Origin of the sequence: Actinosynnema sp. NPDC053489 (assembly GCF_044544865.1) — a bacterium.
GTDB lineage: Bacteria > Actinomycetota > Actinomycetes > Mycobacteriales > Pseudonocardiaceae > Actinosynnema.
Genome location: NZ_JBITXT010000009.1, coordinates 1 through 230686 on the forward strand (window position 1 = coordinate 1; position 230686 = coordinate 230686).

The window sequence follows — 230686 nt, forward strand, 5'->3', positions numbered from 1 at the left end:
CGCTGTGTTGGGTGGGCAACGGAGCCCCCTTTTCCTCGGTCAACGCCTGCTCCAGCGCATCCAGGGTCTCCCCGGCGACCGCCAGCCCGGCCGATTCGTGGTGCGCCCGCACGATCGTGGAGTCCACGCTCACCAGTTCCAGGCCGACCTGCCCGCGGGAGGCGGCCTCGGCGATCAGCGCGTCCATCAACCTCTGGAACACCCCCGCCCTGGCCCAGGCGTTGAACCGGGAGTAGACGGTCGACCAGGGCCCGTACCGCTCGGGGACGTCGCGCCAGCCCGATCCGGTGCGGAACCGCCACAGGACCCCGTTGAACTGCTCCCGCACCCGACGCGGCAACGGCCCGGTGGCCGCCACCGGCACATGCGGCTCGATCAACGCCCACTCGGCATCGGTCAGATCGAAACGCGCCACATCCGTGTTCTACCAGCCCCAACCAGCACACCACCGGACACACCCAGATCCGAACTTCAAACAGCTCCTAGGCCCGGGCGGCACTCCCCGCGTGGACGACCGGCACTTCCCCGTGGAGATCGCGACCCCACGGCGTGGAGCCATGAGAAATCCGTGGAGCATCACGAGGAGCGGCTGACCGCCTCCTCGAACCACGAGCGCCAAGACTGGCTCGGTGCACCAACTGAGACCGGAACTTCAACCGGAACGCCTCGACGCATTGACTTGTTTCGATGTCCTACCCGAAACTTTTGGCGATCCGGTACCGGCCCTCGCGCGGTGCGCCACCCCATCACCCGTCTCAAAGGAGAGCTCTGGTGATCATCAGTTCAGGTCGCTTGAAAGTCCGCACAGCGGTGCTCGCGTCGGCGGTCGCCGCGCTGGCTCTGGCCGGCACCGTGACGGCGGTCGCCCGCTCCGCGGCACCCACCGCCGCCGGTGACGTCGTGGCGTCGGCCGGCGTCGAGGACGACGGAGCGGACTGCCCGGTCGGCGTGCCCGGCTCGTTCCCGTCCAACTCCCGCCTGCCCGACCCGTTCACCAGGCTGAACGGGCAGCGCATCACCTCGAAGTCGGACTGGCGGTGCCGCCGGGCCGAGATCCGCGAGCTGGCCGAGCAGCGCGTCTTCGGCGACAAGCCCGCGAAGCCGTCCACCGTCACCGGGACCGTGTCCGGCAGCGGCATCACGGTGAACGTCTCGCACAACGGCCGCAGCTCGAGCTTCTCGGCGAGCGTGCAGCTGCCGTCGGGCACCGGTCCCTTCCCGGCGGTCATCGTCTACGGCGGCTTCGGCGCGGACACCAACGCCATCCGCTCCGCCGGCGCGGCCGTGATCAGCTTCGACCCCTACGCCGTGGGCAAGGAGGGCACCCCGCGCACCAACAAGCAGGGCGCGTTCTACAGCATCTACGGCAACACCAGCAGCACCGGCCTGCTCATGGCGTGGGCCTGGGGCGTGTCCCGGATCATCGACGTCATCGAGTCCTCCGGCGGCAACGTCCTGCGCGCCGACATCGGCGTCACCGGCTGCTCCCGCTTCGGCAAGGGCGCGTTCGCGGCCGGTGTGTTCGACCAGCGCGTCGCGCTCACCATGCCCATCGAGTCGGGCACCGCCGGCGTGCCGATCTACCGGGGCATCGCCGGCGAAGGGGCGCAGAGCCTGTCCAGCGCCTACGGCGAGCAGCCCTGGTTCGGCGACGCCTTCTCCGCCTACACCGGCAACCCCAACGGCGCGCCCATCGACACCCACGAGCTGGTCGCCATGGTCGCCCCGCGCGGCCTGTTCATCATGGACAACCCGCACATCGCCAACCTCGGCCCCCGCTCCGCGAGCGTGGCGGCGCTGGGCGGCGCGGAGGTCTACCGGGCGCTCGGCGCGGGCGCGAACCTCACCTACCACTCCAACGTGGCCGACGGCACGCACTGCGCCACCCGGCCGGAGTGGGCCACCCCGCTGCGCCAGAACATCCAGAAGTTCCTGCTCAAGACCGGCAGCTACACCGGTGCCATCACCATGCACAGCAAGGCGACCGGCAACCTCTCCCAGTGGCGCGACTGGACCACGCCCACCCTGGGCGACGGCACCACCACCACGACCACGAGTACCACGACCACCACTGACACGACGACGACCACGACGACCGCCACCACGACCACCACGACGACGTCCCAGCAACCGGGCGGCTGCACGGCGACCGTGTCGCTCAACCAGTGGACGGGCGGCTTCGTGGCCACGGTGAAGGTCACCGCCGGCGCCACCGCGCTGACGGGCTGGACGGTGAACGTCACGCTGCCGCCCGGCGCCACCGTCACCAACGCGTGGAACGCCAACCGCAGCGGCGCCAGTGGCGCGGTCGGCTTCACCAACGTCGGTTTCAACGGCTCCGTGCCGGCCGGGCAGTCGACCGAGTTCGGCTTCCAGGCCACCGGCACCGGTTCCGGCCTGGCCCCGACCTGCTCCGCCCGGTAGCGCGCGATCGCCGGGTCCGGCGCGGGGGCGCGAACCCCGCACCGAACCCGGCGTGCGTCACACCCCTCGCGGGATGACAGCGGACCGCGGGAGCGTTCACCCTGGTGCAGACCCATCGGACCGAAGAGCGGAGCGACCACATGGCAACCGGAACCGAGAAGGCCGTCCTCGCGGGCGGGTGCTTCTGGGGCATGCAGGACCTGTTCCGCCGCCACCCGGGCGTCGTCTCCACCCGCGTGGGCTACACCGGCGGCGAGGTGCCCGACGCGACCTACTACAACCACGGCAACCACGCCGAGGCCATCGAGATCGTGTACGACCCGGCCCGGTTGAGCTACCGCCAGATCCTGGAGTTCTTCTTCCAGATCCACGACCCGACGACCCGCAACCGCCAGGGCAACGACATCGGGGCCAGCTACCGCTCGGCGATCTTCTACACCGACGACGAGCAGAAGCGGGTGGCGGAGGCGACCATCGCCGACGTCGACGCGTCCGGCAAGTGGCCGGGCGAGGTCGTCACCGAGGTGGCCCAGCTCGGTGACTTCTGGGAGGCCGAGCCGGAGCACCAGGACTACCTGGAGCGCTACCCCAACGGCTACACCTGCCACTACGTGCGACCGGAATGGCAGCTCGGCGAGCGGTGAGCACCGCCGTCGAGATCGTGGCGCTGCACGTGTCGCCGGTGCACGCCTACGAGGGTCGGCCCGCGGACGGACCGCGGCCCGACCCGGGACCGGTCTCGCGCGACCACGTCGAGGTGCGCGCCGGGCTCGGGCTGGTGGGCGACCGCTACTACAACCGGCCCGCGCACCGCACGGCCGCCGTCACGGTGTTCGCCGTGGAGTCGCTGGAGCACGTCGCCGAGGGGCTCGGCCTGCCCGCCGCGCCGAGCCCCCTGGTCGTGCGGCGCAACATCGTGCTGCGCGGGTTCGACGTGGACGGGCTGCCCCGCGACGCCGTGTTCACCCTCGACTCGGGCGACGGGCCGGTGCGCTTCCGGGCGCACCGGCCCGCCAACCCGTGCGGGTGGATGAACGCGGTGATCGCGCCGGGCGCGTTGCCGGCGCTGCGCGGCCGCGGCGGGAAGCGGTGCGTGCCGCTGGACGACGGGCTGCTCCGCCTCGGGCCCGCGACCCTGACCGCGTGACCGCGGCCGTCAGTAGCGCTTGCCCTCGGGCAGCGCGTACCGGTTGAACATCAGGTCGCGCAGCACGTCGTCGCCGCCTTCGACGATCGACACGTACCGCATGTCCCGCACCAGCTTGCCGATCGGCGCGTCACCGGTGTAGCCGAGCGCGCCGAACAGCTCCGAGCCGACCGTCGCGACCTGCCAGCCGGCCTGGCCGGTGAACATCTTCGACGCCAGCGCCGACTTCAGCGTGCCCTGCCGCAGGAACTCCGCGCCCGCCGACGGGCCGCTGCCCATGATGGCGTCGAACTCGCGGCCGGCGGCGGCGCACTGGTTGCGCATCACGCCGATCGCCATCTCCACCTGCCCGATCTTGGCGGCGAACACCGCGTTGTTGAGCAGCGTCGACCCGCGCAGCGACTTGGTCCTGGCGTAGTCGATGGACAGGTCGCGGATGCGCCGGGAGATGCCGATGGCGGTGGTGGCGATGAGCACGCGGCTGGCGTTGAGGCCGACCTCCAGGATGCGCAGCCCCGGCCCGTTCAGGGCGTGCGACGCGGGCACCCGGGCGCCGTCCAGCGTCACCTGGTAGGTGCCGGAGGCGCGCAGGCCCAGCACGTTCCACCGCTTCACGACCCGCACGCCCGGGGTGTCCTTCGGCACGACGACGGCCACGTGACCGGACGGGTGGTCGGCCGACTTCGCGATCACCACCAGGAAGTCGGCGAACTCGGTGTTGGTGGAGAACCACTTCTCGCCGGTGAGCACCAGCTCCGCGCCGTCGCGGACGGCCTCGGTGGCGGTGCGGCCCAGCTCGCTGCCCGCCTCCTCCTCGCTGCCCAGGGTCGCGCCGAACCCGCCGTTCGCGGCCAGCGGCTCGAGGTAGCGCCGCTTCAGCTCGTCCGAGCCGTACAGCCACACCATGTTCGTCGCCATGATGGAGATGAACAGGGTGAACGCCACGCCCGCGTCGCCGTAGGACAGCTCGGACACCAGGTCGACGCTCTGCTCCAGCCCGAGGCCGTGGCCGCCCAGGTCGGGGTGCAGCCACCAGTTCATCAGCCCGGTCTTGGCGAACCGCTCGTACACCGGCAGCGGCATGTCGGCCAGCGCGTCCAGGTCGGGCGGGTCGGCCACCAGCTCGTCCCGGACGAACTCGCGGACCAGGGACAGCGCCTCGTCGAAGTCGACGGCCATCGTCACACCAGCCCCTTCGACGGGTGGCGCAGGACCGCGACGGCGTCGCGCAGCCCGGTCTCGACCCGCGCGACCTCCTCGTCGGTGAGGAAGATCGACGGCTCGAACCGCAGCGTGTTGGTGGCGCTGGCGGTCGGGAAGATGCGGATGGCGTGCTCGCGCAGCAGGTACCCGGCCAGCGCGTAGCCGAGCATCCCGGCCTTGGCCTGCTCCGCCACCGCCGGGTTCGGGTTGACCGACTGGTCGTGGAACTCCAGGCCCAGCATCAGGCCGCGACCGCGGACGTCCTTGACCAGGTCCGGGTGGTCGGCGCGGATCGACTCCAGCACGGCCTTGAGCCGCGCGCCCAGCTCCGCGGCCTTCCGGTAGGCGCTGCCGCCGTCGGCCTCCATCAGCTCCAGGGCCTTGAGCGCGATCGTGCAGGAGAAGCTGTCCTTGGCGAAGGTCGAGCTGTGCACCAGCTCGAACTCGCCGCGGTAGAACTCCTCGCGCACCAGCATCACCGCGGCCTTGGCGACACCGCCGCCGAGGCTCTTGGACAGCGCGTAGTAGTCGCCGCGCAGGCCGATCTGCGAGCTGGCGAAGAACGCCCCGGACCGGCCCATGCCGCTCTGGATCTCGTCGATCACGATCGGCACGCCCGCCTCCTCGCAGGCGGTGGCGATCTCCCGCGCGAACTCCGCGCTCACCTCCTGGATGCCGCCCTCGCCCTGGATCGGCTCCAGCAGGAACGCGGTCACCACCGGCAGCTCGCGCTCGCCCAGCCGGACCACGCCGCCGTCGACCACCAGCTCCGGCAGCTGCACGCGCTCCTCGTCGAGGATCTTGCGCACCGCGCCCGGCTGGTTGAACGCCACGAACCGCGACGGCCGCGCCAACGCGGTGAACGGCGTGCGGTAGACCGGGTTGTGGGTGAGCTGGATGCTGCCGACGAGCTTGCCGTGGAAGCCGCTCTCCAGCGCCAGGAACACCGGCCGGCGCGCCGCCCTCTCCGCGGTCACCCGGCTCACCTCGGCCGCCAGCGCCTCGAAGTCGCCGGGCGGCACGCCCAGCGCGCGGTAGGCGTCCTCGGCGACGGTGGCGCCGCCGGCGACCGCCGCGCGTGCCGCGGCCACCGACTCCTCCACCGCGTCCACCGCGGCGCCCACCTTGAGCACGCGGTCGAGTTCGGCGTGCTTGACGGCCGCCTCGATCGCCTCCGCGCCGGAATTGGCGAACACCCCGTAGTACGGTTCCGACACGCCGAACTCGCGGTGCAGGACGGCGTTCAGCCTATTCACCAGTTCGTTGGCGTAGGGGTGGCGGGAGAACTGCGCGTGGATGGGCGTCTGCTGCTCGAACAACTCCCGGGCCAGCGCCACCAGCTCCGGGTTGTTGTGCCCCAGCAGCACCGACCCGTAGCCGCCCGCGAGGTCGAGGACCGGCCTCTCCGTGCCGTCCGCCTGCTTCGCGAACAGCGTGTTACCACTCGACCGCACGTATTCGGCGTCGAGGCCGTAATCGGTCAACCAGCCGAGCATCGTCGGTTCGGCTAATTCGGGGAATGAAGTGGTCATTGCCGTCCTCGCTGTTTTTCCGGCATCGGGGCGGAGCGGAAAGAATCCGGTCCCGGCAATGCTAACCAGCCGACAATAATCGACCGGGAACGGCGCGGTAACCCCACCGCGCCGCCTCCCCGTGAGTCCCCGGTTACCGGCCGGGGACCGGTGTCAGCTCGACCTGATCTGGGCGGCCGAGTCGGTCAGCATGCGGCGGTCCAGGCACAGCAGCATGCGGATGTGCTCGCGCCGAGCGTCCCGCTCGTGGCCGCTGACCGGGGTCAGCACGGCCGGCGCCGTGGCGGGCGACCCGTCCGCGCCCGTCTCGCCGTGGGTGAGCAGCAGCTCCAGCAGCCGGTCGATCGCCTCGTCCGACAGCGGGTCGAGCGCGAGCGTGGTGGCGTGCCGCAGGCCGCCGCCCCAGTCCGGGCGCCGCTCGACCAGGTCGGACCTGGCCGCCGCCAGCACGAGCAGCCGCGAGCCGCGGAACGCCCGGGTCAGGCCCTCGATGAACGCGAGCAGCCGGTCGTCGGCGCACTGCACGTCGTCGATGACCAGCACCATGCCCCGGTCCCGCGCCACCGCGCCCATGAGTTCCCGCCAGGCGGCGGTGATCTCGTCGGTCATCGTCGCCGCGGTCGTCGGGCACTCCGGGGCCACCAGCCACATGAGCATGTCCCACACGGCCTGCGCCCGGTTCGGCGGGAGGTGCCGCTTGGCCGTGGCGCCGAGCTTGTCGCGGATCGTCGCCGAGTCGTCGCGGGGGTTGATGCCGCAGCACGACGCCACGCTCTCGGCCTGCAACGCCCGCACCCCGTCCTGGTCGGGCCAGTAGGCGTGCGCCAGCACGAACTGCCCGGCCGTCGGGTGGCCGACGACGCGCCGCTGGAACTCCATCAGGAACCGCGTCTTGCCCACCCCGGCGGCGCCGAGCACCGTCACCAGGTGCGGCGACGCGCGGTGCATCGTGCGGTCCATGAGGGCGCGCAGCAGTTCCAGCTCCGGCTCGCGGTCCACCACCGGCACGCTGTCGTGCGGGATCGACTCCGGCCGCACGCCGTCGACCTGCCACAGCTGCGGGTGCTCCGCGACCTGGTGGCACAGCACGGTCAGCAGCGTCTCGCCGCGCGCCGAGTCGGAGATCCACGTCTCCCCGTCGGGCACGTGGAACAGCACCGACTGGCACTCCTCCACCGGAGCGCCGTTCACGCTCAGCGGCGCGCCGGTCTCGGTGGCCTGGTAGCGCACGAGCGCCTCGCCGGTCGTCACCGCGGCGCGCACCACGACCTGCGCGCCCGCCACCGACTCCAGTTGCGCGTTGAGGCAGTCCCGGATCGCCAGCGCCGCCCGCACGGCGCGCTCGACGCTGTTGTCGATCTGCCGCGGCACGTCGAACAACGCCATCGCCACCGACCCGATGGACGCCGCGACGGTGCCGCCGAAGTACTCCACGCCCTCCCGGACGGTGTCGGCCACGCCGTCGAGCACGTCGAACCGGCTGCCCTCGGCACCCAGCTCGACCGACGTGTGCACCATGAGCACGCTGACCTGCTTGCGCTGCGCCGGCACGGCCGAGGAGGCGAACGGCTGCAGCGGCACGGACCGCTCCACCGGTTCGACGTCCGGGTCCGGCCTCGTCAGCGCGACGAACGCGGGCGCCGGGCCGGCCGGCGGCGGCGGCGAGTCCAGCAGCACCGCCGAGCCCGCCTCGCGCGAGGACGCCGACGGCGCGCCGACGGCGACCGCCTCGGGCACCGCGACCGGCACCGGTTGCAGCGCACCCCGGTTGACCTGCAACGGGATCACCTGGCGCAGGCCGGTCGGGGTGAACGTCAGCGTCTCGTCGTGCGTGAGGATGGCGTGCTGGAGCATCTGCAGCTCGCGCCGCGGCTCCAGCCCCAGCTCCTCCACCAGCGCCGAGCGCACCCGGGTGAACAGGTTGAGCGCGTCGGCCTGCCGGCCGCACCGGTACAGCGCGAGCATCAGCTGGCCGCACGACCGCTCCCGCAGCGGCCTGGCCTCGACGGTCCGCTCCAGCTCGCCGAGCACGAGGTGGTGCCGACCACAGGACAGCTCCGCCTCGAAGTAGTCCTCCAGCACGTCGAGCCGGAGGTTCTGCAGCACGGTCAGCTCCGGCCACGCCAGCCCGGTCTCCACCAGGTCGGCCAGGGCCGGGCCGCGCCACAGGCCCAGCGCCTCGTTGAGCACCCGGCTGGCCTCCTCGAAGTTGCGGGAGGCGAGCAGCGACTGGCCCTGCTCGGCCAGGCGGTGGAACCCGTGCAGGTCGACCTGCGACGGGTCGGCGCTGAGCATGTAACCGGGCATCTGGGTGATCAGGGCCGCCGACTCCGACGTGCGCCCCGACGACGACAGCGCGCCGCGCAGGCCCCAGATCGCGTTCTGCAGTATCTTGCGCGCCGAGACGGGCGCCTCGTCGGCCCACAGCGCGTCGAGCAGCTGGCTCGTGGCCACGACCCGGTTGAGGTGGAGCAGCAGGAAACCCAGCGTGGCGCGCTGCCGCGTGCCACCGAGCCCGACCGCTCGGTCCCCGTCCAAGACTTCTAACGGCCCCAACATCCGAAAACGCATACTGTCCCCCAGTTCCGTATTCGTCCGTCACCAGGGCAGGACGCGACCCTGCCCGTCATGCCACAGGTGTTCAGCGGAGTGTCACAGCCGGCACTGCGGATCGTGGTCACCGGGCGACCACGTGCCGACCACCGGCCGGCCGTGCGCGGCCGCACGCGGTCCGCTCACCACCGGCGCACCCCGCGCCGACCGCCCGACCGGCGAACGCCCGCCGTCGCCCCGCACCGCGACGAAAGCCATTCGCCCGGACGACCGGGTCGGAAAGATGTGATCAATCGTGAGCGACGACCGCCGAGGGCGTCGTGCTGCCCCTGACACGTCACCTCCGATTCACGACCACCGTGGTTCTTGCGGCATCTCCGTCGTGCCGTGAGGATATTTTCGGCCAACTATCCTGCTCAGCCGGATGATACCCACGGGTACTCGGAGAAGCGAGGACGCTCCGAAGAACCAAGGGCCGCGAGATTGCTTCCACGCCCGCGGACGAACGGGCTCCCACCCCGCGCGACGACCGGCGTGAACAGGTAAACGCGGTGGTCGGAAGAGGTGGGTGAACACTCACCGGAACATTCCCTGACCAGGCAAACCTCCCGATCCGGACATACGGGGATCCGCACGGGCCGCGACCACGACTACCGAGCGTCGCGAACTTCGCGGCCGAAAGTGTCGACCGCCGAGTCGAATGTGACGGGGCGTGGTCAATCGTGGGATCACCCGCCCCCCGGACCGCCGGGGCGCCCGGATCACGACGGACGTTCGCCTCCGGGCCCGGACGGACCACGCGATCGGCCCAATAAGTTTTCCCTATCACCTTCCGGAAGGGGCGCGGTCGGTTGTCGCGGGGATGAGAGCGGAATCTCGACCGGACCGGCTTGACAATCGACCGCGGCGACTCCCGGGAACAATCCGAGCGCCTTTTCCGGGGTGCCGGTTCCCGCGCCGCCCACTCGTCGTGCCGCGCTTGTGGGGCCGGCGCCGCGGACGGCTGAGGCCATCCGCGGCGCCGGTGCTTCGCGGGCGCGTCAGGCGTCCGAACCGCCGTAGGCGTTGTCGATGATGTAGCGCCACCGGCCGTCCCGGCCCCGGCGCATCACGTCGGTGCCGACGCCCGCGAGGTCCACCTCCTCGCCCGTGCGCGAGGTGCCCTTGATCGCCCAGTCGACGATGAGCAGGGCGGTGTCGCCGTTGACGTAGATGCCCTTGGTCCGCGCCCGCATCGGCACGCCCATCGCGAGGAACTCGGCGACGTTGGCCCGCCGCGCGTCACCGGCCACCGGCTCCTCGCCGGGCTTCCAGACCGACACCGCGTCCGGGCTGTACATGCGCTCGATCGTGGCGTGGTCACCGGAGTTGAACGCGCGCAGGAACAACTCGGTCTGCCTGGTCAGGTCGTCGGTCGGGATGTCGTGGACCTGGAGCGGTTCGCTCATCGTGGCCTCCTACTCGGCGATCTTGGTCCGGCCGCACCAGGCGAACACCGGCAGTTCGAGGTCGTCGACGGTGCGCGACTCGCCGTTCGCGCTGAAGTGCTCGTAGCCGTTGCCCGCGGGGATCTTGACCTTGTCCCCCAGGTCGGCGACGAAGTGGATGCGGTCGGCCTCGCGCAGGGTCGCGGGCCCTCCGGTCAGCAGGACTTTGATGTTGCCCATCGTTGCTCCTAACGCAGGCTGTCGGCGTCCGCGCGCGGGAAGTACTCCGCGTCGGTGAAGAACCCGACGTACTTGGCGAACAGCTCGGCGGTCACCGGCGGGCACGTGATGCCGCTGCCCTCCAGCGCCGCGGTGGTGCCGGAGACGTCGAAGTCGGGGTAGGCGCCCTCGCCCATCGCCGCGATCGCCTCGAACGAGTCCAGCAGCGGTTGCAGGGCGTTGTCCCGGTCGGCGCGCACGCGGGCGCTCCACCGCGGCCACGGCAGCTCCTCCAGCGCGTGCCCCAGGTCGCGCAGGTGGCCGATCATCTCCCGGTAGGTCACGGTGTCGGGGTTGGACAGGTGGAACGTCCGGCCGGCCGCCTCCGGGCGCGTGGCCAGGTGCGTGATGGCGGCGCTGGCGTAGTCGACCGGCACCAGGTGGAACAGACCGGCCAGGCCCTCGGGGACGGCGCGGCTCTGGAGGATGCCCTTGAGCCCGAGCCACACGAAGTCCTTGGTCTGGCACGCGCCGTTGACCTGGTCGCCCGACACCACGTCCACCCGGTAGACCGACACCGGCAGGCCGCGGTCGCGGGCCAGGTCGATGATCCGCTCGGCCACCCACTTGGTCTGGCGGTAGCCGTTGGACAGCACCTCCGGCGGGCCGGGGATGTCGTCCACCCGCAGCGGCACGCCCGCCGTGACCGGCTGGTCGAACACCCCGGTCGAGGACACGAAGTGCACCGGCACGGTCCGGTGCGCGGCGGCCAGCCTCAGCACCTCCTCGGTGCCGGTGACGTTCGCGGGCTTCAGCGCGGTGTAGGGCTGGAGCCAGTTCACCGTGGCGCCGGCGTGGAACACCACGTCCGCGGTGCGCGACAGCTCCTCGTACACCTCGGCGGCCAGGCCGAGCCGGGGCTCCGCCAGGTCTCCGGGGTGCACGACCACGCGGCCCAGGTCGACCTCGCCGTCGAGCCGGTACCAGCGGAGGTTGTCCACGATGCGCCGCAGGCCCTCCTCGGGGTCGTCGGCGCGCACCAGGGCGTGCACCCGGGCCCGGGTGGTGCGCAGGACGTCGCGGAGCAGGAACGCGCCGAGGAAGCCGGTCGCGCCGGTGAGCAGCACCTCGCGCGGGTCGTCGGCGAACGTCGCCACGGTCGGCGCGGGCCGGACGTCGTCGGCCAGCCGCACCTCCGCCTCGAAGTCCACCTCGGCCCGGGTCGGCGCCTCGGCGGTCGGCACGAGCGTGTCGCGCAGGAACTCCGCTACCGCGTGCGGGGTGGGGTGGTCGAACACCAGGGTCGCGGGCAGCGACGCGCCGATCGCGGTGATGAGCCGGTTGCGCAGCTCCACCGACGTCAGCGAGTCGAAGCCCAGCTCCGGGAACGGCCTGGTGGGCTCGGGCGGCGCGTCCAGGCCCAGCACCGCGACGACCTCGGCGCCGACCCGCTCCAGCAGCAGCGCGTACCGCTCGCGCGGGTCCAGCTCGGCGAGGCGCTCCACGGCGGGCGCGGTGGCCGACTCGTTGCTGGCCCGGCGGCGGACCGGCGTGCGGACCAGCCCCGCGAACAGCGGCTGGACCCGGCCGGAGGCGCGGACGGCGGCCACGTCCAGCGGCGTGACGACCACGGCGGGCAGGCCGGTGTCGAGCGCGGCGTCCAGCAGGGCGGGCCCGTCCTGCTCCGTGATGGGCCGGAACCCGGACCGCGCGATGCGCGCCAGGTCCACTTCGGACAACCCGGCGCCCATGCCGGTGGCCGTGGACCACAGGCCCCAGGCGATCGACGTGGTGGGTTTGCCCTGCGCGGCCCGCAGGTGGGCGAGGGCGTCGAGGAACGTGTTCGCCGCCGCGTAGTTCGCCTGCCCGGGACCGCCGATCGTGGCCGCGATGGAGGAGAAGTGGACGTGGTGGGCGTCGGGCAGCAGGCGGTGCAGGTGCCAGGCCGTGGTGACCTTGGGCAGCAGGACCGCGTCGAGCCGCTCCGGGGTCAGGGTGGGGATCGCCGTGTCGTCCAGCACGCCGGCCGTGTGCAGGACCAGCTCGACCCGGTGGTCCGCCACGACCCCGGCGAGCGCGTCGGCGTCGGTGACGTCGGCGGCCCGCACCTCGACCACCGCGCCCAGGGCCTCCAGCTCGGCCGTGAGGTCGGCCGCACCCGGCGCCCCGGGCCCGCGCCGGCTGACGAGGAGCAGGCTCCGGGCGCCGTGCTCGGCGACGAGGTGGCGGGCGAACAACGCGCCGAGCGCCCCCGTGCCACCGGTGATCAGCACGGTGCCACCGCTGCGATCACCGCCGCGGCCACTGCTCCGGTCACCGGCGCCACCGGTCCGGTCACTGCTGCGGCCACCGGTGCGGTCACTGCTCCGGTCACCGGCGCCACCGCTCTGGTCACTGCTGCGCAGGCGTCCCCTCCAGGGGACCCCTGTCTTGATTTTACCGGCGGGGACCGACAATTCCGGGCTCCGCCCGGAGCCGTTCACCGACGCCGGCTCGTCGGACGGCACGGCACCGCTCACCGACGGCACCGGCCCGTCGCCGGACGGCGCGGCACGCCTGGGCACCCGGACCAGGCGCGGCACGCGGGTGTCCGGGCCCAGGGCCACCATCGGCTCGCCCGACGCGACCGCGGCGGCCAGGGCGGCGCCCGTGACCGGGCCCGTCGCGTCCACCAGCGTGATCCGGCCCGGGTTCTCCGCCTGCGCCGACTTCAGCAGACCCCACACCGGCGCGGTGTGCACCGAGGTCTGCCCGTGCGCCGGCGTGGCGCCCGAGGTCAGCACGACCAGCCGGGTGTCGGTGAACCGGTCGTCCGCGAGCCAGCGCTGCACCAGGTCCAGCGCCACCCGCGTGTCGGCGAACGCGCGCCCCAGCGGGTCGTCGGCCCCGCCGAGGAACGGTGCCACCACGGCGTCCACACCGGACACCGCGTCGAGCGACGACACCACCGGCGCGTCCAGCCCCGGCGACCCCGGCTCCGGCAACCCCAGCCCCAGGTCCAGCACGGCGAACGACACCGCCGCCCGCGGCAGCGCCACCGGCTCCCACGCCACGTCGAACAACGCCTCCGCCGCGCGGTCCAGCACGGGGGGCGCGGGAGGCGTCACCGTCACCGAGTCGACCGTCGCCACGGCGTGCCCGGCCAGGTCCGCCAGGTGCAGCGACAACCGGTCGCCCGAGCGGACCCACCGCACCACCACCGTCGTCGCGCCGACCGCGTGCAGCCGGACACCGCGCCAGTCCCGCGCCACCAGACCGCCGGCGACCTCCCGCACCACCGCGTCGAGCAGCGCCGGGTGCAGGTTGTAGGCCGCCGCGTCGGCCTTGAGCTCGTCCGGCAGCGACACGGTCACCTCGTCGCCGACCGGCTCCACCACCGCGGGGAACCGCTCGACGCCCAACGTGCCCCGCGCCACCGGTTCCCACTCGGCCTCGGACCCGCCCGCGCGGGTGTGCACGGCCAGGGCCCGGCCGCCGTCGGGACCGGGCGCGCCGATCGTCAGCTGCATCACCAGCCCGGCGGCCAGCGGCAGCAGCACCGGGCCGCTCATCACCAGCTCGTCGAGCCGCGTGCAGCCCAGCTCGTCACCCGCCCGACCGGCCAGCTCGACCAGCACGGCCGTCGGCAGCACGGCCACGCCGTCCACCGCGTGGTCGGCCAGCCACGGGTGGCTGCGCACGGACACGTGGCTGGTCACCACCAGCTCACCCGACCCGGCGACGGGGATCGCCGCGCCGAGCAGCGGGTGGTCCACCGGCGTGAGGCCCAGCGCCGACACGTCCGCCTCGGTGCCGCTGTGCTCCAGCCAGAACCGCTGCCGCTGGAACGCGTACGTCGGCAGGTCGGCCACCTCCGCCGCGCCGCCGAGGAACCGCGACCAGTCCACCGCGACGCCGCGGGTGTGCAGGCGGCCGATCGCGCCGACGACGGTGTGCGACTCGTCGCGGTCGCCGCGCATCGTCGGCACGGCCACGTCGGCGTCCAGCACGTCCTGCGCCAGGGCGCTGAGCACGCCCTCCGGGCCGAGTTCCAGGAACGTCGTCACGCCCAGCTCGTCCAGGGCCCGCACGGCGTCGGCGAACCGCACGGTTCGGGCCACGTGCCGCACCCAGTACCCGGGGTCCCGCAGCTCGTCGCCCACCAGCGCGCCGGTCACCGCGGAGACGACCGGGACGGTCGGCTCGTGGTAGGTCAGCGACTCCGCCACGCGGCCGAACTCGGCGAGCATCGGCTCCATCAGCGGCGAGTGGAAGGCGTGGCTGACGGTGAGCTGCTTGGTCTTGCGGCCGCGCGCGGCGAGCACGCCGGCGATCTCGGCGACGACCCGCGCGTCACCGGAGAGCACCGCGGAGTCGGGGCCGTTCACCGCGGCCAGGCCGACGGCCCGCTCGTGGCCGGCCAGCAGGGGCAGCACCTCGTCCTCGGTCGCCCGCACGGCCACCATCGCGCCGCCCGGGGGCAGGGCGGACATCAGCCGGGCCCGCGCGCCCACCAGCGCCGCCGCGTCGGCCAGGGACAGCACGCCGGCCACGTGCGCGGCGGCGATCTCGCCGATGGAGTGCCCGGCCAGGAAGTCCGGCCGCACGCCCCACGACTCGACCAGCCGGAACAGCGCCACCTCCAGCGCGAACAGCGCCGGCTGGGCGTACCCGGTGTCGCGCAGCACCTCGGCGTCGTCACCGGCCATCACCTGCCGGATCGGCACGTCCACGTGCGGCCGCAGCGCCTCCTCCACCTCGGCCAGCGCCTCGGCGAACACGGGGAACGCGGCCGCGGCCCGCACGCCCATGCCCGGGCGCTGCGCGCCCTGGCCGGTGAACAGGAAGGCCGTCTTGCCCGCCACCGGCGACCCGGTGACCACCCGCTGGTGCGGGGTGCCGGAGACCAGGGCGCGCAGCCCCTCCTCCAGCTCCTCGCGCGACGAGCCGAGCACCACCGCGCGGTGCGACAGGGCGGACCGGGTGGTCGCCGCCGACCGGGCCACCGCGGCGGCGGACACCTCCGGCCGGCCGGTCCACCACTCCAGCAGCGCGGTCGCCTGCGCGGTCAGCGCGGCGGACGACCGCGCCGACACCGGCAGGGCGTGCAGCGGCAGGCCGGGGTGGACCTCCCGCTCCGGCTCCTCGAACGCCGGCGCCTCCTCCAGGATCACGTGCGCGTTGGTGCCGCTCACGCCGAACGCGGACACGGCGGCCCGGCGCGGCTGCCCGGTCTCCGGCCACGGCCGGGCCTCGGTCAGCAGCTCGACGTCGCCCGCCGACCAGTCCACGACGGGGGTGGGCCGGTCGACGTGCAGGGTCTTCGGCATGACGCCGTGCCGGATCGCGAGGACCGACTTGATGACACCGGCGATGCCGGCCGCGGCCACGGTGTGGCCGATGTTGGACTTGAGCGAGCCCAGCCACGCCGGTCGGGTGCGGTTCTGCCCGTAGGTGGCCAGCAGCGCCTGCGCCTCGATCGGGTCGCCCAGCCGGGTGCCGGTGCCGTGCGCCTCGATGAGGTCGACGTCGGCGGCGGTGAGCCGGGCGTTGGCCAGCGCCGCCCGGATCACGCGCTGCTGGGACGGGCCGTTCGGCGCGGTGAGGCCGTTGGACGCGCCGTCCTGGTTGACCGCCGAGCCGCGCACCACCGCGAGCACCTGGTGGCCGTTCCTGCGCGCCTCGGACAGCAGTTCCAGCACGACCACGCCGACGCCCTCGGACCAGGTGGTGCCGTCGGCCGCCTCGGCGAAGGACTTGCAGCGGCCGTCGGCGGCCAGCCCGCGCTGGCGGGAGAAGTCGACGAACGCCGAGGGGTTGCCGTAGACGGTGGTGCCGCCCGCCAGGGCGAGCGTGGACTCGCCCTGGCGCAGCGACTGCATCGCCAGGTGCAGCGCGACCAGCGACGAGGAGCACGCCGTGTCCACCGACACCGCCGGGCCCTCCAGGCCGAGCGAGTAGGCGACCCGGCCGGACGCGACGCTGCCCAGGCTGCCCGTGGTCAGGTAGCCCTCCAGCTCGGTCGGCCCGCCCAAGCCGAGGTAGCTCTGGGTCACGATGCCCGCGAACACGCCGGTCCTCGTGCCCTTCAGCGCCGCCGGGTCGAGGTGGGCGCGCTCCAGCGCCTCCCACGCCACCTCCAGCAGCACCCGCTGCTGCGGGTCCATCGCCAGCGCCTCGCGCGGGCTGATGCCGAAGAACTCGGCGTCGAACCTCGTCGCGTCGGCGATGAACCCGCTGTGCCTGGAGTACGACTTGCCGGGCCGGCCCGGTTCGGGGTCGTAGATCGCGTCCACGTCCCAGCCCCGGTCGTCCGGGAACGGGGTGATGGCGTCCTCGCCGCCGGACACCAGCCGCCACAGGTCCTCCGGCGAGGACACCCCGCCGGGGAACCGGCAGGCCATCGCCACGATCGCCACCGGCTCCTCGCGGCCGGACTCCAGCTCGGCCAGCCGCTGACGCGCCTTCTGCAGGTCGACCGTGACCCTCTTCAGGTACTCGACCAACTTCTCTTCGTTGGACATTCGGGTTCTCCGGGTGTCGTCGGTCGGGCGGTCAGTTCGCGGAGCCCGCACCGGTGCCACCCGGTCCGGTGCCGCCGAGCTCGTTGTCGATGAACGCGAACAGGTCGTCGGCGGAGGCGTCGGCCAGCCGCTCGGCCGCGTCCGGCGCGTCCGGTCCGGCGGTGGACCCGGCGGTGGACTCGGTGAGGCGGGCCAGCATGACGCGCAGGCGGTCGGCCACGCCGTCGCCGTCACCGCCGCGGGGCACGCCCGCGAGCAGGTGCTCCAGCCGGTCCAGCTCGGCGTGCAGCGGAGCCGTCGGGTCCTCCTCGGTCGGCGCGACCAGGCCGAGCAGGTGGTCGGTGAGCGCGCCCAGCGTCGGGTGGTCGAACACCACCGTCGCCGACAGCTTCGCGGCCGTGGCCGCGCTGAGCCGGTTGCGCAGGTCCACGGCGGTCAACGAGTCGAAGCCGAGTTCCTGGAACGCCCGGTCCTCCTCGATCGTCGTCGGGTCCTGCCGGCCCAGCACCGAGGCGATCTCGGCGCGCACCGCGGTCAGCACGATCGGCCGGTGCCGCGCCGCGGGCGCCTCGGCCAGCGCCGACAGCAGCTCGGTGGTGCGCGGCTCGGCGTCCGCGGCGGGCTCCTCCACCCGCGGCGGCACGAGCACCGCGCCGTCGCGGACCGCCGCCAGCCGCACGTCGGCCGCCACCAGGGCGGTCACCGCGGCCAGGTCGGCGCGTTCGGTGTCGAAGTCGACCAGCAGCACGCGGTCGGGGTTCTCGGCTCGCGCGGACCGCAGCAGGTTCCACGCGAGCCTGCCGTCGCCGGGCGCCCGGTCGGCGGGCCGCGCGGGCGCCACGCCCGTCGTGGTCACGACCAGGCGCGTGTCGCGCAGGTCCCAGCCCTGGATGAGGTCCAGGGTCTCCCGGGTGCGGGCGTAGCGGTCGTCGGCCGACTCGTCCTCGGCGGGCGTGACGTGCACCGCGAGCGGCAGCACGACCACGGTCGCGTCGGCGGGCACCGCGTCGACCGAGGTCACCACCTCCGCGCCGGGCAGGTCGGCGACGCCGTGGCCCAGGTCGAGCACCGCCACCGAGGCCGTGGCCGCGGCGAGGTCCACCGGCTGCCACGCCGCCGCGGCCGCCGCCTGGTTGGCCGCGTTGTTCACCACGAGCGCGTACCGCTGGCGCTGGAACGCGTAGGTCGGCAGGTCGACCGCCCGCGCGCCGGTGCCCGCGAAGAACGCCGGCCAGTCCACGGCCACGCCGCGGGTGTGCAGGCCGGCGAGGGCGGCGACGAGGGTCTGCGCCTCGGGCCGGTCCCGGCGCACCGACGCGAGCACCGCGCGGTCGCGGTTGTCGGCCAGCGCCTCCAGCACCGAGTCGGCCATCGCGGTGAGCACGCCGTCCGGACCGACCTCCAGGAACGTGGTGACGCCCTGGGCGGCCAGCGTCCGCACGGCCTGGTCGAAGCGGACCGTGCCGCGCACGTGCCGGACCCAGTAGCCCGGCTCGGTCAGCTCGGTGGCGAGCGCGCCGGTGGCGGTGGACACGATCGGGATGCGCGGCGCGGAGTAGTCGACGGTGGCGGCGACGTCGGCGAACTCCCCGAGCATCGGCTCCATCAGCGGCGAGTGGAACGCGTGGCTGACCGACAGCCTGCGGGTGCGCCTGCCGCGGCTCTCCCACTGCTTGGCCGCCAGCAGGGTGGCCTCCTCCTCGCCGGCCAGGACGACCGCGCGGGGCCCGTTGACCGCGGCCACGTCCACCACGCCGACCAGGCCCTCCAGCTCGGCCCGGACCTCCTCCTCGGTGGCCTCGACCGCGACCATCGCGCCGGTGCGCGGCAACGCCTGCATCAGCCGGCCGCGCGCGGCGACCAGCCGTGCCGCGTCCGCCAGGGAGAACACCCCGGCGACGTGGGCGGCGGCGAACTCGCCGATCGAGTGCCCCGCCAGGAAGTCCGGCCGCACGCCCCACGACTCCAGCAGCCGGAACAGCGCCACCTCGACCGCGAACAGCGCGGGCTGGGTGAACCCGGTCTCGTCCAGGCCGGAGCCGTCGGCGATCACCGCGCGCAGCGGCCGGTCCAGCATCGGGTCCAGCGCCGCGCACACCTCGTCGAAGGCGGCGGCGAACACCGGGAACTCCTCGGCCAGGGCGAGGCCCATGCCGATCCGCTGCGCGCCCTGCCCGGTGAACAGCAACCCGAGCCGGCCGCCGCCGGTGGTGCGCCCGGCCCGCTCCGGGTCGACCGCCGCCAGCCGCTCCTCGAAGTCGGCGAGGTCGGAGCCGACCAGGATCGCGTGCCGCTCCAGCGTGGTGCGCCTGGTGGCCAGGGTGAACGCCACGTCGGCCGGGGTGAGGTCCGGGTGCTCGGCGAGGAAGCCGGTCAGCGACTCCGCCTGCGCCTTGAGCGCCTGCGGCGTCTTGCCCGACAGCAGCCACGGCACCACGCGGGCGGCGCTCGGCGCGGGCGGCTGCTCCGCGACCGGCGCCTGCTCGATGATGACGTGCGCATTGGTGCCGCTGATGCCGAACGAGGACACGCCCGCGCGGCGCGGCCGGTCCAGCTCGGGCCACGGCACGGCCTCGGTCAGCAGCGACACCGCGCCCGCGTCCCAGTAGACGTGCGGGGACGGCTCGGTGACGTGCAGCGTCCTGGGCATCAGGCCGTTGCGCATGGCCTCGATGGTCTTGATGATGCCCGCGACGCCGGCCGCAGCCTGGGTGTGGCCGATGTTGGACTTCAGCGAGCCCAGCCGCAGCGGTCGCCCGGGGTCGCGGCCCTGGCCGTAGGTGGCGATGAGGGCTTGGGCCTCGATCGGGTCGCCCAGCGTCGTGCCGGTGCCGTGCGCCTCCACCAGGTCCACGTCCGCCGGCGACAGACCGGCCTTGCCCAACGCCTGCCGGATCACCCGCTCCTGCGACGGACCGTTCGGCGCCGTCAGGCCGTTGGACGCGCCGTCCTGGTTGACCGCGCTGCCCTTGACGATCGCCAGCACCGGGTGGCCGTTGCGCTTGGCGTCCGACAGCCGCTCCAGCACCAGCAGCGCCGCGCCCTCCGACCAGCCCGTGCCGTCGGCCGAGGCGGAGAACGCCTTGCACCGGCCGTCCGGCGAGAGGCCGCGCTGCCGCGAGAACTCGATGAACGGGTTCGGCGTGGACATCACGGTGACCCCGCCCGCGAGCGCCAGGTCCGTCTCGCCGGACCGCAGCGCCTGGCCGGCCAGGTGCACCGCCACCAGCGACGACGAGCACGCCGTGTCGATCGTCAGCGCCGGGCCCTCCAACCCGAAGGTGTAGGCCAGGCGACCGGAGGCGACGCTGCCCGCCGTGCCGCTGGCCAGGTAGCCCTCCAGCTCGGCCGGGAGCTGCCCGGACTGCTCGGTGTAGTCGGTGTACATGACGCCCGCGAACACGCCGGTCTGGCTGCCGCGCAACGACGTCGGGTCGATGCCGGCCCGTTCGAACGCCTCCCACGCCACTTCCAGCAGCAGGCGCTGCTGCGGGTCGGTGGCCAGGGCCTCGCGCGGCGACATGCCGAAGAACTCCGGGTCGAAGTCGTAGGCGTCGCGCAGGAAGCCGCCGTTGCGGGTGTAGGTCTTGCCCGCCTGGTCGGGGTCCGGGTCGAACAGGTTCTCGACGTCCCAGCCCCGGTCGGCCGGGAACTCGCCCACCGCGTCCACCCCGTCGCGCACCAGCGCCCACAGCTGCTCGGGCGACCGCACGCCGCCGGGGAAGCGGCAGGCCATGCCGACCACGGCGATCAGGTCGTCGTCGGTGTCGGCGGTGACGCTCGCGGCGACCTGCTCCGCGGCCTGCTCGGCCGGGGCCACCTGGCCCGCGAGGTAACCGGCCACCGCGGCGGGCGAGGGGTAGTCGAAGATCAGCGTGCTGGGCAGCCGCAGGCCGGTCGAGGTGGTGAGGTGGTTGCGCAGCTCGACCGCGGTCAGCGAGTCGAAGCCCAGCTCCTTGAACGCCGCCGCCATGTCCACGCCGGAGTCGTCGGCGTGCCCGAGCACCTGCGCCACGGTGGCGCGCACCAGCTCGGACACCGCGGTCTCCCGTTCGGCGGCCGACAGCCCGGCCAACCGCCGGGCGAGCTGCGACGCGTCGCCGGGACCGGCTTCCTCGGCCACCGCGCGGCGCGCCGCCGGAGCCGCGGCGACGAGGCCGCGCAGCACGGCGGGCATCCGGTCGCCCTGGGCGCGCAGCGCGGCCTGGTCCAGCACCGCGGCGGTCACCACGGCCTCGTCCGAGGCCACGGCGGCGTCGAACAGCGCCAGGCCCGCCTCGGCGGGCAGCGGCAGGACGCCGTTGCGGGCCAGGCGCTGCCGGTCGGCCTCGCCGAGGGTCCCGGTGATGCCGCTGGTCTCCTCCCACAGGCCCCACACCACCGACGTGGCGGGCAGGCCCCGCTCGCGGCGGTGGCGGGCCAGGGCGTCGAGGAACGCGTTGCCCGCCGCGTAGTTGCCCTGGCCCGGGTTGCCGAACGTGCCGGCCACCGAGGAGTACAGGACGAACGCGGCCACGTCGCCGACCAGCTCGTGCAGGTGCCAGGCCGCGTCGACCTTCGGCTTGAGCACCGCGTCGAGGCGACGGCCGTCCAGCGAGGTGACCACGCCGTCGTCGACCACGCCGGCGGTGTGCACGACGGCCGCCACGGGGTGGTCGGCGAGCAGCGCGGCCAGCGCCTTGCGGTTCTCCACCGCGACGGCGGCCACGGTCACCCGCGCGCCGTCGGCCTCCAGTTCGGCGACCAGCTCGGCGGCGCCCGGCGCGTCCGGGCCGCGGCGGCTGACCAGCAGCAGGTCGCGTGCGCCGTGCGCGCGGACCAAGTGCCGGGCGGCCAGCGCGCCCAGGGCGCCCGTGCCGCCGGTGACCAGCACCGTGCCCGCGGTCCAGTCGACCGACGCGTCACCGGTCGCGGTCCGGGCCAGGCGCGGCAGCAGCACCGCGCCCTCGCGCAGCGCCAGCTGCGGCTCACCCGAGGCCAGCGCGCCGGCCAGCGCCCGCCACGAGTCGGGGTGGCCGTCGTGGTCGACCAGGACGAACCGGTCGGGGTTCTCCGACTGGGCGCTGCGCACCAGGCCCCACGCGCCGGCGTGGTGCAGGTGCTCGGCACCCGGGGCTCCGCTGCCGCCGCGGGTGAGGACGACGAGCCGCGCGCCCTCCAGCCGGTCGTCGGCCAGCCACAGCCGGAGCAGCTCCAGCACCGACCGGGTGACCCGGTGCGCGCTGTCCACGGGCTTGCCGCCCGGCTCGGGCAGCAGCACCGCGACGTGCCGCGGCACGTCGTCGCCGGTCAACGCCTGCGCCAGGTCGGGCAGGTCCAGGTAGGTGCGGTCGGGGCTCGCGCCCTCGGGCAGGCTGAAGACGTCCTCGAAGCCGTCCGCGCCGACCAGGCCCCACGGCACCGGCTCACCGGTCGCGCCGGGCGTCCACCCCAGGCTCAGCAACGCGCCGGGACCGCTGTCCCGCAACGCCTCCCGCGACACCGGCCGCAGCACCAGCGACTCGGCCACCAGCACGGGCGAGCCCGCGCCGTCGACCGCGTCGACCGCGACGACCACCGTGTCCGGGTCCGGCCGGGTCACGCGGTGCCGCACGCGCAGCGTCCGCGCGCCCGCCGCCCGCACGCTCACCCCGGACCAGGCGAACGGCAGGAACGTGCCGCTGCCCTCGTCGGCGACGCCCGGCAGCAGCGGGTGCAGCGCCGCGTCCAGCAGCGCCGGGTGCAGCACGAACGACGCCGCCGCCGCGCGCTGCTCGGCGGGCAGCGCGACCTCCGCGTACAGGTCGTCGCCCGCGCGCCACAGCTTCGTCAGGCCCTGGAACGCGGGCCCGTAGCCGTAGCCGTTCCCGGTGAGCCTCGGGTAGACGTCGGTCAGGTCGACCTCGACGCCGGCGGGCGGCCAGGCGCCCGGGTCCGCCGCCGCACCGGCCGCCTCGTCCGCGGCGAGCACACCGGCGGCGTGCTCGACCCACTCGCCGCCCTCCTCGCCGCGCCGCGCGAACACCCGCAGGGACCGGTAGCCCAGCTCGTCCGGCCCGTCCACCACGACCTGCACGTCGACGCCGCCCCGCTCGGGCAGCACCAGCGGCGCGGCCAGGGTCAGCTCCACCACGCGGTCCGCGCCGACCCGCTCGCCGGCCGACAGGGCCAGCTCCAGGTAGGCGGTGCCGGGCAGCACGGCGGAGCCCGCGATGGCGTGGTCGGCCAGCCAGCCGTGCGAGTGCAGGCCGAGCCGGCCGGTCAGCACGAGCCGGTCGCCGCCGGCCAGCTCGACCGCCGCGCCCAGCAGCGGGTGGTCGGCCGGGGTCAGGCCCGCGCCGGACACGTCGCCGCCGGTGGGCGCGTCGAGCCAGAACCGCTTGCCCTGGAACGCGTAGGTCGGCAGCTCGACGCGCCGGGCGTTCGTGCCGTCGTACAGCGCCGCCCAGTCGACGTCCACGCCCGCCACGAACTGCTGCGCCAGCGCGGTGAGCACCGAGCGGGGCTCGTCGCGGTCGGCGCGCAGCAGCGGCACCGCCACCACGCCCTCGACGTCGGTGGCGATGGCCGGGACCAGCGCCGACAGCACACCCGTCGGGCCCAGCTCCAGCATCGCGGTCACGCCCTCGTCGAGCAGGGTGCGCACGGCGTCGGCGAACCGCACCGCGCCCCGGGCCTGCCGCACCCAGTAGTCCGGGGTGGTCAGCTCGGCCGGGTCGGCGAGCCGGCCCGTCACCGTGGACACGAGGGGGACGCGCGGCGCGGAGTACCGCACGCCCTCGGCGACCGCGGCGAACTCCTCCAGCATCGGCTCGATGAGCGGCGAGTGGAACGCGTGGCTGACCTCCAGCCGCTTGGTGCGCCGGCCGCGGGCGGCGAAGGCGGCGGCGACCGCCTCGGCCGGGCCGGTCTCGCCGGCGACGACGATGGCGGTGGGTCCGTTGATCCCGGCGATGTCGACGCCGTCGACCAGCTCGGCGCGCACCTCGTCCTCGGTGGCCTCGACCGCGACCATCGCTCCGGTGCGCGGCAGGGCCTGCATGAGCCGGCCGCGCGCGGCGACCAGCCGTGCCGCGTCGACCAGGGAGAACACGCCAGCGACGTGGGCGGCGGCGAGTTCGCCGATCGAGTGGCCGGCCAGGAAGTCCGGCCGCACGCCCCACGACTCGACCAGCCGGAACAGCGCCACCTCGACGGCGAACAGCGCGGGCTGCGTGTAGCCGGTCTCGTCGAGGTCCACGCCGTCGGCGACCACCTCGCGCAGCGGCCGGTCCAGCATCGGGTCCAGCGCCGCGCACACCTCGTCGAACGCCTCGCGGTACACCGGGAACGCCTCGGCCAGCGCCAGGCCCATCCCGACCCGCTGCGCGCCCTGACCGGTGAACAGCAGCGCCGAGCGCACGGTGGAGGCGAGGCCGGTCACCGCGGTCGGGCCGGACCGCCCGTCGGCCACGGTGTCCAGCGCGGCCAGCAGGGACTCGTGGTCGTCGCCCCACACCACGGCGCGGTGGTCGAGCACCGACCGCGTGGTGGCCAGCGACCAGCCGACGTCGACCGGGTCGACGCCGGAGTCGGCGAACCCGCGCAGCCGCGACGCCTGCGCGGCCAGGGAACCAGGACCGCGCCCGGACAGCACCCAGGGCAGCGGCGTGGCCGGCACGACCCGTTCGGCGTCCTCGCCGGAGGTCACCTCGGGCGCCTGCTCGATGATCACGTGGGCGTTCGTGCCGCTGATGCCGAACGACGACACGCCCGCCCGGCGCGGCCGGTCCACCTCGGGCCACGACGTCGTCTCGGTCGCCAGCCGCACCGCGCCGCTCGTCCAGTCCACGTGCGGGGACGGCTCGTCGGCGTGCAGGGTCCGCGGCACGGTCGCGTGCCGGATCGCCTCGATGCTCTTGATGATGCCCGCGACGCCGGCCGCGGCCTGGGTGTGGCCGATGTTGGACTTCAGCGAACCCAGGTACAGCGGGCGCTCGCGGTCGCGGCCGTAGGTCGACAGCAGGGCGTGCGCCTCGATGGGGTCGCCCAGCGTCGTGCCGGTGCCGTGCGCCTCCACCAGGTCCACGTCCGCCGGCGACAGACCGGCCTTGCCCAACGCCTGCCGGATCACCCGCTCCTGCGACGGACCGTTCGGCGCGGTCAGGCCGTTGGAGGCGCCGTCCTGGTTCACGGCGGACGCGCGGATCACGGCGAGCACGGGGTGGCCGTTGCGCTTGGCGTCCGAGAGCCGCTCCAGCACCAGCAGGCCCGCGCCCTCCGACCAGCCCGTGCCGTCGGCGTCCGCCGAGAACGCCTTGCACCGGCCGTCCGGCGACAGGCCGCGCTGCCGCGAGAACTCCACGAAGATGCCCGGCGTGGACATCACCGTCACGCCGCCGGCCAGCGCGATCGACGCCTCGCCGCGGGCCAGCGCCTGACCGGCCAGGTGCACCGCCACCAGCGACGACGAGCACGCCGTGTCGATCGTCAGCGCCGGGCCCTCCAACCCGAAGGTGTAGGCCAGCCGGCCCGAGGCGACGCTGACCTGGTTGCCGGTGAGCAGGTAGCCGTCGTAGCCGTCGGCGCCCTGGTGCAGGCGCGGCCCGTAGTCCTGGGTCATCGCGCCGACGAACACGCCCGTGTTCGTGCCGCGCAACGACTTCGGGTCGATGCCCGCCCGTTCGAACGCCTCCCACGCCACCTCCAGCAGCACCCGCTGCTGCGGGTCCATCGCGGTGGCCTCGCGCGGGCTGATGCCGAAGAACGCCGCGTCGAACTCGTCGGCGTCGTGCAGGAACCCGCCGTAGCGGGCGTTGGTCGAGCCCTGCTTGTCCGGGTCCGGGTCGTACAGCGCGGCGGTGTCCCACCCGCGGTTGGTCGGGAACTCCGAGATGGCGTCCACGCCGTCGCGCACCAGCTCCCACAGCTGCTCGGGCGAGCGCACGCCGCCCGGGAAGCGGCAGGCCATGCCGACCACGGCGATCGGCTCGTCCAGCGCCGCCACCGGCCGCGTGGTCACCGGCGCGACCTGCGCCGCCGTGCCGGCGAGCTGGGCGTCGAGGTAGCGGGCCAGCGCCTGCGGCGTCGGCTGGTCGAACGTCAGCGCGGCGGGCAGCTTCAGGCCCGTGGCCGCGCCGAGGCGGTTGCGGAACTCGACGGAGGTGACCGAGTCCAGGCCGAGGTCCTTGAACGTCCGCTCGGTCTCCACCGCGGCGGCGCCGTCGAAGCCCAGCACGGGCGCCACCTGCGCGCGGACCAGGTCGACCAGCACCCGCAGCCGCTCCCGTTCGGGCAGGCCGGCCAGCCTGGCCCGCAGCTCGACCGTGGCCTCGTCGCCCTCCTCGAGCTCGACCGGGCGGGACTCGGCCGCCGCCTCCCTGGGCGTGAACCCGGAGCCGGTGAACCAGAAGTGGCGGCGCTGGAACGCGTAGGTCGGCAGGTCCACCACGCGCGGGCTCACGCCGTCGAACACCGACGCCCAGTCCAGCGGCACGCCGTGCGCGTGCACCGCGCCCATCGACAGCAGGAACCGGCGCGGCCCGCCGTCGTCGCGGCGCAGCGACCCGAAGGCCGCGCCGTCGACCTCGTCGGCCTCCATGGCGTCGGTGATCGCGTGCGTCAGCACGGGGTGCGGGCTCGCCTCGACGAACGTCCGGTGCCCGTCGGCCAGCAGCACCCGCACGGTCTCGTGGAAGCGCACCCGGTGCCGCAGGTTGTCGAACCAGTAGTCGGCGCCCATCGACGTGGTGTCGACCAGGCCGCCGGTGAGCGTGGAGTAGAACGGGATCTCCGACGACCGCGGTCGCACCGGGGCCAGGACGTCGAGCAGCTCTTCCTTCAGGCCCTCGACGTCGGCCGAGTGCGAGGCGTAGTCCACCGCGATGACCGAGGCGCGCACGTCCTGCGCCTGGTAACCGGCGACGATCTCGGCCAGCGCCGCCGGGTCGCCGGCGATGACCGTGTTGGTGGGGCTGTTGACCGCGGCGATCGAGACCCGGCCGCCGTGCTCGGCGACCCGCTCGGCGACCCGGTCCGCGGGCAGCGACACCGCGGCCATGCCGCCCGTGCCCGCCAGCGCGCGGATGGCCTTGCTGCGCAGCGCGACCACCCGCGCCGCGTCGGTCAGCGAGAGCGCGCCGGCCACGTGCGCGGCGGCGATCTCGCCCTGGGAGTGGCCGATGACCGCGTCGACCCGCAGGCCGTGGTGCAGCCACAGCTTCGCCAGGGACACCATGACCGCGAACAGCGCGGGCTGCACCACGTCCACCCGGTCGAAGCCGGGCGCGCCCTCGACCTCGCGCAGCACGTCGAGCAGCGACCAGTCGACGAACCCGGCCAGCGCGTCGGCGCACTCGGTGAGGTGGCGGGCGAACACCGGCGAGGAGTCGAGCAGCTCCACCGCCATGCCCGCCCACTGGGAGCCCTGGCCGGGGAAGACCAGCACGCCGCGGCCGGGGTCGCCCACCGACCCCTGCACGACGCCGGCCGCCGGCTCGCCCGCCGCCAGCGCGGCCAGCCCGGCGTCCAGCTCCTCCCGGCCCGCGCCCACGACGACGGCGCGGTGCTCGAACGCGGCCCTGGTGGTCGCCAACGACCACGCCACGTCCACCGCCCGCTCACCGGTCAGGTGCCCGGCCAGCGCCGACGCCTGACCGGTCACGGCGGCCCGGCTGCGCCCGGACAGCAGCCACGGGACCACCCGGTCGACCTCCGGCGCCTCCTCCTCGACCGGGCGCGGCCCGTCGGCCAGGACGACGTGGGCGTTCGTGCCGCCCATGCCCCACGAGCTGACGCCGGCGACCAGCGGCTCCTCCGGGCGCGGCCACGGCGTCAGCTCGGTGTGCACCCGCAGCTTCAGCTCGTCCAGGGGGATGTCCGGGTTCGGCGTGGCGAAGTTCAGGCTGGGCGGCAGCGCCCGGTTGCGGATCGCCAGCGCCGTCTTGACGAACCCGACGATGCCCGCCGCGCCCTCCAGGTGGCCGACGTTGGTCTTCGCCGAACCGACCAGCAGCGGGCCGGTGCGCCCGGACATGACCGCGCCCAGGGCGCGGGCCTCGATCGGGTCGCCCACCGGCGTGCCGGTGCCGTGCAGCTCGACGTACTGCGCGAGCGCCGGGTCCACGCCCGCGTTCGCGAACGCCTCGCGGATGACCTCCGCCTGCGCCCGCTCGCTGGGCACGGTGAGGCCGTCGGTGGCGCCGTCGTTGTTGACCGCGCTGCCCAGCACCACCGCGTAGACCGGGTCGCCGTCGGCGATGGCCTGGCTGAGCCGCTTGAGCACGACCACCGCGCCGCCCTCGCCGCGCACGTAGCCGTTGGCCCGCGCGTCGAAGGTGTAGCTGCGGCCGTCGGGCGACAGCGCGCCGAACCGCTCCAGGCTCACGGTCTGCTCGCCGAGCAGGTTCAGGTTCACGCCGGCGGCCAGCGCCAGGTCCACGGTCCCGTCGCGCAGGCTCTCCGCGGCCAGGTGCACCGCGACCAGCGACGACGCCTGGGCGGCGTCCACCGCGGCGCTGGGGCCGCGCAGGTCGAAGGCGTAGGACACGCGGTTGGCGATGATGCCGCGGTGCGTGCCGGTCACCGTGTGCTGGGTGACCGCCGAGGTGCCGTGCTGGTAGAGCAGGGCCGCGTAGTCGTCGCGGATGCTGCCGACGAACACCGACGTGCGGCTCCCGCGCAGCTCGGCGGGGACGATGCGGGCGTCCTCGACGGCCTCCCAGGCCAGTTCCAGCACCAACCGCTGCTGCGGGTCCAGCGCCGCCGCCTCGCGCGGCGAGATGCCGAAGAACCCGGCGTCGAAGTCCGCGACCGCCTTCAGGAACCCGCCCCGGTCGATCGTCGGCGCGGCCTGGTCCCACCGCCCCTCGGGCGCGGTGGTGATGGCGTCGCGGCCGTCGCGCAACAGGTCCCAGAACGCCCGTGGTCCGTCCGCCTCGGGCAGGCGGACCGCCATCCCGATGACGGCAACGGCTTCCTGGCTCCCGCCCAACGCCGACAGGTGCCCGGTTGTGGGGTGGTCCATGCGGCCGACCGCCTTTCGTGACCCAGCTGACCGGAGGTTCGCTCGTGTGCTCAGTGCGAAAGGTAGGTCGCGGTCGGTAATCGGCCACTCTTGCCGTGCCGCGTGAGAGTGCTGTTACCCGCTGGTGGAGGGCGCCCCGGCGGTCACGGCTAGATTCGGACCGATCCCAACCCTGAACACGTCCTTTGTGGACTGCGGAGCGCATGGGCGCACCCGCGCCGAGACGAGGGGATAGCCGCAGATGTCCGAAAGAGTGCACGTCCCTCCACAGGCGATAGACCGCGCGGACGGCACCGTGGCCGCGTCCGGCGCCGTGACCCCCTCCGACCTGCGCTCGGTCATGGGCCGGTTCGCGACCGGGGTCGTGGTGATCACGGTGGGTGGCGAGCACGTCCACGGCATGACCGCCAACGCCTTCGGCTCGATCTCGCTGGAGCCGCCGATCGTCCACTGCTGCATCGCGCACTCGGCGGTCATGCACGGCGCGCTGAGCGGTTCCGGGCGCTTCGGGGTCTCGATCATGGGCGCGGAGCAGGAGGGCGTGGTCCGCTACTTCGCCGACCGCAAGCGCCCGCTCGGTCCCGCGCAGTTCGACGCCGTGGACTGGGTGGAGGGCCCGCACACCGGCGCGCCGCTGCTCACGGGCGCGCTGGCGTGGCTGGAGTGCGAGGTGCTCGACGTGCACGTGGCGGGCGACCACTCGCTGTTCCTCGGGCGCGTGCTGGCGTGCGAGAACGGCGTGGGCGACGACGCGCTGCTGTTCTACCAGGGCCGGTTCCACCAGGTGGTGGCCGGATGAGCACCTCCGAGCTCGACTTCGTGCCGGTCCGGCTCACACCGGGCGCCGACGCCGGGGAGCCGGCGCCCGCGCGGTCCATGGCCGGGTTGCGGGAGGAGCACGGCCGGAAGCGGTCGCGGATCGCCGCCGGGCGCCCCGAAGCCGTGGCCCGGCAGCACTCGCTGGGCAAGCGCACCGCGCGGGAGCGGCTGGACCAGCTGCTGGACGTCGGCTCGTTCGTCGAGGTCGACCTGTACCGGCGCGGCGCGGGGTCCGGCCCGCACACCGACGGCGTGGTCGCCGGGTCCGGCACGGTCGACGGCCGCCGGGTGTTCGTCTACGCGCAGGACTTCACCATCTCCGGCGGCTCGCTCGGCGGCGCGCACGCGGCCAAGATCCAGAAGGTGATGGACCTGGCGGTGGCGACCGGCTCCCCCGTCGTGGCGCTCAACGACAGCGGCGGTGCCCGCATCCAGGAGGGCGTGCTCGCGCTGCACGGCTACGGCGGCATCTTCCGCCGCCAGGTGGCCGCCTCCGGCGTGATCCCGCAGATCGCCGTCGTCCTCGGGCCGTCCGCCGGCGGCGCGGCCTACTCCCCCGCCCTGGCCGACTTCACGTTCATGGTCCGCGACACCGCCCGCATGTACCTCACCGGGCCCGACATCGTCGCCCAGGTCACCGGCGAGCGCGTCGGCCACGACGAGCTGGGCGGCGCGGACGTCCACGGCTCGCACTCCGGCGTGGCCTCGTTCGTCCACGACGACGAGACCGAGTGCCTGGACGCCGTGCGGGAGCTGCTGTCGCTGCTGCCGTCGAACAACCTCGAACCGCCCCCGGCGCTGCCCGCCCGCGGCGCGGAGACCGACCACCGGCCCCGGCTGGCCGACATCGTGCCCGTCGAGCCGAACAAGCCCTACGACATCCGGGCCGTGCTGGCCGAGGTCGTCGACGACGGCGACTACCTCGAAGTGCACGAGCACTGGGCGCGCAACGTCGTGTGCGCGCTCGCCCGGGTGGACGGGCAGGTCGTCGGCGTGGTCGGCAACCAGCCCTCCGTGCTGGCCGGCGTGCTGGACATCGCCGCGTCGCAGAAGGCGGCGCGGTTCGTGCGGTTCTGCGACGCGTTCAACATCCCGCTGGTCTCGCTGGTCGACGTCCCTGGCTTCCTGCCCGGCACCGAGCAGGAGCTGGGCGGCGCGATCCGGCACGGCGCCAAGCTGCTCTACGCCTACTGCGAGGCCACGGTGCCCCGCATCCAGCTCATCCTGCGCAAGGCCTACGGCGGCGCGTACATCGTGATGGACTCCCGGTCCGTCGGCACGGACCTGTCGCTGGCCTGGCCCACCAACGAGATCGCCGTCATGGGCGCCGAGGGCGCGGTCAACCTGCTGCACCGCCGGGAACTCGCCGCCGCCGACGACCCGACGAGGCTGCGGGCCGGCCTGGTCGCCGACTACCGGGCCGAGCTGATGCACCCCTACCACGCCGCCGAGCACGGCCTGGTCGACGACGTGATCGACCCCGCGGAGACCCGGGCGGCGATCGCCCGCGGCCTGGCCATGCTACGGGACAAGCGGGCCGAGGCCCCGCGGCGCAAGCACGGCAACACGCCGCTGTGACGCCCGACCGCGCCGTGCCCGCACCGCCACCCGGTCGGGCACGGCGCGGGTACGGCATCGGGAAGTGCCTCGGTAACTTCAAAGTGCGTCCTTACCGAGCGCCCCCGAGCCCGCCACTATTGATCGAAATGCCTGTCAACGCTGTCGCAACAGCACCGCGCAACAAGGGGGCACGATGAGGACGGTGAGGTCGTTCTCCGACCTTCAGGAGCCTTTCCTCGCCTACATCCAGGACATCGTCTACGCCACGATGACCACCGTGGACAGCAAGAACCGGCCCCGGGCGAGGGTCCTGCTGCCGATCTGGGAGGTCCGCGACGGCCTGCCGATCGGGTGGATCGCGGCGTACAAGACCCCGGTGAAGGTGGCCCACCTCAAGCGGAACCCCCACACCACGATCTCCTACTGGAGCCCGAAGCAGAACGCGGTGTTCGCCGACTGCACGGCCGAGTGGGTCGACGAGGACCAGGACGTCCGCCGCGAGATCTGGGACCTGTACAAGCAGGGCAGCCCGCCCGGCGTCGGCTACGACCCGGCCAACTTCTGGCGCGGTGGTCACACCGACCCCAAGTTCGGCCTGATCAAGCTCCACCCGTGGCGCATCCAGGTCCTCCGCGGGATGGACCTGAGCAGCGTGTTCTGGCAGGCGCCGGAACCGGCGGAGCTGCCCGAGCCCGCCTCGGCGCGCTGAACCGCGCACGGTGAAGGGGCCGCCGGTCTCCGGCGGCCCCTTCGTCGCGCACGGGTCAGGCGGGGTTCCACGCGCCCCGGCTCGCCGCGTCCTTCACGAAGTCCGCGAACGCGACCGGCGGGCGCCCGGTCACCCGCTGGAACGCGTCGGTCACGTCGCCGCTCGTGCCCAGCCGGATGCAGCCCACGAGGTCGCCGATGAAGTGCGCGTAGTCGGCGGGGACGCCGAACTCCACCAGATCGGCCTCGTAGTCCTCCTGCGACACCGGGACGTACTCGACCTCGCGGCCGAGGTCGGCGCCGATGACGGCGACGGCCTGGGCGAAGGTCAGCGCCTCGGCGCCGCTGAGGTCGTAGACCCGGCCCGCGTGCCCGTCCTCGGTGAGCGCGATCGCCGCGACCTCGGCCACGTCGGCCACGTCGATGAACGCCTCGGCGCCGTCGCCCGCGGGCAGCGGCAGCCGGCCCTCGACGACGTTCTCCCGCAGGACGCCCTCGTCGAAGTTCTGGTTGAACCAGCTCGGGCGCAGGATCGTCCACTCCAGACCGGACTCCCGCACCGCGGTCTCACCCGCGTGCAGGTCCTTGCCGCCGATGAGCCCGGAGGGACGGGCCTGGAGGACCACCGCGCGCCGCACGCCGACGGCGGTGGCGCACGCGTAGAAGCGCTCCAGCGTCGCCTCGGCGTCCCACGTGCCGGGCTTGTCCTGCTGGTCGACCACGTACACGGCGCCGGCGCCGGCCAGCGCCGGCTCCCAGGTGGTCTCGTCGTCCCAGTCGAAGCGGGTGGACGAGGTGCGGCCGGCGGCGCGCACCTCCGCGCCCCTGGCCCGGAGCAGCGGGACCAGCCTTCGACCGGTCTTGCCGGTGGAGCCGAGCACGAGGATCGGCTGCGGCTTCGTCTTCTTCGCCATGATGGCAGCCCTTCTTGACGCGTCCCGGCACGCGGGAGGCGTCGAGTGGCGGAGGAGGTCTCCTGAGGGGAGGTGACGGACAGCGCCGCCCTCCGCCTGCTCTGGGGAGGCAGGCGGGGGCGGCGCTGGGACGCCTGCCGAGGGGGATGGCGGCAGGCGATGGGCACGGGCCGTCGCCCTGGGGAAGCGAACGGCCGGCGCCTGGCCGGTGCGCGGTGCGCCGGTGCTACAGGAACGGGGTGTCGGGCGAGAGGCCCAGGATGACCCGTCCGTGCAGCTCGAGGTTGGCGTTGAGCAGGTACAGGGCGTGCAGGGACAGGCCGTTGATGTCCCGGTGGAACCGCTGGAACGGCACGTCGCGGGAGACCACGGAGGCACCGCTGGCGGTGTAGAGGACCTCCACGGCCTCCTTGGCCAGCTGGATGGAGTACGCCGTCTGGCCGCGGACCTCGGCCCGCTCCTCCACGGTGGGCGCCGTGCCGGCGTCGGCGTGCGCCTGGATGAGGCCCAGCCAGTTCGCGGACAGCGCCTCGGCCGCCGCGATCTTGTTCTTGGCGGTGGCGACCTGGATGTGGGTGACCGGGGACTCGCTCTGGTTGGTCCACGGCGTGTAGGTGATGCCGCGGCCGGGCAGGCGGTCGAGGAACAGGTCGTAGGCGCCCTTGGCGATGCCCAGGAACGGCGACGAGCCGGCCGCCATGAAGTACGGGATGAACGCGTAGTTGCGGCCGGTGGCGCCGCTGTTCGCGCGGTCCGCGGCGCCGGCTCCGAGCAGCTCCGGCAGGAACAGCACGCGGTGCGCGGGCACGAACACGCCCTCCGCCTTGACCGAGGCCGAGCCGGTGCCCTCGGCCGCGCCGGTGTTCCAGTCGTCGATGATCGTGACGTCGGAGACCGGCACGACCGCCACGTACGGCGCGGGGCCGTCGGGGGTCATCTGCACCGCGGCCACCGTGACCCAGTGCGACCCGTGGATGCCCGACATCCACTTCCACACGCCGTTGAGGACCCAGCCGCCCTCGGCGGGCTCGACCGTGCCGCTCGGCGTGAAGCCCGTGGACACGCGGGTGGACTCGCGGGTGAAGATCTCCTCCTGCGCCTTCTCGGACAGCAGGGTGTGCACCCAGGTGCTGGTGGACCAGATCATCGAGACCCACCCGGCGGCCGGGTCGGCCCGGGAGATCTCCTGGTAGACCTTGACCTGGTCGGCCACCGGCAGCTCCAGGCCGCCGAACCGGCGCGGGGTGGTCATGCGGTAGACGCCGGCGCGCTCCAGCAGCTCGATGGTCTCGGCCGGCGTGCGGCGCTCCTGCTCCGCCCGCGCGCCGTTCTCGCGCAGTTGCGGCGCGATTTCGGCGACCGCGGCCAAAATCGTGGAAACGTCGACATTGCTGTCGATCGTGGTCATTCCTGCCTCCTCAGCGGCACTGAACCGTCTGCCGGGTGATATTCGCCCGGCGTCGGATCGAGCATGGCAGAAATTTCCGCCGGCCTTTCCTGCCGTCGGTAATCGCGTGGTTTCCCGAGTCTCCCACCGGTAATCGCGGGACCTCGGCCACCCGATTCCCCCCGGATCGCCTCCGGATCCCTCACGGATCGCCGAGGCCCGCGCCCCCACGCGGTGGCGTGCGGAACGCGGGCCTCGGACGGATCTCGCGAATCGGGTCAGGACGTCGCGGGCACGGCCTCCTGGGCGTTCGCGGTCTCCTTCTTGCGCCCGAGGCCGGTGGCGATGACCACCAGGGCCAGGGCCGCGCCGACGACCGGGAGCACCCAGGCGGAGTGGAAGCCCTCCAGCACGCTCTCCTCGCTGTCGGACGCGGCCACGCTGAGCGAGGTCGCCACGGCCAGGCCGAGCGCGGCGCCGAACTGGAACGAGGTGTTCCAGATGCCGCCCGCGAGGCCCTGCTCCTCGTCGGCGATGCCCTCGACCGCGACGATCGTCAGCGGCCCGTAGACCAGGGTGAACGCCAGGCCCAGCAGCAGCATCGTCGGGAACATCGCGGTCCAGTAGTTGGCGTCGGCCGGGATGCCCAGGAACAGGGCGTAGGCGGCCAGGGCCAGGACCATGCCCACGAACATGACCTTCATGTTGCCGAACTTGTCGACCAGCTTCGGCGTCAGCGTCGGCGCGAGCACCGAGTCGATGCCGATCACCAGCAGCGCGACGCCGGTCTGGATGGCCGTCCAGCCGCGCAGGTCCTGCAGGTAGAGGATGGTGATGAACTGGAAGCCGAAGAACGACCCGGCGAACAGCACCGTCGCGATGTTGGCCCGCACCAGGTTGGCGTTGCGCAGGATGCCGAGGCGGACCAGCGGCGAGGCGGACTTCAGCTCGGTCAGCACGAAGGCACCGAGCAGGAGCAGGCCCAGCAGGCCGGTCAGCAGGGTCGAGGTCGTGGAGACCTCGGGCGCCTGCACGACGGTCCACACCAGGGCCGTGGCGCCACCGGTCAGGGTCACCGCGCCGATGATGTCGAACTTCTGGCCGCCGGTGCCGGTCACCGGGTCGTCCTCGATGAGCTTGACCGCGAGCACGAAGATGAGGCCCGCCAGGATGACGGGGGCGAAGAACACCCAGCGCCAGCCGAGCGCGGTCAACAGGCCGCCGACGACGAGGCCGAGGGAGAAGCCGCCCGCCGCGGTGCCCGCGTACCAGAGCAGCGCGCGGTTGCGCTTGGGGCCTTCCTCGAAGTTGGTGGTGATCAGCGAGAGGCCCGCCGGCGTCATGAACGCCGCCGCGAGACCGGTGATGAACCGGGACGCGATGAGCATCCAGCCCTCGGTCGCGAAGCCGCCCAGGCCCGAGAACAGGACGAACACGGCCAGCCAGAACACGAACATCTTGCGGCGCCCGAGCAGGTCGGCGGCACGACCGCCCAGCAGCATGAAACCGCCGTAGCCGAGCACGTAGGCGCTGACCACCCACTGCAGGTCGCCGGGCGCCATGCCGAGGTCCGCCTTGATGGCGGGCAGGGCGACACCCAACATCGAGATGTCGACACCCTCGAGGAAGATGGAGCCGCACAGCACGAAGAGCAGCGCGCGGTCTCGCGCGGTCATGCGGACGGGGCCATCGTCGACCGATGGACTCTGTGGTGTCGCGGACACTTCAGTCAGCTCCTTGTAGGGGACCCGAGGGAGTGGTGCCGCGCACCCGCTCAGGGCGGTTACCGTTTGGCACGTCAGTTCCCTCTTGTACGTGACCGAATGATCAGTCACCATGCAGACCTATGGAAGAAGGCACTTTGAAGTCACTGAGTCTCTGCGGTGATACTGAGGACTACGGTGCCCGGCAGTGGGACACCCGGGCCGACTGCGAGGTCAGGCAGATCCTCGACCGCATCGCGGACAAGTGGTCACTGCTGGTGATCGCCCTGCTCGACCGCCGGGTGCTGCGCTTCTCCGAGCTCAGCCGTCTGATCGACGGCATCAGCCAGCGTATGCTGACGATCACGCTGCGTCAGCTGGAGCGCGACGGCCTGGTGAAGCGGACCGTCTACCCCGTGGTCCCACCGCGCGTGGACTACGAGCTGACTTCGATGGGCGTGACGCTGCACGACACCATCCAGGCCCTGGTCGACTGGACCGAGAGCCACCAGGACGCGATCGCCGCGGCCCGCGCGGACTACGACCGGCGCGAGGCGGAGCAGGCGGCCCTGGCCAACCGGTGACGCCCCGGACCCGCACCGGGCCCGCCCGTCGGTGACGAGCGGGCCCGGTGCGGCGCCGCGCCCTCAGGCGGGGGCGTTGCCGCCGTAGGCGTCGTCCACCGCGTACCGCCACTTGCCGTCCGCGCCCTTGCGGACGACGTCGACGCCGACGCCCTCCAGGTGCTCCGGCTCGCCGTCGGCACCGGTCATGTCGATCTGCCAGTCGACGATGAACAGGATGGTGTCGTTGGTGACGTACCGCTCGCGCTCCACCGCGGTCATCGTGGGCTTGCGCGAGAGGAACTCGCGGGCGGCCTCCCGCCGGGCCTCGCCCTGCAGCGGCGTGTGCGGCTCCCAGACCGCGATCGCCTCCTCGGTGTAGAACTGCTCCAGCAGGTCCGGGTCGTTGGAGTTGAACGCCTGGACGTAGTGCTCCAGGTGCTTGTCCAGGTCCTCGGTGGGCTGGATCGTCGTCGTGCTCGCTGACATCGGGCTTGCTCCAATCCTGCGTGCGTCGGGCGGGTCTGGTCAGAGGAAGTAGGTGTTCGGGTCGAGGCCCAGCAGCACGCGGCCGTGCACCTCCAGGTTCGTGGCCGGCGCCATCAGGCCGTGCAGCGCCAGGCCCACGGTGTCGCGGTAGACCCGCTGGATCGGCACGGCCTTCTGGATCACCGAGGCGCCGGAGAGCGTGTAGACGATCTCGACGGCCTCCTTGGCGAGCTGGATGCCGTAGCCGATCCGGCCGCGGATCGCGGCCTTCTCCGCCGTGGTCACCTCGACGGCGCGGTCCGCGCGGTCCTGCATCAGGTCCGTGACGCGGTCGCGCAGCCCCTCCGCGGCGGTGATCTTGTTTGCGGCGGTGGCGAGCTGGATCTGCACGTGCGGGTGCTCGGACTGCTCCGTCCAGTTCGTGTACGCGATCCCGCGACCGGGCGCGCGCGCCACGAACAGCTCCAGCGCCTGCTTCGCCAGGCCGATGTAGACCGCCAGCGACGGGATCATGACGTACGGGATGAGGCCGTAGTCGCGGCCGTGCAGGCCCGCGTTCCAGCGGTCGCCGGTGGTGCCCTCGGTCAGCTCGGCGGCGTCGGCCACCCGGTGCGCCGGGACGAACAGGTCCTTCACGGAGCTGGTCGAGCTGCCGGTGCCGGCGGCCGAGGAGACGTGCCAGTCGTCGGCGATGGTGAACTCCGACTGCGGCACGACGGCGTACACCTCTTCGTGCGACTCCTCCTGCCCGTCGCGCAGCACCATGGCGGCCACGATGTTCCAGTCGGCGCCGCGGATGCCGGTGTTGAACCGCCACGCGCCGTTGAGCACGTAGCCGCCGTCGGTCGGCACGAGGGTCGCGGTGGGCGTGAAGCCGCCGGAGACCCGCACCGAGCCGCCCGCGTAGACCTCCTCCTGCGCCTGGTCGGGGTAGGCCGCGATGACGCCCGCGCTGCTCAGCCAGGCGTTGACCGCCCACGCCGTGGAGCCGCAGCCCCGGGCGACCTCCTCGACGATGGCGACCTGGTCGGCCACGGGCAGGTCGAGACCACCGAACTTGCCGGGCACGGCGGCCCGGAAGACCCCGGCCTCCTCCAGCAGCTTGATGTTCTCGTCCGGCAGCCACCGCCGGTCTTCTGCCTCCTGGCCGTTGGCACGCAGCCGCGGCACCAGGTCGCGGACGGCGTCGATCACCGCGCGACCGTCCTTCTCGGTTTCCTGCATGGATCTGGCCTCTCGTCGGTCGGCTGTCGGCAGGGGTCGATTCGGAACGTTAGCCGCGCCTGCGGGAATCGTTCTCATAGCGCGGTAATCACCCGGTCGGGCGGGTCCGGTTACCCGCGTATGAGCGGGCCGTGAAAGGCGTCGGGTTACTTTTCCCGGAGCGAGACGACGTAACTCGCCCGTTGGACCTGCGGACCCGCTCCGCCCAGAAGGAAGCAGGACGTAAAGATGTCCACCGCAATCCGGGTCGACCCCGATTTCCCCGACCTCACCGATGACATCGACACGCAGAACGACATCTTCATCGACGTGTTCAACTCCGGTGACGGTGAGCTGTTCGACAAGCTCTACCGGCCGGACGCGATCTCCAACTTCTCCGGCGGCCAGCTGACCGGCGAGGCCCGCAAGAAGTGGTTCGTCGAGTTCCTGGCCCCGAAGCCGCACCTGGAGGCCACCCTCACGCACGCCTACGTGGCGGGTGACGTGTCGCTCATCGGCGTCACGTTCATCATCGACACCACCAACGAGGAGGGCAAGAAGGTCCGGATCACGGGCCGCTGCACGGACGTGCTGCGGCGCGGCGAGGACGGCCGCTGGCTGATGGCCTGCGACCGCCCGGTCATGGACCCGCCGCAGATCCTGGACTGACCGGGCACGCGCGCCGGTGGCGGCGAACCCGACCGCCACCGGCACCGTCCCACCAGCACGCCCACCCCGCCGCCAGCACCTCACCAGCACGCCCGCCCCACCGCCGGCACGACCACTCCACCGCCGGCACCCAACCGCTACGCCCGTCACCCGCCCGTGGCCGCACCGCGCCACCGATGACGGTCCGTCAGGCGGGTCCACCCGGCCGGATGATCGGCTTCACCACCCCGACTGGTGTTCCCGGGCAACTCCACGGCGGCGCCCCGAACGCCGGCACGCTCGCCCCTGCGCCCGCACCGCCGGGCGGGGAACGGAGCAGCCCATGCGGTCGAGGGTGCGCAGGCATCTCGCGTCGGTGGTGCCGGAACTCTTCGAGGACCACCTGCCGCCCGTGGCGGTCCTCGCCGTGGCCGGTTCGCTGCCGCGGTCGGAGGACGACGGGAAGAAGGTCCCGGTCCTGCCGCCGGAGTTCAACTGGCGCGACTACACCGTGATGCTGCTGCACGTCGCCGCCGAGATCGAGCACTCCCTGATGGTCCAGTACCTCTTCGCCGCCTACACGATGGGCGGACCGCAGGTGCCCGGGGAGCTGCGGACGAAGGTCCGGCGCTGGCAGGAGACCATCCTCGGCATCGCCAAGGAGGAGATGGGCCACCTCGTCACGGTGCAGAACCTGCTCACCGCCCTGGGCGGCCCCGTCAACCTCGACCGCGAGGACTACCCGTGGGGCTCGGACTTCTACCCGTTCGCGTTCGACCTCAGCCCGTTCGGGCTCGACTCGCTCGCCAGGTACGTGGTCGCCGAGAGCCCCGCCTCCTGGTCCGACGCCGAGGCGGAGGAGATCAAGAAGCGCGCCGCCCGGGCCGCCGGCGGCCAGTACGTCAACCGGGTCGGCAGGCTCTACCACCGCATCGACGAGATCCTCAAGCGGCGCCACTTCCTCCCGGACGAGGTGTTCCACGCCGAGACGCTGCCCTACCAGGCGTCCTGGGACGAGTGGGGTCGCGGCTACACCCGCGGCGAGCGCGGGCAGGACGCCGGCAACGTGCCCGACGTGAAGTCCCCGGAACTGCTGGTGCTCCGCGTCTTCTCGCGCGACTCGGCCCGCGCGGCGCTGCGCGAGGTCGGTGAGCAGGGCGAAGCGCCGAACGCCTCGGCCGACGAACCGTCCTCGCACTTCAACCGGTTCCTCGGCATCTACCGCGAGGTGGCCGCGCTGCCGCGGGACCAGCAGGCGCTCGTGTCCCGCCCCGTCGCGCCGAACCCGGTCACCGAGCACCTGCTCGACCAGTGGGAGGAGGGGTACGCGGCCGGCGAGCGGACCACGAATCCGATCACCCACCCGGTCGCGGCGCCGTGGGCGCACCTGTTCAACCTGCGCTACCGGATGCTGCTCACCGACGTGTCGCACGCGTTCCTGCTGGCGGGCCCGGTGGACAACGGCGGTGTGCTCACCGGGCGCGGCGCGCTGGTGCACCGGGCGTTCGCCGAGATGTACAACCTGCGCGCGATCGCCGGGCGGCTGGTGGAGCTGCCGCTGACGCCCGAGCCGGACGGGTGGTGCGCCGGCCCGCCGTTCGAGATGCCCTACAGCGTCGAACTCCCCCACCGCGACCGCGACCGCTGGCTGCTGCAACGCGACCTCGTGGAGGCGTCGCAACTGCTCGTGGAGCAGTTCGTCAAGACCGGGGAGTCGCACGCGGACGACCCCTACCTGCTCGCGCTGCGCGACTCCGACCAGCGCGCGCTCGCCCAGATCGACCAGGTCCTCAGCCGCCAGGGGTGTGCCCGATGACGATCCGCGACCTGCGCATCCTCCCGCCCCTGGCCGTGGGCCGGCTCGGCGCGGCGGCCGAGCCGATGGACAACTACACCGTCGACGTCGACGACGAGCACCCGCTCGCGCCGCGGCGGCTGACCCCCGCGCCGACGTTCCGGGTCGACCCGGAGTCAGGTGCCATCACCTCCGCCGACACCCCGGCCGAACTGCGGTTCACCGACGGCCGCGGCAAGGTCCGCCCCGTCGCGCCGTTCCTCGAGGTCTGGGCGCTCACCGACGACGACGTGCTCGAACCCCTCACGCTCGACCTGCTCCACCGGCACGGCCTGAACCCCGACGCCGTGCGGTGGTCCGTCGAGGTGGGCAACCACAAGGTCCAGCGCCGCACGTACGCCGAGAACGACAGGATCAACGCCAGGACGGGCGAGTTCAACGACCACGCGGCGCACGAGTTGCGGGGCGAGTGCCCGAACTTCCTCGCGGGCCGCCACCTGCCCCTGGGCCACGTGCGCTACGTCAAGCCGACACCGGAGTTCCCCGAGGTCCGGCTGCGGTTCACGCCCGCCGCCGGGCTCGTCTACGGCTCCCGGGAACCGGAGGAGACCGACGCGCACGACCCGAACGTCGTGGACTTCCTCTACGACGCCTCGAAGGGCACCTGGCGCGGTCACGTGGACGAGCCGGGCGACCCCCGGTTGACCAACCCGGCCCAGATCTACGCCGGCGACGACGGACCGGACGGCACGTGGGTCAGCCGCGGCTACCTGGACGACGAGTGCGACGGGCTGGTGCGCGTCGCGCTGCGCGTGGCGGACCGGGAGCTGACCGCGTTCGCGCGCATCGGAGCCGGTCCGCCTGCCTACGCCCCGGACTCCGTCCCGATCCGCACCGTGGCCGACGAACTCGACCAGGCGCTGCTCGGCCCGAAGATCACCGAGCCGGACGAGCGGACCGTCGCGCGGGCGCGCGTCGTCACCGAGGAGGTGCTGCGCCGGGCCGCGGAGACCGTGCGGCTGATGAACACCGCGGTGATGAACGGCAACACCGTGGACGGTCGGGTCGACGCGGCCAGCACGATGGTGCGGCAGGACACCGCCGACACCGGGCGGCTGTACGAGCCGATCATGGCACCGTCCCTTGTGGACCGCTCCGCCGTGCTCGCGCTGCACCAGAACATTCTCGCCGCCCTGCGCGGCGGCACCGCGCCGTGGTTCGCCGACGTCCTGCGCGACCACGACGAGGTCGGCGACCTGACCGCCAAGGGCAGGCGCAAGATGCCCGCCCTGATGCGCGGCGCGGACGGCCGGTCCCTGGCCCTCACCCGCCGCCAGGTCGCCCTGGTCCGCCTCGCCGCCGTGCAGCCGATCTTCGGTGAGGAGCCCGACAGCCCGGAGCCCGGTGATGAGTGACGACCGCATCCACCCGCTCAACCTCTCCGCGCAGCTGCACCACCAGGCCGCGGGCAACCCCCCGAGCACGCTGCCGGAGTCGGCGATCTCCAACGCGTTCCCGGGGCTGGAGTTCGACTTCCGCAACATCTGGCGGTTCCTGCTGGACGGCATCGAGCTGCACGAGTCGGACAACTACGTCGTGGCGGCCACCGACCCGCGGTACGACGACCTCGTCGGCCACCGCCTGCTGACCGTGGGCGGCTGTCGCGTCGTGGGCCACCTGGTGGGTCCGACGCGGCCCGGCGCGGGCTCCGCCCCGCTGACCTCGCCGACCAACCCCGACGGCGTGACGATGCTGGAGTGGTCCAACGCGCTGGCCGACGTGCTCGCCGGCCACGCCGACCGGACCGTCGACTGCGTCTTCACCGACCACCCCGCCCCGACCCCGGTCGGCCCGCCACCGGACCCGCCCGACGAGCACTACCGGACCGTGCCGCTGCGGGTGCGGCCGCTGTTCGCGACCAGCCCGGTGACCGGCGACCAGCTCGCCGTGATCGCCGAAGACCTGGCCGGGCCCGGCGACCTCACCCGCGGCCTGTGCTCGCCCTGGCAGAACGACTACCGCGAGTGCGCCTGCTACTACTGGGCGGCGAGCCGGCCGGACTACGTCAACGTCGAGGACACCGGCTCGGGCACCAGCACCGGCGACCACTGGTTCGCCGTGCACCGAGAGCCGCGCGAGTACGTGCTGGACGACCGCGAGGACTCCCGGCTGGTGAGCTACGACGACCTGTTCCAGGACTGGCAGGGCAAGCTGAGGTTCGTCGTGGGCGGCAACGACGCCCCGGAGCACCTCGAGACCGAGATCGGGGACGACGACCGGTGACCGCGCTGTTCGACGCCTCGGCCCCCGTCCACCCCGACGTCCACCTGCTGCGCACCGAGGTCGGGCCACGCGTGCTGCTGGCGAACGGCAGCAGGCTGTTCGGCGTCGCCGAGGCCCTCTACGACCGCGTCGACGCCGCCCGCCGCGACCCCGACCCGGCCGCGCTGGACGCGGTGCTGGCCGACCTCGGCCTCGACGCGCCCCGGCAGATCGACGACCTCGCGCCCGACCCGCCGCCGGTGCGGGCCCTGTCGCTGGCCGTCGCCCAGAAGTGCAACCTCGGCTGCACCTACTGCTACGCCCGGCAGGGCGACTTCGGCGGACCGGCCAAGAACATGCCGGAGGCGACCGCCCTCGCCGCCGTCGACGCCCTGTTCCGCGACGCCGCGCCGGGCGAGCGGGTCAACCTCGCGTTCCTCGGCGGCGAACCGCTGATCAACCGGCCCGTCGTGCGCGCGGCGACCGAGCACGCCGCGGCCACCTCGGAGCGGACCGGCATCCCCGTCACGTTCTCCATCACCACCAACGGCACGCTGGTCACCCCGGCGGACGGCGAGTTCTTCGAGGCGCACGGCTTCGCGGTCACGGTCAGCCTCGACGGCGTGGGCGCGCGGCACGACCTGCTGCGGCCCCACCGGGACGGCCGCGGCAGCTACCGGCGGGTCGTGGACCGGGTCGCGCCCCTGCTGGCGGCGCAACGCCGGATGCAGGTCTCCGCCCGCGTGACGGTCACCCCGCTGAACCTCGACCTGCCCCGCACGCTGGAGGAGTTCACCGCCGCCGGGTTCCACGGCGTCGGCTTCTCCCCCATGCTCAGCTCGCCCACCGGGCAGGGCGAGATGTCCTCGCCGGACCTGGCGGTGATGCTGGACCAGATGACCGCGTGCGGCGAGGAGTTCCTGCGCCGCACGCTCGCCGGGCGGCGCTACCCGTTCACCAACCTGGTCACCGCGCTGCGCGAGATCCACCGCGGCACCCACCGCCCGTACCCGTGCGGGGCGGGCGCGGGGTACCTGGGCGTGTCCGCCGACGGCGACCTGTCGGCGTGCCACCGGTTCGTCGGCGACCCCGAGGGCGCGATGGGCGACCTGACCACCGGCGTGGACGACACCGCCCGCGCGCGCTGGCTGACCGACCGCCACGTGCACCGCCAGGACCCGTGCCGGGGCTGCTGGGCCCGCTACCTGTGCGGCGGCGGCTGCCACCACGAGGTGATCCACCGCGGCAGGCCGGCGTGCGACTACATCCGCGGCTGGCTGCACCACTGCCTGTCGGTCTACAGCCGCCTGCTCGCCGCCCGCCCCGACCACTTCGGATGACCACCCGGGACGTCTGCGTCATCGGCGGCGGCCCGGCCGGCTCGGTGTGCGCCCTGCGCCTGGCCCGCCTCGGCCACGACGTCGTGCTGCTGGAGCGCCGCCCCTTCCCCCGCCCGCACGTGGGCGAGGCCCTGTCCCCGGACGTGCCGGCCCTGCTGGACACCCTCGGCCTCCGCCACGCCCTCGACGGCTGCCTCCCGGCGCAGGGCACCTTCCTGCGCTGGGAGGACGCCACCACGCGCCTGCTTCCCCCCGACCCCCGTGCCGTCACCGTCGACCGGGGCCGGTTCGACCACGCCCTGCTCACCGCCGCCCGCGCCGCCGGGGTGTCGATCCGCCAACCGTCCCGCGCCGGCCGTCCCCGCCGCGTCCCGGGTGGTTGGGAGGTCCCCCTCCCCCACGGCACCGTCAAAGCCCGGTTCCTGGTGGACGCCGGCGGACGCCACCGCGCCACCGGCGGCACCACCACCGACACCGGCCCGCGCACCCTCGCCCTGCACGCCGCCTGGCCGGGCACGGGCCCGACCCGGATCGGCACGGGCCCGCAGGCGTGGGTCTGGGGAGCCGCCCTGCCCAACGGCGCGTTCCGCGCGATGGCGTTCGTCGACCCCGACCTGGTGCGCCGGCACGCGTTCGACGTCCCCCGCCTCTACCACCACCTGCTGGACGTCACGGGCCTGTTCGAACACCGCCCGGCAACCCCGCGGGTGGCCGTCTGCGACGCCACCGCCCACCGCGCCGACGACCCCGCCACCGAAGACCACGTCAAGGTGGGCGAGGCCGCCTTCACCCTCGACCCGCTGACCTCCTCCGGCGTGAGCAGCGCCCTGCACAGCGCCCTGGCCGCCGCCGTCACCGCCAACACGATCCTGACCACCGGCGACCACCGGGCCGCCGTCGCCTTCTACCGCGACGGCCAACGCCGCACGACCACCCGACACGCCACCTGGACCGCCGCCCACTACCACCGCCACGACCGGTACCGGGACCAACCGTTCTGGACCCGCCGGGCCGCCCCGCCCCCGCACGACCCCCCACCACCGGTCCCCCTGACCCCCAACCTCCACCGCCCGGTCCGCCTGTCCCCCGAGGCGGCCGTGCGACCGACCCCGTGCCCGGTGGGCGACCTGGTCACCACCCGTCGGGCCCTCACCCACCCCACCCTGACCACCCCGGTCGCGCACGTCGCCGACGTCGAGCTGGCCCCGCTGCTCGACCACCTGACCGGAACCCCCACCCTGGCCGCCCTGCTGCGCGCCTGGTCGGCCCACCTCCCCGCCGGCCGAGCCGAAGCGACCGCCACCTGGCTCCTCGACCAGGGCCTGCTCGAACTCACCCAACCCCCCACCGCCTGACCCGACCCCGGACGACCGACCCGCCCCCGCCCAAGGCTGGCCGACCGGTCACCCGGCCAAGTAGCTTCTGGCTGTGTCGGAACGGGACGAGGTCATCGCCGGGCGTTACCGGCTGGTTGAGTTGATCGGGCGCGGAGCGGCCGGGGTCGTCTGGCGGGCGCGCGACGAACGCCTGGGGCGGTCCGTCGCCGTCAAGCTCCTCACCTCGGCCGACTCGCCGAACGCCGTCGAGCGCATCGTGCGCGAGGGCCGGGTCGCCGCCCGCCTGCGCCACCCGCACGCCGTCACCGTGCACGACGTCGTCGAACACGGCGGCAAGCCGTGCCTGGTGATGGAGTACCTGCCGTCCCGGACGCTGGCCGAACTGGTCGACGAGGGCGGTCCCCTGCCGGAGGAGCTGGTGGCCGGCGTCGGCTGGCAGGTCGCCTCCGCCCTCGCCGCCGCCCACGCGGACGGCATCGTCCACCGCGACGTGACGACGTTCAACGTCCTGCTGGGCGAGGACGGCACCGCGAAGATCGCCGACTTCGGCATCGCCCGGGCCATCGGCGAGAACACCGTGACCGACGCCCGGGTGGTCGTCGGCACGCCCGCGTTCCTCGCCCCGGAGGTGGCGGCCGGACAGGACGCCGTGTTCGCCTCCGACGTCTACTCCCTGGGCGCGACGCTCTACACCGCCCTGGAGGGCCACCCGCCGTTCGGCCTCACCGACAACCCGTACGCCCTGCTCAGGCGGGTCGCCGACGGTGACGTGGAGCCGATGTCCTTCCACGGCCCGCTGGGCGAGGTCCTGGAGCGGGTGCTGCGCCGCGACCCGGCCGAGCGCCCGACGATGGCCGAGGTGCACGCCCTGCTGGGCGCGGTCGTGGAGGGCCGCCCGCTGCCCGGCTCCCCGGCCGGCCCCGAGCCCGTCCACCAGCCCCGCCCCGAACCCGACCCGCGCAACGGCGACACCCGCCCGATGCCGGTCCTGCACCGCGTCCCCTGGCGCAAGATCGCCCTGATCACGGGCGCGGTGGTCCTGGTCGCCACCGGCATCGTGATCGGCAACTCGCTGGCCCGCGAGGACGCGACCGGCAACGCCGAGCCGGCCCACACCACCACCGTCACCGCGAACGCCCCCGACAGCTCCGCCGCGCCCGCCGCGCCCACGACCTCGTCCGAGGCCCCGACCACCACCACCACGAACCGCACCACCCAGACCACCACCACCGCACCCACGACGACCACCACGACAGCCGCCACCGCGTCGACGTGCACCGCGCGCTTCGAGATCACGAACTCCTGGCCGGGCGGCTACCAGGCCCAGGTCACCGTGCGCAACGCCGGCACGGGCCCGACGACGGGGTGGACCGTGACCTGGCCGCGGCCGGAGGGCCACTCGATCAGCAACCTCTGGAACGGCACCCTCGCCGCGGACGAGCGCTCGATGAGCGTCACGAACGCCGCCCACAACGGCAAGCTCCCGGCGAACGGCAACACCTCGTTCGGCTTCACCGCGAACGGCCAGGGCGTCCCGAACCCCGACCTGAGCTGCGCCACCCGCTGACCGCACCGGGGAAGCCGGGACGGGGAGGCCAGACCGGCGCGGAGGCTGGTCTGCTCAACCATCCGCGCCAGTCTGGCCCAGCCAGCCGGAGCCGGCCTACCGTGCCTACACGCGTGCCACGGCCATCCGGGACTACCCACCGCCGCGTCGCGTACACGTCCCCGTTCAGTCCGACGCCCGCAACCCGGCCAGCCCGTGCAGCAGCGGCACGTACACCTCGTCCACCAGCGACGCCACGACCTCCTCGCTCACCGGGGCGCCGCAGGTCATCGACTCGTTGCGGATGAGGTCGAGCGGCAACCGCTGCACCCGGTGCGGCACCTCCACGGGCGGCAGCTCGTCGCGCGCCACCGCCCGGTCCACGATGGTCCGCACGGCCTCGGTCAGCGGCGACGGGTTGGCCAGGCGCTCACCCAGCACGGCGGCCACCTCCGGGTGCCGGAACGCCTCACCCATCACCCCGGCCACCATCTCGTTCATCATCGAGTCCGCCCGCCGCGCCACGTGGGCGAACAACGTGCGCAGGTCCTCGCGCAACGTGCCCGTGTCGGCCACCACGGGCTCGACCGGCAGGTTGCGGAACCACGCGGCCAGCACCAGCTCCGCCCGACCGTCCCACCGGCGGTAGATGACCGATTTACTCGTTCCCGCCCGGGCGGCCACTGCCTCTATGGTGAGCCGGGCGTAACCGACCTCACGCAGCTCGTCCCAGGCCGCGTCGAGGATGGCCTGCTCCAGCTGCGCCCCGCGGCGGCGCGATCTCGTACCCGACACCCTGTCCCTTCACCGAACCCTCTGCGCCTCGAACCCTCGCGAGCCCGACCAGGCCGGACCCCGCCGACCCCGTCCGCCCACCCCGCCCGATCCCTTTACCCACGCTTTAGATACTTTGCGTTTCTTATCGGACGGGTCTACGTTGCACATGTTAGACACGATCCGTTTCTTATGGGGGAACACCGTTGCTCAGCCGCTTGCTGCGTACCCACCTGCGGCCGTACAGACGCGAACTGACGGTCGTGCTCGTGCTACAGCTGATCGGCACCGTCGCCTCGCTGTACCTGCCGAGCCTCAACGCCGACATCATCGACTTCGGCATCGCCGCCGGTGACACCGGCTACATCCTGTCCACGGGCGGCTGGATGGTCGGCGTGTCCGTCATCCAGATCCTGTCCTCCGTGGGCGCGGTCTACTACAGCGCCCGCATCGCGATGAGCTTCGGCCGCGACGTGCGCGCCGCGGTCTTCCACCGCGTCGGCGCGTTCTCCGCGCGCGAGGTCGCCACGCTCGGCCCGTCGTCGCTGATCACCCGCACGACCAACGACGTGCAGCAGGTCCAGCTGCTCGTCGTGATGGGCTGCACGATGCTGGTCAACGCGCCGATCATGTGCGTCGCCGGCATCGTGATGGCGCTGCGCGAGGACGTCGGCCTGTCGTGGCTGCTCGTGGTCTGCGTGCCGGCCCTGGCCATCGCGGTCGGCCTGATCGTCATCCGCATGGTCCCGCAGTTCCGGCTGATGCAGGAGCGCATCGACGCGGTCAACCGGGTGCTGCGCGAGCAGCTCGCCGGCATCCGCGTGGTGCGGGCGTTCGTGCGGGAACGCGCCGAGACCGAGCGCTTCGCCGACGTCAACGGCCAGTTGACCGCGACCGCGCTGCGCGTGGGCCGGCTCCAGGCGTTGATCTTCCCGGTGGTGATGCTGCTGCTCAACGCCTCCAGCGTCGCCGTCCTGTGGTTCGGCGCGCACCGCGTGGACACCGGCCAGATGCAGATCGGCTCGCTGACCGCGTTCCTCAGCTACCTCATGCAGATCCTCATGGCGGTGATGTTCGCGACCTTCATCTCGATGATGATCCCGCGTGCCGCGGTGAGCGCCGAGCGGATCAACGAGGTGCTGGACACGGAGTCCTCGGTCCTCCCGCCGACCGCGCCGGTCCTCGAACTGCCGCGGCAGACGTCGGTCGAGTTCCGGGGCGTCGAGTTCCGCTACCCCGGCGCGGACGAGGCCGTGCTGCGCGACGTCGGTTTCCGCGCCGAGGCCGGGCAGCGCACGGCGATCATCGGCAGCACGGGCACCGGCAAGACGACCCTGCTCAACCTCGTGCCCCGGCTGATCGACGTGACCGGCGGCGAGGTGCTGGTCAACGGCGTGGACGTGCGCGAGATCGAGACCGACGCGCTGTGCGCGCGCATCGGGCTGGTGCCGCAGCGGCCGTACCTGTTCACCGGCACGGTCGCGTCCAACCTGCGCTACGGCCGGCCCGAGGCCACCGACGAGGAGCTGTGGGAGGCGTTGGAGATCGCGCAGGCCCGCGACTTCGTGGAGGCCATGCCCGGCGGCCTCGACGCCGTGATCGCCCAGGGCGGCACGAACGTCTCCGGCGGCCAGCGGCAGCGGCTCTCGATCGCCCGCGCGCTGGTCCGCAGACCGGACATCTACCTGTTCGACGACGCCTTCTCGGCGCTGGACCTGGCCACCGACGCCCGGCTGCGCGCCGCGCTGCGACCGCACACGCGGGACGCGGTGGTCGTGGTCGTCGCCCAGCGCGTCTCCACGATCCTGGACGCCGACCGGATCGTGGTGCTCGACGGCGGCACGGTCGTCGGCATCGGCACCCACCACGAACTGCTCGACACCTGCCCCACCTACGTGGAGATCGTCGAGTCGCAGCTGACCTCGGAGCAGGCCGCATGAGCACCACGACCCCGTCCCGTTCCGCGCCCCCGCCCCGGATGGGCGGCGGCGGCATGCCCGGTGGCATGGGCATGCCCATGGGCAAGGCCGAGAACTTCGGCCTCTCCGCCCGTCGACTGGTCCGGCGCATGCGCAGCGAGCGACCGGCCCTGCTGGTCGTCGTCACGCTCGGCGTGATCAGCGTGGCGTTCTCCGTGGCCGGCCCGAAGATCCTGGGCCACGCCACCGACATCATCTTCGAGGGCGTGCTCGGCCGGATGCGCGGCGTCCCCGGCGCGGGCATCGACTTCCCCGCCCTGGCGAGCGTCCTGCTGTGGGTGATGGGCCTGTACCTGGTCTCGTCGCTGTTCGGCTGGTTCCAGGGCCGGGTGCTGAACAACGTCGTCCAGCGCTTCGTGTTCACGTTGCGCTCCGACGTCGAGCACAAGATCCACCGGCTGCCGCTGCGCTACTTCGACGGCCAGCCGCGCGGCGAGCTGCTGTCCCGCGTGACCAACGACATCGACAACGTGTCGACCACGCTCCAGCAGACCCTCAGCCAGCTGCTCACCTCGTTGCTGACGGTGATCGGCGTGCTGGTGATGATGCTGACGATCTCGCCGCTGCTGACGCTGATCGCGCTGCTGCTGATCCCGATCTCCTTCGTGGCCACCGCGCGCATCCGCAAGCGGTCGCAGGCGTTGTTCGTGGCGCAGTGGAAGCACACCGGCGCGCTCAACGCGCACATCGAGGAGGCGTTCACCGGCCACCAGCTCGTGAAGGTCTTCGGCAGGCAGCGCGAGTCGGAGGCGGAGTTCCAGCGCCGCAACGACGAGCTGCTCGGCTCCGCGATGGGCGCGCAGTTCGTGTCCGGCCTGATCATGCCGATGATGATGTTCCTGTCGAACGTCAGCTACGTCGCCGTGGCCGTGGTGGGCGGGCTGCGCATCACGTCCGGGGCGATGACGCTGGGCGAGGTGCAGGCGTTCATCCAGTACTCGCGCCAGTTCACCCAGCCGCTGACCCAGGTGGCGTCGATGGCGAACCTGATGCAGTCCGGCGTGGCGTCGGCCGAGCGGGTGTTCGAGCTGCTCGACGCCGAAGAGCAGGAGCCGGACCCGGCCGAGGCGTCGCTGCCGGCGCAGCGGCGCGGCCGGGTGGAGTTCGAGCACGTCAGCTTCTCCTACCAGCCCGACCAGCCGCTGATCGAGGACCTGTCGCTGGTGGCCGAGCCGGGGCAGACGGTCGCGATCGTCGGGCCGACCGGCGCGGGCAAGACCACGCTGGTGAACCTGATCATGCGGTTCTACGAGCTGGACGCGGGCCGCATCACGCTCGACGGCGTGGACATCACCGCGCTGAAGCGGGAGGACCTGCGGTCCCAGACCGGCATGGTGCTCCAGGACACGTGGCTGTTCGGCGGCACGATCCGCGACAACATCGCCTACGGCAACTCCTCGGCCACCGAGGAGGAGATCGTCGCCGCCGCGCGGGCCACCTACGTGGACCGGTTCGTGCGCACGCTGCCGGACGGCTACGACACGGTCATCGACGAGGAGGCCACGAACGTCAGCGCGGGCGAGAAGCAGCTGCTGACGATCGCCCGGGCGTTCCTGGCGAACCCGTCGCTGCTGATCCTGGACGAGGCGACCAGCTCGGTCGACACGCGCACCGAGTCGCTGGTGCAGCACGCGATGGCGGCCCTGCGGTCGTCGCGGACGAGCTTCGTCATCGCCCACCGCCTGTCGACCATCCGGGACGCCGACGTGATCCTGGTGATGGAGGCGGGCCGGATCGTGGAGCAGGGCAGCCACGACGAGCTGATGGAGGCGAAGGGCGCGTACCACCGCCTGTACGCCGCCCAGTTCGCCGCCGCCGTCTGACCGCGGTGTCCCGGCAGCGGCCCCGCGCCGCCGCCGGGACACCGGTCGGCGCGGCCCGGTCAGGTGCGCAGGATCGGCGGGTGCAGCACCGTGGCGGGACCGCGCCGGTAGATGACGGCGGGCCGGCCGCCGTTGCCGCTGGTGCGCTTGCCCGTGGGGACCAGGAAGCCGTCCACGCCCGTGACCTTGCGGTGGAAGTTGCGCGCGTCCAACTCCTCCGCCCACACGATCTCGTAGACGCGGCGCAGCTCCGAGATCGTGAACTCCGGGTTGCAGAACGCGGTCGCGAGCGTCGTGTACTCCAGCTTCGCGCGGGCGCGGTCGACCGCGTCGGCGATGATCCGGCCGTGGTCGAACGCGAGCAGCCTGCGCCGACCCAGCACCCGGTCCACCGGTACCCACCGCGCCCGCTCGGCGTCACCGCCGGCGCTGGGCAGCGGCAGGTTGGGCACGATGGCCAGGTAGCAGACGGTGACCACCCTCATGCGCGGATCGCGCCCCGGCGCGCCGTAGGTGCGCAGCTGCTCCAGGTGCAGCCCCGCCGCGTCGAGCCCCGTCTCCTCGGCCAGTTCCCGGGCCGCCGCCACGTCGATGTCCTCGTCCTCAGTGGACAGGAAGCCGCCGGGCAGCGCGAGTCGGCCCCGGTAGGGTTCCACACCGCGGTTGACCAGCAGGACGTGCAGGCGTTCGGCACGCACGGTGAGCACCGCGAGGTCGACGGCTATCGCCACCGTCGGGATCGTCCATGAGGCGCCCATCGCACCACCCTAACTTCTCGTCGTTGTGACGACAAATACGCGGGCCTGCGCCGGAGCGCTCGTCGATCACCGGGACCGCTCGACGGCACCGGCAACCCGCGACCGTAAGCGTCAGGTTGACGAAAACAGGCGGGCGGCCTTATCGTCACACTGACGCATCGATCGGACCGCTGTACCGCAGGCGCTCCTCCCGACCGGAGCCTCCCGCCGACCGCCGCTTCCCGCTGCCACCGCCAGCGCGCCCGGCCACTGAACGGAGAGAGCAGATGATCGTGGTCCTCACGGCACTGGAGGTCGAGCGCGCCGCCGTCGTCCGGCACCTCGTCGGGGTGCGGGCGCACCGGCACGCCACCGGGACGATCTTCGAACGCGGCGTGCTCGCCGGCCACCCCGACCGCGAGGTCGTGGTCGCCATGACCGGGACCGGGAACGGCGCCGCCGCCATCATGACCGAACGGGCGATCACGGAGTTCCAGCCGTCCGCCGTGCTGTTCGTGGGCGTCGCGGGCGGCCTGCGCGACTGGCTGCGGCTCGGTGACGTGGTCGTCGCCACCCGCGTGTACGGCTACCACGCCATGCGCAGCGACGAGGACGGCGACCACGCCCGACCGCGCGCCTACGAACCCGCGCACGACCTGGAGCAGACCGCACGGGTGCTGGCGCGCGGGACGTCGTGGCGCGCGGGGCTCCCCGCCGGCGAGGAACCTCCCCAGGTCCACTTCGACCCGATCGCCTCGGGCGAGGTCGTGCTCAACACGAGGACGTCCGCGACCGCGCGGCACCTGAGCCACCACTTCAACGACGCGGTCGCCGTGGAGACGGAGAGCGCGGGCGTCGCGCAGTGCGGCCACCTGCACCGGTCGACACCGACCCTCACCATCCGGGGCATCAGCGACTTCGCCGACGGCGGCAAGGAACGGGCCGACCGCGGCGGCTCGCAGGAGCTGGCCGCCCGCAACGCGGCGCTGTTCATGCGCTCCATGGTCGCCGAGCTGGCGGCGGAGCGCCGACGCCCGACCGCGGACGAGCCCCCGGGTGGCCCGTCGTCGGTCACCAACAGCATCTCCGGCACGGCCAACTTCGCGATCCAGGCCGGTGTGATCAACGGCGGGATCTGGCTCGGCGAGCCGCCCGGCCTGGACCTCGCCGCGCTCGACGACCTCACGGCCGCGGTGGCCGAGGCGCGCCGCACCGACCGGATGACGGTGGGCGCGTTCACCCGGGCGGTGCTCGGCCTGGTGGACCTGCGCCACCAGGCGACCTCTCCCCCGACCGACCCCGCGCGCCTGCGCGCGCTGCGACGTGCGATCGAGGAGGACCTGGGCGGGGACGCCGAACTGCTCGGCCGGCTCGCCAAGGTCTTCGGTGGTGCCCCGTGAGCCGGCCGGAGGGCGGGACGGAGGTCAAGAACACCGTCAAGGGCGATCGCAACCGCACCGTGCAGGTGGGCGTGGTCAACGGTGGCGCGGTGTTCCACGGCGACTCGACCGTGTACCAGTTCGCCAAGGGCGACCCGCCCAAGCGCAAGTTCGAGGTCGCGCGCAACCACCTCGCGGGCGGTTCGCCCCGCATCGCCGAGGGGCTGCTCGGCGAGGTGGTGCGGGCGGGCCTGCTCACCACCGAGGTCGCCTACCACTACGCGCTGGCCACGCTCAGCGAGCGCTCGATCAACCAGCTCGGTTCGGCGCAGTTCGAGCAGATCAAGACGGCGGCGGGCATCGCCGACAGGTGCCCCCGCGACGCGTGGCGCGACGCGATCGACGTCATCCGCGACCTGATGAGCTGCGTGACCGCCCAGGAGCACGCGCGCGAACCGGACGGCGACGCCCTCGACAACGTGCTCGCCCGGTTCAAGCTGTTGTCCGAGCAGCGCCGGGAGGAGATCACCCGGCACCTCGACATGATCATCGGCGGCGCGATGCAGGACCGGCTCGACCGGGAGAACTCCCAGGCGGTCGCCGAGGCGCGCGTGTCCGGCAACCGCTCCGAACGGGCCTGGAAGTTCTTCGAGGCCACCCCCGCCGAGCCGCGTCTGACCAGCCCGTACGAGGACGGGCGGGTGCCGGCGCGGACCTGGGCCAAGGCCGTGGTCGGCGGCGTGGCGCTGCTCTGCGGGCTCGTCGTCCCGGTGCACGTCGCCGACGCCGGGGCGGCGGACGCGGTCGCGGCGTGGACCTCGATGGTCGTCCTCGCCCACGGAACGGCCGTGTGGCTCGGCGCGCGGGTCGTCGCCGCGCGCCGGCTGCGCGGCCGGCTGGAGATGGAGTACGGCGGAGGGCGCATCCCCGACCGGGTCGACGACCTCAACCGGATGGGCAGCACCCGGTTCCGCCTGGACGTCCTCGACCTGATCGACCAGGAGGTGACCCGGCAGCGCCCCCGCAACCAGGTCAAAGGGCAGCGGTGGTCGAGCGACACGCAGCGCTGCGCCTACATGCTCTACCTGCGGCTCGTGCGCACCTACGGCTCGGTCATCCCGGACAACGAGTACCGGGAGGCCCACCGGCGCGCCCTCAAGCGGGAGATCAGCGCGTGGACGCTGCACTGGCTCATCCGGATGCACGTGGGCCGCTGGGCCACCCGCTGGTCCGACGGCCGGTTCTTCGCCTTCCGGAAGGTGACGCGCGCCGAGGTGCTGCAGGACCTGGCCGGCGTGCTGTGCGCGCTGGTCGCCATCGCGGGTGTCGCGGCCGGCTACGCGACCCTGGGCGAGCCGTCCGCGCTCAGCCCGGCCTCGGTCACGGCGGTCGTCGGCATCCTGCTGGGCGGGATCGGCGGGGCGGACGCGATCGGGCGGCGACTGGCCGCGTCCCGCGAGCGCGCCGAGTGCCGGGCGTTGCTGGAGGAGGAGCGGGCCGGGCGCAAGCGCTGGTTGGAGAACCTGACCGACCGGCCCACCGACGCGGAGATGGCGCGCTGGTTCGACTTCGACAAGACCCACCTCAAAACCGTGGCCATGAAGCGGGCCGGGCTCTCCAACCGGGACGTCATCGCCCACGTCGTCCTGACCGAGGGGTTGCCGTGGGCGAAGCGGGCGCGGGTGATCTACGGACCGCCCCGCTACTCCGACTACCTCGTGCTGGTGTTCCTGCTGACCGAGAACGGCGTGCGCGAGTTCCGGTTCGACCTGCAGTTCGAGAACGCCGCGGTGCGCAACGAGCAGCGCGCGTCGTTCAGCTACGGCGCCCTGGTGCTGGTGGAGGTGAAGGAGGTCGGCGTGCAGTTCGCCGGCGGGGAGCGCAAGATCGTCGTGCTCCGCGACAACGATGTCAAGACCGTCCCGGACTCGCGCCAGAGCACGGTGCTCAGCCGCGCGCTGTACCTCTCGCTGCAGAACAGCCGCGACATCAGCCTCGTGGTGGAGAACTTCGAGGAGCTCAGCGACAAGGAGGAGGAGAACAAGGAGCAGTTGGAGGAGCTCGCGCTCGGGGCGTCCGGCATCACCTCGGCGTTGCGCATCCTGGAGGCGGTGGCCGTCGAGGGGCGGGGCTGGATCACCGAGGAGCGCCGCCGGCGCGACCGCGGCTTCGAGGACTGGAAGCGCGCCGAGGACTCCGACCCGGCGGTCCTGATCCCCTCGCCGCACCCCGACGCGCTCGAACCCGGGCCGCCCGAGACGACCATCGTCGACGACCCCTGGCTGGACGACGACCTGTCGTTCACGCCGCCGGACGACGACGACTGACCGGCCTACCCCAGGCCGAACCGCTCGGCGAACGCCGAGAGCTGGTCGCGCTGCTCGGCCGGGTCCGCGCTGGTCGCGCTCACGACCACCCGGGTCACGCCCTGCTCCGCGAACGCCTCCACCCCGGCCGGGGTCAGGTCGATCGAGCCCCAGCGGGTGTACTCCAGCGCCGACGGGTCGCGGCCCGCCGCCGCGGCGGTCGCGCGGGCCAGGGCCAGTTGCGCCTGGCGTTCGTCCGGCGTCAGCGCGCCGCCGGGGAAGTAGCCGTCGCCCCGGCGGCCCGCCCGGCGCGCGGCGGCCCGGCTCGAACCGCCCACGTGGATCGGCAGGTGCGTCACGCCGTGCGGCTTGGGGAAGCTGCACACGTCCTCGAAGGCGAAGAACTCGCCCGAGAACCCGACCCCCTCCTCGCCGCCCTCCCACAGCAGCCGCAGCACGTCGATCGCCTCGTCGGCACGACGCCCGCGGGTGGCGAAGTCCACCCCGACCGCCCGCGCCTCACCGGGCAGCGCGCCCAGCCCCACGGTGAGCAGCCGCATCCGCCCCTTCGACAGCACGTCCACGGTGGCCAGGCGCTTCGCCAGCACCACCGGGTGGTGGTAGGGCAGCAGCAGCACGCCCGTGCCGAGCAGGATGCGGTGCGTCGCCGCCGCGACGAACGCCAGGCAGTCCAACGGGTCGGCGTACGGCAGCGCGGGCGGGATCTCGTGCGTCCCGACCGTCGCGCCGGGGTGCACGGCCACGTGCTCGGGCACGTAGAGCGCCTCGAAGCCGCACTCCTCGGCGTGGCGTGCGTAGGCGACCAGCCGGTCGGGGTCGACGCCGAAGTACGGGGTGCTGTAGCTGATCGCGAACTTCATGGACGCCGACCGTAGGTGCTGACGTCGACGTCAGGTCAAGGCGAGTCGCCCCGCCGCGCCGGGGTGGCGCGGCGGGGCGGACCGGTCAGCCGACCAGCAGCAGCGGCGACGGGCTGGACGCCGTGGCCGCCTCCTCCGCCGCCGCCGGGAAGTCGTGCAGCTCCAGGCCGTCGGCCACGCCCGTCGCACGCAGGACCTGTCGGATCAGCGGGGTCACGACGACGTGGAGCCGCGCCCGGTGGCTCGCCGCCACCAGCGCCGCCGCCCCCGCCGAGGAGAAGAACGAGACCTCGCTCAGGTCCACCACCACGTCACCCGCGGCCCCGGCCGCCACGTCGACGCGGTCGCGCAGCACCTGGGCCGTTCCCGCATCGACGCAGCCCCGCACGACCAGCACCGAGGCCGCCCCCAGCCGCTTGAGCGACACGACCACGTCGTCACCGGCAATATGCAGACTCATTCCGCCCCTCGCCCATCACGGCAGTCCATCCGCAGAGAAGATCACCGGCAGGAAGCCGGTCCCGTACCGGTTCCCTGCTTCGCCCGGGGGCAAACCTCCGAATCGCTCACACCAGTGTGATCGCGTACACCTCCACCCTCGGGTCGTCGGGCAGCGTCACGGAGTGCACGGCCTTGGCCGGGTCGAGCGGCACGGACAGGCCGAACAGGCGCACCGGCGGCCCGTCGACGCCCTGACCGGCCTTGATGCGGTGCGGCATGTCCAGCACCACCGTGCCGCCGGAGCCGGCCCAGTCACCGATCGTCACCGGCACCTCGACCGAGCTGCCGTCCGCGTAGCGCACCGTCACCGCCGCGGCCACCGGCCCGTTGTGCGACGCCGCCACGACCCGCAGCGCCCCGCGCCGCCCCGACGGCAGCAGCAGCGCCTGCCCGCGCGCCTCCACGAAGTTCGCCGCCGTGCCGCTCGGGTCCGGCGCCTGGTACGTGACGCCGCCCAGCACCGCCGGGCCGGCCGCCGGCAGCAGCGCGGCGTCGTAGCTCCAGCCCTGGCCGTCGAAGTCGCCCTGGTCGGACGCGGCGGCGGTGGCCGTGCCGTCGTGGTTCCACTCACCGGACAGGTCCACCGCGCACTGCTCGCCCGCGACCGCGCACGTCGCGGCCCGCCGGACCTCCACCACGGCCTCGCGCACGACGGTGTTCGGCCCCGTCACGGTGACGCGCACCGGGTAGCGGCCGACCGGTGTGCCGGCGGGCACCGACACGACCACCTGCTCGGTGCGCTGCGTCGGCAGGCGGCCGGAGCTGATTACGAAGTGCCGCGCGGTCGTCACCGACCAGCCGGCCGGCGCGCTCGCCGCCACCCCGACCGGCACCGCGCCCGGCCCCTGCGCGAGCACGTCCAGCGTCAACGGCACGGTCTGCGCCACGTCGGACGCCGGCACGACCGCCGACGCCTGCCGCAGCGACGCGTCCACGTGCCGCCGCCCGTCGGCCTGCGCGCGGTCGACCGACGGCGGTTCGGCGCCCGGTTCGGTGCCCCACGACGACGGCGTGGTGCCCAAGCGGTGCGCCAGCGTGCCGCCGGCCACGACGGCGTCCCAGTCCAGCCACGTCCGCCGCACGTCGCGGCCGTTGAACGACACGTCCCGCACGTACCGGTTGGCGTCGCTCGCGCCCGGCGCGGTGATGGTCAGCGTGCCCTTCCCGGTGCGGACCGTCGCGCCGGGGAACTGGGGGCTGGACAGGGCCAGGAAGTCGCCGCCGCTCATCGTCGGGTACAGGCCCAGCGACGAGAAGACGTACCAGGCCGACATCGTGCCCAGGTCGTCGTTGCCGGTCATGCCGTCCGGGCCGGTGGTGAACAGGGTCATCGCCGCGCGCACGACGGTCGCCGTCTTCGCGGGCGCGCCGGCGGACAGGTAGAAGTAGGGCGCGAGCAGGTCCGGTTCGTTGTTCGGGTTGTACGTGGGCTTGCCGTAGTAGTCGTAGGGCTGCGTGATCCAGTCCTCGCGCACGGTGCGGGCGGGGTCGGCGAGCAACTCGTCGTAGGCGAAGAACGCGTCCAGCCGCTCCTCGGTCGCCTGCCGGCCGCCGATGAGCCGCACCAGGCCGTTGGGGTCCTGCGGCACGAGCCACCGGTACTGGAACGCGCCGCCCTCGTGGAACTGGTGCCCGGCCTCCACCGGGTCGTACGGCGTCAACCACGTGCCGTCGACGGTGCGGGGGCGGAAGTGGCCGGTCGAGGCGTCCCACAGGTTGCGGTACCACTGGCCGCGCTCGGCGAACAGCCGCGCGTCCTCCTCCTCGCCCAAACCGCGGGCCATGACGGCGAGCGCCGCGTCCGCCGCCGAGTACTCCAACGTGGCCGACGCGGGGTGCGCGCAGTCGTTGTCACCGCCCTTGTGCGCGCAGTCCACGCCCAGTTCCAGGCCGGACGGGATGTAGCCGCGGTCGCGGTAGAACGCCACGCCGGACCGGCCGTTGTACGGCGAGTCGGCGGGCGGGACGGTGGTGGCGTTGCGCTTGAGCAGCTCGTACGCCTCCTCCTCGTGCCCGGCGAGCAGGCCCTTCGACCACGCCTCGACCAGGAACGGCGTCACCGGGTCACCGGTCATGATGTTGGTCTCGCTGTTGGCCAGCGCCCAGCGCGGCAACCACCCGCCGTCCCGGCCGCTCGCCACGACCGAGAGGGCCACGTCCCGCGCGACCTGCGGTTCCAGCAGCTCCAGCAGTTGGTTCTGCGGCCGGTAGGTGTCCCACAGCGACAGGTTCTGGTAGGGCGTGAAGCCCTCCGCCACGTGCGTCCGCCGGTCGAAGCCGGAGTACCGGCCGTCCACGTCGCCGGCGAGGTTCGGGTGCAGCAGCGAGTGGTAGAGCGCGGTGTGGAACGCGGTCCGCCGCTCCGGCGTGCCGCCGTCGACGCGCACGGAGTCGAGCCGCCGCACCCAGGCTCGGTGGGCCTGGTCGCGGGTCGCGTCGAAGTCGTAGGAGTCGCCGGTCTCCGCGGCCAGGTTCTTCCGCGCGCCCTCGACCCCGGTGTAGGACAGGCCGACCTTCAGCACGACGTCCCGGTCGGCCGTCGCGTCGAACGTGACCCACGCGCCGTTGCCGCCCTCGCCGGCCGCGTCCGCGACCCCCGGTGCCCGGGTCGTGCCGCGCCACGTGCCGAAGCTCGCGAACGGCCGGTCGAACGACGCGGTGAAGTAGACGGTGTGCTCGTCGTGCCCGGCGCAGAACCGCCCGGCCCGGACCCGGCCCTCGACGGTCCGGTCGCCGACGACGTGCACCTCGGAGTCCAGCACCTGCTGGTTGGCCTTGCCGGTGTTGAACAGGACGTTCGCCTGCGCGCCCGCCGGGAACGCGTGGCGCTGCCAGCCGGTGCGCGGTGTCGCGGTCAGCTCGGCGTTCACCCCGTAGCGGGACAGCCCGACGCGGTAGTACCCCGGCCGCGCCTCCTCGTCGTCGTGCGAGAACGTCGACCGGTACCCGGCGGTGTCAACGTTGTCCACCGGTCCGGTGGTGGGCATGATCGGCAGCTCCCCCGCCACCCCGCAGCCGACGCCGGACAGGTGCGTCTGGCTGAAGCCGTGGATCTCCCGCTGGAGGTAGTCGTACCCGCCCTGGCCGCCGGTGTCCGGGCTGACCTGCACCATGCCGAACGGCAGGCTCGCGCCGGGGAAGGTGTTGCCGAAGTTCTGCGTGCCGACGAAGGGGTTCACCAGGGTCGTCGGGTCCACGGCGTCGGCGTCGGCGTTCACGGCGGAGGGGGCGGCGAAGGCGGGTGTCCCGGTCAGCACGAGTGCGGCGGCCAGCAGGAGCGTGGTGCCTGGTCGGAGCGGCATGGGCAGGGGCCCTCTCTGGGTGACAACGTTGTCAGGCGATCCACGTGCCCGATCACCGCCCCGACTCTCGCGCACCGCTCCCCCGCACGTCCACCCCTCGGTGAGTGGTCCGGATCCGTTGCCTCACCCGGTCGCGTGGTTCTACGCCGAACGGCGGTGCCATCGCGTCAAGGGGAGCACGATCCGCAGGGAGGACAACGGATTCGGGGAGGTCGTGATGAAGGTGCCGGTGATCACCAGGGGAACCCGGACCGGTCGAGTTCGCTCGTTCGCCGCCGCGCTGGCGGTGGTGGCGTTGGCGGGAGCGGCTTCGGTGGCGGGCGGCGCGCCCGCGGCGGCGGCGCAGGGCTGCGGCGGGACGCTGCTGGGCCAGTACGTCTACAGTGACGACAACTTCGCCCAGGTCGACGTCTACCTGGAGAACGGCACCACCAACTGCCTGGTCAACCGCACCCGCGGTGCGTCCTGGGGGCAAGCCGCGGGCATGGCGGTGGCGGTGTCGAAGATCGCGGCCGACATCCCGGACTCGGGCAGCACCAACCTGTGCGCGGGCTTCACCACCACCGCCACGCGCAAGGCCGACTGCAGCGCCTCCTACGCCTACTACGCCGGGCCGGTGCGCATCGACGCGCCGAACTCCTGCATCAGCTTCGGCGCGCGCGCTAACACCGGCGGTTGGATCGAGCACGCGAAGTGGTCCAACCGCCACTGCGGCTGAGCACCGGACCCCTCACCGCTCGACCTTGACGGCCCGCTGTCGCAACACTAGTTTCGAAACATGTCTTTCGAACGGCGGCAGCTCACCGACGCCCACGACCTGCGGGCGCTGAGCCACCCGCTGCGGGTGCGGTTGATGGAGTTACTGGCCCAGGAAGGGCAGCTCACGGCCACGGAGGCGGCGACGGCGCTGGGTACGACGCCCGCCAACTGCTCGTTCCACCTGCGGCTGCTGGCCCGGCACGGGTTCGTCGAGGAAGCCGACGGCGGTGTCGGCAGGCAGCGGCCGTGGCGGCTGGTGGAGCAGGGGACCCGGATCTCCACGCGCGACCTCGACGCCGAGGGCCTGTCGGCGTTGCGCGCGCTGGACGAGCTGCGCTGGGTGCGCCACCGGCACCGGCAGTCCGAGTGGTGGCGCACCAGGGACAGCTACCCGGAGCCCTGGCGCGACGCCGCGTCGGAGTCGTTCGCCGTGCTGCACCTGACCGCCGAAGAGCTGATCGAGATGCGGGACGCCGTGCAGGACGTGATCGACCGGTACGTCGAGCGGGGCTCGCCGGCCAAGCGGCGGCCCGGCACCGCGCCCGTCGACGTCGCCGTGTCGATGACACCGCTGACACCACCACTTCCAGGGGGAGAACATGACTGAGTACCGCGACTTCGCCGCCCGGCAGCGCTTCCGCGCCAACGTCGCCTTATCACCGGACGGGGCCTGGGTGGCGTACGCGGCCAACCCCGAGGGCCGCGCCGACCTGCACGTGGCACCGGTGTCGGGCAGCGGCCCGGCCCGGCGGATCACCCACCACACCGACCAGGCGGTGCGGCAGGTCGCCTGGTCGCCCGACGGCCGCCACCTGCTCTACACCGCCGACTTCCAGGGCGACGAGCAGTTCCAGCCGTACCTGGTGGACGTGGAGGGCGGCACGCCCCGCCGGCTCACCGACGCCCCGGGCGGCCAGCACGTGCTCGGGTCGTCCATCTTCACGTTCGACTGCCCCTCGCCCTTCACCCCCGACGGCCGCGGCGTCGTCTACGCGGCCAACGACCGCGATCCCGCCGTGCAGGACGTGCTGGTCCACGACCTGGGAACCGGTGCGGTCCGGCGCGTCGAATCGGTCCCGGGCACGCTGCTGCACGCCGGGTCGGTGTCGCCGGACGGCCGGTGGCTGCTGACCCGCGGCACGCGCGGCAACTCCGACGCCGACCTCGGCCTGGTCGACCTGCACGAGCCGGACGCCCCGCTGCGGGTCCTCACCGGGCACGAGGGCAAGCAGCAGCACGTCGACGGCCCGTGGGCGGCGGACTCCTCCGGGTTCCTCCTGCTGCGCGACCGGGGTGGCGAGTTCCTCTCCCTGGGCGAGTACTCCCTGGCCACGGGCGAGGTCACGGACCTGGTGACGCCGTCGTGGGACGTCGAGCAGGTCGCGACCTCCGGCGCGGTGCGGGCGTGGACGGTCAACGAGGACGGCATCTCCCGGCTGTTCGCGCTGCGGGACGGCGAGCCCGTGGCGTTGCCCGACCTGCCGTCCGGCGTGATCGAGTCGCTGTGCGCCGCGGGTGACGTGCTGGCGTTCCGACTGGCCACCGCCACCCGGCCGCACGAGGTGGTCGTGATCGACCTGGCGACCACCGAGCTGCGGTACGTCACGTCCAGCGCGCCCCGGGTCGACGTCGCGTTCGTCGAGCCGGAGCTGATCCGCTATCCGACGCACGACGGCCGCGAGGTGCCCGCCTGGCTGTACCGGCCGCACGGTGACGGCGTGCGCGGTGTCGTGCTCTCCATCCACGGCGGCCCCGAAGCGCAGGAACGGCCCCACTACAACTACTCCGGCCTCTACCAGTACCTGGTGTCGCAGGGGGTCGCGGTGCTCGCGCCGAACGTGCGCGGCTCGACCGGCTACGGCCGGACCTACCAAGGGCTGATCCTGCGCGACTTCGGCGGCGACGAGCTGGGCGACTTCGCGCACGCCGTCGCGTACCTGCGCGGCCTGGACTGGGTGGACCCGGGGCGGATCGGCGTGTGGGGCGGGTCCTACGGCGGTTTCGCGACCCTGTCGTGCCTGTCCCGGCTGCCGTCGCTGTGGGCGGTGGGCGTGTCGCTGGTGGGTCCGTCGAACCTGCTCACCATGGCCCGGTCCGTGCCGGAGACGTGGCGCGCCGAGATGGCCGACTGGGTCGGCGACCCGGACACGGAGGCGGACTTCCTGCTGGAGCGCTCGCCGATCACCTACGCCGACGCGATCACCGCGCCGCTGTTCGTCATCCAGGGCGCGAACGACCCGCGCGTGGTGAAGGCGGAGAGCGACCAGATCGTGGCGTCGCTGCGGGAACGCGGTGTCGACGTGCGGTACGACGTGTACGAGGACGAGGGCCACGGTTTCGCCAACCGGGAGAACGAGGTGCGGGCGCTCGGGGACGCGGCCGACTTCCTGCTGGCCCACCTGGTCCACAGTGGACGACCGGTGGAGACCTCGAACGCGAGGTAGCCTCGGGACGAGGACACCGGGCGGAGAGGGGTCGGCGTGGCGGGGTCGCGGTGGTTCGGGGTGGTGGGGGCGCTGCTGGCGCTCGGCGCGTGCACCGCGGCACCCACGGCCGCTCCACCGGCCACCACGCCGACCTCCACCGCGGCGACCTCCACCGCGTCAACCTCAACCGAAGCCGGTGGCACACCACCCGCCGACGGCCTCTACGTGTCCCTGGGCGACTCCTACGCCACGGGTTTCCGACCGGCCGACGGCGGCACGCCGGCGGGTGCCGACCGGGACGGCTTCGCCTACCTCGTCGCCGAGCGGTCGGGGCTGCGGTTGGTCAACCTGGCGTGCAGCGGCGCCACGTCGGACCAGTTGCGGTCCGACGCGAACTGCCCGCGGGCCAACCGCGGTCCGGACGCGCCGGAGGTCGAGGGCGTCACGCAGCTCGACGCGGCGGTGCGCGTGCTGCGGGAGAACCGGGGCCGGGTCGGTCTCGTGACCGTCATCATCGGCGGCAACGACCTCGCGCCCTGCGCGCGGGCCCAGGACGTGTTGACGTGCGCCTCGCAGGCCGTCGCCGACGTCCGGACCAACCTCGCCGCCCTCCTGCCCACCCTGCGCGAGGCCGCCGGTGACGCCCCGATCGTGGGGCTGACCTACCCCGACGTGTTCCTCGGCGCGTGGGTCTCGCCCGCGTTCCCGAACGGCCAGGACCTCGCCCGGCTGTCGGTGACCCTGTTCCGCGACTTCTTCAACGCGGCCCTCAGGAGCGAGTACGAGAAGGTCGGCGGGCGGTTCGTCGACGTCACCGACGCCACCGGCGGCTACGGCCCGCTGACCGACACCACCGAGGACCCGACCTACGGCCCGATCCCGACACCGGTGGCGAAGGTGTGCTCGCTGACCTACTTCTGCCGGCAGACCGACGTCCACCCGACACCGGCCGGCCACGAGGCGATCGCCGCCGCCGTCCTCACCGCCACGGGGCGCTAGCGGTACCGCCCGACCCGCCGCCTAACGGCCGCGGAACACGCCCAGCACCCGCCGCCCGGCCAGTCGCACCGGTTCGACCACCGTCGCGCGCACCCACCGGGCCGGAGCCACCACGACGGCACGCCACACCCGCGCGACCACCCGGCCGACCGGGGCCACGACGACCTGGTGCGCCCACCGCGCCGGCACGACGACCAGCAGCCGGAACACCCGGGCCACGGCCGCACCGACCACCGCCGAGCCGCGCCCCACCAACCGGAAGGCCCAGCCCACCGCGTCGGCGAACACCCGCAGCGCCCGCCACAGCGCCCCCGCGCCCCGCACGACCACGGCCCGCCACAGCCACCGCAACGGCCGTTCGAACGCGCGCCACAGCAGCTCGCCGAGCGCCCGCAGCCCTCGGTCCGCCCACCGCAGCACGGCCCCGAGCGGTCGCAGGACGTAGCGCGCCAGCACCCCGCCGAACCACCGCACCGCCATTCCGGCCGGCCGCAGCAGGTACCGCAGCAGCAGCCCGCCGAACCATCGCAGCACCGCCCCGACCGGCCGGAACACCCACCGCGACGCCGCCCCGCCGACCGCGCGCAGGGCCGACCCGACCCACCGCAGCACCACCGCCAGCGGACGCCCCGCGGCGCGCCCGACGACCTTGACCGACTCCCACGCCAACCGCACCGGCACCACGACCACCACGGCGACGGCCCGTGCCACCCACACCGCCCACCGCGGCGGTTCCTCTGCGCTCACGTCCCTCCGACGCGGCCGGACCGCCATCGGTGCCCAACACAATCGCCACATCCTTGCAATAATTCCGGGTTGATCACCGACCCGCGGGTGGCGGACCTCGTGATGGCCTGGGGACGCGGCTGGGCCGTCTCCCGCCGCGTCCCCGCCCCCGAGGAGGTCCCCGGCGGCTTCCGGATCGACGTGGGGCGGCCCGGCCACCGCGTCCGGCACGTGCTGCACACCTGGGACCACGAGGCCCTGGCCGGCCTGGCCCGTCGCCACACCGCGCCCGGCACGTGGATCAAGATCAGCGGAACCGCCGCCGACCTGCGCGAAGCGCTCCCCGCCCCGTGGACGCCGGCCGACACCTGCTACCTGATGACCGCTCCGTTCACCGCGGGGGCGCAGGCACCTCCCCCGCCCTACGAGGTGCACTTCACCACGGACGGGGCAGCCACCACCGCCACCGTCGTCGACGACACGGGCGCCACGGCCGCCTCCGGCCACCTGGGCGCGGCGGGCGGGTTCGGCACCCTCGACCGCGTCGAGACCGCACCTCAGCACCGCCGCCGCGGCCTGGGCACCACCGTCGTGCGGGCGCTGGGCGACCACGCCACGCGCCGCGGCCTGCGCACCGGCGTCCTCGTCGCCACCGAGCAGGGACGAGCGCTCTACCGCAACCTGGGCTGGACCGTCCGGTCGGAGGTCGCGGCGGCGTTCGTCCCCGAGCGCTGAGCGGACGCCGTCGCGGTGAGCGCGGCCGGACCCGACGGCCCGGCGGCGTGGTTGCGCAATTGCGCGCAGCGAGGGCCGGAGGAGCGGCCCGCTCGACCAGTGCGGGCGCACCGGTGCCGGTGCGCCTGGATTTTTCCGGCCGGATGCCGCACAGTCGTCGTGTGGAGCCCTCGCTGTTCGGCGTCGTCGCGGAGTTCAGCGCGCCATGCGACCGCGGCGCTGCGGGGTTGGCCCGCGTTTTCACCCGCGGCGCCCTGGCCCGCCTGGGGTACGACGGGGACCACGACGACGTCGTGCTCGTCGTGTCGGAGCTGGTGAGCAACGCGTTGCGGCACACCGCCACCGTCCCGGTGATCCGGCTGGCCGGAGACCGGCACCGGGTGCGGGTCGAGGTCGCGGACGGCAGCCCGGTGCTCCCGCGCCGCGCGTCCGGCGAGGGTTGGGGCCTGCTGCTCATCCAGCGGTTGACCACCGCGTGGGGCGCGACACCGGCTCCCGGCGGCAAGGTGGTGTGGTGCGAGATGGCCGCCGATCCGGGCGTGCGCTGACGCGGGGAGCACCGGTCCGCAGCACCCCGAACATCGCGGGGCACGGTGTCGCCATGCCCACCGCCCTCCCCGAACGCGTTTGGTACAACTGTGGTCCGACAACGCAGCGCAGCGGGGAGACGTCGTGGCCGAGCCGATGGGGGAACCCTCACCGATCCTCGACATCCGTGTCACTCGTGCGGGTGAAATCCCCGTCATCACCGTGGCCGGCGAAGTGGACATGGACACCGTGCCGGAGGTGCGCGCCACCCTGGCCGCGGAGCTGGCGGGCGGTCCGCCCGCGCTGGTGCTCGACCTGACCGACGTCGGGTTCTTCAGCTCCGCCGGCCTGTCGCTGCTGCTGGACGCCCGTCGTCGCGTCGACGCGCTGGCCGTCGTGGCGACGCGCCGGGCCGTGCTGCGGCCCATCAAGGTCACCGCGATCGCGTCGCTGTTGAGCGTGTTCGGCTCCGTCGACGAGGCGCTGGCGCACGTGTCGCCCGCCGGCACCGCTCCGAACACCCGTTCCTGACCGGGCGGCCCGGAGGGCCGGACACCTCGAAAAAGCGAGCGTCGCACGAGAATGCGCAACGTTGCGAAACAGGTTTTCGCAAGCTTACGCGAATTGTTGACAACGCATCGGAGTCGACCGAACACTGTCTGCACCGACAGATCGGGAACGGATTCCCCGCCGCCGTCCGTGACCCGTCCGTGAACGGAACCGGTCGGTGTCGCACCGCAGGTCGGGATTCCGCGGTGCCGCCGCCCTTCGCTCGCCTCAACGAGGAGGAAGCACACCAATGGACGACAACGCCCCCGCGCACCGGATCAGCCGCAGGACGTTCATCGGCGGCGCCGGGGCCGGAGCACTGGCGCTCGGCTCCGGGCTGATCCTGCCCGGCACCGCGAACGCCGTCACGGTCAACACGAACCAGACCGGCACCAACAACGGGTACTACTACTCGTTCTGGACCGACTCCCAGGGCACCGTGTCCATGGACATGGGTTCGGGCGGCCAGTACAGCACGACGTGGCGCAACACCGGCAACTTCGTGTGCGGCAAGGGCTGGAGCACCGGCGGCCGGCGCACGGTGAACTACTCGGGCAGCTTCAACCCGTCCGGCAACGGCTACCTGGCCCTGTACGGGTGGACGTCCGGCCCGCTGGTCGAGTACTACATCGTCGACAACTGGGGCAGCTGGCGACCCACCGGCACGTACAAGGGCACGGTCAGCAGCGACGGCGGCACGTACGACGTCTACCAGACCACGCGGTACAACGCGCCGTCGGTCGAGGGCACCAAGACCTTCAACCAGTACTGGAGCGTGCGGCAGCAGAAGAAGACCGGCGGCACGATCACCACCGGCAACCACTTCGACGCCTGGGCGCGCTACGGCATGCCGCTGGGCAGCTTCCGCTACTACATGATCATGGCGACCGAGGGCTACCAGAGCAGCGGCAACTCGAACATCACGGTGAGCTAGCGCTTTCCATCCCGGTGGCGCGGCGGCAGCGAAGCCGCCGCGCCACCGCCGTGCGCTCCGGAGCAAGGACTGTCCACTCCGGACCGTTCCCGGTTCTTCGCGCCACCGCGGGGTCGAGAGCTCACGGACCGGTCACGCCGAACTCCGCGAGCAGCCCGTCCACCACCTCCGCGAACACCTCCGGCCGCACCAGCGGACCGAGGTGGTCCAGTCCCGGCACCTCCCGCACCGACCCGGCCGGCAGTGCCGCGCCCGCCGCGACGGGCGATCCCCGGTCCACGACCACCGACTCGCCGCCGCGCAGGAACACCGTCGGGCAGCCCACCAGCGGCAGGGCGTCGCGCCACGGGCACGAGACGGCGGTCCGGAACAGCCGCGCCTCGACCTCCGCCGCGCACCGCAGCCGCACGCCCCCGCCGGGCGCCTCCACCAGACCCGACGCGACGTAGTCGGCCAGCACCTCCGGCGCGAGGCCGGACAACGGCGGCCTGCCCGACCACCGGGCGTGCGCCTCGGCCCGCGACCCGAACACCGCGCGCCGCCGTGCCGCCGCCTCGGCGAAGGCCGGGTGTTCTTCCCGCTGCTCAGCGGCAGCCCGCGCTGTTCGCGGTGCCGACGTGCTACGGCAGGCTCATCGCCCACCCCGGCAGCGACCGGCCGGCCTCCCTCCGCCTCGCCGCGACCGGGGGCGAGGTGCTCGGGGAGGCGCTGGAGCGGCGCCTGGCGGAGGTGCTCGGGGACCGCCTGCTCAACGGCATCGGCACCACCGAGGTCGGCCAGGCGTTCACCCACAACACCAGGACCGCGCGGCGGTTCGGCACGGTCGGGCGCGCGTTGCCGCCGTTCGAGGTCCGCGTGGTGGATGACGGGGGCGCGCCCGTCGAGCCGGACGTGCCCGGCCGCCCCCAGGTGCGCGACCCGACGATCACGCTGGGCGTGGACGAGCACGGGCGGCCCCGGCGCACCGCGAACCGGTACGCCACCGGCGACCTCGCGTCGGTCGACGCCGACGGCCACGTGCGCGTCACCGGCCGGTTGGACGACATCGAGAACGTCCGCGCCCACGTCGTGCGCCTGGACGGCCCCCCTCGGCGACGACGAGCCGGCCACAGCCCCACCACCCTGGCCCGCGACCACCTGACCGCCTACAAGGTGCCGCGCGAGGTCGTGTCCGTGCCGTCCCTGCCGCGCACCGGCTCGGGGAAGCTGCGCCGGCACGTGGTGCGGACCTGGAAGCCCTGACGCGAGGTCCGGTGTCACATTCGTCGCCGTTCGGACGACGAACCACGTGGACACCCCCGGGGAGGAAGGTCGACGTCGATGACGAGAACGAGTGGTGGCGTGCACGAGCTGGGCAGCGACGTGCCGCCGACCGTCGCCGACGTCGACCGGATCGCCGCCCACGCCGACCCGGTGGTCCGCAACCTGATGATCACCCACTGCTACCACGAGCTGTCCCGCGCCCTGGCCGACCGCACGGGCGGGTCGGCGAACTGGTGCACGTTCGCGGTGTGGGCGTCCAAGCAGGTCGGGCAGACCATCCGGCAGGAGGACCCGGCACGGCTGCTGGAGCGGCTGCTGGCCTCCTCCCCCGAGACGCGGGCGTCGGCCGACCTGCTGGTGCGCGCCCTGCGCCTGGCCGTCCCCCGCCGGGTGGCCGACGACGCCGAGCGGCTGGTCCGCCAGGCCGTCGTGGCGACCGCGCGGCTCGACGCGGCCGCCGACGCCTCCGCGCGCGGCAACCTCAAGGTGTTCGCGGAGATCGCCCGCGAGTTCGCCCGCTTCCTCGCCGAGTTCCCCGGCGACGGGTCGATCGACACGTTCCGCGCCGCGCTGCGCCCCGGCGAGCCGCCCGAGGGCCAGCGCTACCTGGGCCAGGCGTTCACCCGCTACCACCGGGCGATGACCACCGACGACCCCAAGGAACGCGCCGAACTGCTGCTGCTCGCCAACGTCGAGATCGGCCTGCACGAGCAGACCCGCCTCCAGCCCGAGATCACCGCCGCCCTGGAGGCGCCCGTCGTGGACCCGCGCGACCTCGAGCGCCGCCTGTTCGACGTGCTGCTGCCGGGCAACCGGGTGGTCAAGTGGCTGCGGCGGGCGCTGCTGACCGTGCTCGGCCGCCGCACGGCGGTGCGGCTGGCCGCCGGGCAACTGGCCGACCGCGCCCGCGCCCTGGCCCGGCGCGCGGTCACCGAGCACCTGATGACGATGGCGCTGCCCGGCGGCGAGGTGCTGGACCTCGGCGTGGACCTGGTCGCCGAGTACCCGCCGCTGCTCGCCCACCTGGCCAACCCCGAGCTGCTGGCCCTGCTGCGCACCGTCGACCCGACCCCGGACAGCCTCCGCGACACCGCCGCCCGCGACTGGTCGGACCTGCCCGACCGCATGCACTACATCGCCGACCTGTTCCGCTGCCACGCCTCCCGGGCCGACCTGCTCGACCCGCCGTTCACCCCGGAGCAGGTCGCCGAGCTGACGAGCGGACGCCGCCCGCCCGGCCGCCTCTGACCCGTCGGGCGGCGCCGTCACCCGGTCAGGGGCCCGGAGCAGATCCTTTTGCGGGCCAGCGGACCCCGACCTACCGTCGGGTGGCCGGCAGCTGCGAGGTGACGACCATGACGGTGACCGAGACCCGGAAGGCGCAGCAGATGCCGCTGCCGACCCTGACCGCGATGGTGGTCGGGTCGATGGTCGGCGCGGGCGTGTTCTCGCTGCCCCGCAACTTCGCGCAGGCCACCGGCGTGCTCGGGGCCGTCGTCGCGTGGCTGGTCGCGGGTGTCGGCATGCTCATGCTCGCCTTCGTGTTCCAGGCGTTGGCGGTGCGCAGGCCCGAGCTGGACGCCGGCGTGTACGCCTACGCCAAGGCCGGGTTCGGCGAGTTCCCCGGCTTCTTCTCCGCGTTCGGCTACTGGGCGAGCGCGTGCGTCGGCAACGTGAGCTACTGGGTGCTGATCAAGTCGACGCTCGGCACGGTGCTGCCCGGGCTGGGCGAGGGCAACACCGTGCTCGCGGTGGCCGTCTCGGCCTTGGGGGTGTGGGCCTTCCACTACACGATCACGCGCGGGGTGAAGGAGGCCGCGTCGATCAACCGGGTCGTCACGGTCGCCAAGCTCGTGCCGATCCTGACGTTCGTCGTCATCCTCGCCGCCACGCTGAGGGCCGACGTGTTCTCGGCCAACTTCTGGGGCGGGTCGGAGGCGTCGGCCGGTGCGCTGTTCGAGCAGGTCCGCTCGACCATGCTGGTCACGGTGTTCGTGTTCCTGGGTGTGGAGGGCGCGAGCGTCTACTCCCGGTACGCCCGCAGGCGCACCGACGTCGGCCGGGCGACCGTGCTGGGGTTCCTCAGCGTGCTGGCGCTGTTCGCGTCGGTGACGCTGCTGTCCTACGGGGCGGCGACCAAGGAGGACCTGGCGGGCCTGCGGCAACCGTCCATGATGGGCGTGCTGGAGTCCGTCGTGGGCACGTGGGGCTCGGTGTTCATCGGCGTCGGGCTGATCGTCTCGGTGCTCGGCGCGTACCTGGCGTGGACGCTGATGGCGGCGGAGGTGCTGTTCGTCGCCGCGAAGGACGACGACATGCCGCGCTTCCTCAAGCGGGAGAACCGCCGGGGCGTCCCGGTCGCGGCGCTCGTCATGACGAGCACGCTCATCACGGCGGTGCTGGTCGTGACGGTGTTCTCCGAGGACGCCTTCACGTTCACCCTCAAGCTGTGCAGCTCGCTGTCGCTCATCCCGTACCTGCTGGCGGCCGGATACGCGCTGCGCATCGGCGTCCGCGACGACGCCGACGACCGCGGCCCGCGGGGGCGCGAGGTGGCCGTCGCCGCGGTGGCCACCGCCTACACCGCGTTCCTGATCTTCGCGGCGGGCGTCGAGTTCCTGCTGCTGTCGTTCATCGTCTACGCGCCGGGCACGGTCCTGTTCGTGATGGCCCGCCGGGAGCGGGGCAGGCGGGTGTTCTCCACCGCCGAGCTGGCCCTGTTCGCCCTCGCGGTCGTCCTGGCCGTCCTCGGCGTGCTCGGCCTGGCCACCGGTCTGATCGTGATCTAGCCGAAGGGACAAGGACATGACCGCCACGGTCCGGCGCCCGTCCGCCGCGTACGGCGTGCACTCCGAGGTGGGGGCGCTGCGCAAGGTGCTCGTGTGCGCGCCCGGCCTGGCCCACGCCAGGCTCACGCCGACGAACTGCGACGCCCTGCTGTTCGACGACGTGATGTGGGTGCAGAACGCCGTGCGCGACCACTTCGACTTCATGGCCAAGCTGCGCCACCGGGGTGTCGAGGTGGTGGAGCTGCACAACCTGCTCACCGAGGTCCTCGACGTCCCGGGGGCGAAGTCCTGGCTGCTCGACCGCAAGATCGTCGCCGACGAGGTGGGCATCGGCCTGGTGGCCGAGACGCGGGCCTTCCTGGAGGAGCTGGAGCACCGCAGGCTGGCGCAGCTGCTGATCGGCGGGCTGTCCACCGTCGACCTGCCGCCGGACTTCCGGCCCGGGTACCTGGCGCTGGCCCGCGAGTCGACCGGCGTGCCCGAGTACCTGATGCCACCGCTGCCCAACACGCTCTACACCCGCGACACCACGTGCTGGATCTACGGCGGCGTGACGCTGAACCCGCTGTACTGGCCCGCGCGGCACGACGAGACGCTGCTGATGAAGGCGGTCTACGAGTTCCACCCGGACTTCGTCGGCTCGACCGTCTGGTGGGGCGACCCGGAGCGCACGTGGGGGCTGTCCACGCTGGAGGGCGGCGACGTGATGCCGGTCGGCAACGGGGTGGTGCTGGTCGGCATGAGCGAGCGATCCTCCCGCCAGGCCATCACGCAGCTGGCCGCCACGCTGTTCGAGCGCGGCGCGGCCGAGCGCGTGATCGTGGCCGGCATGCCGAAGCTGCGCGCCGCCATGCACCTGGACACCGTGTTCACCTTCGCCGACCGCGACTGCGTGACGACGTTCCCGGACATCGTCGACGGCATCCACGCGTTCACGCTGCGCCCCGGTGACCCGATCGAGGTGACCGAGGAGAAGCAGTCGTTCCTGGACGTGGTGGCGGACGCGCTGAACCTGTCGAGGCTGCGCGTCGTGGAGACCGGTGGCGACGCCTACGCCAGTGAGCGCGGCCAGTGGGACAGCGGCAACAACCTGGTCGCCGTGGAGCCCGGGGTGGTGGTCGCCTACGACCGCAACACCCACACCAACTCGCTGCTGCGCAAGGCCGGCATCGAGGTGATCACCATCGTCGGCGCGGAACTGGGCCGGGGGCGCGGCGGCGGGCACTGCATGACCTGCCCGATCGCCCGCGACCCGGTCGACTACTGATCCGGTCGGCTACCGGCCGGTCCGGCTGACGTCACGGCTGCGGTAGACGACGTAGGGACGGGTCAGGTAGCCCAGCGGCATCGAGAAGACGTGCACCAGGCGGCTGAACGGCCAGAACGCGAACAGCGCCCACGCGGCCAGGGCGTGCAGGCGGAAGCCGACGGGCGTGTCGGCCATCAGCTCCGGCTCGGGCTGGAAGGAGAAGATCGAGCGGAACCAGGGCGCGACGGTCTCGCGGTAGTCGTGCGGGTGGCCGGTCAGGTTGCCCAGCACGGTCGCGCCCAGGCCCAGCACCAGCGTGCCGACCAGCAGCACGTACATCACCTTGTCGTTGCGGGTGGTCGCGGAGAACACCGGACCCACGGTGCGGCGGCGGTAGACCAGGATCGCCGCGCCGACCAGGGTGCAGAACCCGGCCGCCGCGCCGAGCACGACGGCGACGACGTGGTAGGCCGTGTCGCTCACCCCGGCCGCCTCGGTCCACGACTTCGGGACCAGCAGGCCGCCGACGTGCCCGAGCAGCACCAGCAGCACGCCGAAGTGGAACAGCGGGCTGCCCAGCCGCAGCAACCGGTTCTCGTACAGCTGGGAGGACCGCGTGGTCCAGCCGAACTTGTCGTAGCGGTACCGCCACACGTGCCCCACCACGAACACCGCGATGGCCGCGTACGGCACGGCCCCGTACAGCAGCAGGTCCCACGCGCTCATCGGCGGCCTCCCGGCATGAACTCGGGCGGGGCGAACGGCGCGAGCCCCACCTCCTCCTCCGGCGGCCCCTGCGCGGCGAGCCGGGCCACGGCCTCGTGGTCGCGCCCGGCCAGTGGCGGCAGCGTCGCCGACACCGACTCCAGCACCCCGGCCCACGGCGACCGCGCCTCGACCAACCCGAGCCGCATCAGCTCCAACCCCGCCCGGTGCTCCAGCAGCAGCCGCCGGCCGACGTCCGCGTCACCGGTCGCGGCGAACTCCAGCACCACGGCGAGGTGGTCGGGCAGCTCGCCGTCATCCGGTTCCAGCCCCGCCGCCCGGTAGGCGTGCTTGAACCGCAGCAACGCCATGCCGCGCTTGCGGGTGTCGCCGTAGGCGAAGTAGGTCAGGTAGGGGCTGAACCGCTTGCGGTGGTCGAACGTGGCCACGTAGTCGGCGGCCAGCGCGGTCACCGGCGTCGCCTCGACGTGGTCCAGGAACGGCGTCAGCGGCGCGGCGACCGGTTCGGGCAGCGCCGCCGCGACCGCCCGCAGCAGCGGCACCCGGTCGACCAGCGCCGGGTCCGGGTAGCCCAGGGCCAACGACTGCGCCTGCCAGGCCGCGGCGTTCATCACGACTCCCGACGCGGCGGGAACAGCCCCTCGGGCGTGCCCTTGCCGTCCCAGTTGAGCAGGTTGACGCGGCTGCCCTTGTCCACGGGCCCGGCGCTGCTGTCGCTGGTCTGCCGGTCGCGCAGCATCCGGAAGTTCTCCACCGCGATCGGGGACGCGCCGCCGGAGTTCTCGCCGAACGGCCCGGAGCCGCCCATCCCCGGCCCGTCCTCGTAGTCCAGGCTGCACCCGGTGGCCAGCTCCTCCAGCCCGTGCGCCTGCTCGGCGTGCGCGGGCGGGATGACGTAGCGCTCGTCGTACTTCGCCAGCGCGAGCAGCCGGTACAGGTCGTACACCTGCTCGCCGGTCATCCCGACCTTCGCCGCGATCTCCTCCCGGGGCTCGCGCCCGAGGTTGAGGTCGCGCAGGTAGGACCGCATCGCGGCGAGCTTGCGCAGCACCGCGTCCACCGGCCGCACGTCGCCCGCGGTGAACAGGTTGGCCAGGTACTCCACGGGGATGCGCAGCGCCTCGACGGCGGCGAAGAGGTTGCCGTGGTCCTCGGCGTCGTGCCCGGTGTCGCGCACGACGTCCACGACCGGCGACAGCGGCGGGATGTACCAGACCATCGGCAGCGTGCGGTACTCCGGGTGCAGCGGCAGCGCCACCCGGTAGGTGTTGATCAGCGCGTACACCGGGGAGCGCTGCGCGGCCTCCACCCAGTCGCGCGGGATGCCGGCGCGTTCGGCCTCGCGGACCACCTCGGGGTCGTTCGGGTCGAGGAACACCCGCCGCTGCGCCTCGCACAGGTCCCGGGGGTCGGGCGTGGCCGCGGCCTCCAGCACCCGGTCGAGGTCGTAGAGGACCAGCCCGATGTACCGCAGGCGCCCCACGCACGTCTCCGCGCACACGGTCGGGATGCCCACCTCCACGCGGGGGAAGCAGAACGTGCACTTCTCGGCCTTGCCGGTGCGGTGGTTGAAGTACACCTTCTTGTACGGGCAGCCCGACACGCACATGCGCCACCCGCGGCACCGGTCCTGGTCGACCAGCACGATGCCGTCCTCGCTGCGCTTGTAGATCGCCCCCGACGGGCACGACGCGGCGCACGAGGGGTTGAGGCAGTGCTCGCAGATGCGGGGCAGGTAGAACATGAACGTGCGCTCGAACTCGAACCGCACCTTGTCCTCGATGCCCTTGAGCATCGGGTCGCGGTGGCCGTTGTCCGGCGCGCCGCCGAGGTTGTCGTCCCAGTTCGCCGACCAGGTGATCTTCGTCGGCTCGCCGCTGAGCAGCGAGCGCGGCCGGGCGACGGGCGTGTGCTCCTGGCGGGGCGCGGTGGTGAGGGCGTCGTAGTCGTAGGTCCACGGCTCGTAGTAGTCGTCGATGCCGGGCAGCTTGGGGTTGCTGAAGATGGTCAGCAGCTTGCGCAGCCTGCCGCCGCCCTTGAGCCGGAGCCGGCCGCGCCGGGTGAGCGACCAGCCGCCGCGCCAGCGCTCCTGGTCCTCGTAGTCGCGCGGGTAGCCCTGGCCGGGGCGGGTCTCGACGTTGTTGAACCACACGTACTCGACGCCGGAGCGGTTGGTCCACGTCTGCTTGCACGTGACCGAGCACGTGTGGCAGCCGATGCACTTGTCGAGGTTCATCACCATCGCCATCTGGGCCATGACGCGCATCAGTAGGTCACCTCCTGGCGGCGGCGCCGGATCACCGTGACCTCGTCGCGCTGGTTGCCGGTCGGGCCGAGGTAGTTGAACGCGAAGCTGAGCTGGGCGTAGCCGCCGATCAGGTGCGACGGTTTGACCAGCAGCCGGGTCAGCGAGTTGTGGATGCCGCCGCGCCTGCCGGACGCCTCGGCGATCGGGACGTCGATCAGGCGGTCCTGCGCGTGGTGCATGAACACGGTGCCCTCGGGCATCCGGTGCGTCACCACCGCCCGCGCCACGACCACGCCGTTGCGGTTGACGGCCTCGATCCAGTCGTTGTCGGACACGCCGATCCTGCGGGCGTCCTCCTGGGACATCCAGATCGTCGGCCCGCCGCGCGACAGGCTGAGCATGAGCAGGTTGTCCTGGTACTCGGAGTGGATCGACCACTTGGAGTGGGGCGTGAGGTAGCGGACCGCGATGCCGCGCTCCCCCAGCTCGCCGACGCCCGGTTCGGCGAACAGGGCGGTCATGTCCAGCGGCGGGCGGAACACCGGCAGCTGCTCGCCCAGCTCGGCCATCCAGTCGTGGTCGAGGTAGAAGTGCTGGCGGCCGGTGAGCGTGTGCCACGGCTTGAGGCGCTCGACGTTGATGGTGAACGGCGAGTAGCGCCGCCCGCCGCTCTCGCTGCCCGACCACTCCGGCGAGGTGATCACCGGGACGGGCGCGCCCTGCGTGTCGGCGAACGTGATCCGCTTGCCCTCGTGCTCGGCCGCCAGGTCGGCCAGCCGCGTCCCGGTCCGCCGCTCCAGGGTGCGGAAGCCCTGCGCGGCCAGGTGGCCGTTGGTCGTGCCGGACAGGGCCAGGATCGCCTCGCAGGCGTGCACGTCGCGCAGCAGCGACGGCCGCCCGTCGGCCGGTCCGCCGCGGATCGCGCCGTTCTTGCGGCGCAGGTGGTCGACCTCGTCCTCCAGCCGGTACGTGACGCCCTTCGTCGTCGCGCCCAGCTCCTCCGCCAGGGGGCCGAGCGCGGCCATCTTCGCCGCCACCGCCGGGTAGTCGCGTTCGACGACGGTCAGCCGGGGCATGGTCACGCCGGGCACCGGCTCGCACTCCCCCGCCCGCCAGTCGCGCACCCGGCCGTGCGGGGTGGCCAGCTCGTCGGGGGTGTCGTGGGCCAGGGCGGTGGCCACGACGTCCCGCCGCACGCCCAGGTGCTCCACCGCCAGCGCGCTGAACGCGCGGGCGATGGCCTGGAAGGCGTCCCAGTCCGTGCGGGTCTGCCACGGCGGGGCGATGGCCGGGTTGAACGAGTGCACGAACGGGTGCATGTCGGTGGTGTTGAGGTCGTGCTTCTCGTACCAGGTGGCGGCGGGCAGCACGACGTCGGAGAACACGGTGGTGCTGGTCATCCGGAAGTCCAGCGTCAGCAGCAGGTCGAGCTTGCCCACCGGCGCCTCGTCGCGCCAGACGACCTCGCGGGGCCGGTTGGTCGTCTCCTGCGCGCGCAGCGAGGAGTCCGTGCCGAGCAGGTGCTCGAGGAAGTACTCGTCGCCCTTGGCCGAGGAGCCCAGCAGGTTGGCCCGCCACACGTCCAGCACCCGGGGGAAGTTCTCCGGCGCGTCGGGATCCTCGCAGGCGAACCGCAGCCGCCCGGCGCGCAGCTCGCCGACCACGTGGTCGGCCGGGGACGCGCCGGAGGCCGCCGCCTCGTCGGCCAGGTCGAGGGGGTTGCGGTCGAACGTCGGGTAGGACGGCATCCAGCCCAGCCGCGCGGACAGCGCGATGACGTCCGCGGTGGTGCGGCCGGAGAGCGCGCCACCGGACGTGGCGGCGGCCAGGGTGTCGGCGTCGAACGGGTCGTAGCGGAACTGGTCGGTGTGCAGGTACCAGAACGCGGTCTGGATCATCTGGCGCGGCGGGCGCACCCAGTCCAGCGCGGACGCGAGCTGCGTCCACCCGGTGACCGGGCGGCACTTCTCCTGCCCGACGTAGTGCGCCCAGCCGCCGCCGTTGACGCCCTGGCAGCCGGTCAGCGTGGTCAGGGTCAGGAACGCGCGGTAGATCGTGTCGGAGTGGAACCAGTGGTTCGCGCCCGCCCCCATGATGATCATGGACCGGCCGCGGGTCTCCTCGGCGTTGGCGGCGAACTCGCGGCCGATGCGCGCGGCCGCCTCGGCGGGCACGCCCGTGATCGCCTCCTGCCACGCGGGCGTGCACGGTTCACCGGGGTCGTCGTACCCGGTCGGCCACACCCCGGGCAGTCCCGGGCGGCCCACCCCGTACTGCGCCAGCAGCAGGTCGAACACCGTGGTCACCAGGTGCCCGCCCACCCGGCGCACCGGGACGCCGCGCCGCACGACCCCGGTCACGTCGAAGCGCGGCAGCTCCACCTCCACCGCCTCGCCGCCCGCCACCGACAGCAGCGGGTCGACCTCGCCCAGGTCCAGGTTCCACCGCCCCGCGCCGGACTCGCCGTAGCGGAACCCGAGCGACCCGCCCGGCACCACCGGTTCGCCCGACCGCGCGTCGAGCAGCACGGTCTTGAACGCCGCGTGCTCCACGTCGGCGTGCCCGTCGAGGTCGGCGGCGGTGAGGAACTTGCCCGGCACGAACGCGCCGGCCCGGTCCTCCAGCCGCACCAGGAACGGCAGGTCGGTGAACCGCTTGACGTAGTCGGTGAAGTACGGGACCCGCCGGTCCACGAAGAACTCGCGCAGCACGACGTGCCCCATGGCCATGGCCAGCGCGCCGTCGGTGCCGGGCCGGGCGGGCAGCCACTCGTCGGCGAACTTCACGTTGTCGGCGTAGTCCGGTGCCACCGCCACGACCTTCTGCCCCCGGTAGCGCGCCTCGGCCATCCAGTGCGCGTCCGGCGTGCGGGTGACCGGCAGGTTGGAGCCCCACATGACCAGGTAGCCCGCGTCCCACCAGTCACCGGACTCCGGCACGTCGGTCTGGTCGCCGAACACCTGCGGCGAGGCCACCGGCAGGTCGGCGTACCAGTCGTAGAACGACAGCATCGTGCCGCCGACCAGGGAGAGGAACCGCGCGCCGGACGCGTGCGACACCATCGACATCGCGGGGATCGGCGAGAACCCGGCCACCCGGTCGGGCCCGTACCGCTTGATCGTGTGCACGTGCGCGGCGGCGACCAGCTCCGTCGCCTCGTCCCAGGACGCCCGCACCAGCCCGCCCTTGCCCCGGGCCCGCTTGTACCGGCGGGCGCGCTCCGGGTCCTCCACGATCTGCGCCCACGCCAGGACCGGGTCGCCGGTGCGGGCCTTGGCCTCGCGGTACATCTCCAGCAGCACGCCCCGCACGTACGGGTAGCGCACGCGGGTCGGCGAGTAGGTGTACCAGGAGAACGCGGCGCCGCGGGGGCAGCCGCGCGGCTCGTACTCCGGGCGGTCCGGGCCGACCGACGGGTAGTCGGTCTGCTGCGTCTCCCACGTGATGATGCCGTCCTTGACGTAGACCTTCCACGAGCACGACCCGGTGCAGTTGACCCCGTGCGTGGAGCGGACCACCTTGTCGTGGCTCCACCGCTCCCGGTAGAACTCGTCGGCCTGCCGCCCCCCGACCCGGTGCAGCGTGCGCAGGTCGTCGGACACCTCGGCGCGGGTGAAGAAGCGGCGCGTGCGGACCAGCGCGTCGGCCAACTCGGAGTCGAGGCGTGGCTCGGGGCTCACGGTGCGGTCCTCCCGGGGTGTCAGGTGACGGACGCGCGGGTGGCCGTGGCCCGCCGCACGGACGTCGTGGTGAAGACCAGGGACGCGGCCGCGACCACGGCCAGCGCCGCCAGGCCCAACGCGTAGGACTCGAACACGCCGTACAGCGCGCCCATCAGCAGCGGCGGCACGAACCCGCCCAGGCCGCCCGCCGCGCCGACCACGCCGGTCACCGACCCGACCCGGTCGGCGGGCGCGAGCAGCGCGACCAGGGCGAACACCGCGCCGCTGCCCGCACCCAGGGCGGCGGCCATGGCCAGGAACGCGACCGTGCCCAGCGGCATCAGCTCCGGCGTGAACGCCTGCACCACCGCGCAGACCGCCGTGACGCCCAACGCCCACACCAGCACGACCACCGCGCCCACCCGGTCCGACAGCCACCCGCCCACCGGCCGCATCACGACCGCGAGCAGCACGAACCCGGCGGTGCGGTTCGCCGCGTCCGCCTGGCCCAGGTGGTAGGCGGTCTGGAGGTAGGCGGGCAGGTAGACGGAGAACGCCACGTACCCGCCGAACGCCACCGCGTACAGCGCCGACGCCTGCCACGTCACCGGCAGCCGCACCGCGCCGAGCAGCCGTCGCGTCGTCGGCTCGGAGGGCGGCGACCAGCCCGGCGCGTCGCGCAGCAGCAGGAACGCCACCACCGCGTACACCGCGAGCACCACCGCGGTCACCACGAACGGCGTCGCGATCCCGCCGGAGTCCACCAGCTGCACGGTCGTCAACGCGCTGATCGCCGTGCCGCCCATGCCCGCGCCGAACACGCCGATCGCCGCCCCGCGCTGCCGGGGCGGGAACCAGGCGTTGACGAACGGCACGCCGACGGCGAAGGACGTGCCGGCCAACCCGAGCACGAACCCGCCGACGAGCAGCCCGGCCAGCGAGCGGTGGCCGCCGAAGCCGAGGAACAGCACCGGCACGATCGTCGCCGCGGAGATCAGCGGGAACATCACCCGCCCGCCGTAGCGGTCGGTCAGCGCGCCCACCGGGATGCGCCCCACGGAGCCGACCACCACCGGCACCGCCACCAGCAGCGCCTGCTGGAACGAGGTGAGGTGCAGCGTCTCCTTGAACCTCGGCCCGAGCGGGCTCAGCAGGGCCCACGCCCAGAAGTTCAGCGCGAACCCGACGGTGGCGAGCCCCAGCATCAGGTACGGCGCGGCAGTCCCGCGTCCTCCGCTCATGACCGGCCCATCGGTAGGTGATCGGCTTTGGCGGACCGACCGTAAGCGGGGAATCGCGATCCCGCAGCGCGAAACGGTCGGCGCCTTTCGCGCACCGGAATCCGGGAAACACTCGAACGAGTTATGACTTCACGATCGAACCGCAACCGCCGTCACAGAACCGGCGGATCGTGTCGGCTATTACGGCCCGGCGTTCACCTGAACGCGGGACGCAATGGCCACGATGCGCTATCGCAACCCGGATCCGGGTTCGTGCGACTCCGCGTTCGCGGCGCGGGCGACGAGCATCCGGGGCGCGACGTGGGCCTGGTCGAGCCCGACGGCGAGCAGCGTGGCGCGGATGACCGACACGGGCACCCGGTTGCGCAACGCCAGCGCCGTGCGCTCGGTCTCGATGTCGAGCCGGGTGGCGACGTCGGCGGGCAGCATCACCGGGACGAGGTCCGTCACGTCGTCGTAGACGAGAGGAGGAACTTCATTGGTCACCGGGCCAGCGTCGCCGTTCGAGCTAATGAAAACCAGTGCCCGATAGGCTGACGTCTACCCGGGGGAACCGACCGGGTTCGGCAGCGGAAGGCCGTAGTCGGTGCTCCGCCACACCCGGCGCGGCGGGTACGCAGGACAGGGAGCGTTCCCCTACGAAAGGGCGTGCGAAGTGCTCGCAGGACTGCGCGGCCTGTTGGCCGCGTTGCTCGTGACGACCGCCGTGACCTGGCCCGGAGCCGGCAGCGCCGCCGCGGCCCCGTGGACGTTGACCACGGCCCAGCGGCAGGCATACCTCTACTACTACGCCCCGCTGATCTTCAAGCGCGGCGACGAGAACAACAGCCAGGAGGGCACGGACTGGCTGTCGAACTACGACTTCGACCGGGACGGGAACTTCGCCGACAACCGGGTGAACTGGCGCAACGTCAACCAGTACGTCGCCGGCGCCAACACCCACTGGCGCATCCGCCCCACGCTGTACACGGCGCTGATCGAGTACACCGAGAACGGCGTGAAGAACCTCGTCCTGCTCTACCACGTCTACAACGCGGCCGACAAGGACTTCGGCGACATCCACGACTGGGAGCGCATCGAGATCGTCGTGCGCGGCGTGACGGGCACGCCCGGCGGCGCGGGCGAGAACGTCGCCTACGCGACCCTCACGCACCACAAGGACCACGTGATGCGCCGGACGACCGACAGCACCGTGAAGTTCATGCCCACCGCCACCGGCAGGCACCTGCTGGTGTGGCAGGCCGACGGCAGCAACGTCGACCCGCCGTCGATCAACACCCACGGCCACGAGCTGCGCTTCGCCACCACGGCGTGGAGCACCATCGCGGCCAACCTGAACGGCACCGGCCGGGCCGAGGTCGACATCAACAACGGCAGCGAGAAGAACGTGCACTACGTCTTCGCGCCCGAGGGCTCCCCCGCCGCCGTGTCGACGTGGGGCGCGCAGCCGATCACCTCCGCCAACGCCCCGGCCCTGGCCAGCCGGCTCGACAACGGCACGTCCACGTCGTGGCAGCAGGTCAAGCGGGCGACCTACGAGCTGCAGGACCTCGCCGACGTCATCCCCACGCACTGGCAGTACGGCAACTGGTCGACCCACTGGCTCAGCTCGCTGTCCAGCGACGTGCTGCTGGAGTCCCCGGTGACCAACGAAGCCGGCCAGGCGGAGGTCGCCACGGGCCTCCAGCGCTTCTACACCGCCTCGCGCGACAACGGGAAGTCCAGCCTGACCGACGGCCGCGAGGGCATCCTGTCCAAGAGTTGGTTCTACGGCGCGTACTCCGGCGAGGAGAACGCCGACGACATCTCCGGTTCCGACGACTTCGGCGGCTACGAGGGCGTGGGCCTGGACAGCTACGGCCGCAGCCGCGGCGCGGCGAGCGGTGACTACGCCTCCCACAACGCCTACTGGCGGCAGCACGACTTCTTCGTGCACACGGGCGTCGTGGACACCTCGGACCACCGGGAAGCCGGCACGTGGCTGACGGGCGAGTGGTACGCGGCCGCGAACGGCGGCTTCGACGGCCGTTGGGTCCAGCTCTTCGACGACCGTCCCTGAGTTTGCGGAAGGTGGTGTTCGCGCTGGGTCGACGGGTGGGATGAGCTGAGCCGATCAGGTGAGCGCCGGTGCTGATCTCCTCCGGCGAACCACCGTGGCCGCTCCGATCCCCACCTGCGACACCAGCCCCGGGCGTCGCGGCACGCCTCCCTGGCGGGACGGCCGCGACGTCCGGTGGCGGAACGGGACCCGCCCATGCCCCCCGACGCCTGGCGACCTTCCTGGCCACCTGCGCCCTCTCCTCCACCGCGTTGATCGGCACGGCACGGGCCGACGACACGCCCCTGGTGGCCTGCCCCGGTGACGTCGAGCAGTCCATCGACCCGGGGCCGACCCTCCTGCCGACCCTGAACGAGGTCACCGTGCAGGGCCGGTTCGGCCCGTGCGCCAACCAGGTCGTCGACCCCGACCACGCCTTCGCCGACCACACCGCCACCGCGTCCGGGCTGATCGGCTGCAGCGTCAACGCCCCGATCACCAACGCCGCTGGCACCGTGCGGTGGGAGGACGAGCAGGGCCGCCACACCGGCACGTCCCAGCTCACCAGCGGCATCACGGTGAGCCAGCGCCCCCTGGGCGAGAACGTCGGCATCGTCGTCGCCACCGTCACCGCGGGCGACTTCGCCGGCCGCCGACTCGTGCTGGTCAGTGCCCGCCTGACCGTCGACCCCGTCCGGTGCCTGACCAGCGGAGTGCAGCGCGTGGCCGGACCCGGCGCGCTCGAAGTCCTGCCGGTCCAGGGGCGCGAGTCCACGTCGCGTGTCCACCTGTCACCGTCGTGACAAAGACCGGACCGTGAATTCATAGCATTTCTTACAGCATTCAAAAAATGCGGGAAAATACTTGTTGAGCCAGCGACCCGGCGTTACATTACCCATCGGTAGACCTGCGGTTCGGCCGCCCGATCGCGGTTCGCACAAGTCTCAACGAGGAGATTCCATGCCTAATTACATTTCCTTCTCACGACGGGTCGTCGGCGTGCTCGCCGCGGGCGCGGCGGTCGTGGGGACCGTCGTGTTCGGCGGCGCGGGCGTGGGCCAGGCGGCAACGGCGTCGCTGACGCTGGTGTACAACTGCCCGTTCCCGTTGATCGGCGCGCAGGACATGAGCGTGCGGATCGTCGTCGACAACCTGCCCGCCTCCGCCGTGGTGGGCAAGCCGACCCCGACCTCCACCGTGACCGCCACCGCCACCGTGCCGTCCAGCGCCACGCTCGGCCTGGCGCTGGTCGGTGCCAAGACGGTCGAGGGCACGGCCAAGGCCCAGACCCGCGTCGACAACGCCGGCGCCATCGTGGACATCGCCCCGACCCTGACCGTGGCGAAGACGGCCGTCCCCGCCTCGGGCAGCTTCAACACCGTGGCCACGGGCAGCAACCCGCCGCTGACCCTGACCAGGGTCGGCACCACCACGGTCACGGTGGGCAACTTCAGCACCACCCTGACCCCCCGCAAGGCCGACGGGAGCCTGACGGGCCTGGGCACCTTCACCTCCGACTGCACCCTGAAGTCGGGCCAGAACACCAAGCTCTACCAATTCCCGGTGACCGCCTCGTAATCGAGGCGGACACGTGGGTGGTGGGCCGTTCCTCCCGAACGGCCCACCACCCGCGTCCGCCAGCCAATCCCCACCCCTCACCACCGCTTGTGTCCACGATCACCACCACCGCCCCGCCACCCTCCGCACCTCACACCAACCCTCCCCCGCCCAAGCCTCCTACCAGCACCTTCGCCCCGCGCAGCCCGCCCAAGACCCCCCGATTTTGGCTACCGATGACGATCATGTAATCTATGTGCACACCACGGCGAGAGCCGAGTCCGGGTGGCGGAATGGCAGACGCGCTAGCTTGAGGTGCTAGTCCCCGCAAGGGGGTGGGGGTTCAAGTCCCCCCTCGGACACACGGTTACCCCACGGGGCGGGTCGACGATTTGTCGGACCGGCGTCGTGGGGTTCATCTTTTCACCGCTCCGTCGATACGCGCGGTTCTTCGATGACGACGCTGTCGGCATGGCAAATCATCACAGCCCGGTCGGCGCGCAGTGTGTCGACGACCAGGCGCGGGCTCGCCGCAGCAGGCAGGTGCAGGGTATGCCCGATCCTGGTGATCAGCTGCGTCTCGCGGAGGTGGAGCGTCGGCGGCGTCGCCTCGGTGCGCGGACCGCGAAGGTGGCGGCAGCGGTAGCCGGGTCGCCCGTGCACCCACCGCGACTCCATCCGCCGCCCACACGCGCCACAGCGCAACAGCCCGGCCAACAGATACTCCCGCGTCTCCCCTCGCCGGTTCGGACGCCGGGCGCGGACGCGCTGGACGGCGACGAAGTCGCGTTCGCCGACCAGCGGGGTGTGGGCGCGCCGGCGGGACAGCACCCGCTGGTGTGCGGGCTTGCGCCTGGTCATACGGTGGCGTCGCTGATCGCTCGGGGTGGTGTGGTCGTGGTCGACGCTCTGCCGGTTCCACACCTGCCACCCGGTGTAGCGCGGGTTGCGCAGGATCGTGGTCACCGTCTCGACCGTCCAACGACGCCCGGCGCGATGCGTGTTGCGCTCGGGATCGTGTTCGGCCGGGCACGGCGTGCGCCGCTGATTGAGTACCTCGACCAGGTCCTCAATGCTGCGGCCAGCCAAGCGCTCGGCGAACAGCCACCGCACCGTCGGTGCGGTCTCGGGGTCGGGCTCCAGTTCGACGATGCTGCGACCGCGGCGTGCGCCTGCCGGGTGCGGGTGCGGGCCCGCCTCGACCAACCGGTAGCCGTAGGGCGCCCGTCCGCCCAGGTAGCGGCCCTCCTCAGTCAGGGCCCGCATGGCCGCCATCGCACGATGCCGGGCCCGGACCACCTCGCGCAGCGACTGCGCACCCAACATCCTGACCAACGCCCGGTGCTCCGGCGTCTCCAGATCGACCGGCCCACCGGCCTCGGGCAACCACACCTGCACCCCGTGACGCCGGAACAACGCCAGCAGCCGCTCCAACTGATCCCCGGCGAAACCGCGCTCGTACTCCCCCACCACGATCGCGTCGAACCCACGATCCGGATCCCGCACCGCCGCCAACAACTCTGCGGCCTGCGGACGGTCACGCCACCGATCACGCCGCGACCGCCCAGCGTCGAAGAACGTGGCCGTAATGGTGCCGTATCCGGCGATCAGCTCTTGGGCCACCTCCAACTGCCAGGCCCGCGAGGTCACCGGATCCTGATGCTCGGTGGTCGAGGTCCGACCGTAGAACGCGAACCGCAGACCACCCATGGGAGCAGGCCCCTGGTCGCACTGAACCCCGAACCGGTCTCCCGCCCGCAGGCCCATCCAGTCCGTGAGCACATCCCGACCGGACAACACCACAACAACCGCCCTCCACACCACCACAGGGAAGCAAGATCATCCCAAGGTGGCTTCCCAGGCGACATGGCAGGCCCCGGCTCGACCGACCCACCAGCTGGGCCGATGAGCGCCCCGTCTGCGAAACGTCGCCACCAGCCGCAAGATCGAATGCCCGCTTTGCAGCATGAGCGGACGTTTGTCTGGTCTTGAATCGGTGTTGTCCGCAGTTGTGCCAGGTGGAGGTTCCGGTTGCGGCGATGGCCAGTCGATTCGTGGAGTGGGAGTGGGTGGTGGCAGGTTCCGGCGGTGATGGCGGTTTGTGTGTGATGTTCCAGTCCGGTACGGCCACTAGTGGTTCGTCGGTCTACCAGGCAGGACGGGACATCGTTACCTCTGCGCCCGTCCCGGTGATGGAAAATGCTGCCGCTGCCGCAGGCAAGCCGGACGATCACCAGTCCATGTTCATAGCGCGATCCCGGCGGTCGCTCATCGCCTCCAGGTAGGAGTCAAAGTCGTGCGCGTTCGCTGCGACTTCGGCACGGGTCTGGGCGTCGAAGGCATAGTCCATGCCGTGTTCGATCCACGTGATGGCGTTGCGGTAGGTACCCGCGGCGATCCAGGAGTCGAAGTCGTCGAGGACCGCGCAGATCCTGTTGTAGTCCTCGACGACGGCGGGCACGAGGCCGAAGTGCGGGGTCTTGCTGATCTTGCTCAGCGTCGCGGGGATGACACCAATCCCTGGGACGTGGAAGTGCACGGTCGCGCCGCGCTTGTCGAACCCACCGTGGCCGTAGGTGTTGCGGTAGGTCTCGGCGAGGTCCCGCAACGCCTCGTACTTCTTTTGGGCGACCAGATCGGCGTTCAGGTCGAAGAGACGCTTGAACTTGTCGCCCCAGTTAAGGCCGATGAAATCGGTGACGGTCTCTTCTTCGGGGTCGAAGTCGGCGAACGCCAGACACCCGACGAGGGTGTGCTCGAGCAGGCTGAAGTACGCCATGATCATGGCGAACGTGTTCCACCAGCCCTCCGCGTCAGCATTGGCCTGGCGACGCCAGGCCGCGAGAGCCTCGATAAGGATGTTGGAGGCGTCATCCGCGTCCGTCTGCACCTCCACACGCCCGTCGCCCCGGAAGGCGATCTCCGCGCCATCGCGGAAGTAACGGTAGGCCTCACGCAACCGGTGGTACTGGTTGCCGATCACGACGTCTCCCGCACTGACCTGCTCCTTGCCAATCGGCTCCAACACCTCCTTCTCGACCACCTTTTGGCCCTTGACCGTGGCCTCCAGGATGCGCTGGAACAGTCTCTTCGCCTCCACCTCCTCGGCGACGCTGTTGCGGTCGACGTAGACGCGGAGCCCGAACTTTTCCGATGCGATGGAGCAGGTCGTCCCCTCGACTTGGAAGACAAACTCCCAATCCAGCTTCTCCGAACGGCCCAGGCCGTAACACCCGAGGAAGATGTAGATCAGCTTGACCACAGGGCTCAAGGGCAAAGATTCGCGGCTGACGGAAAAGCTCCACGAGGGCGTAGCACTGGACCGGGCGAACCCAGGCGCGCTGGACTCGGCGGGACCGAACCCGCGCATGACGCGGTTCAGCTTCGCCCGCACCTCATCCAGCATCTCGCTGGCACCGTCGCCTTCAGACATCAGCTACTCCTTCCTACCGACTCTCTACTTGATCACTCCGGTAAGGCTCGGCGTTACCCACGCCACCCATCCAGTTGACGACGCGACGTTTCCGGCGGTCTCGGTTGTAGGCTGCGGCGCCGTCCCTCCGCAGGTGCCGAGGTGCCTGCGGAGACGATTGCGGCCTTGACCGCGGTGGCCTCGGTATCGCCTCCCAGTCCGCCTCATCGGGCGCCATTCACCGCAACACCGGGCTCTGGCTTTGTCGGTGACACGCGACCGGCCTTCATGGTGCCCTGGCAGGGCATAGGCCGGTTCGTCAGGGTCGTGACGAGACACGAGGTACGGGAGAGTTGTCCGCTTCCGTAGCGTACATCGCGGCGGTGCGGGGCGGGCGTGATGGTGCAGGATCGTCCCGTGGACCAGGAGTTATCGCTCGCTGCAGGTCGGGCCGCCGAAGTTCCGGTCGATCGGATTGGCGTGTCGGCCGGAGAGGGCCTCGTCGAGGTGGTGGGGCAGTCCGGCACGGTGTCGGGCGCCGGTACGGTGGTGCAGGCTGGTCGGGACGCCCGGGTGCATGTCGGTGACGTGAATCTGCGGACCGGTGTGTCGGTGCGGACCCGCTACCGGTTCCAGGTGGAGCGCATCGCGCCTGTGGAGTTGGTCGGGCGCGAGGCGGAGCTGGCCGAGCTGGACGCGTTCTGCACCGACCCGTCCACGGCCGGGAGCTACCGGTGGTGGCGTGCGGGGGCGTGGGCGGGCAAGTCGGCGTTGCTGTCGTGGTTCGTGCTGCACCCGCCGCCGGGGGTGCGGGTGGTGTCGTTTTTCGTCACCGCTCGTTTGGCGGGCCAGTCGGATCGGACCGCGTTCATCGACAACGTGCTGGAGCAGCTGCTGGTGCTGCTCGACGAGGATGTGCCGGCGTTGTTGACGCCCGCGACGCGGGAGGCGCACCTGTTGGGGCTGTTGGACCAGGCCGCCCGTGTGTGCCGCGGACGCGGCGAGCGGCTGGTGCTGGTGGTGGACGGGCTCGACGAGGACCGCGGTCGGACCGGCGGGGCGGAGGTGCACACCATCGCCGCGCTGTTGCCCTCCCGGCCGCCCGAGGGGCTGCGGGTGGTGGTGGCCGGGAGGCCGGACCCGCCGGTCCCCGACGACGTGCCACCCGACCACCCGCTGCGCGACCCGCGCATCGTGCGCGTACTAGAGGTCTCGCCCCGGGCGGCGGTGCTGCAAGGTCAGATGGAGGCCGAGCTGCTGCGCCTGCTCGAGGGCACCGGGGACGAGCAGGACCTGCTGGGACTGCTGACCGCGTCCGGCGGCGGCCTGACCGCGCAGGACCTGGCCGACCTGACCGACCGGCGGCCCTGGCGGGTGCGGCGGCAGCTGCAGACGGTGTCCGGACGCAGTTTCACCCGTCGCGACAGCCACCTCTCCCCCGGCACCGCGCCCGAGGTGTACCTGCTGGCCCACGAACAGCTCCAGACCACCGCCGTCGACATGCTCGGCCTGACACAGCTGGCCGCTCACCGCGCCCGTCTGCACACCTGGGCTGAGTACCACCGGGATCGGGGGTGGCCCGACGACACCCCGGAGTACCTGCTGCGCGGCTACCACACCATGCTGCTCGACACCGGGGACCTTGAGCGCGCCACCGCCCTGTGCACCGACGGACGCCGTCACGACCGCCTGCTGGCGCTCACCGGCGGCGACCACACCGCCCTCGGACAGATCACCGCCACCCTGCACGCCCATACCCGTGCTGGCACCGCCGCACTACAGCCGATCACCCGGCTGGCCGTGCACCGCGATCACCTCGTCGACCGCAACACCTACGTGCCCACCGAGGCACCCGCGGTGTGGGCACGCCTCGGACACCATCGACGCGCCCTGACGATGGCCGAGTCGCTGCCGGACCGCGGCCGCGACCGGGCGCTGCGGCACATCGTCACGGCGCTGGCGGAAACCGGACACCTCGACCTGGCGGTCGACACCACCGCGTCCATCGCCGACACCGAGTCACGGGACTGGGCGTGGATGTCGGTGGCCCGGACAGCCGCCGAGAGCGGACACCACGACCGGGCGGTCGACTACGCGGGCCGCATCACCAAGGACACACTGCGCAAAGGCGTCCTCTGTCATGTGCTCGACGTGTCGTGCAAGGCCGGCGACCACGATCAGGCGGTCCGCACGGCGCTGCTGATCAGCGATCCGGCCGTGCGCACCGCGGCGCTGACGACCGTCGCCGACGCCCTGATCACCACCGGCCGCCCGGACGAGGCGGCCGCGCTGCGCGACAACGCGGAAAGCATAGCCGCCACCATCACCGACCCCGGCCGGCACGTACACGCACTCCTCGAGGTGGCCGCAACCTGCACCGGGCTCGAGGACCGCAACCGGACCGACGGACTGTTCGACCGTGCGATCACGGCCGTACCGGCCGTCGTCGATCCCGGCAAACGGGACCTGATCTGGCAGGCCGTGGCCCGCGCACTGGCCGCCGCCGGCCTGTACGACCGTGGTGTTGACGTCGCATCCGGCCTCACCGATCCGGGCCAGCGCAGCCGGGTGCTTATCTGTCTCGGGACAGCGGCAGCCACAAAGGGGCATCACGACCGGGCGGCGGTGCCGGTGCGGAGCGCGATCGAATCCGCACACCTCATCACCGACCCCCGGAAGCGGCGCACGGCCCTGACGGGAATCGCCGACGAGCTCGCGCGAGCCGGCATGTACGAGCAGGCCGTTGACCTGGTGCGCTCGGTGCCCGGTTATGTCGCCGCCGAGCCCTACGCCCTCGTCGAGGCCGCTCGCGGCCTGGCCCGAGCCGGTAACCATGATCGCGCGCTCGACCTCGCACACTCGATCACCGACACCCGCCGGCGCGGCGGCGCGCTGGCCGCCGTCGCCGACGTACTCGCCGAGACAGGACACTTTGACCGCGCCGCCGAACTGGCCGAATCCGTGCCCGGACCCGAACAGCGTTGTGAGGCGCTGGTGCTCATCGCCGACACACTGGGCAAGACCGGGCGCCACGAGCAGGCGACCGCTCTGCTGGGCAGGGCGATCGCTGGCGCGCGTTCTGTCACCGACATCCCTCGCGACGACCGGGCACGCGTGGCCACGGTGGGCGGGCTGGCCGACACCGGCCGCATCGACCAGGCGATCGTCCTGGCCGGCTCCATCTGCGATCACGAACTGAAAGTCGATGCGTGGAACGCGGTGATCACCGCGTTGGCACGAGCCGGGAATTACGACCGGGCGACCGGAGTGGCCCGTGACCACGCCGCTCCCGCCCCGCACGCTCATGCGCTTGCCCTAGTCCACCTTCTGGGGACGGCCGGTCAGCACGATCGGGCGCTGACCATGGCCCGGTCGCTGGCCGAAAGCGACCACTTCGACCGCGCTCTGCACCGCGTCACCGACGGCTTGGCCCGTGCCGGGCACTGCGACCGCGCCGCACACACGGCCGCCTCGATCTCCGACCCGTTCGTGCGGGCGCAGGCATCGACCATCGTCGCCAGAGCCTGGACCGCCGGAGGCAAGCACGACCACGCGACGGCGTTGACCGACCGGATCAGGACGACGATCGTCCCGGACATCGAACCCGAACAGCGGTGCGACGTACTGCTCGGCCTTGCCCGCGTCGCGGACATGACCGGCTGCCACGAGCAAGCGTCGTCCCTGTTCGATCAGGCACTGGACACAGCCGAAGCACTCCCGGAGCCCGAACGACGCAATCGGGTGACGATCCGGGTGACTGCGGCGCTGGCCAGAGCCGGACGGTACGACCGGGCGGTCACCAGCGCACGAACCCAGGCCGACTTCCTCCAGCGAGCCATGGCGTTGACGGAAGTGGCCTCCACACTGGCCGATATCGGTGACTACGACCGGGCGATCAGCACCGCACACTCCATCAACGAACCGATCAGCCGACCGTATGCCTTCGGCTGGATCGTCTGGCACATGGCCCACAGAGGCAACTACAACGGCGCGATCGAATTGATACACGACACCGGCCTGCTCGATTCCTCCAGCTGGGCGCTGGTCGACGTCGTCGAGTTGACCGCCTACGCCAGCCGTACCCACGACGCCCTGGACATCGCACACGCGATCGCCGACCCCGACTACCGCGGTCGGGCTCTCGCAGTCGTCGCCGAAGTCCTGGCCGGGCACGGCGACCACAACCGCGCCAACGCCGTACTCCGCACCGCCCTGCTGTCCAGCCCATGGCGATCATCGGCGCGCACGCTGGCACTGCTGGCGCCCGACCTCGCTCTCGAATTCTACGGCTAGAGACGCCAACTGCTGTTGCCGCTGAATACGCGCGTGGTTGCCCCATGCTGTCGGAATTTGCTCGGCCGTCACCCTGTCGTCAGGCTCCCCGATACCTGGGGCGGTCGTTACTGATCTTTTCGTTTCGGGGTGATGGTGGGTCTTGCCGGTGGGTGTATGTCGGTGACATGCGCCATCCCGATGGTGGTGATCTGACCGCGAAACAGTGTGCCTGGCGGGAGCAGGTCCGGTTCGAGGCCGCCGAGCTGTTCGCCCAGGACGGCGGCCCGCCGCAGGTCGCGCGGCTGTTACGGGTCTCGCGCAAGTCCGCCTACGCCTGGCACGCCCGCTGGCGGGCCGGCGGAGTGGAGGCGCTGTGCTCGGAAGGGCCGTGCGGGCGGCGGTCGCGGATGCGCCCGCAGTGGCGGGACTGGCCGGCCGCCGAGCTGGACAAAGGGCCAGCGGCGCACGGCTGGGACGAGGAGCAGGGCTGGACCCTGGCCCGGGTCGCGCTGGTGATCGCCCGGCGCTTCCACGTCCGCTTCAGCCCCGCTCAGACCTGGCGCGTCCTGCGGCAGATGGGATTCACCCCACAGCTGCCGACCCACCGGTCGGCGGAACGCGACGAGCACCGGGTGGCCACCTGGGTGAGAAAGACCTGGCCACAGGTGGGAAAAGAGTAACGGCCCGGGACGCGTGGCTGTGCTTCGCCGACGAGTCCGGGCAGCTGCTGCGCCCACCTCGGGCACCTGGTCCCGCCGCGGTCGGACGCCGGTGCTGCGCGTGCGCACCGCCGGCAAGGCGCGCCTGTCCCTGGCGGGCCTGGTGTGCTGCAAACCGGGCCACCGCACCCGGCTGATCTACCGGATGATGGTCCACCGCGGCCGCAAAGGCGAGCCGAAGGGCTTCCGCGAACCCGACTTCGCCGCCCTGCTCGACGCCGCCCACCGGCAGCTCGGCGGGAACATCGTGCTCGTGTGGGACAACTACACCCATCACGTCGACGCCCTGATGAGCGGGTTGATCGACGAGCGGACGTGGCTGACGGTGTTCCGGCTGCCGCCCTACGCCCCCGAGTTCAACCCGACCGAGGGCGTGTGGGCGCACCTCAAACGCAGCCTGGCCAACCTCGCCCCCTGCGACATCGACACCCTGGCCGCGGCGGTCCGCACCCGCCTCAAACGCCTGCAATACCGCCCCGACCTGCTCAACGGCTTCATCGCACAAACCGGACTGATCACCACGCCACCATGACGTCCCCCTGAACCGAAAAGGTCAGTATCGGTGACGGCGTGAACGACCACGGCGGCACGGACACCGACCTTCACGCGGATGGCGATCGAGGCGGGTTGAGGTGACGGCGACTCACCCGGACGGCTCGTGATCTCGTCCAGAAGTCGGGCCGGCGGCGTCCCGACAGGTCGGCACCTGCGCCCCGCGCATGAGGAGGCTTCAGAAGAGGGCGAGAGTCGCGGTGCGACGTCGTCCGTCCTTCCAAAACCACCAGTCGCGCTGGCCGTTCACGATCTCGCGCCAGGAAGCGGTACCCGGCACGGATCCGAGAACGCGTTCTTCGCGCGCTGAGCGACCCCGGGCTCGTCATCCGGGAAACCGGACGTGGGTCGCGACAGCCACGACCAGGGGTATCGAGCGTGCCGTGCGGCCGCGTGGTCGATGACCAGGCATCCCGCACCGTTGAAAGTGTCAGGTCCTCCTACCCTCTGGCGCTTGAGTGCCGCGGTGCTCTAGCCTCACTGGTCGACGACCGCCTTAGCGGTGGACCACGACTGTGCCCTCGTAGGAGAGCACGGGCGGGGCACGCCAGAAGGACCGCTTCCGACGACTCCACGTGCCGGAGCCCCTCTTGGATCCCCCTCGAAGTGAACCGCGCTGGCGATTGCTCCCGCCTTACAAGGCCCACCGGGGCCGTACGGGCTACGGAGGTCGCCGCAGCACCCGCTCGTTCCCGAGCCCAGGTGTCACGGGACCACCGTGACACGGCATCGCCAGATCGGTGATGCCGCCGGACGCGTTGTCCGGACACCTGGAAGGGACTCCTCCGGTGGACACCACCATCACCGCGCAGCCCGATGACCTCGTCGAGGATGGCCTGCCCATCTCCCAGTTCGACTGGATCACCAAGCCCGCCCCGCGCGACGCCGTGGTCAAGGCGTACGAGCGCGGCGTGAAGTTGGGGCTCGACGACGACCTGGCACTGGCACTGGCCGAAGCCGCGGTGGACCCGGCGAAGTTGCGTGCAGAGTTCGCGAGCCCCAAGCAGCGCCACCTCGATGGCTGCACGATCACCTACGTCACGCTCGACGTGTGGGCGCCGGCGGTCGTGCCGAGCCTGGAGAACATCCGTTTCGAGGGTGCACGGGGCCACTGGAACGCCCACCCGGACCAGAAGTTGTTGCCGCGCTTCGGTTCCGCCGACGGTGCGGCGGCGCTGACGTTGACCGCAGACAACCCGGCCCACGTCGTGGACGTCGTCTCTCCGTTGGTTGCCGATGCCTTGGCCATCAACGAGAGAGTCAAGACGATCCCTCTGCGCGGCGTGGAGGAACCGGTGATGCTCGCATTCGCGCGCGTGTCCTTCCGCGATGGCGACCCGGTGACGGTGCTCGAACCGGTGGACGGCTTCTGCCGCGTGGCGCAAACCCACAGCACGTTGGGCGTCAAGCTCATGGACGCGCTGATCACCTACAACACCAGGCCGTCGGAGCGGGTCAACCTGATCAATAACCTCCTGACCGCAGGGCGTACCGCGCAGGCCGACCCCGAGGACGAGCAGGACGTGGCCGCCACGAAGGCTACATCCAGGGCGCGCCTGCGCAGCCTCGTGTTGCAGAAGGCGATGGTGATCATTGGGTTCGCCGGGCCCGGGCATGTGCCCTTCGACCAGGCGCGGCGTCGCCTGGTGGGACGGCTGCACCTGTCGCCGCCGTTGGAGTTTACCCCTGCGGCGATGTTCGGGGCCAAGGCGCGTGCCGCGGTGGAGGCGCTCTCCGGTGCCGGGCGGTTGCCTGTGGTCACCCGGTTGAGTAGTGATCAGGTCGAGTACGCGTTGCTCGGCGACGCCACGACCCCGATCCCGCGCGGAGGTCCCCCGAAACTGAAGGCCGATGAGCTCGCTGCGCTCGCGTTGCGCACGATGAGGCCCCGTACCGCGGCCGCGGAACGCGACGTTCGGCTGGCGATCCGCGACCTCACCGGGCAGCTGCCCTCGGCGGCGGATTGTCAGCAGATTGCGGCGGAGATCGGGTTGCGTGCTGCTCCCGGCGTCACGACGACCGTCGCGCAGCGTGCCGCGCTCGCCCGCGCATGGCAGATCGGCGCGTTCACCGACACCAACTGGAAGGTCACGCGCCGCCCGGTCGGGGAGATCCTCGACGAGGCGCTGGTCGAACTCGGACGTCTGCGTCGCGGACTCGCCAAGACCGCGCCGTCGATCACCGAGCTGGGCGCCCTCGCCTCTTGGTACCTGGTGACGGCGGCCCCGCATCCGCTCGCGCGGTCAGGGTTCGGGACGAAGCGGTCCGTGACGCGCCCCGGCCCGAAGGACAACCGCGAGCCCAATACCTTGCTGCGGGCGATGATGCAGGACGCCGACGGACTCAAGCAGCTTGCCCAGGTCGTCTACGACGGGCGCGCCGGGCGCGTGCTGACCGTGCTGCCGCGCGGCACCAGGCCGACCGACGTCCACAGGCCCGACGCGGCTGATCTGGACGAGTCGGCGTTGCGCAACTCGGTCGCCACGACCCCCCGTCCACGCGGCGACGGCAATGGCGAACCCGCGGACGGGCATGGCACCACCGACGGGACCGGGGCCGATCACGACTCTGCCGGCGATCACCGGACGCCGGAGGACGACTGGGTCGACGCGCAGTACGCCGTGCAGGTCGCCGCCGCCGAGATGCACCGGGCCACCAACGCCCTGCTGGCGGTGAAGACCTCCAACGGCCAGACCTTCGCCGCGACGTTGGGATTCCGGGACCACGACGTCAACAGCCACCTGGCCAACATCCAGAGGATCCTGCACGGCCTGGACTTCCAGCGCGAGATGCACCTCCAGACCATGACCGACACCGAGGCCGAGGCCGGTGACGACGAGTGAAGCTGACGCCCGGTACGGAGACCGAGCTATACCACCGATTCGCCGACGGCGTCGGCGAATCCCTGCTGCGGCAACGCCGGCCGGTCCGGTACGACATCTGCCGTCTGCTGGCCGAACCGACCGGCGAGCGGTGCGCGGTCTACGTCGGCATCGGTGGCGACGGCACGGTGCTCTATGTCGGCAGCGTGTGCCGTGCCGAACCCGGCGCCGTCGCCGATCGCCTGCGTGAACACCTGAGGACGGGCTTCAAGGCCGCTACCTGGGACACCGCGTGGATCTTCCCGCTGTGGCCAGCGACCCCAGAGCACGTGGTGCGTCAGGCCGAGAGCCGGGTCGCCACTCTGGCCGGGCGCCCACCGCAGAGCCTCGCGCTGCCGCAAAGGCCGGTCGCCGTGCGCGCCGGCTAGAACCCGACAGGTTCACGGGTCCGTGGGCGGGCCCTCGTACCCGTCCACGGACCATCTGTCGGTGTACGCCCTGGTGCGCGCACGGGCCAGGCGCTGCCGGTAGCGCTGCGCTTCGACCCCCGGCGTTTCGAACGCATGCAAGCCCAAGGGCTCGTCGATCTCCTGGTAGTCCAGACGCGCCTATCCGATCGCCGCGTAGTCGATGACGTCGGCCTCCAGGCGCCAGCCGTCGATGGCCGGCAGGCTGGCCGCAATCTCCCGCCACAACCGCGCCAACTCGTCGTACCGGATCTGCTCGTCCTCACCACCCACGAGGAACATCCCCTCAGGCAGAAGGTCCTGTATCCGATTCCAGACGCGGTCGAGCTTGTCCAGGTTGAGCGCCACCCGGTCGTAGACCTCCAGCGCCTCGGACAGATCCATCCCCGCATCCTCCCAGGCCAATCGGCTACCGGAGCACTACGACATGCAGCTTCGCACCTCCACTCCGACAGGCCCGCACACCACCACAAGCCCCGCGTCACGCAGGTGGACGGGCAGCCCGCCGGCTCCTGTTCGGAGCCTTTCAGGCAAGGCCGCCAACTCGACCATCTCCTCGACGATGTGGTCCTCGCGCCGGTACACCGGCTTGGGTCCATCGGCCGGACGCGGGTAGGCGCTGCCGTAGCCGTGACGACACCGGTAACCGGGACGGCCGTGTACCCAGTGCGAGTCCATACGTCGCCCGCACACGCCGCACACCACCAGCCCGGTCAGCAGGTACTCACGCCGATCGCCCTGGTCGTTCGGCCGCAGGGCACGCACCCGTTGCACCTGGACGAAGTCCCGGACGCCCACCAACGGCGCGTGCACGACCTCCAGCGAGACTGCCCACTCCTCCGGCAGGTTCGACGCCTGCCCCGGCCGCCCTGTGCGCAGGTTGACCTCGTCACGGTCGGTCCCCACCCGGTTCCATACCTGACGACCGGTGTAGCGAGGGTTCTCCAGGATCGTCCGCACCGACTGCACACCCCACGCCTCACCCGAGCGGTGCCGGTTGCGTCCCGGATCGGCCGCCGACGGGCACGGCACACCGCGCTCGTTGAGCTCGCGGGCGATTCCGGCCAGCGACACACCCTGCAACCGGCGGTCGAACATCCACCGCACATGCACGGCCGTCCGCGGGTCCGGCGCCAACTTCTGCGCCCTCCTCCCCCAACGGGCGTCGGCGCGCCTGGGATGCGGACCGCCATCGACCAACATGTACCCATAGGGCGGACGTCCACCCAGATACCGGCCCAGCTCGGCTTGGGCCTTCATCGACGCCAATGCCCGATTACGAGCCCGGATCACCTCCCGCTCCGACTGCGCCCCCAGGAACGTCATCAACCGGCGGTGCTCGCCGTCGTCCAGGTCGACCCGGCCACCGACCTCGGGCAACCACACCTGCACCCCGGAAGCGCGCAGCAGCGGCACCAGCTCGTCGAACTGACGACCACAGAACGCCCGCTCGTACTCCCCCATCACGACCGCGTCGAACCCACGGTCCGGATCGGCCAACGCCTCCAGCAACCGGGCCGCGGCAGGCCGGTTGGACCACCGGCGGCGTCGGGAGGCGCCTTCGTCGAAGAACTCCGCCACGATCACGCCGTGCCCGGCGACCAAGCGCTCGCACACCTCCCGCTGCCACAACCGCGAGGAACGCCGGTCCTGGTACTCCGAGGTCGACATCCTCCCGTAGAACGCGAACCGCAACCCGAGGTGCACGTGCGGGTCCTGCGAACGCCTCCGCTCACCCTCACGCTGCCTGCTCAGCAACCAGCAGCCCAACAAACCCGGATCATCCATAGAAGCGCTGGTCGTCATAGATGCGACACCTTCGGTCAAGGGACACGACACCCCTGGGACCGCACTCCACCACGACCATGACAGCGACACCCCGACGAACACCCGTATGGAGCAGGCCATACCTCCGAATTGCTCTGCTGTCTCTACCGGCGTGTAGGCGGGCACGAAGCCGTCGCCGCTGGGCAGATGCCACCAGAACCGCCCTGGACAAGCTGATCGTGGATACCGTCACGGTGGTCCGACACGATCGATGTGTCCCGTATGTCCGATTCGACAGCCTGCCCCGCGAACCCCGGTATCGCCCCGCCGTCCATCGCGAGCGTTACGGCGAACAATCCTTCGCCGGTGGACTGCACCGAACGCCGGCGGTGGCATTATCGTGTCGGTGTGACCGCAGCCGCCGCACACGAGCCGTCGCCGGAGATCGCCAGGACTCCCGAGGCGATCCGCGCGGCGCTGCTGCCCGAGGAACGCGACGCCTTCGACGCCGACTGCCGCCACGCCCTGGGCCAGGCCGTGGAGCAGTCCAGCCTGCAACCCGTCCGCGACGTGCTCGACCACTGGTGGCGCATCGCCACCGTCACCCGACACGACCCCGCCGCCCACCGACGGATGCTGGCCCGCGTCGACCAGACCCTCACCGGCCAGACCCCGCCGCGACTGCGCACCTGGGACGAACTGCGAACCGAACGCGGCCTGTAGGTGACCTACACGATCGAATCCCCGGACGAGGTCTGGGACCAGGTCCACGCACTGCCCGCCGAAGCCGCCACCCCGTTCGCCGAAGCGATGACCCTGCTCACCCACGAACCCTGGCACGGCGAGCCCTACCACCGCGCCAACCCCGACGGAGCCCTACGCCAACTCATCTACGGCTTCGGCCACGGCCTGATCATCTACGTCATCCTCGAACAGCAGCAACGGGTCGTCATCGAACGCGTGCTCTGGCTGGAAGACCTCGGCTGACCACCGCCACGGCGGTGACGCCGTCGGCAAGCGGTTGGTGAATTGCCCACCGACTTGCTCTTGCATGGGGTGATATTGGCGTTCGGAGCTCGCCGTCCCGCTACCTCCGCTCTACTGGACGTTGTCCTGTAGGCTACCTGCGATTAAGCGGCAAGGGGGCTTGATTTGCGCATTGTGGCCGAGCGGTACATGGTCGCGCCCAACAGCGAGCGATCGGGCGGGCAGTCGATCGTGGTGAAAGCGACGGACGGTCATGCCGGTGGCCATGTCGCACTGAAGTTGATCTCGCGCCGGGATGCCGATGAAACACACCGGATCCTCTTCCAGCGCGAGGTGGAGGCATTGGGCAGGCTGAGCCATCCGAACATCGTCTCACTGATCGACCATGGGGAAGACGAAGGTGAGGACACTTTTTATCTGGTATTCCCCTGGTTTGAAAACCGCTTGCTCGATGTCCTCCCACCGCTCGACGACTTTGGGTGGGACGACTTCGCGGATAAGTGGGGGCTACACCTGGTCGATGCGTTGGCCTATGCGCACGAACGCGACGTCCTTCATCGCGACGTCAAACCCGACAACATCCTGGTCGGTGCCGACTTGGTACCGAAGCTTGCCGACTTCGGGATCAGCAAGATTCGTAGCCAGATAACTCCCGGAGCTACCGTCGCCGCGTTCGCCTCTCCTCCTTTCGCACCTCCTGATTCGACAGACGCGGGCAGAGCCAGCCGTGATGTATGGGGATTCGCGGCAACGGCGGTGCGATGCCTGACAGAAGGCCCTCTTGAGGACTATGCCAGTCTGCACACCGCACTGGCAGAGATCGACGTGCCGCCGGGAATCCTGTCGTTGCTGCGGCGGTGCCTCAGCTACGACCCGGAGGAGCGTCCCGCCAACGCCATCGTGCTGCGGAGCCTATTGCGGGAGATCCAGTCGAAGCGCCAGCGCGCATACATGCAGACGCGCTTCGCTCAATTGCAGGTCAAGGCGGAGCTCGCCGGACTTCTGGCCAAGCCGCCTTTCGATCGCGACACCCAGGCGGTCGAGCGGGCACTAAAAAACGAGTTCGCATACGGTGCGCACCTGGCGCACTATCTCGAACCCGGCACCGGGAAAGTGTCACCGGACACGTACGAGCTCGCAGGCAGCGATCGGCTGCTGCGCCTAGTGGTCTTGAAAGACCAGCCGACGTTCACGGTCACACGCATCAACACCCCCGACGAACCGATCCTCGACAACATCCGGCGGCACGGCTGGCCGGTCGCCGAGGACGTGCAGTGGACCTCTCTTCCGCAGCCGCCCGACGCTGCTCGTGCGACGATGGACGCCATCCTCGCCGCGCTGAAGGAACACCACCTGCGGCTGGACGACGAACGACGTTTCCGCGACGAGAACCTCCTGTTCGACAAGTGGCTCGACCTGCTGGAGGCCAAGGAGGACTTGGAGCGCGAACGCTCAGGCGTCCTGCGCTACACCTCGGTCACAGTGTCGAACCGGCGAGTACGTTTCCACCTCGTCGAAGCACCGGACTCTGAGATCCTCGGCCAAGAAAGGATCTGCCGTGTCCCCGGAAGGACACCGGTAGGCGGCTCCGGTGTTGTTGTGGCCCAGGATGACCGCGTGATCACACTGGCCTACCCGCAGAAGGTCACGAGGATTCCGCAGCGCGGCGAACTGGTTCTCGACACCAGGGCAAGCACGACGGCATTGCGCCGCCAGCAGGACGCGGTCATCAGCGTTCGTTCCCAGATCTCGGTCCGGCCGGAACTACGCCGGCTGCTGCTCGACCCGACCCGCATCACCACCCCGACCGTCGCCATCCAGCCGACCTGGTTCAACGAACAGTTGGACGAGGATAAGAGGACGGCGGTATCCGGAGCACTCGACAGCCCCGACTTCTTCCTGCTCGAGGGCCCTCCCGGTACCGGCAAGACAAGCTTCATCACCGAACTGGTGCGGCAGGAGCTGGCGCGCAACCCGGCCGCCAGGATCCTCCTGGTCAGCCAGACGCATGTCGCTGTGGACAACGCCTTGGTCCGCTTGGCCCGCGCGGGTCTGGACAAGCTGGTACGTCTGGGCAGGTCAGAAGAACTCATCGCCGAGGACGCCCGGCGGCATCTGCTGGAACGGCAGATGCCGGTCTGGGTCGGTGAAATCCACAAGCGTGCCGACGCGCACCTGGAGGAACTGGCCCTGCGGGCGTCCGTGGATCTCGCGCACATCCGCGGCGCGGCGGTCATCCTCGAACTCATCGCTGCCTTCGACGATCAGGCCAGGACGCAGGCGCGGCTGAACGAGATCGACAGCGCCGCCTCCGGCACGACGCATCGCCTTCCTGCGGACCTCGACGAGGAAGAAACCACCTCTCAGATCGCGGCCCTCAACGACCGGCGGCAGGAGCTCGGTGAACGGATTCAGCAGCTGCGGGAGCGCGCCAACTCTGCCTTGGACGGCGCCCTGGACCTGCCGGAGGATTCAACCCGGCAGACCGCTCGCGATGCGTTCGACGCGATCATCAGCGGGGACCGGCAACTGGAGAAGTTGGTCGGAATCCTGACCCTGCAGGCCGAGTGGTTCCAACGCATCGAATCCAGTAGGGAACTGGAAGGTGTGCTGTTGCGCCAAGCCCGTGTCGTCGCGGGGACCTGCATCGGGTTCCTGTCCCATCCCGCCGTTCGGGACCTGGAATTCGACCTGTGCATCCTGGACGAGGCGTCCAAGGCCACCGCGACCGAAACCCTCGTCCCGCTGGCTCGGTCGAAGCGGTGGGTGTTGGTCGGCGACCCCAACCAACTTCCCCCCATGCAAGAGGAAGTACTCGAACACGACGACCTCATGCAGCGTCACGAGCTGGACCGCGCCGACGTCGAGCAAAGCCTGTTCCAGCGCCTGCTCGACCACGCCCCGACACAGGCCCGCCACCAACTGACCCACCAATACCGGATGCACCCGGGCATCAACGACCTGGTCTCGGCCTGCTTCTACGACAAGAGCCTGCTATCCGCGGCCACACCGGAACTCCCGGGATGGGACACCCTGTACAAGCCGGTCAACTGGCTCGACACCAGCGGCTACAAGAATCGCTCCGAGACCCAGGTCGGACAGAGCTGGGTCAACCACTGCGAGATCGGAGCCGTCAAAACAGCGCTGACGACCCTACGCGGCGCCATCGACAGGAGGATCGTTCGTCTTCCCGAGGGGCAGCCCCTTCGGGTACTGGTGCTCACCGCCTACCGCAAGCAGATGGAGGAACTCGACCGGGCACTGGCTGGCCTGTCCACGCCGCTGATGCACATCGAGGTCAACACCGTCGACGCGGTCCAAGGCCGTGAAGCCGATGTCACGCTCTACTCCGTGGTCCGCAGCAACAAGCAACGCAAACTCGGCTTCCTCGGGCCGAGGCACTGGCGGCGCGTCAACGTCGCACTGTCCCGATCCCGCTATGGACTCATCGTCGTCGGCGACGCCCCGTTCTGCGAAGCCACTCCGGGCCCACTGCACGAGGTGTTGACCTACATGCGAAAGAACCCCGACACCTGCCGGATCGGAGCCGCCACGCATGACTGACTCCACCGTCATCGCCGCACGCCGCTACAGCGACCTGCATCCCGGCTACCAACTGGTGCACGCCGTGGAGGCCGCGATCCCCGTCTCCTGGCTCAGGCTCGACCTGATCGCCCAGGAACGCAAGGACCTGCCCGTGGTCGAGGAGTTCGTGCTGCGCCTGTCCGATCAGGGCGTCGATACGATCCAGGAGATTTCCGGAGTGCTGGGCATCGACGCCGAGATCGTCCAGGCCGCAGTCGCCGGTCAACTCTCGGCCGAAACCGTCAGCTACCTGCCCGGCCTCCAAGGCGAACGAACGGTGGTACTCACACCCGCGGGCAAGCGGGCCGTCCAGGACCTGCAAGTCGTGACACCGCGCCGAATCGAACACCAGCGAGCGTTCGACCGGCTGCTGTGGAAACCGACTCTGCACACGAGATCCGAGCTGATCACCCGGGCGCAAGCCGCGAACGACGGCAGGATCATCCTGCCGTCACGGCGTACCAATGAGGTAACTGCCGACGACGTCAGCGCCCGCGCGCTCAACCGCCTGCTCGACGAGCACCACAACGGCAAGGCGCCGGTGGAGGTCCTCGCCGTCGAGGACATCACCCAACAACCCCGGTTGTGCCTGCCGGCAGTCCTGCTCGTCTTCACTGCCACCGACTTCGACGATGTGCGGCTCGGTGTCGTGGTCGACGACCTGTACAGCGAGGACCACCACAAAGCGCTGATCGAAGCTGGCGGTCGCGGCAGGCTCGAGATCCGCGTCGAACCTCCGACCGGCGAGCCCGACCTCCCCGGAGAACTTCTCGATCAACGCGTGTCGCACGAAACCGTGCGCAGCCTGCAACGGCGCGCCGACCCAGCCACGCCGGACGACAATCAGCCCACAGGCCGCGTCAGGACCAAGCCTTCGGCCGACAGCGTCACAGCCCGCACCGATCTGGACACCCTGCCCGTACGTAGTGTGCCCGTTTTCGAACACCGGGATCTGCTGATGAGTGCACTGGACAGCGCCCGCTCCCGCTTCCTGCTCGCGACACCACTGATAAGCAAAGCAGTTCTCAACGACGACATGTTCGCCAAGCTGGAGGTGATGCTGCGCCGCACCGGACTCACCGCGCACATCGCCTACGGCCTAGGACGCGCCGACCAGCGTCACGACGCCGAAGCCGTGAAACGCTTGCAAGCACTCACTCGTCGCCACCGCAACCTCACCGTCGTCGAACTGTCCAGCGAGCAGCCCAACGTCTTGGTGTTCGATGACAATTGGGTGAACAGCAACTTCGACTGGCTCTCGTTCCGAGGAGCACCGACCCGCCCCTACCGCAGGGAGGAAGGCACCTTGGTGCGTGTGAAAAGCGCCGTCGACGAGCGGTACACGCACTACGCCGACCTGATCGACTCACTGGCGCGCTGACCCGGCCCTGCCGTACCTCTCTCTGTCCGTTTCAGTGGCACGGTCGTCGGAACCACGCAAGACCGTCGACTACAAAGTGGACCGTCGCCGTCGGCCGCCGCATGGGCAGCGTGACAAGGGGACACGATCTACCAACGGGCGCTCGACAGGCCGTCGCCCCGAGCGTCCCACTTCATGTTCGACGCGTGTCCGTACAGGCTCCGCCTCCCCGGCGGTTCGTGAGCGGACTCCGGGTGTCAGTGGTGGAGCACCGGGCCGCTGAGCGGTCCTTGCACCCCCACCGACCACAGGAGCCCACGATGCATAGTCGGCGTTACCCGACCCGGTTGGACTACCGCCTGCCCGTCGCTATCGCCCGCACCACCGGGGCCGTGCTCAACGGCCTGCACATCGCGGACGTGCGGCTCTACGAAGCGGTGGGGGGCAGAAGGTGGGGCGCCGCCTCGGTCGATGGCCCTTGCGGAGGGCCTGAAGATCGCGCGTCTGGAGTACCGGTCGATGCACAGGGCGATGCGCCTCGGCCTGCCGGTGCACACCCCCGGCACAGTGGCCATCGGGCTCACCACGGCGATCGAGGAGCGTGCCGACGGGTTTGCCAGCGCCTACGCCGTGCTGGCTCTCGGTGGGCGAGGATGAGCGGATGAACGATGCGTCCGCGGTCTTCCTGCGCGCCCGGCCGGAGCTGGAGCAGTGGCGGCTGCGTCAGAACCGCAATCCGCCCGAACGGCCCGCGCCGGGCAGTGAGCTGGCCGAGGACGACGCCGAGTTCCCGCTGTACCCGATCAGCGAGATCGTCCGCTTCAACCTCATCTCCGCAGGAGAGCACCTGCGGCTGATCCAGGATGGCCTGGCGCGTGGCAACCTCTACTCCGTATCTCAGCACAGCACGGTCCGCGGGGCGCTGGTCGGGGCCGTGCAGGCTATCTGGATCACGGCTTGCGACGAGCCCGCCGCACGACGGCGACGCGGCCACCGACTGATCGCGGAGAACCACCGCCAACTGCTCAACTACCACCGGAACATGAGCGGTTGGGCCGACGACCTCGGCCTGGACACCGACCGCCGGCACGCACTCGACGACCATCTAGCATGGATCCAGTCCCGGCTCGACGAGCTGCGCGCCGTTCAGCCGGACCTGTCCAAAGTCACCACCACCGCCGTGATCGCCGAGGTCACCCCTGTGGCCTTTCCCGCCAGGCCCGCGCTCCAGGCGGAGATGCGATTGGCGTGGAACACACTGTCCTCAGACGCCCACATGCTTCTGTGGGGTGCCACGATGCGCGCCGAGTTCTCCGCACCCCCGTCCGACACCGGCCTATCGGTCGGCGTCACCGGCACCGACCCCGCCCACCTCGCCAACTGGTTCGCGCTGGCTATGCACCTACTGCGCACCGGCTGGTCGCTGTACGACCGATGAAGCACGGCGAACCCGACCGGTGTCGCCGAACGCCTGTAGGCGCATGACTTCGCCTCGGCGGGGCCGTACGCCGTACCAACCGTCGTCGCCCAAGCGGTGCACGTGGCCCGCCCCGTCGCGTTCAGAGCGGTCGTCACGCCGTGCGGCGACGGTGAGCCCGCCGACCGCCCGAGCCGGCCTGTCCCAGTCCGCGAAACAACCGGACCGGATCCTGCGCTACGGACCGTCGTCCCTGGTCACGGCCTTCGCCGATCGGCCGGTCCATCCACCGGCAGCGCGAGGCTACACTCGCCGACCAGCACTGGCGCCGGATCGCGGCCAGCTGTCCGAGAACATGGTCCACGCCTCCCGAGCGGCACCTCGACAGCCCCGTCGACCCCGCTTCGCCACCGGTCCCCGGAAGCCGCCGTCCATCCCATCGGGCCACGAGCAGGATCGCCAGACCGCCGACGAACGACAAATCCAATGAAATTCCGGGACGCAGCGAGCAGTGGCGCGACGGCGGCAGCTCTCGCGCGGCTGCTCGAAGGCATGACCCGCCAGTAGGACAAGGCGTTCGGACGCGGCAAGGCCGCCGCGATCCGGGCCTGTGCTGACAACAGCCGCGTGGTCAACGCCCGCTGCCGGGGTCAGGCGTACGCGGCCGGTGGTTACGAGTTCACCCGAGGGGCGATCATCAGCCGAGCAGCCTTCAAAGGCTGTATAGATAGTTAAGCGCCGCCGACGCTTTCCGCAGTACTGCGGCCAGCAGTGCCGCCTATATACACACTCACTCGGCGCAGACCGAACGCAAGATGATCACCGTCGGATCCGCCTCCGTCGACTCCCACGAATGCCGCACTGCCCGGACCAGGGCAAACTCTGTCGCTTGACAGGTCGGATACTGTGGTTGTGGCTATGTGGGTAGCCATGTCGTCAGGAACTCACCCGGAACGGGTTCTACACAGGGCGGCTGAAGCAACTGTGACCCATACGAACCAGGCATGTCGATGTTCGACGGCACTCGAAGCATCTCTACCGCGCTGAGCCGGGCAGCGGAAACGGGAGAGAGTTGTGCCTTCTTTCGACCTTGCGGCCCTGCCCGCTGCGGCGGCCCGCCCTCTCGTCGTGGCTATCGGCCACCTTCCCATCCTGATCATGGCACTGTGCGCGGTACCGCTCTGGATGATGGCGGTGGTGCAACCGGTGACACACGGCGAGCTTGCCCTGCAGATGCTCCGAGAGCTTCGCGCCTGGAGCCGTGACGTGGTGCGCACCGTGAACGGGACTCGGCCCCGATGAACCGAAGGAACCACGGCATCGAGGCCAAGCACAGGATGCGGTTCACCGGAGAATCCCGCGCACAGGCACGTAACGCGATCAAGGTGCTGGATGCGAACCAGCGCCTGATCCCCGACGCTGTACGCATCGAGCAGCAGAGGGCAGAGTCGGCCCTGCTGAACAGGCTCTTGTACGGTGCTCGAAGCCTGTTGCCGGTGCACCTGTCGCCTTGGTTCCCGCTCGCCGTCGAAGCCGTGCACCCGACCGCGGACGCGTTGCTGGTGATTGTCCCCCGCGTCGCTGCGGACTTCTTCGGCAGGGCGCTGGCAATGCAGGGCATACCTGGCAATGCTCGGCCAGCCGCGGACGAAGTCTCCCTTAGCCGTCGTCACGCCAGCATGTTGCTGTTGACTACTCCGGGCGGGCCAGGAGGTACTGTAAATCTGAAGTGCTTGTGGACGAGCTTGCGTTCGGCGATCGACGCCGATCCCCATGTCTCGACAGCCGCCTCCGATCATCTGAGGTTCGATGCCGGAGCATCCCTCCGACTGGAGCCCACGGAGCATGCGATTCTCAGCTCGTTACTGCGGAGAGCCGCTCTGTTCACAAGATCCGATGCGCTTACATGGCTGTTGGATTGGCATGCCTGGCTGATCGCCGGGCGCCGCGGAGCCGGTCCGCGTCTGCCAGGCGCCCTGGCGGCCGATCTTGAGGATGAGGTTTTCGGACTGTACCCACCTCTATTGGGCAGACTTGGCGTTGTCGAACGACAGCGGCAACCGGAGTCCCGACACGCCTGGCCGGCCGAGAACCAGGAGGTCGAGCCTTCAACCGCGTCCGCCGAGAAACCCACCGTACGCGCGGATTTCGACATGGCCCCCTCGACATCGACGACGACCGATCAGGTGGCGGGCAACGACCCCGATGAGTGGTCGACGCCAACGTCATCCGGCTACAACACCCTCGCAGTGACTGTCCTGCAGTTGGCACCCGAACACGCGCTCGACCACGAGCTCTATGCCATGCGCTTCCCGGCAGCTTGGAAAAACTCCCTGCTGTCACTGGCCCGCGTTGCCAGCCGAACTCGTGTCACCCATCTTTCGATCACCTCGTTGAACGACGCGATCACCGCGGTGCTACCCGACTGCATCGTCGCGGCAAACCGATTCGACGGCAACGACGAAGCCGAACACGACTGGCTGTTCGCCTACCGACCTGTAGCCCCGGCAAGAATCCTCGAACTGGTCGACGCATGGATCCGCGCGCAGAACGGCTCCCAGGAGCACACCGATCGGGCACTGGCCCAGGTGCGCGCAGCCGACCTGACCTGGTCCGCAGTCAGGATCGATACGAACACCCCTCCCGACCGGCTCTTCCGGCTTCTGCCGATGATGGTGGCCAACACGTTGACACGTCCCGATGTCGCTCCGTCCCCAGGCGATCTGCAGTTCCTGCGCGTCCCCTCCGCACAAGGGGCCGAACTCATGTCCTGGCCACCGAGGGGGGTCGAGAGTCAGATGCCGTTCTCCGTGACGATCCGCATCTCACTACACACCAGGCCCTTCGACAGCCACCCCGTGATCCACCTGGCCTTCGGAACACGTCGATGGATGCCAGTACGAGGATGGCTCAGCCCCAACCAGATCTATCCCGTCTACCTCCGATCAGAACCGAATGCGAGCCTACCGCCAGACGACCACCACTTCAGATTGGCGAAGATCGAATACGGCCCGAAGCCGCGGCGCCGAGGGCGCGACGCGTGGCGCCCACGCTGGAACGACGAACTGACCGCTGTACTCAACGAGGCCGGTCAACTGGGCGCCCTGCCCGACGCCGGGCACATAGTCGAGAAGCCCATGGAAGGGCTGTCACCGAACGGAGATGCGGCGGCCCTACCTTACCGATGGGGCATGCTCCCCTGGATCAAGGCCCGCGATGGGCTGTCGGTAACTGACCGCGAAGCACTTCTTTCCTGGGCTGCCAACGAACTTGCCCCAGATCTAGTGCTGAACCCGCTCCTGCTCAGGGTTAGGCGGACGATCTACAAGGGACTAAGTCGAGGGACGCGAAGCTCCATCGCGCCAGAGAACCTGTCCGACGTGGTCGGTTCGTACCTCAACATCGAACTCGTCACCCAATCCGTCGTCACCGCCCAGCACGCCCTGGACCGCTTCACCGAGCGACTCGGGATGCCACTCCCTCGCGCGGACGAGCTCAACGCAACCGAAACCCGGGTATCCGCCGCGCACATCACGATCGGACTCCGCCGCATCACATCGGTACACACCTCGGCTGGTGCCGACGCCGACAACGGTCCGATGCAGGCAACAATCGATGCCAAGATCGACGCCATCACATCGACACTCGGCCGTACCGCACATCCGACGATTACCCTCATCGAACTCGACGAGGCAGACGACACAGGCAAGGGCAGCTACGACAACGACAGCCCGGCTTCCGCACTTCGACAGGCGTTGCTCCGCACCAACCGCCTCAGCCATGTGGTCACCACGCCTACGGTGCCGAACACGCTCCCGCGCCGACAGCAGGACCAGAACAGTCCTGCCACTCACGCACGCTTGTCCAACGCGGTCGACGACCTGCTGCGACAACTCGGACTACGGCCCACCCCTCTGCCCGCCCCGACCCGCGGCACGGTGACACGCCCGCCAGCGCTCGTGGGGATCTGGATGATGCGGCCCGGCCCGCGCACCGCAAACCATCCACAACACGCCATGCCCCTCGCAATCCGCACTACCCCGGACGGACGGCGCATCTTCATCCGCACGCCTACCACCAACTGGCAACCCCTGGCGTCAGCACTGCTGGACCCAAGTCTGCAACTGACCGAGTACGACCACAAGATCACACGAGAGGACTCGATCCGCTTCATCAGGACCACCATCGACGACGTTGTCTCCAACAACCCCGACACGCTCCTGCTGACCCATGCACAGAACTTGCGCCGCACATGGGAGTTCATCAGAGACGACCGGATCGAACACGACACGCTGCAATTCGACGGCGATGCGGGGCCGACGCCGATCTGCGCGCTGCCGGGATTGCGACACGTGCGTGTGCGCACCTCGGAGAACGACGAGACACCAGAGTGCTACGGGATCAAGGGTGAACTCATCGGGCAGTCGTCAGGGCTGTGGATGATGCACGGCCCACGACTGTTCGCCAGCACGGGCGGAAAGCCCGCGACTCATATGGACGCACTCAAAGGACGTTCAAAGATCATGACGGTCTCACGCCATGGTGTACCGACGGAACCCGATCCTCGCGCACCAGTGTGGAACGCAGAGGTCGTCGAACTGCTAGTCGCGGGCCTTCAAGACGGAGATCGACCCGCAGACTGGGCAGCACTAGCCCATGACCTCCGCAATGCCGAACCGTACTCCCCCTGGACGGTCTCCCTGCCATGGCCCCTGCACCTTGCACAACGGATGGAAAGCTACCTCCAAGCTCGCTGACCACGCGGAGACAAGTTCGTCGATTTGAGGAACTGCAACGAGGTGCCTTCTGACTATGTGATCAATCGGTCAGACCAAGCGCCAGATCAAGGGTGCCGATGGTCGAGTTCCGACCAGAACTGACGAGAGATCGCTGCCCATTGTGGACAGTGTGACACCGAAGATCGTCTGTGCTAGGTTCTACGTGTGACACGTCCCCAGGGGGGACGGGCAACACACAAGATCATCGTGGTGACGAGGCGCGGGGATTCGACCCCCCGGTGGGGATGTATCCCACGCGTGGGGGTTCAAGTCCCCCCTCGGACACGCGCACTATTCACACGGCCCACGGGTTTGATGATCACATCAGCCTCGTGGGCCGTGTGCGTGTAGCGAACTTGCAGGTCAACGGCCCTGTAGAGGCTCGCCACGCTCTCTATCTCAGCATCGGCCAACGCTGTGCCTGCCGATAACCTCATCCACGCAGGTAGAGAACGTACGAAGTCCAAGGGAGTTGAGCGTTCACGGGCACGGCCGACATCCGCTGCAACGTCGACCAGCACGGCATGATGAGCGGCTGTGCTGCTCCGACTGGCCTACCTCGGCGTGACCAACGCCTTCGCGCTGCTACGCCTGCTGCCCCAGAGCGATCGGGACAAGGACACAGAGATCCTGGCGCTCCGGCATCAGATCATGGTCCTGGAACGCCAACTCGGAGACGCTCGCCCACGGTTCTCCCCCGCCGACCGGGCATTCCTCGCCGCCCTGCTGCACCGACTCCCGACGCAAGCACTTCGTCGACTCCGGCTGCTGGTGCGCCCGGAGACGATTCTGCGGTGGCACCGCGACCTTCTCGCCCACCGCCACGCGGCGAGATCCCGTCCCAAGCGGCCCGGCCGACCACGAACCGTCCGCTCGATCCGACTCCTGGTGCTGCGCCTGGCACGGGAGAACCCCACGTGGGGTTACCGACGCATCCACGGAGAACTCCTCGTCCTCGGCATCAAGGTCGCAGCCTCCACCGTCTGGCAGATCCTCAAAGACGCGGGAACCGACCCGGCACCCGAACGCATCACGACAACCTGGTCGGCCTTCCTCCGCTCCCAAGCACACGCGATCCTGGCCTGCGACTTCTTCGAGACCACCACCCTGAACGGCACCCGCCTCTACGTACTCGCGGTGATCGAGCACGCCAGCCGCCGGATCCGCGTCCTCGGCGCCACCGCGCACCCGACCGCCTCCTGGGTCACCCAGGCCGCCAGGAACCTCGTCATGGATCTTGAAGAGGCGGGTGGTTCCGCGCGGTTCCTGATCCGCGACCGGGATGGAAAGTTCCCCGCCCTGTTCGACGCCGTCCTCGCCGACGCCGGTATCCAGGTCGTCCTCACCGGTGTCCGGATACCGCGGATGAACGCGATCATGGAGCGTTGGATCCGCAGCTGCCGACGCGAACTCCTCGACCGCACCCTCATCTGGAACCGGCAGCACGTACTCCACGCCCTACGCGAATACGAGAGGTACTACAACACCCACCGCCCCCACCAAGGCATCGACAACGCCCGACCACTACGCGCCCTGCCACCAGCCGTCACCGATCAAGCAGCGATCACCAGACTCGACATCCGCCGACAGCAACGACTGGGCGGCATCCTCAACGAGTACCAACACGCCGCCTGACCAGCACGGACGTCATTTCGGCAAGCACAACGCCGCCGGCGTGCAGGATGCGGCGCAGGGCCTCCCGGCTGATCGCGGCGACGGTGCCGCGGTCGAGCAGGTGGTCGCGCAGCTTGGACAGCGACCAGGTCGAGAACGCGGTGATGCCCCGGGAGGCGGGGGACGTCCGGGCGATCAGGCAGATCCGCCGCCGGACCGCCTCACCGATCACCCTCGGGCGTCCCCCGCTCCATTTTGGGTCCAGTGCCGCGAACCCCCGCTCGTTGAACGCGTGGATCACATCACGCACATAGTCGGCGCTGACCTGCATCAACGACGTGATGTCCGGGACCGCCTGCCCCTGGGCGGACATCAGAACCACGATCGCCCGACGCAACCGCACCGGGTCCTTCGCGGTCCGACCGATCCGGGCCAGCTTGCGGCCTTCCTCCATCGACAACGGCCGGACGAACACCTCCGGACGACGACCCACAACCACCTCCCGCTCGACATGGGAGGACCAGCCTGGCCTGTCAGCCAACCGGGCCGATTAGCGGGTCAACGTTCCGAGATGCAGCACTAGGCACCGCACGTCCGCTACGCCATCCTTATGTAACTGAACGCTTCGGCTCAATACGTGCCAGTACTCCGATGCCGCAGTGAACCTTCCCGGCCATTAATCGGCGAAATTACATCGTATCCTGATCTTCTTCAGACAATAGATCTTCGTTCTCAAAAAGGGCCTCCTGCTCGGATACGCAACGATATCTCGGGACCTCAATCCCAAGCCGATCAACCTCCCGGAGAAAACGTCGTTCATCAAAGACTCGCATTCTTCTATCTTTATCATCCTTTCTAGCCGGGGCCCATATTACCGAAGGCCTTTCGTTCTTGAGTTGACGAAGTTTGCCATCTCGCGAAAACTCATCGTTCATCAAAGAGATTTCGATCCCTCGCTTGATACGCGATCTCATCTCTTCCAGCGTTAGACTGCGATTAGGCAGGAGACCGGCCCGCTCTCTGCCCGGATGCACCGTATCCCATACCGAGCGGGCATTAGCGCGAGCAGTGCCTGGTGGATTTGATCCAAATCCGTTGGCTATTGTGTTCCACAGTACAGGTCGATACTCTCGCAGCAGTGCACGCTCACCCAAAACGATCCAGGCATCATCAAGTGATAGATATCGCACCCGGAAATCGCTTAACCGGAAGACTTTTTCTTTATCGAACTTTTCAACTTCAAGCAATGAATTTGCATGTTTTGCAATCCGGGCGTGCAGTTTCATTGCGCTATAATCAGGCTCGTAACCATAGCTACTGTTTCCGGCCTCCGCTTTCCCGACATAAAGAGGAATGTATCGCCCCTGGTTGAAGGCGTCGACTATCGGTGAGTAATCAGCGATCCGGTTCCCAGTATAGTACAGAGCGTAGAGCCCCGCACCGCTAAATTGCTCAAGCGGAAACGTTAGTAGTTCCTGGGCTTCAAGTTGCCATCGGAGGATCGACCCGATAGCGATCGGGTTGAGAGGATTAAAACGTACAGGGTCGAATGGCACAAGGCGGTCATCTGCGAGCATACCGCCACTATAGTATGTTACTCTATGACAAGAAGCCCGAGTCGACATGTTACTCTATGTAATCCAGAGTAGGTGCTGCCAGCCTGCTTCGGCAGGCGACGGCGTTGAGACCGCAAATACGCAGCCTCAACGCCATACAGCCTTAAATGCGACAGGAAATTTTGAACGTACGGTCGCGCGTCACACAACGGCTCGATGGCGAGTCGACTGACTGCTTGCTTGAAAAGCAGCCATTCGGAGCCTTGTGGATAGTGTCGGACACATAATTCGCCCCGCGAGATATTTCCAGGTCACCTGGGAGGCTCGTGGGGCTTTGTGTTTCCCGACCCTGCTTCGAGCCTACCTGATGGTCGCTGCTCGTAGGGTGTCTGCCGGTGCGAGGGCAGGAGCAGTGGACGGCGTCCGGCTCGTCGTCCCACGACCTGTCGACCGCAGTCGCCGCCGTGCTCGCCCGGCGGCGGGTACCCCGCTCCCCCGGCCCGGAATACGTCCCGCGAGCGGGTGGTGCGAAGAGTGACGTGGAACCCGGTCTGCCGGTGCCGACGCTGGGGCGCTGCCGGAGTGAGCGGTCGCCGGAGAGGCTGGCGCGTGGGGCGAGTTCTGTCAGCCGGTGCATCGACCTGGTCCGGGGGCGCGTCGGGCTGGCCGGCCTCCGAAGCCGTCGCACGACTCAAGGTCAGCAGGAGTTGTTCACCTGCCTCTCCACGATCTCCGATCCCGGTCCCGCCATGGAGAGGCTGCGGTGCCAGGCGCCTGCGTGATGTGCGCGCTCGGCCGGTGGTGCCGCGGTCGACCAGAGCGACCCCTGCGGCGTCGCAGCGGAAGACGAGTCCGAGCTCGTCGACCAGGCGTGCGGTGTGCTCCGGGCGGAGGTTGTCGGCGATGCCCACGGCGGTGAGGTGTGCGGCGATGCGGCCGAGAAGGTGGTCCTCGCGCAGGTAAAGATTGCCCGGCGCACCCTCCGGTCGAGAGCGGGCGCTGGTGTGACCGTGACGGCAGCGGTACGCGGCGCGGCCGTGGGAACGGTGTGAATCCATCTTCCGCCCGCACAACCCGCACTGGAGTCGGCCCGCCAACAAGTAAACGCACTCGCCGCCATCGGCGTCGGCACGGCGGGTGCTGTTCCTGGTGGCCTGGATGGTCTGGGCGGTGACGAAGTCCTGTCCGGACACCAGTGGCGTGTGGGCGATGCGGGTCGAGATCGCCCAGACGTGCTGATCGTTTCGCACGCTGGTCCGACGCCCGCTCGGCAAGCGGGTGGCACGGTCGGCGCTCGTGCGGTTCCACACCTGACGACCGGTGTAGCGCGGATTGCCCAAGATCTCCACCACTGTACGCAGCGACCAACCCGCATCGACCCGACCCCGGTCCCGTTCCGCATCCGCGCTCGACGGACCGGGCACGGACTGCTCGTTGAAGTGACGGACGATACCCGCGGCACTGTGCCCGGCCAGACGTAAGGCGAAGATCAGCTTCACGGTGGGAGCGGTTGCTGGGTGCGGCACCAGCCGCTGCTGCCGCACCCCGCGCCGCGCCAACGCCCGATTCGGATGCGGCCCGGCATCAACCAGACGGTAACCGTACGGCGGCCTGCCGCCCAGGTAGCGCCCCTGCTCGACGGTCTGCATCCGCATCGCGGTGACAACCCGGTGCCGAGAACGCAGCACCTCCGTGAGCGAACGCTTCGCCAGCAGCGACAGCAACGCTTCATGGGCAGGATTGCCGAAGTCCACCAGCCCCTCGGCCTCCGGCAACCACAACTGCACCCCATACCGCTCCAACACCGCACGCAGCTCCCACACCTGGGCGCCGTCGAGGAACGCACGCTCGTACTCCCCCACCACCACCGCGTCAACCAGGTCCGCGTTCGCCGCGATGTAGCGCAACATCGCCGCCGCCCGAGGCCGCAGATGCCACGGCACCTGACGCGAACACCCGACCTCGAAGTACTCCCCCACAATCGCGCCGTGCCCGCCAGTGAGCCTGCGCGCGACATCCAACTGCCACGCCCGAGAGGTACGCGGGTCCTGGTGCTCACGGGTGGAAGCGCGACCGTAGAACAGGAACCGCGGACTTCCGACCGGAGTGGCGTCCATCGCCGGGATGCCCGGTGGGAGACTGGCGGCGATCCACTCGGCAAGCGTGGTGGGAGCCGGCGGGGTGGATATCGTCATAGCACGCTCCTCGACCCGGACGGGGATTTGGACGGCGAGGCGACGAGTCGATCAGACCGCACTGACGAGGGATTGCAGAGATACCCCCGAATGGATCAGTCGATGGTCTTCGGGCATTGACCTTGGACCTGGTCCGATGAGCTGGTCGGCAGGCCGGTCCTCCAACGTTCATCGGGAGGTGCTCGGGGTCGTCATACTGAGACGCCCCAGAGGCCATAGGTGGCGTGGCCGTCGAACTCGGCGGTCAGCAGCACGGCGCGATCGTCTTCTCCGTGCCGGGACTGCTGCGGATCACGGCCGACGAGCAGGCGCTCGATTCTCTCGCAGTCGTGCGCCGCCTGCTGGAAACCCTGATGGTGGCGCGCTGCGGCGACTGCCCGGCTGTCAGGCCCGACGATCGGCCTGACCATCGACCCGGTGCGCTGAGCAGGGGACAGGTGTCCGCCCGGATCTCATCCGACGCGGCCGGGCGCTGCCGTACCCGTCCGCCCGGTCGCCGATAGTGGCGGACTCCGCAGCTGGCGGTGGCTATCCGCGCGCCGCGCTCCGTCCCCGCCGGGTCGACCCACGGTCGCAGCGCGGCTCGGTGTGTGGACCTTCTCCGGCCATCACCGGCGACGGCAGCCCCCAATGGCACATACTTTGGTTCGTTGCGAAACTTACTCTTGGCTTCGTCGATCCTCCCTGTTAGCGTCGACACCGAGGGCCTCGTACCAGGCTGGGACCACCGTCCACCACGCCACCTCCCCCGTTCCCACATCGCCGTGAGGTCAGGGATGATCCAGACAGTTCTTCGCGCGCCGATCACATCGGCGAGGAGTCGCCGCCAAGCCGGTGGTGGACGGTCCTCGCGGGCGACGACCGACCGATGATCCGCGCAGCGCGATCCTGACCGGGCGGGCCGACGCGCCTCCACCGGCGTCAAAACATCAGGCCCGCCTTCATGAGGTCGGTCCACGGCGATGACGAGGTAACCGACTAGACCAGCGGACAGTGCCCACTGCCGCGGTCCCACGGCGATGCCGCACGCGCTGCCGCGGAACCGCAGCGGCACGGCACCGACGCTGCCCCTGGCCCTCCCCTGCTTCGACCACGCTCTCCCGCTCGTCGAGCACGAGTGGCGAGCGCCATCGAACCCGTCCCGAACCGCCTTGGAGAAACTCATGCCCGGACGGACCAGGAGATCCCGCATCAGGTGCCTGGCGGCAGCCGCGGTAACGACGCTGGCGCTCGTGACACCGCACGCGCAGGCCGAGCCGGCCGCGGAGTCGCAGCCGGCGGCCGGGCAGTCCCACACCGTGGGCTATGACCGGCACTCGTTCACGATCGACGGCAAGCGGTTGTACCTGTGGTCCGGTGAGTTCCACTACTGGCGGCTGCCCAGCCCGGATCTGTGGCGCGACGTGCTGCAGAAGATGAAGTCGGCCGGGTTCAACGCCACCTCGATCTACTTCCACTGGGGCTTCCACTCGCCCAAGCGGGGCGAGTACGACTTCACCGGGCTGCGGGACGTCGACCGGCTGCTGGATATCGCCGAGGAGGTCGGCATCTACGTCCTGGCGCGACCCGGTCCGTACATCAACGCTGAGACCGACTCCGGCGGCCTGCCCGTGTGGTTGATCAACTCACCAGCCCGGGACCGCAGCAACGACCCCGACTACATCGCGGCCGTGGACGAGTGGCTGGACCACATCAACCCCATCATCGCCCGCCACCAGCTGACCGACAGCAGTGGGACGGTCATCCTGTACCAGAACGAGAACGAGTTCGGCGACCGGTCCCCCGGCGGCGTCGCCTACATGACCCACCTCCAAGAGCGGGCGCGGGCGGACGGCATCACCGTGCCCACGTTCCACAACACGGCGGGCACCGGGCCCGTCTGGGTGCCGGGCACGCCGGGCGCACCCGACCTGTACTCGTTCGACCTCTACCCGCAGGGCTTCAACTGCTCGTCCCCGCAGACCTGGTCGCCCTTGCCGGACCTGACGCCCGTGCGCGAGCACTCGCGCAACGGGCCGCTGTTCACCGCCGAGTTCCAAGGCGGCTCGTTCGACTACTGGGGCGGCAACGGGCGGGAGAAGTGCCGCGAGCTGACCGGTCCGGCGTTCCAGCGGGTGTTCTACGAGCACAACATCGCCTCCGGCGTGACCGCGCAGAACTTCTACATGACCTACGGCGGCACCAACTGGGGTTGGATCGCCTCCCCCGGACAGACGTACACCTCCTACGACTACGCGGCGGCGATCAGCGAGGAGCGGCAGCTCACCGACAAGTACGCCGTGCAAAAGGAACTCGGCTACTTCCTCCAGGCCGTCACGCCGATCACCAAGACCGAGGCCACGCCGGACGTCCCGGCGTCCGATCCGGCCGTGACGGTGAAGAGCCTGCGCAACCCCGACAACGGCACCAGGTTCCTCATCCCCCGGCACACCGACGCCACGTCCACGGCCACGACCTCCTTCACGGTGCCGATCGGCGACGACCCGGCGGTGCCGATCACCCTGGCCGGCCGCGACTCGAAGCTGCTGGTCGCCGACTACGACCTGGAGCGCCAGCGCCTGGTCTACTCGACCTCGGAGATCATGACCCACCTGCGCTCCGGGGACCGCGACATCGCGGTCCTGCACGGCCGCAAGGGCACCGAGGGCCGCACCGTGCTGGAGTACTCGTCCGAACCGGAGGTGACCGTGCTGTCCGGCCAGGCCCGGTCGACCTGGGACACCGAGCACGGGCGGCTGCGCCTGGACTACGCCCACGACGGGCTGGTGGAGCTGCGGATCAGCGGCGGCGGGCGTCCCGACCTGCTGTTGATGCTCGGCGACGACGCGCGGTTCGACCGGTTGTGGACGCAGTCCACCGACGCGGGCCGGGTGCTCGTGCTGGGTCCGGCCCTGCTGCGCACCGCGAGCACCGAGCGCGGGGTGCTCGAGCTGACCGGTGACACGGACGCCACCACGACGACCCGGGTCTGGGCGCCGACCGGCACCCGCCGGGTGATCTGGAACGACCGCGCCACCGCGGCGGTGGTCGACCGCACCGGCGCACTGGCCTTCCGGCTGCGCGGACCGGCCGAGGTGACCCTGCCGGAGCTGACGGGGTGGCGGCGCTCGGAGCCCGATCCGTCGTCGGCGCTCGGCTTCGACGACTCGGGGTGGACGATCGCGAACAAGACCACCACGGCTAATCCCAACCGGCCGGCGACCGGCCAGCCCGTGCTGCACGCCGACGAGTACGGCTACCACCACGGCGACGTCTGGTACCGGGGCCACTTCACCGCCGAGGGTACCGAGAAGACCGTCAGCCTCAGCGCGATGACCGGCACGGCCGGCGCCTGGTCGGTGTGGCTCAACGGCTCCTTCCTCGGCACCGTCGACAACGGCGGCGCGATCGGGTCGTTCGACGTCCCCGCCGACCTGCTCCGGCCCGGCCAGGACAACGTCATCGCGGTCCTGGTGCGCAACATGGGCCACAACCAGACCTACGGCAACAACGCGCACAAGGAACCCCGCGGGGTGTTCGGCGCCCGGCTCATCGGCTCGGACGCCACCATCACCTGGCGCCTGCACGGCAACACCGGCGGCGAGGACGGCCTCGACGACGTCCGCGGCGCCTACAACAACGGTGGTCTGCACGGCGAGAACGCCGGGTACCCGCTGTCCGGCTTCCCTGACCGGAAGTGGACCGCGACCACCCTGCCCGCCACTCAGGAACCCGGTGTCGCCTGGTACCGCACCACCGTCGACCTGGACCTGCCGCGCGGCCAGGACACCCAGGTGAGCCTCGTGCTCGACGACGACAAGGCCAAGCGCTACCGCGCCCTGGTGTTCGTCAACGGCTGGAACATCGGCCAGTACGTCAACCACATCGGCCCGCAGACCGAGTTCTCGCTGCCCACCGGCGTGCTGGACCCGAACGGCCGTAACACCGTCGCGATCGCCTCGTGGGCGGCCGAACCGGGAGTCGGGCTGGGGAAGGTCTCGCTGCGCGCCACGGGCACCGTGCTCGGAGGCGTCGAGGTCGGCCGACTCCGCGCCCCGTCCTACGACCCCCGCACCTATGCCCAGCCCGTCGGCAGCGGCAAGGTGGAGGTCACCGCGCCGAAGACGGTCGACGCTGGCGCGACGGTGACGGTCCAGGCGCGGTACACCCCCGCGGCCGATGCCCGGGACGTGAAGCTCCGCCTGGACGCCTCGACCGGTTGGGCGGTGACCTCGCCCGTGGAGGTCTCCCTGGGCGAGGTCCGCGCGGGCCGCGCGGTCACCGCGACCTGGCAGGTCGTCGCACCGGCGAACGGTGAGCCGCGCATCGGCGTGTTCACCGCCACCGGCAGCGCCCGGCAGCGCGGACGGGCCACGAGCACCGCCGGAGCCGCCACGACGGTGGTGCCTATCCCGCCGCCCACCGGCACCGCCTACGTCAGCGACATCGGGTTCACCGCGGGCAACGGCTGGGGCCCGGTCGAGCGCGACACCTCCAACGGCGAGGCCGGCGCCGGTGACGGCAAGCCGATCACCATCAACGGCACGACCTACGCCAAGGGGCTCGGGGCGCACGCCAACGGGGAGATCCAGATCTTCCTCGGCGGCAACTGCTCGCGCCTGACCGCGGTCGTGGGCGTGGACGACGAGGTCGGGTCCAACGGCACCGTCCGGTTCGCCATCGGCGGCGACGGCACCACGCTGGCCGAAACCGACACCCTCACCGGTAACGACCCCGGCCGGCCGATCACCGCCGACCTCACCGGTGTGCAGTGGGTCAGCCTGCTGACCACCGACGCCGGGGACGGCAACGGCTCCGACCACGCCGACTGGGCCGACGCCGTGCTGACCTGCGCGGACTAGCCGGTACCGACTGGCACCGGGTTCTCAGTCGACCGGCCGGCGGGGAACCCGCCTCGACCGACCGGCCTACCAGCAGTTTCCCAACCCGAAGGAGGAACGACCCCGTGCCCAGGATCGACACCCTTGCCCGGCGCTCCGCCGCGATCGCCGCCGCCGCGGCGTTGGCCGTCACCACCGCGGCGCTGGTCGGCTCCCAGTCCGCGGCCGCCACCACCGGCTGCCGGGTGGACTACGCGATCTCGTCGCAGTGGCCGGGCGGGTTCGGCGCGACCGTGGCCGTCACCAACCTTGGCGACGCCGTCACCGGCTGGCGGCTGTCGTGGACCTTCCCCGGCGACGAGCGCATCACCCAGTCGTGGAACGGCACACACACCCAATCGGGCAAGCAGGTCACCGTGGCCAACGCGTCCTGGAACGGCGGCATCGCCACTGGCGCGACGGCTTCGTTCGGCTTCAACGCCACGGCCGGCTCCGCCCCCGCAACCCCCGCGGTGTTCACGCTCAACGGGGTGACCTGCACCGGCTCCACCACCACGACGACCACCTCCACGACAACGCAACCAGGCCGTCCCATGGTGGAGAACAACTTCGCGGTGACCCGTGAAGGCGCGTACGGCGACAACCGCTACACGGTGTTCCGCCCGTCGAACCCGCAGGTCGTCGGCGGGGCGCTGCCCGTGCTGGCTTTCGGCAACGGCGCGTGCGCGCACACCGACAACAGGGAGGTCACGCAGGCGCTGACGTTCATCGCGTCCAAGGGCTTCGTCGTGGTGGACACCGGCTCGGTCGACGGCTCGCCCAACGGCGTGCCCAGCGGCTCCCCCATCCCGTCCCTGCTGACCGGCGCCATCACCTGGGCCGAGCGGGAGCACAACCGACCCGGCTCCCCGCTGGCCCAGCGGCTCGACCTGACCAGGGTCGCCACCGCCGGGCACTCCTGCGGCGGCCTGGAAGCCCTCGTCGCCGCCCAGGACCGCCGCGTGGACGCCGCGGTCTCGCTCAACAGCGGCTTCTTCGCCGACGGCTCCTTCGGCTACTCCCGCTCCGAACTGGGCAAGCTCCACACCCCCGTGATGTTCCTGGACGGCGGTCCGTCCGACGTCGCCTACGACAACACCCGGGCCAACTACAACCTGGCCACCGTCCCCGCCATGCTGGCCGAACACCCGCAGGCCGGGCACGTCGGGTTCATCACCGGCAGCCAGCTGACCGAAGGCATGACCGCGGTCGTCCACTTCCTCGACATGGTCCTCAACAACAACCAGACTGCCCGCTCCTACATCCTCGACCCGTCCGGCCTGGCCTCCAGGTCACCGTGGGCGGTGTCCAGGAAGAACTTCTGACCGGGACGACCGCTCCTGGTCGAAGGCCCCCGCCATGTCCACCTGTTCCCACATCGTCGTGGAGTCCAAGATGATCACAAGAGTTCTGCGTGCCCTGCTGGCGTTGGCGGTGGTCGCCGCCGGGATACTGGTGGCGGGCAGTCCCGCCCAGGCGGCGACCGGCTTCTACGTCAGCAACGGACGGCTGTACGACGCCAACGGCTCGGACTTCGTCATGCGCGGCGTGAACCACCCGCACGCCTGGTACGCGAGCCAGACGCCGTCGTCGCTGGCCGACATCAAGCGGCTGGGCGCGAACACGGTCCGCGTCGTGCTGGACTTCAGTCGCAGCGCTTCCGACATCGCCAACGTCGTGTCGCTGTGCAAGCAGAACAAGCTGATCTGCGTGCTGGAGTTCCACGACACCACCGGTTACGGCGACCAGCCGGCGGCGACCCTGTCCCAGGCGGCCGACCAGTGGATCCGGGTGCGCAGCGCGATCGTCGGCCAAGAGCGGTACGTCATCGTCAACATCGGCAACGAGCCCTACGGCAACAATAACGCCGGCAACTGGACCAACGACACCATCGGCGCGATCCAGAAGCTGCGCAACAACGGCCTGACCCACACCCTCATGGTCGACGGGCCGAACTGGGGTCAGGACTGGTCGGGCACCATGCGCACCAACGCCTCGCGGGTGTTCAACGCCGACTCGCTGCGCAACACCGTGTTCTCCATCCACATGTACGGCGTCTACGGCACCGCGAGCGCCATCACCAGCTACCTCGACGCCTTCGTCAACGCTCGCCTGCCGATCGTCGTCGGCGAGTTCGGCCACAACCACTCCGACGGCGACGTCGACGAGAACACCATCATGTCGGCCACGCAGTCCCGGCGGCTGGGCTACCTGGGCTGGTCCTGGAGCGGCAACGGCAATCCCGTGCAGTACCTCGACATGACCAACGGGTTCAACGCCAACAACCTGACCTCGTGGGGCCAGCGCATCTTCACCGGCGCCAACGGCATCAGGTCGACGTCCACCGAGGCTTCGGTCTACGGCGGCGGTGGCACCGGTGCAACCGCCATCGTCTCGACGCCGGCCAACCGGTGCGTGGACGTGCCGAACGCGTCGCAGACCAACGGCGCCCAGGTCGCGCTGTGGGACTGCAACGGCGGCACGAACCAGTCCTTCACCAGCACGTCCTCCGGTGAACTGCGCGTGTACGGCTCCAAGTGCCTACAAGGGGGCGGCAGCGGCACCGCGGTGTCCATCGGGGACTGCAACGGCACGGCCAACCAGCGTTGGTCGGTCAACGGCAACGGCACGATCACCGACCAGGCCGCCGGTCTCTGCCTCGACGCCGAAGGCGGCGGCACGGCCAACAGCACGCGAATCCTGCTGTGGACCTGCAACGGTGCGGCGAACCAGCAGTGGGCACGCCGCTGATCCGACCCGGTGCCGTGGCGCCCGCCCGTCCTCGGAGGGGCGGGCGGGCGCCACCACGCAGCTGACCACGTTCCACCGCGACACTCCCGACTGGAGAACCAAAGGATGACGACGGACTGGCCCACCTCGAGCCTCGGCTTCGGCGGGGACTACAACCCCGAGCAGTGGTCGCCGGAGGTGTGGGACGACGACGTGCGCCTGATGAAAGAGGCGGGCGTCAACATCGTGACCCTCGGCGTGTTCGCCTGGGGCGCCCTCGAAGTGGCCGACGGCGTGTTCGAATGGGCTTGGCTGGATCAGGTCATCGACCTGCTGCACCACAACGGGATCGCGGTCGACCTCGCCACCCCCACCGCCTCGCCGCCGCTGTGGCTGCTCGCCGCCCACCCGGAGATCCTGCCGCTGAAGGCCGACATGACGCGCCGCCAACCCGGGGCGCGGGACGGCTGGTGCGCGAACTCGGCGACGTTCCGGCGCTACGCGTTGCGCATGACGAGGGCGCTGGCCGAGCGCTACGCCGCGCACCCGGCCGTGGTGCTGTGGCACGTCAGCAACGAGATCGGCGGCGGTAACGGGCGCTGCTACTGCGACGAGTCCCAGGCCGCTTTCCGGGGCTGGCTGCGGAAGCGCTACGGCACCTTGGACAACCTCAACCGCGCGTGGGGCACGGCGTTCTGGGGGCTCTACGTCACCGACTGGGACCACGTGCCGGCACCCCGCGGCGATGAGGCGCACAACCCGGCGCTGGTGCTGGACTACGACCGGTTCTGCTCGGACTCACTGCTCGACCACTTCCGAGCCGAGCGCGACGTCGTCCGCGAGTTCGCGCCTGCCACGCCGATCACCACCAACTTCATGGTCGGCCCGCACCAGGACGTCGTGGACTACCCGCGCTGGGCCCGGCACGTGGACCTCGTCGCCAACGACCACTACACCGTCCCGACCGATCCGCTGTCGGCGCAGGACATCGCGTTCAGCGCGGACCGGGTGCGCGGGATGACCCCCGGTCGCGGTCCGTGGCTGCTCATGGAGCACGCGGTCAGCGCCCACGCCTGGTACCCCGTCAACCGGGCGAAACACCCCCGTGAGCTGATCCGGGACAGCCTCGGGCACATCGCGCGCGGCGCCGACGGTGCGCTGTTCTTCCAGTGGCGGGCTTCGGTGCGGGGCGCCGAGCAGTTCCTCCAGGGCATGGTCTCGCACGCCGGCCCCGACTCCAAGATCGGCCGGGAGGTGCGGGAGCTGGGCGCGGTCATGGGCCGGCTGGCCGAGGTGCGCGGCTCGACCGTGCAACGGGCGCGGGTCGCCCTGCTGTTCGACAACGAGGCCGGGTGGGCGTTCTCCCGAGGGCTCAAGCCGCACAAGCAGGTCGACTACGGTGACGAACCGCGGGCCTGGCACCGCGCGCTGTGGGACCGCAACGTCCTGGTCGACGTCGTGTCCCCGTGGGACGACTTGAGCACCTACGACCTGGTGATCGTGCCGACGCTGTTCCTCGTGGACGACGAGTCCGCCGCGCGCGTCGCCGAGGTGGCCCAGCGCGGCGGCGTGGTGGTGGTGACGTGGATGTCGGGTATCGTCGACCACGAGAACGCCGTGCGGACCGGCGGCTATCCCGGCGCGTTCCGCGAGCTGCTGGGTGTGTGGTCGGAGGAGTTCTTCCCCCTCCAGCCCGGTGAACGCGGCCGACTCGACTCCGGCGCCACGTTCCACTCGTGGTCGGAACTCATGGACGTCGTTGACGCCGGGGTGGTCACGCGCTACGCCGAGGGGCCGCTGGCCGGTGGGCCCGCCATGACCCGCCGCGCGGTCGGCTCGGGCGCCGCCTACTACGTTTCCTGTGCACTCGAACCCGAGAGCTTGGACGAGTTCGTCGGACAGGTGCTGGACGAGGCGGGCGTCGAACCGGCCGGCGGCGGAGCGGGGTTGGACGTCGTGCGCCGGGAGAAGGACGACACCACCTGGGTCTTCGCCCTCAATCACGGCGACGAGGAGCGCCGCCTGGCGGTGACGGGAGTCGAACTGATCACCGGCAAGGTCGTCGACCACGAGCTGGTCGTGCCGGGCCGCGAGGTGCGGGTCGTGAGGGAGAGCCGATAAGCGGTAGCGGACCCGCGCGGTCTGGCAGGGCTTGGCCTGTTCCGGCTCGCGCGGGAACGGGGTGTCGGGCCGGCCCGCCGGGGTGGGTGGCGGGCCGGCCGAGTCCTGCCGGGGTGCCGGTGGTTACGGGGTGACGGAGAGCAGGTGGGCCTTGTAGCCCTCGCCGAGGCCGGGTTCGGGTGTGCCGTTCCAATCCTTGATCAGCACGGCGCCCGTGGTGCAGCCCCAGGGGTTCCAGGTCCAGGCGAGGTAGCCGATGTGGTGGGCGTCGGCCCAGTCCGTCAACGTCTCCATGTAGTCGTAGCCGCAGTTGTCCTGGCCGAACTCGCCGAGCACGACCGGGACCTGCTGGGCCAGCGGGGCGACCTGGCTGTCCCAGCAGGTTTCGGTGGCGCAGGCGTTGAAGCTGTAGGCGTGCCAGGAGGCGGCGATGTTGTTCAGCGGGTCGACCGGCTTGTGGGTCAGCCACTCGCGCAGGTCGTTGGCCCACTCCAGGCCACCGAGCATGAGGACGTTGGTCGCGCCGGTGGATCGCACCGCGTCGACCAGGTCCTGCATGCCGGCGACTTCGTAGGGAAGACCGGTGCAGGTGCCGCCGTCGCGCCAGCACTGCCAGCCCAGACTCTTGTCCCAGTCGGCGGGCATCTCCGGGTACGGCTCGTTGAACAGGTCGAACACGACCGCGTCGTTGCCCTTGAACGCGTTGGCGACGCCGGTCCAGAACTGCGGGGAGTACTTCGCGTCGGGCATCGGCTTCTGGCACACCGCGTGCTCGTCCTTGCAGTGCCAGTCCGGGCTGTTGGGGTACGCGCCCCAGGTCCAGTGCAGGTCCAGGATCACGGTGATGCCGTTGGCCACCAACAGGTCCGCGTAGTCCTTGACGGCCTGCTGGTAGGTCGCGCCACCGGGTGAGCCGTAGACGCCCAGCCAGCACTCCTCGTTCAGCGGGACCCGCACCGCGTGGATGTTCCACGTCTTCATCGCGTCCACCGACGCCTGGTCCACCGGACCGCCGTCCCACATGCCCTTGCCCTGCACGCAGGCGAACTCGCCACTGGAGCGGTCCACCCCGAGCAGCCGGTACGGCGTGCCGTCCGCGGTGACCAGCTTGTTGCCGGAGACGCGCAGCTTCGGCGCCGCGCCGCCCGGCGGAGTGCTCGTGGTGGTGGTGGTCGTCGTCGTCGTGGTGGTCGGGTTGACGCCGGTGCACGGGGCGCCGTTGACCGCGAAGTCCGTCGGCTTGGCGTTGCCGCCGCTGTAGGCGAAGTTCGCCCCCGCGGTGACGCTGCCCTTGGCCGGGATGGTGGCGTTCCAGCTCATGTTGGTCACGGTGATCTTCTTGCCCGCCTGTGACCAGTTGCCGTTCCAGCCCTGTTGCAAGGTCTGGTTGCCGGTGTAGGAGTAGGTGAGCCTCCAGCCGCTGACCGCCGACGAGTCGAGGTTGGCCACGGTCACGTTGACGCCGAAACCACTGCCCCAGTCGTTGGTCGAGTAGTCGACCCGGCACGCGAACGCCGCTGCCGCGGTCGCGTCGCTCACCCACGGCCCACTTGCCGCCATCAGGGCCGTACTCGCCATGGAGACCACGGCGCCCAGCGCGGCAAGTGCGGTGCGGCGTTTTCTGACTGTTCCTAACATCAGCACTCCCTTGTGCGGGTGAACGGACACTGCCCAGCTCCTCTGGGAGCGTTCCCAGAAAACCCGTGGCGAAGCGTCGGCATCGGTGAGCGGTTCACGCGGGACGGAAGACCGAGGCCGTCAGGTCGAGGTGCGTGGCGCCGGGCACCCGCGCCGGCACGTCGCGATCGACGAAAGCTCGGGTACCAGGCCGTGCACGGCGCGCGGGCACCGGCCGTCATTCAGGTTCGAGCGCGTCATGCCAGCCCTCCTCCTGGTCGTCGCCACATGGGCCAAAACCACAGAGAGGGTTACTCAGATAGCCGAAGTAAGTCAACTACTTCCTGCCTGCAGAGCTGAGACGTGGCGCCGCCTTCCTCCGACGACCAGGGCATCCACACTCTTGACCAACTTACTTTGGCAACTTAATAATGATCCCGCAGGCGGCTGTGGAGCACGCCGCGCGTCACGTCAAGGAGGACGTCGTGAGGTTGTCGAGGAGTACCCGCAGGGGTGCACGGTCCACAGCCGTCCTGCTCGCCGCAGCGGTCGTGGCCACGGGCTGCGGCCCGTCGGACACGGCCGCCGGACCCGAGAGTTCCACCTTGGTGGCGTACACCGGCCAGTCCGGGGACTACCAGATCAACTTCAACCCGTACGCGCCCACCAACATCGGCGGGACCGGGACGATCTTCCAGACCTTGTTCTTCTACAACGTCGTCCGCGACACCGAGCCGACGCCGAGGCTGGGCACCGACTTCACCTGGAACGCGGACGGCACGCAGCTGTCCATCACCCTCAGGGATGGCGTGACCTGGTCCGATGGCGAGAAGTTCACCGCCACCGACGTCGTGTTCACCCTCGACATGATCAGCAAGCACAAGGGCATGAACAGCAGCGGCTACGCCGGGCGGGCCGAGGCCGTCGACGACACGCATGTCATCGTGGCGTTCGACCGGCCGTCGTTCGCGGACGGGCCGTCGCTGCTCGGCAGGACCTACATCGTGCCCGAGCACAAGTGGAAGGACATCGCCGACCCGGCGGTCACCGTGGTGGAGGACCCGGTCGGCACTGGTCCTTACCTGCTGGAGGAGTTCAAGCCCCAGGCGTTCACGCTCAAGGCGAACCCGACGTACTGGGGCGGCGAGCCCGCCGTCAAGAAGGTCCGCTACCTCGCGCTGTCGGGCAACCAGGCAGGCGCCGCGGCGCTCAAAGCCGCCCAGATCGACTGGCAGACCGGGCCCGTGCCCGACCTCGAGGACGTCGAGAAGAACTATCCCGGCTACCGTGCCGTGGTCACCCCGGTGAACCAGATCGCGCTCGTGACGTGCAGCAGCACCGCCCTGGGCTGCCGGGGCACGCAAACCGACCCGGCCGTGCGCCAGGCGATCTACCACGCCATCGACCGCACCCAGGTCAACGCGCTGGCGTTCGAGAACACCGGCAGTGACATCTCACCGAGCTTCCTGCTGCCCGGCCGCGATGGTGACCTGATCTCCGACGAGCTGCGCGACCGCACGGCCCCGATGCGATCGGACCCGGCGAAGGCACAGCAGCTCCTGGAGAGCGCCGGCTACACCAAGAACACGGATGGCATCTATGCCAAGGACGGCGCGCCGGTGTCACTGACGCTGAGCACCGTCGCCGGCTGGACGGACTACATCACGGCGGGCGACACGATGGCCCAGCAACTCCAGCGCGCGGGCGTCAAGGTCACCTTGCAGCAGGTCTCCTGGAACGAGTTCGTCGACGCCAGGGACCGCGGCAACTACCAGATGATCATCGACTCGCTCAACCAAGGCCCCGCGCCGGACCCGTACTACCTCTACAACTACTTCTACAGCACCGCGCAGACCGCCGAGGTGGGCGCCAAACCCGGCCCGAACGTCAGCCGGTTCTCCGACCCGCAGGTCGACCAGGCGCTCGACGCCCTCAAGCTCCTCAACCCCACCGACACCGCCGCCCGGCAGCGCCACCTGGAGACGATCCAGACCCGCATCGAGCAGGCGATGCCCTACATCCCCGTGCTCACCCAGGGCACGATCAGCATCTACCACGACGCCAAGTTCACCGGCTGGCCGACGGAGAAGGACCTATACGCCTTCCCCGCCGTCTGGGCGAACCCCGACAACGCGGAAGTCCTCCTGCGTCTCAAGCCCGCCGGCAAGTGATCCCGGGCCACGCGGCGCTACTCCCCCGTACTCCGCACCTGAGCTGACGGCGAGTGGTCAGGCGCCTCGTCCCCGCCGGCGGGCACCGGCCGCGGCCCTTCCTCGGATCGGCCGCGACCGAGCGTCAGTTCGTTCTGCAGGACGAGGACCGCCCCGCCGATCGCCGCCGCGTCCGACCCGTTGACCGAGGGCACCACCCGCACCGGGTGTGCCCGCCGGGCGAACAACCGGCGGTCCAACTGCTCCTGGATCACCGCCTGGTAGGTCGAACCGGCCACCGCGAAGCTCTGCCCGGCCAGCACGACCACGTCCAGGTCGAACAGCACCGCCACGGTGACCGCGGCATGACCGAGGTAACGTGCCGAACGTTCGACGAGTTCACGGGCCTCCGGGTCACCGGCGTTCGCGGCCGCCGCGATCCGGGAGAACTCGGTCAGGAAGTCGTCGCCGGCCGGGTCGAGCGCGAGCCGTCGGGCGAGGCCCGGTGTCGCCAACGCCTGTCGGACCACGGCCGACGGGCCGGCGTAGTTCTCCAGGCAGCCGACGTTGCCGCACGTGCACTCGTCGCCGTGGACGTCGACCGAGATGTGCCCGATCTCGGCGGTGTTCGAGGAGCTGCCCCGGTACACCTCGCCCGCGACCACCACCCCGCCGCCGATGCCGGTGGCCATGTAGATGCAGCCGTAGGTGCTGCGCGGGTCCACCGCACCCATCCAGTACTCGCCGATCGCGGCCGCGGCGGCATCGTTGTCGAGCAGCACGGGCAGCCCCAGGATCTCCGAGAGCCGCCGCGCGACGGGGTAATCGCACCACTCGTCCGTGGGCTGCGGTGTCAACAGCACGCCCGCGCCCCGGTCCTGCGGACCGTAGCTGACCAGGCCGACCCCGAGCACCTTGTCCCGCTCGACGGCCGCCGTCGTCAGCAGGGCCTCCACCTGCGCCGCCACCAGCGGCAACGCTCGATCCGGCGGCATCGACGCCACGCCGTGAAACGACGTCCGCGCCACCGGCCGTCCGGCCAGGTCGATCACCACGATGACGCACGCGTTGCGCTCCAGCTGCACACCCACGCCGTAGCGCGCCGGCGGGTTGAGCTGGAGCAACGTGCGCGGCTTGCCACCCGTCGAGGCACCGCGACCCACCTCGACCACCAAGCCGTCGCCGAGCAGTTCCCGCACGACCTCGGAGATCGTCGCCCCGGTCAGACCGGTCGCCGCGGCGAGCTCCACCCGGCTGATCGTCCGCGCGGCCCTGATCACGTCCAGCACCTGGCCACGCGTCTTGGACCGGCTTGCCAAGACCGGGCTCCTCGCCACGGAACCTCCTTCACCCGACCCTTCGCCAGGCTACTTCACTTACGGTTCACGCGGCGTTGCCGAGGTGCGGAGACATGCTCTCACCGGCAGTGGGGGTGTGGGGTGCGAACGCACCCCACACCCCCACTGCCACAGGTGCAGACGGCCGGTGTGCTCCGTCAGCGACGGCTTCACCCTTGGTCAGCCGGCACGGACGTCGTCGAGGACGAGGGAGCCCTTGGTCGTGGCCGCGCCGTCGGCCTGGTTGACGAAGACGTTGAACTGGGACAGGTCGCGCAGGTCGTCGGCGGTGATGCGGCGGTGGGCGTTGGCGGTGTCCCACGGTGCGGGTCGCCAGTCGGCGAACGGGATGGTGACGACCCCCGCCGTGGTGCCGGCGAGCGAGGGGTACGCCTCGAAGGCGACGCCGCCGGCGTTGAGCTGGAGCACGAGCTTGTGATGGGAGCCGTCGGGTCGCAGCCACAACGACAAGCCGCTGTAGGCGGACCAGTCGCCGTTCAGGCGTTTGCCGATGCCGGTGTAGGTCTGGAAGGTGAAGTCGTAGTCGAGCTTGAGCGCCTTGCCGCCGTTGTCGGCGGCCAGGGAGATGGTGTTGGAGCCGTAGGTGCTGTAGTCGGCGCGCAGTGCCGTGTCGTCGGGGTGACCCTGGAAGTCGTCCACCACGCCCGGCGGCAGTGGCGGCTTCGCGCCCAGGATGACGGTGTTGGTCAGCTCCAGCGGTTGTGCGCGCCCGACGACCAGCGCGTGGACGTTCAGCCTGGTCACCGTGTTGGTCAGGTTCTCCTGGCCGATGCGCCAGGTGCCGGTGTGGTAGCCGGTGGCGCGGTCGTAGGTGAGCAGGTTTTTGGTGTTCGACGTGCCGACGGTGTAGTAGACGAGCAGCGCCTTGGTGTTGTTGACCTTGACCCGGATCGTCGTGGTGGGCGTGGTGACGCGTTCGCGGTCGGTCGGGGACACGATGTGCGCGGACGGCTCCTGGCGCACCGCCTTGGTACGGCGGTCGAAGACGTGGTCGAGTTCGGCGGCGAACACCGAGTACGGGTCGGCGTGGAAGGCGCGGAAGTCGGGCAGCAGCTCGTGCTCGGGCAGGTCGCCGGTGGCCGGGTGCGGGACGAAGAACTGCTCGGGACCGAAGTTGGTCCACGTCATCGCGTACGCGGTCCGGCGAGCGTCCGGGTCGGTCTTGATGGCGTCGAGGACTTGGGTGTACCAGTGCAGGTTGCCGTTGCCGCCGTTGGGCTTGAGCGCCCCGGTGATGCCGTACTCGGTGGCGGCGGAGACCTTGCCCTTCCCGTCCGCGATCCGCGCGATCATGGCCAGGTCGGCGACCAGGCCGTCCAGCCACTGCTTCGAGCCGTTGCTGCCGTCGTAGTTGTCGTAGCCGAACACGTCCACGTAGTCGTCACCGGGGTAGGTGCGCAGGTAGACGTCGCTCACGCCGCCGTAGGAACCGCCGGGCGAGTAGGCGTAGAGGAAGTTGTGGACGTCCTTGGTGTCGCGCAGGTACTCCACGGTGTAGCGCCACAGCTCGACGTACTGCGACGCCGAGGCGTGCGCCGCGCCCCACCAGAACCACGAGCCGCTGTTCTCGTGGAACGGCCGGAAGACGACCGGGATGGGGCGGCCCCGGTCGTCGGTGATCGCGTACGCCAGCCGGGCCACCCGGTCGAGGTAGGCGCGGAACTGCGCGTTGTGGTCGCCACCGGGCAGGATGCGGGCGACCACGTTCCCGCCGGTGTCGCCGTAGTTGCCGCCGGTGACGAAGTTGTTCATGTGCGCGCTGATCGTGTTGATGCCGCCGATGCGGTGGGCGGCTTTGACCAGTTGCACGTACTTGGCGAACTTCTCCTCCGGCGTGCCGGGCGAGGAGCCGTAGCCCTGGTCGCTCATGTCCCAGCCGAACACGGCGGGGTGGTCGCCCACCCCCGCTTTCACGTCGGAGCTGACGCCGTCGGCGGTGGCGAAGGTGAGGCCGAACTCGGTGGTCTGCTGGTGCCCGAACAGCATGCCCTGCCCGCGCTGCGCGCGCAGGTAGGCGAACAGCGAGCGGGTTTCGGGGGTCGCCTTGTCGTCGGCCACCCGGACTTCGGCGGGCCTCTCGCCGTGCGCGGAGGCGGCGGGCACCGCCACCGCCGACGCGGCGGTGGCGGTGACGACCAGGGCGACGAGGCGCCTCACCGGCGGGTCCACTTCTGGTTGGCCTGACCGTTGCAGGACCAGGAGTTGACCCGGGTGCCGTTGGCCGTGCCCTGGCCGTCGGCGTCCAGGCACAGACCGGTCTGGTTGTGGCGGATGGAGCCGTCCGAGCCCAGGGTCCACTTCTGGTTCGCGCCGCCGTTGCAGTCCCAGATCTGCGCCTGGGTTCCCGCGGCGGAGTTCGGCGTCAGGTCGAGGCACTTGCCGCCGTAGACGCGCAACTCGGAGGCGCCCGTGGCGGTCCAGCGCTGGTTGGCCTGGCCGTTGCAGTCCCAGAGCTGGATCAGCGCCCCGTTGGCCTGGCTCGCGCCGGAGACGTCCAGGCAGCGGCCGGACTGCTGACCGACGTAGGTGTTGCCGGTCGGGGTGCTGTTCGGGGTGAGCGCGGCGGTCAGGGGCGGGTACCAGCGCGCCTCGATCTTGCGGATGCCCGAGTCGTTGGGGTGCACGCCGTCGGAGGTGTCGGTGGAGGTGGTGAAGCCGCTCCACTGGTCCACCACCGTGATCGGTGACTGGGAGGTCGTGTTGGCCCTGGCCCAGCCGGGGATGGCGTTGTTGAGGTCGATCACGCGCTGGTAGCAAGCCGCGCAGTTGGCGGGGGTCATCGGCAGGATCTGCGCGACCAGGACCTTCATCGACGGGTTGCTCGCGCGCATCTGGCCGAGCAGCTTGGTGTAGGCGGACAGGATCGTGCTCGCGGGGATGTTGCTCCACACGTCGTTGGTGCCCAGGTGCATCAGCACCACGTCCGGCCGGGTCGCCGACAACCAGCCGGGCAGCTGGTTCTGGTCCGCGATCCGGGTGGCGAGGAACCCGCCGTGGCCCTCGTTCTCGCCGTCGTAGGCGAACCCGCAGCCGGGTGCGGGCAGGGTGCCGACGAAGTCGATGTCGGTGTAGCCGGTGTTGCGCAAGTGCTGCCACAGCAGGGCGCGCCAGCAGCCCGGCGACCCGGTGATCGAGTCACCCAGCGCCATGATCCGCGTGGGCGTGGCGGCCGACGCCTGCGGCACGATCAGGGACAACGCGGCCAGCACCGCGACCAGCACACTGCTCACCGATGAGCGTGTTCTCATGGCAGACCTTCCGAGCGAGACGGTGATCGTGTTGGTCGACCAGGGGCACCGGGACCGCATCGCGTCCCGGTGCCACGCGGGTCGGTTACTTGAGGTTGGGCAGCTCGTCGCGGGTGACGACGTAGCTGTGGTTGTAGACCTTCTGCAGGTGGCCGACGCTGTTGCTGACGGTCAGGTGGTTGCCGTGCCAGGTCCCGAACAGCACCCAGCGGGTGCCGGTGGAGACGAGCCGGTCCGGGTCCGGGATGGGCCCGTTCTCGTGCAGCGCGATCGGCACCGAGGAGCCGACGACGTTGCGCACGGCGTTGTACATGGCGTTCTGCGGGTCGTAGTTGCCGTCACCGGCGTAGGTGTCGGCCCCGCCGATGTCCACGACCGACTTGCCCGGGTAGAACGAGGACTGCGGCTGGCCGTTGTACCCGTGCAGCCACACCAGGTTGTTGAGGCCCTTGACGCGGGTGAAGTAGTCGAACATGAAGTTCCACAGCCGGTTGTACTGCGCACCGCCCTCCATGCTCCACCAGAACCACGTGCCGCCGGCCTCGTGGAACGGCCGCCAGATCACCGCCGCGCCCGCGTCCTCCAGCTGCTGGAGCATGGCCGAGGCCTGGTCCAAGCGGTCGATGAAGGAGCGGTACTCGGCCGTGCCCGGCGTCAGGACGGCGTTGATCGACACCGGTGTCTTCGTGCCGTCGTAGGTGTCGGGCTTCGTGGGGGCGCCCATGTGGTAGCCGATCATCGGGATGCCGCCCGCGTTCCACCACGCGATCGCCCGCGGGGCGAGGTCCTTGGAGTCACCGAAGTCCAGGCCGCGGATCGCCGGGTACTTGCCCGTGTTGTTGCGGATGTAGTTGATCTCGTAGTCCGGGCCGCCGATCCACGTCGACTCCTGCTGGCCGGAGAGGATGTGGTTGCCGTACTGCGAGTAGACGTAGCAGAGCAGCTTGCGCGCCTGCGGCGTCGGGTTGGGCGTCACCGGGTTGACCGGGCACTGGGGCGTGCCGCCGCCGGTGCCGGAGCGGAACTGCTGGTTGGCCTGGCCGTTGCAGTTCCAGGTGTTCACCGCCGTGCCGTTGGCGGTGGCCTGGTTGTTGACGTCCAGGCACAGCCCCGACTGGGTGGCGGTGATGCTGCCGTTGGAGTTGAGCCGGAACTTCTGGTTCGCGCCGCCGTTGCAGTCCCAGATGGCCAGGCGGGTGCCCGCGGCGGTGTTTCCGCCGGGCACGTCCAGGCACTTGGAGCCGTTGAACACCCGCAGTTCGCCCGACGCGGAGAACTCCCAGCTCTGGTTGGCGCCGCCGGTGCAGTCCCAGATCTGCAGCTGCGCGCCGTTGGCGCTGGAGTTGCCCGCGACGTCCAGGCAGCGGCCGGACGCGACGCCGACCAGCGGAGCGGGGGCGGCCTGGGCCGGGGTGGTCGCCAACATCAGCGCCGGGGCGATCAGCGCCACGGCCGGCAGGGCTCTGCCCAGGCGTGATGGAGCACGCATCTGATCTCCTTTGATCATTGCGGAGGAGGCGGAGGCAAGAACAGCGCAGCGATTGTTAGGTTCACGTCGAAACAAAGTCAACCCTGCAGACCCATCGAGACGCCTTCCTTGACTTTGTTTCGACGGTAACTTAACAATGCGTCGTCACAGCTCAGCCGCGCTCATCGACGAGACAAGGCGGTTCGGATGGCACACCGCACACCAAGGACGGCGGCGGCCTTCGTCGCCGCCCTCCTCACCTGCCTGGTGGCGCTGATCGTCCCCTCCACGGCCCAGGCCGCGTCGTTGCAGGAGGTCAGGGACTTCGGCAACAACCCCAGCGGCATCAGGATGTTCGTCTACGTGCCGAACACCGTGGCGGCCAAGCCCGCCGTGGTGGTCGGCGTCCACTGGTGCCACGGCAGCGCCCAGGACTTCTACGCCGGCACGCAGTACGCCTCGCTGGCCGACCGGTACGGGTTCATCGTCATCTACCCGTCGGCCGTCAGCTCCGACGGTTGCTGGGACGTCCACTCCCCCGCCGTGCTCACGCACAACGGCGGCGGCGACGCTCAGGGCATCGTCTCGATGGTCAAGCACGTCCAGCAGCGCTACAACGGCGACCCTGCCCGCACGTTCGTCACCGGCCACTCCTCGGGCGGCATGATGACCAATGTCCTGCTCGGGTCCTACCCGGACGTGTTCGCGGCCGGCGCTTCGTTCGCGGGCGTGCCGTTCGGCTGCTTCGCCGGACCGAACCCGTGGCACACCGACTGCGCCGAGGGACGCGTGGACAAGACCCCGCAGCAGTGGGGCGACCTGGTGCGCGGCGCCTACCCCGGCTACAGCGGACCGCGCCCCAGGGTGCAGCTGTGGCACGGCACCGAGGACGACGTGCTGCGCTTCGCCAACTTCGGCGAGGCGATCGAGCAGTGGACCAACGTGCACGGCGTGAGCACGACCCCCACCTCCACCGAGTACAACACCCCGCGCGGCACCTGGACCCGCACCCGCTACGGCTCGCGCGTGGAGGCGGTCCGCGAACAGGGGCAGCCGCACAACCTCCAGATCCTCGCCGACGAGGTGATCCGCTTCTTCGGCATCGACCAGCAGCCGTCCGGCGGCACCGCGCTGGTCGGCGCGCAGTCCGGCCGGTGCCTCGACGTCGCGTCGGCGAGCCGCGCCAACGGCGCCGCGGTGCAGTTGTGGGACTGCAACGGCGCCGCCAACCAGCAGTGGACGTCCACGGCGAGCGGTGAGCTGCGGGTCTACGGCGACAAGTGCCTCGACGCCACCGGTCAGGGCACGGCCGCGGGCACCACCGTCCAGATCTGGGACTGCAACGGCCAGAGCAACCAGAAGTGGACCACCCAGTCCGACGGCTCCGTCAAGGGCGCCCAGTCGGGCCTGTGCCTCGACGCGACGAGTCAAGGCACCGCGAACGGCACCAGGATCGCGCTGTGGACCTGCAACGGGCAGGCCAACCAGAGGTGGATCCGGCGCTGAGGGCAGCGGGAACCGCCGAACCTCGCGGGCGGTTCCCGCTCCCGCGCTCCTCACGGTCGTCGGCGCGGCGGTCGCCCGGCGCCCTTCAGACCGCGCCGGTGATCGTCTTCCTGATGGCGAGGGCGGCCGCCGACCGCGCCCACTCGCCGAAGTCGAACGGCTGCACGTCCAGGTCGATCAGCGCAGGGTCGTCCTCGTAGGTGTCCTCGATGCCCTCGTACACGACCTCTCGGGCAACCTCGTAGAGGGGCAGGCCGTCGCCGGTGAGCAGCACCTTGTGCGGGTCCAGGAAGTTGGCGGCATGCCCGATCAACACCCCGAGGGCGTAACCGGCCGCCTCGAACACCTCACGCGCCCGCCGCTCCCCCGACCGGGCTCGCTCCACCGCTTCCCCGTAGGTCAACGGGCCGTCGAACTGCCGCAGGATCGCCTCCGTCATCAGGAAGCTCGACGCGCAGCCCCGGTGGCCGTAACCGCACGCCGGACCGCTCGGGTCGACCAGCACGTGGGCGAAGCGGGGCGGCAGTCCGTGCGCCCCGCGCACCAGCCTGCCGTCGACGACCAGACCGGTGCCCACGCCCGCGCCGACGGTGATCACCACCATGGAGTCCACGCCCGCGCCCGCACCGAACCAGTGCTCGGCGGCCGTGAGGGCCTGCACGTCGTTGTCCACCGCCACCGGCAACCCCGTGACCGCGGTCAACGGCGGGGCCAGCGGCACGTCGACCCATCCCAGGAACTCGGCGTCCGTGACGACGCCCTCGCGCACCACGCCGCCCAACGTCACCCCCAGCCCCGTCAACCCCTCGAACCCGGCGGCGACCTCGGCGACCTGCTCCACCACGTCGGCAGGGGCGGTCGAGCGCAACGGCGCCTCCACCGACGCCACCACGCCCGCCGCCAGGTCCGTCACGGCCGCGTACAGCCGGTCGGCGGTCAGCTTCACCCCGAGGAAGTGGTGCGACTCCCCTCGCACGTGCAACAGCTCCGAGGGTCGCCCGGTCGGGGAACGCAGCTCGGTCCCGCCCTCACCCACCAGCCCGGCGGTGACCAGGGTCTTGGTCACCCGGCTGAGGGTCGGGCGGGACAGGCGCAGCCTCGGGGCGATCTCGGAGCGCGACATCGGGCCGTGGACCAGCAGCTCCATCAGCACGTCCCGGGCAGCGCCGGTCAGGACCGGCCACGACGTCGCCGTCACGCGGGCGGGGGTTCTGGTCGACACCGGTCGAACGTACCCCGCGGCGGGTCGTGTCCTCTGGCAGAGGGCGGGCCGTGGGCCGCAGGTCCTCCGAACGGGTCGGGACGGGCCGCCGACGCCCGGGCCCGGAGCGGGACGGGCCTTCGGTAACCAGACCTCCCACCGGCGACGCGCTCATCAGCGAAAACGGACTCTTCCACGGTCTGGGCGAAGACCAACTCAGAGGCATGTCCGAAGCCATTCCGCCCCGCCGCGACGAGACCGGCATGACCATCGATGATCCGGAGTGGCCCATTCCCGGCCGCGTCACATCAGGTCGACCGACGAGCTGGTGACGTGTCAGCCCGCGTCCATCAGGCCGTCGAACTCCTCCAGCGTCACGAACCCCATGAGCGGCCGTGGTACGAAGGCCGCCGGGCTCGGGCGCCGTGTGACGAACAGTCCGGTGGGTGGTGACGTCCCACAGCCGCACGGTGCGGTCCACGCCCGTGGTCGCGAGACGTTTCCCGTCGGGGCTGAAGGCGACACCCCAGACCCGGTCGGTGTGCCCGCTGAGGGGGTCGCCCACCTGGCGGCCGGTGCACACGTCCCACAGTCGGACCGTCCGGTCGCGGCTCGTCGTGGCCACCACCGCCCCGTCGGGGCTGAAAGCGACATTGTTCACCGAGTCCGCATGGCCGGTGAGCATGGCCGAGACGTGCACCGGCTCGGAGAGAACGGCGGCGAGGCCGGCGAGCGCTTCGTCGGTGGCGGCGGTGTGCAGGCTCGCCAGGTCGGGTGCCGGTCCCGCAGGTACTGCGCCTGCGCCGCCAGGCTGCGTGACGTGGCCAGCCGGGCCTGCTGCTCGGCCCGGTCGCGTTCGGAGGCCGCGATCCGACCCTGCCACACCGCGGTCGCGGCCCCGACGAGCGCGAGCACCAGCAGACCGGTGAGCAGGCTGATCAGACGCCGTTGCTGCCGCATGTCCTCGCTGAGCAGGTCGTCCTTGGGGATGCCGCGGATCGCGGCCGCCACCGTCGCCGCCTTGCCGCGGAAGTCGTGGCGCCCGTCCTCGCCGAGGTTCACCCAGTGCGGTTCTTCCACGAACCAGCCGCGCAGGTCCTCGGGCAACGCGGTGGTCGTGTCCCGGTCGAAGTCCCCGGCAACCGGGTCCCGGGCGATCGCCTTCCCGGGGCGCACGATCACGAACCGATCCGCCGATCGGTTCTCCCGCCACCAGGCCACCTCCCGACGAAGCCAGGGCGAAGCGGCCGACGCGGGCGAGGCCAGCGGGACGAAGGTGCGCGATGCCCGCAAAGCCGCCTCCAGCGACGACCACAGGCCGGCGCTCGCGGGCAACGAAGTGTCATCGTGGAAGACGCGCAACCCGGATAATCGGTACCAGGGACGCCCCAACCGCCGCGTGGTCCGCTGCAGCGCTCTGGCAACCGCTCGTTCGGCAGCGTGGTTGCAGGAGATGAAAGCGTCGTAACCGGCCTTCGACATCGGAGTCTCCCTCGCTGGCGGCTCGGCATGTTATCGCCGAGCCGAGCGCACGCCGACCCGCATGCCCGCGACGCGACCGTGCGACGAAACCCGCTGTCACCGCGAGGAATCTTCACAAACCGCTTGGTGGCTTCCACTCGCCGATCCCGGGAGTGCGGTCGTGGACCGCGGCGGGCGCCCGCGGGTCCGTGCTCGGGTAAACCCGTTGCACCAGCCGCACGCCCGGTGGCCGGGACATCCAGCGCCGTTCCCGATCCGGTGGCGGCAGGCGGCGCGGAGCCAACCCCGGACACCCGGTCCTGCTGGTGCCGACCCGTCCCAGCTGCGGCGACACCCACGCCCACGATCGACGCCGTTCGACATCGGCCCGGCCACCGTCTGACGCCGCATCGCAATCCTCGCACTGCACCTCGACATCGGACGAGGGTGGACAGGGTTCACCGCCGTCCGCGGTCGTCCACAAGTCCGGGACCCCCACGGGCGCCGGACCAACTGCCGCAGACTACGAACTCTTCGGTGGCGCCACGGACGACTATTCAGGCCCTACCGGACCACGTCCGGAAAGCCTCCGGGTTACCGGGAACCTCAGTGGAAGCGCGTCGGTGGGCGGGTGGACAGCGCGCGGACGTTGGGGGTGAGCACGTACTGGTTGCGGCACACCGGGTTGACCTGGCTGGAACGCAATTCCGGTAGCGCGGTGGCGCGGGCGTTCGCCGGACACGCCGTGCCTTCATCGAACCGGCAGGGTGTGACACACGTGTACGTCAAGGCGTCGACGGGCGAGGTGGCCACCGCATCACAGGCGTTGACGAGGGAACCGCACCCGCCGGCGTTGGAACCACTGCCTCCGGTCGCGCCGACGGGGACCCATCCGTTGCACGTCGCCGGGCAGACCTCCGACGAGCCGGGAACGGACCTGGCCACGCGCGAACAGAGGACGGGCTGAACACCTCGCGGCGTTGAGCCGCACCGGCGGCGCCCACCGGCTTACCGAGGTTGAACTCGTGATGTCGCCGGGTGGCTCAGGTGGGTCTGATCGTCGAGCAGGTCTCGGCGAGGCGGCCGTCCAAGACCAGACCGCCGGCCACCGCTGATTACCTGGTGCGCTCAGTGCGGTCGTCGTACTGCTCGCGGGCTGTGATGACTTCTTCGATGTGCAGCACGGACCACTCCGTGAGCGCCTTCAGCGGTTCCCGCAGCGTCTGGCCGAGCGCGGTCAGCTCGTACTCCACGCGCGGCGGCACCTCAGGGTAGACGGTCCGGCTGACCAGCCCGTCGCGTTCGAGGGTGCGCAGCGTCTGGGTGAGCATCTTCTCGCTCACGCCCGCCAGCGCCTGCCGGAGCCGGCCGAACCGGGAGGTCCCGTTCCGGCCGAGTTCGCCCAGCACGAGGACCGCCCACTTGCTGCCGATCTGGTCGAGCAGGTCCCGAGACGGGCAGCCGCGATCGTACGGATCGAACGACGGCATGGGCCCGGTCACGTTCTCCACAGCAGCCACACAGCTCACCTCGATGCTTTCGCTCCGGTAAGTACCCTACCAAGGAGTGGCTACTCCCCAACAGAGAGTGTCCAGGTCATTCTGTGTCCCATCCCGCGGCGGACGGACCGCGGCAGGCGTGCGGGGCACGCGAGGAAGGAAGGATGACCACCATGCCGATCGTCGTCACCGGAGCCACCGGCCAGCTGGGCAGGCTCACCGTCGAGGCACTGCTGCGGCGCGGGATCCCGGCCGCGGACGTCATCGCGACCGGCCGGGACATCGCCGGGATCAAGGATTTGGCCGACCGGGGCGTCACGGTGCGCCGCGCCGACTTCGCGGATGCGGACGGCCTGGCCGAGGCATTCGCGGGGGCGGACAGGCTGCTGCTGGTCTCGGCCTCGGTCCCCGTGGGCGAGCGGGTCGCCAACCACCGCCGCGTGATCGACGCCGCAGCGTCCGCGGGCGTGTCGCTGGTGGCGTACACGAGCACGACGCGCGCGGACACGGCCACCACCGTCATCGGTGCCACGCACGGCGAGACCGAGGAGTACCTGCGGGACCGCGGAATCCCCAGCGTGCTGCTGCGCAACGGCTGGTACTTGGAGAACTACACCAGCCAACTGCCGCAGATCCTGCAGAACGGCGCCGTCGTCGGCGCCGCGGGCCAGGGGCGGATCAGCGCCGCGTCCCGCGCCGACTACGCCGAGGCCGCGGCGGTCGTCCTCACCACCGAAGGCCACACCGGCGCCGTGTACGAGCTCGGCGGCGACGAATCCTTCACCCTGACCGAACTCGCCGCCGCGATCTCCGCCGCGGCCGGGAAGCAGGTTGCCTACACCGACCTCCCGGTGACCGACTTCGCCCGGGTACTGGCCGCCGCGGGCCTGCCCGCCGAGCTGGCGGAGGTCCTCGCCGACGCTGACCGCGGCATGAACCGCGGCGAGATGTACACCGATTCCGGCGACTTGCACCGCCTGATCGGGCGCCCGCCCGTGACCCTGGCCGAGGCACTCGCGGCCGCCCTGCACGACTGAGTGGAACTCGTGATGTGACCGGGTCGCTCGGGTGGGCCTGATCGCCAGGCCGGTCTCGGTGAGGCAGCTGTCCATGAGCTCGACGCGGCACTGGATGTGCCGCAGGCCGCGCTGGACGGGATGTCCGGAGAGCCGGCTGCGTCGCAGGAGGACCAGATCCCCTCGACCGGGTTGAGGTCGGGTGCGCAGGGCGGTGGGTGGTCAGCCGGTCCCGGGCCTCGGCGAACTTCTGCGGGTCGGTGGCCTTGTGGACGTTGAGGTCGTCCCAACGAGAACCATCGGGCCCGCCGAGCTGCTGGTGTGCTGCGATCAACAAATCCCGGCGGTCGCACCACCGGGGTCCGGCCGCGCTGTGATCGGGTCTTCGCGGGCGGCGTCGTGGAGGATCCGGCTCCGCCCTCGAGGACGGGCGAGGCGCCACGGGCCGTCGCGAGTCCTCCGCGCAGGCCACACCTCCTTGACGCACCCGGGCCACCGCCTCGTCGTTCCGCTCCATGGCCCGCCGAGCCGGGGACTGCCAGGATCAGCCGTTACGCACCGGCGGTTTCCGCACGCCCTGGATCGTGCGGGCCATGTGGAAGCACCGACCGATCACCGTTTGATCCGCGCCGGTGTCCAGCGCTGGTCCTCCCGGCCAGGCGCGGCCGGCCCCTGGGACCGCAGGGCTCTCGGACCGCCCTGCTCCCACTTCTGCCGCTACCGTTGTACCGAGTGGACGTTGATGCGCAGGGCCTTGGCGATGACCGGGCTCGCCTCGCCCTGGGCGAACCGCTCGGCCGCCTTGGACCGTGACTCCTCGCGGAACTGCGGCCGTTCGGCAGTCAGCCCGCCTCCTTGTGGATACCGCATGCTCCGGTGACACCGCACGGGTGATGAGCCATCAGCCCCTACGACACCACGAGTTCCGCCTCAGTAGTCACTGGGCTGCGACGCTAGGAACCTTTGTCCCCCGAACGTGTAGTCCTCCATACGGGGCACGGCGCGTATAGTGGACAGATCGTCGATCCGCTACCGTCGAAGGCGGGAAGCACATGCCACGAATCATGCCGCTCCGGCCGGAGAATGCCGACGAGAACTTGCCGCCGACGTTCTACCTCAAGTTCAGCCAGGAGGAATTCCCAGCGTTTCTCGCCAACCCCACGGCCGTCATCAAATATTTCGGTCAGAACGTTAAAAATTTGACCGTCACCGTGAAGGACCATGTCTGGGACGCGGGTAACCAGGAATGGATCACCGACCAGTCCGACGCACGTCTCGCCGTCGACGGCGGTTTGCCGCCGGCGAGCCAGTGGGAGTGGTGGTGCGGTTACCAGGACGAGATGTGCGTGTGCGAGCGGGTCCTCGTTCCTTGACGCCCCTCGTTCCCCCGGCAGGAAGTCACTGAAGACATCGACGCAGCCGGCTCCGCCAAGAAGGCGAAATGGCAACCCGGTCACCACCGACGTCGACGCAGTGACTACCCGAATCGACAGTCGCCACGCGAAGGTGACGGCAGACGGCCGCCTGACCGCCGGACGAAGCCGACCCCTTTCAACCCCGGGTTGCACCGCTCGTTCGGCTCTGGTCCGTAGTCGGTGGTAACGCGGAGTATCGGTCAGGGCAGGAGGATGCGGTGGCGGAGGAGGTCGGATCCGGCGCGTCCGTGCATCTGCTGATGATCGTTTTGGTGCGGGTGTTGACGCCTTCGGTGCGGCCGTTGTGGTAGGGCAGGGTGAGGGCGGCGTCGGCTGCGGGCCGGTCGATCTCGAGACCGTTGGTGAGACCGCGAAGGTGCGGCAGGTCGGCGGTGCGGGCGGTCGCGATCCGTTCGGTGGGTTTCACGTCGTTGTCCGCGGTCGGTGTCGACAGGGCGGTGAAGCCGCGTATCGGGTTGGTGAGTGCGGTCATCTCCGGGCAGGCCGCGGTGATCTTGTGCAGCGACTCCGTGTCCTTCGGGCGCGGGTTGTCGGGTTCGGTGAGCAGGGGGCTGTTTGCGTGGCGGGAGGTGGTGACGGGGCGGTCGCCGTCGGCGCGGCCCTGGTTGAGGTAGCGGACCGGCAGGTTGGCGCCGCCGGTGTGGCCCAGCTCCCGGATCTCGGCGAGCAGGCGGGTGGCCGGGGCCGCGGGGGTTGGCGGAGCGGCGGGCGCGCAGGTGGTCGCGGATGGTCCGCTCGTGATCCCCGCCGGGGCGGGGCGGGTTGACGGTGGCCCGGCATCCGGTGTGCGCGCGGACCTCGGGCGGGACCTTGTCGCAGAGGTCGCGCCACAAGTGCCGGCGGTCGCTGACCCGCGCCGTGTCGGGCAGGGCACGGCGGCCGGTCTCGGCGTCGACGACGATCGTGGCGTAGCGGTGGCGGCGGCGCAGGGCGAAGTTGTCCGCGCCGATCACCCGCGAAACCGTCGACCGAGGCAGCGGCAGGCGCCGCGGACGGCGCAACGCGGGGCTGCGGGACACCGGCACGGCGAGGAGACCGGCCGGCCGTGCGGCCGCTCGACCGCGTAACCCTTGCGCCAGTGGGGATATCCGCCGGACAAGCCGCACCGCGCGGCGCCGGTGGCGCTCCAGCAGTCCGGAAACCCGTTCCCGGAAGGTCTGCCGCCGGCAGTTCCGGGCCTGGCAGACCAAGCGCCGTACACGCACATGAACGACGACCTGGCGACCGTCGACCGGCACGTCCCTCACCGCCCGGCGGTGATACCCGTGCACCTTCGCGGTCGCGGTCCCGCACACCGGACACGGCACGGCCACATCCCGAGTACGGGCCGTGACCACCGCCATGCCGCCGCTCTCCGCCACGTCCTCGACGACCAACGCCGACAACCCGGAAACACCGTCCCTACAAGGGAGTCGACATCCATCACGAGATCATGATCATGGACGGTTACACCACGCCACCACCGACTACGTGACAGAGCCGCTCGTTTGACAGTCCCCGGCAACGGCGAGTTCACCCCTCTGGGGACTAGCCGAGATCGGCGCCTGCCGCCAGTCTCGAAATGGCACGTGCGGGCACCACCGGTAGACCGGCACACCGGTTCGGCAGTGCACCTGTCACCGACGCGAAGCCCTTCGGCCGCGCCTCTCGACGCGCTTCCACCAACGGAGGGGACGCCTTGGACCCGTCTCGCGAGACCTGGGTGCCCGTGCGGCCGCCAGCGGTGCCCGACCGGGGTGCCCCTGACAGGAACGCCCTCCGGCGGGCAACCGTTGTTGATCGTGTGTCCGATCTCCCGCCTGGTCCCGTCGCAGAGCCTGTCCACCCGGTCGACGTGAGCGCCGGCGGAGAACGGAGGAGCGGCAGGGGGCGGGCCCGGCGACCCGTCACCACGACGCGAACACCGTACCGGTGCACAGCCAGGACAGCCGTGCCGCAGCTCGACCGGTGGCCGATCACCGCGGGTCCGGCGCGGTCCGGCGCGGTTCACCCGTGTTTCCCGCTGCGGCGAGCCTCCCGGGGGCTGACGTGGCCGAGACGCTGACCTCGCTGCCGACCAGGCGCGACAACCACTTCGACCCACCACCGGAGCTGCTGCGGATCAGGGACGAGCCGGTGCACCGCCTGATCTTCCCGGACGGTCACCCGGGCTGGCTCGTCATCGGTTACTCGACGGCCCGCAAGGTGTTGGCGGATCCCCGGTTCAGCGTGCGGCAGGAACTGAGACGCGAACTGATCAGCCGCGGCTCCTCCGCGCTTCCCGAGGAACCGGCACAACCCGGGTTCTTCGTCAGGATGGACCCCCCGGAGCACACCCGCTACCGACGCCTGCTGACGGCTCACTTCACGGTCCGGCGGATGAGCCACTTGGCCACGAGGGTGGAGCAGATCACCGGGGAACGCCTGGATGCCATGCGGCGATCGGGGCCGCCCGTGGACCTGGTCGAAGAGTTCGCGCTACCGATCCCGTCCATGGTCATCTGCGAGCTGCTCGGCGTTCCGTACGCGGATCACGAGTTCTTCCAGCGCCACTCGGCGACCACGGTCACCCTGGACGTCTCCCGCGAAGAGCAGGCCGGTGCAATGTCCGCGCTCCGGGAGTACCTCGCGGAACTCACCGCGGCCAAGCGCGCCGATCCCGGGGACGACCTGCTGAGCACGCTGACCCGCGACGAGGGGCTCACCGACCTGGAGATCGCCAACATCGCCCTGCTGCTGCTCCTCGCCGGCCACGAGGCCACCGGGAACATGCTGGCGTTGGGGGCCTACGCGCTGCTGCGCAACCCCGAGCAGCTCGCGCTGCTGCGATCCGACCCGTCACTGATGGGAGGGGCCGTCGAGGAACTCCTGCGCTACCTGTCAGTCGTCCACCTCGGCACGCGGCGTGTCGCGCTGGAGGACGTGGAGGTGGACGGCACCCCGGTCAGGGCGGGTGAGACCGTGTTCGTCTCGCTGCCGGTGGCCGACCGCGATCCGGGGCGCCACACCAACCCCGACGAACTGGACATCACCAGGCCGGCGCGCGGCCACCTCGCCTTCGGCCACGGCGTGCACCAGTGCCTGGGGCAACAACTGGCCCGGATCGAACTCAGGGTCGGCTACACGGAGCTGCTGCGGAGGTTCCCATCACTGCGCCCGGCGGTGCCGCCCAGCGCCGTGGCGATGCGGGAGAACACCGCCACCTTCGGCGTGCGATCCCTGCCGGTCACCTGGTAGGGGGTGGCTCCGAGTCACCCGGGACCGGGATCAGGCGCCCGGTGGCGTCCGGACGCGGAACGACCGCACAACCGGGCAATCGCCGTGCCCCCGCTCGTCGCCGGAAGTGACGTGGGGGTCGTCGCGGAAGCGGTCCCCGACCGCCGGCGCACCCGCGGCCACGAACGCCTGTGCCACCACCAAGAGGACGCGGTCGACCGGTCCGCGATCCGCGTCACCAGCCGCGGTACCCCGGAAGCGGGCACCGGTGTCAACTCGGCGCGACAGGGTGGAGGCAGGGATTCACTCCTCCGGGGGATAGTCGAAATTGTCGGCCACGACCAGTCTCGAAATCGCGGCATGCGCGCATCATCGGCGAACCGTCCACACCGGTTCGGCACCGGCCCGTTTACCGAGCAGAGCCCTGTGATTGCGCCTTTCGATGCGATTCCACCTCAACGGGGAACGCCTCAGACCGCCTTGAGTCGAGGAGGACGTCGATGGACGTCAGCGGGCGGGTCGAGGCCGGGGGTGCGGCGGTAGCCGCGGTGCTGGACCGGCTTTCCGCGCCGCCGTACGGGCAGACCACGCCGTCGCCGTACGAGACCGCGCGACTGGTGAGCCTGGCCCCGTGGCTGGACGGGCATCGGCGGCGGCTGCGCTTCCTCGCCGCGACCCAGCGGTCGGACGGGGGCTGGGGCGGGGCCGACGGCTATGCGGTGGTGCCGACGCTGAGCGCGACCGAGGCACTGCTGACCACGTTGCGCCGCCACGGTAACCGGACCGGCGAACCGCCGGAACTGGCCGGGTCGGCGGAAGCGGCCAAGCGCGGCCTGGACGCGCTGCTCGGCTGGCTCGGCCCGGGCACCACGGTGTCCATCCCGGACACGATCGCGGCTGAACTGCTCGTTCCGCAGTTGGTTCGCGCCGTCAACCGCCACCTCGACGCGCTGGCCTCCGACCAGCGGCAGGCACTCGGCACGTGGCCGCGTGACCTCGGGCGGCTCGGTCTGCCCAACGGGATGGACGACGAAACCTTCACCTCGGCGCGGAACGCGGTCACGCTCGGCGCGCCGGTGCCCGTCAAGTTGTGGCACTCGCTGGAATTCCTCGGTCCGGGCGCACGCGGTGCGGCGAGGGTGGAGCCGACCTGTGGCGTGGTGGGCGGTTCGGCCGCGGCGACGGCGGCCTGGCTGGGCGGCCCGGACGTGCCCGGCGTGGAGCACCGGGAGTCCCTCGCCCACCTGCGGGGACTGCAGGCGTGGCACGGCGGGCCGGTGCCCGGCGTCTGCCCGATCACGGTGTTCGAGCACGCCTGGGTGCTCATGGCGCTGGCCGACGCGGTGCCGGACCTGCGTGCCCCTGCCAAGGCGATCGCGACGTTGCGCGCCGCGATCGGGCCGGACGGCGCGCCCGCAGGACCCGGCCTGCCCGCCGACTCCGACGACACCGCCGCCGTGCTGTACGTCCTGGCACGCCTGGGCAGCCCGCGTTCGGTCGACTGCCTGTGGCGGTACGAGGGCCCGGACGCCTTCGAGTGCTTCACCGGTGAGCGCACGCCGTCGACGAGCACCAACGCGCACGTGCTCGACGCCTTGGTCGCGAGCGCGCCCGGTGAGCCCGCGCGTCGGCGGGCCGCGGTGAACCGGATATCCGGGTGGCTGCTCGACCACCAGGAGGCGGACGGCCGCTGGTGGGACAAGTGGCACGCTTCGCCCTACTACGCGACCTCCTGCTGCACCGGGGCGCTCGCCAGGGCGGGCCGCGCGGGCTCGTCGGCGGCGATCGGCCGGGCCGTGGCGTGGGTGCTCGCGACCCAACGCCCGGACGGCTCGTGGGGCCGCTGGGCGGGTACCGTCGAGGAGACCTCGTACGCGATCCAGATCCTGCTGCACAGCACCGGTCCCGCTGACCCCGGTACCGTGGCGCGGGCCGTGGCCGACGGGTGCGCGTTCCTGCTCGTGAACGACAGCCCGGACGACTACCCGCCGCTGTGGCACGACAAGGACCTCTACGCCCCGGTCAACGTGATCGCGGCGACTCGGGTGGCCGCGCTCCGCCTGGCGTCGGCGCGGCCCCTCGTCGCCCGCCTGATGGCCGAGTGACCGGGATGGCGGTCGTGGGCAACGTCGACAGGGTCCGGTACGCGGTCCGACCGCTGGAGTTCCTGGACGAGCGCGGCCACGACCCGAGCGGGATGATCCAGCTGACCCCGTCCCGTTTGCTGGTCTCGGACCCCGCCGCGATCGGCCGGATATTCCGGTCCGACCGGAGCATGCCGGTGGACGGCACCAGCACGCTGGGACCACTGGTCGGACGTGCTTCGCTGTTGTTCGCCAACGGCCCGCGGCACGCGGCGTACCGCGAGGTCCTCGGTCCCGCCCTGCGCGGCGGCCCCCTGCGCGGGTACCGCGGAATGATCTCCTCGGCCGCGGAGGAGGCCGTCGCGGGGCTGGTCCCGGGGACCGTGTTCGGGCTGCCCGGCTGGACCCGGGCGCTCACCCTCCGGATCATCGGCCGCATCGTGTTCGGTGCGCTGGGGGACGAGCCGCTGTGGCCGTTCACCCGGTGGGTGGAAGGCGCCCTTGGTTCCCGGGGGCGCACCCTGTGCTACCGGTACGGGCGTGCACCCCGGCCGCTGCCCTCCCCGTGGCAGACGTTCCTGCGCCGCAGGCGGCGGCTCGGCGAGGAACTGGTCGCCCGCGCGCACCGGTCGGCCGCCGAGGGTGTGCCGTGCCTCGCCGCGCTGCTCGTCTCGGGTGCCGAACCGCTGGGTCCGCTCGGCGACGACGAACTACTCGACCAACTGGTGTCGCTGCTGTTCGCGGGGCACGAAACGACGGCGTCCGCCATCGCGTGGACGCTGTACTGGCTGGACCGGCACCCCGCGATCCGGGCCGACATCGCGGACGAGCTGGCCGAAACGCAAGGGGATGGCTCGAACGCCGCCGACGTGCCGCTGCTCGACGCGGCGTGCCAAGAGGCGCTGAGGCTCACCCCACCGGCCACGCTCGCGGGCAACCGGACGCTCACCGAAGCCACCGTGCTGGCCGGCCGGTCGATGGCCGCGGGCACCAGGCTCACGCCGTGCATCTACCTCACCCACCGCCGCCCCGACCTCTACCCGCACCCGCTCCGGTTCGACCCCGGTCGGTTCCTCCACAGGCCGGCCCCCCACCAGTACCTGCCCTTCGGCGGCGGCACCCGGCGGTGCCTCGGCGCCGACCTGGCGATGTCGGAGACGCGCGTGATCGTCGCCGCGGTGGTGCGCGCCCTCCGGTTCCGGTGCGTCAACCCGGAACGGGGCGTGCCCCAACTGCGGGGGCCCGCCATGGCGCCTCCCGCCGACCTGCGCGTGGAGGTGACGGCGTGGCGGCGATGAGCACCGGTCGGCCCGGTTACTGGCGAGCCGTCCACCGCGTGCACCGACTGGAGCACCCCTTCGCCCTGCACTACCTCTGCCACGCCGCGTGGGGCGCCTGCTTCGCCGTGGCCGAACCGGCGGACCTGCTCCGGGCCCCGGTGCTCGTGGCGGTGCTGGCGAACGCGGTCCAGATCCTCTCCCAGGGGCCGCTCAACGCCGCTGCGGACGTGGCCGGGGACCGGGTCAACCCGGGCAAGAGCGGCATCGCCACGGCGGTCCTGCGGCCCGGACCCGCGCACGTGGCGCTCTGGGGGCTCGCGGAGATGGCCGTCGCCGTCACGGCGTGCGCCGCCGTGGCACTCCACCTGGACCGCCCGCTGGTGGTGGTCCCGGTGGTCGTGTCCAGCGCGTTGCACCTGATGTACAACGTGGAACCGGTCAAGCTCAAGCGGCGCGGCATGGCCAACCCGGCCTACTTCGGGATGACCTTCGCCGTGCTGCCGTTCCTGTCGACGTTCGCCGCGGTGCGGTCGGACGTGCCCGCGTGGACCTGGCCGCTGTGCGCGGGCCTCGGGGTGCTGATGATGGGCCGCACGCTGTGGTGGGCCGTCCCGGACCGCGACGCGGACGCGGCCGTGGGAGTGCGCACCCCTGCCGTGGACTACGGCGCCCGGCGCGCCCTGCTCGTGGCCTGCGCGCTGACGGCGCTGGGGCTCGTCGGCACCGGCTGGGGGCTGTGGTGGGGACACGGCGCCGCGTGGGCCGTGCTCGGCGTCCTGACCGCCGGGCTGTTCCTGGTCGACGTCCTGCGCCTCACGACCACGATCACGGACGACCGGCTTCCCGACGAACGGAGCCTGCGCGAGCGCACACTGGCGGTCGTGGTGGTCTCCGACGCCGCGCTGGCGCTGTTGCCCCTTGTCGCCGTCACGGGAGCGGGATCATGACGACCACCGAACCGCCCGACGTCCTCACCAGGGTGCTGCAACCCGATCTCATCGACGACCCCTACCCCTACCTGGCACGAGTGCGCGAGCACCACCCGGTGCACCGCGCCCCCGCCGGTTTCCACCTGATCACGCGGCACGCGGACTGCCGACGGGTGCTGGAGGACGTCGAATCGTTCCGCGTCCCCCGGCCGGACCAGGTCGACACCCTGTTCCCGCTGGCCCGGCGCTACCGCGCGGTACGGATGATGACCCAGTCGCTGACGATGAAGGACCCCATCGAGCACACCCGGCTGCGCAGGTTGATCGGCCGCGATTTCACCCCGCGCGGGATCGCGGGGCTGCGCCGGAACGTGGTGCGGACCTGCGACCGGGCGCTGGACGCCGTGGCGGAACCGCTGCGCGACGGAGCCGTGGTCGACCTGCACCGCGCGGTGTCGCTGACCGTGCCCACCGAGGTGCTCGCCGACCTGTTCGGGTTCCCGGAGCCGGACCGGGCATGGCTGTTCGGGCACTTCGAGGCCGTCCTCACCTCCTTCGTGCCCGGCGCGTCCGAGCGTGCGGTGGCGGAGGCGGAGGCGGCGAACGCCGAGGTGGAGCACTACATCCGGGACCTCGTCGCCGCGTACCGGCAGGGACCCGGAAGGGGTTTGCTCGCGGCCTGGGCGTCGATGCACGAGGACGATCCCGACCAGTTCACCCACGACAAGTTGGTGGCCCTGGTGTGGGGCCTGATCGCGGGTGGGGTCGCGACCGTGGCGGCCGGGATGAGCAATGCGGTGCTCGCCCTGTTGCGCGAGCCGGGGTCGTCCGGGTGGCTGCGGGGCGGCGAGCACGAGGCCGGCCGCTTCGTCTCCGAGGCGCTCCGCCACCAGTCGCCGTCGTTCGTGTCGGGGGTACCCCGGTACGCGGTCCGCGACGTCGAACTCTCCGGGGTCACCGTTCCGGCCGGCGCCGAGGTGCGGACCATGTTGAGCTCGGCGCACCGCGACCCCGCCGCGTTCCGCGATCCCGACCGGTTCGACCCGACTCGCGACCTCGGTCAGACGCTGGTGTTCGGTCGCGGCATCCACTACTGCCTCGGTGCCCTCCTCGCCCGGGCGGAGATCGAAACCCTGCTGCCCGCACTGCACCGCCGCCATCCGAGCCTCGCGCTGGCCGGGGAGCCCGTGTGGCGGCCGGCCCTGCCGTTGCGCTCGGTGCAACGACTGCCCGTGGCCATCGGCTGACCGGTCCGTCACGGTCCACCCGAGCGGCGGGTTCTTCCGCTTGAGCGGCTCGATCTCGCAGCCGGCCCCGCCGGGGGGTGGTTGCCGCGTCGAGCGGGGGGAAGCCGGGCTCCCGGTGGCCCTTCCCCTCGCCGGTGCGGCGGGACGGCAATCGCGCCACCCGCCGCGGACCGGCACCCTGGGTGAACGCCCGGACCGGCAACCGGGCGCCCCGTCGAGTTCAGGGCGAGGTGATCTCCAGGGTGGCGAGTGAGTAGATGCCGGAGACCGTGCCCAGTCCGGCGGTGCACAGCAGCACGTCGGCGGCCGGGCCGGTGAGCACCTGGGCGACGGTGCTCCCGGTGAACAGGCCCGAGGTGACCGTACCGGTGAAGGTGCTGATCAGGGCGGCACCTGCGATGGTGGCGCTGCTGTTCCCGGAGATGGTTGAGGTCTGGCCGGTGTTCCAGGTGATGGTGAGGGTGAAGGACCTGGAGCCCAGCAGATCGAGGCAGGACGTGTCGGGGACGGACCCTGCGGTGGTGCGGGAGCCGGAGGTGATGGCCGGGTTGCTCAGCGACACGCACGGCCCGTACTGCGCCGTGGCGTTGTAGGCGACGGTCTGCGGCGTCGCGGTCATCGGCGGGTTGTAGGTGATGTTGTTGCTGCTGGGCGGGGTGCAGGTCACGTCAAGCACCCCGGCCGAGGCGGTCCCGGCCGGCCCCAGCACGGTCAGCGCCAGGGCGGAGGCGGCCGTCATCAGCGTGGCCGCGGCGGTACGTAACGACTTGATCATCATCGCTCTCCATCCGGACGGCACCCGGCACCCCTTATGGGCGCGAGCACGCGCCAAGCGCCAAGGATGCGCCCGACAAGACGCCCCCACCAGAACCGGACGGTCCCCCGGAACCGGGACCGGACGATCCCCCGTCACCTTTTCGCAGCTCTTGATCAGGAGTGGTGACCGCCGGGTCCGGCACGACTGGCGTCCCCGGTCGAACGCAGATCCGGGGTGGTGTCACCGGACCCGGCGGCATCGCGGGACCGCCGACAGGGACACGGCCACCCCGACGGGGAAACCCCGCTTCCGGGTCCTGGGGTTCGGGGTGTGCCCGGTGTCCACCACCCGGGGTCAAGTCCCGTGCGAGGAGCGGTCGACCGTCACTCCCCCGGTCCCGTGGTGGCCGGTGCGGTGGGTTCGTGGCGGGACAGGTGGCGCAGGGTGGGGTTGACCGTAGCGTAGAGGGTGAGCAGGGCGGTGCCGGCGGCGCAGGTCAGGATCGCCTGGGTGGGGGGCAGCAGTTCCACGAGGAAGCCGCCGACGGCGGGGCCGGTGATCGCGGCGGTGCCCAGGGCCACCCCCATGACGCTGCTGAGCCTGCCCCGCAGTTCGTCGGGGGTGAGCAGGAGTTGGTAGGTGGTGATGGTGGTGTTGGCGGTGGGCGCGAGGAACGCCATCGCGGCGAACAGGGCGCCGGTCTGGTAGCCGTTCCCGGCCACCGCCGCCAAGGGCATCAGGGCGGTGATCCCCCAGAAGACGGCGATGACCGACGTGTGCGGGCGCAGCGCCCGGTGCAGGCGCGGCGCCACCAGCGCACCGAGGATGCCGCCCGCACCGAGCATGGCCGCCATGACGCCGATCTGCTCGGACGGGACGCCGCGCTGCTGCGCCACCGCGATGACCATCAGGTAGAACGCCTGGAAGAACAGGTTGAGCCCGATCGCGCAGATGGCGACCACCCGCACCACCGGTTGGGCCCAGACCCACTTCAGGCCCTCCGCCACCTCGCGGCGGAAGTGGCGCGCCGGGGCGCGTTCCCTGGTGCGGGTGGGGATGCGGATGAACAGCAGCGCGACGAACGTCGCCACGTGCGCCAGCGCCTCGACGGCGAACGGCAGCCACCGGCGCAGCCCGAACAGCAGGCCGCCCAGCGCGGTGCCGGCGAGCTGCCCGAGGTAGCCGCGGGCCGCGTTGAGCGCCACCGCCGTGGACAACTGGCTCTCCGGCACGAGAGCGGGCAGGGCGGCGTCCTCGGCGGGCTCGGACAGCGACCGGCACACCCCGAGGACGACGACCACCGCCACCACGAGGAGCACGCCGGCGCGGTCGGACCACAGGGCGGCGACGAGGCCGCCCACCGCGAGCGCCTGCACGGCCTCGCAGACCAGCATCACCCGTCGGCGGTCCCAGCGGTCCACCAGGGCGCCCGCCGGCAGCCCGGCGAGGAGCTGGGCGGCGGCGGCGGTGCCCAGCACGAGGCCGGACGCCGCCGCCGAACCGGTCATCGCGAGCACCAGCAGCGGGAGCGCGATGGTCGACGCGCTGGAACCGGCCTCCGACAGCGCCTGGCCGACCCACAGCAGCCGGTAGTCGCGGTTGCGCGACAGCGGGGTGGTCACCTCCCGCCCCGGCAGTCCGCGGCGATGCCGCGCAGCGCGTCGAGGAAGTCCTCCGCGACCCGGCGCACGGTGGCCTCCTCGTGCCGGTCCGGCTGGTGGTACCAGGTGAAGCGGAGTTCACCGGCGGCGACGCCACCCACCACCTCCAGCAGGTGCGGTCCGCGGTCGGTCGGGTCGCCGTCCTGCCCGATCGGGTCGTGCACCGCCCGGTAGAGCGAGTCGCCGCCCTGCTCGGTGGCGCTGTCGGACTGGCCCAGGTAGTTGAACACGATCTGCGGGCCCGGTCCGGACAGCCGCTCGCGCGCCTGCGGCGACCCCAGGTAGCGCAGCGCCCCGAACCCGAAGCCGTTGCCGGGGATCGTGCGCAGCTGCCGCCGCACCGCCTTGACCAGGTCCCGCCACCTCGGCTGGTCGGTGTCGGGCACGGTGAGCGCGACCGGGTACAGCGTGGTGAACCAGCCGACCGTGCGCGACAGGTCCGCGCCGAGGACGTCCTCGCGGCCGTGACCCTCCATGTCCAGCGACACGGTCGGGCGCCCGGTGAACCGGGCCAGGGCATGTGCCAGGGCGGCGAGGAGGACGTCGTTCACCCTGGTCCGGTAGGCGGCCGGGGCGAGGTGCAGCAGCGCGTCGGTGTCCTCGGCGCCCAGGGCCACGTGCACCGTGCCGGCCGGGGTGCCCGGCCGCGGCTGCTCGTGGTCGACCGGCAGCGGCTCCGCCCGCAGCGCGGCCTCCCAGTGCTCCAGCTCGTGGTCGAAGCCGCCCTCGGCGGTGTGCCGGCTCAGCCGCTGCGCCCACTCCCGGAACGACGTGGTCTTGGCACCCAGGTCGACCTGCTCGCCGCGGGCGAGCTGCCGGTAGGCGGTGTCGAGGTCGTCGAGCAGCACGCGCCACGACACGCCGTCGACGACGAGGTGGTGCACCGTGAGGAACAGCAGCGGCGGCGCGTCGGCCGCGTGGAACAGCACGGCCTTGAGCAGCGGCCCGCCGGCCAGGTCGAAGCTCGCGTGGGTCCGGTCCGCGACCTCGACCATGCGGGCCTCCCGCTCGCTCCCCCCGACGGCGGTGAGGTCGTGCCGGTCGAGGACGGTGACCGGTGCGACCGGGGCGTTGTGCTGGCGCCACCGCCCGTCGACCCGCTCGTAGCGCATCCGCAGCGCGTCGTGGTGGGCCAGCAGGGCTTCCAGTGCCCGCTCCAGGGCGCGTTCATCCACCTCGGAGCCCAGTTCCAGCAGCATGGACTGGTTGAAGTGGTGCGGCGCGACCGCGCGGGTGTCGAAGAACCACTGCTGGATCGGGGTCAGGGGCACATCGCCCACGACCTCGGCGACGTCCACCGGGGTGTCGGCCACCTCGGTGACCGCGGGTGCCAGCGCCTCGATGGTCTGGTACCGGAACAGGTCCTTGGTGGTCAGGGCCAGCCCCGCCCGGCGGGCCCGGGACACGACCTGGATGACGAGGATGGAGTCACCGCCCAGCTCGAAGAAGTTGTCCCGCACGCCGACCCGGTCCGCGCCGAGCACGAACGCCCACACCTCGGCGAGCGCCGCCTCCACCGGGGTGCGCGGGGCGACGTGGCCCGTTTCGTCGGCGGAGGGCTCCGGCGCGGGCAGCGCGGCCCGGTCCAGCTTGCCGTTGGGCGTCACCGGCAGCGCGGGCAGCGCCACGAACGCCGAGGGCACCATGTAGGCGGGCAGGGTGCGGCCCAGGAACTCCCGCAGCTCCGCGGCCGCCGGTGCGGCGCCGGTGTGAACCAGGTAGGCGACCAGGCGGGCGTGCCCCTGGCCGGTGTCCCTGGCCACGACCGCGGCCTCCGCCACGCCGGGGTGCCCCAGCAGCGCGGCCTCGATCTCGCCCGGTTCGACGCGGTGACCGCGGATCTTGACCTGGTCGTCGATGCGGCCCAGGTACTCGACCGTGCCGTCCGCGCGGCGGCGGACCAGGTCGCCCGAGCGGTACATCCGCTCCCCCGGCTCCCCGAACGGGCAGGCCACGAACCGGGATGCGGTCAGGGCGGGCCGGTTCAGGTAGCCGCGGGCCAGCCCGTCACCGGCGATGCACAGCTCGCCGGGCACGCCGACGGGCACCGGGCGCAACAGGTCGTCGACGATGTAGATCCGCGTGTTCCAGGCGGGGTGGCCGATGGGCACGGCTCCCGGTGCCAGGGGCGCGCCGGGTTCGACGCGGTACTCCATGCAGCCGACAGTCGCCTCGGTGGGCCCGTACTCGTTGACCACGGCGGCGGTGGGGTTGGCCCGGCGCCACTCGTCGACCACCTCGCCGAGCAGTTGCTCGCCGCCGACGACCAGGTCCCCGGTCGGCGACAGCTCCGCCGGGACGGTGCCCAGCAGCGACAGGTGGCTGGGCGTGGCCTTGAGGAACGTCGCCCGCTCGGTCGGCGTCGCGTCCTCGGCCAGTTCCTGGACCAGGACGCGCCCGCCGACCAGCAGCGGGCCGAGCAGGGTGGTGACGGTGAGGTCGAACGACACCGGCGAGTGCAGGACCGCCGCACCGCGCAGGCCCGGGTAGACCTCGCCCGCCCAGGTCAGGTAGTTGACCACGGAGCGGTGTTCCACCACGACGCCCTTCGGGCGACCGGTCGACCCGGACGTGTAGATGACGTACGCCGCGTCGCGGGTGGTGAGCGGTCGGGTGCGGTCGTGGTCGGTGACGTCGGTGACGTCGGGCTGCTCGGCGGTGGAGTCGCCGCGCACCAGCGCGCGGTCGTCCAGCACCAGCACGGGGCGGGCGTCGTCGAGCACGAACGCGACCCGGTCGGCCGGGTGGTCCGGTTCGATCGGCACGTACGCGCCGCCGGCCTTGAGCACGGCCAGCACCGCCACGACCAGCTCCACCGAGCGCGGCAGCGATATCGCCACGTACCGGTCGGGGCCGACGCCCTGCTCGACCAGCCGTCGCGCCAACCGGGTGGCGCGGGCGTCGAGCTGCGCGTAGGTGAGCGCCGCGCCGTCGTCGACCAGCGCGATCGCGTCGGGGGTGCGGTCCACCTGCGCCCGGAACAGGTCGGGCAGCGTGGCGTCGGGGACGGCGTGGGCGGTGTCGTTGCCGACCTCCAGGGCGTGCCGCCGCTCGCCGTCACCCATCAGCGGCAGCTCGGCCAGCGGGCGGTCGGGGTCGGCGACGGCGGCCTCCAGCAGCACCGCGAGGTTGCCGGTGAGCCGCTCGACCGTGGCGGCGTCGAACAGGTCGGCGCTGTAGGTGACGGCGCCGTGCAGGGCGTCGTCGCCCTCCTGGAACTCGACGGTGAGGTCGAAGTTCGCCGCGACGACCGGCAGCCCGAGGTCCTCCACGTGCAGGCCGGGCAGGTCGGACGCCGGCTCGGGGTTGTTCTGGAGGACCACCATCACCTGGAACAGCGGCGTGCGGCTGGTGTCCCGCTCGGGTCGCACCTCGTCGACGATGCGCTCGAACGGCACGTCCTGGTGGGCGAACGCGTCCAGCGCGGTGCCGCGCACCTGGCCCAGGAACTCGCGGAACGTGCTCGAACCGTCCACCGAGGACCGGAGGACCAGCGTGTTTACGAAGAACCCGATCAGCCCTTCCAGCTCCGTGCGCTCACGACCGGAGGCGACGGTGCCCACGGCGATGTCGTCCTGCCGGGACCAGCGGGCGAACAGGGCCTGGCACGCGGCGACCAGCGCCATGAACAGGGTGCCGTCCTGCTGCCGGGCCAGGGCCTTGAGCCGGTCGACGACCGCGGCGGGCACGGTGAAGGCGTGCACCCCGCCGCGGGTGCCGCGGACCGCCGGCCGGGGCCGGTCGGTGGGCAGCTCCAGCGGCGGCACGCCCGCCAGCCGCTCGCGCCAGTGGTCCAGCTGCCGTTCCAGCTCCGGCCCGGCCAGCCGCTCGCGCTGCCACACCGCGTAGTCCGCGTACTGCACCGGGAGTTCGGGCAACTCGGCGTCCACACCGGACAGCTCCGCCCGGTAGAGGGCGCCCAGCTCCGAGGTGAGGACCCCGGCGGACCAGCCGTCGGTGACGATGTGGTGCATCACCAGCAGCAGCACGTGGTCGTCGTCGGCCAGGCGCAGCAGCACCGGGCGCAGCACCGGGCCGCGGGCCAGGTCCAGCGGGCGCGTGGTCTCCGCCGCCAGCGCCTGGTCGAGGCCGGCCTCGCCGTCGGGCACCTCCAGCACGGGCAGGTCCACCAGTTGCGGCGGGTGCACGACCTGCACGCCGCGGCCCTCGACGGTGTCGAACGTGGTGCGCAGCGACTCGTGCCGCGCCACCAGCGCGGTCAGCGCCGCGGCGAGCGCGTCGACGTCCAGCTCGCCGCGCAGCCTCAGGATCGACGGCGAGAGGTAGTCGGTGCCACCGGGTTCGAACTGGTCGAGGAACCACAGGCGCTGCTGCGCGAACGACAGCGGCAGCGCCCCGTCGCGCGGTGCTCTCGGGATGACCTCGTCCGCCCCGGTCTCGGCGGCCAGCGCCTCGACCAGCCTGGCCGGCGTGGGCGCGGTGAACAGCACCCGCGGCGACACGGGCACGTCCAGCTCGGCGCGCAGCCGGGACACGACCCGGATGCTGAGGATCGAGTCGCCGCCCAGGTCGAAGAAGTTGTCGTCCAAGCCGACGCGCGGCACGCCGAGCACGTCGCCCCAGGCGCGGCAGACCCGTTCCTCGGTGGGGGTGCGCGGGGCCCGGTACGCCGTGCCCGCGTCGGCGAGCACGTCCGGCGCGGGCAGCGCGCGGCGGTCGACCTTGCCGTTGGGCGTCACCGGCACCGCGTCGAGCCCCACGAACGCCGTCGGGACCATGTGGTCGGGCAGGCGCTCGGCCAGCCACGACCGCAGTTCCGCCGGGCTCGGGCCGGCGGGGACGACGTAGGCGACCAGGCGCTTGTGGTCCCCGTCCTGTCGGGCGACCACGACCGCCTCGCGCACGTCCGGGTGCCGGGTGAGGGCGGCCTCGACCTCGCCGGGTTCGATGCGGAAGCCGCGGATCTTGACCTGCTCGTCGGTGCGGCCCAGGTACTCGATGCGACCGTCGGCCAACCAGCGCGCCCGGTCGCCGGTGCGGTACATGCGCTCCCCCGGCCCGCCGAACGGGTCGTCCAGGAACCGCTCCGCGGTCAACCCGGGACGGTTGAGGTAACCGCGGGCGACCTGCGCACCGGCCAGGAACAGCTCACCCGGCACGCCCACCGGCACCGGCCGGAAGTCCTCGTCCAGCACGTAGGCGCGCACGTTGCGCAGCGGACGACCCACCACCACGGGGGAACCCGGCGTGATCCGGCACGACAGGGCGTCCACCGTGGACTCGGTGGGACCGTAGAAGTTGTAACTCGCCGTCCCCGGCACCTCGGCCAACCGACGCCACAGCGCCTCGCCGATCGCCTCACCACCGAGCATCAGCACCTTCGGCCGGTGCTCGCCGTCCAGCAGCCCGGCGGACAGCAGTTGCTGCGCGTAGGACGGGGTGAGGTCCAGGAAGTCGATGCGGCGCCGCACGACGTAGTCCACCAGCGCGGGCGGGTCCAGCCGCAGGTCCTCGTCGAGCACGTGCAGCTCGTGGCCGTCGGCCAGGAGCACGAACCCCTCCAGCGACGTGTCGAACGAGAACACCGCCGACAGCGCCACCCGCAGCGGCCCGCCGCCGGCTTCGGCGACGAAGTCCTCGCGGTGGTTGACCAGCAGGTTCACCAGGCTGCGGTGCTCCACCACCACACCCTTGGGCCTGCCCGTCGAACCCGACGTGTAGATCACGTACGCCGCGTGCTCGGGGCGCAGCGGCGACAACCGGTCCGCGTCGGTCAGGTCGGTCGCCTCGGTGACGGCGGCCACCTCGGGCGAGCCGAGCAGCGACTCGGTGATCACGAGCACCGGGTCGGCGTCGGTGGTCAGGAATTCCACCCGGTCGGCGGGCAGGTCCGGGTCGATCGGCAGGTAGACGCCGCCGGCCTTCCACACCGCCAGCAGCGCCACCACGAACTCCACCGTGCGCCGCAGCGACAACCCGACCACGGCCTCGGGCCCGACGCCGGCCGACACCAGGTGGCGCGCGAGGCGGTTGGCCCGCGCGTTGAGCTCGGCGAAGGTCAACGACCGGTCACCCACCACCAGGGCCGTCGCGTCCGGCGTGGCCCGCACCTGCTGCTCGAACACGTCGGCGAACGTCACCGCCGGCACCTCACCGGCCGTGTCGTTCCACTCGACCATGACCCGCCGCCGCTCCTGCTCGGTCATCAACGGCAACTCCGCCACCGACCGGTCGGGATCGGTCGCGATGCCCTCCAGCAGCACCACCAGGCGGGCGGCGAGGCGTTCGGCGGTCGCCGGGTCGAACAGGCGGGGGTCGTAGTCCAGTTCCAGGCGCAGCCGGTCGCCGAGGTTGGCGCTGAGGGCGAGCGGGAAGCTCGTCGTGTCCGCGCCTTCGACCTCCAGGACTCGCACCTGCTGCTCGGCGTTGACCAGCTCGTCCACCGGGTAGTTCTCGAACACCACGGCGCTGTCGAACAGGTTCGCGCCCGCGGGCACGTCGCTCCACGACTTCAGATCGGCCAGCGACACGAAGTCGAACCGGCGGGAGTCGATCTGCTCCGCCTGCAGCTGCCGCAGCCACGGCAGCACGCCCAGGCTCGCGTCGACCCGGACCCTGGTGGGCACGGTGTTGATGAACAGGCCCACCATCGACTCCACGCCCGGCAACTCCGCCGGACGACCCGACACCGTCGTACCGAACACCACGTCCGACTCACCGCTGAAACGCGACAACAACAACGCCCACGCACCCTGCACCACCGTGTTCACGGTCAACCCCGCGGCACGGGCGACCCGGTCCAGGGCCGCCGACCGCCCGGGGGTCAGCTCGGTCCCGACCGAGGCGCTGGACGCGGTGCGGTGCGCCTCCACCGGCGGCCGGTCCCAGGGCAGCGGCGTGGGCGACTCGACGCCGGCCAGCACCTGCCGCCAGTGCCGCTCGGCGGCCGCGGTGTCCTGCTCGGCGAGCCACCGCAGGTAGTCGCGGAACGGCCGGCGGGGTGCGAGCCGCGGCTCGCGTCCGTCGGCGAGGGCGGCGTACTGCTCGCACACCTCGGCCAGCACCTGGGCCAGGCTCCACCCGTCCATCAGGACGTGGTGGGCGGTCCAGAACAGGGTGACCTCGTCGTCGGTCAGCCGCGCCACGGCCAGGCGCAGCAGCGGCGGCCTGGTCAGGTCCAGCTCGTCGGCGTCCTCGGCGATCACCCGGTCGTGCGCGGCGTCCCGCTCCTGCTCGGAGAGGTGGCGCCAGTCGTGGTGGACGACCGGCACCTCGACGCGGCGGTGCACGACCTGGAGCGGTTCCTCCACGCCCTCCCACACCACGGTGCTGCGCAGCACGGTGGTCCGGTCCACGACGCGGCGGCACGCCTCGGCCAGCAGGTGCGGGTCGGTGACACCGCCCAGCCGCAGCCGGAACCGGTTGAAGTAGGCGTCGGAGGTGTCGTCCACGAGCGTGTGGAACACCATGCCCGCCTGCAACGGGGTCAGCGGGTACAGGTCCTCGACCGACCGGCCGTCGCCGACCAGGCGGTCCACCGCCGCCTGGTCCAGTCGCGCCAGCGGGAAGTCCGACGGCGTGCGGCCACCGGCCTCCGGCCGCGCGCAGTGCTCGACGATCTCCCGCAGCGCGGTCATCGTCGCCTCGGCCACCGCGCGCACCGTCGACTCGTCGTGCACGTTCTCGGAGTAGAACCAGGACAGCACCAGCTCGCCGTCCTCGACCCCGCCCACGACGTCGAGCAGGAACGCCCGCGCGCTGTCGTCAGGCGCCTCGTCGCCCGGGACCTCCAGCCGGGCCCGGTACAGTCCCTCCCCCTCGTCCGACGCCACGTCCCACCGGCCGTGGTAGTTGAAGCTGACCGGGGGCAGGGAGGTGCCGCGGAGGACCGCCGCGCCACCCTCGCCGAGCTGCCGCAGCGCCTCGTAGCCGAAGCCGCGGCGCGGGATCGCGCGCACCTGCTCCTTGACCGACTTGAGCAGCGCACCCCACTCCCCCGCGGGCACGGTGAGCGCGACCGGGTACTGGGTGGTGAACCAGCCGACCGTGCGGGAGGTGTCCACGTCGTCGAGCACGTCCTCGCGGCCGTGGCCCTCCATCGTGACCGCCACCCGGTCGCGACCGGTCCACTCCGTCAGCGCCCGGCCCAACGCGCCGAGCAGCACGTCGTTCACCTGCGTGCGGTAGACGTCCGGGACGCGGTGCAGCAGGGCGTCGGTCCGCTCGCGGTCGAGCCGGACCGACACCGCGCCGGTCGAGCCGGTGGTGTTGGGGCCGGCGCGGTCCACGGGCACGGCGCCGGGCTCGCCGTCGAGCACGGCGCTCCAGTGGGCCAGCTCGTCGTCGAACGCGCCGGAGCGCACGTGCTCGGCCAGCCGGTGCGCCCACTGGGTGAAGCGGGTGCCGACCGGCGCCAGGTCGACGTCCCCGCCTGCGGCGACCTGGCGGTAGGCCGTCTCCAGGTCGCCGAGCAGGACGCGCCACGACACGCCGTCCACCACCAGGTGGTGGGCGGTGAGGAACAGGCTCGGCCGGTGCCCGCCGGTGAACAGCAGGGCGCGCAACAGCGGGCCGCGGGTGACGTCCAGGCCGGCTCGCGCCGCTTCCACCGCCGCCGCCACGGCGTCCGCGCGGGCGTGCTCGTCGAGGCCGGACAGGTCGTGCCGCTCCAGGTGCCCACCGGGTCCGGTCGGGGCGGCCTCCTGCCACCACCGGCCGTCCACCCGGGTGAACCGGGTGCGCAGCGCCTCGTGGTGCGCCACGACCGCGTCCACGGCCCGCGACAGCGCCGCCGCGTCCGCGCCCTCCTCCAGCTCCAGGTGGAACGACATGGTGAAGCGGTGCGGGTCCCGCGCCGAGTCGAGGTACCAGCGCTGGATGGGGGTCAGCGGCGCGGGTCCGGCGACGTCGGGCCGCTCGGCGGTCCGCGCGGCGCGGGTGCGCACGACGGTGGCCAGCTCGGCGACGGTCTGGTGGGTGAAGACGTCCTTGGTGACCAGCTCCAGACCGGCCTGGCGCGCCCGCGACACGAGCTGGATGCTCAGGATCGAGTCGCCGCCCAGGCCGAAGAAGTTGTCGTGCACGCCGACGCGCTCGACCCGCAGCACCTCGGCCCACACGCGCGCCAGCTCCTGCTCCACGGGCGTGCGGGGCGGCACGTAGCCCTCCGGCACGCCGCTGCGCGCGTCGGGCGCGGGCAGGGCCCGGCGGTCGACCTTGCCGCTGTCGGTCTTCGGCAACCGGTCCAGCACGACGAACAGCGACGGCACCATGTAGTCGGGCAGGTCGCGCTTGAGCCACGCCCGCAGTTCGTCGGCGGTGGGCGCGGCCGTGCCGGCGGGCACCGCGTACCCGACGAGCCGTTGGAGGCCGGGCTCGTCCTGCCTGGCGACGACGACGGCCTCGGCCACGTCGGGGTGGGCGGCCAGGGCGGCCTCGACCTCGCCGGGCTCGATGCGGTAGCCCCGGATCTTGACCTGGTCGTCCGCCCGACCCTGGTACTCCAGCACGCCGTCGGCGGTCCACCGGACCACGTCGCCGGTGCGGTACATGCGGCTCCCGGGCGTGCCGAACGGGTCGGCGACGAACCGCTGCGCGGTCAGGCCGGGCCGGTGCAGGTAGCCGCGGGCCACCTGGTCGCCGGCCAGGTACAGCTCACCGGGGACGCCGACCGGGACGGGGCGCAGCCCTTCGTCGAGCACGTAGGCGCGCAGGTTGCGGCCCGGTGCGCCGATCACGGGGCGGTCGCGGTCGGTGATCGGGGTCCACACCGAGTCGACGGTGCACTCGGTGGGCCCGTACAGGTTGTAGCCGGTGACGCCGTCGGCGTCGGCCAGCGCGCGCCACAGGGGCTCGCCCACGGCCTCGCCGCCCAGGGCCACCAGCCGGAGCCGGTGGGCCCGGTCGGTCAGCACGCCTTCGGGCAGTAACTGCTGGAAGTAGGACGGCGTGCAGCTCAGGAAGTCGATGCGGTGCCGGGTCAGGTGCTCGACCATCGCCCGCGGGTCGAGGCGCACCGCGTCGTCCACGAGGTGCAGCTCGTGGCCCGCGGCGAGCAGCAGCAGGCCCTCCCACGAGGCGTCGAACGAGAACACGGCGGTGGCGATGCCGCGCAGCCGCGTCCCGTCGTCGGGCAGCAGCCGGGTGTGGTGGTCGGCGACCAGGTTGGCGAGGTTGCGGTGCTCGACCACGACGCCCTTGGGGCGGCCGGTGGACCCGGACGTGTAGATCACGTACGCGGGGTGCTCCGGTCGCAGCGGGGCGGCGCGGTCGTCGTCGGTCGGGTCGGTGGCGGGGCGGGCGTCCACGGCGGCCCGCGTCGCGGGGTCGTCGAGCACCACGCGGGGCGGCCCGTCGGGGACGTTGCCGCCGTCGCCGGTGGTGACCACGAGCACCGGCCGCGCGTCGTCCAGCAGGTGGGCGATGCGGTCGGCCGGGTGCCCGGGGTCGACCGGCAGGTACGCGCCGCCGGCCTTGAGCACGGCCAGGACGGACACCACCATCTCCGGCGAGCGGGGCAGCGCCAGCGCCACGACGGACTCGGGTCCGGCGCCCGCGGCGACCAGGTGCCGGGCCAGGCGGTTGGCGGCGGCGTTGAGCTCGGCGAAGGTCCACGACCGGTCGCCGGACACGAGGGCCGTCGTGTCGGGCGTGCGGGCGGCCCGGGCCTGGAACACCTCGTGGTAGGCCGGTGCGCCGCCGCCGGAGCCGGTGTCGTTCCAGTCCTCCAGCACGTGCCGCAGCTCGTCGTCGGTCAGCAGGGGGAGGGCGGACACGGCGCGGTCCGCGTCGGCGGCCACGCCGTCGAGCAGCACGCCGACGTGGGCGGCCATCCGCTCGGCCGTGGCGGCGTCGAACAGCGCGGTGTCGTAGGTGAGCACGGCCTCCAGCCGGCCCTCGTGCTCCTGGAACTGGAACGACACGTCGAAGCCGGCGGCCACCGACGGCGGCGGCACCTCCCGCACGCTCAGCCCGGGCAGCCGGGGGCCGTCGTCCGGCGTGTTCTGCAGGACCACCATGGCCTGGAACAGCGGCGTGCGGCTGGGGTCGCGCACCGGGTGCAGCTCGTCCACGACGCGCTCGAACGGCACGTCCTGGTGGGCGAAGGCGTCCAGCACGGTTTCCCGGACGTCGCGCAGCAGCTCGGTGAAGCGGTGCCGCGGGTCGACCTCGGTGCGCAGCACCAGCGTGTTGACGAAGAAGCCGACCAGGCCCTCCAGCTCGGTGCGGTCGCGGCCGGACACGACGGTGCCCACGGCGACGTCCCGCTGGCCGGACCAGCGGGAGAACAGCACCTGGCAGGCGGCCAGGAGCACCATGAACAGGGTGCCGTCCTGCTGCCGGGCCAGGGCCTTGAGCCTCCCGGTGACCTCGGCGGGCACCCGGAAGTGCACCAGCGCGCCCTGCTTGTCGCGCGTGGCGGGGCGGGGCCGGTCGGTGGGCAGCTCCAGCGGCCGGACGCCGTCGAGCGCGCGCCGCCAGTGGGCGAGGTGCTGCTCCAGGGCCTCCTCGGTCATCGCCTGCCGCTGCCATACCGCGTAGTCGGCGTACTGCACGGGCAGGTCCGACAGCTTGGCCTCGGTGCCGAGGGTGGCGGCCTCGTAGCAGGCGCCCAGCTCGGCCAGCAGCACGCCGTTGGACCAGCCGTCGGTGACGATGTGGTGCAGGACCAGGGACAGGACGTGGTCGTCCTCAGCGAGCCGCACCAGCCGCACCCGCACCAGCGGACCCCGGTGCAGGTCGAACGGGGTGGTGGTCTCCTCGGTGAGCACGCGTTCCAGCTCGTCGCCGGACCGGCCGGTGAGGTCGACCAGCGGCACCCGGACGCGGTAGGGCGGGTGCACGACCTGCACGCCGCGGCCGTCGACGGTGTCGAACGTGGTGCGCAGCGACTCGTGCCGCGCCACCAGCGCGGTCAGCGCCGTGTCGAGCGCCGCCACGTCCAGCTCGCCGCGCAGCCTCAGGATCGACGGCGTCAGGTAGTCGGTGCCGCCGGGTTCGAACTGGTCGAGGAACCACAGGCGCTGCTGCGCGAACGACAGCGGCAACGCCCCGTCGCGCGGCACCGCGGGGATGTCGGCCGACCCGGCGCGGGTGGACGCCGAGACCAGCTCGGCGATCCCGGCGACGGTGGGGTGGGTGAACAGGGCGCGCGGCGACATCTCCACGTCGAACGCGGTGCGCAGCCGGGAGATCACCCGGATGCTGAGGATGGAGTCGCCGCCGAGTTCGAAGAAGTTGTCCTCGACGCCGATGCCCGGCACGCCCAGCACCTCGGACCAGACGTCGGCGACGTCGCGTTCGAGGTCGGTGCGGGGCGCGACGTGGTCGACGCGGGCCGCGGCGAGGTCGGGCGCGGGCAGGGCCCGGCGGTCGACCTTGCCGTTGGGCGTCACCGGCACCGCGTCGAGCACCACGAACGCGGCGGGCACCATGTAGTCGGGCAGGGTGCGCCCCAGCCAGGAACGCAGGTCCGCCGTGGTGGGCGTGGTGGCGCCGGCGGGCACGACGTAGGCGACGAGGCGCTTGACGCCGCCGTCCTCCCGGGCGACCACGACCGCCTCGCGCACGTCCGGGTGCCGGGTGAGGGCGGCCTCGACCTCGCCGGGTTCGATGCGGAAGCCGCGGATCTTGACCTGCTCGTCGGTGCGGCCCAGGTACTCGATGCGACCGTCGGCGTGCCACCGCGCCCGGTCACCGGTGCGGTACATGCGCTCGCCGGGAGCGCCGAACGGGTCGTCCAGGAACCGCTCCGCGGTCAACCCGGGGCGGTTGAGGTAGCCGCGGGCGACCTGCGCGCCGGCCAGGAACAGCTCGCCGGGCACGCCCACGGGCACCGGCCGGAAGTCCTCGTCCAGCACGTAGGCGCGCACGTTGCGCAGCGGCCGGCCGACGACCGGCCCGCCCTCACCGGTGATCCGGCACGACAGGGCGTCCACGGTGGACTCGGTGGGACCGTAGAAGTTGTAGCTCGCCGTCCCCGGCACCTGGGCCAACCGACGCCACAGCGCCTCGCCGATCGCCTCACCGCCCAGCATCAGCACCTTCGGCCGGTGCTCGCGCTCCAGCAACCCCTCCGCCACCAACTGCTGCGCGTAGGACGGGGTGAGGTCCAGGAAGTCGATGCGCTGCCGCACGACGTGCTCGACGAAGGCCGGTGGGTCCAGGCGCACGTCGTCCTCCAGGACGTGCAGCTCGTGGCCGTCGGCCAGGAGCACGAACCCCTCCAGCGACGTGTCGAAGGAGAACACCGCCGACAGCGCCACCCGCAGCGGCCCGCCACCGGCCTCGGCGACGAAGTCCTCGCGGTGGTTGACCAGCAGGTTCACCAGGCTGCGGTGCTCCACCACCACACCCTTGGGCCTGCCCGTCGAACCCGACGTGTAGATCACGTACGCCGCGTGCTCGGGGCGCAGCGGCGACAACCGGTCCGCGTCGGTCAGGTCGGCGGGGTCGTCGGCGACCGGCAGCGTCCCGTCGACCACCAGCACCGGGTCGGCGTCGCGCAGCACGAAGTCGATGCGGTCGGCCGGCAGACCGGGGTCGATCGGCAGGTAGACGCCGCCGGCCTTCCACACCGCCAGCAGCGCCACCACGAACTCCACCGAGCGGGGCAGCGACAGCGCCACCAGGCGCTCCGGGCCGACGCCCGCGGCCACGAAGGCCCGTGCGACGCGGTTGGCCCGCGCGTTCAGCTCGGCGAAGGTCAACGACCGGTCACCCACCACCAGGGCCGTCGCGTCCGGCGTGCTCCGCACCTGCTGCTCGAACACGTCGGCGAACGTCACCGCCGGCACCTCGCCCGCGGTGTCGTTCCACTCGACCACGACCCGCCGCCGCTCCTGCTCGGTCATCAGCGGCAGCTCCGCCAGCGGCCGGTCGGGATCGGTCGCGATCGCGTCGACGAGCAGGTGCAGGCGCTCGGCGAGGCCGCGCGCGGTGTCGGCGTCGAACAGGGCGGGGTCGTAGGCCAGGTCCAGGCGGAGCCGGTCGTCCAGCACCGCGCTGAGGGTGAGCGGGAAGTTGGTGGTGTCGCGGGCCCGGACCTCGGTCACCCGGACGCCGCCCACCTCGGCGACGTCGTTGAGCGGGTAGTTCTCGAACACCACCGCGCTGTCGAACAGGTTCGCGCCCGCGGGCACGTCGCTCCACGACCTGAGGTCGGCCAGCGACACGAAGTCGAACCGGCGCGACTCGGTCTGCTCCGCCTGGAACCGCTTCAACCACTCGGTGGTGACGGCGTCACCGCGCACCGAGGCCCTGGTGGGCACGGTGTTGATGAACAGGCCCACCATCGACTCCACGCCCGGCAACTCCGCCGGACGACCCGACACCGTCGTGCCGAACACCACGTCCGACTCACCGCTGAAACGCGACAACAACAACGCCCACGCACCCTGCACCACCGTGTTCACGGTCAACCCCGCGGCGCGGGCGGTGCGGCGCAGCCGCTCGGACTGCTCGGCGGTGAACGTCACGGGCACCGCGTCGGAGGACTCGGTGGCGTGGTCGCGCGTGGGCCGGCGGTCGTAGGGCAGCGGGGTGGCCGCGGCGAAGCCCGTCAGCACCCCGCGCCAGTGCCGCTCGGCCTCCGAGCGGTCCTGGGCGGCCAGCCAGCGCAGGTAGTCGCGGAACGGCCGCCGGGACACCACGCGCGGCGCGCGGCCGTCGACGAGGGCGGCGTACTGCTCGCACACCTCGGCGAAGACCTGGGCGAGGCTCCAGCCGTCCAGCAGCACGTGGTGGAAGGTCCAGACGAGCAGCACCTCGTCGTCGGACAACCGGGCCAGCGCGATCCGGGTCAGCGGCGCGCGGCGCAGGTCGAGACCTTCGCCGGCCAGCCGGGCCAGCTCCCGCTCCCGGTCCCCCTCGGACAGGCCACGCCAGTCGTGGTGGGTGACGGGCAGCTCCACGTCGGCATGGATGACCTGCACCGGCTCCGGCACGCCCTCCCACACCAGCGCGCCCCGCAGCACCGGCGTGCGGTCCACGACGCGCTGCCAGGCAGTGGCCAGGGCGTGCTGGTCGGTGACGCCGGCCAGCCGCAGCCGGACCTGGTCGAAGTAGGCCGTCGACGACGGGTCGACCAGGCTGTGGAACAGCATCCCCTCCTGCAGCGGGGTCAGCGGGTGGACGTCCTCGACCCCTCGCCCGTCGCCGACCAGGCGGTCCACCGCCGCCTGGTCCAGCCGCGCCAGCGGGAAGTCCGACGGCGTGCGGCCACCGGCCTCCGGCCGCGCGCAGTGCTCCACGATCTCCCGCAGCGCGGTCAGCACCGCTTCCGCGACACCGCGCACGGTCGAGCCCTCGTGCACGCGCTCGGAGTACAGCCAGGTCAGCGCCAGCTCGCCGTCCTCGACCACGCCCACGACGTCGAGCAGGTGGGCGCGGCCGTTGCCGGGGGCGGTGTCGCGGCCCACCGGGGCGCAGCGGGCCCGGTACAGCCCCCCGTCGTCGGCCGCCACGTCCCACTGGCCGTGGTAGTTGAAGCTGATCCCCGGGTGCGGGTCCGCGCGCAGCGCCGCGGCGGGCGAGTCGGGCGCGCCCAGGTAGCGCAGCGCACCGTAGCTCTGGCCCCGCCGCGGCAGTGCCCGGACCTGTTCCTTGACCGACTTCAGCACCGCGCCCCAGCCGCCCTCGGGCACGTGCAGCGCCAGCGGGAACTGGCTGGTGAACCAGCCGACCGTGCGAGAGATGTCCAGGTCGTCGGGCACGTCCTCGCGACCGTGGCCCTCCAGGGCGACCAGCACGCGATCGCGGCCGGTCCACCGCGCCAGCGCCCGGCCCAACGCGCTGAGCAGCACGTCGTTCACCTGCGTGCGGTAGACGCCGGGCACGTGGTGCAGCAGGGCGTCGGTCTCGGCGCGACCGAGCCGCACGGTGAGCGCGCGCACCGCCTCGGCCGGGTCGCCGTCCTCGTGGTCCACGGGCAGCTCGGCCGGGGCCGAGGCGGCGAAGCCGGTCCAGTGGTCGAGGTCCGCGTCCAGCTCGCCGGCGGCGACCCGCTCGGTCAGGCGACGCGCCCACGTGGTGAACGCGGTGCCCGCGGGGTCGAGCCGGACCTGCTCACCGCGCAGCGCCTGGTGGTAGGCGGACTCGAGGTCGCCGAGCAGCACGCGCCACGACACGCCGTCCACCACCAGGTGGTGCACGGCCAGGAACAGGCGGGGGCTCCGGTCCGGGCCGAGCCGGAACAGCAGCGCGCGGACCAGGCGGCCCGCGCCCAGGTCGAGGCCGGACTGGGCGGCCAGGGCGTCGGCCTCGACGGCGTCCCGCAGCGCGTCACCGTCCAGTTCGGACAGGTCGCGCACGGCCAGCACACCGGTGGGCGGGGTGGGCGAGACCTCCTGCACCCACCGGTCCCCGTCGCGGGTGAAGCGGGTGCGCAGCGCGTCGTGGTGCGCCACCACGGCGTCCACGGCCGTGCGCAGCGCACGTTCGTCGAGGTCGGGGGTCAGCTCGACGAACGTGGACATGGTGAAGTGGTGCGGGTTGGCCGGGGCGGTGTCGAAGAACCACTCCTGGATGGGCGTGAGCGGCGCGGGCCCGGTGACGTGTGCCTCCGGTGCGCGCACCTCGTCGTCGGCGGTGGTCACGTCCGCGGCCAGCTCGGCGATGGTCGGGTGCAGGAAGATGTCCTTGGAGGCCAGCTTCAGGCCGGCCTGCCGGGCGCGGGCGACGACCTGGATGCTCAGGATCGAGTCGCCGCCCAGCTCGAAGAAGTTGTCCTCGACGCCCACCCGTTCGGCGCGCAGCACCTCGGCCCAGATGCGGGCCAGCTCGCGCTCGACGGACGTGCCGGGCTCGACGTGGCGGGAGGCGGTGCCGGCGGGGGCGTCGGGCGCGGGCAGCGCACGGCGGTCGACCTTGCCGTTGGCGTTGAGCGGCAACGCGTCCAGGGTCACGAACGCCGAGGGCACCATGTAGTCGGGCAGGTCGCGCTTGAGCCACGTGCGCAGGTCGGCGTCGGCGGGGACGGCACCGCCGGTCGGCACGAGGTAGGCGACCAGGCGCTTGCGGCCGTCCTCGGTGCGGGCGATGGTGACCGCCTGCGCGATGCCGGGGTGGTCCATGAGCCGGCCGTCGATCTCGCCGGTCTCGATGCGGAAGCCGCGGATCTTGACCTGGTCGTCGGTGCGGCCCACGAACTCGATGGTGCCGTCGGGCTTCCAGCGCACCACGTCGCCGGTGCGGTACATCCGGGAGCCGGGCGGGCCGAACGGGTCGGGCAGGAACCGCTGGGCGGTGGCGCCGGGCTGCCCGAGGTAGCCGCGGACCACGCCCGCGCCCGCCAGGTGCAGCTCACCGGGCACGCCGACCGCGACGGGCCGCAGGTCCTCGTCCAGCACGTAGGCGGCCATGCCGTCGAACGGGCGGCCGATGGGCAGCACGTCCGGGACGGCGTCGGCGGAGGTCATCGGGTGGGAGGTGGCGAAGGTGGTCGCCTCCGTCGGGCCGTAGACGTCGACCGCGGTCAGACCGGGGCAGGCTTCCAGGACCCGCCGCACGGCCGCGGCGGGCACCACGTCACCACCGGTCCACACCTCCCGCAACCCCGCGAAACACGCCGGGTCGTCCTGCGCCAACACCCGGAACAACCCCGAGGTCAGGAACACGGCCGTCACGCCGTGCCGGGTGACCACGTCGCGGAGCACCCGGCCGTCGACGTCACCGGAGGGCGCGACGACCACGCTGCCGCCGTTGAGCAACGGCACCCACATCTCGTACGTGGTCGCATCGAACGCCTGGGCCGAGTGCAACAGCACGCGCTCGTGCGCCCCGCCACCGAACCGCGAGTCCGCGGCCAGGGCGACCACGTCCCGGTGCCGCACCGCCACACCCTTGGGCGTGCCGGTGGAACCGGACGTGAACATCACGTACGCGAGGTTGTCCGGGTGCACGGGCACGTCGGCCGGTCCGTCGCCAGGGTCGCCGGGTCCGCCGTCGAGCAGCACGACGTGTCCGGTGTGGATGGTCCGGGTGGTGCCCTCGTGCGCGGCATCGGTGATCACGACGGCGGCCCCCGCCTCGTCGAGCACCCGTCTCATGCGGTCGGCGGGCGCGCGCACGTCCAGGGGCACGTACGCCGCGCCGGCCTTGGTGACGGCCAGTTCGGCGACGACCAGGTCCGCGGAGCGCTCGGCGAGCAGCCCCACCGGGTGCTCGGGGCGCACGCCCGCGGCGATCAGCCGGTGCGCGAGCCGGTCGGCCCGCGCGTCGAGTTCGGCGTAGGTCAGCGTGGTGTCGCCCGCGACGACGGCCGGCCGGTCCGGGACGCGGCGCACCTGCTCGGCGAACAGCTCGGTGATGGTGCGGGCGGGAGGCTCGCGGTGCGCGTCGTTCCAGCGGACGAGCACCTCGTCGCGCTCGTCGTCGGACATCCACGGCAGCTCGGCCAGGGGGCGCCGCGGATCGTCCGCCACGCCGCCGAGCAGCCGCACCAGGTGCCCGGTGAAGCGCTCGACCGTGGCGGCGTCGAACAGGTCGGTGTTGTACTCGACCTGGCCGGCCAGCGCGCCGTCGCGCTCCTGGAACTCGATGGTGAGGTCGAAGATGGCATCGCGCCGGGACATCTCGACCTGCTCGACGCGCAGGCCGGGCAGCTGCGGCGGGGTGCGGTGCGGGTTCTGGAGCAGCACCATGACGTCGAACAGCGGGTTGCGGCTGGGGTCGCGGTCCTTGCGCACCGCGTCGACCAACTGCTCCAGCGGCGTCTCGTCGTGGGCGTAGGCGTCCTGCACGGTCTGCTTGACCTGGTCCAGGAAGTCGGTGAACAGCCGTCTGCTGTCCACTGTGGACCTCAGAACGACGGTGTTGACGAAGAACCCGACCAGCCGGTCCAGGCCGGGGTGGTTGCGACCGGTGGTGACGGTGCCGACGGCCACGTCCTCCTGCCCGGCGTAGCGGGCCAGGAGCGCCTGGCAGGCGGCCACGAGGACGGTGAACAGGATCGTGCCGCGCTCGTGCGCCAGGTCGCGCAGGGCCGCGGTGACGGGTGCGGGCACGGTGAACGCCCGCGCCGCGCCGCCGGTGGTGCGCACCGGCGGGCGGGGCCGGTCGGTGGGCAGCTCCAGCGGCGTGATGTCGGTCAACCGCCGCGTCCAGTGGTCGAGGTGGCCGCGCAGGGCGTCACCGGACAGGCGTTCGCGCTGCCAGGCGGCGAAGTCGGCGTACTGGACCGGCAGCGGCGGCAGCGGCGCGTCGCGGCCGTCCAGCGCCGCGCGGTAGAACTCGACCAGCTCCTCGGTCAGCACGCCCATCGACCAGCCGTCGGTGACCACGTGGTGCGCGGTCACCAGCAGCACGTGGTCGTCCTCGGCGAGTCGCACCAGCAGCGCCCGCACCAGCGGGCCGCGCCGCAGGTCGAACGGGCGGGAGTACTCCTCGACCAGGGTCTCGTCCAGCCCGTCGGGGCCGGTGGCGACCACCGGCACCGCCAGGTCGAACGGCGGGTGCACGACCTGCACGCCGCGCCCGTCGACCTCGTCCAGCGTGCTGCGCAGCGCCTCGTGGCGGGCCACCAGCCCGCGCAGCGCGACGGTGAGCGCCGGCACGTCCAACCGTCCGGTCAGGCGCAGCGCCAGCGCGCTGTTGTAGCCGGAGCCACCGGGCTGGAACTGGTCGAGGAACCACAGCCGCTGCTGCGGGAACGACAGCGGCAGCGGGTGATCCCGGTCCGCGGGCTTGATGGCACCGGTCTGCCCGGCACGGCCGGCGAGCCGGCGGCGCATCTGCTCCCTCAGGTGCGGGGGCAGTGCGGCGATGCGGTCCTCCATCGACGACGACATGGCGTGGTCTCTCCTCACAGTGTCCGGGTCGCGTCGTCACCGAAGGCGACTCGCTCGAGTTCGAGCAGGATCTTCTCCTCGACCAGCCGCGCCAGGTTCTCCACGGTGCGGGCGGTGAGGACGTCGTGCGGGGTCAGCGGCACGTCGAAGGCCGCGCGGCAGCGCGAGGTGACCAGCAGGCTGCGCATGGAGTCGCCGCCGAGGGCGAAGAAGTCGTCCTCGACGCCGACGCGGTCCGCGCCCAGCGCGTCCTCCCAGATCCCGGCCAGCACCTGCTCGGTGTCGGTCCGGGGGGCGACGTACCGCGCGGCGGGCGCGGTCTCGGCGGGTGCGGGCAGCGCGGCCCGGTCGACCTTGCCGTTGGTGCTCAGCGGCAGCGCGTCGAGCACCGCGAACGCCGAGGGCACCATGTAGTCGGGCAGGTGTCGTCCGGCGAACGCGGCCAGGTCGGCCGGGTCGGGTGCGCGGCCGGGGTCGGCGGGCACCACGTAGGCCACCAGCCGCTTGACCCCGGGCGGGTCCTCGCGGGCCACCACGACGAGCTGCGCCACGTCGGGGTGACCGCCCAGCACGGCCTCGACCTCGCCCAGCTCGATGCGGAAGCCGCGCAGCTTGACCTGGTCGTCGGCGCGACCGGCGAACTCCAGCACCCCCCGCGGCAGCCACCGCACCACGTCCCCGGTGCGGTACATGCGCGTGCCGGGTCCGCCGAACGGGTCGGCCACGAACCGGGAGGCGGTCAGGCCCGGCCGGTCGAGGTAGCCGCGGGCCAGGCCGGCTCCGGCGAGGTACAGCTCACCGGGCACGCCGACCGGCACCGGCCGCAGCCGGTCGTCCAGCACGTAGGTGCGCATCCCGTCCAGCGCCGCGCCGATGGGCACGGTGTCGGGCACGGAGGCGAGGTCCGGCATCCGGTGGGCGGTGGCGAAGGTCGTCGTCTCGGTGGGCCCGTAGCCGTCCACCACCACCAGTCCGGGGCACGCCTGCACGACTCGGCGCACTGCCGGGGCGGGCACGACGTCGCCGCCGGTCCACACCTCGGCGACACCGGCCAGGCAGTCCGGCGAGTCCTGGGCCAGCACCCGGAACAGGCCGGCGGTCAGCCAGAGCGCGGTCACGCCGTGGGCGGTGATCAGCTCGCGCAGCAGCGCCGCGTCGAGGTCCTCGGGCGGGGCGACGACCGCCGTGCCACCGCGCAGCAGCGGCACCCACAGCTCGTAGGTGGAGGCGTCGAACGCGAGCGGCGAGTGCACCAGCACGGTGCGGTGGGCCGGGCCGTCGAAGCGGGAGTCCAGCGCCAGCGCCACCACGTCGCGGTGCCGCACCGCCACGCCCTTGGGCGTGCCCGTGGACCCGGAGGTGTACTCGACGTAGGCCAGGTTGTCCGGGTGCACCGCGACCGCGGGTCGTCCGGCGGGCCCGTCGGCGTCACCGTCGAGCACGACGACGTGCCCGGCGTGGACCTGCCCGGCGGTGGTCTCCCAGGCGGGGTCGGTGAGCAGCACGCCCGCCCCGGCCCGGTCCAGGACCAGCCGCATCCGGTCGGCGGGCGCCCGGAGGTCCAGCGGCAGGTAGGCGCCACCGGCCTTGGCCACGGCGAGCACCGCGACCACCAGCTCCGCCGAGCGGTCCAGCAGCACGCCGACGCGGTCCTCGGGCCGCACGCCCAGGGCGATGAGCCGGTGCGCCAGCCGGTTGGCGCGGGCGTCCAGCTCGGCGTAGGTCAGCGAGGTGCCGCCGGCGACCACGGCCGTGGCGTGCGGGGTCAGGTCGGCCCGCTCGGCGAACAGGTCGACCACCGTGCCGCCCGGGACCTCCGGGTCGGCGAGGGGCGGCAGGACGAGCCGCCGCTCCGCCTCGTCGAGGACGTCGACCTCGCCCAGCGCGCGGTCCGGGTCGGCGGTCATGCCCTCCAGGGCGCGGGTCAGGTGGCCGGCGATCCGCTCCACCGTGGCGGCGTCGAACAAGGCCGGGTCGTAGCCCAGCTCCACCACCATCTCCTCGCCGGGGCGGATGCCGATGCTGAGCGGGTAGTTGGTGGTCTCCACGGCGTGCAGGTCGCGCAGCGCCAGGCCGTGCCCGGCGGCGGCCTCGTCGTCGACCGGGTAGTTCTCGAACACCAGGATGCTCGCGAACAGGTCCACACCGCCCGGCACGTCGCTCCAGCCCTGCAGCTCGGCCAGGGACACGTGCTGGAACCGCCGGGACTCCGCCTGCGCCGCCTGCAACCGGCGCAGCCACGCCACGACCGGTTCGTCGTCGTCGACCTCCACCCGCACCGGCAGGGTGTTGATGAACATGCCGGTGATGGAGTCCGCGCCCGGCAGGTCGGCCGGGCGGCCGGACACGGTGGAGCCGAAGCACACGTCGCGCTGCCCGCTGTAGCGCGACAGCAGCAGGGCCCACGCGCCCTGCACGACGGCGTTGGTGGTCAAGCCGTTGCGCTGGGCGAACCCGCGCAGGGCGGCGCCGGGCAGGGTCAGCGTGAGCCACTCGGCGGAACCGCCGGCGTGCCCCTGCTCGGCGGGGCGGTCCACGGGCAGCGCGGTCGGGGCGCGGAACCCGTCGAGCACCCGCCGCCAGTGCCGCTCGGCCTCCTCGGCGTCCTGCTGGTGCAGCCACCGCAGGTAGTCGCCGAACGGGCGGCGCGCGACCGGCTCGGGACGTCGGCCGGCGGTGATGGCGGCGTGGCAGCCGAAGACGTCGGTGAGCACCTGGAAGGTGCTCCAGCCGTCGAGCAGCACGTGGTGGAAGGTCCACACGACCCGCACGGCGGTGTCGGAGACGCGGGCCAGCACCAGGCGCATGAGCGGCGCGGCGCCGAGGTCCAGCCCCCGGGCGGCGTCGCGTTCGAGCAGTTCGCGCAACGCCTGCCGGTGTTCGTCGTCGGACAGGCCGGTCCAGTCCAGCTCCCGAACGGGCACCTCGACACCGCGCTGCACGACCTGCAACGGGCGGTCGACGCCCTCCCACACGACGCGGCTGCGCAGGATGGGCGTCCGCTCGACCACCTCGCGCCAGGCGCGGGCCAGCACGGCGGTGTCGGTGACGCCGTCGAGGACGAACGCGATCTGCTCGGTGTAGAGCCCTTCCTCGCCCTGGGACAGGCTGTGGAAGACCATGCCGGCCTGCATGGGGGTCAGCGGGTAGACGTCCTCGACGTCCCGGCCGTCACCGACCAGCCGATCGACCCCGGCCTGGTCCAACCCGGCCAGCGGGAAGTCCGACGGCGTGCGGCCACCGGCGTCCGGCCGCGCGCAGTGCGCCACGATCTCCCGCAACGCCCCCGCCATGCGCTCGGCCAACACCCGCACCGTCGACTCGTCGTGCACCCGATCGCTGAAGTACCAGGTGAGCTTGAGGCGCTTGTCCTCGACCGCGCCGACGACGTCGAGCAGGTGCGGCCGGGGCGTGTCCGGCGCGGCGTCGGCGGCCAGGCCGTCGACGGTGCGGAACACCGTCCCGCCCGCCGCCTGGTCGAACTGCCCGAGGTAGTTGAAGGCCACCGCCGGGTGCCCTGCGGCGTCGGTGCCGGTGCCGGTGCCGCGCAGGTAGCGCAGCGCGCCGTGGCCGATGCCCTTGCGCGGCACCGCCCGCAGCTGCTCCTTGACCGACTTGAGGGTGCTCCCCCAATCACCGGTGCCCGGCACCTCCAGCGCCACCGGGAAGACCGAGGTGAACCAGCCGACCGTGCGCGAGAGGTCCACGCCGTCGAGGAAGTCGCCGTCTCGGCCGTGGCCCTCCAGGTCCACCACCACCCGCTCCCGACCCGTCCACTCCACCAGCACCCGACCCAACGCGCTGAGCAGCACGTCGTTGACCCGCGTGCGGTACACACCCGGCACGTCCTGCAACAACGCCCGCGTGGTCGCGGCGTCCAGCTCGGCGCTGACGCCCCGCACGGTCCCGCTGGTGTTGGCACCGTCGAGGTCCACGGGCACGCCGCGGTCGGCGGTCGTGCCGGCCCAGTGGTCGGCCTCGTCGTCGAACCCGCCGCCGGCGGCGTGCTCGGCCAGCCGCAGCGCCCAGTCCCGGAACGACGTGGTCCTGGCCCCGAGGTCGACCGGCTCGCCGCGCAGCGCCTGCCGGTAGGCGGTGTCGAGGTCGTCCAGCAGGACGCGCCACGACACGCCGTCCACGACCAGGTGGTGCACGGCGACCAGCAGTTGCCGGCCACCGTCCCGGGAGCGGAGCAGCGCCGCGCGCAGCAGCGGCCCGCGACCGAGGTCGAAGCCGCGGTGCACCTCCCGCACGACGGCTCGCCGCGCCTCGTCGTCGGGCAGTTCGTGCACCGACAGCACCTCCACCGGCTCGACCGGCGCGTTGTGCTGCCGCCACCCGCCGTCGTCGGTGCGCTCGAACCGCATCCGCAGCGCGTCGTGGTGCTCCAGCAACGCCTCCAGCGCCCGCCGCAACGCCGCCACGTCCACCTCGTCGGCGAACTCCAGGAGCATCGACTGGTCGAAGTGCTCCGGTCGGGGCGGCCGGGCGTCGAGGAACCAGTGCTGGATCGGGGTCAGCGGCACCTCGCCGGTGACCGGGCCCCGCGGCGCGGCCTCGACCGCCGCGGCGGCCGGTGCGGCGGCGGCCAGGGCGGCGACCGTGGAATGGGTGAACAGGTCGCGCGGCACCAGGGCGAACCCCGCCTGCCGGGCGCGCGAGACGATCTGGATGCTGATGATCGAGTCGCCGCCCAGCTCGAAGAAGTCGTCCTCGACGCCGACGCGCTCGACGCCGAGCACCTGCGCCCAGATCTCCGCGAGCACCCGCTCGGCCTCGGTGCGCGGGGCGACGTGCCCGGAGCCGGTGGTCTCCCACTCGGGCGCGGGCAGCGCCTTGCGGTCGAGCTTGCCGTTGCCGGTCAGCGGCAGCCGGTCCAGGGCGACGAACGCCGAGGGCACCATGTGCTCCGGCAGTGAGCGGGCCAGGAAGCCGCGCAGCTCCCCGGCGGCGGGCGCGGTGCGGCCCGCGGCGGGCACGACGTAACCGACGATCAGCTTGCGCCCGGCGTGCTCGCGGACCGCGGCGACCGACTCGGCCACGTCGTCGTGCGCTTCCAGCGCCGCCTCGATCTCCCCCAGTTCGATGCGGAAGCCGCGGATCTTGACCTGGTGGTCGGCGCGGCCGAGGTAGTCCAGCCGGCCGTCCAGCCAGCGGGCCAGGTCGCCGGTGCGGTACATGCGCGTGCCGGGTTCGCCGAACGGGTCGGCCACGAACCGGGAGGCGGTCAGGCCCGGCCGGTTGAGGTACCCGCGCGCCAGGCCCGCGCCGGCGACGTACATCTCGCCCGTGACGCCCGGCGGCACCGGCCGCAGGTCGTCGTCGAGGACGTACACCCGCAGGTCGGGGATGGGCTCGCCGACCGTGCCGTCGGCGGGCGTCCACGTGACGTGCACGGTGGTCTCGGTGATGCCGTACATGTTGATCAGCTCGCCCGGGCCGTCCCAGGCGGCCAGCTTGCGCACGTCCAGCGCCTCGCCGCCGAAGATCACGTACCGCAGGCTCAGCCCGGTCGGCTTCTCGGCGATGAGCTGGTAGAACGCCGAGGGCGTCTGGTTGAGCACGGTGACGCGCTCGTCGGCCAGCAGCCGGGCGAAGTCGCCCGGGGAGCGCGAGACCTCGTGCGGGACGACGACCAGCCGCCCGCCGTGCAGCAGCGGCCCCCACAGCTCCCAGACCGAGAAGTCGAAGGCGTAGCTGTGGAACAGCGTCCACACGTCGTCCGCCCCGAACCCGAACCAGTGGTCGGTCGCGGAGAACAGCCGCGCCACGTTGGAGTGCGGGATGACCACGCCCTTGGGCTTGCCGGTGGAGCCGGAGGTGTAGATGACGTAGGCCGGGTGCTCGGGCCGCAGGTCCACCTCGGGCGGGGTCGCGGGCGCGCCGGACAGGTCGGGCAGCTCGGTCAGCGTGAGCACCGGCCGCGCGTCCTCGACCATGCCGGCCACCCGGTCGGCGGGGTAGGAGGGGTCGATCGGCAGGTAGGCCGCGCCGGCCTTGAGCACGCCCAGGACGGCCACCACCAGGTCGATCGAGCGGGGCAGCCGCAGCGCGACGTACCGCTCCGGCGCGGCGCCGCGCCCGGCCAGGACGTGCGCCAGCCGGTTGGCGCGGTCGTCCAGCTCGGCGTAGGTCAGGGCGCGGCCCTCGCAGGTGACGGCGACGACGTCGGGGGTGCGGGCGGCCTGCTCGGCGAACAGCCGGGGCAGCGTGGCCACCGGGTAGTCGCGGCCGGTGGGGTTCCACCCCACCAGCACCTGTCGCCGCTCGTCCTCGTCGAGCATCCGCAGGTCGCGCAGCGGCGCGTCGGGGTCGGCCAGCACGTCCTCCAGCAACGCCCGCAGGTGCCGGCCCAGCCGCTCCACCGTGGCCCGGTCGAACAGCGCCGGGTCGTGGTCCAGCTCGACGGCCAGTCGCGGACCCGGTGAGACGACGACGGTGAGGGCGTAGTTGGTCGGCTCGTCGGCGCGCAGGTCGTGCAACCGCAGGCCGTGCGCGGCCATCGCGTCCTCGTCGAACGGGTAGTTCTCGAAGACCACGATGCTGTCGAACAGGTTCGAGCCGCCGGGCAGGTCGCTCCAGGCGCGCAGCCGGGACAGCGGCACGTGCTCGAAGCGCCGCGCCTCGGCCTGGTCGGCCTGGAGTTCGCGCAGCCACGACAGCTGGTCGCGGTCCCGGTCGACGGCGACGCGGGTCGGCACGGTGTTGATGAACATGCCGACCATCCGCTCGACGCCCGCCAGGTCGGCGGGTCGGCCGGAGACGGTGGTGCCGAACACGACGTCGGAGGTGCCGCCGTAGCGGGCCAGCAGCAGGGCCCACGCGCCCTGCACGACCGTGCTCACGGTGAGGCCGTTGCGCTGGGCGGCGGTGCGCAGCCGCTCGGTCTGCTCGGCGGTCAGGTCGAAGCGGGCGGTGCCGCCGGACGCGGCGCGGTGGGCCTCGACCGGGCGCCGGTCGAAGGGCAGCGGGGTCGGCTCGTCGAACCCGCCGAGCACCCGGCGCCAGTACCGCTCGGCCGCCGCCCGGTCCTGCCGGTCCAGCCAGTCCACGTAGTCGCGGAACGGGCGCCGGGCGGCCGCGGGTCCCGAGCCGCCGCGCGTGATGGCCGCGTGGTGCTCGCAGACCTCGGTGAACAGCTGCGCCGCGGTCCAGCCGTCGAGCAGCACGTGGTGGAAGGTCCACACGACCTGGACCTCGTCGGGCGAGAGCGCCGCGACCGCCACGCGCATCAGCGGTGCCGTGCCCAGGTCCAGGCCGGCGGCGCGGTCCCGTTCCAGGTACCCGCGCAGCTCCTCCTCGCGGCCGGCGTCGTCCAGTCCGGTCCAGTCCAGGTACGCGACCGGGAGGGTGACGCGGTGGCGCACGAGCTGGAGCGGTTCGGGCAGGCCCTCCCACGCGATCTCGCAGCGCAGCACCGGGTTGTGGTCCACGACCCGCTGCCACGCCTCGCCCAGCACCCGCAGGTCGGTCACCCCGGACAGGCGGAAGTGCACCTGGTTGAAGTAGGCGCCGGAGGTGCCCCGGTCGACCAGGCCGTGGAAGACCATGCCGGCCTGCATGGGGGTCAGCGGGTAGACGTCCTCGACGTCGCGGCCGTCACCGACCAGCCGGTCCACCCCGGCCTGGTCCAACCCGGCCAGCGGGAAGTCCGACGGCGTGCGGCCACCGGCGTCCGGGCGCGCGCAGTGCGCCACGATCTCCCGCAACGCCTCCGCCATGCGCTCGGCCAACGCCCGCACCGTCGCCTCGTCGTGCACCCGATCGCTGAAGTACCAGGTCAGTTCGAGGGTGCCGCGTTCGACCGCGCCGACCACGTCGAGCAGGTGCGGCCGGGGCGCTTCCGGCGCGCCGTGCAGCTCCAGGCTGCCGCGCACGGCGTGCAGCAGCCCGCCCTCCACCGCGGACCAGTCCAGCCTGCCCAGGTAGTTGAAGCTGATCCGCGGGCCGGCGGCACCCGGCTCGTGCAGCGCGCCGTGGCCGATGCCCTTGCGCGGCACCGCCCGCAGCTGCTCCTTGACCGACTTGAGGGTGCTCCCCCAATCACCGGTGCCCGGCACGTCCAAGGCGACCGGGAAGATCGAGGTGAACCAGCCGACCGTGCGCGAGAGGTCCACGCCGTCGAGCAGGTCCTCGCGGCCGTGGCCCTCCAGGTCCACCACCACCCGCTCCCGACCCGTCCACTCCACCAGCACCCGACCCAACGCGCTGAGCAGCACGTCGTTGACCTGCGTGCGGTACACACCCGGCACGTCCTGCAACAACGCCCGCGTGGTCGCGGCGTCCAGCCGGACGGCGACGGTGCGGGTGGAGCCGGCGGTGCCGGTCCCGTCGCGGTCGACGGGCAGGGACGGGTCCACCGCGGCGGTCCGCGCCCAGTGGTCGCGCTCGTCGTCGAACCCGCCGTTCGCGGTGTGCTCGGCCAGCCGGTGCGCCCACTCCTGGAACGAAGTGGTCTTCGCCCCCAGCCGGACGGGCTCGCCGCGGGCCGCCTGGTCGTAGGCGGAGGCCAGGTCCTCCAGCAGGACGCGCCACGACACGCCGTCCACGACCAGGTGGTGCACGGCGAGGAACAGCAGCGGGCGGTGCCCGTCCGCGCGGAACAGCGCGGCCTTCACCAACGGCCCGTCCGCCAGGTCGATGTCCGCGTGCGCCCGGGTGGTGACGGCGCGGACGCGCTCCTCGTCGGCCGGGGACACCTCGTGGACGTCGAGGACGTCGCCCGGTTCGGCGGGGGCGTTGTGCTGCCGCCACCCGCCGTCGCCGGTGCGCTCGAACCGCATCCGCAGCGCGTCGTGGTGCTCCAGCAACGCCTCCAGCGCCCGCCGCAACGCCGCCACGTCCACCCCGTCGGCCAGTTCCGCGGTCAGCGACTGGGCGAAGTGGCCCGGGTGGTCGGGGTTGGTGGCGAACAGCCACCGCTGCACCGGGGTGAGCGGCACGTCGCCGACCACCGGGCCCTGGTCCGCGCTCGGCTGCCCGGCGCTGCCCTGCTCCGGCACGGCCGCGGCGGCGAGGGCGGCCACCGTGGGGTGGCGGAACAGGTCGCCGGGGGTGAGCGCCAGCCCGGCGCGGCGGGCGCGCGACACGACCTGGATGCTGAGGATGGAGTCGCCGCCCAGCTCGAAGAAGTTGTCGTGGGCGCCGACGCGGTCCAGGCCCAGCAGCTCGGCCCAGATGTCGGCCAGCGCGGCCTGCGGCCCCTCGGCGGGCGCGACGTGGGCGGTGCCGGCGGTCCCCCAGTCCGGTTCGGGCAGGGCGCGGCGGTCCACCTTGCCGTTGGCGTTGAGCGGGAACGCGTCCACCACCACGAACGCGGAGGGCACGAGGTAGTCGGGCAGCGCGCGACCCAGGAACTCGCGCAACGCGACCGCGTCCGGCCGGTCGCCGGTGACGGTCAGGTAGGCGACCAGGCGCTTGCGACCGGTGTCGTCCACGCGCACGACGGTGACGGACTGGGCGACGGCGGGGTGCTCGGACAGCACCGCGTCGACCTCGCCCGGTTCGACGCGGAAGCCGCGGATCTTGACCTGGTCGTCGGTGCGGCCCACGAACTCGACGGTGCCGTCGGGCTTCCAGCGCACCACGTCGCCGGTGCGGTACATCCGCTCCCCCGGCGCGCCGAACGGGTCGGGCACGAAGCGCTCGGCGGTCAGGCCGGGACGGCCCAGGTAGCCGCGGGCCAGGCCCGAGCCCGCGATGTGCAGCTCGCCCGGCACGCCGATCGGCGTCGGCGACAGGTCGTCGTCCAGCACGTAGACGCGCATGTCGTCGAGCGGGCGGCCGATGGGCACGACGTCCGGGACGTCGGCGACGTCGGCCATGCGGTGCGAGGTGGCGAACGTGGTGGTCTCGGTGGGGCCGTAGCCGTCGACCACGGCGATGCCCGGGCAGGTCTCCAAGACCCGGCGCACGGCGGTCGCGGGCACCACGTCGCCGCCGGTCCACACCTCGCGCAGCCCCGCCAGGCAGGCCGGGTCGTCCTGCGCCACGGCGCGGAACAGCCCGGCGGTCAGCCACAGGCCGGTAAGGCCGTGCCGGGTGACCAGGTCGCGCAGCAGGTCCGGGTCGAGGTCGCCGGACGGGGCGACGACGACGGTGCCGCCGTTGAGCAGCGGCACCCACAGCTCGTAGGTGGTGGCGTCGAAGGCGGGCGCGGAGTGCAGCAGGACCCTGGCGTGCGCGTCGCCGAGGAAGCGCGAGTCGCGGGCCAGGGCGGTCACGTCGCGGTGCCGCACCGCCACGCCCTTGGGCACGCCCGTCGAGCCCGAGGTGAACATGGCGTAGGCCAGGTTGTCCGGGTGCAGCGGCACGTCCGGGTCGGTGGCGGGCTCGGCCGACAGGTCCGCGTCGCCCAGGACGACGAGGTGGCCGTCGTGGACGGACGCGGCGGTGTCCCGCCACGCCCGGTCGGTCAGCACGACCCCGGTCCGCGTCCCGGTCAGCAGCGCCGCCAGCCGCTCGACCGGCGACCTGGTGTCCAGCGGCACGTAGGCCCCACCGGCCTTGACCACGGCCAGCTCGGCCACGACGAGGTCGACCGACCGGCCCAGCAGCAGCGCCACCGGCTCCTCGGCGCGCAGGCCGCGGCGCAGCAGGTGGTGGGCGAGCCGGTTGGCCCGCTCGTCCAGCTCGGCGTAGGTGAGCGCGACGCCGTCGGCGAGCACGGCGGTGGCGTCGGGCGTGCGCCGGACCTGCGCGGTGAACAGGGAGGTGACCGTCGCCGGGGGCAGGTCCCGGCGGGTGTCGTTCCACTCCTGCAGGACCCGGTGGCGTTCGGCGGGGTCCAGCAGCGGCAGGTCGCCCAGCCGGCGGTCCGGGTCGGCGGTGACGGCCTCCAGCAGCACCACGAGGTGACCGCACAGCCGCTCGATCGTGGCGGCGTCGAACAGGTCGGTGTTGTACTCCAGCGCCACGTCCAGCGCCTCGCCCCTGGGCCAGAACTCGACCAGCAGCTCGAACCGGGCGCGCGGGCGGGGCAGGTGGTGCTCCTCGACGCGCAGCCCGTCCACCGAGGTCGGCTCCACCATCGCCTGCTGGAGCACGACCATCGCCTGCACCAGCGGCGTGCGGCTGGGGTCGCGGTCGGGCTGGAGCTCGTCGACGAGCCGGTCGAAGGGCACCTGGTCGTGGCTGAACGCGTCCAGCGACGTCGCGCGCACCTGGCCCAGGAAGTCGCGGAACGACGTGGCCGGGTCCGCGGCGCAGCGCAGGACGAGGGTGTTGACGAAGAAGCCGACGAGGTCGTCGAGCTCCGGCCTGCCGCGGCCGGAGGACGCGGTGCCCACGGCGACGTCGCGCCGGCCGGTGTAGCGGGCCAGCAGCACCTGCACGGCGGCGGCCAGGGTGGTGAAGAGGGTGGCGCCGTCGGCGCGGCCCAGCTCGACCAGGCGTCGCACCAGGTCGGCGGGCAGGGCCTCGCGGTGCACGGCGCCGGGGGTGGTGCGCCGCGCGGGCCGGGGGCGGTCGGTGGGCAGGTCCAGCGGTTCCAGGCCGGCGAGCCGGTCGCGCCAGTGGTCGAGTTCGTCGGCCAGGGCCGGGTCGGCGAGGCGGTCGCGCTGCCACACGGCGAAGTCGGCGTAGCGCACCGGCAGCGGACGCAGGTCGGGTCTGGTTCTTCGGAGCGCGGCCCGGTACAGCTCGACCAGGTCGTCGACCTGCACGCGGACCGACCAGCCGTCGGTGGCGATGTGGTGCTGGTCGAGCAGGAGCACGTGCTCGTCGTCGGCCACGCGGGCCAGCACGGCGCGGGCCAGTGGACCGCGGACCAGGTCGAACGGGGTGGTCAGCTCCTCGGTGAAGACCCGGTCCAGGGCGGCATCGCGGTCGGCGGGCGCCACCCCGGTCAGGTCCACCACGCGCAGCGGCAGCGTCCCGTGCGGCGCGACGACCTGCACGCCCCGGCCGTCGACCTCGTCGAACGTGGTGCGCATGGTCTCGTGCCGCTCGACCAGGCCGTCCAGGGCGGCCCGCAGGGCGGCCTCGTCCAGCGGCCCGGACAGCTTCAGGCCCACGCCGGTGTTGTAGTCGGTGGCGGCGGGGTCGAGCCGCTGCAGGAACCACAGCCGCTGCTGGGCCGGTGACAGCGGCAGGGTCGCGTCGCGCGGCGTGGGCGCGATGCGGTCGTCCGCGCCCGCGTGCCGCCGGTCGGCCACCAGCGCGGCGAGCCCGGCGACGGTGCGCGCGGTGAACACGTCCCCGGAGGACAACGGCACGCCGAGCGCCGAGCGGAGGCGGGAGACCACCCGGATGGCCTGGATCGAGTCGCCGCCCAGGACCAGGAAGTCGTCCTCGACGCCGACCCGGTCGGGCGCCACGCCCAGGACTTCGGCCCAGGCGACCGCGACGGCGGTCTCGGTGGGCGTGCGGGGCGCCACGCGGTCGGCACGCGGGGCGGCCTGCCAGTCGGGCTCGGGCAGGGCCTTGCGGTCGACCTTGCCGTTGGTGTTCAGCGGCAGGCGGTCGGCGGTGACGAAGGCCGACGGCACCATGTAGTCGGGCAACGTCCGCAGGACCAGTTCCCGCAGCTCGCCGTCGTCGGGGGCCCGATCGCCCGTCGGGACGACCCAGGCCACCAAGCGCTTGGTCCCCACCCGGTCGTGCCGGGCGGCGACGGCCGCCTGCGCCACACCGGGGTGGCGGGCCAGGGCCCCCTCGACCTCGCCGGCCTCGATGCGGAAGCCCCGGACCTTGACCTGCTCGTCGACGCGGCCGACGAAGTCCAGTTCCCCGTGCGGGTTCCACCGGACCAGGTCGCCGGTGCGGTACATCCGCTGTCCCGGCGGGCCGAACGGGTCGGCCACGAACCGGTCGGCGGTCAGCCCGGGGCGGCCGAGGTAGCCGCGGGCCACGCCCGCGCCGGCGATGAACAGCTCGCCGGTCGCGCCGTCGGCCACCGGGCGCAGGTCCTCGTCCAGCACGTAGGCGCGCATGTCGTCCAGCGGGCGGCCGATGGGCAGCACGTCCGGGACGGCGTCGGCGGAGGTCATCGGGTGGGAGGTGGCGAAGGTGGTCGCCTCCGTCGGGCCGTAGACATCGACCGCGGTCAGACCGGGACAGACCTCCAGGACCCGCCGCACCGCCGCGGCCGGCACCACGTCACCACCGGTCCACACCTCCCGCAACCCCGCGAAACACGCCGGATCGTCCTGCGCCAACACCCGGAACAACCCCGAGGTCAGGAACACACCCGTCACACCATGACGGCCCACCACCTCGCGCAGGACCCGACCGTCCACATCACCCACAGGGGCGACCACGACACCGCCCCCGTTGAGCAACGGCACCCACACCTCGTACGTCGTCGCATCGAACGCCTGAGCCGAGTGCAACAACACGCGCTCGTGCGCCCCACCACCGAACCGCGAGTCCAACGCCAGGGCCACCACGTCCCGGTGCCGCACCGCCACGCCCTTGGGCTTACCGGTCGTACCCGAGGTGAACATGACGTAGGCCAGGTTGTCCGGGTGCACCGCGACGGGGGGTGCGGGCTCCGATTCGGCGACCGGGTCCTCGTCGTCGACCACGACGAGGTGTCCGTCGTGGACGCGTTCGGCGGTGGCCCTCCAGGCGCGGTCGGTCACCAGCACCGACACCCCCGCCTCGGCCAGGACGGTGCTCATCCGGCCGACCGGGGCGCGGGTGTCCAGCGGCACGTACGCGCCACCGGCCCTGACCACGGCGAGGAGGATGGCCACCAGGTCCGCGGAGCGGTCCGCCAGAACGCCGACGCACTGCTCGGGCCGCACCCCCAGGTGCAGCAGGCGGCGCGCGAGGCGGTCCGCGCGGGCGTCCAGCTCGGAGTACGCGCACTCCACCCCCTGCGCGATCACGGCGACGCCGTCGGGGTTCCCGCGCACCTGTTCGGCGAACAGGTCGACGATCGTGCGGACCGCGGCGGGCGGGTTCCCGCCTCCACCGGAGCGGGAGCCGGCGGTCGGCGGTGTGACAGGGGCGGCTTCGTGGAGCGTCATCGCTGTCCAGACCTCTTTTGGGCGCGGCGGTGCGCCGCAGGAGCATGGGGTGGGGGGTGTGGGCGCCGCGCCGGGCGGCGGTCCTGCGGTCAGGCCACTTCGCGCGCGCGCTGCCGGCGGCTCGCGATCCGACCGCCGACCTGGATGCGGTCGATCAGGCCGCTGCGGGGGTCGCGCAGGAAGCGTCCGGGGCGGCCGGTCTCGCCGGTGGAGGGGTCCGTCACGGAGAAGACGAGCCCGTCGTGGGTGGTGAGCAGCGCCGCCGGGTCGCCGTCGACGACGAGGTGCAGGTCACCGTCCCGGACGACCACCGAGTAGGAGGTGTCGCCGTTGACGTAGTCGCCGGTGCAGCCGGGCGGGATGGGCGCTCGTCGGCCCACGTCGATCAGGGTGGCGTGCTCGCCGACCTCCAGGCCGGCCTCCCGCAGGTGCGGGAGGAGCTGTCGCCACAGGAGCGCGCCGGTCGCGGCGTTGGCGGTGAGCGCGACCGCAGCACCCGAGCCGGGGTCGAAGCGGAGGTGGCAGGAGGTGCCGTCGGCGGTGCCGTCGTGGCCGAACCACTCGGTGTCGCCGCCGTGGAACAGCGCGAGGCCCAGCCCCCAGCCGTCGGCCAGCCCGTACGGTTCGGCGGCGAGGACGGGGCGGCGCATCTCGGCGAGGTCGTCCGGGGCCACGAGGCCGTGGTGGGTGCCGCCGTGCTCCGGGCGCAGGTGCATCCGGGCCAGTTCGACCAGGTCGGTCGCGCTGGCGGCGAGCCCTCCCGCCGGCGTCTCGACCGGCGACAGCTCCTGCTCGACGGGGCGGACCCGGTTCAGGACGCGGTTCACCGTGTGGCCTTGCGCGATGGACGACGCCGCGGTGTCGGCGCCCACGATGAGGGCCGGGGTGATGCCCAGTGGCTTCAGCAGGATGGTCTGCACCGCCTCCGACCACGTCATGCCGGTCACCACCTCGATCAGGCGGCCCACCAGGGCGTAGCCGAGGTTCGAGTACGAGAAGCCCTCGCCGGGCCGGTGCAGGAGTTCCAGGAGGGACGCCGCCAGGGGCGGTCGGCCGTCCGCGGACGGCGCGACGACCTCGGAGCGCAGCCCCCCGGTGTGGCTGAGCAGGTGACGGGTGGTCAGCAGTTCGGCGAGCGCGCCGCCCGTCTGCCGCACCTCAGGCAGGTACTCCGAGACGGGTTCGTCCAGGTCGACGTCGTCGTCGGACACCAACACCATGAGCAGGGTCGCGGTGAAGGTCTTCGTGATGGAGCCGATGGGCACCTTGGTGTCGCGTCCCATCGCACGCCCACCGGCGTACCGCTCCTCTCCGAACGCGAACTCCCGCACCTCCCCGTCGCGCAGCACGGTCAACTGCGCTCCCGGGACGTCGTTGACGCGCACCGCTCTCTCAAAGGCTCTTCGTAATTCTTCCACGACCCTCTTCCCTCACTGGCGAACGTGGCCGCCGACTGACCGGACGTTTCATCCGCAGCGGTACCCGACAGGCATGCAGACCCGTACCCAGGAACCGAGGGGCAGTCACCCCTTGATGTCGAGGCCATTGACTCGCCTGGTCCGGAGCACCGGGGTCACGTACCCACTGCGGTGAAATCTTATGCACGCACCCCGAACCCCTGCTCCGGCCTGATCAAGTCCACGTGACAGCGAAACGACCGACCCATGTTCGTCACGCCCTCTCCGAGCCCGCGACCGCCAAATGGACGATTCCCATTCGATAGGATTCGCTTTCGATCGACCCGCGATGGAATTGCACCCTGGGTACACAAACAGATTGCAGGTTCACCCGGATGCCAGGTTTAGGACGACATTCACACCACTCCGCCGCCAATGTGAAACCCAACCCGAATCCAGTGGATTTTAAAAGGCGAACAGCGCTCATAAACGAGCCGCGGCCGGTGCGGGTCCCCCGAACCGCCTCCGGCCGCACCGGCACTGCCGCCAGTGGACAATCACGTGCGACGCGCCGCAGGAACGTGTCGCTTCGGGGAGGCGCAACATGACCACGAGACCACCTCGGACCACCGCTCGCGTTGTCGTGGGGCTGTCATCGGCCGCAACGGACGTCGACGCCGCGCTGTGGGCGGCGGGATACGCGGACCGGTGCGGTTGCGGTCTGGCGGTGGCGCACCCACCCGGCCGGGCCCGGGCCGCGCAGGAACTGGCCGTGCGCCTGCGGGCCGACTCGCCACACCTGGACGTGTCCACCCGGAGCGTCCCCGAGCCGATCGCGCACGGCCTGGCCGCCGAGTCCCACAGCGCAGACCTGGTCGTGGTGGGCTCGCCCTCCGACGGGGACCGGGCGGCGCCGGCCCTCGCCGTGACGGCACAGGCGCGATGCCCGGTGGTCGCCGTACCGCCCGGCGCGGTCTGGGAGGACGACCTCCCCGTGGTGGTCGGCACCGACGGCGGCCACCTGGCCGACGCCGCCGTGCTGGCCGCCTTCGCCCTGGCGGCGGCCTTGGGTACCGGCGTGCGCGTGGTGTGCTGCACCCTGGGAGCGCCTGTCACCGGACCGAGGTCGGCCTCGGTGGAACAAGCCACCTTCTCCGTGGTGGGCCGCTGCGCCGAGCAGTACCCCGATGTGCCCCTGGACGTGAGGATCGCCCGGTCGCACGTGGTCAGCGGCCTGGTCCGCCACGCCGCGCTGGCATCGATGCTGGTCGTCGGCTCGCACTCGACCGGCGACGACTCCATCGGCCACCGCCTGCTCCACCGCGGTCCCGGACCGGTCGTCCTCATCGGCCCACTGGCGCCCACCCACCGCAGACCCGTTCCCCTCGGCTGTGACCCCGCGGTGGAATGAGGCCGAGAACCACCTCCAGGCGCAAGCCCGACCTGCGCCGCGGCCTCCGGGTTGAAGAGGGCTGCTTGCGTCCAGCCGCCGGGCGGCCGTCGAAGGCGATCTCGGAGGCGATCTCGGAGGCGTTGAGCGCGGGCTTTCAGCGGATCGTCCGGCGTTCGCGTCCGGTTGCGGTTCGATCGTTGGTCGAGCAGATCACCCGCCGGATGAACAGGGCGTCCAGGTCGACGGGTTCGTGGTCGGGCGCGGAGCGGCGGGGGTGGGAGTCACCACGTCTGGGGTCGAGGCCGGCGGGCCTGCACCGGACTTCCCCGCCCGGGGTGCGGCCGTCACGTTGGTGATCGTGTGCGGTGTTGGGGTAGACCGTCCAACGACGGACGCGGGGCAGCCTGGCCGGGGCGGTGTTCCACAGCGACCACGGGGCGCAGTTCGGTGCCAGGGCCTTCGCCGACGCCTGCCGCGCCGCCGGGGTGACCCGGTCCATGGGCGCGGTGGGCAGCTCCGCGGACAACGCCGCCGCCGAAAGCCCCAACGCCTCCTTCGAACGCGAAACCCGCCAAGGCGCCCAGGCCCGGTGCAGCGCGGGGGAAGCACGCCTGGCGGTGTTCGGCCGGGCACACCGCCACAACACCCGACGACGCCACTCCCACCCCGGCCGGAAGTCCCCGATCGGCTACGAGAACAGCCTGCTACCGACACCGGCCGCGCTGACCCACGCCGCACAACCCCGTGTCCGACATCCGGGGTGAGGTCCCCTGCTCGAGCACACCACTCCCCCGATCTCCGAGGAGAAGTTCCAGCGGCTCGCGGCGGGACACCCAGGAGACTCTCCGTAGTCCGCTCACAATGCGCATGGAACAACGATGATGCGTCTTCGGGGAGAATCTCGACCCGGTTGCCCACCGGACGCGCACGATCAGTCCTTCCTCATACCGGGATCACGCGTTGCCGGTCACCTCGGCATTCGTCGACCCGGTCGCCCGCGCTGCGCCGGCTCCACCCCCGGGTACTTCCGCGCGGGGACGCGAAGCCGTCGACAGCCTCCACGGATCGAGTGACCCCGGCGGTCCGGCAGGCATCCCCCGGCGTCGGGTCGTGGCCATGCGCACCCGACCGACCGCACACCGCGGGACGGGTGAGGCGAAGTCCTCACTCGTTCGACCGCTTCCACCATCACTCCACCACTCGATGACCGCACATCGATCCCGACAATCGTCCTCACGGGTGCAGCCGGGCGGCCCTGGGCACTTCGGAACTCGGCTGCCTGAAATGAGTTCCGGCCGAACGGCGATCGTTCCGCCCGGCGGCACCCACGAGCTGGACGACGCGTCGCGACCGGCGTTCCCCTCGGTCCTGTCCGGCGTGGCCGGGGCGCCGGCTGGAGCGGGTGGTGTGCTCCACCGCGCCCGCGGGCCGGGGGAACGACGCGGTTCGGGGGCGCGGGTGCTCAGGCCGCGGGTGGCGCCGCCTGGTCGAGGTCGCCGTGCGCCGCGACCGAGAGGGCCTGCCCGTCGGCCCAGGTCTTGAGCCGCTCGGTGTAGGTGTGCTGGATCATGTCGTGGAAACCCCGGCCGAAGAGCACCCGCAACGGCGGGTTGTCGGAGTCGACGATCTCGAGCAGGGTCCGGGCCGCGGCGACGGGGTCGCCGGCCGGCTTGGTCCCCACGGCCGCGGCCAGCTGCCGGCGGAGATCGTCGTAGACGGGGTTGGGCTCGGCCAGGTGGCCGTTGTTGAGCGGGTCCGGGTTCTTGCCGCCCCTGGTGGCGAAGCCGGCGGGCTCGATGATGGTCACCTTGATGCCGAAGCCGGCGACCTCCCGGGCGAGGGTTTCGTTCAGCGCTTCGACGGCCCACTTGGAGACGTGGTAGGCGCCGCCGAGCGGCATCGCGATCAGCCCGGCGACCGAGGACAGCTGGATGATGTGCCCCGCGCCCTGCTCGCGCAGGTGGGGCAGCGCGGCCTGGACGACCCACACCGGGCCGAACAGGTTGGTCTCGAGCTGGTCGCGCAGTTGCCGCTCGGTCAGCTCCTCGATCGCGCCCACCTGGGCGTAGCCGGCGTTGTTCACGATGACGTCGAGTCGGCCGAAGTGCTCCCTCGCCCGCCGCACACCGTCGAAGACGGCGGCCTTGTCGGTCACGTCCAGCGCGAGCGGGAGCACCGCGTCGCCGTAGGCGGAGACCAGTTCGTCGAGACTCGCGGTGTTCCGGGCGGTCGCGGCCACCTTGTCGCCGCGCGACAGGGCGGCCTCGACGAAGCAGCGGCCCAGGCCGCGCGACGAACCGGTGACGAACCAGACCTTGCTCATGATGTCGTCCGTTCCTTCTTCCTCGACATGTCGACCACGAGATGCCGGCGGGCCCGACCCCGTGGCAGGTACAGCCGTGCGAGCCGCGTCCCGGTGGGTGAACGGGAGGTGGCCGGTGTTCCCGCCGTGCCGGTACAGCGTCCGTCGCGACCGGGCCGTGGATCAACGGCGACCTCGGCAACGACTCTTTAGCCGTGGTTGATAATCGGGTGGTGGAACTGCGCGACATCGAGATCTTCCTGGTCCTGGCCGAGGAGCTGCACTTCGGTCGGGCCGCCGACCGGCTGCACCTGACCACGGCCCGGGTCAGCCAGTCCGTCCGGAAGCAGGAACGGCTCATCGGTGCGCCGCTGTTCGACCGCACCACTCGCACGGTTCGCCTGACGCCTCTCGGCGAGCAGTTCCGCACCGACCTCAAGGCCGCCTACGGCCAGGTCCGGGCGGCGATCGACGCCGCGCGCAGGACCGCCCGCGGCACCACCGCGACCCTGACCCTCGGCGTGTTCGGGCCCCAGGCGTACGAACTCGCCCCGATCATCGAGCGGTTCCGCGCCCGGAACCCGCACTGCGAGCTGCTGTTCCGCGAGGTGCACTTCAGCGACCCGTTCGGGGCGCTGCGGGCTGATCAGGTCGACCTGCAGACGTGCTGGCTCCCGGTGCGGGAACCGGATCTCACCGTCGGACCCACCGTGCTCACCGACCCGCTGCTGTTGATGGTCGCCACCGGCCACCCCCTGGCCGCGCGGGAGTCGGTGGTCCTGGAAGACCTCGGCGACTGCGTCGTGCCCCGGTTGGAGGGTTCGGCCCCCGCCTACTGGGAGACCGCGGTCCTGCCGGCCCGCACGCCGAGCGGGCGCCCGGTACCACGGGGCCCGCGGGTCGCCACCTTCCAGGAGGTCCAGGCGGTCGTCGCGGCCGACCAGGCCGTCTGCGTCGTGTTCGCCGAGGCCAGCCGCTACTACCAGCGACCCGGCATCACCTACCTGCCCATCCGGGACGCCCCGCCGGGCCGGTGGGCCCTCGTCTGGCGCACCGCGACCGTGACACCTCTCGCGCGGAGCTTCGCGGACACCGCGCACGAGTTCGAGCTCGCGGCGGCGGCACGGCCGCCGGCGACCGCGTCCGACGGATAGCCCCACCAGGCCGTGGCCGACCAGGAAGATCCCGTGCCACAGGCAAAGCCGACACGTCGGCTCGTTCTGAGCTGATCACCTGCGCAGCGTCTCCGGGGTCACCTCGAACTCCGGCGCGATCGAGCACACCGCCGCCCACCACGAGGAGTGCACGCCCACGTGCTCCTGGACCAGCCGCACCACCCGCTGCCGCACCTCGGCCGAGTGCCGTGACTCCACCCTCCACACGGGATGAAGCATGAGGTCGACAGCCCGTCCCGGTGCCGGCAGGTCGTGTTCGGCGCATCGCGGGTGCAGGTCAGCCCGACATGGTGCCGCGGTAAGAGCTGCTGCGCGACCAGGAGAACGGCGCGATGCCTGTTCGTGCCCATTCGGCCAGGATCACGCGATCGACGAGAATGATGCCCACCCCGGCCGCGACCTTCCGGGCATCGGACGTGAACGCCGACGTCGTCACGATCAGCGAGATGTCGGCTCCGTGGTAAAGCCTGTCGGTGCCCGCGAAGAGCTGCACCGCCTTGGTGCCGACCTTGGTCTGGCCGTAGCGCTTGCACTGCACCACGACGAGGCTTCCGTCCGGTGCCGTGGCCAGGACGTCCGCGCCCGCGTCACCCGCCCCACCGACGACGCGGACGTCGACGCACCCCGACCGACGCAGGAGCCGAGCGGTCCACTGCTCGAACTCCGCGCCGCTCATGCCGTCGGTGACCTCGATGGCGCGGTCGCGTTCGGCCTGGAGCAACGCCTCGTGGCGACGGGCACGCAACCACACCACAAACCCCGCCGCTCCCACCGCCAACAGCGCCGCGGCGATCAGCGCGGACAGCACCGGATGCGCTCGGACGAACCCCCACAGCAGCAACACCGCGACCCCGGCGCAGACGAGTACGAGCGGTGATAGCTTGTTCTTGTTCTTCTTGCTGTTTCGACGTTTCTTCTTACCGCCGTTGTTCTTCTTGCGGTTGCGTGGTTGTGCGGCCATCCATCCCCCTCGCCGTCGTCCAGGGTGCCGTCGGCGGCGCGGCGGCACCAGGCCCCATCGAGTGAATCGACGCAGGCCGCCCAGGGCTGGGCGACCCCGTGCGGGGCGGTCGCGATTCACCGGCCAGGTGTCGTTCGCCAACCTGCCGCGGTACCACGCCCGGAGCCTCCAGATCAGCGAGTCGTGAGCGGTGGGCATCATCGGCCCGGTCACCGAGTTCACCACCCTGGACCGCGACGGCGAACGCATCGCCGCGAACGATCACGTCGAACATCCGGACTGCGTCTTCCACGGCCCTCGGCCGTGCCAGAAGGGCCGGGTCGAGTACCGGGACCGCTTCACCGTCGCGTCGGCCCGCGATGGCGGCACGGTGCCGATCAGCCGGGGCAGCGGCATCCGGCACGGCGTCGAGGACGCGGCGCGGGCGGACTCGGTGCCGATGCGGCGCACTACGCTGCCGGCGTGACCGACCACCTCGACCACGACGATCCGCCGCCTCCCTCCCCGTTCGTCGTCCGCGCACCCACCGCGGCCCGCGAACCCGAACTGGCGGCACTCGCCGTCGCAGCGATCGTCCCGACGCTGACCGACTTGGTCGCCGGAGCGCAGCCTCCCATTCCGGAGCATCCGCCCGTGACGGTCACCGTCGTCGACGCCCCGGGCGACCACGGGGGCGTCATGGTCCGGGTGGACCACGCGGGGTTCGGCGTGTTCGCCCCGGCCGACGTGACCACCGCGGTGGCCGACGGTCTCCAGCAGGAGGTCGTACGGCAGTTCGCCGTCACCACCCCGCTCTGCCCCGGGCACGGCCACCCGGCCCGCGTCGCCGTGGTCGACGGGGCGACCGGCTGGAGGTGCCCCGTCGACCCGGAGCACTGGTCCTGCCGGCTGGGCGGCTACCCGACCGGTGACACCGCGGGACAACCAGCGGTGTGACGGGCGAACAGGCGACGGATCGACCGGCGGGGAGGCCGAAGCCGGCGAGCAGATTGTCCGGGGTGGAATCACGGTAGACCGCGCCGACCCCGAAGGTCCTGGCCCGCCAGCGCGGCGTCGCCCTCCTGGCGGATGTCGATGCCGGTCAGGCCCTGCGCCGACAGGGTCCGGGCGGATGGTGCCCGGGGCCGGGCGGGGTGGACATCGTCTCCGGGAAGATCGCCGACCTGCGCGGCAGCACGAACGACGGCTACGGCGCCGAGCGCGTGAACCGGGTCTTCGGCCGCATCGACGGGCCGTCGGTCGTGTGCGCCCGGGCCTGACGCGACGCGGTCGGGCGGTGGACCGCGCCGGGTTCAGAGCCCGGCCCAGTGCTTCGAGCGGTCCAGCAGGTGGTCGTGGACCAGGGCCACCGAGGGGTTGGCCAGGCCGCCGACGCGGGTGGCCAGGAACAGGGTGTTGAGCGGCGGCACCGCGGCCACGTGCACGGGCTCCACCGACCCGGCCGACAGCGCCGGTTCGGCCAGGTAGCGCGGCAGCGCCGACACCCCCGCGCCCGCCACGACCGCGGCCAGGACCGCGCGCAGGTCCGGCACGACCACCGCCACCTGGTTCGGCGGGCGGCGGCCGAACTCGCTGCGCCAGTAGCGGCGGATGATCGGCAACTCCTCGGCGTAGGCCACCAGGGGCAGGTGCGCCAGCGCCCGCACCGGGTCGAGGGCGAGCAGTTCCCGGTCCACCGACCGCACCAGGGTGGGCGCGCCGACGAGCACGAACTCCTCGTCCGCGAACGGCGTCGCGCTCAGCGCCCGGTCCGTCGGCCGCACGGACGACACGACCAGGTCCAGCCGCGCGTTGACCAGCGCGGCGAGCAGGTCGGCGGCGAGACCGACCGAGACCCGCAGGCGCAGGCCGCGCGTCGTCAGCGGGGCCAGGGCGGGCAGCACCCGGGCGGTCAGCAGTTCGGCCGGGCCCGCGAGGTGGACGGTGCCCGCGAACGCCGCCCGCCCGTCCACGCCCGACACCGCGGAGCGCAGCGCGTCCACGTGCGCGCCGACGCGCCGGACCAGGTCGTCGGCCCGTGCCGTGGGTGTCACACCGCGGCTGCCGCGCGTGAACAGCGGCTCGCCCAGCTCCCGTTCGAGGCGGGCGAGCTGCCCGCTCACGGCGGGCTGCGTCAGGCCGCGCCGCTGCGCCGCGGCGGTCAGCGACCCGCTCCGGTAGATCTCCACGAACGTGGCCAGCAGGTCGAGGTCGGACACCAGGTCAACTCCGGGGCATAACGGTGCTTATGGCTCCGATCAGCCTACTCGACGGAAAGGTGATGGACTGGTCGTCGAGGCAGTGATGTGGAAGGAGTTTTCGATGAGCAGGGTTCTGGTCGTGGTGTCTGCGGCGGACGAGCTGGTGCTGGCCGACGGTTCGCGCCACGCCACCGGGTTCTGGGCCGAGGAGGTCGTGGAGTCGGTGCGCGTGCCGCGCGAGGCCGGCGCACGGGTCGACATCGCCACGCCGGGTGGGGCGCGACCGGTCGTGGACGCCGCCAGCCGCACCGAGGAGTTCGACGCCTACCTGGAGTCCATCTCGGACGAGCTGTCCGCGCCGCTGGTGCTGGCGGACGTGGACCCGGCCGACTACGACGCCGTGGTGCTGCCCGGCGGTCACGGCCCGATGGCGGACCTGGCCACCGACCCGGCGCTGGGCAGGCTGCTGGTGTCGTTCGCCGACGCGGGCAAGGTCGTCGCCGCCCTGTGCCACGGCCCGGCCGGGCTGCTGCCCGCGGTGCGCGAGGACGGCTCGTTCGCGTTCGCCGGGCGGCGGATGACGGCGTTCACCGATGAAGAGGAGCGCCAGGGCGGCCTGGCCGTGCCGTACTCGGTGGAGGGGCGGCTGCGCGAGCTGGGCGCGGTGCTGGAGACCGGACCGGCGTGGTCGAGCACGGTCGTGGTGGACGGCACGCTGGTGACGGGCCAGAACCCGCAGTCCAGCGCGGACACCGCGCGGGCGGTGCTGAAGGCGCTGGGCTGAGCCGACCGGGCGACCCGGCCACCGTGCGGGCGCCCGGCGTGCCGACCGGCGACCCGCGTGCCGTGCGGGCGCCCGGCGTCGGCCGTACCGCCCGGTCGTCGCCGCGGCGCGATCGACCTCCGGTGCGCCTCCCGGGCGACCGCGCGGCCCGGCCGCTCGAAAGGCCCGCTCACCAGCCGCGCCCGACGCGTCCGCTCAGCGCGCGACCGCGGCGGAGAGCCTGGTCAGCACCTCCTCCAGGACCGGCGCGCCGGTGGCGAAGTTGAGCCGCAGGTGGCGGTGACCGCCCCCGCCGAAGCCGGCGCCCCCGTCGAGCAGGACCCGCGTCCGGTCCAGGACTTCCGCGACCGGGTCGTCACCGGTCACGCCCAGCAGCGCGGCCGGGAACCAGTACAGGTAGCCGGCTTCGGGCAAGGGCTCGGCCCCGCCCCACGCGGCGAGCGCGGCGGCGGTCCGCCGCCGGTTGCGGTCCAGCACGCGCAGCAGGCGGCGCTGCCAGTCGTCGCCCTCCTCCCAGGCGGCCAGCGTCCCGACCACGCCGAGGGTCGACACGACGCCGTACAGGTCGGGGGGTTGGGCGTCGCGCAGGGCGAGCAGCCGCTCGGGCCCGTAGTGGGCGACCGAGCAGCGCAGGCCCGCCAGGTTGAACGCCTTGGTGGCCGAGGTCAGCGTGACCGTGCGCCGGGCGGCGTCCTCGCTCACCGAGGCGAACGGCACGTGCTCGTGCGGGTGGTGGGCCAGCTCGGCGTGGATCTCGTCGCTGACGACCAGCAGGTCGTGGCGGCGCGCGATGGCCGCGAACTCCCCGAGCTCGTCGCGGGTGAGCACCCGCCCGGTCGGGTTGTGCGGGTTGACCAGCAGCAGCACCCGGCAGTCCCGGGCGGCGCGGTCGAGCCCGGCGAAGTCGGGCGCCCACCCGTCGGGGGTCCGCAGCCACGGCGACTCCGCGCGCCGCCGCCCCATCGTGGTGATGGTGGCGAGGAACGGCGGGTAGTTCGGGGTCTGCACCAGCACGCCGTCGCCCGGCGACGTGGCCAGGTGCAGCGTGAGCTGGAGCCCCTGGATGAGGTCGGTGTGCTCGCGGACCTCGTCGGCGGAGGGCCGCCAGTCGTACCGCGCCCCCATCCGCGCCGCGAAGGCGGCGCGCAACGGGTTGCCGCCGGGCCAGTCGGGGTAGCCGAGCGCGCCGTGCCGCACCGCGTGGTCGAGCGCCTCCACCACCACCGGCGGCACCGGGAAGTCCATGTCGGCCACCCAGGCGGGCAGCACGTCATCGGCGACGCGCCCCCACTTGACCCCGTACCCGGCGCGCAGCTCCGCCGCGGTGCGGCCGTCGAACAGCGGGTCGGTGGTCACGACGCGCCCAGCAGGTCTCGGCTGATCTCGACCTGACCGTGGTGCTGCGCCAGCTCCTCCAGCACGTGCAGCAGCACGCCGGCACCGCTCAGCGGTCGACCCGGTCCCCGGTACTCGGGCGGCGGCGCGGTGGCGGGCGGGGCGGCGAGGTCGACGCCGGCCAGGTCCTCCCGCACCCGGCGCAGCTGCGCGGCCACCCGGTCGCGCAGCTCGCGCGGGTCGCCGATCGCGTGGAACTCCGCGTCCCGGTCGCGGGCCGTCGGCCGACCGGCCAGCAGGTGCCCGATCCAGTAGTCCACGACCTCGACGCAGTGGTGCACGATCGCGTAGGGGCTGTTGGCGCCGGGCAGCGGCGGCGCGGTGTTGCCGCGCTCGGGGCCCAGTCGGTCCACCGCGGACAGCATCCCGGCGAAGGCGCGGTCCACGAAGTACAGGTACTCGTCGACCGGCCACGGGCCGCGGGTCTGGGGTGTTCCGGACGTCATCGGGAGTCTCCTCCAGGGGTGGCGAGTTCCGGACCGCGGCGCACCGAGCCGCGTCACCGTTCAAAAGGTGACTCGATTCTGGGCGGCACCTCGCGTCACTGTCAAGACGGTGACGCGGAGTCGGGCGTCAGGTCCCGGCGAGCGGGAGGACGTCCCGCAGCGGGGTCAGGACCGTCTGCGCGGAGTCGACCTGCTCGACCAGCGGTTCCGGCACGATGCGCAGGGTCGCGACCGGCACGTCGCGCCACGCCGGCACGGGCGGCACGGGCGGCACGGGCGGCTCGGCGGGGAAGTCCACGTCCACGGTCACCTCGTCGCCGCCGATCTCGCGGGTGATCCACGGCCCGCTCTCGACCAGCTGCGCCAGCGTCTTGACGTGCAGGCCGCCGATGCGCCGGAGGTACCACTCGTCCGGCGGCAGCGGACCCATGCGGCCGGCCAGCCGCGCCTTGACGTCCTTCACGCGCTCCAACAGCATCGCGGTCAGCGCGGCCCGGTCGTGGGGGCCCTTGAGCCCGTCGCGCAACCGGTCCCCGATCAGCCGGGGCAGGCCGTTGTCGTCGGGCATGACCATGGTGGTCCAGGCGCGGGACTTCTCGCGGTACTGGAGCTGCTGCATCAGGCCCTCGTGGGCCGAGAAGTCCGAGGCGCGGAACGGGCGGCCCTGCCAGCGCGAGCGCAGCGTCCCCGCCAGCGACAGCGCGCTCTTGACCCCGGTGTTCAGGCCGCGGCCGGGCCAGAAGTGCAGCGAGTTGGCCGCGTCCCCGACGAGGAAGCCGAACGTCGAGGGCGCCAGCTGGGCGGTGAACCGGGCGTTCTGGGTCATCGACAGCTCGAACGCGGTGATGCCGAGGATGTCCCGCGGCTCCGCGCCGAAGAACCGCGCGCCGTCCAGGACCCGCGGCCACAGGAACGACAGCCGGTCCACCGAGGGCTTGAAGACCGCGCGGTGGCGGTCGCAGACGAACCGGTCGCCGCGCGGCACCACGGTGCAGCCGTGGACCCCGATGCAGTCCACCGGGGCGTCCTCCCCGATCGCGACGATCTCCGACGCCTCCTCGGCGGTCAGGCGCATGTTGACGAACCCGCCACCGAGGGAGTTGAACAGGTAGCGGTTCTGGCTGACCGTCAGCGGCACGGTGTGCTCGTCGGGGAGGTTGCCCCGGACGCGGATGCCGAGCACGGTCTCCACGAGCTGCTCGCCGCCGACCGAGTAGAAGTCGTGGTCCGGGGTGCCGAAGTGGTCGCCCAGCGCCTTGCGGGTCGGCGAGTTCGCGCCGTCCGCGATCACCAGGATGTGCGTGTCGTCGAAGGAGTCCGGCACCTCGTAGCGACCGGGGACCGGCTCGACGTCGTAGACGTCCTGCGCCATCTCCAGGAGGCAGTCCTCCACCCACCGGATCCTGACGTTGCGCGGGCGGCCCTTCTCCGCCGGCGAGTCCGGGCCCAGCGGCCACATCTCGGTGTACCGGCCGGCCGCGAACAACCGCTCCCGCATCTGGTGCGGCAGGGTGGACCACACGTTGCCCTGGAGCGTCACGACCTGCTCGCGCCGGAAGTTCCCGTCGGCCTCACCCAGCCACACCACCCGGCCGCCCCGCCGCGCCCACCGCCGGTCGTGGACCCGGACGGCGACCTGGTCCCCCATCATCGCCCGCAGCGTGCACGCGAACACCAGGCCGACCGGCCCGCCGCCCACCACGTCCACGCGCAACGGCTCGCACCCGCTGGGCAACGGGGCCAGCACCTGGAACAGCCCGGTCGCCCAGTCGTCCGCCGGCCACACCGCGATCGACTCGGTCGTCTCGTTCCCGTCGTCCACCACCACCACCGCCGCCTCCCGTGGTGCTCAGCCGATGTGCTGCGGCGCCATCATGACCTGATCGGTCCAGCGCGACTCCCGCCGTCGGCGCAACGCTGCCCTAACGGGAACCGGGACCGCATCGTCCGGTGTCCCGAGTGGACCGCCCGTGTCGGACGCACGAGTGCGGGGCGCGGTCCACGGCAACTCGTGCCACGGGGGGACCACCGGAACCGGCGGCCGAACCCGCCGTCCCGGTCGTGAGCCGGATCGCCCGCCCGGCGAGCGGTCCGGGCACGGCGCGCTTCCCCTTCGCGCACAAGGGCCCGGTGGGCGGGAGCGGGTGGCGCGCGGGTCTCCCAGACTGCGTCGCAAGCACACCGCGTCGCAAGCGCGTCGACCGCACCGGAGGAACACCGTGCCCACCGCCTCGGCCCCGCGCCGCCTCGCCACCTCCCTCGTGGCCACCGCCCTGGCCGGCTCGGCGGTGTTCGCGGTGACGGGTGTCGCCTCGGCCGCGCCCGAGTACCTGCTGACCCTGTGCAACTACTCCGACCTCCACCTCGCCTCCGTCGTCCGGTCCGGGAAGGCGCCCTCCGCGGCGGTCCCGGCCAACCGGTGCACCTCGGTCACGCACGCCGGCAACGAGTACGTGACCATCCAGCTGGCCGCGGTGCCGGGCGCCAACCCCGCGCCGAACACGCTGCGCCGCTCCTACACCACGCGGTACGCCAACGAGGTCTTCCACACCTACCGCGACGGGTCCGTCTTCCGCTACTAGCACCGGACCGGTCCACCCCGTCCCGCCCGGCGCCGGCCTCCCCACCCACCGGCGCCGGGCTTCCCACCCGTGCCGAGGAGGCGACCGTGACAGGCAGTCGGACGATGCGGGCGATCAGGCAGACCGGCTTCGGCGGTCCTGAGCTGCTCGCGCTCGTGGAGGCACCCAGGCCGGTTCCGCTGCCGACCGAGGTGCTGGTGCGCGTGGTCGCGGCGGGCGTGAACCCGTGCGACGTCAAGACCGGCCGCGGCGAGGCGATGGCCCCCGTGGTCGGCGAGCCGCCGTTCACCCTCGGGTGGGACGTCTCCGGCGTGGTCGAGGAGGTCGGGTTCGGCGTGACCACCCTGGCCCCCGGTGACGAGGTCTACGGCATGCCGTGGTTCCCGCGCGCGGCCGGCGGCCACGCCGAGTACGTGACCGCGCCGGCGCGGCACTTCGCCCGCAAGCCGAAGTCGGTCGACCACGTCCACGCCGCCGCCCTGCCGCTGGCCGCGCTGACCGCGTGGCAGGCCCTCACGGACACCGCGGGCGTCCGGGAGGGCGACCGGGTGCTGGTGCACGCCGGCGCGGGCGGCGTCGGGCACCTGGCCGTGCAGCTCGCCAGGCACCTGGGCTGCCACGTCACCACCACCGCCCGGGCGCACCACCACCGCTGGCTGCGCGAGCTGGGCGCGCACGACTGCGTCGACTACACCGAGGGGCCGTTCGAGGAGCGGATCGGCGGCATCGACGTCGTGCTGGACCTGGTGGGCGACGACCACGAGTCCACCGGCAGCAGGTCCCTGGCCGTGCTGGAACCGGGCGGGCTGTACGTGGCCATCGCCTCCGGCGCCCCGCACCACCTCGTGCACGAGTTCCGCGAGCGCGGGTTCGCGGCCACGTCGTTCCTCGTGGAGCCGGACGGCGCGGCGCTGCGGCACATCGCGGACCTGGTCGACTCCGGCGCGCTGCGGGTCGAGGTGGCCGGGGTGCTGCCGCTGGAGGACGCGGCCGACGCCTACCGCGAGGTGGCCACCGAGCGGGTCCGCGGCAAGGTCGTGCTGGAGCTGTGACGCGGCGGCTGTCCGGGTGACGCGTTCGCGACCGCCCGCCCACCCCTCAACCCCCGGCGGGAGCCGCAGTGTCGCTGGAGTTCGACCCGTCCGGTGCCGGTAACGCGTGGGCGGTGGTGCTCGCGGGGCAGAAGCTGCCCGAGGTGAGCGTGGCCGCCGCCCGGGCGCTGGCCGACCAGTGGGAAGCACTGGGCACGTGGCTGTCGGCCGCGGCGGACGACGTCGGGCGGCTGCCCGCCGGGCTGGGCGGTGGCGCGGCCGCCGAGGGCGTGGCGCGGTTGCTGGGGGCGTCGCGAGGGGCGCTGGAGTCGCTGTCGGCGTGGACCGCCGTGCCGCGCGACGCGCTGCGGGAGCTGGCGCTGGGCGTCGAGGCTGTCGAGTACGGGATCGCCGTTCAGGTCGGGCTGCTGGTGAAGTGGGCGGTCGGGCTGCTGCTCAGCCCGGTGACGCGGCTGTTCGCGATCGGCGTGCTGGTGCGGGCGCGGGCGTGGGTGGCGCGGCTGCTCGGGCACCTGCACTGGTCGACCGCGGTGCTGGCGCACGCGGCGCGGGAGGCGCAGCGCGGGTTCCAGCAGGCGATGCTCCCGTACCTGGCGCAGCTCGCGCAGGGCAAGCGGGGCGACGTGGCGTGGTCGGACGTGGCGACCTCGGCGGTCGCGGGCGCCGCGGCGGGCGGGCTGGTCGGCGGCGCCCACCTCGCGGGTCGCCGGTGGACGCCGGGGGTGGCGGACGCGCCGTGGTTCGACGGGGTTTCCGAGGGCGCCGCGGAAGGGCTGGTCGGGCTGGGCGCGGCGGTGGCGCTGGGGCAGGGCTTGGGCGACGTGTGGACCGGCGTGGTCAACGGCGTGGCGACCGGCGCCGGGCAGGGCGCGGTGGAGCGCCGTTTCGGTGGCGTGGACTTCAGCGGCGTGCAGTTCGGCGGCGTGGACCTCGGCGGCACGGACCTCGACGGCGCGGACCCGGCCACCGCGGACTCCGGTGGCGGGGTCGGCGGGGCCGTCCCGGAGGCGGCCGGGGAGGGTCGTGCCGCCGGCGGGTCGGCGGGGCGGGATCGCGGCGCGGACGCGGTGACCGGCACACCCGAACCCGCGCCGGCACCGGACCACCGGAACACCGAGCGCGACGGCGACCTGCCGCGCGGCGAGCGCGTACCGGACGCGCACCCGCGGCCCGACGACGTCCCGGGTCCGCAGGCGCGGCCCGGGACCTCGACCCGCCCCGTGGCCGACGACGCGGCCGACCGCGCCCCGCGCCGACCCCCCGCGCCGGGCGACGTGCCGCTGGGACGCCTGTGGGCGGGCTGGTTGACGGACTCGGTGGTCCCGGAGGACGAGCGGGACGACGACCTGGTCGACGTGTTCGGGCCCGACCTGTTCGGCCTGCGCGCACCCGCGCCGACCCCGCCCTTCCTGCTGGGCCTCGACCACGACGCCCTGACCACCGGGCAGCTCGTCAGCCTCCTGCACGCGATGGACCTCACCCGCACCGACCCCGTGCCGCCGCTGACCGCCCGGGACCTGCCCGACGCCGCCGACCGGGTGCTCACCAGCGACCGGCGCGGCACCGACCTCACCGCCTGGGCGCCCAGGGGACGCGAGGCGCCGCTGCCCCCGGTCCTGCACCTGCCCAAGCTCATGCACTCCATCTGGCTCGGCGGGCCGCTGACCGACCAGGGCGGGCACGCCGCGTTCCGGGAGCGGGTCGCGGCCAGGGCCGGGGACTGGACGCAGGTGCTGTGGACCGACGTGCCCAGGGCCGACTTCGCCCGCGCCGACACCACGCCCCCGCCCGCCGCCGGCGCGCCCGACCCGTCGGCCGACGTCCGCTCCCTGCGCGAGTGGGCGCTCGACCACCGCGTCGTCCTCGTCAACGTCGACGAGTACTTCCACGAGGAGAACCCGCTGGTGCGGCACCCGGAGTTCGCCGCGGAGCGGGCCAAGCTGGTGCCCTCCGGCTACGCCGCGGCCAGCGACATCCTCCGCTGGGAGGTCGTCCACCACATGGGCGGGGCCTACCTCGACGGCGACAACGCCGTCACCGACACCTCGGCCCTCGAAGCGGTGATCACGACGCCGCAGGCGTACGCCGTCCACGTCCCGCCCAGGGCCACCATCGGCAACAGCGTGGTCGTCGCGCCCCGGGAGCACCCCGTGGCGGCGGTGCAGCTGCTGGTCCTGGAGCGGAAGTACACCCTGGCCCAGCGGCAGGTCGTCCCGCCGGACCTGCTCACCAAGGCGCCGGACGCCTTCCGCGACCCACGGACCGACGTGCGCCGCAACTCGGTCGTGCACCGCACCGGGCCGGGCACCCTGCACGACCTGGCCGCGCAGCTGCGGACCAGGTACCAGGACCTGCCGCGGGTCGAGTCGGGCGTGACCGTCAACAGCGACATGAGCTGGGTGGACACCCCCGTCGCGCGACCGGGGCGCGACCTGGACGACGCCGAGGTCCTCGCCACCCTCCAGCGCGTCGTCCACACCCTCGTCCGCGACCTGGTCAACCGCGAGGGCGACCTGCACCTCACCGCCGTCGCCGCGCTCGTCGACCGGCTCCCCTCACCGGAGGACGGGTGGGACGCCGTGCTCTCCTTCCTCGCCTCCCGACCCGACCTCGCGCGCCAGGTCACCTCCGTCACCCACCGCCGCACCGGCCCCCGCGGCGACGTGGAGGTCGAGCTGCCCGACGACGCCTACGAGTACCTGCACCCGGGCTGGGAACTGCGCCCCGTGCTCGGTGAGGAGCGGGTGGCCGCGCGGCTGTCCCCGCCCGGGCCGCGGGCGGCCTCGTGGCGCTCGCCCGTGCCGCGGGCGCCCGCCGGGACGCCGGGCCCCGCGCACGGCGTCCCCACCGACCGGGCTCCCGACTCCCCCGCCACGCCCTTCGGGTTGACCCGCGACGCCTGGGAGTCGGCCAGGGCGGCGGTCCCGGCGGTCCGGCGCGAGCACTCGTGGGCGGACCCGCGGCCGAGGCTCGTCGACCTCGCCCACCGCACCCGGGACGACCGGGAGCACCGGGCCCGGTTCGACGTGGCGGCGGGAGCCGACGCGGATCCCCTGCTGCGCCACCGGTTCGGGCGGGCCCTGCGGGCGGCCGACGGCCTGGCCGGGCCGACCGTCGTCAGCGGCTCGTTCGACGTGCGGCGCGTGGAGCGCGCCGGCGAGCGGGTCACCGAGTTGACCGTCCGGATCGCGTTCGCCCCGCACGGCACGACCACCGACCGGGACGTGGCCGACACCTGGAGCGCGTTGGAGCGCGGCGTGCGCGAGGTCTACAACGCGCCCGGCCACGTCTTCCGCACCGGACCGGTCGGGGACCGGCTCCTGGTGCGGGTCGAGCGGGCGCCCTCGGCGGAACCCGCCCACTGGGAGGTCGTCCTGACCGACGACCCGTCGGTCGCGTCCTCGGACCAGCGGCGGTGGCGGGTCGGCCGCCCGGCGCTGGAGTACGCCCACGAGCTGGGGCACCAGCTGGGCCTGCGCGACGAGCACGGCGCGCGCCCGGAGGACCTCGACCGCCCCGAACCGGACCGCGACCTGGCGCCGCCGCGCGTCCTCGGCTCCCTGATGGGCGACTTCCACCGGCCGCCGTTGCACGACCTGCCGCCCGGCGGGTTGCGCGACCGCCACCTGGACCTGCTGGGCACGCTGGTCGGCGACGTCGCGCCGCACCGGCTCCCCGACCGCGCGGAGGGCGGCTGACCCGCCCGGCCGGCACGGGGGACGCCGGTCCGGGCCGTCACCTCCGGACCACCCTCACCGACGGCGCGGCCTCGTAGACCCCCGACTGCTCCACGATGCGGTACCCCGAGAGCCTGTAGAGGAGGGTGTCGGTGGCGTTCCAGAACCGGACCGCGGTCCCCTCCGCCAGTTCGAACGCCGCGCGCAGGTGGGCGCCCACCGGCGCGCCCGCGATGCGCTCCTTGCCGATCAGGCAGATCGCCGCCACCTTCTGCTCGCCCGGCGGGTGCGGGACCGAGAGGTAGATCCGGTTGGCCGTCAGGACCCGGCCCGCCTCCTCCGGCTCCAGGGCGATGGCGTCGCCGATGCCGATCGGGTCCGGGGTGCGCAGGGCGGCGCCGATGTCCGACGTCGTGCCGTGGGCGTCGAGGTACCAGGGCGGCACCGGCGAGTCCAGCCACTCGATGGGGAGCGGGACCTCCTGGAGCCGCAGGTCCGGTCCCGGCACCTGGCTGTAGTAGTACCGCGGCCGGTTCTGCCGCTCCGCGTTCCTGGAGTGCGGCATCACCGCCACGTCCTTCCAGTCGAGCGGGAAGAACTGCCCCTCGACCCGGCCCGTGGACCAGTCCACCAGCGGGTGGGTCACGAAGTCGTCGGGGTGGCGCCGGACCCTGGGCAGGGCGGTGAACCCGGGCGCGTCGAGCACGACGCGCCCGTCCGGCCGGAAGTCCGGCACCCCCTCGGGGCGGTGGACCCGCCTGCCGTAGCCCCCGACGTGCATCTCCCGGATGAACGCCTCCAGGTCGGGGGTCGGTCCGTTGAGCGCGGCGAAGACGAACGGCCTGTTCTCGAAGTCCCCCGCCGCCTCCCGCAGGCGCGGGTCGCTGTGCAGGACCGCGGCCAGCTCCCGCCCGTCGAGCACGACCTCGTACCCGTCCGACCGGGCCGCGTAGCCACCGGCCAGCCGCGTCACGAGCAGGAAGACCGGCGGACCGCCCTCCGACGGCGGCAGCGCGCCGTCGGAGGAGTCGGGGCGGTCGAAGTACCGGGTCCGGTCGCCGGTGAACGCGTGCGCCCACCGGCGCAGCCGGGCGGCCTGGGATTCGTCGCCCGACGACCGCACCAGCACGGCCACCGCCTCCCGCTCGGAGTTCACCAGGACTTCCACGTCGACGTCGCCCGCGCGCCACCCCGACACGAGCCGGTGCCGCGGCCTGCCGCCGGGCTCGACCCAGAACTCGTGCACGTCCCGGAAGTCGCGCCGCTCGCGCAGGGCCGAGGCGAAGTCGTACCCGCTGCCGGTGTGCGGCCGGTGGCCCACGCCGGGACCGACGAGGACCACCGGCAGGTCCGGGTCGTCGCGCAGGGCCGCGGCGAACCGCAGGCGGTCCAGCAGGTGCCGCCCGACCTCCCGGCCGCCCAACTGGACGCGGTACCCGTCGGTCAGCGGGACGGTGACGTGCCACCGGGACGAGAGCCAGCTCACGACCAGGGGCGGCCGGTCACCCCAGTGCTCGCGCCCCGCGCCGCCGTGGAGCACGGCGTCGACGACGGCCTGCACCCCGGCGACGCCGCCTTCCTTGGCGGTCAGGTCGAATTGGTTGCCCCGCACCCCGAGCGCCAGGTGCTGCGGTCGCACCCCCGGCTCCACGAGGATCGGCGCGTCCGAGCGCAGCGTCAGCAGGCCAACCCGCCGTGCGGGCACGCGGGGACCGGCCGTGCCGAGGACCGTGGGCACCACCTCTCCGGTGAACAGGTAGTACGGGTGGCGGGGGAACACCACGTCGACGGCGCGCTTGAACCGCTCCGCCACCACCGCCCCGCCCCGGCCCACGTCGAGCAGGAACACCAGGGGGCGCCGCACCGTCCCGGCGGCACCCGCCCGCTCGTGCGCGGCCACGTGCTGCCGCACCAGTTCGGCCGCCTCTTCGGGCGTCAGGGTGTCCACCCGGCCGTCCGACAGCCTCACCGAGAAACCGTCGGCGCCGCCCCGGAGCCAGACCGTGAACGGCCGGACCCGGTCGGCGACGACGTGGTCCGCCCACGGCGCGCGGCGGTACTCGGTCGACCCGTCGGTCCCCTCCAGCAGCACGACGCGGTGGGAGTGGTCGGTGAGCAGTGCCGCCCCCGCGCGGTAGTCATCGTGGTTCTCCACGTCGGGCGTCAACACGACGCCGTGGTGACCGCCCGGCGCGTCGTGCAGCTCCGCCCTCGCCACGTCCTCCAGCCGGGGGACGGACACCCGGTGGAACACCGCGTCGACCAGGTCGGCCTGCCCCGTGCGGGGGTCTGCGGGCGCGGGCTCGGTGTTCGCCTCGACGTGCCGGTACGGGCCGTCGCCCCGGAGCAGGTGCGCGAACCGCGCCGCGGCGGCCCGGTCGGCGGCGGTCGCGCCGACCACGTCGACCACCAGCCTGACCGGCATCGGGACGTGCCCGTCGTGCGCGGCGAGCGTCGGCCCCACCGCCGCCGCCAGCACCGCGGCGTCCTGCCACTGGCCCTCGACGAAGTACCGGCCTTTCCGGCCGTGCACGAACACGGTCATCGTCGGCGGCGACGTCACCTCGCCCGCCATGCGCCGGTGCAGGTCGGCCCACCGCGCCCGCTCCGCGCCGCCGACCGTGTAGTGGACCATCAGCACCGGTGCGGGCGCGCCGAGGACGACCAGGCCCTCCTCGGCGGGCAGCGGCTCACCCTCCCGCGCCACGCGGACCTCGCCCGTCGCGGTGAGCCCCGTCTCCCCGGGGTGGGTCTCGACCACGCCCCCGAAACCGAGGTCCGCGGCCGACGCCGACAGCAGCGCGGCCTCGGCGGGGGTCACGCCGCAGCTGAGCACCGTGGGCCGGGTGCCCGGTCCGAACGCCCCGACCAGCGCGGCCAGCTCGGCGAACCGGCGCGGGCCCACCGCCCGGACGGCGCCCGGCACGCGGAACCCACCCGCGTCGTGGTGCGCCACGAGGAAGAACCGCCGCGTCCCGTCGGCCGGGGGCGGGAACCGCTTCGCCGCCCCGTTGCGGAACGCCGACCGCACGAGGTCGGCCTCACGGCCCGTGAGGAAGGCGGCCCCGATGTCGACGCCGTCGGGGTCCAGCAGGCGCACGGCACGCGGGTGATGGGGGGTCGGGCCGGGCAGCGGGGACCGGACCACGAGGGGCGCGGGGGTCGACGGCGGGGCCTCGTCGGCGGGTGAGGCACGGGTCCCCGCCGGTTCCGCGCCGGGGACCCGCCCGCGCCGGTCGGCGGATCGGGGATCGGCGACCGGGGTGATCCCGTCCTCGGGCGCGGAAGGCGGCGGAGCCCCGGTGGGAGCCGTTCCGGCCGGGTTGGACCCGGTGGGGTTCGACCCGGTGGCCCGCCTGGTGTTCTCGACGAGCCACAGGTGACGGGGCCGCAGGCCGCGCTCCGCACCGCGCCGCCGACGGCCCATCAACCCGCCGTCGTCCACGACCCGGTCATGGCCCTTGCCGCGCTGGAAGACGGCCCGGCGGTCCTCCGCCCGCTCGACGTACTCGTCGCGCAGCCCGAGGAAGTGGCCTACCTCGTGGGCGGCCGTCTCCCCGGCGATGTCCACCGGCCACCGGAGCTGGTCGGCGCGGGCTCCCGGCGGGGCGACCCTGATCCGCGCGTGGGCGTCACCGGGGTCGGCGACGAACTCCACCGTCACGTGGAACTGCTCGCCGCCGGGCAACCGGTAGCCGCGGTTGAACAGCCGCTCCACCCCCGCCGCGACGCGGGCGCGCAGCGCGTCGTCGGCGTCCCGACCGGGCGCGGCGACCGGTGCCGACGGCCGGTCCAGGTGAAGCCGCACGGTGAAGTCCCGCACGGGCACGCCACCGACCTCGAAGGAGCGCGTGTCGTAGGCGATGCGGCCGTGGACGACCCCGAGGCGGACCCCGTCACGCGTCACCCGGGAGGAGTCCAGGACCGAGCGGTCCTCGCCCAGCACGCGCACCGCCGGCACGTGCCCCCTCAGCTCCTCGATCACGGCGGACGGCACCGGTCGGCGGTCGGGTTCGAACCAGGGCGCCGTCTCCGCCGGGCTGTGCCGCCACCCCTCGTCGTCCAGCACCCGGCTCGCCGCCCGGTCCGCCCGCATCCGCTCCAGCGCGTCGCGGGTGGGGGTGTCGAGGAGTGCACCGGGCAGCGCCGGCTGGTCCGGTGCCGACCGCTCCGGAACCGATTTCTCCGGGCCCGACCTCTCCGGGCTCGCCTGGTCGGGTCGCGGCCGCAGCTCCCGGTCGACCCGCACCTCGACGTCGCCGCCCTCCCGGGCTTCGAGGGCGACGTCGAGGCGGTGGCCGCGCAGCACCCCGTCGAGCTGCGCCAACGCCCGCGCCGGACCGGTGACCGTCACCGACAGGTCCCCGTACCCGCGCTCGACGCGCTTGAGCTGCTCGTCCCGCAGGTCCCGGGCCAGCTCGCGCACCCGGCGCAGCTGCTCCGGCTCCAGCGAGCCGGTCCGGGCGGTGACCGTCAGCTCCGGGAGGGGCGTCCCGGTCGGTGGTGTGGTCGGCCCGTGCCCCAGGTCGTCGGCGATCTCGCGGGCGAGCCGCGCGGTGCGCGGGTACGAACCGCCTCCGGCGGCGTCGGCGGCGAGGACGTCGACGAGGTCGTCCCGCAGCGCGGCCGGCGCGCTCGGGGCGAGGGCGGAGGCGACGACCTCCAGCGCGCGCCGGTGGGCGGCCTGCCGCACCGCCGGTTCGGCGGCCTCCCACCTGGCCCGGTCGGCCGCCGCCCGCGTGCGCAGCGCGTCCTCCGTCCAGGGCGGCCCGGTGCGCCCGGTGACGCCGTGGCGGAGCTGCTGCACCGCCGCGCCCGCCGAGTGGCCCACCGGGCGGGGTTGGTCGGGGAGCAGGCCCAGGTCGCGGGCGATGTCGGTGGCCAGCGCCCGCACCGACGGGAGGTCGGTGCCCGCGTGCAGCTCGTGCGCCAGGACCACGGCCAGGTCCCGCTCGACGCCGCGGTGCGGGCCGGTGGTCGTGCCGAGGGTGTCCCCGGTGATCAGCCGGGCTTGGCGCGCGAACCCGCCGGAGCGGAAGGAGGTCTCGCCCCTCTCGGCGTGGAGGGTGACGAGGGCGTCGGCCCTGGCCTTGAGGCCCTGCCGGGTCCACGGTCCGGCCCGGTGCCCGGCACCGTCGTCCGGAGCGGCCGGTGGGCCGACGACCACCGCACCGCCGGAGGACGCACCGCCTCCGTCCACATCGGACCGCGCGAGGACGTGGTCGTGGTCGGGCGGCACGGACTCGTCACCGGCCGCGCCGCCCGGGTCGGGCACGCGGTCGCCGCCGGCCCGCGCGGTGGTGCCACCCCGTTCGCCGGTGTCGCCCAGCCCTCCGGTGTCGTCGAGTCCCCCGGTGTCGTTGAGTCCCCCGAGGTCCGGCTGGTGGAGCCGACCCAGGCCGTCGTCGCCGAAGCGCCGCTCGACGGCCCCTTCGACCGTGCCCGTGGTCACGCCGCCGAGCAGGCTCGTCCAGGCCCCGTCCAGCCCCTGCCCCGAGACCAGCGCCGCGCCGACCTCCACGACGACCTCCGAGCCGCCTTCGACCAGCCCGTCGAACAGGGACTTGTCGGCGAGGTCGGGCGCCAGGCGGTGGCCCCCGAGGTGGGCGGCTCCGCCGACCCCGCCCATGGCCGCGCCGAAGGCGTACGACGTCGCCAGGCTGCCGCCGTCGAAGCCCGCGCGGTTGCCGTCCCCGATCTGGGTCAACTGCACGAAGAAGTCCTGGAGGGCCTCGTGCAGGCCGAGCCGGGCGGGCTGCACGAGGGCGTGGACCGACCAGTGCGCCCGCGCCATCAGCCGGGCGATCGCCAGCCTGCCCTCCGCGATCCGCACCGGCACGAACGCGGCCGTGAACGGCGTGGACATCAGCGACAGGACCGACTGGGCGAACAGCGTCACCGCGAGCAGCAATGAGCGCTCGGTGTGCTCGACCAGCACCGCCAGCTCGCGCAGCGCCGAGGCCGTGACGCGAGTGGACTCGCGCAGCGCCGCGATCGCGTCCGCCAGGACCTCGAACCTGCGGCGCAGCGCGCGGTCCAGCGCTTCGCCGGCCGCGCTCCGCAAGCCCGGCAGGTCGTCCAGCGCGTCGCGCAGCCACGTCCCGGTGGCCGACCAGGCGTCGGCGAGTTCCCGCGCGGCCCGGGTGCTCACCTCGGGGGGGACGCTGCCGGCGAGGAGGACGCTGAAGACCTTGCCCGGCAAGGACGTGCTGAACTCGACAGTGGACACACCACTCCAGTCCGCGGTGGACGGGACGGTCCAGTCTCGACCGGCCCGTTCCGCTCCGGGCCCTCCGCGGGCGCCGGTCGTCCCGCACGGGCACCGGGCCGTGCCCGTAGGGGACGCGCCGGACCGGTTGCGCGTTCGCGCCGGGCGGTGGGCCGTCCGGGCAACCGGCGGTGACCGCGGGCTCGGAATGCCCTACCTTCTCCGTCCGTGCCATCCCTGCGCGAACCGGCCCGCAAGGCGTTGGAGGACCGGGTCGTCTCCCTGGTCAACGTCGAGCGCTCGCGGCGCGGGCTGTCCAAGTTGGCGGGGGACGAACGGCTGCGGCGCTCCTCGCGGCGGCACAGCGACGACATGGCGCGCGCGGGCGTGCTGGCGCACCGGCTGCCCGGTGGGCCCGACCCGTTCGAGCGGATGCTGGCCGAGGGCTACGAGGCGCCCGGCGGCGAGAACGTGGCGTTCGGCCAGGAGTCGGCGGTGCAGGTGGTCGAGGCGTGGATGCGCAGCGCACCGCACCGCGCGAACATCCTCTACCCGGACTTCACCCGCATCGGGGTCGGGTTGCTGCTCGACGCCGGCGGCCACTGGTGGACCCAGAACTTCGGCTTCGAGCCCGCCGGCTGACCCGCACCGGGATCAGGCCCCGCCGAACGCCGACCGCGCCCGCACCGGTTCGGCGCGACGCCCAGGGCGGAGCCCCAGACCGCGCTCGCGGGCCAGCGCGCACGCCGCCTCCCGGCCCGCCGCGCTCGGCACGCCCAGCACCGACAGCCGGACCCGGCGCAGCACCGCGGGGTCGAGGCGGTCCAGCAACCCGGGCAGCACGTCCCACACGTCGTCGGCCAGCGGGTGGCCCGGGTCGCCGACCGCGACCGTCACCACCGCCGGGTCGACGGGTGCGCCGACCGGCACCGGCTGGGCCGCGCGCCCGGCCTGGCGCAGCCACAGGCCGCTGCGCATCACGCCCAGCACCCAGCCCTCGGCCACCCGGAACACGCCGGGCGCGTGCGCGGCGAGGCCGGGGTGCGGCGCCCGCCACCGCAGCGGCGCGGCGGTCCGCTCACCGGCCCGGCAGCGGATCTCCCCGAGGTACGGCTCCCAGGTGGGCCTGCCCGCGGCGTCGTGGAGCACGAAGCCCAGCCCTCCCCCGCGCTCGACGGGCACGCCGTCGGCGACGGTGACGGCGGTGCCCAGCAGCTCCGCGACGGCCCGTCCCAGGGCCACCACGTCCTGCCCGTCGCCGCTGACGAGCCGCGCGGCGGCGCACACCTCCGGAGGCAGCCCGGCCAGGTGGGCGGCCACGTCCGCGGCCCGCGCCGGCGGACCGCCCGGGACACCCGCGACCACGGTGAGGCGGTGCGGGTCCGGGGGGACGGAGCACCAGTCCAGGACGGGGAACGCCGAGGGAGGGCGGAGCAGCACGCCCAGCGGGAGCTGCTCGGCGATGAGTCCACCGTGGACGGTCGGGAACACCGCCGACTCCTCCTCCTGCCACGACGGGACGGGGTGGCGGGGGCCCACCGACCGGCCGGGTTCGCCCGGCGCCCACCGCACCCACCCGCCGGCCGCGAACAGGGTCGTGCCCGCGATCGAGACCGGGCCGGCCGGCACCAGCAGCGCGACCCCCGTGCGCTCGGCCAGTCGGCGCCACCGGGAGGCCGTGATCCCGGTCAGGCCCTCGGGCGCGAGGACGCGGGCCTCGTCCAGGCCGCGCTTGGCCCGTGCCGCCAGCAGCGCGACCAGGCGTTCGGACACCGCGACTTGGGGTGCCTCCTCGTCGACCACGACGGACAGGGGGCCGGCGGGCAGTTCCGCGGCGAACGCGCGGAGCAGCGGGTCGTCGTGGCGGGCCGACCGCACGAGGACGGTCGCGCCGACCCGTTCGACGACGACCTCGCGCCACCCCGGTGTCAGGACCGGGCGCAGGAGGGCCGACAGCGGTCCGCCGAACGAGCGGTCGCGGCGGGTGCCGGTCATGCGATCCCCGCGCCGGCCGGGCGCCGCGACCCGGTGGCCGCCTGGTGGGCGCCGTGCCGTCTCGTGGCCACTGTGGACATCTGTTCTCCTCGGTGAGCGACGGAGTTCACCGTCTCGCAACGTCGCGGTGGTAGTGGGTGCCCACCCCTTCGTCGAAGGTAGATCACCGTCGTGGCGGATCACGTGACGACGGCGGATCGTGCCCATCGGTCGCACCGGGTGTGCCCGAAGCGCCATGCCGCGCCCCTGGGCGGTCGGGCCGAACAGCACGAGCCGGCGACCGGCCCGGCAAGGCGGCACCGTGCCGCCGCCGGCCGAGGTGGGCGAGCGGTTCCACAGGTCTGCCCGCGGCGCGTGGCGGGGCGGCGCGGACGGCCCGAGGCGGGAGTCGAGCAGGCGCATGGCCGGCGAGAGCACCTCGTCCCCGCGGTGGAGCCGGTCGTGCCGGAGCAGTTCGCGCGCCGGCGACTCCCCACCTCCCGTGCCGCCCGACCGTTCACCGGTCGCGGAGGCGGCGGCGCTCCACCGCGACGGCCAGCGCGTCCAGGACGGACACCGTGTCGGGCAGGCCCAGGCACGGGCCGGCGGTGGCGACGCCGCGGCGTGCGGCGGTGCGCTGGTGGCCGGCGTGGAGGAACGAGGGCACCACCGCGCCGACGATCCCGCGCCGGCCGTCGCCCACCTGCCGGGCGACGGAGGCCGCGACGCGGCGCTGCCGCCCGGGATCGTGGCCGGACACGGCGACCAGGAGCCGGCGCGGCAGGCCCGCCGCCCCGAGCCGGGCCAGCGCCGCGCCGGTCGCCGCCGGGTCGTGGTCGGGGTGGTGGGGCTCGGTGCGCAGCACCAGGTGGGCGCACCGGTCCCCGTCGGCCCGGTCGAGGAGCGCCCGGCGGGCGGCGTGCTGGCGCAGGGCCTCCACGGCGGCGACGACGTCACCGCCGGCGCGGGTCTCGTACCCCACCGGCGCGGCGAGCCGGGGCTCCGCGCCGACGTCGGCGGAGCGGAGGTCCGCGAAGGCGTAGGCGGCGAGGGCCGGCGCACCGCCGGGGGAACCGGTCCGCGCGGCCACGGGCAGGCCGGCGCGCAGCACGTCCAGCGCGAACCCCTGCGCGCTCCCCCCGTCCGCGGTGTCCGGCTGCGCGTCGAGCACCACGAGCAGCTGCCCCGCGTGGCGGGCGGCGGCTTCGGCGAGCTGCGCGGCGTAGTCCGGCACGGCGGCGGCGTCCTGGACGAGCCCCGGCCCGACGACGACCAGCAGCCTGTCGTCCAACCGGTCGAGCACGGCTCGCACGGCGGCGCGGTGGCTCCGGACCACCGGGGCGACGAGCGGGACCGTCGCGCTGAAGACCACGGCTCACTCCCTCCTGGACCGACTGGCACCGGGCAGGTGGCGGGGACACCGGTCACCCTGCGGTGGGCGGCCGCCCGGCACAAGCGGCGGCGGCCGCGTTGCCCTTGCGTCCCGGTCGACGTGCCCGAGCGGCGCACCCGGGAAAAGACTTCGATCACGATTCGCCGACCCGTGCCCGAATTGTTCCGGCGGCGCGTCGCCGTGTTCCGAACCACCGGGGACCCACCTGACGAGATGGCCGGGCGGATCGGTTGCCCGGTGTGGTGAAATCTGTTCGACGGGCACCCGGACCTGCCCCGTCGTCCCGTACCGGGAGTGTGGCCGACCACAGAACCGGTACCGCGGTTTGATCACGAACAGCGTAAGTGCCACAGTCGATACCTGATGTTAATTTTTCCAGCTCACCCGGCCTTTAAGCTCGGAATCCGGCACTCAGCCGACGTCCTGTCCGCCTTCCAGAACCGAGGGACGTGCCATGTCGCCTGTTGAGCCGCTGTCCGCGGAACTCCTCGGTCCGGTGCGCGCGTTCCTCGGCGAGGACGAGGTGGACCTCGGCGCGGCCCGCCGCCGCGCCGTGTTCGCCGTCCTGGCCCTGCGCGCCAACCAGCCGGTCACCCCGGCCGACCTGGTCGACGCCGTGTGGGGCGACCGCCCGCCGGCGAACGCGGAGGCGTCCGTCTACACCTACGTCTCCGGCCTGCGCAAGCTGCTCGAACCGCACCGGCCCGCCCGGTCGGCGCCCGAGGTCCTGGTCTCCACGGGTTCCGGCTACTCGCTGCGGCTGGAGCCCGAGGCCACGGACGTGGCCCGGTTCGAGGCGCACCGCCTGCGCGCCGCCTCCATGCCCGCCGGCGCGGCGGTGAAGGAGCTGGACGAGGCCCTGGCGCTGTGGCGCGGTGAGGCGCTGTCCGGCGTCCCCGGCCCGTTCGCGCAGGCCCAGCGCGCCCGCCTGGCCGAGCTGCGGCTGGCCACCGCCGAGCGCCGCGCCGAGCTCGCACTGGAGCTGGGGCGGCACGCGGAGGCCGCCGCCGACCTGGCCGCGCTGGCCGCCGAGCACCCGCTGCGGGAAGGGCTGCGCGCGCTGCTCATGACCGCGCTGCACGGCGCGGGGCGGCACGCCGAGGCGCTGGAGGTGTTCCGCGAGACCCGCAGGCTGCTGGCCGAGCAGCTGGGCCTCGAACCGGGCGCCCAGCTGCTCGCGGGCTACCAGCGGCTGCTGCAGGGCATGGTGGCCCCGGCCGCCCCGCTGCGCGCCGCCGTCCCCGTCCGCAAGCCGCCGGCGCCGCCGAACGTCGTCGGCCGGCAGGGCGAGCTGGACGTGCTGCGCCGGGCGGCGGCCGACCTCGCCGCGGGTCGCGGCGGCGGCGTGTGGCTGGACGGCGAGCCTGGGATCGGCAAGTCGGCCCTGCTGTCCGTGCTGCTGGCGGAGGCCGAGCGGCACGGGTGCCGGGTCGCCTGGGCCGTCGGCGACGAGCTGGGCGTGCGGTTCCCGCTGCGCGTGCTGCTGGACGCCCTGGAGGTGACCACCACCTCCGCCGACCCGGTCCGCGCGGAGGTGGCGGCCGCGCTGCTCGACGCCGCCGGGAACGACCCGGAGCTGGAGGCGGTCGACCGGCTGGTGGACCTGGTGGCCGAGCTGTGCGGGCGCGGTCCGCTGGTGCTCGCGGTGGACGACCTGCACTGGGCCGACGAGGCGAGCGCGCTGGTGTGGCACCGGCTGACCCGGTTGACCCACCGGCTGCCGCTGCTGCTCGCGGGCACGTGCCGGCCGGTGCCGCGCCGGGACGACGTGGACCGGGTGCGCGACGCGGTGCTCGCCTCGGGCGGCGAGGTGCTGCGCCTGGACCCGCTGCCGGACGAGGCGCTGGTCGAGCTGGTCACCCGCAGGCTCGCCGCCACCCCGGCCGAGGGGCTGCGCCGGCTGCTCGGCCAGGCCGGCGGCAACCCGTCCTACGCGATCGGGGCCCTGGACGACCTGCTGGGCCGGGCCGCGATCCGGGTGCGCTCGGGCGTGGCCGAGGTGGCGGAAGCCGCCGACGCGGACGACGACGCGACGTGGTCGGCGGACGCCGTGCCGCCCGACCGGCTGGACTTCCTGTCCGCCGACGCGGTGGACGTGCTGCGCACCGGCGCGCTGTTCGGGATGGGGTTCGCCATCGGCGAGGTCGCGGTCGTGCTGGGCCGCCCGCCGTCGGAGCTGGTGGCGCCGGTGCAGGAGGCGATGGCGGCGGGCGTGCTGGTCGAGGCTGACACCGAGTTCGCGTTCCGCCACCCCCTGGTCCGCCACGGCCTGTACGAGGGCGTGCTGCCCCCGGTGCGCTCGGCGCTGCACCGGCACGCCGCCCGGACGCTGGCCGAGGCGGGCGCACCCGCCGCGCGGGTCGCCCGCCACCTGGCCGCCGCGGCACCCCACCTCGACGCGTGGGGCGCGGGGTGGGTGGCCGACAACGTCCGCGAGGTGATGCTGACCGACCAGGAGCTGGCGGTCGGGCTGGTCGAGTCGGTCGCGGGCCGGTCGTCGCTGACCGACGCCCAGCGGGACCGGATGACCTCGTGGCTGGCGTGGTTGAAGTTCTGGCAGGGCAAGCGGCCGGAGAGCGAGGCCAAGGCCGTGCTGGCGCGCACCCGCGACCCCCACCTGGCGGCCGAGATGCGCTGCGTGCTGGCCATGCTCTACCTCGGCGAGGGCCGGGTGGAGGCGGCGGCGGGCACGCTGCGGGTCGCGGTGGAGAACGACGGCACGCCCGAGCCGTGCCGCACCCGGCAGGAGGCGCTGCTGGCCGACATCCACCGGTCCGGGTTCGCGGACCTGGAGAAGGCCGAGTGGTACGCGCACGACGCCATCAGCCGGGCCGAGAAGTCCGCCGACGGCTTCTCGATGAGCCACGCGCTGCGCGTGCTGTGGCAGATCAGCACCGTGCGGCGCGACCACGCCGAGGCGCTGGCCCAGGTCGACCTGGCGCTGACCATGATCGGCGACCCGCAGGACGTGCACGAGCTGCGGCCGGTGCTGCTGGAGAACCGGGCGTTCAGCCTCCAGAACCTCGACCGGCTGGAGGAGGCCGCGCAGGCGCTGCGGGCGGCTCAGGTGCGGGCGCGCCGGGGACCGGCCGCGGCGGTGCTGCGCGCGTCGGTCGCGGTGCACGAGTTCTGGACCGGGCGCTGGGACTCGGCCCTGGCCGGGCTGGGGCACGCCGCGGACGTGGTCGACCAGCACGGGTTGAAGGGCAACGGCGCGGCGCTGGTCGTGCCCGGCCTGGCGGCGCTGATCGAAGCGCGCCGGGGCCGGCTCGACGCGGCCGGGGCGCACCTGGCGACCGTGGCGGACCACCCGATGGCGCTGGTGGCCGACCGGGAGCACGCCGACTTCCTGCTGGTCGCCCGCGCGCTCGTCGCCGAGGCCGGTGGCGCGGACGTGGCCGAGGTGTTCGCCCACCTGGAACCGCTGCTGCGCGACTGGCCCGGGCACCTGACGCTGCGGCACCAGTGGATGCCCAACGCGGTGCGCTCGGCCGTGTCCGTGGGCGCGTGGGAGCTGGCCGAACGCGCCTACCAGGTGTGCGCGGCCGAAGCGGCGCGGGAGCGGGTGCCGGCGCGGGCCTTCGCGGCGGAGGCGCGCTGCCGCGGTCTGCTGCAGGGCGACCCGGAGCCGCTGCGCTCCGCGGTCGCGCGGTACCGGGTGGTCGGGCGGCCGGTGGAGCTGGCCGAGGCGATGGAGGACCTGGCGGTGGTGCTCGCGGGTCTCGGGTCCAGGGAGGAGGCCGACACGGCGTTCCGCGACGCCGTGGCCGGCTACGAGGCGCTCGGCGCCGCGCTGGACGTGCGGCGGGCCAGGAACCGGCTGGTCAGCGCGCTGAAGGTGTAATCCTGACCTGGGCGCGGGGCCGGCGCGGTCGGCCCCGCCCGCGGCCGCTCAGGCGACGTCGGGGACGGGGAACGGCACGTCGATCACGCCGTTGTCGGACATGCGCCACAGGTCCACCGGCTCCTCGGCGGGCGCGGCGGGCGCGGCGGCGGGTACGTCCCGCCGCACCTCCGCCCTCAGGTGGCCCGCGGCCTGGCCGGTGATGCGGGAGCGGTTCGCGTGCACGGCGTCCTCCTGGTCCGGGCGAGGGGTCAGATGAGGCCGGAGCGGACCGCGTACGCCACCGCGTGCGGCCGGTTGCGCAGGTTGAAGCGCGTGGTGACGCCGTAGATGATGTTCTTCACGGTGCGCTCGGAGTAGGACAGCTTGGCCGCGATCTCCGTGGTGTCCAGGCCCTCGGCCATCATCCGCAGCACCTGCTCCTCTCGCGGCGTGAGCCGGTTGCGCGGCGTGCCGCCGTCCTGCTCCAGCAGCTGCCGCTGCAACCGCTCGACGTCCCTGAGCAGCACGCCGACCAGGTGCGGTGGCATGAGCCCGTCACCGGCCGCCGCCGTCATGACGCTGTGCGCCAGGCGGTCGGCCGTGGCCGCGCCCTTGGGCAGCACGGCCACGACGCGGCACTCCACCGCGGTCGGCAGCTCCGACTCGTCCAGGTCTCCCACGACCAGCACCACCGGCGAGCCGATCTCCGTCGCCGCCCGCCGCATCCCGGCGACCACCTCCGCGGTCAGCCGGTCGACCGCGACCACGGCGACCTCGGCGAGGTGGCGCTGCTCGGGGGGCAGCAACACCACCTCCGGGTGATCGCCGAGGTGGCCGACCAAGCCGGCCATGCTCAGCGGGTCCGCCGCCTGGAGAGCCACTTTCACCCTGCGCACTGCCGCCTCCGAATGACTCCGGTTGTCCTGCGGCGAAGTGTGGGCGGCGGCCACCACATCCCGTCTGAACCGGATCTACACGCGCGCTTCAGGATTCTGAAGAAGGCCGCTGACCAGCGGGAACACCGGGTTCGACGGCGGTGGTGAGGTCCACGTCACCCACCCCGACCGCGGTCGGGGCCTCGACCACCGCACCGGCGGCCGGGTGCGCGGCGGGCTCCCCCTCCCCTGCCGGGTGCTCCTCCACCGGCGCCTCCCCGTCCGCGGACCCCTCCGCCGCCCCTTCGGCCGACCCCTCCGACGGCCACTCCGCGTTCGGCTCGGGCGGCACCTCCCACGGCACCACCTCCAGGGTGCGCCCGTCGCGGAACCGCTCGTAGGCCGCCGCCACGTCCTCCTCCGACATGACCCGCGTCCGGCGCATGAAGTCGCCCAGCAACCGGACCGCGGCCGGACCACCGGGGTTGATCAGCACGTCCAGGTCGTCGGCCAGCAGGTCCACCAGGTCGGCCAGGTCGAGCCGCCGCCAGTCCGGCGAGCTGACCCGCCGCCGGTGCGGCTCGGACGTGGCGACCACGACGCACGGCACGTCGTCGGGGGACCGCATGACCAGCGGGCGGCCGTCGCCGTTCATGGCCAGGTCGAACAGCGAGTCCCGCAGCAGCAGCCGCAACTGGTCGGACTCGGCCTCGCCCCGCATCAGCAGCCGCAGCACCGCGTCCAGCGGGTCGGACGGCGAGTCCGGGTCGGACGGCTCGTAGGACGGGTTGGTCCGGAACCGGCCGACCACGCCGTCCGGGTCGACCGGCCACAGGCCGACCACCGCCCGCACCGGCGGCGCCTCGTCCTCCCGCTCCGGCTGCCAGGCCGGGTCCATCAGCAGGAACCAGTTCTCGGTGTCGGCGTCCGCAGCGACCATGCCCACTACTCCTCGTGATCGGACCGCCGTCGTCGGCGGTTTCGCCTCGGTGAGGACCACTCCACCGCGCCGCCGCCCCGGTGCGGGAGGCCGGCCGCGCGGGCGGACCCCATCGGGCAGCGCATCGTGCCCGGTGGACCGCGGTCCCGGGACCGCTCACGGCACGACGGCTCACAACACGACGGAGTCCGGTCCGCCGGGCCAGGTCGAGCCCTCCGGCAGGAAGCGGACCGCGCCGGTCGAGAAGACCTCCACCGGGTCGGTGATCACCTCGGGCTCCACGTCGTAGCCGTAGTTCCCCGCCATGACCCGCACGGCGGCGGCCCGCGTCGCCGGGCCGGTGAGGAACACCAGCGACGTCCCCCGCGGGGACACCCCGAGGACGCCCAGCAGGTGGAGCACGACGTCCTCGGGTACGACCTGCGTGCCGTGAGGGCGCACGGGCAGGTGGTAGCCGTCCCGGTCGTGGCGCAGGACCACGTGGAAGCGCGGGGCGTCCCCCTCCTCCCGGGACAGCCGGGGCCGCGCGCCCGAGAGGAAGGCGTCCCGCACCACGACGGCATCCTCCTCCGGCAGGAACGCCACGCCGACGGGCGAGCCCTGCGCGGCGGGGTCGTGCAGCAGCTCGAACCGGACGGCCGACAACCACGGGTAAACGCTGACCACCAGCGGCGTCGGCGGCAGACCGGGCGGCCCGGCTTCGACGTACCACCCCTGGTGCACCCGTCGCCGGTTGAACAGGTGCGCGCGTTCCAGGCGGCCCGTCGGCCCGTAGAGCGGCACCGACGTGCGCGTCTCGTCCTCGATCGCCCGCCGCGCCTCGTACAGCCACGACGGGGTCACGCCGTCCGGTGACCTGCCGACGTGGCAGACGTCGACCACCACGGGGGTCCACGGAGGCAGGTCCGGCCGCGCCCCCCGCCTGTCGACCATGACCTGGCGCGCCACCTCGACACCGCGCAGGGCGAGCCGGTCGCCGAACTCCCACGGTCGGCCGGTCGACAGGGCGGCGGCCATCTCGGGCGCGTCCCGGGAGCCGTGCCCCATGACCAACCAGGGCGGCAGGGCGTGCGCCGCCCAGGGCGGCACCGCCACGACCGCATGCTCCTCCACGCCCTCGGCCCGGGGGGCGGGCACCATGAAGTACCGGTCGGACGGCACACCCAGCGACGCCGCCGCGACGGTCGACATCCGCATGGCGTCGGCCAGGTCGACGGGGAAGAAGTGCCCGACCACCTGGCCCGTGCCGGGGTGCCGCTGGGGGTAGCGCACCGGGTCCGGGTTCTCGAACACGGCCAGGCCCCACTCGCCGGCGGTGGCCAACACCCCGTCGGTCCGGACGCCGAGCCCGTTCGAGGGATGGTGCAGGCGGCGGTGGTAGCCGGTGACCAACAGCCCCTCGGCGAACTCCGACACGTCGAGCGGCGCCCCGTTGAGCGCCCCGAACACCACGGGCACCTTGGCGTCGCGCCCGGCGGCGGCCCGGAACCGGGGGTCGTGGCCCAACACGGTCGCCAACTGCCCGCCCGTCATCTCCACCGGCACGTCGTCCAAGCGCGTACCGGTGTATCCCCGTCCCGACCGGACCGCCAGGACCAGCACGGGCACCTGGCCGCGCCACGGCACGTCCAGCACCGCTTTGTCGGTCATCCGCAGGTAGCGCTGCAGGTGCCCGGGCGTCATCCGGGACACGACCGGCCGCAGCCGCGTCACCCAGTCCTGCCCACTCGGCGGAACGACCAGGAACACCGCCACCCGCGGGTCCGCTCCGCGCAGCACCTCGACGCGCACGTCGCCGGCCCGCAGCAGCGACACCCGCTCGAACCGCGCGTCCCCGGCGAGGCGCACCGCGCCGCCCTCCGGGCGTGCCGGACCGCCGGTCAGAGCGAACACCTCGTGGAAGAACCCGTTCGCGCGCAGCACGCCCGCGACGTCGTAGCCGAACCCGCCCGGAGCCGGGTGGGAACCGGCGTCGCCGCCGAGCAGCACCACCGGGCCGACGTGGCTCCGCAACAGGTCGTGGAACCCGGGCATCCCCAGCAGGCGGCGCGCCAGGGCGGCGCCGTCCAGTTCGATCACCGCGCCGTCGTCCACCTCGACGACCGCGTGGCGCTCGGTGGTCGGCACCGCGACGACGAGCGGTTCCGCACCGTGCCAAGGCCCCTCGACGGGGTGACCCGCGAGCAGCGCGGCGGCGAGCGCGGCGTACCCCGGCCCGGCGCCCCGACCGGGGAACACCACCGGCCTGCCGGGCGCCACCCGCGGTTCGTCGCGCAGCACGGGCGGCGGACCGGGCCGGAAGCGCGGCGCCGAGGGGAAGTCGGTCAGGAAAACCGGTTTGACGTCGAACCTGCCCGCGTACTCGTAGGTGGTCCGCTGACCGGCCAGCCGCACCAGCTCCGCCAGCAGCGCCTGGTTGAGCCCGGTGACGTCCTCGTCACTCGTGGTGATCAGGACCAGGGGGCGCCGCACCGACCCGCCCACGAGCCGCCGGAAGCGGGGGTTCGACACGAGCCACCGGGCCATCGCGGACGCCGACCGCGCGCTCCGGACCCCGTGCTCGGACACGACGTACCCGCCCGCGGCGGCTTCCAGGAACAGCGCGAAGGGGCGTGCCCGGCCGTCCTGGGCGGCGGTCGCCCACGGTGCCGGCGTCACCGCCTCCCCGCCCCGCTCCACCAGCCCCCGGAAGGCGAAGTCGGTGACCGTGAGCGCGACGTCGGAGAGCATCCGGTTGAGCCTGGGTTCCGCCAGCACGGCCAGCCCGATGTCCTGCCCGGCGATGGTGACCAGGGGCCGCCACGACACCGCGTCCGGCGGGCTGTTGGGCGGGTCGGGGACGAGCACCGGTCCGCCGCTCCGCGTGTCGGAGGGACGCGGTCCCGGTGCCCTCGGGCGGGGCGGGCGCGCTGCCTCGACCCCGCCCCGGTGACCCAGTTCCGCGGCCACCTCGGCCAGCTTGTCCCTCACGTGCGCCGGGACGGCGTGGAAGGTGAGGGTGCTGTCGGGGTCGACCGCGGCCAGGTCGAGCAGCATGGCCGTGAACCTCGTCGGATCGGCCAGGTCCAGGCCGTTCCACTTCAGCGGCACCCGGAACACGCCCTCCACCTGGTTCGCCACGACGTGGAAGCGGGCGCCGCCACCGCCCGGGGGCGGGAGCGCCGCGCCCTCACCTGCAGCGAACGCCTCGCGCACCGCGTCCGCTTCCGCGGCGGGCAGGAACGCCACGCCGGCCGGGCTGCCGTCCGAGTGGTGGAGGGGTGTCCACTCCACGTCATCGGGGAAGAGGTCCGGCAGGCGTTGCACCGGCGGTTGCGGCACGCCGGGCGGCAGGGCCTCGACGATGCGACCGGTGCCGGCGACGACGCGTTGCCCCGTGTACTGCTCGAATGACAGCGCGTCGGTCGCCGCGGCGAGCGGGACGCGCTCGGGCCGCTCCGCCGCCTCGAATCGCAGGCGCATCACGTAGGCGACCGACGGACCGCCGTCGGCCGGCTCCGCACCGATGTGGCAGATGTTCGCGACCCGCGGAGTGCCCGGCGGGACCGCGGCGTCGAGGTAGGCGTCGTGGGCGAGGGAGAGCTGGGCGAACGTCGCCCCGTCCACGAGCTGGGCGTCACCGTGCGCGTGCGGCCGGCGGGCCTTCCACCGTACCCACACCCCGTCCGGCTCCCCGTGGGCGTCCAGCTGCCACACGGGTCCTGTCCACGGGACCTTCGCCGCCACTTCGCGCGTGACGAGCTCGCCGTCGAGGTCGCGCGTGACTTCGTTCAGGCGGTACGAGTCGACACCGGACCGCAACTCGTCGAACCCGGCCTTGGTGAAGGTGAGCACGTCGTAGTGCGTTTTGGGGAACATCTGCCCGTGGGCCCTGGTGGCTCCGGGCGCCACGCGCGGCAGGACGACCACCTCGTCCGCGGTGGGCGGCTCAGCCCACAGGTGGGCCCACCGCGGCTGGTCGACGGCCAGCAGGCCGTCCGCCCGGAAGTCCACCAGGCCCTCCAGGTGGTGGACGGCGCGGGGACGGCCGCCCGCCCTCAGCGCCTCGGCGAACCCGTCCACGCCCTCCGCGGCCCCGCCGACGGCGGCGAAGAAGAACGGAACGTCCGGGTCCTCGCCCGCGGTGGCGGGCAGGTCCGGGTGATCGGACAGCACGCGCCCGATGTCGGCCGCGGTCATCACACCGGGCACACCGTCCGCGCGCACGACGTCGTAGGCGTCCCCGTCCGCGACCGCGACGACCACCACCGGCGCGCGGTCCCACGGCACGGGCCCCACTTCACCGTCAGGCAGGACCACCCCGGAGAGCTTGGTGGGGGTGACCGCGGCCGCCCACGCCCGGACGGCGTCGACCTGCTCGTCGTCGTCCGCCGGGTGCACCAGGAAGACGGCGGGGGGCCCCTGGGTCAGCCGCTCCACCCGGAGGTCGCCGGCGCCCAGGGCGGACACGTGCGCCCACCGGGCTCCCGGTTCCGGGGCCACCGACCCGTCCTGGGGCCGCACACCACCCCGTGCCACGGCGAAGAACTTCGGGTAGAGCCGCCTCCCCCGCAGGAACTCGGCGAAGTCGTGGCCGAAGCCGCCGGGTGCGTCCAGTGACCCGCTGTCCGGGCCGAGGAGCACGACCGGGCCGCCGTGCGCCCTCAGCTCGTCCTCGAACGAGGTGTGGTCGAGCAGGAACCGGGCGATGTCGGCCCCGCCGTACTGCGCCGGGGGACCGTCCGGCGGGTGCACCGTGCCGTACCGGTCGGTCGTCTCCAGCGCGACCACCAGCGGCGGCTCCGTCCACGGCCCGTCCACCGGTGCCCCGGCCCGCAGCGCCCGGAGCACCTCGGCCCGCGCCGGCGACACCCGGTCCGGGTGGTGCAGGTCGAACACCCGCCCGAAGACCTCGACCCGCACGTCGTCGCGGCCCGGCGCGAGGAACTGCCAGCCCGGCCCGTCGACGGGCAGTGCGGGGGCGTCGGCCAGGTCCTCGATGTCCACCACCCCGGTGTACGACCAGGACGGACGGGTGCCGACCTGCCCCCACAACCCGCGCAGGAACTCCTGGTTCAGGTCCTGGTGGGCGCTGTCGCCCCGGGTGAGCACCACCAGCGGGTGGGCGACCCGACGTCCCAGCAGCCGGGTGAACTCCTGCCGTTGCAGCGCCAGCCGCAGCAGCAGCCGCGGCGACACCAGGGTCTCCTGCGCTCCGGCCCGCACCGCGTACCGGCCATCGCGCGCACGCAGGTACAGGTGCCGGGGACGGGTCCGGTCGCCCTCGGTCGCGGCGGCCCACCCCGTCACGCCCTGGACGAACGTGCCCTCGTCGTCCACCAGCAGCAGGACCCGCTCGGTGTGGTCGGTGGTGGACGCCGCGCGCCGGTCCAGGCTTTCGTTGTAGCCCTCGTCCGGGACGAAGCTCACGGCCAGGTCGACGCCGTTCGCGTCGGTGAACGACCGGACGGCCAGGTCGGTGGCCAGCGGCGTCGCCACGTTCGGCAGCACCGCCGTGTCGAGCACCACGCGGCCGTCCGGGAACGGCGCCGGGGTCGTGGCCACGAAGACGTTGCGGTAGGGGACGCCCGGGTCGGGGCGCACCGCGTCGGCGAACCGGGTCGCGGCGGCCACGTGGTCGGTGCCGGGGTGGGGGTCGACGACCAGGACCACCGCCGCCTCGGGGTCCACCGCCGCGTAGCGGGGGTCGCCGAGCAGCGACGAGGCGATCCCCGAACCGTCGTCCGCGCGCCCGCGCAGGGCCAGTCCACCGGGGACCGCGGTCGCGAAGACCACCACGGGCGGGACGGCCTGACCCTCGACCGACAGGGCGGCTTGGGTATCACGCCACCGGTCGCGGTCCTCGTCACCGGCCGGGAACTCGAAGACCGCCGCCGCGCCACCGCGGTCCGCCGACGGCGCGGAGCCGTCGGTGGCCGGGCCACCGGGTTCGCCGGAGGGTCCGGGCCCGAACCGTCCGGGGTCGGAGTCGGGTGAGTCGGGACCGGAGTCGGGTGAGTCGGGACCGGGTGGGCCGGTGACGGGCCCCCGCACCTCCGTGCCGCCCCCGGGGTGGCGCAGCCGCGCGACCCGGCGGAACTCGCCCCCGACCGGCGGCTGCTCCGGCCCCAGCTCCAGGAACCGCAGCGCCTCGTCCGGCAGGTGCGCCACCACGTCGCCGCCCGGTGCGGTGCGCCGGTGGACGAGCGTCCGGACCAGGGGCGCCAGGTCGGGCCGGGAGGCGAGGAAGGACAGCACCGCGGTCCACCCGTCGGCGGGCGCGGGGAGCCGGTCGACGGCGTGGACGACCGCGGTCAGGCGGAGTTCTCCCTCCCGTGACACCAGGTCGTGCACCAGCGTGTGCACCACGCGCTGGATCAAGGCCAGGACCTCGGCGTCGGTCGACGCGGTTTCCGCGACGGTGGGTGCGGGTCCCACCCAGCTCGGGATGGCGTCGGGCAGGACGCCGGACTCGACCGTCGGGACCTCGTGCGCCTCCACGCCCAGCAGCGGCAGGGCGGCGTCCAGCCTCCCGGTGGCCGACACGACCGGGTGGCGTCGCAGGTCGAACCGCCGGACGCGGAACACCTCGGGCTCCAGCTCCCGCGCGCCCCCGTTCGGGGTCCCCTGGGCGTTGCGGTAGGTCGCGGCCAGGGCTTCCGCCCACACCTGCGCGACCGGGTGCCCGCGCGGGGCGACGATCACGTTGGTGCGGAGCCCT

133 protein-coding genes, 1 tRNA gene and 3 pseudogenes (1 of these 137 cut by a window edge) are annotated in these 230686 nt (G+C 72.4%); 74 read left to right on the top strand and 63 right to left on the bottom strand.

Annotated features, from left to right (window positions below):
- A partial coding sequence (locus tag ACIGNX_RS21685; RefSeq protein ID WP_396542476.1) for an IS5 family transposase occupies positions 1–415 on the bottom strand: 415 nt, incomplete at its 3' end.
- A 377-nt stretch (positions 416–792) separates the two neighbouring features.
- On the opposite strand from ACIGNX_RS21685, the gene ACIGNX_RS21690 reads away from it, so the two are divergent.
- From ACIGNX_RS21690 to ACIGNX_RS21700, 3 genes are all read left to right on the top strand, one after another.
- Positions 793–2424, top strand: a complete 1632-nt coding sequence (locus ACIGNX_RS21690) for a cellulose binding domain-containing protein (RefSeq protein ID WP_396542477.1) — start codon at positions 793–795, stop codon at positions 2422–2424.
- 140 nt (positions 2425–2564) lie between these two features.
- Positions 2565–3068, top strand: a complete 504-nt coding sequence (gene msrA, locus ACIGNX_RS21695) for a peptide-methionine (S)-S-oxide reductase MsrA (RefSeq protein ID WP_396542478.1) — start codon at positions 2565–2567, stop codon at positions 3066–3068.
- The gene (locus tag ACIGNX_RS21700; protein WP_396542479.1) at positions 3065–3571 is read left to right on the top strand and encodes an MOSC domain-containing protein; all 507 of its coding nucleotides are present in this window, start codon (positions 3065–3067) and stop codon (positions 3569–3571) included. Before msrA ends, ACIGNX_RS21700 begins: the two co-directional genes overlap by 4 nt.
- A 9-nt stretch (positions 3572–3580) precedes the next feature.
- Here ACIGNX_RS21700 and ACIGNX_RS21705 read toward each other — a convergent pair whose 3' ends face one another.
- From ACIGNX_RS21705 to ACIGNX_RS21735, 7 genes and pseudogenes are all read right to left on the bottom strand, one after another.
- Positions 3581–4750, bottom strand: a complete 1170-nt coding sequence (locus ACIGNX_RS21705) for an acyl-CoA dehydrogenase family protein (protein WP_396542650.1) — start codon at positions 4748–4750, stop codon at positions 3581–3583.
- A gap of 2 nt (positions 4751–4752) precedes the next feature.
- A complete protein-coding gene (locus ACIGNX_RS21710) occupies positions 4753–6306 on the bottom strand; it encodes an aspartate aminotransferase family protein (RefSeq protein WP_396542480.1) in 1554 nt (517 codons plus the stop codon).
- A 153-nt stretch (positions 6307–6459) separates the two neighbouring features.
- On the bottom strand, positions 6460–8844 hold the full coding sequence (locus tag ACIGNX_RS21715; protein WP_396542481.1) for a BTAD domain-containing putative transcriptional regulator: 2385 nt from the start codon (positions 8842–8844) through the stop codon (positions 6460–6462).
- 1055 nt (positions 8845–9899) lie between these two features.
- Positions 9900–10307 carry a YybH family protein gene (locus ACIGNX_RS21720; protein WP_396542482.1) on the bottom strand — a complete coding sequence of 136 codons (408 nt, stop codon included), beginning with the start codon at positions 10305–10307 and terminating at the stop codon, positions 9900–9902.
- Positions 10308–10316: 9 nt separating this feature from the next.
- The gene (locus tag ACIGNX_RS21725; protein WP_396542483.1) at positions 10317–10526 is read right to left on the bottom strand and encodes a DUF5988 family protein; all 210 of its coding nucleotides are present in this window, start codon (positions 10524–10526) and stop codon (positions 10317–10319) included.
- Positions 10527–10534: 8 nt separating this feature from the next.
- Positions 10535–16966, bottom strand: a pseudogene (locus ACIGNX_RS21730) (thioester reductase domain-containing protein); the annotation flags it as partial.
- Between the two features lie 73 nt (positions 16967–17039).
- Positions 17040–28991: a type I polyketide synthase gene (locus tag ACIGNX_RS21735; RefSeq protein ID WP_396542484.1), complete on the bottom strand. Its 11952-nt coding sequence runs from the start codon at positions 28989–28991 to the stop codon at positions 17040–17042.
- A gap of 241 nt (positions 28992–29232) precedes the next feature.
- On the opposite strand from ACIGNX_RS21735, the gene ACIGNX_RS21740 reads away from it, so the two are divergent.
- The 3 genes from ACIGNX_RS21740 (at position 29233) to ACIGNX_RS21750 (ending at position 32079) form a co-directional block, all read left to right on the top strand.
- Positions 29233–29790: a flavin reductase family protein gene (locus tag ACIGNX_RS21740; RefSeq protein ID WP_396542485.1), complete on the top strand. Its 558-nt coding sequence runs from the start codon at positions 29233–29235 to the stop codon at positions 29788–29790.
- Positions 29787–31388 (top strand): acyl-CoA carboxylase subunit beta, encoded by a 1602-nt coding sequence (locus ACIGNX_RS21745; protein WP_396542486.1) that lies wholly within the window; start codon positions 29787–29789, stop codon positions 31386–31388. Before ACIGNX_RS21740 ends, ACIGNX_RS21745 begins: the two co-directional genes overlap by 4 nt.
- 175 nt (positions 31389–31563) lie before the next feature.
- Positions 31564–32079: a pyridoxamine 5'-phosphate oxidase family protein gene (locus ACIGNX_RS21750; protein ID WP_396542487.1), complete on the top strand. Its 516-nt coding sequence runs from the start codon at positions 31564–31566 to the stop codon at positions 32077–32079.
- 55 nt (positions 32080–32134) lie between these two features.
- On the opposite strand, the gene ACIGNX_RS21755 is transcribed toward ACIGNX_RS21750, so the two are convergent.
- The 3 genes from ACIGNX_RS21755 to ACIGNX_RS21765 form a co-directional block, all read right to left on the bottom strand.
- Positions 32135–32992: an NAD(P)H-binding protein gene (locus ACIGNX_RS21755; RefSeq protein WP_396542488.1), complete on the bottom strand. Its 858-nt coding sequence runs from the start codon at positions 32990–32992 to the stop codon at positions 32135–32137.
- A 226-nt stretch (positions 32993–33218) separates the two neighbouring features.
- Positions 33219–34400, bottom strand: coding sequence for an acyl-CoA dehydrogenase family protein (locus ACIGNX_RS21760; RefSeq protein WP_396542489.1), 1182 nt, complete (start codon positions 34398–34400; stop codon positions 33219–33221).
- A gap of 257 nt (positions 34401–34657) precedes the next feature.
- Entirely contained in the window at positions 34658–36055 is a 1398-nt protein-coding gene (locus ACIGNX_RS21765; RefSeq protein WP_396542490.1) for an MFS transporter, read from the bottom strand.
- Positions 36056–36225: 170 nt separating this feature from the next.
- Here ACIGNX_RS21765 and ACIGNX_RS21770 point away from each other — a divergent pair, with 170 nt between their 5' ends.
- Complete coding sequence (locus ACIGNX_RS21770; RefSeq protein ID WP_396542491.1) at positions 36226–36666, top strand: winged helix-turn-helix transcriptional regulator; 441 nt, start codon at positions 36226–36228, stop codon at positions 36664–36666.
- A 63-nt stretch (positions 36667–36729) separates the two neighbouring features.
- On the opposite strand, the gene ACIGNX_RS21775 is transcribed toward ACIGNX_RS21770, so the two are convergent.
- Both ACIGNX_RS21775 and ACIGNX_RS21780 read right to left on the bottom strand, forming a co-directional pair.
- On the bottom strand, positions 36730–37134 hold the full coding sequence (locus tag ACIGNX_RS21775; RefSeq protein WP_396542492.1) for a YybH family protein: 405 nt from the start codon (positions 37132–37134) through the stop codon (positions 36730–36732).
- A gap of 39 nt (positions 37135–37173) precedes the next feature.
- Positions 37174–38358 carry an acyl-CoA dehydrogenase family protein gene (locus ACIGNX_RS21780; RefSeq protein WP_396542493.1) on the bottom strand — a complete coding sequence of 395 codons (1185 nt, stop codon included), beginning with the start codon at positions 38356–38358 and terminating at the stop codon, positions 37174–37176.
- Positions 38359–38586: 228 nt separating this feature from the next.
- On the opposite strand from ACIGNX_RS21780, the gene ACIGNX_RS21785 reads away from it, so the two are divergent.
- From ACIGNX_RS21785 to ACIGNX_RS21815, 7 genes are all read left to right on the top strand, one after another.
- The gene (locus tag ACIGNX_RS21785; RefSeq protein WP_396542494.1) at positions 38587–39006 is read left to right on the top strand and encodes a YybH family protein; all 420 of its coding nucleotides are present in this window, start codon (positions 38587–38589) and stop codon (positions 39004–39006) included.
- Positions 39007–39328: 322 nt separating this feature from the next.
- The gene (locus ACIGNX_RS21790) at positions 39329–40801 is read left to right on the top strand and encodes a ferritin-like protein (RefSeq protein ID WP_396542495.1); all 1473 of its coding nucleotides are present in this window, start codon (positions 39329–39331) and stop codon (positions 40799–40801) included.
- Positions 40798–42195, top strand: coding sequence for a hypothetical protein (locus ACIGNX_RS21795; protein WP_396542496.1), 1398 nt, complete (start codon positions 40798–40800; stop codon positions 42193–42195). The genes ACIGNX_RS21790 and ACIGNX_RS21795 overlap by 4 nt, the downstream gene beginning before the upstream one ends.
- A complete protein-coding gene (locus tag ACIGNX_RS21800; RefSeq protein ID WP_396542497.1) occupies positions 42188–43063 on the top strand; it encodes a hypothetical protein in 876 nt (291 codons plus the stop codon). Before ACIGNX_RS21795 ends, ACIGNX_RS21800 begins: the two co-directional genes overlap by 8 nt.
- Entirely contained in the window at positions 43060–44382 is a 1323-nt protein-coding gene (locus tag ACIGNX_RS21805) for a radical SAM protein (protein ID WP_396542498.1), read from the top strand. Before ACIGNX_RS21800 ends, ACIGNX_RS21805 begins: the two co-directional genes overlap by 4 nt.
- Positions 44379–45737: an NAD(P)/FAD-dependent oxidoreductase gene (locus ACIGNX_RS21810; protein ID WP_396542499.1), complete on the top strand. Its 1359-nt coding sequence runs from the start codon at positions 44379–44381 to the stop codon at positions 45735–45737. The genes ACIGNX_RS21805 and ACIGNX_RS21810 overlap by 4 nt, the downstream gene beginning before the upstream one ends.
- 73 nt (positions 45738–45810) lie before the next feature.
- Complete coding sequence (locus ACIGNX_RS21815; RefSeq protein ID WP_396542500.1) at positions 45811–47286, top strand: protein kinase; 1476 nt, start codon at positions 45811–45813, stop codon at positions 47284–47286.
- A gap of 165 nt (positions 47287–47451) precedes the next feature.
- Here ACIGNX_RS21815 and ACIGNX_RS21820 read toward each other — a convergent pair whose 3' ends face one another.
- The gene (locus ACIGNX_RS21820; protein ID WP_396542501.1) at positions 47452–48060 is read right to left on the bottom strand and encodes a TetR/AcrR family transcriptional regulator; all 609 of its coding nucleotides are present in this window, start codon (positions 48058–48060) and stop codon (positions 47452–47454) included.
- 185 nt (positions 48061–48245) lie between these two features.
- On the opposite strand from ACIGNX_RS21820, the gene ACIGNX_RS21825 reads away from it, so the two are divergent.
- Positions 48246–49979, top strand: coding sequence for an ABC transporter ATP-binding protein (locus tag ACIGNX_RS21825; protein WP_396542502.1), 1734 nt, complete (start codon positions 48246–48248; stop codon positions 49977–49979).
- Positions 49976–51841, top strand: a complete 1866-nt coding sequence (locus tag ACIGNX_RS21830; RefSeq protein WP_396542503.1) for an ABC transporter ATP-binding protein — start codon at positions 49976–49978, stop codon at positions 51839–51841. The genes ACIGNX_RS21825 and ACIGNX_RS21830 overlap by 4 nt, the downstream gene beginning before the upstream one ends.
- A gap of 59 nt (positions 51842–51900) precedes the next feature.
- Here ACIGNX_RS21830 and ACIGNX_RS21835 read toward each other — a convergent pair whose 3' ends face one another.
- Positions 51901–52599: an NUDIX domain-containing protein gene (locus ACIGNX_RS21835; protein WP_396542504.1), complete on the bottom strand. Its 699-nt coding sequence runs from the start codon at positions 52597–52599 to the stop codon at positions 51901–51903.
- Positions 52600–52865: 266 nt separating this feature from the next.
- Here ACIGNX_RS21835 and ACIGNX_RS21840 point away from each other — a divergent pair, with 266 nt between their 5' ends.
- Together ACIGNX_RS21840 and ACIGNX_RS21845 are read left to right on the top strand one after the other, a co-directional pair.
- A complete protein-coding gene (locus tag ACIGNX_RS21840) occupies positions 52866–53978 on the top strand; it encodes a purine phosphorylase (RefSeq protein WP_396542505.1) in 1113 nt (370 codons plus the stop codon).
- Positions 53975–56284, top strand: a complete 2310-nt coding sequence (locus ACIGNX_RS21845; RefSeq protein WP_396542506.1) for a hypothetical protein — start codon at positions 53975–53977, stop codon at positions 56282–56284. The genes ACIGNX_RS21840 and ACIGNX_RS21845 overlap by 4 nt, the downstream gene beginning before the upstream one ends.
- Positions 56285–56289: 5 nt before the next feature.
- Here ACIGNX_RS21845 and ACIGNX_RS21850 read toward each other — a convergent pair whose 3' ends face one another.
- The 3 genes from ACIGNX_RS21850 to ACIGNX_RS21860 form a co-directional block, all read right to left on the bottom strand.
- Positions 56290–57144, bottom strand: coding sequence for a TIGR03619 family F420-dependent LLM class oxidoreductase (locus ACIGNX_RS21850; RefSeq protein ID WP_396542507.1), 855 nt, complete (start codon positions 57142–57144; stop codon positions 56290–56292).
- Positions 57145–57229: 85 nt separating this feature from the next.
- On the bottom strand, positions 57230–57604 hold the full coding sequence (locus ACIGNX_RS21855) for an STAS domain-containing protein (RefSeq protein WP_396542508.1): 375 nt from the start codon (positions 57602–57604) through the stop codon (positions 57230–57232).
- A 106-nt stretch (positions 57605–57710) separates the two neighbouring features.
- Complete coding sequence (locus ACIGNX_RS21860) at positions 57711–60947, bottom strand: GH92 family glycosyl hydrolase (protein ID WP_396542509.1); 3237 nt, start codon at positions 60945–60947, stop codon at positions 57711–57713.
- 217 nt (positions 60948–61164) lie between these two features.
- Here ACIGNX_RS21860 and ACIGNX_RS21865 point away from each other — a divergent pair, with 217 nt between their 5' ends.
- From ACIGNX_RS21865 to ACIGNX_RS21880, 4 genes are read left to right on the top strand one after another with little or no spacing between them, the layout of a single operon-like run.
- Entirely contained in the window at positions 61165–61665 is a 501-nt protein-coding gene (locus tag ACIGNX_RS21865) for a hypothetical protein (protein ID WP_396542510.1), read from the top strand.
- Between the two features lie 60 nt (positions 61666–61725).
- Positions 61726–62313 carry an ArsR/SmtB family transcription factor gene (locus ACIGNX_RS21870; protein WP_396542511.1) on the top strand — a complete coding sequence of 196 codons (588 nt, stop codon included), beginning with the start codon at positions 61726–61728 and terminating at the stop codon, positions 62311–62313.
- Positions 62306–64150: a prolyl oligopeptidase family serine peptidase gene (locus tag ACIGNX_RS21875; protein WP_396542512.1), complete on the top strand. Its 1845-nt coding sequence runs from the start codon at positions 62306–62308 to the stop codon at positions 64148–64150. Before ACIGNX_RS21870 ends, ACIGNX_RS21875 begins: the two co-directional genes overlap by 8 nt.
- 36 nt (positions 64151–64186) lie before the next feature.
- Positions 64187–65131, top strand: a complete 945-nt coding sequence (locus ACIGNX_RS21880) for a GDSL-type esterase/lipase family protein (protein ID WP_396542513.1) — start codon at positions 64187–64189, stop codon at positions 65129–65131.
- A gap of 21 nt (positions 65132–65152) precedes the next feature.
- On the opposite strand, the gene ACIGNX_RS21885 is transcribed toward ACIGNX_RS21880, so the two are convergent.
- A complete protein-coding gene (locus ACIGNX_RS21885; protein WP_396542514.1) occupies positions 65153–65878 on the bottom strand; it encodes a hypothetical protein in 726 nt (241 codons plus the stop codon).
- 69 nt (positions 65879–65947) lie between these two features.
- On the opposite strand from ACIGNX_RS21885, the gene ACIGNX_RS21890 reads away from it, so the two are divergent.
- The 4 genes from ACIGNX_RS21890 to ACIGNX_RS21905 all read left to right on the top strand — a co-directional run bounded on the left by ACIGNX_RS21890 (position 65948) and on the right by ACIGNX_RS21905 (position 68603).
- Positions 65948–66592: a GNAT family N-acetyltransferase gene (locus ACIGNX_RS21890; protein ID WP_396542515.1), complete on the top strand. Its 645-nt coding sequence runs from the start codon at positions 65948–65950 to the stop codon at positions 66590–66592.
- 161 nt (positions 66593–66753) lie between these two features.
- Complete coding sequence (locus ACIGNX_RS21895; RefSeq protein WP_396542516.1) at positions 66754–67140, top strand: ATP-binding protein; 387 nt, start codon at positions 66754–66756, stop codon at positions 67138–67140.
- A 136-nt stretch (positions 67141–67276) separates the two neighbouring features.
- The gene (locus tag ACIGNX_RS21900; protein ID WP_396542651.1) at positions 67277–67651 is read left to right on the top strand and encodes an STAS domain-containing protein; all 375 of its coding nucleotides are present in this window, start codon (positions 67277–67279) and stop codon (positions 67649–67651) included.
- Between the two features lie 268 nt (positions 67652–67919).
- On the top strand, positions 67920–68603 hold the full coding sequence (locus ACIGNX_RS21905; protein ID WP_396542517.1) for a glycoside hydrolase family 11 protein: 684 nt from the start codon (positions 67920–67922) through the stop codon (positions 68601–68603).
- Positions 68604–68724: 121 nt separating this feature from the next.
- On the opposite strand, the gene ACIGNX_RS21910 is transcribed toward ACIGNX_RS21905, so the two are convergent.
- Positions 68725–69135, bottom strand: coding sequence for an alpha/beta fold hydrolase (locus ACIGNX_RS21910; protein ID WP_396542518.1), 411 nt, complete (start codon positions 69133–69135; stop codon positions 68725–68727).
- Positions 69136–69212: 77 nt separating this feature from the next.
- Between ACIGNX_RS21910 and ACIGNX_RS21915 the strand changes: the two genes are divergently transcribed.
- The 4 genes from ACIGNX_RS21915 to ACIGNX_RS21930 all read left to right on the top strand — a co-directional run bounded on the left by ACIGNX_RS21915 (position 69213) and on the right by ACIGNX_RS21930 (position 73922).
- The gene (locus tag ACIGNX_RS21915; RefSeq protein ID WP_396542519.1) at positions 69213–69845 is read left to right on the top strand and encodes an AMP-binding protein; all 633 of its coding nucleotides are present in this window, start codon (positions 69213–69215) and stop codon (positions 69843–69845) included.
- A gap of 78 nt (positions 69846–69923) precedes the next feature.
- Entirely contained in the window at positions 69924–71114 is a 1191-nt protein-coding gene (locus tag ACIGNX_RS21920; RefSeq protein WP_396542520.1) for a hypothetical protein, read from the top strand.
- A gap of 107 nt (positions 71115–71221) precedes the next feature.
- The gene (locus ACIGNX_RS21925; protein ID WP_396542521.1) at positions 71222–72655 is read left to right on the top strand and encodes a basic amino acid/polyamine antiporter; all 1434 of its coding nucleotides are present in this window, start codon (positions 71222–71224) and stop codon (positions 72653–72655) included.
- A gap of 16 nt (positions 72656–72671) precedes the next feature.
- Positions 72672–73922 carry an arginine deiminase gene (locus ACIGNX_RS21930; protein WP_396542522.1) on the top strand — a complete coding sequence of 417 codons (1251 nt, stop codon included), beginning with the start codon at positions 72672–72674 and terminating at the stop codon, positions 73920–73922.
- 9 nt (positions 73923–73931) lie between these two features.
- Here the strand turns inward: ACIGNX_RS21930 and narI are convergent, their stop codons facing one another.
- The 6 genes from narI to ACIGNX_RS21960 form a co-directional block, all read right to left on the bottom strand.
- Entirely contained in the window at positions 73932–74630 is a 699-nt protein-coding gene (gene narI / locus ACIGNX_RS21935; RefSeq protein ID WP_396542523.1) for a respiratory nitrate reductase subunit gamma, read from the bottom strand.
- Positions 74627–75241 carry a nitrate reductase molybdenum cofactor assembly chaperone gene (gene narJ, locus ACIGNX_RS21940; protein WP_396542524.1) on the bottom strand — a complete coding sequence of 205 codons (615 nt, stop codon included), beginning with the start codon at positions 75239–75241 and terminating at the stop codon, positions 74627–74629. The genes narI and narJ overlap by 4 nt, the downstream gene beginning before the upstream one ends.
- Positions 75241–76896, bottom strand: a complete 1656-nt coding sequence (narH, locus tag ACIGNX_RS21945) for a nitrate reductase subunit beta (RefSeq protein ID WP_396542525.1) — start codon at positions 76894–76896, stop codon at positions 75241–75243. The genes narJ and narH overlap by 1 nt, the downstream gene beginning before the upstream one ends.
- The gene (locus ACIGNX_RS21950) at positions 76896–80558 is read right to left on the bottom strand and encodes a nitrate reductase subunit alpha (protein WP_396542526.1); all 3663 of its coding nucleotides are present in this window, start codon (positions 80556–80558) and stop codon (positions 76896–76898) included. The genes narH and ACIGNX_RS21950 overlap by 1 nt, the downstream gene beginning before the upstream one ends.
- 20 nt (positions 80559–80578) lie before the next feature.
- The gene (locus tag ACIGNX_RS21955) at positions 80579–81781 is read right to left on the bottom strand and encodes an MFS transporter (protein WP_396542527.1); all 1203 of its coding nucleotides are present in this window, start codon (positions 81779–81781) and stop codon (positions 80579–80581) included.
- 228 nt (positions 81782–82009) lie between these two features.
- Entirely contained in the window at positions 82010–82267 is a 258-nt protein-coding gene (locus ACIGNX_RS21960) for a hypothetical protein (RefSeq protein WP_396542528.1), read from the bottom strand.
- Positions 82268–82436: 169 nt separating this feature from the next.
- Between ACIGNX_RS21960 and ACIGNX_RS21965 the strand changes: the two genes are divergently transcribed.
- The 4 genes from ACIGNX_RS21965 (at position 82437) to ACIGNX_RS21980 (ending at position 85738) form a co-directional block, all read left to right on the top strand.
- Entirely contained in the window at positions 82437–83840 is a 1404-nt protein-coding gene (locus ACIGNX_RS21965) for a hypothetical protein (protein WP_396542529.1), read from the top strand.
- Positions 83841–84091: 251 nt separating this feature from the next.
- Positions 84092–84622, top strand: a complete 531-nt coding sequence (locus ACIGNX_RS21970; RefSeq protein WP_396542530.1) for a hypothetical protein — start codon at positions 84092–84094, stop codon at positions 84620–84622.
- 157 nt (positions 84623–84779) lie between these two features.
- The gene (locus ACIGNX_RS21975; RefSeq protein WP_396542531.1) at positions 84780–85397 is read left to right on the top strand and encodes a DUF6801 domain-containing protein; all 618 of its coding nucleotides are present in this window, start codon (positions 84780–84782) and stop codon (positions 85395–85397) included.
- A gap of 258 nt (positions 85398–85655) precedes the next feature.
- A tRNA-Leu gene (locus tag ACIGNX_RS21980) sits at positions 85656–85738 on the top strand.
- A 61-nt stretch (positions 85739–85799) separates the two neighbouring features.
- On the opposite strand, the gene ACIGNX_RS21985 is transcribed toward ACIGNX_RS21980, so the two are convergent.
- Together ACIGNX_RS21985 and ACIGNX_RS21990 are read right to left on the bottom strand one after the other, a co-directional pair.
- Positions 85800–87086: a recombinase family protein gene (locus ACIGNX_RS21985; RefSeq protein WP_396542532.1), complete on the bottom strand. Its 1287-nt coding sequence runs from the start codon at positions 87084–87086 to the stop codon at positions 85800–85802.
- A gap of 520 nt (positions 87087–87606) precedes the next feature.
- Entirely contained in the window at positions 87607–88809 is a 1203-nt protein-coding gene (locus ACIGNX_RS21990; protein WP_396542533.1) for a hypothetical protein, read from the bottom strand.
- A 396-nt stretch (positions 88810–89205) separates the two neighbouring features.
- On the opposite strand from ACIGNX_RS21990, the gene ACIGNX_RS21995 reads away from it, so the two are divergent.
- From ACIGNX_RS21995 to ACIGNX_RS22015, 5 genes are all read left to right on the top strand, one after another.
- On the top strand, positions 89206–93081 hold the full coding sequence (locus ACIGNX_RS21995) for a hypothetical protein (RefSeq protein ID WP_396542534.1): 3876 nt from the start codon (positions 89206–89208) through the stop codon (positions 93079–93081).
- 167 nt (positions 93082–93248) lie between these two features.
- The gene (locus tag ACIGNX_RS22000) at positions 93249–93743 is read left to right on the top strand and encodes a winged helix-turn-helix domain-containing protein (protein ID WP_396542535.1); all 495 of its coding nucleotides are present in this window, start codon (positions 93249–93251) and stop codon (positions 93741–93743) included.
- Between the two features lie 19 nt (positions 93744–93762).
- Positions 93763–94314, top strand: coding sequence for a transposase (locus ACIGNX_RS22005; RefSeq protein ID WP_396542652.1), 552 nt, complete (start codon positions 93763–93765; stop codon positions 94312–94314).
- 808 nt (positions 94315–95122) lie between these two features.
- A complete protein-coding gene (locus ACIGNX_RS22010) occupies positions 95123–97177 on the top strand; it encodes a hypothetical protein (RefSeq protein ID WP_396542536.1) in 2055 nt (684 codons plus the stop codon).
- Positions 97174–97584 carry a hypothetical protein gene (locus ACIGNX_RS22015; protein WP_396542537.1) on the top strand — a complete coding sequence of 137 codons (411 nt, stop codon included), beginning with the start codon at positions 97174–97176 and terminating at the stop codon, positions 97582–97584. The genes ACIGNX_RS22010 and ACIGNX_RS22015 overlap by 4 nt, the downstream gene beginning before the upstream one ends.
- A 180-nt stretch (positions 97585–97764) precedes the next feature.
- Here the strand turns inward: ACIGNX_RS22015 and ACIGNX_RS22020 are convergent, their stop codons facing one another.
- Positions 97765–98007 (bottom strand): hypothetical protein, encoded by a 243-nt coding sequence (locus ACIGNX_RS22020; RefSeq protein WP_396542538.1) that lies wholly within the window; start codon positions 98005–98007, stop codon positions 97765–97767.
- 36 nt (positions 98008–98043) lie between these two features.
- Positions 98044–99429 carry a recombinase family protein gene (locus ACIGNX_RS22025; RefSeq protein ID WP_396542539.1) on the bottom strand — a complete coding sequence of 462 codons (1386 nt, stop codon included), beginning with the start codon at positions 99427–99429 and terminating at the stop codon, positions 98044–98046.
- Positions 99430–99798: 369 nt separating this feature from the next.
- Between ACIGNX_RS22025 and ACIGNX_RS22030 the strand changes: the two genes are divergently transcribed.
- From ACIGNX_RS22030 to ACIGNX_RS22065, 8 genes are all read left to right on the top strand, one after another.
- A complete protein-coding gene (locus ACIGNX_RS22030; protein WP_396542540.1) occupies positions 99799–100113 on the top strand; it encodes a DUF6247 family protein in 315 nt (104 codons plus the stop codon).
- Positions 100114–100377, top strand: a complete 264-nt coding sequence (locus ACIGNX_RS22035) for a hypothetical protein (RefSeq protein ID WP_396542541.1) — start codon at positions 100114–100116, stop codon at positions 100375–100377.
- A gap of 174 nt (positions 100378–100551) precedes the next feature.
- The gene (locus ACIGNX_RS22040; protein ID WP_396542653.1) at positions 100552–103941 is read left to right on the top strand and encodes an AAA domain-containing protein; all 3390 of its coding nucleotides are present in this window, start codon (positions 100552–100554) and stop codon (positions 103939–103941) included.
- Positions 103934–105343: a hypothetical protein gene (locus ACIGNX_RS22045; protein ID WP_396542542.1), complete on the top strand. Its 1410-nt coding sequence runs from the start codon at positions 103934–103936 to the stop codon at positions 105341–105343. Before ACIGNX_RS22040 ends, ACIGNX_RS22045 begins: the two co-directional genes overlap by 8 nt.
- 450 nt (positions 105344–105793) lie before the next feature.
- Positions 105794–105979 (top strand): hypothetical protein, encoded by a 186-nt coding sequence (locus tag ACIGNX_RS22050; RefSeq protein ID WP_396542543.1) that lies wholly within the window; start codon positions 105794–105796, stop codon positions 105977–105979.
- 4 nt (positions 105980–105983) lie between these two features.
- On the top strand, positions 105984–106760 hold the full coding sequence (locus tag ACIGNX_RS22055) for a hypothetical protein (protein WP_396542544.1): 777 nt from the start codon (positions 105984–105986) through the stop codon (positions 106758–106760).
- Between the two features lie 1277 nt (positions 106761–108037).
- The gene (locus ACIGNX_RS22060; protein ID WP_396542545.1) at positions 108038–111496 is read left to right on the top strand and encodes a pPIWI_RE module domain-containing protein; all 3459 of its coding nucleotides are present in this window, start codon (positions 108038–108040) and stop codon (positions 111494–111496) included.
- Between the two features lie 558 nt (positions 111497–112054).
- Positions 112055–113152, top strand: coding sequence for an integrase core domain-containing protein (locus ACIGNX_RS22065; RefSeq protein ID WP_396542546.1), 1098 nt, complete (start codon positions 112055–112057; stop codon positions 113150–113152).
- On the opposite strand, the gene ACIGNX_RS22070 is transcribed toward ACIGNX_RS22065, so the two are convergent.
- The 3 genes from ACIGNX_RS22070 to ACIGNX_RS22080 all read right to left on the bottom strand — a co-directional run bounded on the left by ACIGNX_RS22070 (position 113127) and on the right by ACIGNX_RS22080 (position 116882).
- Positions 113127–113585, bottom strand: coding sequence for a transposase (locus ACIGNX_RS22070; protein WP_396542654.1), 459 nt, complete (start codon positions 113583–113585; stop codon positions 113127–113129). The genes ACIGNX_RS22065 and ACIGNX_RS22070 overlap by 26 nt on opposite strands.
- A gap of 235 nt (positions 113586–113820) precedes the next feature.
- Entirely contained in the window at positions 113821–114708 is an 888-nt protein-coding gene (locus tag ACIGNX_RS22075) for an Eco29kI family restriction endonuclease (RefSeq protein ID WP_396542547.1), read from the bottom strand.
- A 290-nt stretch (positions 114709–114998) separates the two neighbouring features.
- Positions 114999–116882 (bottom strand): recombinase family protein, encoded by a 1884-nt coding sequence (locus ACIGNX_RS22080; RefSeq protein WP_396542548.1) that lies wholly within the window; start codon positions 116880–116882, stop codon positions 114999–115001.
- Between the two features lie 224 nt (positions 116883–117106).
- Between ACIGNX_RS22080 and ACIGNX_RS22085 the strand changes: the two genes are divergently transcribed.
- The 5 genes from ACIGNX_RS22085 (at position 117107) to ACIGNX_RS22105 (ending at position 126592) form a co-directional block, all read left to right on the top strand.
- Entirely contained in the window at positions 117107–117385 is a 279-nt protein-coding gene (locus ACIGNX_RS22085) for a hypothetical protein (RefSeq protein ID WP_396542549.1), read from the top strand.
- Positions 117386–118114: 729 nt separating this feature from the next.
- Entirely contained in the window at positions 118115–121723 is a 3609-nt protein-coding gene (locus tag ACIGNX_RS22090) for a beta-galactosidase (protein WP_396542550.1), read from the top strand.
- A gap of 104 nt (positions 121724–121827) precedes the next feature.
- Entirely contained in the window at positions 121828–123066 is a 1239-nt protein-coding gene (locus tag ACIGNX_RS22095; RefSeq protein ID WP_396542551.1) for a cellulose binding domain-containing protein, read from the top strand.
- A 70-nt stretch (positions 123067–123136) separates the two neighbouring features.
- A complete protein-coding gene (locus ACIGNX_RS22100; RefSeq protein ID WP_396542552.1) occupies positions 123137–124492 on the top strand; it encodes a cellulase family glycosylhydrolase in 1356 nt (451 codons plus the stop codon).
- A 105-nt stretch (positions 124493–124597) separates the two neighbouring features.
- Positions 124598–126592 (top strand): beta-galactosidase, encoded by a 1995-nt coding sequence (locus tag ACIGNX_RS22105; protein WP_396542553.1) that lies wholly within the window; start codon positions 124598–124600, stop codon positions 126590–126592.
- Between the two features lie 123 nt (positions 126593–126715).
- On the opposite strand, the gene ACIGNX_RS22110 is transcribed toward ACIGNX_RS22105, so the two are convergent.
- Complete coding sequence (locus ACIGNX_RS22110; RefSeq protein ID WP_396542554.1) at positions 126716–128131, bottom strand: cellulase family glycosylhydrolase; 1416 nt, start codon at positions 128129–128131, stop codon at positions 126716–126718.
- 686 nt (positions 128132–128817) lie between these two features.
- Between ACIGNX_RS22110 and ACIGNX_RS22115 the strand changes: the two genes are divergently transcribed.
- Positions 128818–130380, top strand: a complete 1563-nt coding sequence (locus tag ACIGNX_RS22115) for an ABC transporter substrate-binding protein (protein WP_396542655.1) — start codon at positions 128818–128820, stop codon at positions 130378–130380.
- Positions 130381–130397: 17 nt separating this feature from the next.
- Here the strand turns inward: ACIGNX_RS22115 and ACIGNX_RS22120 are convergent, their stop codons facing one another.
- From ACIGNX_RS22120 to ACIGNX_RS22135, 4 genes are all read right to left on the bottom strand, one after another.
- The gene (locus ACIGNX_RS22120) at positions 130398–131678 is read right to left on the bottom strand and encodes an ROK family protein (RefSeq protein ID WP_396542555.1); all 1281 of its coding nucleotides are present in this window, start codon (positions 131676–131678) and stop codon (positions 130398–130400) included.
- Positions 131679–131876: 198 nt separating this feature from the next.
- Positions 131877–133874: a glycosyl hydrolase gene (locus tag ACIGNX_RS22125; RefSeq protein ID WP_396542556.1), complete on the bottom strand. Its 1998-nt coding sequence runs from the start codon at positions 133872–133874 to the stop codon at positions 131877–131879.
- Positions 133871–134947 (bottom strand): ricin-type beta-trefoil lectin domain protein, encoded by a 1077-nt coding sequence (locus ACIGNX_RS22130; RefSeq protein ID WP_396542557.1) that lies wholly within the window; start codon positions 134945–134947, stop codon positions 133871–133873. Before ACIGNX_RS22130 ends, ACIGNX_RS22125 begins: the two co-directional genes overlap by 4 nt.
- 103 nt (positions 134948–135050) lie before the next feature.
- The gene (locus ACIGNX_RS22135; RefSeq protein WP_396542558.1) at positions 135051–136454 is read right to left on the bottom strand and encodes a glycosyl hydrolase; all 1404 of its coding nucleotides are present in this window, start codon (positions 136452–136454) and stop codon (positions 135051–135053) included.
- A gap of 186 nt (positions 136455–136640) precedes the next feature.
- Here ACIGNX_RS22135 and ACIGNX_RS22140 point away from each other — a divergent pair, with 186 nt between their 5' ends.
- Entirely contained in the window at positions 136641–137939 is a 1299-nt protein-coding gene (locus ACIGNX_RS22140) for a PHB depolymerase family esterase (protein ID WP_396542559.1), read from the top strand.
- A gap of 85 nt (positions 137940–138024) precedes the next feature.
- Here ACIGNX_RS22140 and ACIGNX_RS22145 read toward each other — a convergent pair whose 3' ends face one another.
- The 3 genes and pseudogenes from ACIGNX_RS22145 to ACIGNX_RS22155 form a co-directional block, all read right to left on the bottom strand.
- A complete protein-coding gene (locus ACIGNX_RS22145) occupies positions 138025–139161 on the bottom strand; it encodes an ROK family protein (protein WP_396542560.1) in 1137 nt (378 codons plus the stop codon).
- Positions 139162–139606: 445 nt separating this feature from the next.
- Positions 139607–139825: pseudogene (locus ACIGNX_RS22150) on the bottom strand (WD40 repeat domain-containing protein); the annotation flags it as partial.
- Positions 139798–140622, bottom strand: coding sequence for a TIR domain-containing protein (locus ACIGNX_RS22155; protein ID WP_396542561.1), 825 nt, complete (start codon positions 140620–140622; stop codon positions 139798–139800). The gene ACIGNX_RS22155 and the pseudogene ACIGNX_RS22150, both read right to left, overlap by 28 nt.
- Positions 140623–141256: 634 nt before the next feature.
- On the opposite strand from ACIGNX_RS22155, the gene ACIGNX_RS22160 reads away from it, so the two are divergent.
- Complete coding sequence (locus ACIGNX_RS22160; protein WP_396542562.1) at positions 141257–141568, top strand: hypothetical protein; 312 nt, start codon at positions 141257–141259, stop codon at positions 141566–141568.
- A gap of 148 nt (positions 141569–141716) precedes the next feature.
- Here the strand turns inward: ACIGNX_RS22160 and ACIGNX_RS22165 are convergent, their stop codons facing one another.
- Positions 141717–142091: a winged helix-turn-helix transcriptional regulator gene (locus tag ACIGNX_RS22165; RefSeq protein WP_396542656.1), complete on the bottom strand. Its 375-nt coding sequence runs from the start codon at positions 142089–142091 to the stop codon at positions 141717–141719.
- Positions 142092–142264: 173 nt separating this feature from the next.
- On the opposite strand from ACIGNX_RS22165, the gene ACIGNX_RS22170 reads away from it, so the two are divergent.
- Positions 142265–143137, top strand: a complete 873-nt coding sequence (locus ACIGNX_RS22170) for an SDR family oxidoreductase (RefSeq protein ID WP_396542563.1) — start codon at positions 142265–142267, stop codon at positions 143135–143137.
- 696 nt (positions 143138–143833) lie between these two features.
- Here ACIGNX_RS22170 and ACIGNX_RS22175 read toward each other — a convergent pair.
- The gene (locus ACIGNX_RS22175) at positions 143834–143986 is read right to left on the bottom strand and encodes a hypothetical protein (protein ID WP_396542564.1); all 153 of its coding nucleotides are present in this window, start codon (positions 143984–143986) and stop codon (positions 143834–143836) included.
- A gap of 182 nt (positions 143987–144168) precedes the next feature.
- Here ACIGNX_RS22175 and ACIGNX_RS22180 point away from each other — a divergent pair, with 182 nt between their 5' ends.
- A complete protein-coding gene (locus tag ACIGNX_RS22180) occupies positions 144169–144489 on the top strand; it encodes a hypothetical protein (protein ID WP_396542565.1) in 321 nt (106 codons plus the stop codon).
- Between the two features lie 445 nt (positions 144490–144934).
- On the opposite strand, the pseudogene ACIGNX_RS22185 reads toward ACIGNX_RS22180, so the two are convergent.
- Positions 144935–145895 (bottom strand): annotated as a pseudogene (locus ACIGNX_RS22185) (transposase family protein); the annotation flags it as partial.
- A gap of 685 nt (positions 145896–146580) precedes the next feature.
- Between ACIGNX_RS22185 and ACIGNX_RS22190 the strand changes: the two are divergent.
- The 5 genes from ACIGNX_RS22190 to ACIGNX_RS22210 all read left to right on the top strand — a co-directional run bounded on the left by ACIGNX_RS22190 (position 146581) and on the right by ACIGNX_RS22210 (position 153287).
- Positions 146581–147768: a cytochrome P450 gene (locus ACIGNX_RS22190; protein WP_396542566.1), complete on the top strand. Its 1188-nt coding sequence runs from the start codon at positions 146581–146583 to the stop codon at positions 147766–147768.
- 479 nt (positions 147769–148247) lie between these two features.
- A complete protein-coding gene (locus tag ACIGNX_RS22195) occupies positions 148248–149852 on the top strand; it encodes a prenyltransferase/squalene oxidase repeat-containing protein (protein ID WP_396542567.1) in 1605 nt (534 codons plus the stop codon).
- A 14-nt stretch (positions 149853–149866) separates the two neighbouring features.
- Positions 149867–151129, top strand: coding sequence for a cytochrome P450 (locus tag ACIGNX_RS22200; RefSeq protein WP_396542568.1), 1263 nt, complete (start codon positions 149867–149869; stop codon positions 151127–151129).
- Entirely contained in the window at positions 151126–152058 is a 933-nt protein-coding gene (locus ACIGNX_RS22205; RefSeq protein WP_396542657.1) for a UbiA prenyltransferase family protein, read from the top strand. The genes ACIGNX_RS22200 and ACIGNX_RS22205 overlap by 4 nt, the downstream gene beginning before the upstream one ends.
- The gene (locus ACIGNX_RS22210; protein ID WP_396542569.1) at positions 152055–153287 is read left to right on the top strand and encodes a cytochrome P450; all 1233 of its coding nucleotides are present in this window, start codon (positions 152055–152057) and stop codon (positions 153285–153287) included. The genes ACIGNX_RS22205 and ACIGNX_RS22210 overlap by 4 nt, the downstream gene beginning before the upstream one ends.
- A 220-nt stretch (positions 153288–153507) precedes the next feature.
- Here ACIGNX_RS22210 and ACIGNX_RS22215 read toward each other — a convergent pair whose 3' ends face one another.
- The 5 genes from ACIGNX_RS22215 to ACIGNX_RS22235 form a co-directional block, all read right to left on the bottom strand.
- Positions 153508–154062 carry a hypothetical protein gene (locus ACIGNX_RS22215; protein ID WP_396542570.1) on the bottom strand — a complete coding sequence of 185 codons (555 nt, stop codon included), beginning with the start codon at positions 154060–154062 and terminating at the stop codon, positions 153508–153510.
- A gap of 365 nt (positions 154063–154427) precedes the next feature.
- On the bottom strand, positions 154428–155666 hold the full coding sequence (locus tag ACIGNX_RS22220) for an MFS transporter (protein WP_396542571.1): 1239 nt from the start codon (positions 155664–155666) through the stop codon (positions 154428–154430).
- Entirely contained in the window at positions 155663–175453 is a 19791-nt protein-coding gene (locus ACIGNX_RS22225) for a non-ribosomal peptide synthase/polyketide synthase (protein WP_396542572.1), read from the bottom strand. The genes ACIGNX_RS22220 and ACIGNX_RS22225 overlap by 4 nt, the downstream gene beginning before the upstream one ends.
- 14 nt (positions 175454–175467) lie before the next feature.
- Entirely contained in the window at positions 175468–189426 is a 13959-nt protein-coding gene (locus tag ACIGNX_RS22230; RefSeq protein ID WP_396542573.1) for a non-ribosomal peptide synthase/polyketide synthase, read from the bottom strand.
- Positions 189427–189515: 89 nt separating this feature from the next.
- Positions 189516–190844, bottom strand: coding sequence for a serine hydrolase domain-containing protein (locus ACIGNX_RS22235; RefSeq protein WP_396542574.1), 1329 nt, complete (start codon positions 190842–190844; stop codon positions 189516–189518).
- Positions 190845–191550: 706 nt separating this feature from the next.
- On the opposite strand from ACIGNX_RS22235, the gene ACIGNX_RS22240 reads away from it, so the two are divergent.
- Both ACIGNX_RS22240 and ACIGNX_RS22245 read left to right on the top strand, forming a co-directional pair.
- Positions 191551–192234, top strand: a complete 684-nt coding sequence (locus ACIGNX_RS22240; RefSeq protein ID WP_396542575.1) for a hypothetical protein — start codon at positions 191551–191553, stop codon at positions 192232–192234.
- A 467-nt stretch (positions 192235–192701) separates the two neighbouring features.
- Entirely contained in the window at positions 192702–192980 is a 279-nt protein-coding gene (locus ACIGNX_RS22245; protein ID WP_396542658.1) for an integrase core domain-containing protein, read from the top strand.
- Between the two features lie 698 nt (positions 192981–193678).
- On the opposite strand, the gene ACIGNX_RS22250 is transcribed toward ACIGNX_RS22245, so the two are convergent.
- Positions 193679–194539: an SDR family NAD(P)-dependent oxidoreductase gene (locus ACIGNX_RS22250; RefSeq protein ID WP_396542576.1), complete on the bottom strand. Its 861-nt coding sequence runs from the start codon at positions 194537–194539 to the stop codon at positions 193679–193681.
- Between the two features lie 212 nt (positions 194540–194751).
- On the opposite strand from ACIGNX_RS22250, the gene ACIGNX_RS22255 reads away from it, so the two are divergent.
- Complete coding sequence (locus tag ACIGNX_RS22255; RefSeq protein ID WP_396542577.1) at positions 194752–195672, top strand: LysR family transcriptional regulator; 921 nt, start codon at positions 194752–194754, stop codon at positions 195670–195672.
- A 75-nt stretch (positions 195673–195747) separates the two neighbouring features.
- Here ACIGNX_RS22255 and ACIGNX_RS22260 read toward each other — a convergent pair whose 3' ends face one another.
- On the bottom strand, positions 195748–195891 hold the full coding sequence (locus ACIGNX_RS22260; protein ID WP_396542578.1) for a hypothetical protein: 144 nt from the start codon (positions 195889–195891) through the stop codon (positions 195748–195750).
- 79 nt (positions 195892–195970) lie between these two features.
- Positions 195971–196654, bottom strand: a complete 684-nt coding sequence (locus tag ACIGNX_RS22265; RefSeq protein WP_396542579.1) for a restriction endonuclease — start codon at positions 196652–196654, stop codon at positions 195971–195973.
- A gap of 190 nt (positions 196655–196844) precedes the next feature.
- On the opposite strand from ACIGNX_RS22265, the gene ACIGNX_RS22270 reads away from it, so the two are divergent.
- The 3 genes from ACIGNX_RS22270 to ACIGNX_RS22280 all read left to right on the top strand — a co-directional run bounded on the left by ACIGNX_RS22270 (position 196845) and on the right by ACIGNX_RS22280 (position 197913).
- On the top strand, positions 196845–197120 hold the full coding sequence (locus ACIGNX_RS22270; RefSeq protein ID WP_396542580.1) for a hypothetical protein: 276 nt from the start codon (positions 196845–196847) through the stop codon (positions 197118–197120).
- A 167-nt stretch (positions 197121–197287) separates the two neighbouring features.
- Positions 197288–197590: a hypothetical protein gene (locus tag ACIGNX_RS22275; protein ID WP_396542581.1), complete on the top strand. Its 303-nt coding sequence runs from the start codon at positions 197288–197290 to the stop codon at positions 197588–197590.
- 197 nt (positions 197591–197787) lie between these two features.
- Positions 197788–197913, top strand: a complete 126-nt coding sequence (locus ACIGNX_RS22280; protein WP_396542582.1) for a hypothetical protein — start codon at positions 197788–197790, stop codon at positions 197911–197913.
- A 33-nt stretch (positions 197914–197946) separates the two neighbouring features.
- Here the strand turns inward: ACIGNX_RS22280 and ACIGNX_RS22285 are convergent, their stop codons facing one another.
- Positions 197947–198852, bottom strand: coding sequence for a LysR family transcriptional regulator (locus ACIGNX_RS22285; RefSeq protein WP_396542583.1), 906 nt, complete (start codon positions 198850–198852; stop codon positions 197947–197949).
- A 103-nt stretch (positions 198853–198955) separates the two neighbouring features.
- Here ACIGNX_RS22285 and ACIGNX_RS22290 point away from each other — a divergent pair, with 103 nt between their 5' ends.
- Positions 198956–199618 carry a type 1 glutamine amidotransferase domain-containing protein gene (locus ACIGNX_RS22290; RefSeq protein ID WP_396542584.1) on the top strand — a complete coding sequence of 221 codons (663 nt, stop codon included), beginning with the start codon at positions 198956–198958 and terminating at the stop codon, positions 199616–199618.
- Between the two features lie 195 nt (positions 199619–199813).
- Here ACIGNX_RS22290 and ACIGNX_RS22295 read toward each other — a convergent pair whose 3' ends face one another.
- The 3 genes from ACIGNX_RS22295 to ACIGNX_RS22305 all read right to left on the bottom strand — a co-directional run bounded on the left by ACIGNX_RS22295 (position 199814) and on the right by ACIGNX_RS22305 (position 203290).
- A complete protein-coding gene (locus ACIGNX_RS22295) occupies positions 199814–200974 on the bottom strand; it encodes a MalY/PatB family protein (protein ID WP_396542585.1) in 1161 nt (386 codons plus the stop codon).
- The gene (locus tag ACIGNX_RS22300; RefSeq protein ID WP_396542586.1) at positions 200971–201459 is read right to left on the bottom strand and encodes a DinB family protein; all 489 of its coding nucleotides are present in this window, start codon (positions 201457–201459) and stop codon (positions 200971–200973) included. The genes ACIGNX_RS22295 and ACIGNX_RS22300 overlap by 4 nt, the downstream gene beginning before the upstream one ends.
- 127 nt (positions 201460–201586) lie before the next feature.
- The gene (locus ACIGNX_RS22305) at positions 201587–203290 is read right to left on the bottom strand and encodes a hypothetical protein (protein ID WP_396542587.1); all 1704 of its coding nucleotides are present in this window, start codon (positions 203288–203290) and stop codon (positions 201587–201589) included.
- Between the two features lie 388 nt (positions 203291–203678).
- Here ACIGNX_RS22305 and ACIGNX_RS22310 point away from each other — a divergent pair, with 388 nt between their 5' ends.
- The 3 genes from ACIGNX_RS22310 to ACIGNX_RS22320 all read left to right on the top strand — a co-directional run bounded on the left by ACIGNX_RS22310 (position 203679) and on the right by ACIGNX_RS22320 (position 208791).
- A complete protein-coding gene (locus ACIGNX_RS22310) occupies positions 203679–204041 on the top strand; it encodes a hypothetical protein (protein ID WP_396542588.1) in 363 nt (120 codons plus the stop codon).
- Positions 204042–204145: 104 nt separating this feature from the next.
- Positions 204146–205093 (top strand): NADP-dependent oxidoreductase, encoded by a 948-nt coding sequence (locus ACIGNX_RS22315; RefSeq protein WP_396542659.1) that lies wholly within the window; start codon positions 204146–204148, stop codon positions 205091–205093.
- Between the two features lie 68 nt (positions 205094–205161).
- Entirely contained in the window at positions 205162–208791 is a 3630-nt protein-coding gene (locus tag ACIGNX_RS22320; protein WP_396542589.1) for a hypothetical protein, read from the top strand.
- 37 nt (positions 208792–208828) lie between these two features.
- Here the strand turns inward: ACIGNX_RS22320 and ACIGNX_RS22325 are convergent, their stop codons facing one another.
- A complete protein-coding gene (locus ACIGNX_RS22325) occupies positions 208829–214999 on the bottom strand; it encodes a hypothetical protein (RefSeq protein ID WP_396542590.1) in 6171 nt (2056 codons plus the stop codon).
- A gap of 207 nt (positions 215000–215206) precedes the next feature.
- Here ACIGNX_RS22325 and ACIGNX_RS22330 point away from each other — a divergent pair, with 207 nt between their 5' ends.
- Positions 215207–215620, top strand: a complete 414-nt coding sequence (locus tag ACIGNX_RS22330) for a CAP domain-containing protein (protein WP_396542591.1) — start codon at positions 215207–215209, stop codon at positions 215618–215620.
- A 12-nt stretch (positions 215621–215632) separates the two neighbouring features.
- Here the strand turns inward: ACIGNX_RS22330 and ACIGNX_RS22335 are convergent, their stop codons facing one another.
- Positions 215633–216973 carry a hypothetical protein gene (locus tag ACIGNX_RS22335; protein WP_396542592.1) on the bottom strand — a complete coding sequence of 447 codons (1341 nt, stop codon included), beginning with the start codon at positions 216971–216973 and terminating at the stop codon, positions 215633–215635.
- 496 nt (positions 216974–217469) lie between these two features.
- Positions 217470–218324 carry a hypothetical protein gene (locus tag ACIGNX_RS22340; RefSeq protein ID WP_396542593.1) on the bottom strand — a complete coding sequence of 285 codons (855 nt, stop codon included), beginning with the start codon at positions 218322–218324 and terminating at the stop codon, positions 217470–217472.
- A gap of 475 nt (positions 218325–218799) precedes the next feature.
- On the opposite strand from ACIGNX_RS22340, the gene ACIGNX_RS22345 reads away from it, so the two are divergent.
- Positions 218800–222189, top strand: a complete 3390-nt coding sequence (locus ACIGNX_RS22345) for a BTAD domain-containing putative transcriptional regulator (RefSeq protein ID WP_396542594.1) — start codon at positions 218800–218802, stop codon at positions 222187–222189.
- A gap of 48 nt (positions 222190–222237) precedes the next feature.
- Here ACIGNX_RS22345 and ACIGNX_RS22350 read toward each other — a convergent pair whose 3' ends face one another.
- The 4 genes from ACIGNX_RS22350 to ACIGNX_RS22365 all read right to left on the bottom strand — a co-directional run.
- Positions 222238–222414, bottom strand: a complete 177-nt coding sequence (locus tag ACIGNX_RS22350; protein WP_396542595.1) for a hypothetical protein — start codon at positions 222412–222414, stop codon at positions 222238–222240.
- A gap of 26 nt (positions 222415–222440) precedes the next feature.
- Positions 222441–223052 carry a LuxR C-terminal-related transcriptional regulator gene (locus ACIGNX_RS22355; protein WP_396542596.1) on the bottom strand — a complete coding sequence of 204 codons (612 nt, stop codon included), beginning with the start codon at positions 223050–223052 and terminating at the stop codon, positions 222441–222443.
- A 103-nt stretch (positions 223053–223155) separates the two neighbouring features.
- Positions 223156–223986: a type VII secretion system-associated protein gene (locus ACIGNX_RS22360; protein ID WP_396542597.1), complete on the bottom strand. Its 831-nt coding sequence runs from the start codon at positions 223984–223986 to the stop codon at positions 223156–223158.
- A 171-nt stretch (positions 223987–224157) separates the two neighbouring features.
- A protein-coding gene (locus ACIGNX_RS22365) for a hypothetical protein (RefSeq protein ID WP_396542598.1) crosses the window boundary here: on the bottom strand, positions 224158–230686 show its 3' end. 29600 nt of this gene lie beyond the right edge of the window; the window shows 6529 of its 36129 coding nt (coding positions 29601–36129); its start codon lies beyond the right edge, outside the window; its stop codon occupies positions 224158–224160.

Bases quoted from the DNA above. Each gene is read 5' to 3' on its own strand.
- msrA (WP_396542478.1), top strand. From the start codon at position 2,565: ATGGCAACCGGAACCGAGAAGGCCGTCCTCGCGGGCGGGTGCTTCTGG.
- ACIGNX_RS21705 (WP_396542650.1), bottom strand. From the start codon at position 4,750: ATGGCCGTCGACTTCGACGAGGCGCTGTCCCTGGTCCGCGAGTTCGTC.
- ACIGNX_RS21710 (WP_396542480.1), bottom strand. From the start codon at position 6,306: ATGACCACTTCATTCCCCGAATTAGCCGAACCGACGATGCTCGGCTGG.
- ACIGNX_RS21720 (WP_396542482.1), bottom strand. From the start codon at position 10,307: ATGAGCGAACCGCTCCAGGTCCACGACATCCCGACCGACGACCTGACC.
- ACIGNX_RS21725 (WP_396542483.1), bottom strand. From the start codon at position 10,526: ATGGGCAACATCAAAGTCCTGCTGACCGGAGGGCCCGCGACCCTGCGC.
- ACIGNX_RS21735 (WP_396542484.1), bottom strand. From the start codon at position 28,991: ATGGACCACCCCACAACCGGGCACCTGTCGGCGTTGGGCGGGAGCCAG.
- ACIGNX_RS21740 (WP_396542485.1), top strand. From the start codon at position 29,233: ATGTCCGAAAGAGTGCACGTCCCTCCACAGGCGATAGACCGCGCGGAC.
- ACIGNX_RS21745 (WP_396542486.1), top strand. From the start codon at position 29,787: ATGAGCACCTCCGAGCTCGACTTCGTGCCGGTCCGGCTCACACCGGGC.
- ACIGNX_RS21750 (WP_396542487.1), top strand. From the start codon at position 31,564: ATGAGGACGGTGAGGTCGTTCTCCGACCTTCAGGAGCCTTTCCTCGCC.
- ACIGNX_RS21755 (WP_396542488.1), bottom strand. From the start codon at position 32,992: ATGGCGAAGAAGACGAAGCCGCAGCCGATCCTCGTGCTCGGCTCCACC.
- ACIGNX_RS21760 (WP_396542489.1), bottom strand. From the start codon at position 34,400: ATGACCACGATCGACAGCAATGTCGACGTTTCCACGATTTTGGCCGCG.
- ACIGNX_RS21765 (WP_396542490.1), bottom strand. From the start codon at position 36,055: ATGACCGCGCGAGACCGCGCGCTGCTCTTCGTGCTGTGCGGCTCCATC.
- ACIGNX_RS21770 (WP_396542491.1), top strand. From the start codon at position 36,226: ATGGAAGAAGGCACTTTGAAGTCACTGAGTCTCTGCGGTGATACTGAG.
- ACIGNX_RS21775 (WP_396542492.1), bottom strand. From the start codon at position 37,134: ATGTCAGCGAGCACGACGACGATCCAGCCCACCGAGGACCTGGACAAG.
- ACIGNX_RS21780 (WP_396542493.1), bottom strand. From the start codon at position 38,358: ATGCAGGAAACCGAGAAGGACGGTCGCGCGGTGATCGACGCCGTCCGC.
- ACIGNX_RS21785 (WP_396542494.1), top strand. From the start codon at position 38,587: ATGTCCACCGCAATCCGGGTCGACCCCGATTTCCCCGACCTCACCGAT.
- ACIGNX_RS21790 (WP_396542495.1), top strand. From the start codon at position 39,329: ATGCGGTCGAGGGTGCGCAGGCATCTCGCGTCGGTGGTGCCGGAACTC.
- ACIGNX_RS21795 (WP_396542496.1), top strand. From the start codon at position 40,798: ATGACGATCCGCGACCTGCGCATCCTCCCGCCCCTGGCCGTGGGCCGG.
- ACIGNX_RS21800 (WP_396542497.1), top strand. From the start codon at position 42,188: ATGAGTGACGACCGCATCCACCCGCTCAACCTCTCCGCGCAGCTGCAC.
- ACIGNX_RS21810 (WP_396542499.1), top strand. From the start codon at position 44,379: ATGACCACCCGGGACGTCTGCGTCATCGGCGGCGGCCCGGCCGGCTCG.
- ACIGNX_RS21830 (WP_396542503.1), top strand. From the start codon at position 49,976: ATGAGCACCACGACCCCGTCCCGTTCCGCGCCCCCGCCCCGGATGGGC.
- ACIGNX_RS21835 (WP_396542504.1), bottom strand. From the start codon at position 52,599: ATGGGCGCCTCATGGACGATCCCGACGGTGGCGATAGCCGTCGACCTC.
- ACIGNX_RS21840 (WP_396542505.1), top strand. From the start codon at position 52,866: ATGATCGTGGTCCTCACGGCACTGGAGGTCGAGCGCGCCGCCGTCGTC.
- ACIGNX_RS21850 (WP_396542507.1), bottom strand. From the start codon at position 57,144: ATGAAGTTCGCGATCAGCTACAGCACCCCGTACTTCGGCGTCGACCCC.
- ACIGNX_RS21855 (WP_396542508.1), bottom strand. From the start codon at position 57,604: ATGAGTCTGCATATTGCCGGTGACGACGTGGTCGTGTCGCTCAAGCGG.
- ACIGNX_RS21860 (WP_396542509.1), bottom strand. From the start codon at position 60,947: ATGCCGCTCCGACCAGGCACCACGCTCCTGCTGGCCGCCGCACTCGTG.
- ACIGNX_RS21865 (WP_396542510.1), top strand. From the start codon at position 61,165: ATGAAGGTGCCGGTGATCACCAGGGGAACCCGGACCGGTCGAGTTCGC.
- ACIGNX_RS21870 (WP_396542511.1), top strand. From the start codon at position 61,726: ATGTCTTTCGAACGGCGGCAGCTCACCGACGCCCACGACCTGCGGGCG.
- ACIGNX_RS21875 (WP_396542512.1), top strand. From the start codon at position 62,306: ATGACTGAGTACCGCGACTTCGCCGCCCGGCAGCGCTTCCGCGCCAAC.
- ACIGNX_RS21900 (WP_396542651.1), top strand. From the start codon at position 67,277: ATGGGGGAACCCTCACCGATCCTCGACATCCGTGTCACTCGTGCGGGT.
- ACIGNX_RS21905 (WP_396542517.1), top strand. From the start codon at position 67,920: ATGGACGACAACGCCCCCGCGCACCGGATCAGCCGCAGGACGTTCATC.
- ACIGNX_RS21920 (WP_396542520.1), top strand. From the start codon at position 69,924: ATGACGAGAACGAGTGGTGGCGTGCACGAGCTGGGCAGCGACGTGCCG.
- ACIGNX_RS21925 (WP_396542521.1), top strand. From the start codon at position 71,222: ATGACGGTGACCGAGACCCGGAAGGCGCAGCAGATGCCGCTGCCGACC.
- ACIGNX_RS21930 (WP_396542522.1), top strand. From the start codon at position 72,672: ATGACCGCCACGGTCCGGCGCCCGTCCGCCGCGTACGGCGTGCACTCC.
- narI (WP_396542523.1), bottom strand. From the start codon at position 74,630: ATGAGCGCGTGGGACCTGCTGCTGTACGGGGCCGTGCCGTACGCGGCC.
- narJ (WP_396542524.1), bottom strand. From the start codon at position 75,241: ATGAACGCCGCGGCCTGGCAGGCGCAGTCGTTGGCCCTGGGCTACCCG.
- narH (WP_396542525.1), bottom strand. From the start codon at position 76,896: ATGCGCGTCATGGCCCAGATGGCGATGGTGATGAACCTCGACAAGTGC.
- ACIGNX_RS21955 (WP_396542527.1), bottom strand. From the start codon at position 81,781: ATGAGCGGAGGACGCGGGACTGCCGCGCCGTACCTGATGCTGGGGCTC.
- ACIGNX_RS21975 (WP_396542531.1), top strand. From the start codon at position 84,780: ATGCCTAATTACATTTCCTTCTCACGACGGGTCGTCGGCGTGCTCGCC.
- ACIGNX_RS21985 (WP_396542532.1), bottom strand. From the start codon at position 87,086: ATGGGTGGTCTGCGGTTCGCGTTCTACGGTCGGACCTCGACCACCGAG.
- ACIGNX_RS21990 (WP_396542533.1), bottom strand. From the start codon at position 88,809: ATGTCTGAAGGCGACGGTGCCAGCGAGATGCTGGATGAGGTGCGGGCG.
- ACIGNX_RS22000 (WP_396542535.1), top strand. From the start codon at position 93,249: ATGCGCCATCCCGATGGTGGTGATCTGACCGCGAAACAGTGTGCCTGG.
- ACIGNX_RS22020 (WP_396542538.1), bottom strand. From the start codon at position 98,007: ATGGATCTGTCCGAGGCGCTGGAGGTCTACGACCGGGTGGCGCTCAAC.
- ACIGNX_RS22025 (WP_396542539.1), bottom strand. From the start codon at position 99,429: ATGACGACCAGCGCTTCTATGGATGATCCGGGTTTGTTGGGCTGCTGG.
- ACIGNX_RS22045 (WP_396542542.1), top strand. From the start codon at position 103,934: ATGACTGACTCCACCGTCATCGCCGCACGCCGCTACAGCGACCTGCAT.
- ACIGNX_RS22050 (WP_396542543.1), top strand. From the start codon at position 105,794: ATGGCCCTTGCGGAGGGCCTGAAGATCGCGCGTCTGGAGTACCGGTCG.
- ACIGNX_RS22055 (WP_396542544.1), top strand. From the start codon at position 105,984: ATGAACGATGCGTCCGCGGTCTTCCTGCGCGCCCGGCCGGAGCTGGAG.
- ACIGNX_RS22060 (WP_396542545.1), top strand. From the start codon at position 108,038: ATGAACCGAAGGAACCACGGCATCGAGGCCAAGCACAGGATGCGGTTC.
- ACIGNX_RS22070 (WP_396542654.1), bottom strand. From the start codon at position 113,585: ATGGAGGAAGGCCGCAAGCTGGCCCGGATCGGTCGGACCGCGAAGGAC.
- ACIGNX_RS22075 (WP_396542547.1), bottom strand. From the start codon at position 114,708: ATGCTCGCAGATGACCGCCTTGTGCCATTCGACCCTGTACGTTTTAAT.
- ACIGNX_RS22080 (WP_396542548.1), bottom strand. From the start codon at position 116,882: ATGACGATATCCACCCCGCCGGCTCCCACCACGCTTGCCGAGTGGATC.
- ACIGNX_RS22100 (WP_396542552.1), top strand. From the start codon at position 123,137: ATGATCACAAGAGTTCTGCGTGCCCTGCTGGCGTTGGCGGTGGTCGCC.
- ACIGNX_RS22105 (WP_396542553.1), top strand. From the start codon at position 124,598: ATGACGACGGACTGGCCCACCTCGAGCCTCGGCTTCGGCGGGGACTAC.
- ACIGNX_RS22135 (WP_396542558.1), bottom strand. From the start codon at position 136,454: ATGCGTGCTCCATCACGCCTGGGCAGAGCCCTGCCGGCCGTGGCGCTG.
- ACIGNX_RS22140 (WP_396542559.1), top strand. From the start codon at position 136,641: ATGGCACACCGCACACCAAGGACGGCGGCGGCCTTCGTCGCCGCCCTC.
- ACIGNX_RS22155 (WP_396542561.1), bottom strand. From the start codon at position 140,622: ATGTCGAAGGCCGGTTACGACGCTTTCATCTCCTGCAACCACGCTGCC.
- ACIGNX_RS22165 (WP_396542656.1), bottom strand. From the start codon at position 142,091: ATGCCGTCGTTCGATCCGTACGATCGCGGCTGCCCGTCTCGGGACCTG.
- ACIGNX_RS22170 (WP_396542563.1), top strand. From the start codon at position 142,265: ATGACCACCATGCCGATCGTCGTCACCGGAGCCACCGGCCAGCTGGGC.
- ACIGNX_RS22175 (WP_396542564.1), bottom strand. From the start codon at position 143,986: ATGCGGTATCCACAAGGAGGCGGGCTGACTGCCGAACGGCCGCAGTTC.
- ACIGNX_RS22180 (WP_396542565.1), top strand. From the start codon at position 144,169: ATGCCACGAATCATGCCGCTCCGGCCGGAGAATGCCGACGAGAACTTG.
- ACIGNX_RS22195 (WP_396542567.1), top strand. From the start codon at position 148,248: ATGGACGTCAGCGGGCGGGTCGAGGCCGGGGGTGCGGCGGTAGCCGCG.
- ACIGNX_RS22205 (WP_396542657.1), top strand. From the start codon at position 151,126: ATGAGCACCGGTCGGCCCGGTTACTGGCGAGCCGTCCACCGCGTGCAC.
- ACIGNX_RS22210 (WP_396542569.1), top strand. From the start codon at position 152,055: ATGACGACCACCGAACCGCCCGACGTCCTCACCAGGGTGCTGCAACCC.
- ACIGNX_RS22215 (WP_396542570.1), bottom strand. From the start codon at position 154,062: ATGATCAAGTCGTTACGTACCGCCGCGGCCACGCTGATGACGGCCGCC.
- ACIGNX_RS22225 (WP_396542572.1), bottom strand. From the start codon at position 175,453: ATGTCGTCGTCGATGGAGGACCGCATCGCCGCACTGCCCCCGCACCTG.
- ACIGNX_RS22230 (WP_396542573.1), bottom strand. From the start codon at position 189,426: ATGACGCTCCACGAAGCCGCCCCTGTCACACCGCCGACCGCCGGCTCC.
- ACIGNX_RS22250 (WP_396542576.1), bottom strand. From the start codon at position 194,539: ATGAGCAAGGTCTGGTTCGTCACCGGTTCGTCGCGCGGCCTGGGCCGC.
- ACIGNX_RS22265 (WP_396542579.1), bottom strand. From the start codon at position 196,654: ATGGCCGCACAACCACGCAACCGCAAGAAGAACAACGGCGGTAAGAAG.
- ACIGNX_RS22290 (WP_396542584.1), top strand. From the start codon at position 198,956: ATGAGCAGGGTTCTGGTCGTGGTGTCTGCGGCGGACGAGCTGGTGCTG.
- ACIGNX_RS22300 (WP_396542586.1), bottom strand. From the start codon at position 201,459: ATGACGTCCGGAACACCCCAGACCCGCGGCCCGTGGCCGGTCGACGAG.
- ACIGNX_RS22315 (WP_396542659.1), top strand. From the start codon at position 204,146: ATGCGGGCGATCAGGCAGACCGGCTTCGGCGGTCCTGAGCTGCTCGCG.
- ACIGNX_RS22335 (WP_396542592.1), bottom strand. From the start codon at position 216,973: ATGACCGGCACCCGCCGCGACCGCTCGTTCGGCGGACCGCTGTCGGCC.
- ACIGNX_RS22345 (WP_396542594.1), top strand. From the start codon at position 218,800: ATGTCGCCTGTTGAGCCGCTGTCCGCGGAACTCCTCGGTCCGGTGCGC.
- ACIGNX_RS22360 (WP_396542597.1), bottom strand. From the start codon at position 223,986: ATGGTCGCTGCGGACGCCGACACCGAGAACTGGTTCCTGCTGATGGAC.